Annotated in this window: 207 protein-coding genes, 4 tRNA genes and 1 pseudogene (2 of these 212 only partly in view); 130 read left to right on the forward strand and 82 right to left on the reverse strand. The window is 68.8% G+C overall.

Features of this window, described 5'->3' with window-relative positions:
• Nucleotides 1–88: the 5' portion of an ArsR/SmtB family transcription factor gene (locus BLW83_RS05255; RefSeq protein WP_090846362.1), read on the reverse strand. The gene continues 272 nt to the left of window position 1, outside the view; the window shows 88 of its 360 coding nt (coding positions 1–88); its start codon is at nt 86–88; its stop codon lies off the left edge, out of view.
• A gap of 229 nt (nt 89–317) precedes the next feature.
• Here BLW83_RS05255 and BLW83_RS05260 point away from each other — a divergent pair, with 229 nt between their 5' ends.
• The 5 genes from BLW83_RS05260 to BLW83_RS05280 all read left to right on the forward strand — a co-directional run bounded on the left by BLW83_RS05260 (nt 318) and on the right by BLW83_RS05280 (nt 3010).
• On the forward strand, nt 318–683 hold the full coding sequence (locus BLW83_RS05260; RefSeq protein ID WP_090846364.1) for an AtpZ/AtpI family protein: 366 nt from the start codon (nt 318–320) through the stop codon (nt 681–683).
• Between the two features lie 2 nt (nt 684–685).
• Complete coding sequence (locus tag BLW83_RS05265; RefSeq protein WP_245728643.1) at nt 686–1432, forward strand: F0F1 ATP synthase subunit A; 747 nt, start codon at nt 686–688, stop codon at nt 1430–1432.
• Nucleotides 1433–1482: 50 nt separating this feature from the next.
• The gene (locus BLW83_RS05270) at nt 1483–1725 is read left to right on the forward strand and encodes a F0F1 ATP synthase subunit C (RefSeq protein WP_090846367.1); all 243 of its coding nucleotides are present in this window, start codon (nt 1483–1485) and stop codon (nt 1723–1725) included.
• 77 nt (nt 1726–1802) lie between these two features.
• Nucleotides 1803–2453, forward strand: a complete 651-nt coding sequence (locus BLW83_RS05275) for a F0F1 ATP synthase subunit B' (RefSeq protein ID WP_090846369.1) — start codon at nt 1803–1805, stop codon at nt 2451–2453.
• Entirely contained in the window at nt 2450–3010 is a 561-nt protein-coding gene (locus BLW83_RS05280) for a F0F1 ATP synthase subunit B (protein WP_090846373.1), read from the forward strand. The genes BLW83_RS05275 and BLW83_RS05280 overlap by 4 nt, the downstream gene beginning before the upstream one ends.
• 102 nt (nt 3011–3112) lie before the next feature.
• Here BLW83_RS05280 and BLW83_RS05285 read toward each other — a convergent pair whose 3' ends face one another.
• Nucleotides 3113–3775 (reverse strand): YiaD family glycine zipper/OmpA-like lipoprotein, encoded by a 663-nt coding sequence (locus BLW83_RS05285; protein WP_090846375.1) that lies wholly within the window; start codon nt 3773–3775, stop codon nt 3113–3115.
• A gap of 260 nt (nt 3776–4035) precedes the next feature.
• On the opposite strand from BLW83_RS05285, the gene nth reads away from it, so the two are divergent.
• Together nth and BLW83_RS05295 are read left to right on the forward strand one after the other, a co-directional pair.
• Nucleotides 4036–4689, forward strand: a complete 654-nt coding sequence (gene nth / locus BLW83_RS05290) for an endonuclease III (RefSeq protein WP_425433940.1) — start codon at nt 4036–4038, stop codon at nt 4687–4689.
• A gap of 67 nt (nt 4690–4756) precedes the next feature.
• Nucleotides 4757–5743, forward strand: a complete 987-nt coding sequence (locus BLW83_RS05295; protein ID WP_177172495.1) for an adenosine kinase — start codon at nt 4757–4759, stop codon at nt 5741–5743.
• 284 nt (nt 5744–6027) lie between these two features.
• Here the strand turns inward: BLW83_RS05295 and BLW83_RS05300 are convergent, their stop codons facing one another.
• Nucleotides 6028–8211, reverse strand: coding sequence for a 3-hydroxyacyl-CoA dehydrogenase NAD-binding domain-containing protein (locus BLW83_RS05300; RefSeq protein WP_090846381.1), 2184 nt, complete (start codon nt 8209–8211; stop codon nt 6028–6030).
• A 3-nt stretch (nt 8212–8214) separates the two neighbouring features.
• Nucleotides 8215–9426, reverse strand: coding sequence for an acetyl-CoA C-acetyltransferase (locus BLW83_RS05305; protein WP_090846383.1), 1212 nt, complete (start codon nt 9424–9426; stop codon nt 8215–8217).
• 160 nt (nt 9427–9586) lie between these two features.
• On the opposite strand from BLW83_RS05305, the gene BLW83_RS15680 reads away from it, so the two are divergent.
• Nucleotides 9587–9763 (forward strand): hypothetical protein, encoded by a 177-nt coding sequence (locus tag BLW83_RS15680; protein ID WP_177172496.1) that lies wholly within the window; start codon nt 9587–9589, stop codon nt 9761–9763.
• On the opposite strand, the gene BLW83_RS05310 is transcribed toward BLW83_RS15680, so the two are convergent.
• Complete coding sequence (locus BLW83_RS05310) at nt 9719–11494, reverse strand: acyl-CoA dehydrogenase C-terminal domain-containing protein (RefSeq protein WP_090846385.1); 1776 nt, start codon at nt 11492–11494, stop codon at nt 9719–9721. The genes BLW83_RS15680 and BLW83_RS05310 overlap by 45 nt on opposite strands.
• Before the next feature lie 194 nt (nt 11495–11688).
• Nucleotides 11689–12141, reverse strand: coding sequence for a MerR family transcriptional regulator (locus BLW83_RS05315; RefSeq protein ID WP_090846387.1), 453 nt, complete (start codon nt 12139–12141; stop codon nt 11689–11691).
• A gap of 146 nt (nt 12142–12287) precedes the next feature.
• Here BLW83_RS05315 and BLW83_RS05320 point away from each other — a divergent pair, with 146 nt between their 5' ends.
• The 3 genes from BLW83_RS05320 to BLW83_RS05330 are packed head-to-tail and all read left to right on the forward strand — an operon-like array spanning nt 12288 to nt 14539.
• Complete coding sequence (locus BLW83_RS05320) at nt 12288–12725, forward strand: PaaI family thioesterase (protein WP_090846389.1); 438 nt, start codon at nt 12288–12290, stop codon at nt 12723–12725.
• A gap of 1 nt (nt 12726) precedes the next feature.
• Nucleotides 12727–13194 (forward strand): PaaI family thioesterase, encoded by a 468-nt coding sequence (locus BLW83_RS05325; protein WP_090846391.1) that lies wholly within the window; start codon nt 12727–12729, stop codon nt 13192–13194.
• Nucleotides 13195–13207: 13 nt separating this feature from the next.
• Nucleotides 13208–14539, forward strand: a complete 1332-nt coding sequence (locus tag BLW83_RS05330; RefSeq protein ID WP_090846393.1) for an MATE family efflux transporter — start codon at nt 13208–13210, stop codon at nt 14537–14539.
• A gap of 64 nt (nt 14540–14603) precedes the next feature.
• On the opposite strand, the gene BLW83_RS05335 is transcribed toward BLW83_RS05330, so the two are convergent.
• Nucleotides 14604–14918 (reverse strand): DUF1476 domain-containing protein, encoded by a 315-nt coding sequence (locus BLW83_RS05335; RefSeq protein WP_090846395.1) that lies wholly within the window; start codon nt 14916–14918, stop codon nt 14604–14606.
• Between the two features lie 186 nt (nt 14919–15104).
• On the opposite strand from BLW83_RS05335, the gene purC reads away from it, so the two are divergent.
• The 8 genes from purC to BLW83_RS05375 all read left to right on the forward strand — a co-directional run bounded on the left by purC (nt 15105) and on the right by BLW83_RS05375 (nt 23321).
• Nucleotides 15105–15863 carry a phosphoribosylaminoimidazolesuccinocarboxamide synthase gene (gene purC / locus BLW83_RS05340; RefSeq protein ID WP_090846397.1) on the forward strand — a complete coding sequence of 253 codons (759 nt, stop codon included), beginning with the start codon at nt 15105–15107 and terminating at the stop codon, nt 15861–15863.
• Nucleotides 15864–15885: 22 nt separating this feature from the next.
• Nucleotides 15886–16125 (forward strand): phosphoribosylformylglycinamidine synthase subunit PurS, encoded by a 240-nt coding sequence (purS, locus tag BLW83_RS05345; RefSeq protein WP_090846399.1) that lies wholly within the window; start codon nt 15886–15888, stop codon nt 16123–16125.
• 76 nt (nt 16126–16201) lie between these two features.
• Nucleotides 16202–17068: a LysR family transcriptional regulator gene (locus BLW83_RS05350; RefSeq protein ID WP_090846401.1), complete on the forward strand. Its 867-nt coding sequence runs from the start codon at nt 16202–16204 to the stop codon at nt 17066–17068.
• Between the two features lie 138 nt (nt 17069–17206).
• Nucleotides 17207–17686: a formate dehydrogenase subunit gamma gene (locus BLW83_RS05355; protein WP_090847477.1), complete on the forward strand. Its 480-nt coding sequence runs from the start codon at nt 17207–17209 to the stop codon at nt 17684–17686.
• On the forward strand, nt 17686–19215 hold the full coding sequence (locus BLW83_RS05360) for an NADH-ubiquinone oxidoreductase-F iron-sulfur binding region domain-containing protein (protein WP_090846403.1): 1530 nt from the start codon (nt 17686–17688) through the stop codon (nt 19213–19215). The genes BLW83_RS05355 and BLW83_RS05360 overlap by 1 nt, the downstream gene beginning before the upstream one ends.
• On the forward strand, nt 19212–22091 hold the full coding sequence (gene fdhF, locus BLW83_RS05365; RefSeq protein ID WP_090846405.1) for a formate dehydrogenase subunit alpha: 2880 nt from the start codon (nt 19212–19214) through the stop codon (nt 22089–22091). The genes BLW83_RS05360 and fdhF overlap by 4 nt, the downstream gene beginning before the upstream one ends.
• A gap of 182 nt (nt 22092–22273) precedes the next feature.
• Nucleotides 22274–23101 carry a formate dehydrogenase accessory sulfurtransferase FdhD gene (gene fdhD, locus BLW83_RS05370; protein WP_245728644.1) on the forward strand — a complete coding sequence of 276 codons (828 nt, stop codon included), beginning with the start codon at nt 22274–22276 and terminating at the stop codon, nt 23099–23101.
• A gap of 1 nt (nt 23102) precedes the next feature.
• Nucleotides 23103–23321, forward strand: coding sequence for a formate dehydrogenase subunit delta (locus tag BLW83_RS05375; protein ID WP_090846409.1), 219 nt, complete (start codon nt 23103–23105; stop codon nt 23319–23321).
• 3 nt (nt 23322–23324) lie between these two features.
• Here the strand turns inward: BLW83_RS05375 and BLW83_RS05380 are convergent, their stop codons facing one another.
• Nucleotides 23325–24131 (reverse strand): phosphodiesterase, encoded by an 807-nt coding sequence (locus BLW83_RS05380; protein WP_177172497.1) that lies wholly within the window; start codon nt 24129–24131, stop codon nt 23325–23327.
• Between the two features lie 60 nt (nt 24132–24191).
• Entirely contained in the window at nt 24192–25127 is a 936-nt protein-coding gene (locus BLW83_RS05385; protein ID WP_177172498.1) for a LysR family transcriptional regulator, read from the reverse strand.
• A gap of 127 nt (nt 25128–25254) precedes the next feature.
• On the opposite strand from BLW83_RS05385, the gene BLW83_RS05390 reads away from it, so the two are divergent.
• Nucleotides 25255–26631, forward strand: a complete 1377-nt coding sequence (locus BLW83_RS05390; RefSeq protein WP_090846415.1) for an aspartate aminotransferase family protein — start codon at nt 25255–25257, stop codon at nt 26629–26631.
• Nucleotides 26632–26842: 211 nt separating this feature from the next.
• On the opposite strand, the gene BLW83_RS05395 is transcribed toward BLW83_RS05390, so the two are convergent.
• Nucleotides 26843–26917 (reverse strand) — tRNA-Gly (locus BLW83_RS05395).
• A gap of 212 nt (nt 26918–27129) precedes the next feature.
• Here BLW83_RS05395 and BLW83_RS05400 point away from each other — a divergent pair.
• Together BLW83_RS05400 and BLW83_RS05405 are read left to right on the forward strand one after the other, a co-directional pair.
• A complete protein-coding gene (locus tag BLW83_RS05400; protein WP_090846417.1) occupies nt 27130–27753 on the forward strand; it encodes a DUF5671 domain-containing protein in 624 nt (207 codons plus the stop codon).
• Nucleotides 27746–28210 (forward strand): hypothetical protein, encoded by a 465-nt coding sequence (locus tag BLW83_RS05405; RefSeq protein WP_090846419.1) that lies wholly within the window; start codon nt 27746–27748, stop codon nt 28208–28210. The genes BLW83_RS05400 and BLW83_RS05405 overlap by 8 nt, the downstream gene beginning before the upstream one ends.
• A 97-nt stretch (nt 28211–28307) precedes the next feature.
• On the opposite strand, the gene pyc is transcribed toward BLW83_RS05405, so the two are convergent.
• Both pyc and BLW83_RS05415 read right to left on the reverse strand, forming a co-directional pair.
• Nucleotides 28308–31736, reverse strand: coding sequence for a pyruvate carboxylase (gene pyc, locus BLW83_RS05410; RefSeq protein ID WP_090846421.1), 3429 nt, complete (start codon nt 31734–31736; stop codon nt 28308–28310).
• 65 nt (nt 31737–31801) lie between these two features.
• Nucleotides 31802–32245 (reverse strand): nucleoside deaminase, encoded by a 444-nt coding sequence (locus BLW83_RS05415; RefSeq protein WP_245728645.1) that lies wholly within the window; start codon nt 32243–32245, stop codon nt 31802–31804.
• A gap of 123 nt (nt 32246–32368) precedes the next feature.
• Between BLW83_RS05415 and BLW83_RS05420 the strand changes: the two genes are divergently transcribed.
• The 3 genes from BLW83_RS05420 (at nt 32369) to BLW83_RS05430 (ending at nt 35219) form a co-directional block, all read left to right on the forward strand.
• Nucleotides 32369–34045, forward strand: coding sequence for a pseudouridine synthase (locus tag BLW83_RS05420; RefSeq protein WP_090846423.1), 1677 nt, complete (start codon nt 32369–32371; stop codon nt 34043–34045).
• A 389-nt stretch (nt 34046–34434) separates the two neighbouring features.
• Entirely contained in the window at nt 34435–34626 is a 192-nt protein-coding gene (locus BLW83_RS05425) for a hypothetical protein (protein ID WP_090846425.1), read from the forward strand.
• A 365-nt stretch (nt 34627–34991) separates the two neighbouring features.
• Nucleotides 34992–35219: a hypothetical protein gene (locus BLW83_RS05430; protein WP_245728646.1), complete on the forward strand. Its 228-nt coding sequence runs from the start codon at nt 34992–34994 to the stop codon at nt 35217–35219.
• Nucleotides 35220–35335: 116 nt separating this feature from the next.
• On the opposite strand, the gene BLW83_RS05435 is transcribed toward BLW83_RS05430, so the two are convergent.
• The 4 genes from BLW83_RS05435 to BLW83_RS05450 all read right to left on the reverse strand — a co-directional run bounded on the left by BLW83_RS05435 (nt 35336) and on the right by BLW83_RS05450 (nt 40292).
• Nucleotides 35336–35992: a YjbF family lipoprotein gene (locus BLW83_RS05435; RefSeq protein ID WP_090846428.1), complete on the reverse strand. Its 657-nt coding sequence runs from the start codon at nt 35990–35992 to the stop codon at nt 35336–35338.
• A complete protein-coding gene (locus tag BLW83_RS05440; protein WP_090846430.1) occupies nt 35989–38148 on the reverse strand; it encodes a YjbH domain-containing protein in 2160 nt (719 codons plus the stop codon). Before BLW83_RS05440 ends, BLW83_RS05435 begins: the two co-directional genes overlap by 4 nt.
• Nucleotides 38149–38272: 124 nt before the next feature.
• On the reverse strand, nt 38273–38764 hold the full coding sequence (locus BLW83_RS05445) for a hypothetical protein (protein ID WP_143042750.1): 492 nt from the start codon (nt 38762–38764) through the stop codon (nt 38273–38275).
• Between the two features lie 145 nt (nt 38765–38909).
• Complete coding sequence (locus BLW83_RS05450) at nt 38910–40292, reverse strand: L-serine ammonia-lyase (protein ID WP_090846436.1); 1383 nt, start codon at nt 40290–40292, stop codon at nt 38910–38912.
• 138 nt (nt 40293–40430) lie between these two features.
• Here BLW83_RS05450 and dusB point away from each other — a divergent pair, with 138 nt between their 5' ends.
• The 5 genes from dusB to ntrX all read left to right on the forward strand — a co-directional run bounded on the left by dusB (nt 40431) and on the right by ntrX (nt 47650).
• The gene (dusB, locus tag BLW83_RS05455; protein ID WP_090847481.1) at nt 40431–41450 is read left to right on the forward strand and encodes a tRNA dihydrouridine synthase DusB; all 1020 of its coding nucleotides are present in this window, start codon (nt 40431–40433) and stop codon (nt 41448–41450) included.
• Nucleotides 41447–42538 (forward strand): two-component system sensor histidine kinase NtrB, encoded by a 1092-nt coding sequence (locus BLW83_RS05460; RefSeq protein WP_090846438.1) that lies wholly within the window; start codon nt 41447–41449, stop codon nt 42536–42538. The genes dusB and BLW83_RS05460 overlap by 4 nt, the downstream gene beginning before the upstream one ends.
• Nucleotides 42538–43893: a response regulator gene (locus BLW83_RS05465; protein ID WP_090846440.1), complete on the forward strand. Its 1356-nt coding sequence runs from the start codon at nt 42538–42540 to the stop codon at nt 43891–43893. Before BLW83_RS05460 ends, BLW83_RS05465 begins: the two co-directional genes overlap by 1 nt.
• Before the next feature lie 104 nt (nt 43894–43997).
• A complete protein-coding gene (locus BLW83_RS05470; protein WP_281245524.1) occupies nt 43998–46265 on the forward strand; it encodes a sensor histidine kinase NtrY-like in 2268 nt (755 codons plus the stop codon).
• Nucleotides 46262–47650, forward strand: a complete 1389-nt coding sequence (ntrX, locus tag BLW83_RS05475) for a nitrogen assimilation response regulator NtrX (protein WP_090846442.1) — start codon at nt 46262–46264, stop codon at nt 47648–47650. Before BLW83_RS05470 ends, ntrX begins: the two co-directional genes overlap by 4 nt.
• Nucleotides 47651–47830: 180 nt before the next feature.
• Here the strand turns inward: ntrX and hflX are convergent, their stop codons facing one another.
• The 6 genes from hflX to BLW83_RS05505 form a co-directional block, all read right to left on the reverse strand.
• Complete coding sequence (gene hflX / locus BLW83_RS05480) at nt 47831–49231, reverse strand: GTPase HflX (protein WP_090846444.1); 1401 nt, start codon at nt 49229–49231, stop codon at nt 47831–47833.
• Nucleotides 49232–49233: 2 nt separating this feature from the next.
• Nucleotides 49234–49467 (reverse strand): RNA chaperone Hfq, encoded by a 234-nt coding sequence (hfq, locus tag BLW83_RS05485; RefSeq protein ID WP_020949330.1) that lies wholly within the window; start codon nt 49465–49467, stop codon nt 49234–49236.
• Nucleotides 49468–49624: 157 nt separating this feature from the next.
• Nucleotides 49625–51274 (reverse strand): TrkH family potassium uptake protein, encoded by a 1650-nt coding sequence (locus BLW83_RS05490; protein WP_245728647.1) that lies wholly within the window; start codon nt 51272–51274, stop codon nt 49625–49627.
• A gap of 14 nt (nt 51275–51288) precedes the next feature.
• Entirely contained in the window at nt 51289–52662 is a 1374-nt protein-coding gene (trkA, locus tag BLW83_RS05495) for a Trk system potassium transporter TrkA (protein WP_090846448.1), read from the reverse strand.
• A 228-nt stretch (nt 52663–52890) separates the two neighbouring features.
• A complete protein-coding gene (locus tag BLW83_RS05500; RefSeq protein WP_090846450.1) occupies nt 52891–54291 on the reverse strand; it encodes an HlyD family type I secretion periplasmic adaptor subunit in 1401 nt (466 codons plus the stop codon).
• Nucleotides 54288–56054, reverse strand: coding sequence for a type I secretion system permease/ATPase (locus tag BLW83_RS05505; RefSeq protein ID WP_090846452.1), 1767 nt, complete (start codon nt 56052–56054; stop codon nt 54288–54290). Before BLW83_RS05505 ends, BLW83_RS05500 begins: the two co-directional genes overlap by 4 nt.
• A gap of 81 nt (nt 56055–56135) precedes the next feature.
• On the opposite strand from BLW83_RS05505, the gene BLW83_RS05510 reads away from it, so the two are divergent.
• Together BLW83_RS05510 and BLW83_RS05515 are read left to right on the forward strand one after the other, a co-directional pair.
• Entirely contained in the window at nt 56136–56855 is a 720-nt protein-coding gene (locus BLW83_RS05510; protein ID WP_090846454.1) for an MlaA family lipoprotein, read from the forward strand.
• The gene (locus tag BLW83_RS05515; protein WP_245728648.1) at nt 56836–57444 is read left to right on the forward strand and encodes an MlaC/ttg2D family ABC transporter substrate-binding protein; all 609 of its coding nucleotides are present in this window, start codon (nt 56836–56838) and stop codon (nt 57442–57444) included. The genes BLW83_RS05510 and BLW83_RS05515 overlap by 20 nt, the downstream gene beginning before the upstream one ends.
• A 665-nt stretch (nt 57445–58109) precedes the next feature.
• On the opposite strand, the pseudogene BLW83_RS05520 reads toward BLW83_RS05515, so the two are convergent.
• Nucleotides 58110–60170: pseudogene (locus BLW83_RS05520) on the reverse strand (transglycosylase domain-containing protein); the annotation flags it as partial.
• Nucleotides 60171–60371: 201 nt separating this feature from the next.
• Entirely contained in the window at nt 60372–61373 is a 1002-nt protein-coding gene (locus BLW83_RS05525) for a polyprenyl synthetase family protein (RefSeq protein ID WP_090846456.1), read from the reverse strand.
• A 123-nt stretch (nt 61374–61496) separates the two neighbouring features.
• On the opposite strand from BLW83_RS05525, the gene BLW83_RS05530 reads away from it, so the two are divergent.
• From BLW83_RS05530 to phoU, 8 genes are all read left to right on the forward strand, one after another.
• Nucleotides 61497–61703 carry a putative signal transducing protein gene (locus BLW83_RS05530; RefSeq protein ID WP_090846458.1) on the forward strand — a complete coding sequence of 69 codons (207 nt, stop codon included), beginning with the start codon at nt 61497–61499 and terminating at the stop codon, nt 61701–61703.
• Nucleotides 61700–62521 carry a tRNA1(Val) (adenine(37)-N6)-methyltransferase gene (locus BLW83_RS05535; RefSeq protein WP_090846460.1) on the forward strand — a complete coding sequence of 274 codons (822 nt, stop codon included), beginning with the start codon at nt 61700–61702 and terminating at the stop codon, nt 62519–62521. The genes BLW83_RS05530 and BLW83_RS05535 overlap by 4 nt, the downstream gene beginning before the upstream one ends.
• A gap of 12 nt (nt 62522–62533) precedes the next feature.
• Nucleotides 62534–62698 (forward strand): YdcH family protein, encoded by a 165-nt coding sequence (locus tag BLW83_RS05540; RefSeq protein ID WP_090846462.1) that lies wholly within the window; start codon nt 62534–62536, stop codon nt 62696–62698.
• A 307-nt stretch (nt 62699–63005) separates the two neighbouring features.
• Nucleotides 63006–64037 (forward strand): substrate-binding domain-containing protein, encoded by a 1032-nt coding sequence (locus BLW83_RS05545; RefSeq protein ID WP_090846464.1) that lies wholly within the window; start codon nt 63006–63008, stop codon nt 64035–64037.
• 77 nt (nt 64038–64114) lie between these two features.
• Nucleotides 64115–65311 carry a phosphate ABC transporter permease subunit PstC gene (gene pstC / locus BLW83_RS05550; RefSeq protein ID WP_090846466.1) on the forward strand — a complete coding sequence of 399 codons (1197 nt, stop codon included), beginning with the start codon at nt 64115–64117 and terminating at the stop codon, nt 65309–65311.
• A complete protein-coding gene (gene pstA / locus BLW83_RS05555; protein WP_090846468.1) occupies nt 65308–66651 on the forward strand; it encodes a phosphate ABC transporter permease PstA in 1344 nt (447 codons plus the stop codon). Before pstC ends, pstA begins: the two co-directional genes overlap by 4 nt.
• 23 nt (nt 66652–66674) lie before the next feature.
• Entirely contained in the window at nt 66675–67478 is an 804-nt protein-coding gene (pstB, locus tag BLW83_RS05560; RefSeq protein WP_090846470.1) for a phosphate ABC transporter ATP-binding protein PstB, read from the forward strand.
• 17 nt (nt 67479–67495) lie between these two features.
• On the forward strand, nt 67496–68215 hold the full coding sequence (phoU, locus tag BLW83_RS05565; RefSeq protein WP_090846472.1) for a phosphate signaling complex protein PhoU: 720 nt from the start codon (nt 67496–67498) through the stop codon (nt 68213–68215).
• Nucleotides 68216–68292: 77 nt separating this feature from the next.
• Here the strand turns inward: phoU and lpdA are convergent, their stop codons facing one another.
• The 4 genes from lpdA to queA are packed head-to-tail and all read right to left on the reverse strand — an operon-like array spanning nt 68293 to nt 72653.
• Nucleotides 68293–69684: a dihydrolipoyl dehydrogenase gene (gene lpdA, locus BLW83_RS05570; protein ID WP_090846474.1), complete on the reverse strand. Its 1392-nt coding sequence runs from the start codon at nt 69682–69684 to the stop codon at nt 68293–68295.
• A gap of 49 nt (nt 69685–69733) precedes the next feature.
• Nucleotides 69734–70327, reverse strand: coding sequence for a DUF924 family protein (locus BLW83_RS05575; RefSeq protein ID WP_177172499.1), 594 nt, complete (start codon nt 70325–70327; stop codon nt 69734–69736).
• Entirely contained in the window at nt 70324–71598 is a 1275-nt protein-coding gene (locus BLW83_RS05580) for an MFS transporter (RefSeq protein WP_090846476.1), read from the reverse strand. Before BLW83_RS05580 ends, BLW83_RS05575 begins: the two co-directional genes overlap by 4 nt.
• Nucleotides 71592–72653, reverse strand: a complete 1062-nt coding sequence (gene queA, locus BLW83_RS05585) for a tRNA preQ1(34) S-adenosylmethionine ribosyltransferase-isomerase QueA (RefSeq protein WP_090847489.1) — start codon at nt 72651–72653, stop codon at nt 71592–71594. The genes BLW83_RS05580 and queA overlap by 7 nt, the downstream gene beginning before the upstream one ends.
• Nucleotides 72654–72789: 136 nt before the next feature.
• Here queA and hisC point away from each other — a divergent pair, with 136 nt between their 5' ends.
• Nucleotides 72790–73935: a histidinol-phosphate transaminase gene (gene hisC / locus BLW83_RS05590; RefSeq protein ID WP_090846478.1), complete on the forward strand. Its 1146-nt coding sequence runs from the start codon at nt 72790–72792 to the stop codon at nt 73933–73935.
• Nucleotides 73932–74867, forward strand: coding sequence for a prephenate/arogenate dehydrogenase family protein (locus BLW83_RS05595; RefSeq protein WP_245728649.1), 936 nt, complete (start codon nt 73932–73934; stop codon nt 74865–74867). The genes hisC and BLW83_RS05595 overlap by 4 nt, the downstream gene beginning before the upstream one ends.
• A gap of 56 nt (nt 74868–74923) precedes the next feature.
• On the opposite strand, the gene BLW83_RS05600 is transcribed toward BLW83_RS05595, so the two are convergent.
• A complete protein-coding gene (locus BLW83_RS05600; protein WP_177172500.1) occupies nt 74924–75949 on the reverse strand; it encodes a DUF2125 domain-containing protein in 1026 nt (341 codons plus the stop codon).
• A 36-nt stretch (nt 75950–75985) separates the two neighbouring features.
• Between BLW83_RS05600 and BLW83_RS05605 the strand changes: the two genes are divergently transcribed.
• On the forward strand, nt 75986–76531 hold the full coding sequence (locus BLW83_RS05605; RefSeq protein ID WP_090847493.1) for a gamma-glutamylcyclotransferase: 546 nt from the start codon (nt 75986–75988) through the stop codon (nt 76529–76531).
• Nucleotides 76532–76604: 73 nt separating this feature from the next.
• The gene (gene rnr, locus BLW83_RS05610) at nt 76605–78863 is read left to right on the forward strand and encodes a ribonuclease R (protein WP_090846482.1); all 2259 of its coding nucleotides are present in this window, start codon (nt 76605–76607) and stop codon (nt 78861–78863) included.
• 39 nt (nt 78864–78902) lie between these two features.
• Here the strand turns inward: rnr and BLW83_RS05615 are convergent, their stop codons facing one another.
• Both BLW83_RS05615 and BLW83_RS05620 read right to left on the reverse strand, forming a co-directional pair.
• On the reverse strand, nt 78903–80213 hold the full coding sequence (locus tag BLW83_RS05615; protein WP_090847495.1) for a short-chain fatty acid transporter: 1311 nt from the start codon (nt 80211–80213) through the stop codon (nt 78903–78905).
• Between the two features lie 212 nt (nt 80214–80425).
• On the reverse strand, nt 80426–82021 hold the full coding sequence (locus BLW83_RS05620; RefSeq protein WP_090846484.1) for a phosphoenolpyruvate carboxykinase: 1596 nt from the start codon (nt 82019–82021) through the stop codon (nt 80426–80428).
• A 156-nt stretch (nt 82022–82177) separates the two neighbouring features.
• Between BLW83_RS05620 and BLW83_RS05625 the strand changes: the two genes are divergently transcribed.
• From BLW83_RS05625 to BLW83_RS05650, 6 genes are all read left to right on the forward strand, one after another.
• Nucleotides 82178–82591 (forward strand): HPr kinase/phosphorylase, encoded by a 414-nt coding sequence (locus BLW83_RS05625; protein ID WP_090846486.1) that lies wholly within the window; start codon nt 82178–82180, stop codon nt 82589–82591.
• A gap of 31 nt (nt 82592–82622) precedes the next feature.
• A complete protein-coding gene (gene rapZ, locus BLW83_RS05630; RefSeq protein WP_090846488.1) occupies nt 82623–83612 on the forward strand; it encodes an RNase adapter RapZ in 990 nt (329 codons plus the stop codon).
• Between the two features lie 13 nt (nt 83613–83625).
• Nucleotides 83626–84045 carry a PTS sugar transporter subunit IIA gene (locus BLW83_RS05635; RefSeq protein ID WP_090846490.1) on the forward strand — a complete coding sequence of 140 codons (420 nt, stop codon included), beginning with the start codon at nt 83626–83628 and terminating at the stop codon, nt 84043–84045.
• Nucleotides 84042–84317 (forward strand): HPr family phosphocarrier protein, encoded by a 276-nt coding sequence (locus tag BLW83_RS05640; protein ID WP_090846492.1) that lies wholly within the window; start codon nt 84042–84044, stop codon nt 84315–84317. Before BLW83_RS05635 ends, BLW83_RS05640 begins: the two co-directional genes overlap by 4 nt.
• A 17-nt stretch (nt 84318–84334) precedes the next feature.
• On the forward strand, nt 84335–84946 hold the full coding sequence (locus BLW83_RS05645; RefSeq protein ID WP_090846494.1) for a TetR/AcrR family transcriptional regulator: 612 nt from the start codon (nt 84335–84337) through the stop codon (nt 84944–84946).
• A gap of 98 nt (nt 84947–85044) precedes the next feature.
• The gene (locus BLW83_RS05650) at nt 85045–85461 is read left to right on the forward strand and encodes a DUF2852 domain-containing protein (protein ID WP_090846496.1); all 417 of its coding nucleotides are present in this window, start codon (nt 85045–85047) and stop codon (nt 85459–85461) included.
• Between the two features lie 65 nt (nt 85462–85526).
• Here BLW83_RS05650 and BLW83_RS05655 read toward each other — a convergent pair whose 3' ends face one another.
• Entirely contained in the window at nt 85527–86888 is a 1362-nt protein-coding gene (locus BLW83_RS05655; RefSeq protein ID WP_090846498.1) for a glutamate--cysteine ligase, read from the reverse strand.
• Nucleotides 86889–87059: 171 nt separating this feature from the next.
• On the opposite strand from BLW83_RS05655, the gene BLW83_RS05660 reads away from it, so the two are divergent.
• The 4 genes from BLW83_RS05660 to pgi all read left to right on the forward strand — a co-directional run bounded on the left by BLW83_RS05660 (nt 87060) and on the right by pgi (nt 91549).
• Nucleotides 87060–87608: an RSP_2648 family PIN domain-containing protein gene (locus BLW83_RS05660; protein ID WP_090847497.1), complete on the forward strand. Its 549-nt coding sequence runs from the start codon at nt 87060–87062 to the stop codon at nt 87606–87608.
• A gap of 96 nt (nt 87609–87704) precedes the next feature.
• Nucleotides 87705–89153, forward strand: coding sequence for a glucose-6-phosphate dehydrogenase (gene zwf / locus BLW83_RS05665; RefSeq protein ID WP_090846500.1), 1449 nt, complete (start codon nt 87705–87707; stop codon nt 89151–89153).
• 43 nt (nt 89154–89196) lie between these two features.
• Nucleotides 89197–89865, forward strand: a complete 669-nt coding sequence (pgl, locus tag BLW83_RS05670; RefSeq protein ID WP_090846503.1) for a 6-phosphogluconolactonase — start codon at nt 89197–89199, stop codon at nt 89863–89865.
• 43 nt (nt 89866–89908) lie between these two features.
• Nucleotides 89909–91549, forward strand: coding sequence for a glucose-6-phosphate isomerase (gene pgi / locus BLW83_RS05675; RefSeq protein ID WP_090846505.1), 1641 nt, complete (start codon nt 89909–89911; stop codon nt 91547–91549).
• Nucleotides 91550–91616: 67 nt separating this feature from the next.
• On the opposite strand, the gene BLW83_RS05680 is transcribed toward pgi, so the two are convergent.
• Together BLW83_RS05680 and BLW83_RS05685 are read right to left on the reverse strand one after the other, a co-directional pair.
• Entirely contained in the window at nt 91617–92588 is a 972-nt protein-coding gene (locus BLW83_RS05680; RefSeq protein WP_090846507.1) for an alpha/beta fold hydrolase, read from the reverse strand.
• A 14-nt stretch (nt 92589–92602) separates the two neighbouring features.
• Nucleotides 92603–92887, reverse strand: coding sequence for an SCP2 sterol-binding domain-containing protein (locus BLW83_RS05685; RefSeq protein ID WP_090846509.1), 285 nt, complete (start codon nt 92885–92887; stop codon nt 92603–92605).
• A 150-nt stretch (nt 92888–93037) separates the two neighbouring features.
• Between BLW83_RS05685 and BLW83_RS05690 the strand changes: the two genes are divergently transcribed.
• From BLW83_RS05690 to BLW83_RS05710, 5 genes are all read left to right on the forward strand, one after another.
• Nucleotides 93038–93499 carry a hypothetical protein gene (locus BLW83_RS05690; protein WP_245728650.1) on the forward strand — a complete coding sequence of 154 codons (462 nt, stop codon included), beginning with the start codon at nt 93038–93040 and terminating at the stop codon, nt 93497–93499.
• Between the two features lies 1 nt (nt 93500).
• Nucleotides 93501–96635, forward strand: a complete 3135-nt coding sequence (locus BLW83_RS05695; protein WP_090846513.1) for a helicase-related protein — start codon at nt 93501–93503, stop codon at nt 96633–96635.
• Nucleotides 96636–96660: 25 nt separating this feature from the next.
• Nucleotides 96661–97047 carry an RNA-binding S4 domain-containing protein gene (locus BLW83_RS05700; RefSeq protein ID WP_090846515.1) on the forward strand — a complete coding sequence of 129 codons (387 nt, stop codon included), beginning with the start codon at nt 96661–96663 and terminating at the stop codon, nt 97045–97047.
• 55 nt (nt 97048–97102) lie between these two features.
• Nucleotides 97103–97441 carry a ferredoxin FdxA gene (gene fdxA, locus BLW83_RS05705; protein WP_090846517.1) on the forward strand — a complete coding sequence of 113 codons (339 nt, stop codon included), beginning with the start codon at nt 97103–97105 and terminating at the stop codon, nt 97439–97441.
• Nucleotides 97442–97750: 309 nt separating this feature from the next.
• Nucleotides 97751–98260, forward strand: coding sequence for a CarD family transcriptional regulator (locus tag BLW83_RS05710; protein ID WP_090846520.1), 510 nt, complete (start codon nt 97751–97753; stop codon nt 98258–98260).
• Between the two features lie 155 nt (nt 98261–98415).
• Here the strand turns inward: BLW83_RS05710 and BLW83_RS05715 are convergent, their stop codons facing one another.
• Complete coding sequence (locus BLW83_RS05715; RefSeq protein WP_090846521.1) at nt 98416–99801, reverse strand: M20/M25/M40 family metallo-hydrolase; 1386 nt, start codon at nt 99799–99801, stop codon at nt 98416–98418.
• Between the two features lie 177 nt (nt 99802–99978).
• Between BLW83_RS05715 and hemA the strand changes: the two genes are divergently transcribed.
• The 3 genes from hemA to ispG all read left to right on the forward strand — a co-directional run bounded on the left by hemA (nt 99979) and on the right by ispG (nt 103769).
• A complete protein-coding gene (hemA, locus tag BLW83_RS05720) occupies nt 99979–101208 on the forward strand; it encodes a 5-aminolevulinate synthase (RefSeq protein ID WP_090846523.1) in 1230 nt (409 codons plus the stop codon).
• A 118-nt stretch (nt 101209–101326) separates the two neighbouring features.
• A complete protein-coding gene (locus tag BLW83_RS05725; RefSeq protein ID WP_090846525.1) occupies nt 101327–102580 on the forward strand; it encodes a helix-turn-helix domain-containing protein in 1254 nt (417 codons plus the stop codon).
• A 67-nt stretch (nt 102581–102647) separates the two neighbouring features.
• Nucleotides 102648–103769, forward strand: coding sequence for a flavodoxin-dependent (E)-4-hydroxy-3-methylbut-2-enyl-diphosphate synthase (gene ispG / locus BLW83_RS05730; protein WP_090846526.1), 1122 nt, complete (start codon nt 102648–102650; stop codon nt 103767–103769).
• Between the two features lie 295 nt (nt 103770–104064).
• Here ispG and BLW83_RS05735 read toward each other — a convergent pair whose 3' ends face one another.
• On the reverse strand, nt 104065–104814 hold the full coding sequence (locus tag BLW83_RS05735) for a DsbA family protein (RefSeq protein ID WP_090846528.1): 750 nt from the start codon (nt 104812–104814) through the stop codon (nt 104065–104067).
• Nucleotides 104815–104955: 141 nt separating this feature from the next.
• Between BLW83_RS05735 and BLW83_RS05740 the strand changes: the two genes are divergently transcribed.
• From BLW83_RS05740 to prfB, 4 genes are all read left to right on the forward strand, one after another.
• A complete protein-coding gene (locus BLW83_RS05740; RefSeq protein WP_090846530.1) occupies nt 104956–106098 on the forward strand; it encodes a pyridoxal phosphate-dependent aminotransferase in 1143 nt (380 codons plus the stop codon).
• Nucleotides 106099–106149: 51 nt separating this feature from the next.
• Nucleotides 106150–107343, forward strand: a complete 1194-nt coding sequence (locus BLW83_RS05745; protein ID WP_245728697.1) for an N-acetylmuramoyl-L-alanine amidase family protein — start codon at nt 106150–106152, stop codon at nt 107341–107343.
• A gap of 75 nt (nt 107344–107418) precedes the next feature.
• Nucleotides 107419–109911 (forward strand): penicillin-binding protein 1A, encoded by a 2493-nt coding sequence (locus BLW83_RS05750; protein ID WP_090846532.1) that lies wholly within the window; start codon nt 107419–107421, stop codon nt 109909–109911.
• A gap of 99 nt (nt 109912–110010) precedes the next feature.
• Complete coding sequence (prfB, locus tag BLW83_RS05755) at nt 110011–111138, forward strand: peptide chain release factor 2 (protein WP_090846534.1); 1128 nt, start codon at nt 110011–110013, stop codon at nt 111136–111138.
• 129 nt (nt 111139–111267) lie between these two features.
• Here prfB and BLW83_RS05760 read toward each other — a convergent pair whose 3' ends face one another.
• Nucleotides 111268–112176, reverse strand: coding sequence for a pseudouridine-5'-phosphate glycosidase (locus BLW83_RS05760; protein WP_090846536.1), 909 nt, complete (start codon nt 112174–112176; stop codon nt 111268–111270).
• A 128-nt stretch (nt 112177–112304) separates the two neighbouring features.
• Nucleotides 112305–113552 (reverse strand): tyrosine--tRNA ligase, encoded by a 1248-nt coding sequence (tyrS, locus tag BLW83_RS05765; protein ID WP_090846538.1) that lies wholly within the window; start codon nt 113550–113552, stop codon nt 112305–112307.
• 75 nt (nt 113553–113627) lie between these two features.
• Here tyrS and BLW83_RS05770 point away from each other — a divergent pair, with 75 nt between their 5' ends.
• The 6 genes from BLW83_RS05770 to BLW83_RS05795 all read left to right on the forward strand — a co-directional run bounded on the left by BLW83_RS05770 (nt 113628) and on the right by BLW83_RS05795 (nt 117769).
• Nucleotides 113628–114719 carry an anhydro-N-acetylmuramic acid kinase gene (locus BLW83_RS05770; protein WP_090846540.1) on the forward strand — a complete coding sequence of 364 codons (1092 nt, stop codon included), beginning with the start codon at nt 113628–113630 and terminating at the stop codon, nt 114717–114719.
• Nucleotides 114720–114833: 114 nt separating this feature from the next.
• Entirely contained in the window at nt 114834–115640 is an 807-nt protein-coding gene (locus BLW83_RS05775) for a PRC-barrel domain-containing protein (RefSeq protein WP_090847501.1), read from the forward strand.
• Nucleotides 115641–115769: 129 nt separating this feature from the next.
• Nucleotides 115770–116822 carry a PRC-barrel domain-containing protein gene (locus BLW83_RS05780; protein ID WP_143042752.1) on the forward strand — a complete coding sequence of 351 codons (1053 nt, stop codon included), beginning with the start codon at nt 115770–115772 and terminating at the stop codon, nt 116820–116822.
• A gap of 132 nt (nt 116823–116954) precedes the next feature.
• Nucleotides 116955–117031, forward strand: a tRNA-Asp gene (locus BLW83_RS05785).
• Between the two features lie 30 nt (nt 117032–117061).
• Nucleotides 117062–117138 (forward strand) — tRNA-Asp (locus tag BLW83_RS05790).
• A gap of 139 nt (nt 117139–117277) precedes the next feature.
• Complete coding sequence (locus tag BLW83_RS05795) at nt 117278–117769, forward strand: SspB family protein (RefSeq protein WP_177172501.1); 492 nt, start codon at nt 117278–117280, stop codon at nt 117767–117769.
• A 50-nt stretch (nt 117770–117819) separates the two neighbouring features.
• Here BLW83_RS05795 and betI read toward each other — a convergent pair whose 3' ends face one another.
• Nucleotides 117820–118389, reverse strand: coding sequence for a transcriptional regulator BetI (gene betI / locus BLW83_RS05800; protein ID WP_090846546.1), 570 nt, complete (start codon nt 118387–118389; stop codon nt 117820–117822).
• Between the two features lie 112 nt (nt 118390–118501).
• Here betI and choX point away from each other — a divergent pair, with 112 nt between their 5' ends.
• From choX to BLW83_RS05815, 3 genes are read left to right on the forward strand one after another with little or no spacing between them, the layout of a single operon-like run.
• Nucleotides 118502–119443 carry a choline ABC transporter substrate-binding protein gene (choX, locus tag BLW83_RS05805; RefSeq protein ID WP_090846548.1) on the forward strand — a complete coding sequence of 314 codons (942 nt, stop codon included), beginning with the start codon at nt 118502–118504 and terminating at the stop codon, nt 119441–119443.
• Entirely contained in the window at nt 119443–120294 is an 852-nt protein-coding gene (choW, locus tag BLW83_RS05810) for a choline ABC transporter permease subunit (protein ID WP_090846549.1), read from the forward strand. The genes choX and choW overlap by 1 nt, the downstream gene beginning before the upstream one ends.
• Complete coding sequence (locus BLW83_RS05815; RefSeq protein WP_090846550.1) at nt 120291–121376, forward strand: quaternary amine ABC transporter ATP-binding protein; 1086 nt, start codon at nt 120291–120293, stop codon at nt 121374–121376. The genes choW and BLW83_RS05815 overlap by 4 nt, the downstream gene beginning before the upstream one ends.
• Nucleotides 121377–121548: 172 nt before the next feature.
• Here BLW83_RS05815 and BLW83_RS05820 read toward each other — a convergent pair whose 3' ends face one another.
• The 6 genes from BLW83_RS05820 to fumC all read right to left on the reverse strand — a co-directional run bounded on the left by BLW83_RS05820 (nt 121549) and on the right by fumC (nt 125778).
• A complete protein-coding gene (locus tag BLW83_RS05820) occupies nt 121549–122154 on the reverse strand; it encodes a LysE/ArgO family amino acid transporter (protein ID WP_090846552.1) in 606 nt (201 codons plus the stop codon).
• Nucleotides 122155–122220: 66 nt separating this feature from the next.
• Nucleotides 122221–122967 (reverse strand): YebC/PmpR family DNA-binding transcriptional regulator, encoded by a 747-nt coding sequence (locus tag BLW83_RS05825; protein WP_090846554.1) that lies wholly within the window; start codon nt 122965–122967, stop codon nt 122221–122223.
• A gap of 30 nt (nt 122968–122997) precedes the next feature.
• Nucleotides 122998–123846 carry a methyltransferase gene (locus tag BLW83_RS05830; protein ID WP_218139083.1) on the reverse strand — a complete coding sequence of 283 codons (849 nt, stop codon included), beginning with the start codon at nt 123844–123846 and terminating at the stop codon, nt 122998–123000.
• Between the two features lie 17 nt (nt 123847–123863).
• Nucleotides 123864–124127, reverse strand: coding sequence for a ribbon-helix-helix domain-containing protein (locus BLW83_RS05835; protein WP_090846559.1), 264 nt, complete (start codon nt 124125–124127; stop codon nt 123864–123866).
• Nucleotides 124117–124311 carry a DUF4169 family protein gene (locus BLW83_RS05840; protein ID WP_090846561.1) on the reverse strand — a complete coding sequence of 65 codons (195 nt, stop codon included), beginning with the start codon at nt 124309–124311 and terminating at the stop codon, nt 124117–124119. The genes BLW83_RS05835 and BLW83_RS05840 overlap by 11 nt, the downstream gene beginning before the upstream one ends.
• 72 nt (nt 124312–124383) lie before the next feature.
• Entirely contained in the window at nt 124384–125778 is a 1395-nt protein-coding gene (gene fumC / locus BLW83_RS05845) for a class II fumarate hydratase (protein WP_090846563.1), read from the reverse strand.
• A 323-nt stretch (nt 125779–126101) separates the two neighbouring features.
• Between fumC and polA the strand changes: the two genes are divergently transcribed.
• A complete protein-coding gene (polA, locus tag BLW83_RS05850; RefSeq protein ID WP_090846564.1) occupies nt 126102–128906 on the forward strand; it encodes a DNA polymerase I in 2805 nt (934 codons plus the stop codon).
• A 192-nt stretch (nt 128907–129098) separates the two neighbouring features.
• Here polA and BLW83_RS05855 read toward each other — a convergent pair whose 3' ends face one another.
• Nucleotides 129099–129314 carry a zinc-finger domain-containing protein gene (locus BLW83_RS05855; RefSeq protein ID WP_090847503.1) on the reverse strand — a complete coding sequence of 72 codons (216 nt, stop codon included), beginning with the start codon at nt 129312–129314 and terminating at the stop codon, nt 129099–129101.
• A gap of 198 nt (nt 129315–129512) precedes the next feature.
• On the opposite strand from BLW83_RS05855, the gene BLW83_RS05860 reads away from it, so the two are divergent.
• Nucleotides 129513–130442, forward strand: a complete 930-nt coding sequence (locus BLW83_RS05860) for an ABC transporter ATP-binding protein (RefSeq protein ID WP_425433942.1) — start codon at nt 129513–129515, stop codon at nt 130440–130442.
• Between the two features lie 18 nt (nt 130443–130460).
• Here the strand turns inward: BLW83_RS05860 and BLW83_RS05865 are convergent, their stop codons facing one another.
• Both BLW83_RS05865 and BLW83_RS05870 read right to left on the reverse strand, forming a co-directional pair.
• Entirely contained in the window at nt 130461–130835 is a 375-nt protein-coding gene (locus BLW83_RS05865) for an HIT domain-containing protein (RefSeq protein ID WP_090846568.1), read from the reverse strand.
• Nucleotides 130836–130846: 11 nt separating this feature from the next.
• Nucleotides 130847–132424, reverse strand: a complete 1578-nt coding sequence (locus BLW83_RS05870) for a DUF5928 domain-containing protein (RefSeq protein ID WP_090846570.1) — start codon at nt 132422–132424, stop codon at nt 130847–130849.
• Between the two features lie 148 nt (nt 132425–132572).
• On the opposite strand from BLW83_RS05870, the gene BLW83_RS05875 reads away from it, so the two are divergent.
• A complete protein-coding gene (locus BLW83_RS05875) occupies nt 132573–133391 on the forward strand; it encodes a sulfotransferase family protein (protein ID WP_090846572.1) in 819 nt (272 codons plus the stop codon).
• Nucleotides 133392–133395: 4 nt separating this feature from the next.
• A complete protein-coding gene (locus tag BLW83_RS15995; RefSeq protein WP_281245526.1) occupies nt 133396–133521 on the forward strand; it encodes a hypothetical protein in 126 nt (41 codons plus the stop codon).
• A 74-nt stretch (nt 133522–133595) separates the two neighbouring features.
• Here the strand turns inward: BLW83_RS15995 and hemN are convergent, their stop codons facing one another.
• Complete coding sequence (gene hemN, locus BLW83_RS05880; RefSeq protein ID WP_090846574.1) at nt 133596–134951, reverse strand: oxygen-independent coproporphyrinogen III oxidase; 1356 nt, start codon at nt 134949–134951, stop codon at nt 133596–133598.
• A 78-nt stretch (nt 134952–135029) separates the two neighbouring features.
• Between hemN and fnrL the strand changes: the two genes are divergently transcribed.
• Entirely contained in the window at nt 135030–135764 is a 735-nt protein-coding gene (gene fnrL / locus BLW83_RS05885) for a transcriptional regulator FnrL (RefSeq protein ID WP_090846577.1), read from the forward strand.
• 90 nt (nt 135765–135854) lie between these two features.
• On the opposite strand, the gene BLW83_RS05890 is transcribed toward fnrL, so the two are convergent.
• Nucleotides 135855–136694, reverse strand: coding sequence for a universal stress protein (locus BLW83_RS05890; protein WP_090846579.1), 840 nt, complete (start codon nt 136692–136694; stop codon nt 135855–135857).
• Nucleotides 136695–136884: 190 nt separating this feature from the next.
• Here BLW83_RS05890 and ccoN point away from each other — a divergent pair, with 190 nt between their 5' ends.
• From ccoN to ccoS, 8 genes are all read left to right on the forward strand, one after another.
• Nucleotides 136885–138501, forward strand: coding sequence for a cytochrome-c oxidase, cbb3-type subunit I (gene ccoN, locus BLW83_RS05895; RefSeq protein ID WP_090846581.1), 1617 nt, complete (start codon nt 136885–136887; stop codon nt 138499–138501).
• Nucleotides 138502–138516: 15 nt separating this feature from the next.
• Entirely contained in the window at nt 138517–139242 is a 726-nt protein-coding gene (gene ccoO, locus BLW83_RS05900; protein ID WP_090846583.1) for a cytochrome-c oxidase, cbb3-type subunit II, read from the forward strand.
• A gap of 12 nt (nt 139243–139254) precedes the next feature.
• A complete protein-coding gene (locus tag BLW83_RS05905) occupies nt 139255–139458 on the forward strand; it encodes a cbb3-type cytochrome c oxidase subunit 3 (RefSeq protein ID WP_090846585.1) in 204 nt (67 codons plus the stop codon).
• 254 nt (nt 139459–139712) lie between these two features.
• Nucleotides 139713–140570, forward strand: a complete 858-nt coding sequence (ccoP, locus tag BLW83_RS05910; protein ID WP_245728699.1) for a cytochrome-c oxidase, cbb3-type subunit III — start codon at nt 139713–139715, stop codon at nt 140568–140570.
• A 263-nt stretch (nt 140571–140833) separates the two neighbouring features.
• Nucleotides 140834–142294 carry a cytochrome c oxidase accessory protein CcoG gene (gene ccoG, locus BLW83_RS05915; RefSeq protein WP_090846591.1) on the forward strand — a complete coding sequence of 487 codons (1461 nt, stop codon included), beginning with the start codon at nt 140834–140836 and terminating at the stop codon, nt 142292–142294.
• The gene (locus tag BLW83_RS05920; RefSeq protein ID WP_090847505.1) at nt 142294–142761 is read left to right on the forward strand and encodes a FixH family protein; all 468 of its coding nucleotides are present in this window, start codon (nt 142294–142296) and stop codon (nt 142759–142761) included. The genes ccoG and BLW83_RS05920 overlap by 1 nt, the downstream gene beginning before the upstream one ends.
• Nucleotides 142758–144944 (forward strand): heavy metal translocating P-type ATPase, encoded by a 2187-nt coding sequence (locus BLW83_RS05925; RefSeq protein WP_090846593.1) that lies wholly within the window; start codon nt 142758–142760, stop codon nt 144942–144944. Before BLW83_RS05920 ends, BLW83_RS05925 begins: the two co-directional genes overlap by 4 nt.
• Nucleotides 144944–145102: a cbb3-type cytochrome oxidase assembly protein CcoS gene (gene ccoS, locus BLW83_RS05930; protein ID WP_090846595.1), complete on the forward strand. Its 159-nt coding sequence runs from the start codon at nt 144944–144946 to the stop codon at nt 145100–145102. Before BLW83_RS05925 ends, ccoS begins: the two co-directional genes overlap by 1 nt.
• Before the next feature lie 49 nt (nt 145103–145151).
• Here ccoS and BLW83_RS05935 read toward each other — a convergent pair whose 3' ends face one another.
• On the reverse strand, nt 145152–145565 hold the full coding sequence (locus tag BLW83_RS05935; RefSeq protein ID WP_090846597.1) for a PaaI family thioesterase: 414 nt from the start codon (nt 145563–145565) through the stop codon (nt 145152–145154).
• A 59-nt stretch (nt 145566–145624) separates the two neighbouring features.
• Nucleotides 145625–146710, reverse strand: a complete 1086-nt coding sequence (locus BLW83_RS05940; RefSeq protein WP_090846599.1) for a TRAP transporter substrate-binding protein — start codon at nt 146708–146710, stop codon at nt 145625–145627.
• Nucleotides 146711–146848: 138 nt separating this feature from the next.
• On the opposite strand from BLW83_RS05940, the gene BLW83_RS05945 reads away from it, so the two are divergent.
• A complete protein-coding gene (locus BLW83_RS05945) occupies nt 146849–147109 on the forward strand; it encodes a PepSY domain-containing protein (protein WP_090846601.1) in 261 nt (86 codons plus the stop codon).
• A 150-nt stretch (nt 147110–147259) separates the two neighbouring features.
• Here the strand turns inward: BLW83_RS05945 and BLW83_RS05950 are convergent, their stop codons facing one another.
• Nucleotides 147260–148324, reverse strand: coding sequence for an ABC transporter substrate-binding protein (locus BLW83_RS05950; RefSeq protein ID WP_090846603.1), 1065 nt, complete (start codon nt 148322–148324; stop codon nt 147260–147262).
• A gap of 164 nt (nt 148325–148488) precedes the next feature.
• Between BLW83_RS05950 and BLW83_RS05955 the strand changes: the two genes are divergently transcribed.
• Nucleotides 148489–149181, forward strand: a complete 693-nt coding sequence (locus BLW83_RS05955; protein WP_090847507.1) for a 5'-methylthioadenosine/S-adenosylhomocysteine nucleosidase — start codon at nt 148489–148491, stop codon at nt 149179–149181.
• Here BLW83_RS05955 and BLW83_RS05960 read toward each other — a convergent pair.
• Entirely contained in the window at nt 149178–150122 is a 945-nt protein-coding gene (locus BLW83_RS05960) for an NAD(P)/FAD-dependent oxidoreductase (RefSeq protein ID WP_090846605.1), read from the reverse strand. The two genes, BLW83_RS05955 and BLW83_RS05960, sit on opposite strands and share 4 nt — an antisense overlap.
• 22 nt (nt 150123–150144) lie before the next feature.
• A complete protein-coding gene (locus BLW83_RS05965; RefSeq protein ID WP_090846607.1) occupies nt 150145–150888 on the reverse strand; it encodes an SDR family oxidoreductase in 744 nt (247 codons plus the stop codon).
• Nucleotides 150889–151026: 138 nt separating this feature from the next.
• On the opposite strand from BLW83_RS05965, the gene BLW83_RS05970 reads away from it, so the two are divergent.
• Nucleotides 151027–151662 carry a hypothetical protein gene (locus BLW83_RS05970; protein ID WP_090846609.1) on the forward strand — a complete coding sequence of 212 codons (636 nt, stop codon included), beginning with the start codon at nt 151027–151029 and terminating at the stop codon, nt 151660–151662.
• Between the two features lie 44 nt (nt 151663–151706).
• Here the strand turns inward: BLW83_RS05970 and BLW83_RS05975 are convergent, their stop codons facing one another.
• From BLW83_RS05975 to BLW83_RS05985, 3 genes are all read right to left on the reverse strand, one after another.
• A complete protein-coding gene (locus tag BLW83_RS05975) occupies nt 151707–152633 on the reverse strand; it encodes a homoserine O-succinyltransferase (RefSeq protein WP_090846611.1) in 927 nt (308 codons plus the stop codon).
• Complete coding sequence (locus BLW83_RS05980) at nt 152633–153496, reverse strand: ATPase (protein WP_090846612.1); 864 nt, start codon at nt 153494–153496, stop codon at nt 152633–152635. The genes BLW83_RS05975 and BLW83_RS05980 overlap by 1 nt, the downstream gene beginning before the upstream one ends.
• Nucleotides 153497–153598: 102 nt before the next feature.
• Entirely contained in the window at nt 153599–154762 is a 1164-nt protein-coding gene (locus tag BLW83_RS05985; protein WP_090846614.1) for an OmpP1/FadL family transporter, read from the reverse strand.
• A gap of 245 nt (nt 154763–155007) precedes the next feature.
• Between BLW83_RS05985 and BLW83_RS05990 the strand changes: the two genes are divergently transcribed.
• Together BLW83_RS05990 and guaB are read left to right on the forward strand one after the other, a co-directional pair.
• The gene (locus BLW83_RS05990) at nt 155008–156015 is read left to right on the forward strand and encodes a TDT family transporter (protein ID WP_090847509.1); all 1008 of its coding nucleotides are present in this window, start codon (nt 155008–155010) and stop codon (nt 156013–156015) included.
• A gap of 81 nt (nt 156016–156096) precedes the next feature.
• Nucleotides 156097–157545, forward strand: coding sequence for an IMP dehydrogenase (gene guaB, locus BLW83_RS05995; RefSeq protein WP_090846615.1), 1449 nt, complete (start codon nt 156097–156099; stop codon nt 157543–157545).
• Nucleotides 157546–157581: 36 nt separating this feature from the next.
• Here the strand turns inward: guaB and BLW83_RS06000 are convergent, their stop codons facing one another.
• From BLW83_RS06000 to BLW83_RS06010, 3 genes are read right to left on the reverse strand one after another with little or no spacing between them, the layout of a single operon-like run.
• Nucleotides 157582–158499 carry an AEC family transporter gene (locus tag BLW83_RS06000; protein ID WP_090846617.1) on the reverse strand — a complete coding sequence of 306 codons (918 nt, stop codon included), beginning with the start codon at nt 158497–158499 and terminating at the stop codon, nt 157582–157584.
• 40 nt (nt 158500–158539) lie between these two features.
• Nucleotides 158540–159298, reverse strand: coding sequence for a hydroxypyruvate isomerase family protein (locus BLW83_RS06005; RefSeq protein ID WP_090846619.1), 759 nt, complete (start codon nt 159296–159298; stop codon nt 158540–158542).
• Nucleotides 159299–159868 carry a DUF1285 domain-containing protein gene (locus BLW83_RS06010; protein ID WP_090846621.1) on the reverse strand — a complete coding sequence of 190 codons (570 nt, stop codon included), beginning with the start codon at nt 159866–159868 and terminating at the stop codon, nt 159299–159301.
• Between the two features lie 63 nt (nt 159869–159931).
• On the opposite strand from BLW83_RS06010, the gene BLW83_RS06015 reads away from it, so the two are divergent.
• Genes BLW83_RS06015 through BLW83_RS16000 form a run of 6 tightly spaced genes read left to right on the forward strand, consistent with a single transcriptional unit; the run spans nt 159932 to nt 168203 of the window.
• A complete protein-coding gene (locus BLW83_RS06015) occupies nt 159932–160951 on the forward strand; it encodes an AAA family ATPase (RefSeq protein ID WP_090846623.1) in 1020 nt (339 codons plus the stop codon).
• Between the two features lie 5 nt (nt 160952–160956).
• Nucleotides 160957–161844, forward strand: coding sequence for a DUF58 domain-containing protein (locus tag BLW83_RS06020; RefSeq protein ID WP_090846625.1), 888 nt, complete (start codon nt 160957–160959; stop codon nt 161842–161844).
• A complete protein-coding gene (locus BLW83_RS06025) occupies nt 161841–163790 on the forward strand; it encodes a BatA domain-containing protein (protein ID WP_342707501.1) in 1950 nt (649 codons plus the stop codon). The genes BLW83_RS06020 and BLW83_RS06025 overlap by 4 nt, the downstream gene beginning before the upstream one ends.
• A complete protein-coding gene (locus BLW83_RS16035; protein WP_342707502.1) occupies nt 163787–164653 on the forward strand; it encodes a DUF4159 domain-containing protein in 867 nt (288 codons plus the stop codon). Before BLW83_RS06025 ends, BLW83_RS16035 begins: the two co-directional genes overlap by 4 nt.
• Nucleotides 164650–166785 (forward strand): hypothetical protein, encoded by a 2136-nt coding sequence (locus BLW83_RS06030; RefSeq protein ID WP_090846627.1) that lies wholly within the window; start codon nt 164650–164652, stop codon nt 166783–166785. Before BLW83_RS16035 ends, BLW83_RS06030 begins: the two co-directional genes overlap by 4 nt.
• Nucleotides 166782–168203 carry a D-alanyl-D-alanine carboxypeptidase/D-alanyl-D-alanine-endopeptidase gene (locus BLW83_RS16000; protein WP_090846629.1) on the forward strand — a complete coding sequence of 474 codons (1422 nt, stop codon included), beginning with the start codon at nt 166782–166784 and terminating at the stop codon, nt 168201–168203. The genes BLW83_RS06030 and BLW83_RS16000 overlap by 4 nt, the downstream gene beginning before the upstream one ends.
• Here the strand turns inward: BLW83_RS16000 and BLW83_RS06040 are convergent.
• Nucleotides 168200–168622 carry a tellurite resistance TerB family protein gene (locus BLW83_RS06040; protein ID WP_090846631.1) on the reverse strand — a complete coding sequence of 141 codons (423 nt, stop codon included), beginning with the start codon at nt 168620–168622 and terminating at the stop codon, nt 168200–168202. The genes BLW83_RS16000 and BLW83_RS06040 overlap by 4 nt on opposite strands.
• A gap of 78 nt (nt 168623–168700) precedes the next feature.
• Between BLW83_RS06040 and BLW83_RS06045 the strand changes: the two genes are divergently transcribed.
• Both BLW83_RS06045 and BLW83_RS06050 read left to right on the forward strand, forming a co-directional pair.
• Complete coding sequence (locus BLW83_RS06045) at nt 168701–170284, forward strand: lysine--tRNA ligase (RefSeq protein WP_090846633.1); 1584 nt, start codon at nt 168701–168703, stop codon at nt 170282–170284.
• Between the two features lie 221 nt (nt 170285–170505).
• On the forward strand, nt 170506–172797 hold the full coding sequence (locus tag BLW83_RS06050; protein WP_090846635.1) for a glycosyl hydrolase family 28-related protein: 2292 nt from the start codon (nt 170506–170508) through the stop codon (nt 172795–172797).
• Nucleotides 172798–172858: 61 nt separating this feature from the next.
• Here BLW83_RS06050 and BLW83_RS06055 read toward each other — a convergent pair whose 3' ends face one another.
• Nucleotides 172859–173347, reverse strand: a complete 489-nt coding sequence (locus tag BLW83_RS06055) for a hypothetical protein (protein ID WP_090846637.1) — start codon at nt 173345–173347, stop codon at nt 172859–172861.
• A 218-nt stretch (nt 173348–173565) separates the two neighbouring features.
• Here BLW83_RS06055 and acs point away from each other — a divergent pair, with 218 nt between their 5' ends.
• From acs to BLW83_RS06090, 7 genes are all read left to right on the forward strand, one after another.
• On the forward strand, nt 173566–175521 hold the full coding sequence (acs, locus tag BLW83_RS06060) for an acetate--CoA ligase (RefSeq protein ID WP_090846639.1): 1956 nt from the start codon (nt 173566–173568) through the stop codon (nt 175519–175521).
• Nucleotides 175522–175657: 136 nt separating this feature from the next.
• A complete protein-coding gene (locus BLW83_RS06065; protein ID WP_090846641.1) occupies nt 175658–175966 on the forward strand; it encodes a DUF485 domain-containing protein in 309 nt (102 codons plus the stop codon).
• Nucleotides 175966–177687 (forward strand): cation acetate symporter, encoded by a 1722-nt coding sequence (locus tag BLW83_RS06070; protein WP_090846643.1) that lies wholly within the window; start codon nt 175966–175968, stop codon nt 177685–177687. The genes BLW83_RS06065 and BLW83_RS06070 overlap by 1 nt, the downstream gene beginning before the upstream one ends.
• A gap of 62 nt (nt 177688–177749) precedes the next feature.
• Nucleotides 177750–179186 carry a DUF294 nucleotidyltransferase-like domain-containing protein gene (locus BLW83_RS06075; RefSeq protein ID WP_090847511.1) on the forward strand — a complete coding sequence of 479 codons (1437 nt, stop codon included), beginning with the start codon at nt 177750–177752 and terminating at the stop codon, nt 179184–179186.
• Nucleotides 179183–179920, forward strand: a complete 738-nt coding sequence (locus BLW83_RS06080; RefSeq protein WP_090846645.1) for a sensor histidine kinase — start codon at nt 179183–179185, stop codon at nt 179918–179920. The genes BLW83_RS06075 and BLW83_RS06080 overlap by 4 nt, the downstream gene beginning before the upstream one ends.
• Nucleotides 179917–180282 carry a response regulator transcription factor gene (locus BLW83_RS06085; protein ID WP_090846648.1) on the forward strand — a complete coding sequence of 122 codons (366 nt, stop codon included), beginning with the start codon at nt 179917–179919 and terminating at the stop codon, nt 180280–180282. Before BLW83_RS06080 ends, BLW83_RS06085 begins: the two co-directional genes overlap by 4 nt.
• Complete coding sequence (locus tag BLW83_RS06090) at nt 180279–182498, forward strand: 3'-5' exonuclease (protein WP_090846650.1); 2220 nt, start codon at nt 180279–180281, stop codon at nt 182496–182498. The genes BLW83_RS06085 and BLW83_RS06090 overlap by 4 nt, the downstream gene beginning before the upstream one ends.
• On the opposite strand, the gene BLW83_RS06095 is transcribed toward BLW83_RS06090, so the two are convergent.
• From BLW83_RS06095 to trpA, 3 genes are all read right to left on the reverse strand, one after another.
• Nucleotides 182495–182956 (reverse strand): hypothetical protein, encoded by a 462-nt coding sequence (locus BLW83_RS06095; RefSeq protein WP_090846652.1) that lies wholly within the window; start codon nt 182954–182956, stop codon nt 182495–182497. The two genes, BLW83_RS06090 and BLW83_RS06095, sit on opposite strands and share 4 nt — an antisense overlap.
• Nucleotides 182957–183051: 95 nt before the next feature.
• Nucleotides 183052–183774 carry a molecular chaperone DjiA gene (locus tag BLW83_RS06100; protein WP_090846654.1) on the reverse strand — a complete coding sequence of 241 codons (723 nt, stop codon included), beginning with the start codon at nt 183772–183774 and terminating at the stop codon, nt 183052–183054.
• 274 nt (nt 183775–184048) lie between these two features.
• The gene (gene trpA / locus BLW83_RS06105; protein WP_090846656.1) at nt 184049–184894 is read right to left on the reverse strand and encodes a tryptophan synthase subunit alpha; all 846 of its coding nucleotides are present in this window, start codon (nt 184892–184894) and stop codon (nt 184049–184051) included.
• Between the two features lie 150 nt (nt 184895–185044).
• Between trpA and ychF the strand changes: the two genes are divergently transcribed.
• The 8 genes from ychF (at nt 185045) to BLW83_RS06145 (ending at nt 192277) form a co-directional block, all read left to right on the forward strand.
• The gene (gene ychF, locus BLW83_RS06110) at nt 185045–186142 is read left to right on the forward strand and encodes a redox-regulated ATPase YchF (RefSeq protein ID WP_090846658.1); all 1098 of its coding nucleotides are present in this window, start codon (nt 185045–185047) and stop codon (nt 186140–186142) included.
• A gap of 197 nt (nt 186143–186339) precedes the next feature.
• Entirely contained in the window at nt 186340–186660 is a 321-nt protein-coding gene (locus tag BLW83_RS06115; RefSeq protein WP_090846660.1) for a hexameric tyrosine-coordinated heme protein, read from the forward strand.
• A 10-nt stretch (nt 186661–186670) separates the two neighbouring features.
• Nucleotides 186671–187012 carry a carboxymuconolactone decarboxylase family protein gene (locus BLW83_RS06120; RefSeq protein WP_090846662.1) on the forward strand — a complete coding sequence of 114 codons (342 nt, stop codon included), beginning with the start codon at nt 186671–186673 and terminating at the stop codon, nt 187010–187012.
• Nucleotides 187009–187371, forward strand: a complete 363-nt coding sequence (locus BLW83_RS06125; RefSeq protein WP_090846664.1) for a DUF488 domain-containing protein — start codon at nt 187009–187011, stop codon at nt 187369–187371. The genes BLW83_RS06120 and BLW83_RS06125 overlap by 4 nt, the downstream gene beginning before the upstream one ends.
• A gap of 169 nt (nt 187372–187540) precedes the next feature.
• Nucleotides 187541–188737 (forward strand): polyheme membrane-associated cytochrome C, encoded by a 1197-nt coding sequence (locus tag BLW83_RS06130; RefSeq protein WP_218139084.1) that lies wholly within the window; start codon nt 187541–187543, stop codon nt 188735–188737.
• Nucleotides 188738–188786: 49 nt separating this feature from the next.
• Complete coding sequence (locus tag BLW83_RS06135) at nt 188787–189551, forward strand: RNA methyltransferase (protein ID WP_090846666.1); 765 nt, start codon at nt 188787–188789, stop codon at nt 189549–189551.
• 87 nt (nt 189552–189638) lie between these two features.
• Nucleotides 189639–190784: a heme A synthase gene (gene ctaA, locus BLW83_RS06140; protein WP_090846668.1), complete on the forward strand. Its 1146-nt coding sequence runs from the start codon at nt 189639–189641 to the stop codon at nt 190782–190784.
• Nucleotides 190785–190801: 17 nt separating this feature from the next.
• Nucleotides 190802–192277, forward strand: coding sequence for a carboxypeptidase M32 (locus BLW83_RS06145; RefSeq protein WP_245728651.1), 1476 nt, complete (start codon nt 190802–190804; stop codon nt 192275–192277).
• A 110-nt stretch (nt 192278–192387) separates the two neighbouring features.
• On the opposite strand, the gene BLW83_RS06150 is transcribed toward BLW83_RS06145, so the two are convergent.
• The 3 genes from BLW83_RS06150 to BLW83_RS06160 form a co-directional block, all read right to left on the reverse strand.
• Nucleotides 192388–193083, reverse strand: a complete 696-nt coding sequence (locus BLW83_RS06150; RefSeq protein WP_090846672.1) for an SDR family NAD(P)-dependent oxidoreductase — start codon at nt 193081–193083, stop codon at nt 192388–192390.
• 97 nt (nt 193084–193180) lie between these two features.
• Nucleotides 193181–194533 carry a glutamine synthetase family protein gene (locus BLW83_RS06155; protein ID WP_090846674.1) on the reverse strand — a complete coding sequence of 451 codons (1353 nt, stop codon included), beginning with the start codon at nt 194531–194533 and terminating at the stop codon, nt 193181–193183.
• A gap of 73 nt (nt 194534–194606) precedes the next feature.
• Entirely contained in the window at nt 194607–195287 is a 681-nt protein-coding gene (locus BLW83_RS06160; RefSeq protein WP_090846676.1) for a type 1 glutamine amidotransferase, read from the reverse strand.
• 166 nt (nt 195288–195453) lie between these two features.
• Between BLW83_RS06160 and BLW83_RS06165 the strand changes: the two genes are divergently transcribed.
• Nucleotides 195454–196599: an aminotransferase class V-fold PLP-dependent enzyme gene (locus BLW83_RS06165; protein ID WP_090846678.1), complete on the forward strand. Its 1146-nt coding sequence runs from the start codon at nt 195454–195456 to the stop codon at nt 196597–196599.
• A 231-nt stretch (nt 196600–196830) separates the two neighbouring features.
• Here the strand turns inward: BLW83_RS06165 and BLW83_RS06170 are convergent, their stop codons facing one another.
• Together BLW83_RS06170 and BLW83_RS06175 are read right to left on the reverse strand one after the other, a co-directional pair.
• On the reverse strand, nt 196831–198000 hold the full coding sequence (locus BLW83_RS06170; protein ID WP_090846680.1) for an acetate/propionate family kinase: 1170 nt from the start codon (nt 197998–198000) through the stop codon (nt 196831–196833).
• The gene (locus BLW83_RS06175) at nt 197997–199382 is read right to left on the reverse strand and encodes a bifunctional enoyl-CoA hydratase/phosphate acetyltransferase (protein ID WP_090846682.1); all 1386 of its coding nucleotides are present in this window, start codon (nt 199380–199382) and stop codon (nt 197997–197999) included. The genes BLW83_RS06170 and BLW83_RS06175 overlap by 4 nt, the downstream gene beginning before the upstream one ends.
• Nucleotides 199383–199572: 190 nt before the next feature.
• On the opposite strand from BLW83_RS06175, the gene BLW83_RS06180 reads away from it, so the two are divergent.
• Genes BLW83_RS06180 through BLW83_RS06190 form a run of 3 tightly spaced genes read left to right on the forward strand, consistent with a single transcriptional unit; the run spans nt 199573 to nt 204050 of the window.
• Nucleotides 199573–199812, forward strand: a complete 240-nt coding sequence (locus BLW83_RS06180) for a YgaP family membrane protein (protein WP_342707503.1) — start codon at nt 199573–199575, stop codon at nt 199810–199812.
• Nucleotides 199813–199828: 16 nt separating this feature from the next.
• Nucleotides 199829–200800: an efflux RND transporter periplasmic adaptor subunit gene (locus BLW83_RS06185; RefSeq protein ID WP_090846684.1), complete on the forward strand. Its 972-nt coding sequence runs from the start codon at nt 199829–199831 to the stop codon at nt 200798–200800.
• Nucleotide 200801: 1 nt separating this feature from the next.
• Complete coding sequence (locus BLW83_RS06190; protein WP_090846686.1) at nt 200802–204050, forward strand: efflux RND transporter permease subunit; 3249 nt, start codon at nt 200802–200804, stop codon at nt 204048–204050.
• Nucleotides 204051–204460: 410 nt separating this feature from the next.
• Here BLW83_RS06190 and BLW83_RS06195 read toward each other — a convergent pair.
• The 4 genes from BLW83_RS06195 to BLW83_RS06210 form a co-directional block, all read right to left on the reverse strand.
• Nucleotides 204461–204536: transfer RNA gene (locus BLW83_RS06195), tRNA-Thr, on the reverse strand.
• Between the two features lie 45 nt (nt 204537–204581).
• Nucleotides 204582–206423, reverse strand: a complete 1842-nt coding sequence (locus tag BLW83_RS06200) for a heme biosynthesis protein HemY (protein ID WP_090846688.1) — start codon at nt 206421–206423, stop codon at nt 204582–204584.
• 11 nt (nt 206424–206434) lie between these two features.
• Nucleotides 206435–208213 (reverse strand): COG4223 family protein, encoded by a 1779-nt coding sequence (locus BLW83_RS06205; RefSeq protein ID WP_090846690.1) that lies wholly within the window; start codon nt 208211–208213, stop codon nt 206435–206437.
• Nucleotides 208214–208341: 128 nt separating this feature from the next.
• Nucleotides 208342–209079: a uroporphyrinogen-III synthase gene (locus tag BLW83_RS06210; RefSeq protein WP_090846692.1), complete on the reverse strand. Its 738-nt coding sequence runs from the start codon at nt 209077–209079 to the stop codon at nt 208342–208344.
• 62 nt (nt 209080–209141) lie between these two features.
• Between BLW83_RS06210 and tsaD the strand changes: the two genes are divergently transcribed.
• The 6 genes from tsaD (at nt 209142) to BLW83_RS06240 (ending at nt 214297) form a co-directional block, all read left to right on the forward strand.
• Nucleotides 209142–210206 (forward strand): tRNA (adenosine(37)-N6)-threonylcarbamoyltransferase complex transferase subunit TsaD, encoded by a 1065-nt coding sequence (gene tsaD, locus BLW83_RS06215; protein ID WP_090846694.1) that lies wholly within the window; start codon nt 209142–209144, stop codon nt 210204–210206.
• On the forward strand, nt 210203–211141 hold the full coding sequence (locus BLW83_RS06220) for an NAD(P)H-dependent glycerol-3-phosphate dehydrogenase (protein WP_090846696.1): 939 nt from the start codon (nt 210203–210205) through the stop codon (nt 211139–211141). Before tsaD ends, BLW83_RS06220 begins: the two co-directional genes overlap by 4 nt.
• A complete protein-coding gene (locus BLW83_RS06225) occupies nt 211141–211413 on the forward strand; it encodes a YciI family protein (RefSeq protein WP_090847516.1) in 273 nt (90 codons plus the stop codon). Before BLW83_RS06220 ends, BLW83_RS06225 begins: the two co-directional genes overlap by 1 nt.
• Complete coding sequence (locus BLW83_RS06230) at nt 211410–211826, forward strand: EVE domain-containing protein (RefSeq protein ID WP_090846698.1); 417 nt, start codon at nt 211410–211412, stop codon at nt 211824–211826. Before BLW83_RS06225 ends, BLW83_RS06230 begins: the two co-directional genes overlap by 4 nt.
• A gap of 51 nt (nt 211827–211877) precedes the next feature.
• Nucleotides 211878–212270, forward strand: coding sequence for a DUF1761 domain-containing protein (locus BLW83_RS06235; RefSeq protein WP_090846699.1), 393 nt, complete (start codon nt 211878–211880; stop codon nt 212268–212270).
• A 203-nt stretch (nt 212271–212473) separates the two neighbouring features.
• Nucleotides 212474–214297 carry an ABC transporter transmembrane domain-containing protein gene (locus BLW83_RS06240; RefSeq protein ID WP_245728652.1) on the forward strand — a complete coding sequence of 608 codons (1824 nt, stop codon included), beginning with the start codon at nt 212474–212476 and terminating at the stop codon, nt 214295–214297.
• 168 nt (nt 214298–214465) lie between these two features.
• Here BLW83_RS06240 and map read toward each other — a convergent pair whose 3' ends face one another.
• Nucleotides 214466–215266: a type I methionyl aminopeptidase gene (map, locus tag BLW83_RS06245; protein WP_090846701.1), complete on the reverse strand. Its 801-nt coding sequence runs from the start codon at nt 215264–215266 to the stop codon at nt 214466–214468.
• A 128-nt stretch (nt 215267–215394) separates the two neighbouring features.
• Here map and BLW83_RS06250 point away from each other — a divergent pair, with 128 nt between their 5' ends.
• Together BLW83_RS06250 and BLW83_RS06255 are read left to right on the forward strand one after the other, a co-directional pair.
• Nucleotides 215395–216135 carry a competence/damage-inducible protein A gene (locus tag BLW83_RS06250; RefSeq protein ID WP_090846703.1) on the forward strand — a complete coding sequence of 247 codons (741 nt, stop codon included), beginning with the start codon at nt 215395–215397 and terminating at the stop codon, nt 216133–216135.
• Entirely contained in the window at nt 216132–216866 is a 735-nt protein-coding gene (locus tag BLW83_RS06255) for a GNAT family N-acetyltransferase (protein WP_090846705.1), read from the forward strand. Before BLW83_RS06250 ends, BLW83_RS06255 begins: the two co-directional genes overlap by 4 nt.
• A gap of 186 nt (nt 216867–217052) precedes the next feature.
• Here the strand turns inward: BLW83_RS06255 and BLW83_RS06260 are convergent, their stop codons facing one another.
• The 5 genes from BLW83_RS06260 to BLW83_RS06280 form a co-directional block, all read right to left on the reverse strand.
• A complete protein-coding gene (locus tag BLW83_RS06260) occupies nt 217053–217463 on the reverse strand; it encodes a hypothetical protein (RefSeq protein WP_090846707.1) in 411 nt (136 codons plus the stop codon).
• A gap of 13 nt (nt 217464–217476) precedes the next feature.
• Nucleotides 217477–218262: a DUF6478 family protein gene (locus tag BLW83_RS06265; RefSeq protein WP_090846709.1), complete on the reverse strand. Its 786-nt coding sequence runs from the start codon at nt 218260–218262 to the stop codon at nt 217477–217479.
• Between the two features lie 25 nt (nt 218263–218287).
• Entirely contained in the window at nt 218288–220021 is a 1734-nt protein-coding gene (gene ilvD, locus BLW83_RS06270; protein WP_090846710.1) for a dihydroxy-acid dehydratase, read from the reverse strand.
• Nucleotides 220022–220096: 75 nt separating this feature from the next.
• Complete coding sequence (locus BLW83_RS06275) at nt 220097–220417, reverse strand: AzlD domain-containing protein (protein WP_245728653.1); 321 nt, start codon at nt 220415–220417, stop codon at nt 220097–220099.
• Nucleotides 220405–221094, reverse strand: coding sequence for an AzlC family ABC transporter permease (locus tag BLW83_RS06280; protein ID WP_090846712.1), 690 nt, complete (start codon nt 221092–221094; stop codon nt 220405–220407). Before BLW83_RS06280 ends, BLW83_RS06275 begins: the two co-directional genes overlap by 13 nt.
• Nucleotides 221095–221286: 192 nt before the next feature.
• Between BLW83_RS06280 and accD the strand changes: the two genes are divergently transcribed.
• Together accD and BLW83_RS06290 are read left to right on the forward strand one after the other, a co-directional pair.
• Complete coding sequence (gene accD, locus BLW83_RS06285; RefSeq protein ID WP_245728654.1) at nt 221287–222267, forward strand: acetyl-CoA carboxylase, carboxyltransferase subunit beta; 981 nt, start codon at nt 221287–221289, stop codon at nt 222265–222267.
• Nucleotide 222268: 1 nt separating this feature from the next.
• Nucleotides 222269–223540: a bifunctional folylpolyglutamate synthase/dihydrofolate synthase gene (locus BLW83_RS06290; RefSeq protein ID WP_245728655.1), complete on the forward strand. Its 1272-nt coding sequence runs from the start codon at nt 222269–222271 to the stop codon at nt 223538–223540.
• Here BLW83_RS06290 and zapE read toward each other — a convergent pair.
• A protein-coding gene (zapE, locus tag BLW83_RS06295; protein WP_090846715.1) for a cell division protein ZapE crosses the window boundary here: on the reverse strand, nt 223537–223753 show its 3' portion. 902 nt of this gene lie beyond the right edge of the window; only the last 217 of its 1119 coding nucleotides appear in the window; the start codon falls outside the window, past its right edge; its stop codon occupies nt 223537–223539. The two genes, BLW83_RS06290 and zapE, sit on opposite strands and share 4 nt — an antisense overlap.

Genomic DNA, 223753 nt, shown 5'->3' on the forward strand with positions numbered 1-223753 from the left:
CGTCTTCGAGCAGCATCGACAGGATCGCCCGCCGCGTCGGATCGGCAAGTGCGGCAAAGATCAGGTCGAGATCGCGAGCGGGCGTCATGGGGCCTTGGGGGCTGGGGCAGGGGGCACGGCCCTGAATCGCAGGCATCCGGGCAATGTTCAACCACCCGGTTGAATGACGAACCGATGCCGAAGCGCCGGAAATTCACGGCCTAGTCAAGTGGCGCCGCCGATAAATCAAGCGCAGCCAAAGGGTTGCGCCGGGGGCCGCCGCGGTTGACTCGGGCGCGGGCAGTGCCTATCAGCACCGCAACGCATGAGGGCGGGACATGCAGCAGGACGGCGACGACAGCGGCCAGCAGGCCCGGGACGCCGAAAGGCTGCGGGCATTGGAAGAACGTCTGGCACAGGCCGGGCGTGACGACAGGCTTGCTCCGCCCGGCATGGATAAATTCGCCCACGCCAACCAGGCGTGGAGGATGGTGATCGAGCTTGTGGCCGGATTGGGTGTCGGTTTCGGCATCGGCTATGGGCTGGACCGGGCACTGGGCACCACGCCGGTGCTGATGGTGCTGTTCATCTTCCTCGGCTTTGCGGCCGGCATTAAGACGATGCTGCGGACCGCCGCCGAGATGGGCGGCCCGCCGGTGCAGGCCAAGCCGGGCGACGATCCGGCAAAGGACGAGAGGGACTGATCGTGGCGACAGAAGAAAGCACGGGCCTGGTGTTCCACCCGATGGACCAGTTCATCGTCCGTCCGCTTTTCGGCGACGGTCCGGTGCATTGGTATACCCCCAGCAACGTGACGCTGTGGCTGGCGCTGGCGGTGCTGGCGGTGTGGCTGCTGTTCGTCGTGGGCACCTCGGGGCGGGCGCTGATCCCGTCGCGCATCCAGTCGATGGCGGAACTGACCTACGGCATGGTCCACAAGATGATCGAGGACGTGTCGGGCAAAGAGGGGCTGCGCTATTTCCCCTATGTCTTCACGCTGTTCTGCTTTATCCTGTTCGCCAACATGCTGGGGCTGCTGCCCAAGTCGTTCACCACCACCTCGCATATCGCCGTGACCGGCGTGCTGGCGCTGCTGGTGTTTCTGGGTGTCACCATCCTGGGCTTTGTCCGCAACGGCGCGCATTTCCTGGGGCTGTTCTGGGTGTCCTCGGCGCCCTTGGCGCTGCGCCCGGTGCTGGCGGTGATCGAGGTGATTTCCTACTTTGTCCGCCCGGTCAGCCACTCGATCCGTCTTGCCGGCAACCTGCTGGCCGGCCACGCGGTCATCAAGGTGTTCGCCGCCTTTGCCGCCATCACGGTGATCGCGCCGATCTCGATCCTGGCCATCGTCGGCATGTTCGCGTTCGAGATCATGGTGGCCGTGATCCAGGCCTATGTCTTCACCATCCTGACCTGCGTCTATCTGAAAGACGCGCTGCATCCGGCGCACTGACGCCGGCAGGACCAGAATTTCCACCGTTTCCAAGCCTCAAGGAGCATATCATGGAAAACGTCGCGACCTACGCCGAACTGGGCAAGTATCTGGGTGCCGGTCTGGCCTGCATCGGCATGGCGGGCGCCGCCATCGGTGTGGGCAACGTCGCCGGCAACTACCTGTCGGGCGCGCTGCGTAATCCCTCGGCCGCCGCGTCGCAGACCGCGATGCTGTTCATCGGCATGGCCTTTGCCGAAGCTCTGGGCATCTTCTCGTTCCTCGTCGCGCTGCTGCTGCTGTTCGCGGCCTGATCCCGACGCCACTCCTTGCTTTTGGGTGGGGCCGTTCGCGCCCCGCCCGATTGCCAACCGCAGGCCAGGGATAGGATATGTTCAGCCTTTTGCAGCAGACCGCCCCCGCCGCGGTCGATCAGACCATCATCATGGTGCCCGCCGACCAGACCGCCGAGGTGGTCGTGGCGGAAACCGAAACCATCGTCGTCACCGGCACTGATGCCGCTGCCGACGCCGCCGCATCCGCGGTTGGTATGCCGCAGCTCGACTTTGCGACCTTCGGCAACCAGATTTTCTGGCTGGTGGTGGCGCTGGCCGCCATCTACCTGATCCTGTCGCGCGTCGCACTGCCCCGGATCGGCCGCATTCTGGGCGACCGGCAGGGGCTGATGACCGCCGATCTGGCCGCGGCCGAGGATTTCAAGCGCAAGGCACGCGAGGCCGAGGCCGCCTATGACCGCGCCCTGGCCGAAGCGCGCGCCGAGGCCGGCAAGATCGTCGCCGCCAACAAGGCGGAAATCGACGCCGAGCTGAAAGCCGCCATCGCCCACGCCGACGCCGAGATCGCCGCCCGCACCGCCGAATCCGAACGCCGCATCGGCGAGATCCGCGAATCCGCCGCCACCGACGCCCGCAACGTGGCGCGCGAGGTCGCGGCCGAGCTGGTCTCGACCTTTGGGGGCAAGCCGGATTCCGGGGCCATCGACGCCGCCGTGGACAGCCGCATCAAGGGAGCCGTGCAATGACCGCCCGTTTGATCGCCATTCCGGCCGCGCTGCTTGCCTCGCCCGCGCTGGCCGCCTCGGGGCCGTTCTTTTCGCTGCGCAACACCGATTTCATCGTCACGCTGTCGTTCCTCGCGTTCATCGGGATCCTGCTTTATTTCAAGATCCCGGCCGCGATCGGCAAGCTGCTGGACAAGCGCGCCGACGGCATCAAGGCCGACATCGCCGAGGCCCGCCGCCTGCGCGACGAGGCCCAGGACATCTATGCCAGCTATGAACGCCGGCAGCGCGAGGTCCACACCCAGGCCGATGAAATCGTCGCCAACGCAAGGCGCGAGGCCGTGGCGCAGGCCGAAAAGGCCAAGCTCGACCTGCAAAAATCGATCGAGCGCCGGCTGGCCGCTGCGCAGGACCAGATCGCCGCGGCCGAGGGCGATGCCGTCCGCGCCGTCCGCGATCGCGCCGTGCAGGTTGCCATGTCCGCCGCGACCGAACTGCTGGGCGCGCAGATGGATGCGGGCGCACGCAGCGCCGGCATCGACCGCGCCATCGACGACGTGGGCCGTCACCTGAACTGACCCGCGGCCCGCAAGGCCCTTGGCAAGGCCCCCCGCCGCAAGGCCCAATGAAAAATCCCCGGTGTCGCCACCGGGGATTTCCTGTTTGCGGCGCGCCTTGCCTTAACGGTTCGGGCGGATGATGATTTCCACCCGGCGGTTCTGCGCCCGCCCCGCGGCGGTGTCGTTCGAGGCGATGGGCTGGCTCATCCCCATGCCGGCGATGGCGATGCGGTTGGACGAGACCCCGCCCGCGGTCAGCACATTGGCCACCGAACGGGCACGGCGCTGCGACAGGTCGACGTTATAGGCGGCGGTGCCGGTCGAATCGGTGTGGCCGATCACCTGGATGGTCGAGTTCGGATATTGCTGCAGGTTGCGCGCTACCACATAGAGGTCGTTCTGCGCCGGGCCCGAAATCGCCGCGCTGTCGAAGCCGAACAGCACGCTTTCCGGCAGGGTCACGTTCACCGTCTGCCCGGTGTTGGTCACCCTCACGCCGGGGGTGGTCATCTGGCTTTGCAGCGACCGCGCCTGCGCATCCAGCACTGCGCCCACGCCTGCGCCGGCAAGCCCGCCCAGGATTGCGCCCCGCGCGACGTCGCGGCCGCGGTCGTTGCCGTCCTTGTCGCGCACCGCGCCATAGATCGCACCGGCGGCCGCGCCGGTCAGCGCGCCGGTCTGGGTGCGGCTTGCCGGCTGTCCGTAGCCATAGGGGTCGGTGGCGCAGGCGCTCAGCGCGGTCGCCCCCAGCACGGCGACGATAAGGGAAACTCGGCGGTTCATCTGTTCTGTCCTTTCACAAGCCAACCGGCGGCAGGGTGTCCCATACCTCCTGATCCATCCGGTGCCGAACGGCGCAAGCCTTGCAGAAGTTCCGGGGCATCGCCATGGGAACTCACTGAAACCCTGTCACAAATCCTCGATTGCACCGTGGGCTTGCGCCCCGGCGCCGGCGCGGGCATCACCGGGGCATGGCCACAGAAGCTTCGCCCAAGGCGCCCGCCCGCAAGCCCCGCCCCGCTGCCGCGACGCCGCCGGCGCGGGTGGGGCCGCCGCTCGACTATGGGCAGCAGGTGGCGATCTTCTCGATCCTGGCGGCGGCGAACCCCCGGCCCACGACCGAGCTGCAGTATCGCGACGCCTTCACCCTGCTGGTGGCGGTGGCGCTGTCGGCGCAGGCGACCGACGTGGGCGTGAACAAGGCCACGCCCGCGCTGTTCGACGCCGCCCCCACCCCGCAGGCCATGGTGGAGCTGGGGGTCGAGGGCGTGACCGAGCATATCAAGACCATCGGGCTGTTCCGGCAAAAGGCCCGCAACCTGATCGCGATGTCGCAGCGGCTGGTCGAGGTCTATGACGGCAAGGTGCCTTCGTCCCGCGCGGCGCTGATGACCCTGCCCGGGGTGGGGCGCAAGACCGCCAATGTGGTGCTGAACACGATCTGGCGGGTGCCGGCGCAGGCGGTGGACACGCATATCTTCCGCGTCGGCAACCGCACCCGCATCGCCCCCGGCCGCTCTGAGGCCGAGGTCGAGCGCGCGATCGAGGACAACGTGCCCGCCGAGTTCCAGCAGGACGCGCATCACTGGCTGATCCTGCACGGCCGCTATATCTGTCAGGCCCGACGCCCGCGCTGCCCGATCTGCCCGATCCGCGAGCTGTGCCCGTATGAGCCCAAGACCACCGATCCCGTCTGATTTCCGTGGCTTGCCCTTGGCGGTCGCAGCGGGTTTAAGCGGCCGGATAGTGATTTGAGGGTTGGACATGGCATATCGGGTGATCGGCATCGGCAATGCGGTGATGGACGTGATCGCGCCGGTCACCGACGCGGTGCTGGATGAGCTGGGCATTGCCCGCGGCGTCATGGCGCTGGTCGAGCGCGACCGGTCCGAACAGTTGATGGCAGCCGCCACCGGCGCGCGGCTGGTGCCGGGCGGATCGGTCGCCAACACCATGGCCGGGCTGGGGCGGCTGGGGCTGTCCACCGCCTGTATCGGCCGGGTCGCCGACGACGATCTGGGCCGCGCCTATGTCCGGCAGACCGTGGCCGAAGGCAGCGATTTCGTGAATCCGCCGGTGGCGGGGGCGGGGCTGCCGACCTCGCGCTCGATCATCTTCGTGACGCCGGACGGCGAGCGTTCGATGAACACCTGGCTGGGGATCTCGGCGGAGCTCGACGAAAGCGACGTGGACGAGGCGTTGTTCACCGACGGTTGCTGGCTGTTTCTGGAAGGCTATCTGTTCGACAAGGACAAGGGCAAGGCCGCGTTCCACAAGGCCGCGCAGGCGGCACGGGCGGCGGGCGGGCAGGCCGGCATCGCGCTGAGCGACCCGTTCTGCGTGGACCGCCACCGCGAAGATTTCCGCCGGCTGGTGGCGGGGCCGATGGATTACGTCATCGGCAATGTGCATGAATGGCTGGCGCTGTATCAGGTCGCGGATCTTGACGAGGCGCTGCGGCTGGCCGCCGCCGACTGCGGCACGGTGGTCTGCACCCGCTCGGGCGAGGACGCGATCCTGATCCGCGGGGATGAACGGGCGATGGCGCCGGTCCATGCGGTCACCCCGGTCGATGCCACCGGCGCCGGCGACCAGTTCGCCGCCGGGTTGATCCATGGGCTGGTGACCGGCCGCCCGCTTGCCGTCGCCGGCCGCATGGGCTGCATCGCCGCGGCCGAGGTGATCTCTCACGTTGGGGCCCGGCCTCAGGCGGATGTGCTGGCGCTGTTCCGGGCCGAAGGGCTGGTCTGAGGGGTTTGGGCGGATTTTCTGCGCGCCATAAAGCCCGCCGCCAGGCACTGTGACCACGCCGCTGCGACCCCGCGCCGCTGTGCCTTGTGGCACGGCCGGAGCCTCCGGCGGGGATATTTTCATGATGAAGATGGACGCGGGAGGTATCGAACGGAAGCAACGCCCGCTCGTTCTTCATCATGAAAATATCCCGGGGGTGCGGGGGCTGGCCCCCGCTTCGGCGGTTCTTGATAATACCGGGTTGTAATGACAGGGGCCGGACCGCACCGACCCGGCCCCCGCGTTCACGCCGCCGCGGCCTGCGCCCCGAAGCGGCCGTAGAAGCTGTCACCCTTGGCCGCCATGTCGCGCAGCAGGGCGGGCGGGGCAAAGCGGTCGCCGTGGTCCGCGGCCAGCGCTTCCGCGATCTCGACTGCGCGTTCGGCGCCCAGCATGTCCAGCCAGCCGAACGGCCCGCCCGTCCAGGGCGCGAAGCCCCAGCCGAGGATGGCGCCCACGTCGCCTTCGCGGATATCGGTCAGCACGCCCTGTTCCAGCGCCCGCACGGCCTCGAGCGCCTGAGCGAACATCAGCCGGTGCTGCACTTCGGTCAGTTCCGGCTGGCCCTCGGCGCGCGGATAGTCCGCGGCAAGCCCCTCCCACAGCCCCTGCCGCTTGCCGGCGTCGTCATAGGCATAAAACCCCGCCTTGGCCTTGCGCCCCAGCCGCCCGGCTTTTTCCATCGCAAAGATCACCGCGTCCACTGCCTCGTCGGGATAGGCGTCGCCCATCGCTTTGCGGGTGGCGCGGGCGATGCGGGCGCCCAGCTCGATCGAGGTTTCATCAACCAGTTGCAGCGGCCCCAGCGGCATCCCCATCAGCCGCGCGGCATTCTCGATCAGCACCGGGTTCACCCCTTCGCCGACCATGCGGATGCCTTCGTTGATATAGGGGATGATGCAGCGGTTGGCGTAGAAGAACCGCGCGTCGTTCACCACGATCGGGGTCTTGCGGATCTGGCGCACGAAATCCAGTGCCTTGGCCACCGCACGGTCGCCGGTCTCGCGTCCGCGGATGATTTCCACCAGCGCCATCTTGTCCACCGGGCTGAAGAAATGGATGCCGATGAACTGCTCGGGTCGGCTTGAGGCTTTCGCCAGCTCGCTGATCGGCAGGGTCGAGGTGTTGGTGGCAAAGATCGCATCCGCGGGGATCACGGCTTCGGCTTTCGCGGTGACCTCGGCCTTGACCGATGGATCCTCGAACACCGCCTCGACGATCAGGTCGCAGCCGTTCAGCGCGGCGTAATCGGTGGTGGCGGTGATGTGTGCCAGCACCTCGGCCTTGCGTGCCTCGGTCAGCTTCCTGCGGCTGATGCCCTTGTCGAGGATGCCGGCGGAATGCGCCTTGCCGCGGTCCGCGGCCTCTTGCGTGGAATCGATCAGCACCACCTCGATCCCGGCATTTGCCGCGACATGGGCGATGCCCGCGCCCATCATGCCGGCGCCCAGCACGCCCAGCTTGCGCACCCGCTGGTCGGGGACATCGGGGCGGTTTGCGCCTTTTTCCAGCGCTTCCTTGCTGATGAACAGGCTGCGGATCATGTTCCCGGCCGAGGGGTTCATCAGCACATTGGTGAACCAGCGCGCCTCGATCCGCAGGGCGGTGTCGAAATCGACCTGAGCGCCCTCGTAGACTGCCGACAGCAGCGCGCGGGCGGCGGGATAGACCCCCATGGTCTTGCCCATCACCATGGCATTGGCGCCCAGAAAGGTCATGAAGCCGGCCGGGTGCCACGGATCGCCGCCGGGCATCTTGTAGCCCTTGGCGTCCCACGGCTTGACCAGATCGGCGTCTTGGGCCGACAGCACCCAGTCCCGCGCCGCCGCCACCGGATCGGCCACCACCTCGTCGATGGCGCCCGCGGCCTTGGCCTTGGCCGGGTCGTTCAGCTTGCCCTCCAGCAGCAAGGGCGCCGCCGCCATTGCGCCCAGCTTGCGCGACAGCCGCGTGGTGCCGCCGGCGCCGGGGAAGATGCCGACCATGATTTCCGGCAGGCCGATCCTGGCCTTGGGGTTATCGGCGGCAAAGATGCGGTGGCAGGCCAGCGGCAGCTCCAGCCCGATCCCCAGCGCGGTGCCGGGGAGGGCGGCGGCGATGGGCTTGCCGCCCTTCAGGGTGCGGGCGTCCATGCCCGCGCGCTCGATCTTGCGCAGCAGGTGGTGCAGGCTCATCACCCCGTCGAACACCGCCTGCGGGCCGCCCTGTTTCATGCCGGCCAGCACGTTGAGATCCATCCCGGCGGCGAAATCAGCCTTGCCCGAGGTGATGACGATGCCCTTGACCGCATCATCGGCCAGCGCGTCGTCGATCAGCCGCGACAGTTCCGCGGCGCCGTCCATCGACAGCACGTTCATCGACTTGCCCGGCACGTCCCAGGTGATGGTGGCGACGCCGTCAGCGTCCTTTTCCATGGTGAAGTCGGTCATCTCTTACACCCTTTCGATGATCGTGGCCGCGCCCATGCCCGAGGCGACGCACAGTGTCGCCAGCCCGGTGCTCAGGTCGCGCCGTTCCAGTTCGTCCAGCAGCGTGCCGATGATCATGGCGCCGGTCGCGCCCAGCGGGTGGCCCATGGCGATGGCGCCGCCGTTGACGTTGACGCGCTCGGGCGAGACGTCGAATGCCTGCATGAAGCGCAGCACGACCGAGGCAAAAGCCTCGTTCACCTCGAACAGGTCGATGTCGGAAATCGCCATGCCCGAATCGCGCAGGATCTTTTCGGTCACTGGCACCGGGCCGGTCAGCATGATGGTGGGGTCGGTGCCGATCTTGGCGGTGGCGCGGATGCGGGCGCGGGGGCGCAGCCCCATCGCCTCGCCCCATTCGCGCGAACCCAGCAGCACCGCCGCCGCCCCGTCCACGATCCCGGACGAGTTGCCGGCGTGGTGGATATGCGCGATCCGGTCGAGATGGGGGTATTTCAGCATCGCCACCTTGTCGAAGCCGGGCATCACCTCGCCCATGTCCTTGAAGGCGGGCTTGAGCTTGGCGAGATCCTCCACCGTGGTGCCGGGGCGCATGTGTTCGTCGCGGTCAAGGATCACCAGCCCATTCTGGTCCAGCACCGGGACGATGGATTTGGCGAAACGCCCCTCGTCCCAGGCCTGCGCGGCGCGGCGCTGGGATTCGACGGCCAGCGCATCGGCCTGTTCGCGGGTGAAACCGTATTCGGTGGCGATGATGTCGGCTGAAATTCCCTGCGGGACGAAATAGGTCTTCATCGCCAGCGCCGGGTCGACGGCGATGGCGGCGCCGTCCGAGCCCATGGCGACGCGGCTCATCATCTCGACCCCGCCGGCCAGATAGGCGCCGCCGGCGCCGCCGCGGATCTGGTTGGCGGCCAGATTCACCGCCTCCATCCCGCTGGCGCAGAAGCGGTTGATCGACAGGCCCGGGATGCGCTCGTCAAGGTCCGAGGCGAGGACGGCCGAGCGGGCCAGACAGCCGCCCTGTTCCTTGACCTGGGTGACATTGCCCCAGATCACATCCTCGACCGCGTGGCCGTCCAGCCCGTTGCGCTGCTTCATCGCGTTCAGCAGCCGCGCCGACAGCGCCAGCGAGGTGACTTCGTGCAGGCTGCCGTCGCGGCGGCCGCGGCCGCGCGGGGTGCGGGCGGCATCAAAGATATAGGCGTCGGTCATGGATCCTCCGATGCGATCAAGGTGCAGGCGAACCGGGGGCTTCGCGCCCCCGGACCCCCGCGGGATATTTTCATGATGAAGAAGGGGCGGGTTAACCGGTTTTCAACCATTCTGCGCCACTCTGGCCGGGCGGTACAGGCGGGGACGCCGATGACCGCTGATGGAGAAGGAAGCCCCGGCCCGCGCCATTGATGCCGATGGCCGCGCGCGGGTCGGGGCCGCGTCCATCTTCATCATGAAAATATCCCCGCCGGAGGCCTCGGTGGTGCCACAGGCGGGAATGGTTGCCATTTCAGAACTGCTCGGCCGCAAGCGCCATCACCGGCGCGGCGCCTGAACGGATGCGGGCCAGATGCGTCGCGGTGATCGGCAGTTGCCGCGCCATGTAGTAGCGGCCGGTTGCCAGCTTGGTCTCGTAAAAGCCGGGATCGTCGGTGCCTGCGTCCAGCGCTGCTTGTGCGGCGACCGCCATGCGGCCCCACATCAGCCCCAGCGCCACCTGTCCGAACAGATGCATGAAGTCGTAGGATCCGGCCAGCGCGTCGTTGGGGCTTTTCATCCCCCGTTCCATGAAGAACATCGCTGCCGCCTGCAAATCCTTGGATGCGGCCTTGAGCGGGTCGAGGAAATCGGTCTTGAGCGCCTCGTCAGCGCCGTGTTCGGCGATGAAGCCCTTGACCATCTCGAAAAACGCCATGACATGCTTGCCGCCGTCCTGCGCCAGCTTGCGGCCCACCAGGTCCAGCGCCTGAATGCCGTTCGCGCCCTCGTAGATCATCGGGATGCGGGCGTCGCGGACGAACTGCGACATGCCGGTTTCCTCGATATAGCCGTGGCCGCCGAACACCTGCTGCGCCTGCACGGCGCTGTCGAAGCCCTTGTCGGTCAAAAAGCCCTTGATGACCGGGGTCAGCAGCGACACCAGCCCCTCGGCGTCCGCGTCGCCCTGATGGCCGCGGTCGATCAGGTCGGCGCCCCAGAAGGTCAGCGCCCGCGCGCCTTCCAGAAAGGATTTCTGGTCCATCAGCGCGCGGCGGATGTCGGGGTGGACGATGATCGGATCGGCGGGGCCGGCGGGGTTTTCCGCGCCGGTCACCGCGCGGCCTTGCAGGCGTTCGCGGGCATAGGCGACGGCGTTCTGATAGGCGCCCTCGGCCACGGCATAGCCTTGCAGCCCGACCCCCAGCCGCGCCTCGTTCATCATGGTGAACATGGCGCGCATGCCCTTGTGCAGGTCGCCCAGCAGCCAGCCGCGCGCGCCGTCGTAATCCATCACGCAGGTGGCATTGCCGTGGATGCCCATCTTTTCTTCCAGCTTGCCGACGCTGACCGCGTTGCGCGCGCCAAGGCTGCCGTTCTCGTTCACCAGGAACTTGGGCACGATGAACAGGCTGATGCCTTTGGTCCCTTCGCCGCCGCCGGGGGCCTTGGCCAGCACCAGATGGATCACGTTTTCCGCCAGATCATGGTCGCCGGCCGAGATGAAGATCTTTTGCCCGGTGATCAGGTAGCTGCCGTCGTCCTGCGGTTCCGCCTTGGTGCGCAGCAGGCCCAGATCGGTGCCGCAGTGCGGTTCCGTCAGGTTCATGGTGCCGGTCCATTCGCAGCTGACCATCCGCGGCAGATACATCGCCTTTTGCGCGTCGGTGCCGTGGGCGTGGATCGCCGAATAGGCGCCGTGGGTCAGGCCCTGATACATGTTGAAGGCCATGTTGGCGCTGACGAACATCTCGTTTGCCGCCACGTTCAGCACATAGGGCATCCCTTGGCCGCCGTATTCCGGGTCGCAGTCAAGCCCGGTCCAGCCGCCCTCGCGCATGGCGTCAAAGGCGCGGTCAAAGCCGGCCGGGGTGCGAACGGCGCCGTTTTCCAGCACACAGCCCTGACGGTCGCCGGTGGCGTTCAGGGGTTCCAGCACCTCGGAGGCCAGCTGGCCGGCGGCGTCCAGCACCGCCTGGGTGAAGGATACGTCCAGTTCGTCGCGGCCGGGCAGGTCGGATTCGGAAATCCGCAGCAGCTCGTGCAGCAGGAACTGCATGTCTTTGATCGGGGCGTTGTAGGCGGTCATGGTGCCTCCTCGGCGTTCATCGGTGGGGCTGGCCGGTCGGGCCATGTGGTCGGCGCGCGGGGGCCGCAATTCGCGGCAAGCCCTTGGCCGGCATGGCACAGCCCGTGTGTGCGGCCCGCTGTCCACCAATGGATACAGCCCCGCCGGCGTTCCGCCAGCAGGGACGCTGCGTCATCGCCGCGGGTGCCGCTGGGTCAGTCGCCGCCGCCGCCCGTGTCGTCGCCTGCGCCGTTATCCGCGCCGTTCCCGGCCGGCTCGTCCTCTGCCGCGGGCAGCCTGGCCACCAGCGCCACGGTTTCGTCGCGCAGCTTGCGCAGGTCGGCGATGGCCGCGTCGATTTCGTCGCGCTGCGCGGCCAGCACGTCCAGCTGCCTGGTCGCGAACTCGATCCAGACCTCGTATTGCGCGCGGGTGCCGTCCTGCTGATACATCAGCAGCCACTGGCGGATTTCCTCGAGGCTGAAGCCGAAGCGGCGACCGCGCATGATCAGCTTCATCCGCGCGATCTCGCGCGGGCCATACCAGCGGGCGCGGCCCTCGCGCAGGGGGCTCAACAGCTCGATGTATTCGTAATAGCGCAAGGTCCGGGGGGTGACCCCGAATGTCTCGCACATCTCTTTGAAACTGATATGGCTTTCGTCTCGCATCCTGCCTTTCCCGGCTGCCTGTGAAACCCTAGCGCAGCCCCGGCGCGATCTCAACCGCGGCGCTTGCCGTCGGGGCAGGCTTGCGGTGCCGCGCGGGGCGGGGCAGTGACAGGGGGCAAGGCGCAGGGTGCAAAGGAAGAACGGCGATGGAAAACCAGTCCGGCAACGACGCGCAGGTGGCCGATTCGATCGCCCGCCGCTTCATGGAGGTGGTGCCCCATGCCGACGCCCTGGGGATGGAGATCGTCGCGGCCACCCCCGGCTGCGTCGAGGTGGCGATGCCCTGGGCGCCGGAATTCGTCGGCGATCCGCGCACCGGGGTGCTGCATGGCGGCGTGATCTCGGCGCTGATGGACATGAGCTGCGGGCTGTCGGTGCTGTGCCACCCCTCGCATCCGCCGGTGACGGCGACCATCGACCTGCGGATCGACTATCTGCGCTCGGCCACGCCGGGCCAGAGGGTCAGGGCGCGGGCGGAATGTTTCCACGTCACCCGCTCGGTCGCATTCGTGCGGGCGGTGGCGCGCGACGAAGGCGACACGCCGGTGGCCACGGCGACCGGCACCTTCACGGTGGGGGTGTGACATGGGGCTGACGCGCGAATCGGTGATCGACGGGCTGCTGGCCAAGGTTCCGTATTTCGGCTGGCTGGGGGTGCAGGTGGACCGCCGCGGGGATGAGCTGACCACCGTGCTGCCCTTTGCCGGGCGGCTGATCGGCAACCCCGCGCTGCCCGCGCTGCACGGAGGCGTCACCGCGGCGTTTCTGGAAACCGCGGCGCTTGTGGAACTGGTCTGGACCGCGATGGGCGACGAGCGCGGCGGCTTTCTGCCCATCGAGCAGGACGAATCGATGCCCCGGCTGCCCAAGACCATTGATTTCACCATCGACTATCTGCGTTCAGGGCTGGCGCGGGACGCCTATGCCCGCGGCCGGGTGGTGCGGCTGGGGCGGCGCTATGCCAGCGTGCAGGTCGAGGCGTGGCAGGAAAACCGCTCGCGGCTGTTTGCGCAGGCGACGGGGCATTTCCTGATGCCGCAGCCCCGCGACTAGCCGGGCCGCGCGCGTGACCACGCCCGATGCGCTGACCCATCGCCGGGTGCTGGCGATCGCGCTGCCGATCGTGCTGGCCAATGCCACCGTGCCGATCCTGGGCGCGGTCGATACCGGCGTGGTCGGGCGGCTGGGGCAGGCCGCGCCCATCGGGGCGGTGGGGCTGGGGGCGGTGATTTTGACCTCGGTCTACTGGATCTTCGGGTTCCTGCGCATGGGCACCTCGGGGATGGTGGCGCAAAGCCACGGCGCCGGGGACGGCGCGGAAAGCGGCGCGCATCTGATCCGGGCGCTGGCGGTGGCGGGCGCGGCCGGGGCGGCGCTGATCGTGCTGCAATGGCCGCTGATGGCGCTGGCCTTTCGGCTGGCCCCGGCCTCGGCCGAGGTCGAAACGCTCGCCCGCGCCTATGTCGCGATCCGTATCTGGGGCGCGCCGGCCACCATCGCCATGTATGCGCTGACCGGCTGGATGATCGCCACCGAACGCACCCGCGCGGTGCTGGCGGTGCAGATGCTGGTCAATCTGGTCAATATCGGGCTGGATCTGCTGTTCGTGCTGGGCTTTGGCTGGGGCGTGCGCGGAGTCGCCGCCGCCACGCTGACGGCCGAGCTGTCGGGGCTGGCACTGGCGCTGTATCTGGCGGCCCCGGCGCTGCGAAACGGCGCGCGCGCGGCCGGGATCTGGGCGCGGGCGCGGCTGGGGCGGATGCTGCGGGTCAACAGCGACATCATGCTGCGCTCGGTGCTGTTGCAGGGGGCGATGACCGCGTTCGTGTTCGTCGGCGCGGGCATGGGCGACGTGGCGCTGGCGGCCAATCAGGTGCTGCTGCAATTCCTGGCGATCACCGCATTCGGCCTGGACGGGCTGGCCTTTGCCGCGGAATCGCTGGTCGGGCAGGCGGTGGGTGCGCGCCGCCCCGAACGGGTGCGCCGGGCTGCGGTGCTGACCTCGGGCTGGGGGCTGGCCGGCGCGGTGGCGCTGAGTCTCGTCTTTGCGCTGGGCGGCGGGCAGCTGGTGTCGTGGCTGACCACCTCGGCCGAGGTGCGGGCGGCGGCGGCGGTCTATCTGCCCTGGCTGGTGCTGGCGCCGCTGTTGGGCGTCGCCAGCTGGATGCTGGACGGCATCTTCATCGGGGCCACGCTGACGCGCGAGATGCGCCGCGCCATGCTGCCGGCGGTGGCGGCCTATGCCGTGGCGGTGCTGGTGCTGGTGCCGCCCTTGGGCAACCACGGGCTGTGGGCGGCGCTGATGGTGCTGTATATCGGGCGGGCGCTGGCGATGGGGCGGTATTATCCCCGGGTCGAGCAGGCGGCGGGCACGGGGCCGCTGGCCGCGCAGGGCTGAGGACGCGGCCGACGAAAAAAGCCCCCGCAACGGGGGCTTTCAGCGGGCGCACGCCGGCACGGGATCAGATTTCGTCCAGAACCTGCTGGCGGGCCACGTCGCGCAGCTCGGCCATCCTGGCGCGGATCGTGGCCTCATCGGCCTTGTCGCCCAGATCGGCGGCGACCTTGCGGAACACGTCCTCTTCGCCCGGCTCGTCGAAATCCGAGGACACGATGGTCAGCGCATAGGTCCGCGCCTCGTCGCCGGTCTTGCCCAGCAGCCCGGCCGCCCATTCGCCCAGCAGGCGGTTGCGCCGCGCCTCGGCCTTGAAGCGCAGCTCGGCGTCAAGGGCGAACTTGGATTCCTGGGCGCGCTTGCGGTCGTCGAAAGTGCTCATCAAAGCCTCCGATTGATGTGTTTTCAAATATGACGGCCGGGACCGTTGCCCGCAAGGCGTTTCCCGCGCCCCGGCCTGCGGGGCGCCAAGTTGGGCCCCGATGCCCGGCCCGTATTGCCCCTGTGCCCCGAACGGGGCTATGGGTGCGGGGACAATCCGAACCCGCCCAAGGAAAGGCGCGCGATCATGGCCCCCAGGCGCAAGAAAATCTACGAAGGCAAGGCCAAGATCCTTTACGAAGGCACCGAGCCGGGCACCCTGATCCAGTATTTCAAGGACGACGCCACCGCCTTTAACGCGCAGAAAAAGGCGGTGATCGACGGCAAGGGTGTGCTGAACAACCGCCTGTCGGAATATTTCATGCAGGGCTTGGGCAATATCGGCGTGCCCACCCATTTCATCCGCCGCATCAACATGCGCGAGCAGCTGATCCGCCAGGTCGAGATCATCCCGCTTGAGGTGATCGTGCGCAATTTCGCCGCCGGCAGCATCGCCAAGCGGCTGGGCATGGAAGAGGGCACCCAGCTGCCCCGGCCGATCGTCGAATACAGCTTCAAGAACGACGAGCTGGGCGATCCGATGGTGTCCGAGGAATATGTGATCGCCTTTGGCTGGGCCAGCCAGCAGGATCTGGACGATATCGTCAGCCTAGCGCTGCGGGTGAACGATTTCCTGTCGGGGGTGTTCTACGGCGTCGGCATCAAGCTGATCGACTTCAAGATCGAGATCGGGCGCATCTGGGACGGCGAGTTCATGCGGCTGGTCGTTGCCGATGAAATCAGCCCCGACAGCTGCCGGCTGTGGGACAACAAGACCGGGCAAAAGCTGGACAAGGACGTGTTCCGCCGCGATCTGGGCAGCCTGACCGACGCCTATTCCGAGGTCGCGCGCCGTCTGGGCGTGCTGCCCGCCGCCGTGCCCGTGAAACCCACGCTTATCAACTGAAGCCAGCAGAAGGACGCCCCCGATGAAAGCCCGCGTGACGATCATGCTCAAGAACGGCGTCCTGGACCCGCAGGGCGAGGCGATCCGCCATGCGCTGGGCACGCTGGGGTTTTCCGGCGTCGAGGGCGTGCGCCAAGGCAAGGTGATCGAGCTGGACCTGGCCGCCACCGACGCCGCGGCGGCCGAGGCCGAGGTCGGGCGCATGTGCGAGCAGCTGCTGGCGAACACCGTCATCGAAAGCTGGCGGGTCGAGATTCTCTAGAGTCTCTGTCCGACCGGGGCGCTGCCCCGGACCCCGGGATATTTGAAACCGCCCGAATCTGCGCAGGGTGCGCCCCATGATCGACCGGCTACAGATGTTCATGGTGCTGGCGCGCGAACAGCATTTCGGCCGCGCGGCCGAGGCGCTGGGGATCACCCAGCCTTCGCTGTCGTCGGCGCTGCGCACGCTTGAGGAACATCTGGGCGTGCAGCTGGTGCGGCGCGGCTCGCGGTTCCACGGGCTGACCCCCGAGGGCGAGCGGGTGCTGGAATGGGCGCGGCGCATCGTCGGCGACATGCGCACCATGCAGGCCGAGCTGCGCGCCACCCGCAGCGGCGTGTCGGGCCGGCTGCGGCTAGGGGTGATCCCCACCGCGATGCCGCGAATCGCCGAGCTGACGGCCCCGTTCCTGGCCCGGCATCCCGCTGCCGAGGTCAGCATCCTGTCGCGGTCCTCGGACGAGATCCGCGACCAGATCGCCGCGCTGGAGCTGGACGCCGGCGTCACCTATCTGGACGGCGAATCGCTGGGGCGGCTGCGCACGGTGCCGCTGTTCGTAGAGACCCTGTGCCTGGTCGACCGCAGCTCGCAATCGGGGCCGGTGTCCTGGGCCGAGGCGGCGACGCGGCCCCTGTGCCTGCTGACCCCCGACATGCAGAACCGGCGCATCGTTTCGGCCCGGCTGGCGCAGGCGGATGCGCTGGTCGCGCCCAAGGTGGAATCGAATTCCATGCTGGCGATCCTGTCGCATGTCGCGACCGGCGGCTGGGCCGCGATCCTGCCGCAGGCGCTGGCCGACGGGCTGCCGCTGCCCTCGGGCGTGCGCGCGCGGCCGCTGACGGGGGGCGAGCATATGGTGGGGCTGGCGCTGGCCGGGCGCGAGCCGCTGCCCCCGCTGCTCGAAGCGCTGGTGCAGATCGCCGAGCAGCTGCAACCGCGATAGGCGTTGTCTATCACGGCACGGGTCTTCAGGATTGATCTGCCTATCGCGGCGGGCGTAAGTTCCCGCATGCCCGCGACTGTGCCAGCCTGATTGAGGAGCCTCATGCAGCCGACCTCCAACTTCGACCGCCCGCCGAATATGCCGCCGATTGCCGCGCTTGAGGGCGAGTCACTTGTCAGGTTGCAGGCGATCATCGCCCGTCACCGCGGCGACGAAGGTCCGCTGCTGCCGATCCTGCATGACGTGCAGGCCGAATGGGGGATGATCCCCGAATCCGCGCAGCCGGTGATCGCCCAGGCGCTGGGGATGAGCCGGGCCGAGATCCACGGCGTGGTCAGCTTTTACCATGATTTCCGGCAGGAACCCGCGGGCCGCCATGTGCTGCGGCTGTGCCGGGCCGAGGCCTGCCAGTCGGTCGGTGCCGATGCGCTGGCGCAACAGGTCCGCACCGCGCTGGGGCTGGACTGGCACGAAACCACCCCCGACGGGCGACTGACGCTTGAGCCGGTGTTCTGCCTTGGGTTGTGCGCTTGCGGGCCGTCTGCGCAACTTGACGACCGGCTGGTCGGGCGCGCCACCGCCGACAGGCTGGTGGCGCTGGCCGGGGGGGCGCGCTGATGCGGGTCTGGGTTCCCATTGACGCCGCCGCCCGCGCGCTGGGCGCGGACGAGGTCGCGGCCGCCGTGCGCGCCTGCGGCCAGCAGCCGATCCGCAACGGCTCGCGCGGGATGGTCTGGCTTGAGCCGCTGCTGGAAATCGAGATCGACGGCATCCGCCACGGCTTTGGCCCGGTCGAGCCGGACGAGGTGGCGGCGATCTTGGCCGACCCGCGCGGCCACGCCAAGGCGTTGGGTCCGGTCGAGGAACTGCCCTGGATGCGCGCGCAGACCCGGCTGACATTCGCCCGCGTCGGCATCACCGACCCGCTGTCGCTAGAGGATTACAAGGCCCACGGCGGGCTTTCGGGGCTGAAAGCCGCCATCGCCACCCCCGACCGCATCATCCCCGAGGTCACTGATTCCGGCCTGCGCGGCCGCGGCGGCGCCGGTTTCCCCACCGGCATCAAATGGGCCACCGTCGCCAAGGCCGAAGCTGCGCAGAAATACATCGTCTGCAACGCCGACGAAGGCGACAGCGGCACATTCGCCGACCGGATGCTGATGGAGGGCGACCCCTTTACCCTGATCGAGGGCATGGCGATTTCCGGCATCGCCGTCGGCGCCACCCGCGGCTATGTCTATATCCGCAGCGAATACCCCGACGCGATCCGCGCCATGCGCGCCGCCATCGACATCGCGCGGGTGGCGGGGGTGCTGGGCGCATCCGTGCTGGGGTCCGACCACCGCTTCGACATGGAGGTCCGCGTCGGCGCCGGCGCCTATGTCTGCGGCGAGGAAACCAGCCTGCTCAACAGTCTTGAGGGCAAGCGCGGCGTGGTGCGCGCCAAGCCTCCGATCCCGGCGCTGCAAGGGTTGTTCGGCCAGCCGACCGTGGTGAACAACGTGCTGTCGCTGGCCACGGTGCCGTGGATCATGGCCAACGGGGCCGCTGCCTATGCGGCGTATGGCATCGGGCGCTCGCGCGGGACCATGCCGCTGCAAATCGCGGGCAATGTGAAATACGGGGGTCTGTGCGAAGTCCCGTTCGGCCGCTCGCTGGGCGAGATCGTGGACCAGATCGGCGGCGGCACCGCCAGCGGCCGGCCGGTCAAGGCGGTGCAGGTCGGCGGCCCGCTGGGCGCCTATTTCCCGCGGGCACTGTTCGACACCCCCTTTGGCTACGAGGAATTCGCCGGCAAGGACGGGCTGGTCGGCCATGCCGGCATCGTCATCTTTGACGACAGCGCCGACATGATGGCGCTGGCCCGTTTCGCGATGGAATTCTGCGCCGTCGAATCCTGCGGCAAATGCACGCCCTGCCGCGTGGGTTCGATCCGGGGGGTGGAAACCATCGACCGCATCGCGGCGGGCGACGGGGATGCGATCCCGCTGCTGACCGATCTGTGCAACACCATGAAATGGGGCAGCCTGTGCGCGCTGGGGGGCTTTGCGCCCTATCCGGTGATGTCGGCGCTGACGCATTTCCCTGACGATTTCACCGGCAGCGCGCCTATGGGCCGCGCGCGCCGGGTGGAGGCTGCGGAATGAAGGATTTCATCATCCCCGACCTGCGGGATCTGGGCACCCCTGCGGTGCGTTCGGACGTGACCGTCACGCTCAGCGTGGACGGCATTCCGGTCAGCGTGCCCGCGGGCACCAGCGTGATGCGGGCGGCGGCGCTGGCCGGCGTCACCGTGCCCAAGCTGTGCGCCACCGACAGCCTCGAGGCGTTCGGGTCGTGCCGGCTGTGCGTCGTCGCGATCGAGGGGATGCGCGGCACGCCCGCATCCTGCACCACCCCGGTGGCCGAGGGCATGGTCGTCCACACCCAGACCGACGAGATCGCCCAGATCCGCCGCGGGGTGATGGAGCTTTACCTGAGCGACCACCCGCAGGACCTGCTGGGCAGCCCGATCACCGGCAACTCGGAAATGCAGGACATGATCGGGGCGGTGGGGCTGCGCGAAATGCGCTATGTCCCCGGCAAGAACCACGTCTACCCGCAGAACGGCGGTGCGCCGAACCCGGAATACCGGGCGCCGGACGATTCGAACCCCTATTTCACCTTTGACCCCTCGCTGTGCATCGTCTGTTCGCGCTGCGTGCGCGCCTGCGAAGAGGTGCAGGGCACATTCGCCCTGACCATCGAGGGCCGCGGTTTTGACAGCCGGGTCAGCGCCGGGATGGCGTCGGATGATTTCCTGTCCTCGGATTGCGTCAGCTGCGGCGCCTGCGTGCAGGTCTGCCCGACCGGGTCGCTGGTGGAAAACTCGGTAATCCAGATCGGCACCCCCGACCGTATCGTGAAAACCACCTGCGCCTATTGCGGGGTCGGGTGCAGCTTCGACGCGCATATGCGCGGGGAAACCGTGGTCAAGATGGTGCCCAGCAAGGACGGCAAGGCCAACCACGGCCACAGCTGCGTCAAGGGTCGCTTTGCCTGGGGCTATGCCACCCACGCCGAACGCATCCTGCACCCGATGGTGCGCGAGCACTACACCGACCCGTGGCGCGAAGTGTCCTGGGACGAGGCGCTGGATTTCGCCGCCGAGCGGCTGAGGCGCGCGCAGGCCGAACATGGGCGTGATTCGGTCGGGGTCATCACCTCGTCGCGCTGCACGAACGAGGAAACCTATCTGGTCCAGAAACTGGCCCGCGCGGTGTTTGGCAACAACAACACCGACACCTGCGCGCGGGTCTGCCATTCGCCGACCGGCTACGGGCTGAAAACCACATTCGGCACCTCGGCCGGGACGCATGATTTCGATTCGGTCGAGGATACCGACCTGGCGCTGGTGATCGGGGCGAACCCGACCGACGCGCATCCGGTGTTCGGCTCGCGCCTGCGCAAGCGGTTGCGGCAGGGGGCGGGGCTGATCGTGATCGACCCGCGCCGCATCGACCTGCTGGACACGGTGCATCGCTCGGACGCGCTGCACCTGCCCCTGATGCCCGGCACCAACGTGGCAGTGCTGACCGCGATCGCGCAGGTGATCGTGGCCGAGGGGTTGCAGGACGACGACTTCATCCGCGAACGCTGCGACTGGGACGAGTTCCTCGCCTATCGCGAATTCCTGCTGGACCCCCGCCATTCGCCGGAATCGGTGCAGGCGCAAAGCCGCGTTCCCGCCGATCTGATCCGGCAGGCGGCGCGCGCCTATGCGGCCGCGCCCCGCGCCAGCATCTATTACGGGCTGGGGGTGACGGAACATTCGCAGGGCTCGACCACGGTGATGGCGATTGCCAACCTGGCGATGCTGACCGGCAATATCGGCAAGCCCGGCACCGGGGTGAACCCGCTGCGCGGCCAGAACAACGTGCAGGGTTCGTGCGACATGGGCTCGTTTCCGCATGAATACCCCGGCTATCGCCATGTCTCGGACCCCGAGACAAGGGCGATCTACGAACGCGTCTGGGGGGTGGAGCTGTCCGAGGAACCGGGCCTGCGCATCAACAACATGTTCGACGAGGCCACCGCCGGCCGCTTCAAGGGCCTGTATTGCCAGGGCGAAGATGTGCTGCAATCCGACCCCAACACCAGCCATGTGCAGCAGGCGCTGGCCAGTCTCGACATCCTGATCGTTCACGACATCTTCCTGAACGAGACGGCGAATTATGCGCATGTGTTCCTGCCCGGTTCGACCTTCCTGGAAAAGAACGGCACCTTCACCAATGCCGAACGCCGCATCAACATGGTCCGCCGCGCCATGGCGCCGCGCAACGGCTATGAGGATTGGGAAATCACCCAGATGCTGGCCAACCGGCTGGGCGGCGGCTGGGATTATGCCCACTCCTCGGACATCATGGACGAGATCGCGCTGACCACGCCCAGCTTTGCCGGGGTCAGCTTCGACCTGCTGGACCGCGAGGGCTCGGTGCAGTGGCCCTGCAACGCGGCCGCGCCGCTGGGCACGCCGGTGATGCATATCGACGGCTTCGTGCGCGGCAAGGGCCGGTTCATCAACACCGAATATGTCGCGACCGACGAACGCAGCGGCCCGCGCTTTCCGCTGCTGCTGACCACCGGGCGCACGCTGACGCAGTATAACGTCGGCGCGCAGACGCGGCGGACCGACAACACCGTCTGGCACCCCGAGGATGTGCTGGAGATCCACCCCCACGACGCCGAGAACCGCGGCATCCGCCAGGGCGATCTGGTGCGGCTGGCCAGCCGCGCCGGCGAAACCACCCTGCGCGCCGAGGTGACGGAACGGGTGGCGCCGGGGGTGGTGTTCACCACCTTCCACCACCCCGGCACCCAGGCCAACGTGGTGACCACCGACAGTTCCGACTGGGCCACCAACTGCCCGGAGTTCAAGGTGACGGCGGTGCAGGTCAGCCCCTCGAACGGGCCGAGCGAGTGGCAGGAAAGCTATGCCCGCCACGCCGAGCTGTCGCGGCGCATCCTGCCGGCGGCGGAATGACCGGCGCAGGCGCAACCGCGCGCCGCGACGCCGTGAAAGACAACGATCCGTCCCCTCGCGGGGGCGGCAGGGCTTCGGATGCGTTCCCGCCGGGTGAGGCAACGCCGTCCCCGGACGGCAGGGCGGGTGCAACCGAAGGCGCAGGGCCAGGCGGGGTGGTTTCCCGCGCGGCCGGTCCGGCAGTGCCGGCCGGACCGGCCGCCTCTGCGTCCCCGCTGCGGCGCTGGTCGGGCGCGGGCTGGGACCTCTCCGACGCGCCCGCCCCGCCCGAGGAAGCTGCGGTCGCCATTGTCGTGGACGGCACCAGCCAGGCGGTGCTGATGGCGACGCCGCATGATCTGGATGACCTCGCGCTGGGGTTTGCCCTGACCGAGGGGCTGATTGCGGCGCCGGGCGACGTGACCGATGCGCAGGTGGTGGCGGTGGCCCCGCCCGCGGCGCTGCCGGGGCTGCCGGCGCTGGAAACCCGGCTGTGGCTGCGCCCGGGCCTTGCCGCCGGTCTGGCCGAACGCCGGCGCAGCATGGTCGGCCCGGTCGGCTGCGGGCTTTGCGGCGTCGACAGCATCGCCGCGGCGCTGCCGCCGGTGGTGCCGGTCGCCGCCGGCTACACCGCCGCGCCTGCCGATATCGCGCTGGCCATGCAGGCGCTGGCCGAGGGGCAGCGCCGCTGGCGCGACACCCCCGCGATCCACGCCGCAGGTTTCTGGTCGCCTGATGTGGCGCTGGTGCGCGAGGACGTGGGCCGCCACAATGCGCTGGACAAGCTGGCCGGCGCGCTGGCCGCGCGGGGCATCGACCCCGGCGGCGGGATCATCGCGATGACCTCGCGGCTGTCGGTCGATCTGGTGCAGAAAACCGCGCGCATCGGTGCCGGGCTGCTGGTCGGCGCCAGCACGCCGACGCGGCTGGCCATCGACTGGGCCGAGGCCGCAGGGCTGACCCTGATCGGCCGCGCCCGCGCCGGCAGTTTCGACCTGTATACCCACCCCCAGCGCATCAGGAGCGCGTGACATGCCCGACAAGCTGATCCGCATGGCGAGCCAGATCGCCGATTTCTTTCGCAGCCAGCCCGGCCCGCCCGAACTGGCGGTGGCGGGGCATATCAATGACTTCTGGACCTATCGGATGCGCGCGCAGCTGGTGGGGGCGTTGCAGGCAGGCGCCTCTGCCGACCCCATCGTGCAGGCGGCAGCGCCCCATATCCACATCCCGGCGGGGCAGGGCGGCTAGCGCTCAGGCGCCGGGCTCGATCGGGCCGGGGGCGGGGGCGGTCGGGATCAGATGTGACCGGATCGCGCCATCCTCGGCGCAATGCAGCATGATCGCGCCGGGTTCCAGCATCAGCGCCAGCGGCTGGTCGGGTTGCAGCCGCAGTGCCAGCGCGTGCGAGGGGCTGGGGCAGCTTTGGCACAGAACGCCTGCCGCCACCGTGGTCACCGCGCGGTGCAGATGCCCGCAGACCAGCTGCGCCCCGGCGCGATGCCCGGCCAGCCGCGCCAGCAGGGGTTCCGGCGCGAGCAGCCCCAGCGCATCCATCGCCCTGATCCCGGACCGGAACGGGTGGTGGTGGACCGCGACCAGCACCGGCCGCCGCCCGGCAGTATCCAGCGCCCGGTCCAGAAACCCCAGCGTGCCGTTGCCCAGGATCCCGTGGCCCGCGCCGGGAACATGGCTGTCCAGCGCCACCACATCCAGCCCGTCGAATTGCAGATGCAGGTTGATCGCGCCGTGGTCGGGCATCCAGTGCAGATGGGAAAACGCCTCGCGCATCACCTCGCGGTTGTCGTGGTTGCCGGGGATGGCGAACCACGGCAGCGGCAGGGGCGCGATCAGGCGCAGGAAATGGGCGTATTCCTCGGGGCGGCCGGATTCGACCAGATCGCCGGTGACGATCACCGCATCAATCGGGCCGATGGCGCGCAGGTTGCGGGCGATCCATTCCACCGTGCGGCTTAGCGCGGTGGCGGTGTCGATCATCCCGCCCAGCAGCTGGCCGGCCACGCCGATATGAGGGTCGGAAATTTGCAGGATGCGGGTCATGGGCGGCTCTCGCGGCGGGGTCGGGGGCAGCATACAGGCGCGGTCGCGGGACAGAAGGGGTCAGCCCGCCGCTTCGCGCCCGAATTCGTCCAGGATCAAGCTGCGCAGGATCGAGCCGCCCAGCCCCAGCGGCCGCGCGCGGCGGTGGATCAGATAGCAGGTGTTGGCGCCGCGGCTGCCGGGGGCCGCGATTTCCCGCACCTCGCCGCGTTCCACCCAGGGCGCGGCGAAGGCCAGCGGCAGCGAGCCGAGATAGCGCGAGGACAGCACCAGCACCATCCGCGACAGGATGGTGGGCGCGGTGGCGGCGATGCGGAACCCGCCGAGGAAATCGGAAAACGCCGGCTCTTGCGCGACCTCGGCGGCGACGAAACCGTGGCGGCGCAGCTCGTCCATGGTCAGCGCGGCGTCGTCGCGGGCAAACAGCGGATGTTCGCGGCCGCAGAAAATCCCCATGCGTTCGGTGCAGACCGGCGCGGCGACCAGCGCCCCGTTCGGGGCGCTCAGCGTGGTGAATCCAAGATCGGCCGAGCCTTCCAGCACCGAGGCCAGCACATGCCCCGGAGAGCTCATCCGCAGGGTCAGTTTGAGATTCGGGTAACGATCATTCATATGTGCGATCGCGCGGGCCATCGGCTCGCCGAACTCGAACAGAAAGCTGTCGTCGGCGAACATGGTGATTTCATCCTCGACCCGCGTGGTGGCGGCGCCGATGAAATCGCTGAACCGGGCGATTTCCGCCATCAGCTCGACGGCGGCGGAATGGACCAGCTGCCCCTGTTCGGTCAGGCGGAACCCGGACCGGCCGCGTTCGCATAACCGCATGGAAAGCCGCGATTCCAGCCGTGACAGCGTCAGGCTGATCGCGGATTTCCCCTTGCCCAGCCGGCCCTCGGCGGCGGTGATGCCGCCGGCCTCGACGATCTCGATGAATTCGCGCAGGCTGGCGATGTCGATGTCGGACAGCCGGCCGCGGAACATGCGCTGATGCGACATTCGCCGCCCCCCTGAATTTCGGGAAAGGTTTGCATTGTGCCAAACTCTGGTCAAGCACTCGTGGCTCGACAGCCGGGGCGTCCTTGGCAATCTTTCAAAGCCGCAACCCCGGACAGGAGCGCAGGACATGGACGACCGGACCAATTTCGCCGACACCCCCGAAGCGACGGATATCGCATATCATTTTCACGCCTATACCAATGCCCGCCGCCATGCCGAGGTCGGCCCGATGATCATCGAGGATGGCGACGGCATCCATGTGCGCGACAACAACGGCAACCGCTATATCGAGGGCATGGCCGGGCTGTGGAGCGTGGGCGTCGGCTTCAAGGATCGCCGCCTGATCGAGGCCGCCACCCGCCAGCTGGAAAAACTGCCCTTTTACCATAATTTCGGCCATAAGAGCCACGGCCCCGCCATCGAGCTGGCCGAAAAACTGGTCGAAATCGCGCCCGTCCCGATGAGCAAGGTTTTCTATACCAACTCGGGGTCCGAGGCGAACGACACCGTGCTGAAGATGGTGTGGTATCGCTCGAACGCGCTGGGAAAGCCGGAAAAGAAAAAGGTCATCGCGCGCAATCGTGCCTATCACGGCGTCACCATCGCCTCGGCCAGCCTGACCGGGCTGCCCAACAACCACCGCTCGTTCGACCTGCCGATCGACCGCGTGCTGCACACCATCTGCCCGCATTACTGGAAAGAGGGCCGCGACGGCGAGACCGAGGACCAGTTCGCCACCCGCTGCGCCGACGAGCTTGAGGCGCTGATCCAGCGCGAGGGGCCCGACACCATCGCCGCATTCTGGGCCGAGCCGGTGATGGGCGCGGGGGGCGTGGTGGTGCCTCCGCCGGGGTATTACGAACGGATTCAGGCGGTTCTGGCGAAATACGATATCCTGTTCGTCGCCGACGAGGTGATCTGCGGCTTCGGCCGCACCGGAGAGATGTTCGGGTCCACCACCTGCGGCATCCGCCCCGACGTGATGGTGCTGTCCAAGCAGATCACCTCGAGCTACATCCCGTTTTCCGCCATCGTGATGAACGACCGTTTCTATGACCCGATCGCGGATGAAAGCGACCGGATCAGCACCTTTGGCCACGGATACACCGGCGGGGGCCACCCGCTGGGCGCGGCGGTGGCGCTGGAAAACCTGGCGATCATTCAGGACAACGATCTGGTGACCAACGCGCGCGAGGTCGGCGCCCATTTCCGCGCGCGTCTGGCGACGCTGGCCGACCGCCCGCTGGTGGGCGAGGTGCGCGGCATCGGGCTGATCGCCGCGGTCGAGCTGGTCGAGGACAAGGCGGCGAAATCCGTCTCGACCGTGGGCCGGCTGGGCGCGATGATGAACACGGCCATGCAGCGCAACGGGCTGATTTCGCGCAACATGGGCGACAGCCTGGGCTTTTGCCCGCCGCTGATCATCACCCGCGACCAGGCCGACGAGATGTTCGAGATCGTCGAAAAGTCGATGGGCGAGGTCGAGGCCGAACTGGGGCTGTGACCGCTTGTCACCGGCGTGGGCATGGTCCGCGCCGGTGCCGCAGCGCTGCGCGGTCGCAGCGATACGCGGCCGGCGACGGCTCTTGCAATGGCGTGAAAACAGTGGCGTGAAATCCTGGGGGCCCATGCGCGGCCCTGCGCCCGCCCAAGATTCCGGCAAGCAAAAAGCGCCCCGAGGGCGCTTTTCGGGGACTGGTCCCGCAACGAATTTTTGGAGCGGGCGATGAGATTCGAACTCACGACCCTAACCTTGGCAAGGTTATGCTCTACCCCTGAGCTACGCCCGCGCCCCGTCCCGGTAGCATCCGCTGCCGGTGGAGGGGATTTAGACAAGCTTGCCGGGGGGCGCAAGAGGTAAAATGCAAAGTCGCGCCAGTTCGCGCGGCCGGAGCCTCCGGCGGGGATATTTGGGGACAGAAGATGCTTGCCGCCCGGTGCGGCCCTTGACGCCGGTGGTGGGCTGCGGGCCAATGGCCGCGGATCAAGAGGGCGGCGATACATGGCGCGAAGCGATGAGTTGAACGATTTCGTGCGCTCGGGGCTGGCATCCGGGCGCAGCGGGGATGAGCTGGCCGCGGCGCTGGGGCAGGCGGGGTGGAGCGGGCGCGAGATCGCGGCCGCGCTGGCCGCGTGGCTGCCCGCCGCGCCGGGCCTGCCGCCGGTTCCGCGGCCGCGGGCCTATGTCTCGGCGCGCGAGGCGCTGGTCTATGGGCTGCTGTTCCTGCTGCTGGGCATGATCTGCTGGCATGTGACCATGCTGGGGTTTCGGGTGATCGAGACGCTGCTGCCCGAGCCGGACCAGCGCTATTACTACTCATCCGCCTCGTCCATGCGGTGGAGCATCGCGACGCTGCTTCCGGCCGTGCCGCTGTTCGTCATGCTCAATCGCAAGGTGACGCGGGATACGGCGCAGGACAGCGGGCGCCGGCGCTCGTTGGTGCGTAAATGGTTTGCGGCGGTGACGCTGCTGCTGGCGGCTCTGGCGCTGCTGGGCGATCTGGTGGCGGTGATCTATTCGCTGCTGAACGGCGATCTGACGCTGCGGTTCGCCGCCAAGGCGGGGCTGATCGCCGTCGTCGGGGCGCTGGTCTTTGCCTATTACCGGGATGAGCTTGATGACTGAGGGAAACACCCGGGCGTGGGCGCGGGGGCAGGGCTGGGCCAGCTGGGCGCTGGCCGCGCTGGCGGCCGGTGCGGTGGTCGCGGGGCTGGCCATCGCTGGCGGCCCGTCCCATGCGCGCAAGGAGCGGCGGGATGACACCCGCTCGGCCGAGCTGTCGCAGCTGTCGAGCCATATCTCGTGTCTTGTCGGCGATACCGGCCCGCGCGAGCTGCCCAGCGATTTCGGCCCGACCGAGGGCTGCCCGGGGCCGGTGCCGCTGACCGACCGCCATAGCGGCAAGGACTACCGCATCGAGTGGATCGGGGACGGCAAATACCGGCTCTGCGCCGACTATGAGCTGCCGCCCCGCGACGGGCAGCGCCCTTACTGGGGCAGCGACAGAAGGGACGGGGACTGCCTGATCTATTCACTGCCCGTCCCAAGGAGCCTCCAGCCCGCCCCGCAACCCGGCGACTGAGACACCGCCCGAGGCGCTTCGGGCGGTCGCAAATATCCTCAGGGGGTGAATGTCGCGCGCCTGCGCGCGGCAGAGGGGGCGCGAGCGCCCCCTTTCTTCACTCCACTTCGACCAGCAGGTCTTTTGCGTCGATCTGGGCGCCGGGGGTGACGTGGATCGCCTTGATGGTGCCGGGGCGGTCGGCGTGGATGGCGGTTTCCATCTTCATCGCCTCGATGGTCAGCAGCAGGTCGCCGGGCTGCACGCTGGCGCCTGGCTGGACCACCACGCTGGCCACCACCCCGGGCATCGGCGCGCCGATATGGGCGGGGTTGCCGGATTCGGCACGGGGGCGGGCGGCGGCGGTGGCGGTGGCGCCGCGGTCCGGGACGCGAACGGTGCGCGGCTGCCCGTTCAGTTCAAAGAACACCTTGACGTGGCCGGCGTCGTCGCGGTCGCCCAGCGTCAGCAGCTGGATTTCCAGGGTCTTGCCGGGGTCGATCTCGACGCTGATCTGCTCGCCCGGCTCCATGCCGTAGAAGAACGCCGGGGTGGGCAGGGTGCGGACCGGGCCGTAGATGCGGTGGCGTTCGGCATAATCGGTGAACACCTTGGGATACATCAGCCAGCCGTTCAGGTCTTCGCCATCGACGGGGCGTTCCAGCGTGGTCTCCAGCCCGGCGCGGGCAGCGGTCAGGTCGACCGGGGGCATCGCTGCGCCGGGACGGGTGGTCAGGGGGGGCTCGCCCTTCAGCACCTTGCATTGCAGCGCCTGCGGCCAGCCGCCGGGGGGCTGGCCCAGGTTGCCGCGCAGCATGTCGACGACCGAATCGGGGAACGCCACATCGACCGCGGGATCCTCGACCTGCGCGCGGCTCAGCCCCTGCGCCACCATCATCAGCGCCATGTCGCCCACCACCTTGGAGCTGGGGGTGACCTTGACGATATCGCCGAACATCGCGTTCACCTCGGCATAGGTCTGCGCGACCTCGTGCCAGCGCTCCTCAAGCCCCAGGCTGCGGGCCTGCGCCTTGAGATTGGTGAACTGGCCGCCCGGCATCTCGTGCAGATACACCTCGGAGGCGGGGGCGCGGCTGCCTGCCTCAAACGCGACGTAAAGGTCGCGCACCCGTTCCCAGTAGTTCGAGATCTCGCGGATCGCGGCCAGATCCAGCCCGGTGTCGCGGTCGGTGCCGGACAGCGCCGCCACGATCGAGCCCAGGCAGGGCTGCGAGGTTCCGCCCGAGAACGCGTCCATCGCCGCGTCCACCACCGCCACCCCGGTTTCCGCCGCCGCCAGCACCGTGGCGCTGGCAATGCCGCTGGTGTCGTGGGTGTGGAAATGGATCGGCAGCCCGACCTCGTCGCGCAGGGCGGCGAACAGCACCCGGGCGGCGCCGGGTTTCAGCAGCCCGGCCATGTCCTTGACGCCCAGCACATGGGCGCCGGCGGCGCGCAGCTCGTGGGCCATGGCGACGTAGTATTTCAGGTCGTATTTGGCGCGCGCGGGGTCCAGCAGGTCGCCGGTATAGCAGATCGCCGCCTCGCACAGCTTGCCCGAATCGATCACCGCATCCATGGCGACGCGCATGTTCGGGGTCCAGTTGAGGCTGTCAAAGACCCGGAACACATCCACCCCGGTCTCGGCCGCCTGGCGCACGAATTCCTGCACCACATTGTCGGGATAATTGGTGTAGCCGACCCCGTTCGAGGCCCGCAGCAGCATCTGCGTCATCACGTTGGGCATCGCCGCGCGGATGTCGCGCAGCCGCTGCCACGGGCATTCCTGCAAAAAGCGATAGGCCACGTCAAAGGTCGCCCCGCCCCAGCATTCCACGGAAAACAGCCCCGGCAGGTTGGCCGCGTAAGAGGGCGCGACCCGGATCATGTCGATGGACCGCATCCGCGTGGCCAGCAGGCTCTGGTGCCCGTCGCGCATGGTGGTGTCGGTGATCAGCAGCGGGCGCTGTTGTTCCATCCACGCGACGACCCCCTGCGGCCCCTCGCGGTCGAGGATCTGGCGCGTGCCTTCAGGCGGTGTGCCGCGGGGGGCGGGGGGCACCGGCGCGCGGGCGCGGGCCGGGCGGGGGCGGCCGGCGGTTTCCGGGTGCCCGTTCACGCTGATGTCGGCCAGATAGGTCAGGATGCGGGTGGCGCGGTCCTGGCGGGGCGCGAACTCGAACAGCTCGGGGGTGGTGTCGATGAACTTGGTGGTGGCCTGGTCGGACAGGAACACCGGATGTTTCAGCAGGTTGATGACAAAGTCGATGTTGGTCGACACGCCCCGCACGCGGAATTCGCGCAAGGCCCGGTCCATGCGGCGGATCGCGGCCTCGGGGGTCTGCGCCCAGGCGGTGACCTTGACCAGCAGCGAATCGTAATAGCGGGTGATGACCGCGCCGGCATAGGCGGTGCCGCCGTCCAGACGGATGCCGTTGCCGGTGGCCGTGCGATAGGCGGTGATGCGGCCGTAATCGGGGATGAAGTTGTTTTGCGGATCCTCGGTCGTCACCCGGCACTGGATCGCGTGGCCCGACAGGCGGATGTCGTCCTGCGCGGCCATGCCGGTGGCCTGCGCCAGCGTCGCGCCCTCGGCGATGCGGATCTGGGCCTGCACGATGTCGATACCGGTGACTTCTTCGGTCACGGTATGCTCGACCTGGATGCGGGGGTTCACCTCGATGAAATAAAACGCGCCCGAGTCGATGTCTTGCAGGAACTCGACCGTGCCGGCGTTGCGATAGCCGACGGCCTGCCCGATTTTCAGCGCCAGCCCGCAGACCTCGGCGCGCTGCTCGTCGCTGAGATAGGGGGCGGGGGCGCGCTCGACCACCTTTTGGTTGCGGCGCTGCACGGTGCAGTCGCGTTCATACAGGTGGTAAAGCCCGCCGTGGCCGTCGCCGAGGATCTGCACCTCGACGTGGCGGGCGCGCTGGATCATCTTTTCCAGATAGCCCTCGCCATTGCCGAATGCGGCCTCGGCCTCGCGCCGCCCCTCGCGGATCTTTTCGACCAGCTCGTCGGCCGAGGCGATGGGCCGCATCCCCCGCCCGCCGCCGCCCCAGCTGGCCTTGAGCATCAGCGGATAGCCGACCTGCGCGGCCTCAAGCCTGATTGCATCGAAATCCTCGCCCAGCACCCCGGTTGCGGGGATCACCGGCACGCCGGCCTCGATCGCCACCCGCCGGGCGCTGGCCTTGTCGCCAAGCGCGCGCATGGTGTCGGCTGTCGGCCCGATAAAGGCGATGCCGGCCGCCGTGCAGGCATCGACGAAATCGGGGTTTTCCGACAAAAGCCCATAGCCCGGATGGATCGCATCCGCGCCCGATTCGCGCGCCACGCGGATGATTTCCGGGATCGACAGATAGGCCGCGACCGGCCCCAGCCCCTCGCCGATGCGATACGCCTCATCGGCCTTGAAGCGGTGCAGCGACAGCTTGTCCTCTTCGGCGTAAACCGCGACCGTGCGCTTGCCCAGCTCGTTCGCCGCCCGCAAAACCCGGATCGCAATCTCTCCGCGGTTCGCGACAAGGATTTTCTGGAACATAGACCGTCATCTCCATCAGCCGAATTGCGCGCAACCTTTCAGCCGGGGGGCAGGGCTGCAAGCGGTTATCGCCCGCCCCCGCGCCTTGCGCCGAAGAATGCGCGCAGCAGCGCGGCGGAATCCTCGGCGCGGATGCCGTCGTAGATCTCGGGGCGGTGGTGGCATTGCGGGTGGTCGAACACCCGCGCCCCATGCGCGACGCCGCCCATGCGCGGGTCGGGGGCGCCGTAATACAGCACCGCGATCCGCGCGGCCGAGATCGCGGCGGCGCACATCGGGCAGGGTTCCAGCGTGACCCACAGCCGGTGGCCGGGCAGACGTTCCGAGCCGGCAGCCGCGCAGGCGGCGCGAATCGCCAGGATTTCCGCGTGCGCGGTCGGGTCCGACAATTCCCGTGTGCGGTTGCCGGCGCGGGCGACGACGCGGCCCAAAGGGTCGGTCAGCACCGCGCCCACCGGCACCTCGCCACGGGCGGCGGCGGCGCGGGCCTCGGATAATGCGGCGTCCATCTGGCTGTGAAACATGCCCACCGATGCCCCGGCCGCGGCGTTCTTGCAAGGACGGCTTTTCGCGGCGCGCATCTGCGGATACTCTGGGCCACTTGCCACCGCAGCGATGCGCAGGAGATCGCGATGACCGACCAGACCCCCCCCGAAAACGACGACGATATTCCCCAAACGCCCCCCGCGACGGAGCCGACCGAGCCGACGCCCGAGGTCGAGCCGACCGTCGACAGCGCCCCCCCGCCCAGCCCGCCCCCGGGCGAGCGTATCGCCAAGGTGATGGCCCGCGCCGGCGTCGCCAGCCGCCGCGAGGCCGAGCGCATGATCATCGAGGGCCGCGTTTCCGTGAACGGCCGCAAGATCGCCAGCCCGGCGCTGGACATCCTGCCCACCGACCAGGTGCGCATCGACGGCAAGCCGATGGAGGCACCGCAGGAAACCCGTCTGTGGCTGTATTACAAGCCGGTCGGGCTGGTGACCTCGGAATCCGACGAAAAGGGCCGGCAGACCGTGTTCGACGCCCTGCCGCGCGACCTGCCGCGGGTGATGAGCGTGGGGCGGCTTGACCTCAACTCCGAAGGGCTGCTGCTGCTGACCAACGACGGCGAGCTGAAGCGGCGGCTGGAACTGCCCGCTACCGCCTGGCTGCGCCGCTATCGCGTGCGCGTCAACGGCAACCCGACCGAGCTGACATTCGACCCGCTGCGCCGCGGCGCCACCATCGACCGCGAGGATTTCGCCCCGATGGAGATCAGGCTGGACAGCCAGCAGGGCGCCAACGCCTGGCTGACGGTGGGCATCCGCGAGGGCCGCAACCGCGAAATCCGCCGCGCGATGGCCCATGTCGGCTTGCAGGTGAACCGGCTGATCCGCATCGGCTACGGCCCGTTCAAGCTGGCCGGGCTAGAGGTGAACGAGGTGCGCGAGGTCAAGCGCCGCATCCTGCGCGACCAGCTGGGCGGGTTGTATACCGGCGAGACCGAGGGCGAGGGGGATACCCCGCGCCGGCCCCGCGCCTCGGGCGCCGCGCGCGACATGGGGCTGCGCCCCGACCGTGCGCCGCGCGTTGATGCCGCCGAGGGCGAGCGCCCGGCGCGCAAGCCCCGCCACGCGAAGGACGGCGCCGAACGCGCCTATGCCCGCCGCGACGACGCCCCCCAGGGCGAGCGCCGCCCCGACGCGCGCCCGCCCCGCGAGGCCGAACGCGGCGCCCGCCCGTTTCGCGAACAACGCGAGGGTGGATTTGACCGCAAGCCCCGCCACGCGCGGGACGGCGCCGAACGCGCCTATGCCCGCCGCGACGACGCCCCCCAGGGCGAGCGCCGCCCCGACACGCGCCCGCCCCGCGAGGCCGAACGCGGCGCCCGTCCGTTCCGCGAGCAACGCGAGGGTGGATTTGACCGCAAGCCCCGCCACGCGAAGGACGGCGCCGAACGCCCCTATGCGCCCCGGCGGTCCGACGGCGACCGGCCCGAACGCGGCGCGGGGTTCTCGGGCAGGTCTGCGGGCGCGCCGGGCAAGGGGTTTTCGGCGACTGCGCCACGCGGCGGCCAAAGCCGGCCGGATCGCGGCGATGCCCGGACCGGCGGGCCGAAAGGCTTTGGCGCGCGCGACGGCGGGCCTCGGGGTGATGCAGCGGGGCGCGCCGGGCCAAAGGGGGGTGGGTTCAAACCTAGAGGCGCGGGTCCGAAAACCGACCGGCCCGGGAATGCGGGACCGCAGGGCGGACCTCGGGGCAACGCGCCCGGTGGCGGCCCCAGGGGCGGCGGGCCGAAAGCAAGCGGACCCAAGGGCGGGCGCGGCTGAAGCGGCGACGGAACGGCGCTGCCGCACCGCGCGGGCCGGGGCCGCAGCCATGCAGTGATTCGGGGCGCCGCGGCGCCGCACAGGCGCCCGGGGTCTGGTTGCGGGCGTGCGCCGCGCGAAAATGGCGCCGGCCAACCGCTGCCGCGGGAAAACTGTGATGGATTGCGCCGGATAATTCCCGCGAGCGGTGCAAAATTGCCACTGTCTGCGCGGCTTTCCGCCCTTGCGGAACCGGGTCGCCGCGTCGGTGTTGGCGAATATGCAACAGTGGCTGCGGACCCGCTGTCGCCGCCTGTGGCAGTGCTTTTCTAGGGTCCGGCTTTATGCGACTGTCGCTGCGATGCTGTCGGGCAACCGGCAGACTTCAAAAAGAAATACGGAGCAAGATCATGACCAAACTCTCTGCCGTTGCCGTTGCCCTCGGCCTGTCCGCATCGACCGCCTTTGCCGGCGGCTACGTTGCCCCCGTCGTCGACGTCGAGCCGGTTGTCGTCGACACCCGCCCGGCCTCGACCAACGCCGGTCTCGTCATCCCGGCGCTGCTGCTGCTGGGCGTGATCGCCGCGGTTGCTTCGGACTGATCCGAACGACTGACAGTTCAGCTGAACTTGAAAAGGCCGGTCCTCGCGACCGGCCTTTTTCGTTTGGATTTTCGATATTCCATTGGTGGGAATCTTGCCGTCGCCGCAGCGCTGGCGGGGGCATGGCTGGTCGATCCTAGGGGCTGTCCGGGGTCGCGACAGAATTGATGATCGCGCGGATGGCGGTGTGCAGCCTGAAATCATGACGGCCCCCCTTGCGGCAGTTCCTCGGGGTCGGTCCCTCGACCGGCCAGTTTCATTTGCTGTCAAGTTAATTTACATCTTTTCAACTTATATTACATGTGGAACACTGTCCCGACTGCTGCGTAGACGGCAGCATCTGGAATTCCACGAGGAACGTGAACATGACCAAATTCACCGCTTTTGTCGCTGCCCTCGGGCTGTCGGCGTCCACCGCGCTGGCGGGCGGCTATGTCGCCCCCATCGTCGAAGTCGAACCCGTTGTCGTCGATACCCGCCCGGCCTCGACCAACGCCGGGCTGATCATCCCCGCGCTGCTGCTGCTGGGCGTCATCGCGGTCATCGCGTCGGACAGCAGCAGCAGCAGCAGCAGCGAAGGCGGCGATCCCTAACGATCTCGCGATTTCCTCAGGGCCGGTCCTCGGACTGGCCCTTTCCCGTTCCCCGGCTGCGCCCATGAAAAAACCCGCCTCGACGGCGGGTTTTTCATCTTGCAGCGCGGCGTTACTCAGTTCCGCAGCACCTGGATCGTGGCATAGCCCAGTCCCGGCCCGATCCACTGCCGCGATACCCCGGCCGAGGGCAGGTAGCTGTTCTGAAACCCGATGCCGTGGCCGGTGCAATCCTCGACCATGACGCCGGCATTCGGGCCGGGGCCGATGCGACAGTCGAATTGCAGCGGCCGTTCCAGCCCGTCGCCGGTGTAATAGCGCATCACCCGCCGCGCGGTGCCGGACCGGCCGGCCGCGATCAGCGCGGCGGCCCCGTCAGCCTCGGCCACGGACAGGTCGTGGCCCAGCCCCCGGGTGCCGCTCAGCATGAAGCCGCGCAGGATCAGCGCCTGTTCCGACGGCGTCATATAGGTCCGCATCCCGCCGTTTTCGCCCACCATCGCCAGCACCTGCGTGGTGCCGGCGCTTTCCATCCCGACCAGGATCAGCGGCCCCGGGTTCGCCGCCAGTGCCCGCGCCGCCATGTCCTGCGGATCGGCGGCGGGGGCGGGGGCGGCCTTGCGCCCAGCCAGCCCGTCGCGCAGCACGCTGCTGCCTGCCCGCAGGATCGAGGGGCTGGTGTCGCCGCTGCCCGGCGCGCTCATCCCGCCCGAACAGCCCGCGACTGCCAGCAGCACCAGCGCCGCGGCTGCTTGCCGGATATGTCTGCTCATCGCCAGAACCTCCCCCAGCCGTCATAGATCCGGGTCGAATGGCCATCGCGGACCGTGTGATAAAGCCGTTCGGTCCGCACCCGCTGCCCGCTGTCGCGGGTGGTCGAGCCGATGCTGCCTCCGACCGTCCGTTTCGAGGGCGTGCCAAGTGCCCAGTTCATCGGGATCTGCACCGAGACCCCCTTGTCGAACGACCCTTCGCCGGCATCGTCGTCGCTGAGGTCGGTTTTCGTCACATAGGCGCTGACCGACCAGCCGCTGGCGAATTCACGCGTCAGGCTGAGTGTGGCGCCGGTGTCGCCGGCCAGGTATTTCCCCACGTTGAGTTGCCCCATGAAGCCGTTGCCCAGCTCGTAATAGGCCGAGACATGGGCGGTGGTGGTCTCGTAGTCCAGAAACTCAAAGGCGTCGCGATAGTCGCGCTTGCGGACGTGGTTGACCTCGGCCCCCAGCGCCAGCCGTGAATCCACGGGCTTCCACAGCAATTCGGTGGAAATCCCGCCATACATGGTTTCCAGCAGCCCGACGGTCACGCGGGTGTAGATCGCCGGGGCGGGGTGGGCGTTCCAGTTCAGCACCAGTTCGGGAATGTGCGGGCGGTCGTTGCCGGAATACATGCGGCTGTCCGAGCGCACCCGAGGAACGCCGTTGTTGTCGCCCGTCGGTGCCTGTTGATCGGCGTTGCCGAACAGGCGCTGGCGCAGTGTGCCCCTGAGGGTCAGCCCCGGCGACAGCTCGTAGCTGCCGTTCAGCGCGGCGCCGACCTCGTAGCGGATCGGCTCGTCGGGGTCGAACATGCCGACGGTAAAGGACGGCCCCAGCGACCACTGGAAACGGGGGGCGATACCCGGGCTTTGGACCAGCAGATCGTTGCGTGCCGCCGGGTCGCTCAGCGTGGCGACGGCGGCGATGCGGCCGGCCTCGGTGTTTTCCAGCCGTTCCACGTCCGAGCGGCGGAAGGTCAGGGACGACACCGGCATCCCCCCCTCGACCGAGGTCACCACCAGCGTTTCCACCGATGGCGGCAGTGCGCGGGTCATCAGCCGGACGGTGCGGCCGATGGCCTCGGCCTGCTGGATGTGGCGGTGGTTGCGGATGCGGACCTCGGCCCTTGTCGCGGTCAGCGCCATGGATTCGAGGGTCTGCCCCTCTTTTGCCAGCGCCGTGGCAAGTGCCTTCTGGATGGCGGGTTGCGCGGTGGGGTCGGCGGACCAGCGGCCCGACCAGCCCTCGGGGTCGGCGGCGGGGGCGGCGCGGGGGCGCACCGGCGCGGGGGCGTTTTCCAGCCCCGAAGGATAGGGCGCCTGCCGCGGGTTCAGCGCCATGCTGGCCTGAACGCCGAAATGCCGCCCGCCCAGCACATAGGCGCCGATGTTGTAATGTTGCCCGGCCCGATAGTTCAGCCCGAGGTTGATGTGGTTTTTCAGCGCCTCGTCGTCGCTGCGCCACAGCGGCACCGGGCAGCTGTCATCGCCGGTCTCGCAGGCGTAATCGTCGCCGGAATATTCCGCCAGCAGCGTCAGCTTGTCGGTCGCCTGCCATGCGACGCTGGCAAAGGGCGCCATGTCGCCGCGGAACCACTTGGCATTGTTCAGGCGGCCGCGGTCGCGCGCATCGGGCACCGGCCGGTCGTCGGTGAACGAGCCGATGCCGCCGGAACTGGCCAGCCGCCCCCAGCCCAGCCCCGCCGACAGCTTCAGCCGCGGCGTCAGGTTCCTTGTCGCGACGATATATTCCGAGGAATAATAGCCGGTTCCGATGAAATCTTGCAGTCCCACCGCAACCGAGGGGCGCCAGCCGTCCGGGTCTTCGGTCAGCAGTTGCAGCCGCAGGTCGAACGAGCGGTCGCGGGTATAGCCGCGCGTCATCGCGTTGTTGTCGAACTTGCCATAGCGCAGCACGGCGCTGACCCGGGGCATCACCTGAAAGCTGACGCCCACGCCGTTGCCGCCGATGCCCGAATAGCCCAGCACCGCGCCCAGAGTGCCGTCCGGCATCATCTCGGCCGAGGGGGTGTCGATGGCGCCGGGCAGGGCATAGCGGTTCAGGGCGATGCCGGGATCGGCAAGCCCGGCACCGGCCGGCACCAGCATCGCGGCCACCGGCAGTGCCGAGGCCAGCAGCCTGCGGGTCAGAGGTAGGCGTCGCTGCGTCATGCGGGCTGTCCTTTCGCGGGCGGGCTTGCGGGTTGCGCGCCGGCTCTCGGATCGGGTGTCCGGCAGAGGGGCGCGGTCGGTGTGCGTGAAAGCGGGCGGCAGGGGGGCGCCCGCAAAAACCGTATCAGCTTGCGGCGGGTGCCGCAGCGGGTGCCGCGGGCGAGGCGCAGCCGTCATAGGTCTGCCCGCCGGCGCGGACCATTGCCGTCAGCTTCTGCTTGCCGCAGTCGGCGCCCTTGATGCGCAGGACAAAGGGCTGACCCGACAGCGTGCCGATATATTCGACCCCCCCGGACCAGGGAATGCGGCGCACATCGACCGCGCGAGGGGCGGCGCCCTGGGGCTGGAACCGGGCCGTGCTGCCGCTGACCGAGGCCGCCCAGCCCTCGCCGCCCGCCACCAGGTCGGTGACGGCCAGCGACCGGGCCTCGGCCGTGGCGACCTTGGCCGTGGGGCCGCCGACTTCCAGCGGCTGCCGCGTGGGCGAAGCGCCGGTCGGTTCCGGGATATGGGGCGGCGCCGGTTCTGCCGGGGTCTCGGCCACGGGTTCGGGCTTGTCCCAGGGCATCCGCATGTCGTCGCCGCAGGCGGCCAGCGCCAGGGGCAATGCAAGCACGGCAAGTTGCACCAAGGGGCGCGTGATAGGGCGCAAGGTCATGTGTTACTGTCCCACAGCCGGTTTTCACTCAGCCTTAGCCAGCGCCCCGGCAAGTGACAAGTATCAGTGCAACCCGGCCGGTCGCGAGACGCGGTTTTCAGCCTCAACAATTCGGCACATTGACCGCCAGTCCGCCCAGCGAGGTTTCCTTGTATTTCTCGCTCATGTCGCGGCCGGTCTGGCGCATGGTCTCGATCGCGGCGTCCAGCGGCACGAAATGCGTGCCGTCGCCGCGCAGCGACAGGCTGGCGGCGCTGACCGCCTTGATCGCGCCCAGGCCGTTTCTTTCGATGCAGGGCACCTGCACCAGCCCGGCCACCGGGTCGCAGGTCATGCCAAGGTGGTGTTCCAGCGCGATTTCCGCGGCGTTTTCCACCTGCATGGGCGTGCCGCCCAGCACCGCGGCCAGCCCGGCGGCAGCCATGGCGCTGGCGGAACCCACCTCGGCCTGACAGCCGGCCTCGGCGCCCGAGATGGATGCATTGTGCTTGACCAGCCCGCCCACCGCCGCCGCGGTCAGCAGGAACATGCCCAGATCGCGTTCGGATGCGCCCGGCACATGGTCCAGCCAATAGCGGATCACCGCCGGCATCACGCCCGCGGCGCCGTTGGTGGGGGCGGTCACGACCTGCCCGCCGGCGGCGTTTTCCTCGTTCACGGCCATGGCATAGGTGGACATCCAGTCGTTGATGACATGGGGCGCGGTCAGGTTCTGCCCGCGTTCGGCCAGCAGCGCCTGATGGATTCCGTGGGCGCGGCGGCGGATGTTCAGCCCGCCGGGCAGGGTGCCCTGCACCGCCAGCCCGCGTTCCATGCAGTCGCGCATCACCTGCCAGATCCGCGACAGCCCGGCGTCGATCTGGGCCGTGTTGCGAAACATGCGTTCATTCGCCAGCTTCATATGCGCGATGGACAGGCCCGACTGCGCGGCCATCGCCAGCATTTCGGCGGCGGTGGCAAAGGGATAGGGCACGTTGCTCGACGCGTCGCTGCGCCGCTCGGCCGCAGTCTCGGCCAGCTCAGCCTCGGTCAGGACAAAGCCGCCGCCGATGGAATAATAGGTCTCGCGCCCGATCACGTCGCCCTGCGAATCCGTCGCCATCAGGATCATGCCGTTGGCGTGGCCGGGCAGGGGGCGGTCATAGTCGAAAACCAGATCCGCCGCGGGGTCAAAGCGCAGCGGCCCCAGCCCCTCGGGATGCAGCAGCAGCGTGTCGCGGTTGGCGGCAAGCGCGGCGTCGGCGGCCTCGCGGTCCATGGTTTCGGGGGTAAAGCCGGCCAGTCCAAGGATCGTGGCGCGGTCCGTCGCATGGCCCTTGCCGGTAAAGGCAAGGCTGCCGTGCAGGCTGGCGCGCAGCCCCCGCGCCTGAAACGGCGCCGCCCGCAGCAGCTCCAGAAACCGGGCCCCCGCCACCATCGGCCCCATGGTGTGGGACGAGGACGGGCCCACGCCGACCTTGAACAGATCGAACACCGACAGGAACATACGCGCCTCCGCCGCATGGATCGTCGGTGCAAGGCTAGCGCCGCGCCTGCCGCCGCGCCAGTGTTTGCAGCGATTTGCGGATTGCCCGGAAATCGGGCATTGTGCCGCCGATTCCGGCACAAGACCCTGACCGCACGCATGAACCCTGCTGACCCGATCCGCCTTGGCGAGGTGCTGCTTGGCCCGCCGGTGTTCCTGGCGCCGATGGCCGGGATCACCGACCTGCCGTTCCGCCGCGCCGTCGCCCGCCATGGCGCCGGGCTGGTGGTCAGCGAAATGGTCGCCTCGACCGAGATGGTGACGCCGCGCCCCTCGACCCGCGCCGCGGTGCGGGCGAAAGCGATGATCGAGGAAAACGGCGTGCCGGTCAGCGTCCAGATCGCCGGGCGCGAGCCGGGGCCGATGGCGGAAACCGCGCGGATCGTGGCGGGCATGGGCGCGGGGATCATCGACATCAACATGGGCTGCCCGGCGCGCAAGGTCACCGGCGGGCTGTCGGGTGCGGCCTTGATGCGCGAACCCGACCGGGCGCTGTCGCTGATCGAGGCGGTGGTGGCGGCCGTCGCGCCGCTGCCCGTCACGCTGAAGATGCGGCTGGGCTGGGACGCGGACTGCCTGAACGCGGGTGATCTGGCCCGGCGTGCCCGCGACGCAGGCGTGCGGATGATCGCGGTCCACGGGCGCACGCGGGCGCAGTTCTACACCGGCAGCGCCGATTGGGCGGCGATAAGTGCGGTGCGCGCGGCGGTGCCCGACCTGCCGCTGGTCGCCAATGGCGACGTGGTGGACGCGGCCTCGGCCCGCACTGCCCGGGCGCTGTCGGGGGCCGATGCGGTGATGGTGGGGCGCGGGGCGCAAGGCGCGCCATGGCGGCTGGCCGAGATCGCGGCGGCAAACCACGGCACGCCCGCGCCGGTGATCCCGCGCGGCGCGGCGCTGGCGGATGCGGTTGCCGATCACCACGCCGACATCCTGTCCCATTACGGCCGCGAGCTTGGCCTGCGGGTCGCGCGCAAGCATCTGGGCTGGTATCTGGCCGCCGCTGACCTTGAGGACGCGGCGCAGGCCCGCGCCGCGCTGATGGCGGCGACCTCGGCCGAGGCCGCGCGCGCCGCGATCCGCGCCGTGTTCCGCGGGGCCGAGGCTCGCGCCGCATGAGCGCGGTTTCCCGTGCCGCGCCTGTCCCCGATCCCGCGCAGGCGCTGGAATCGCTGCCGCTGCCCATTGCCTGTTTCGACGCCGCCGGGCGCTGGGCCAGCCTGAATGACGCTGCCGAGCAATGGCTGAACCTGTCCTCGACCGGGGTGCGGGGGCTGGCGCCCGAGGACCGCGCCCTGATCGCGCGGCTGCGCACCGATCCCGGCCTGGGCGCGCTGGTCGCGCAGGCCGCCCTGGCCGACAAGCCAGTGGTCCATACCGCGGTGCAGTTCCAGACCAGCGACCGCGCCGACCGCTGGACCACGCGGCAGGCGGCGCTGCATCTGCGCGCGCTGCCGGGCGGAGGAGTCGTTGCCGCGATCCTGCCCGCGACCGGGGACGATGCCGCCATGCCCCGCCGCGCCGCCCGCAGCGCCATCGGCATGGCCGAGATGCTGGCGCATGAGATCCGCAACCCCCTGGCTGGCATCCGCGGTGCCGCGCAGTTGCTGGCCGGCGACCTGCCCGCCCAAGACCGCGAGCTAGCCGATCTGATCGTCGCCGAAAGCCGCCGCATCGTGGCGCTGCTGGACGAGGTCGAGCGTTTCGGAGACACCTCGGCGCCCCGGTTGCAGGCGGTGAACATCCATGACGTCGTCGAACGCGCCCGGCGCAGCATCCTGCTGGGCGGGGCGAGTGCGCGGATCGTGGCGGACTATGACCCTTCGCTGCCGCCGGCGCTGGCCGATCCCGACCGCATCATGCAGGTGGCGCTGAACCTGTTGCAGAACGCCGTGCAGGCGGTCTCGGGCGCGGCCCCCGGCACGATCTGCCTGCGCACCGGCTGGGACGGCGCGCTGCGCAACGCGGACGGCACCCCCCTGCCGATCCGCATCGAAATCGAGGACGACGGCCCCGGCATCCCCGCCCATATCGCCGACCATGTGTTCGAGCCATTCGTGTCGGGGCGCGAGAACGGCACCGGGCTGGGGTTGGCGCTGGCCGGCAAGATCGTCACCGACCACGGCGGGCTGATCCGCGCCGAAAGCCGCCCGGGGCGAACGGTGCTGCGGGTGTCGCTGCCGCAGGCGGGCAGGGGGGGGCTTTGATGGACGGGACCGTGCTGATCGCCGACGACGACCGCGGCATCCGCACCGTGCTGACGCAGGCGCTGACCCGCGCCGGCTGCCGCGTCCACGCCACCGGCAGCCTGTCGCAGCTGATGCGCTGGGTCGGGGACGGCGCGGGTGATCTGGTCATCACCGATGTGATGATGCCCGACGGCAACGGGCTGGACCTGATCCCCGCCATCACCCGCACCCGCCCCGGCCTGCCGGTGATCGTGATCTCGGCGCAGAACTCGATCGTGACCGCGATCCGCGCGACCGAGGCCGAGGTGTTCGATTACCTGCCCAAGCCCTTTGACCTGCCCGAGCTGATGGCGCGGGTGCGCGCGGGGCTGGAACGCAGGGCGCCGCGCCCGACGCCTGCGCCCGCATCGCCGGAACCCGTGCCCGACACCGCCGCCTTGATCGGCAGCGTCCCGGCCATGCAGGCGCTGTTTCGCGAGGTGGCAAAGGTCGTCGCCACCGACCTGCCCATCGTCATCGCGGCCGAGCCGGGCGCCGGGCGCAGCACTCTGGCCCGCGCCTTGCACCTGCTGGGCGACCGGCGCGGCGGCCCCCTGGTCACGCTGTCCCCCGGCGAGTTGCCCGCGGTGCTGCCCCAACGGCTGGCCGGGGCGCAGGGCGGCACGCTGATCGTCGAGGATCCGGCGGCGCATGATCCGGCCACGCAGCTGCGGCTGGCGGCGCTGCTGGATGCGCCGGACCCCACCGCGCCGGGCGCGCGGCTGGTCGCCACCACCGGCCCCGACCCGCTGGCGGACATCGCCGCAGGGCGGCTGCACCCCCAGCTATACTATCGGCTGGCCGGGGCGGTGCTGGCGCTGCCGCCGCTGCGCGAGCGGCTGGACGACCTGCCGGCGCTTGCCCGGCTGATGCTGGACCGGGCCGGGGGCACGGGGCAAGAGCTTGCCCCCCCGGCGATGGAGCTGCTGCGCGCGCACCGCTTTCCGGGCAACCTGCGCGAGCTGGACAACCTGCTGCGCCGCCTGTCGCTGACCGCCCCGACCCCGGTGATCGAGGCCGCGCAGGTCGCGCTTGCCCTTGCGGCCGGCGGCCCGGCCGCCCCGCCCCGCCCCGACCCCGCGCAGCCCCTGTCCGACACCATCGAGCAGCATCTGCAACGCTATTTCGACCTGCACGGCGATGAGCTGCCTGCGCCGGGGCTTTACGACCGCATCCTGCGCGAATGCGAACGCCCGCTGATCCAGATCGCGCTGGATGCCAGCAACGGCAACCAGCTGCGTTGTGCCGAATTGCTGGGCATGAACCGCAATACCCTGCGCAAGAAGATCGCCGACCTCGATATCCAGGTGACACGGCGCCGTCGTGTGATGTAAAAGCGTCACAGAGGGCGCAGGATTCCGTAACTCCTGCGCAACAGCAACGCCGCGGCAACAGCGGCGGGGACACGAGGCGAGTGATCGAAGCGAGGCGGCAGGTGGTGGCATACGCCCTTGCAGGACGACCATGGGAAAAACTGGCGCGGCTGCGCCGGCAGCGGCGTGTGCAGAATGCGGCGACGCTGTCGCTGGCCGTGCTGGGGCCGGTGCTGGCGGTGGCCACCTATGTGGTGATGGGGCCGCTGTCGGGACAGGCCGACAGCACCGGGCTGCGGCTGATCCTGCTGGCCGATCTGGTCTATATCCTGCTGCTGACCGGGATGGTGGGCTGGCGGATGGCGGCGATCCTGGCCGCGCGCAAGGCAGCGGCGGCGGGATCTCGGCTGCATATGCGGCTGGTCGGCGTCTTCACCGCGCTGGCGCTGGTGCCGACGGTGCTGGTGGCGCTGTTCGCCGGGCTGACCGTCAACATCGGGCTGGAGGGCTGGTTTTCCAGCCGGGTGCAGCAGGTGGTCGCAACCTCGCTGTCGGCGGCCGAGGCCTATCAGGACGAACACCGCCGCGACCTGACCGCCGACGCCAACCTGCTGGCGCGGGTGCTGAACGACGCCGGCCGCGCCGCGCCGTTTCTGGACGACGGCACCCTGCGCAGCCTGCTGACCGAGGCGCAGGGCCTGATCCAGCGCGGCCTGCGCGAGGCCTATGTCATCGACACCACCGGCGGCATCCGCGCCCGCGGCGACCGCAGCTATCGCTTCTGGTACGAACAGCCGACGCAGGAGCAGTTTGGCGTCGTGGACCGCGACGGCATCCTGCTGATCGAGGACTGGCAGAACAACGAGTTCCGGGCGCTGGTGCGGCTGGACCGGCTGGTGAACCGCTATCTTTACGTCACCCGCGACGTGGACGGCAGCCTGCTGGGGCTGCTGGACGACACCCGCGCCACGGTGGGCGAATACCAGCGGCTGGAACAGACCCGCAGCCGGGTGCTGTTCGAGTTCTCGCTGCTGTATCTGGCCTTTGCGCTGCTGCTGGTCGCGGGCGCAATCTGGCTGGGGCTGTGGTTCGCCGAGCGGCTCAGCCGGCCGATCGGGCGGCTGGCCGCAGCATCCGAGCTGGTGGGCGAGGGCGATCTGGACGTGCGCGTCCCCGTGCCCGACACCGGGGATGAAATCCAGACGCTGGGGCAAAGCTTCAACCGCATGACCGAGGCGCTCAAGCAGCAGCGGGTCGAGCTGTTCGAAAGCTACCGGATCACCGACGACCAGCGGCGGCTGTTCGACAGCGTGCTCAGCTCGGTCACGGCCGGGGTGATCGGGCTGGGCGACGACGAGCGCATCGACTTTGTGAACCGCTCGGCGCTGCGGCTGCTGGGGCTGACCTCTGCCGCCGCCGACGACCGCCCGCTGCTCGAGGTGGTGCCCGAGTTCGAGCCGCTGTTCCAGCGCCTGCAAGGCTCTGTCGCCGACAGCGTGCAGGACGAGGTGCGGCTGCACCGCGGCGGCCATATCGAAAGCCTGCTGGTGCGCATGGCGGAACGCCTGGCCGAGGACGGGTCGGTCGTGGGCTATGTGATCGCGTTCGACGACGTGACCGAGCTGGTCACCGCGCAGCGCATGGCCGCCTGGGGCGACGTGGCAAGGCGCGTGGCCCACGAGATCAAGAACCCGCTGACCCCGATCCAGCTGTCGGCCGAACGCATCAGGCGCAAGTTCGGCAAGCTGGCCAGCACCGACGAGGACCGCGAGGCGCTGGCGCAATATACCGACGTCATCATCCGCCAGACCGGCGACCTGCGCCGCATCGTGGACGAATTCAGCCGCTTTGCCCGGATGCCGGAACCCGACCGCCGCGAAACCGACATCGCCGCGCTGCTGCGCGAATCGGTGGTGCTGCAACAGGACGCCATCGCCGGCGGCGTCGCCACAGACATTCCTGCTGACCCGGTGGTCGTCGATTGCGACGCGGGCATGATGGGGCAGGTGTTCACCAACCTGCTGAAAAACGCCGGCGAGGCGCTGGGCGACCGCCCCTCCGGCGAATGGACGCCCGGCGTCCGGGTCGCGATGGAGGCCGGCCCCGATGCCGTCACCATCCGCATCAGCGACAACGGCATCGGCCTGCCCGAGGACCGCGGCCGGCTGTTCGAGCCCTATGTGACGCTGAAACAGGGCGGCACCGGGCTGGGGCTGCCCATCGTCAAGAAGATCGTCGAGGAACACGGCGGCACGCTGATGCTGGCCGACGCGCCCCCCGACCCCACCGGCCACCGCGGCGCGATGGCCGAAATCCGACTGCCCCGCGAACGCCAGCCCGTGCGGCTGACCCCATCGCGCAAACACAAACCAGAAGAGGCGACAGGCACATGAGCGACATTCTGATCGTCGACGACGAACGCGATATCCGCGAACTCATCGCCGATATTCTTGGCGACGAGGGGTTTCCCACCCGCACCGCCGCCAATGCCGACGAGGCGCTGGCCGCGATCAATGCCGAGGAACCGGCGCTGATGATCCTGGACATCTGGCTCAAGGACAGCCGGATGGACGGGATCGACATCCTCAAGCAGGTCAAGCGCAACAACCCTTCGGTGCCGGTGGTCATCATCTCGGGGCACGGCAACATCGAGATCGCGGTCGCGGCGATCAAGCAGGGCGCCTATGATTTCATCGAAAAACCCTTTAACATCGACCAGTTGATGGTTGTGATCACAAGGGCGATGGAGACCTCGCGCCTGCGCCGCGAGAACCGGCAGCTCAAGAAAAAGGAAACCGCCGCGGCCGAGATGCTGGGCCAGTCCGCGCCGTTCCGGCGGCTGCGCGACAATCTGGACAAGGTGGCGCGCTCGAACGGGCGGGTGATGCTGACCGGCGAGCCGGGCACCGGCAAGGAACTGGCGGCGCGCTATGTCCATGCGCAGTCGCCCCGCGCCGACGGCCCCTTTGTCGCGGTCCCCTGCGCCACCATCGAGCCCGAGCGCATGGAAGAGGTGCTGTTTGGCCGCGAGACCTCTGAACGCGGGATCGAGCCGGGGCTGTTGGAGCAGGCCCATGGCGGGGTGATCTATTTCGACGAGGTGGCGGACATGCCGCTGGGCACCCAGCCCAAGATCCTGCGGGTGCTGACCGAACAGCAGTTCCAGCGTGCCGGCGGCACCGACAAGGTGCGGGTGGATTTGCGGGTGATTTCCTCGACCACCCGCGACCTGGGCAGTGAAATCGCCGCCGGCCGCTTTCGGCAAGAACTTTACGACCGGCTGAACGTGGTGCCGGTGGTGGTCCCCAGCCTGGCCGAGCGCCGCGACGACATCACCGCGCTGGCGGTGTATTTCGTCGAGCAGTTCCACGCGGGGCAGGGCCTGCCGCTGCGCGCCATCCCCGAGGAAACCGTGGCCGCGCTACAGGCGATGCGCTGGCCGGGCAACATCCGCCAGCTGCGCAACGTGATCGAGCGGGTGCTGATCCTGGGCGAGGGCAGCGGCCCGATCCAGCCCGCCGAGCTGGAACCGCAGGGCGCTACCCCCGAAAACGGCGAGGCGCTGGCCCTTGGCCCCCAGATCACCGCGCTGGCCCTGCGCGAGGCGCGCGAGCTGTTCGAACGCGAATACCTGCTGGCCCAGATCAACCGTTTCGGCGGCAACATCAGCCGCACCGCGCAATTCGTCGGCATGGAACGCTCGGCGTTGCACCGCAAGCTCAAGTCGCTGGGCGTGGTTGGCGGAATGCGGGTCGAGGAAGAGATGATGGCCAAGTAAGGCGACGGGGCCTTGGCGCCGCGCCCGCGGCAGCGCCGTGATGCCTCCGGCGGGGATATTTGGGGACAGAAGATGGGGCGGCACCCCGGCTGCGAATGCGCCGGCCGCATCAATCGTAGGGTGTGTGCTTTGCACGCACCATCCGGGTGTTGGGCATGGTGAGTGCAGGGCGCCGCGGGGCTATTCGTCCGCCAGGGGATCCCAGCCGCCAATTCGCGGCGGAGGATCATCGTCGTCCTCGGGGTCGGGGTGCGGCTGCTCGCCGTCCAGCGCCTCGAACGCCTGACGCTGGCGGCGGGTCCAGCGGACGGACAGGCTTGTGCCGCTGTCGCCGGGTTCCTCGCGTTCCACCACCCCGGCGGCGTGCAGCCAGGCGCGGCGGCGGCCGTCGGCGTGGTCCAGCGTCACCACCCCGGGTTCGCGGTGCTCATTGAGCACCTCGGCCAGCCGGTGGTCGATGGCGGCGATCAGGTCGGGCAACCCCTCGCCGGTCAGGGCGCTGACCGCCTGCACGTCGGCGCGGCGCGCGTCGGTGCGGCGCAGGGCCGCGCGGGTGTCGGGCGACAGCGCGTCGATCTTGTTCCAGACCTCGATCAGCGCCACGTCCTCGTCCACCCCCAGCCCGTCGAGGATGTCGCCGACATCGGCGGCCTGTTCCTCGGTTTCCGGGTGCGAGATGTCGCGCACATGCAAGATCAGATCGGCCTCGAGCACCTCTTCCAGCGTGGCGCGGAAAGCGGCGACCAGTTCGTGCGGCAGGTCCGAGATGAAGCCCACGGTGTCGGACAGGATGATCCGCCGCCCCCGCGCCTCGCCGTCCGGCGACGGCAGGTGGATCGCCCGCATCGTCGGGTCGAGCGTGGCGAACAGCATGTCCTTGGCCAGCACCTCGGCCCCGGTCAGGCGGTTGAACAGCGTCGATTTTCCCGCGTTGGTATAGCCGACCAGCGCCACGATCGGATAGGGAACCCGGGCGCGGGCGGCGCGGTGCAGGCTGCGGGTGCGCACCACCTTTTCCAGCTGCCGGCGCAGCCGCACCACCTGATCGTCGATGGCGCGGCGGTCGGCCTCGAGCTGCGTTTCGCCCGGGCCACCGACAAAGCCATAGCCGCCGCGCTGGCGTTCAAGATGGGTCCAGGCCCGCACCAGCCGCGTGCGCTGATAGCTGAGCGCGGCAAGTTCCACCTGCAACACGCCCTCGCGGGTGCGGGCGCGGTCGGCAAAGATTTCCAGGATCAGCCCGGTGCGGTCCAGGATCTTGACGTCCCAGTGTTTTTCCAGATTGCGCTGCTGGACCGGGGTCAGCGGCCCGTCGACCAGCACCAGCTCGGCCTCGGCGGCCTCGATTTCGGCCCCCATCTCGTCCAGCTTGCCGGACGAAAACAGCGTTCCCGCCGCCGGTTTGCGCAGCCGGGCGACGGTGGCGCCCACCACCTCGATCGCGGGCAGGGCGCGGGCCAGGGCCACGGCCTCTTGCAGCGCCAGATCGGGCGCGCGGCGCTGGTCGCGGCGGTCGCCCAGGTCGGGGTGGATCACAAAGGCGCGGGTGGGGGCGGCCCCGGTCGCTTGCGCCTCGGGCAAGATCAGTCCTCGCCTTCGTAGAGGCTGATGGGCTGGCCCGGCATGATGGTCGAGATCGCGTGCTTGTAAACCAGCTGCGACTGCCCGTCGCGGCGCAGCAGCACGCAGAAATTGTCGAACCAGGTGATGACGCCCTGCAACTTGACGCCGTTGATCAGAAAGATCGTGACCGGCACCTTGGCCTTGCGGACATGGTTCAGAAACGCATCCTGAAGGTTCTGCTTGTCGCCGGCCATGCGGGACACCCTTTCTTTTTATCGTGCGGTGGGTCAGGCGTTCCCGTTCACGTTTAGGTCAGCGCCGGCGGAGTGACAACCGCTTGTGCCCGGTTGTCACATGGGTGTTTCCCTTTCGCCACGCTGGGGCGCGCCCGAATCGCGCCGGATGCGGGGGTCAGTGCCGCCATGCGCCGGGGGTCAGCAGCGCAAGGATCGCCAGCATTTCCAGCCGCCCCGCCACCATCGCGGCGGCCAGCACCGCCTTGGTCGCGGGGGCAAGCCCCGCCCAGCCCTGCCAGGGCGAGCCGGCGATGCCGACGCTGCCTTCGTAGACCGGGATCAGGGGGATCGCCTCGGCCAGCGGGCCGGTGTTGGTCAGGGCCGCGACGCTGAGGATCGTGGCGGTTTCCAGCGTCACCGCGCGCAGCGACACCAGCGCGATGGTCGCCATGATCGACAGCGCGAAAACCATGAAGAAGATAAAGGCGAGATAGGCGCCCGGGCCGCGCAGCCGCCGGATGGCCGGCCCGCCGCCCGCGACCGAGGCAGGATGCACGATCCTGTCCAGCTCGCGCCTTGCGTGCAGCGCGAGGGCAAAGACGCGCAGCAGCTTGACGCCGCCCGCGGTGGTGGCGACGCCGCCGCCCATGATCGCCAGCCCGGCCAGCATCAGCCCCGGCGCGGTCAGCCCGGCCCATGCGCGCGCGCCCTCCCAGTGGATCGAGGTCCAGCCGGTGGTGGTCAGGAACGACAGCGCCGTGAACAGGCTGCCCCAGGCCGCGGCCGCAGCGCGCGCCAGCCCGCCGCCAAGGTCGGGAGCGGCCGGTTCGGGGGGCAGCACCGGCTGAAGCTCGGCCAGAAAGGCGCCAAGGAACGGCCGCAGCACCAGTGTCAGCGTGACCAGCGCCAGCAGCCCGGCCGCCACCCGCAGTTCGGGGTCGTGGCGCAGGCGGTCGCTGGTGCGCAGCTCGTCCCCCCCGGGCCAGACGCGGCGGCTGAGCGCGGCCAGCAGGAACAGCGCCACCAGCAGCTCGGCCGCGACGCCGCCGGTGCTGCCGATGGGGCGCGCGTTCAGCCCGATGCCGCTGGTCGACAAGGTGCCCATCGCCCGCAGCAGCGCGCCCAGCGCGCCTTGCCCCAGGATCACCAGCCCCGCCCACAGCGCCGCGGTCAGCCCGGCATAGGCGGGCGCGATCGCCAGCCCCCAGCGGATCAGCCGCTGCGCCGGCGCGTCCGGGTGCCCGGCGCGGTCGCGGCTGGCAAGGGGCGCGGCCGCCGGGGCTGCGATACCGTCGACGCGCCGGTCGCTGCCGGTCGAGCGGTCCATGATCTCGAACCCGCCCACCCGCATCGGCGCCATCAGCGCGATCGCGGCGGTCAGGATGAACAGCCCCCCCAGCCAGCCGACGATCCCGCGCCACAGATGTAGCGTCGGCATCACCAGATCCGCCGCATAAAGCGAGGCGCCGGTGGTGGTCATGCACGACAGCATTTCCCACCAGGCGTTGAACAGGCCGGTGTCCGGCAGGGCCGCGGCCAGCGGCACCGCGGCGGCCAGCGGCAACAGCGCATAGACCCCCAGCAGCGTCCCCAGCACCCCGCGCGAGACCGAGGCCGCCGCCCGAGCGCTCGCCGCGGGGCGCGCCGAGGTCGCAAGCCCCAGCATCAGCCACAACACCAGCTGACCCGCCGCCGTCCCGGCAAAAAGCAGCGCCAGCCGACGCTCGCCCACGGCCTCGGCATGGGCGGCGGGGATCAGCATCGCCAGCGCCAGCACCAGCCCGGCGATCACCAGCACCGGCAGGCGCGCAAGCTGCGACGGCACGCCCGGCCCGCCCATCAGAACCAGTCGGCCGAGACCTGCAACAGGCGCTCGACCTCTTCGATGTCGCCCGACAGGGCAAAGATCAGCACCAGGTCGCCCTGCTCGATGCGGGTGTCGGGGCGGGGCTTGAGGATCGCGCCCTGTTTCTCGATGGCGGCGATCAGTGCGCCGCGGGGCAGCTGGATGTCGCGCACCCGCTGGCCCGCCAGCGCCGAGCCGGGCAGCACCTGCGCCTCGATCAGCTCGGCCTCGGAATCGCCCAGGGCGTAGACGTCGCGGACCCGGCCGCGGCGGATGTGGCGCAGGATCGAGGACACCGTGACCGCGCGCGGGCTGATCAGCCCGTCGATCCCAAGGTTCGCAGCCAGCGGCATCAGCGTGGTGTCATTGATCAGCGCATCCACCATCCGCGCGCCCGCCTGTTTCGCGCGCACTGCGGCCAGCAGGTTGGTGCGGTCGTCGGCGGTCAGGGTCAGCACCGCGTCGGCGCGGGGCACGCCGGCCTCGGCCATCAGGTCGGCGGCCATGCCGTCCCCGTGCAGCACGACGGTGCGGCGCAGCTGGCCGGCGGCGGTCTCGGCCCGGTCGCGGTCGCGCTCGATCAGCTTGAGCGAGATGCCCGGCCGCGCATCCAGCGCCCGCGCCACCGCCAGCCCGATATTGCCGCCGCCGATCAGCACCACCCGTTCCACCGGGCGCGAGGGCAGGCCAAAGATGTCCAGCGTCCGGGCCACGTCCTCGGCCGCGGCCACCACATAGGCGTGATCGCCCGCGTGCAGCTGGTCGTTCGGCTCGGGCGCGAAAAAACGTTCGGCCCGGCGCAGCCCCACCACCACGGCGCGCAACCCGAAAAAGGTCTGGTCCAGATGGCGCAGCGGTGTGTTCAGGATCGGGCAGTCCTCGTTCAGCGCCATGGCCAGCAGCCGCACCCGCCCGTCCATGAAGGTTTCGGTGTCCAGCGTAGTCGGCACGTCCAGCCGCGACAGCGCCGCCAGCGCGACCTCTTGTTCGGGGCCGATCACCACGTCGATCGGCAGGTGCTGGGCCTGAAAGAGATCGGCATATTGCGGCAGCAGATAGGCGGTGCCGCGCAGCCGGGCAAAGCGGCGCGGCACCGAAAACAGCGCATGGGCGACCTGACAGGCGACGATGTTGACCTCGTCGCTGGCGGTGGCGGCGATCAGCAGGTCGCAATCCTCGGCCCCGGCGTGTTCCAGCACGTCGGGGTGGCTGGCGTGGCCGGTGATCCCCTGCACGTCCAGCGCGTCGTTGGCCTGCTGGATCAGCCGCTCGTCGCGGTCGATCAGCACGATGTCATGTCGTTCGCGCGAAAGCTGCCGGGCGATCTGCCAGCCGACCTGTCCCGCGCCGCAGATGATGATCCGCATGAACCCGCCCCGAGGTGGCACCAGACATCCAGCCATAGGCCCCCCGGCCCGGCCCGGCAATGGGCGCGATGCCGATGCAAAGCGGACGGCAACGGCGGGCAGGTCCGGCGCGGGCAGGCCGGACGTGTTCGCGACGCTGACGTCAGGCCGGCGCGACACCGGGGCAGCCACGGGCTTTCGCGGCCACCTGCGCGGGGGGCGGGGCGCGCGGATAGGGGCGGGGCCGGCTCATCCTTCGCGGAAGGCCCGGGTGAAATAATCGCTCAGCGGACCCAGCAGATAGGCCAGCGGACTGCGCTCCCCGGTCTGGAAATACAGTTCGACCGGCATGCCGGGTATCAGCGCGGTCTGGTCGGGGCGCGCAGGATCCGGCGACAGGACCGTCACCTCGGCGCGATAGAACTGCTGCCCCGTGACCGGGTCCGTGAGCGTGTCGGCCGAGACGCGTTCCAGCCTGCCCTGGACCCTCTCGGCCGCGCGCCCCGACAGCGCCGCCAGGCGCAGCATCACCGGCTGGCCCACCGAAATCTCGTCGATGTCGCGGGGCGGGATGCGCGCGGTGACCAGCAGCGGCCGGTCGCGCGGGATCAAGGACAGCGCCGGCTCTGCCGCCCGCAGCACGGCGCGGGGCGAAGTGACCTGTAGTTGATGCACGATGCCCGCAACCGGGGCGCGAATGTCCAGCCGGACGATCAGGTCGGCCAGCGCGTGGCGACGCTCGGCCAGCTCCAGCTCGCGGGGGGCGAGGTTGCGCAGCTCGGCCTCGGCGGCCTCGCGGCGCTCGGCGGCGGTTTTCAGCCGGGCGATGCCGATCTCGGCCAGCCGCGTTTCGCCCTGGGCGCGCCGGGATTGCATCTCTCCGATCAGGCCGGCAAGCCGCGCGTCCTCGCGTTCCAGCGCCATCACGCGCGCCGCCTGGGTCAGCCCCCGGTCCAGCAGGCTGCGCTGGTCGGCCAGTTCCCGCCCCACCAGCGCCCGCTGGCTGTGCAGGGCGGTCGCCTGCGCGTCGATGCCGTCGATCTGGCTGCGCACTTGCAGCGCCTGCTGGTCCCATTGGTGGCCGGCCTGTTCCAGCGTATCCAGCCTTGAGGAAAACAGCCGCTCCTGCCCCTGCATCAGCGCCGCGATGTCGGGGTGCAGGCGGGCCATGCGGGTCAGTTCGGCCGGAAACTCGGGAAAGGGCCGGTCGGCACGCTCGGCCTCCAGCCGGCCGCGGCGGGCGAGAACTTCGAAATACTGGCTTTCGACGATGGCGAGCTCGCTGCGCAGCGTGGTGCCGTCCAGACGGATCAGCAGCTCTCCGGCCTCGACCTGCTGGCCGTCACGGATCGGGACCGATTCGACGACCCCGCCGGCGGGATGCTGGATGATCTGGTGGTGGCGCTCGACCTCGACCTGGCCGTGAGCGATGACGGCGCCATTGATGCGGGCGGCGACCGACCACAGCCCGAAGCCTCCGACAAGCAGGACCACGCCGAGCAGCCCCAGCAAGACCGCGCCGCGCGCGGAATACAGCTTGGCCGGGGGCCGGGACGGCGCGGGCAAGCCCGGGTCCGCACATGCCGAGCCGATGACCGCCACCGGGGCGCGGCCCGGCGCGGGGCTGTGGACGCGCTGCGACGCAATCATGCCGCGCCCCTTCCGGTTTCAGCGGCCGCGTGTCGCGGCGGGCCGGGGTTGCAGACGGTTTCGCGCAGCACCTCGTCGCGCGGACCCAAAGCGACCGGCTGCCCGCGGTCCATTCGCAGCAGCAGGTCGCATTCGACAATCGCCGCCGGGCGGTGGGCGGTGATCACCACCGCGCCCGCCCGCGCCTTGACCCCGCGGATTGCAAGATTCAGCGCCGCGCTGCCTTCGTGGTCGAGATTCGAGTCAGGTTCATCCAGCACCAGCAGCACCGGGTCGCCGTAAAGCGCGCGGGCAAGGCCGATCCGCTGCACCTGTCCGCCAGACAGCCGGGCGCCGGCCTGCGATACCGGCGTGTCATAACCCTGTGGCAGCGCAAGGATCATCCGATGCGCCGCCGCCGCGATTGCCGCACGCACCACCGCCGCGGGGTCGGGCTGGGACAGGCGCGCGATATTTTCGGCAACGGTGCCGTCGAACAGCGTCACCTGCTGGGGCAGATAGCCGATCAGCCGACCCAGCTGATCGGGGTCGTATTGGTCCAGCGTCGCCCCATCCAGCCGAATCGTCCCGCCGGCGGCCGGCCAGCCGCCCGTCAGCGCGCGTGCAAGCGTGGATTTGCCGGCGCCCGACGGGCCGATCACCCCCAGCGCCTGCCCCGGCGCCAGGGAAAAGCCGACGCAGCGCAGGACCGGCACGGCCCCTTGCGGCGGGATGATCGACAGATTCGCCACATCAACCCGTGCGGCAGGGCGGGGCAGAGGGGTCCGTGGCCGCTGTGGCGGGTGCCGGGTCAGCAGATGCCCCAGCCGGTCCCAGCCGTCCAGCGCACGCTGCATCGCCGACCAGCCGGCGACCAGCTGGTCGATGGGGGCAAGCGCCCGGCCCATCAGCACCGAGCTGGCGATCATCGCGCCCGGCGTCAGTTCCTGCCGCAGCACCAGCCAGGCACCCGCCGCCAGCAGCGCCGATTGCAGGAACAGCCGAAAGCTTTTGGAAAACACGGAAAAAAAGGCGCCGCGGTCCAGCGCGGATAGCAGGGATTGCGCCATCCGGTGGCGGGACTGGCGCCAGCGCGCCAGTGTCGCACCCCGCATTCCCAGCGCGGTGATCAGCTCGCCCTCGTTTCGGTAAAGCGCGGCGGTGCGGTCGGCCAGATGCTCGGCCGCGGCGGCGTCACGCAGCGGCGGGCGGGTCAGCCGCTGGTTGAGCCATGTCGCCAGCACCAGCACCAGCAGCCCCAGCGTCGCAACCGCCCCCAGAGTCGGGTGAAACAGGTAAAGCGCCGCCAGAAACAGGGGCGCCCAAGGCAGATCGAACAGTGCCGTCGCCAGCGGCGAGGCGACCAGCTGGCGCAGGGAATCGAGATCGCGCAGGCCGGTCTGCCTGTGATCATCCGCGCCGACCGCCGCGCTGTCGGCCAGGGTTGCCTGAAACACCCTTGGCTCCAGCCGTTCCTGCAACCTTAGCGCGACCCGCGCCATCACCCGGCTGCGCGCGAGGTCGATCACCCCCATCATCAGGAACAGAAAGGTCACCAGCAGAAACAACGCCGTCAGCGTCGGCACCGAGCCGCTGGTCAGCACCCTGTCGTAGATTTGCAGCATGAACAGCGGGCCGGTCAGCGCCAGCAGGTTGACCGCCACCGAAAATGCCGCGACACCCGCCAGCAGCCCCGCGCTGCCGCCACGCGCGGCGCGCAATTCGGCAAAGCCGTCCGGCCATCCCGCCCCCGCGCGTCCTTTGCCCCCCTGTCCATCCCGCATGAAGCCGCCCAGACTGTTTAGCAGACGGGACCCGGCGCCCGTTGATTCGTGTTCTCGCACGAAAAGATTTAGGAGAGGTTGATGCGTGCTTTTCCGATCGTGCTGTTTCTGGGGCTTGCCGGCTGCGCCTCGGCGCCTCCGGGCGAGATCGCGGACCCGTTCGAGCCGATGAACCGGCAGGTCCACGGTTTCAACAAATCGCTGGATGCGGCGGTGCTGCGACCGGTATCGCAGGCGCTGGCCGGCGTCGGGCAACCCGCCGAGGGGCCGGGCGCGATGGAAATGGTGGGGAATTTCGGCTCGAACCTGGCGCTGCCCGGCAAGGTGGTGAACAGCCTGCTGCAAGGCCGCCCCGAGCCGGCTTCCCACAATATGTTCCGCTTTTTAGTCAATTCGACGCTGGGAATCGGCGGGTTGTTCGATCTGGCGACCGAGGATTTCAACCTGCCCGAGGTCGATACCGGCTTTGCGGAAACCCTGCATGTCTGGGGGTTTCCGGCCGGTGCCTATCTTGAACTGCCGGTGCTGGGGCCGTCGACGCAGCGCGATCTGGTCGGCACGGTCGTGGATGTGCTGCTGCTCGATTCGATGGGGAATGTGGTCCACAGGGATGTCGCGCGCGCGGGGCTGGCGGCAAGGCTGCTGTCAAAAGCGGGTGATCGCGGGCAATTCGGCTCGACCGTGGACTCGGTTCTGCATGAAAGTGCGGACAGCTATGCGCAGATGCGGCTGCTGTATATACAGCGCCGCCAATATGAGATGAAAGAGCAAGGAGAGGTCATTGACCCGTATTCCGAATAGCACCCGGCGCGATTTCCTGGGCCGCGGCGTTCTGGCGGTGGCCGTGCTGGCCGCGCTGCCGGCCGGGGCGCAGACGGGCAACCAGGCGGTCGCGCTGGTCCGCGCCACGGTCGACGAGGTGCTGGCGACGGTGAATTCGGGCCGGCCTCCGGCGCAGATGTATCCGGCGTTCCAGTCGATCTTCAACCGCCGTGCCGATATCGACGCGATGGCGCGCGCTGCGCTGGGGCCGACGGCACGCCAGCTGGGCGCGCAGGATTTCGCGGCCTTTCGGCAGGCGATGAGCGGCTATGTTGCGCGCAAATATGGAAAGCGTTTCCAGGAATTTCTGGGCGGGAGGATCGAGGTCGGCGCGGCCCGGCAGCTCAAATCCTTCTGGAGCGTCGATTCGACCGCCTATCTGCGCGGGCAGACGCCCACGCGGGTCGAGTGGCATGTCTCTGATCGCAGCGGACAGGTGCGGTTTTTCAACCTCATCATCGAGGGGGTGAGCATGCTTGCCTCGGAACGCGAGGAAATCGCCGCGATGCTGGCCCGCCGCCGCGGCGATGTGCGGGCGCTGATCGCGGACCTGCAACGCGCAGGCTGAGCCTGGCGCGGAAAAGCCCCGCTGCGGCGGGGCTTTTTCGTGGCCGGCGGTCAGTTGCTGCCGACAAGACCCAGCAGCGCCTCGGTCAGGGCGTCGTTCACGGCGCGCTCGGACGTCAGGTTGGCCGGCGCGCCCCCCGCCAGCGCCTCGGCAAGGGCCGCGCCGACGGCGGCGGCGTCCGATGCGCCGCGGGCGTCGGGGCCGCCGGCCAGCGCCTGCGCCACAGCTGCGCCCACGGCGGCAGCGTCCGGGCGCGGCTGGGCCGGCGCCGGGGCGGCGCTGACGGTCGAGCCGGGGCTGCGCGGCGCCCGCGCGGGGGGCGGGGCCGACGACGGGGTCAGCGGGGTGGCCTGAACCGGCACCGGCGCGGGGACCGGGGTTGCGGGCGCAGGTGCGGCGGCCTGCGGATCAAGCAGCTGCATCTGGTCCGGGGGCGGGGCTGCGCCCTGGCCCATCGCCTCGGCCAGCGCGGCCGACAGCGGATCGGCAGAGCCGTCCGGCATCGTGGCCGAAACCGGCGGGGCGGTCATCCCGCCCATCCCGCCCGTGTCGTATTCGCCGCCGACCGGCTGCGCCACCGCCACGGCCGCGGCCAGCGCCGCCGCCAGGGGATCATCCGAATCGGCCGACACGATGTCGCTGGCCACGATCATGCTGCCGCCGCCGTCGGGCGCCATCACCCCCAGCGGATTTGCCGGCAGGCCCTCGTGGATTTCCTCCATCACGGCGTGCCAGATCTCGGCCGGCAGCCCGCCGCCGGTGACGCCGGAAAGCGGCTTGTTGTCGTCGTAGCCCATCCAGACGCCGGTCACATATTGCTCGGTAAAGCCGATGAACCACGCGTCGCGATAGGACGAGGTGGTGCCGGTCTTGCCCGCCACCTCGCGCCCCGGCAGCCGGGCGCGGGTGCCGGTGCCGCTGTCCACCACCTGCCGCATCATCCAGATCAGTTCGGACGCGGCCTTGGTCGAAATCACCCGCTGCCCCATGCCGCCGGCCTGCCCGATCAGGGGCTTGTCGTCGCCCTTGATGCGCAGCTCGACCAGCCCATAGGGGCGCACGGCGGTGCCGCCGTTGCGGATGCCGGCATAGGCGCCGGTCATTTCCAGCAGCGTGGTTTCCGATACCCCCAGCCCCATCGAGGGCCCCGCGGTCAGGTCATGGGCAAAGCCGAAATCGCGCGCCACGCGGCGGACGTTTTCGCGGCCCACGGCCTCTTGCAGGCGGATGGTCGAGGTGTTGATCGACTTGGCCAGCGCCGTGGTCAGGGTGATCTGGCCCAGGTGGTTGCGGGTATAGTTCTTGGGCGTCCAGGGTTTGGAGCCCTTGATATGGATGGTGATCGGCGCGTCCTGGATCATGTCGTTGGGCGAAAACCCCTGATCCAGCGCCGCCGCATAGACAAACGGCTTGAAGGCCGAGCCGGTCTGGCGCTTGGCCTGCGTCGCGCGGTTGAAGGTGCCGGCGGCGGTGGTGTCGCGCCCGCCGATCATCGCGCGCACCGCCCCGTCGGCCGACATCACCACCACCGCCGCCTGCGCCTGCGAGCCGTCCTTGACCTTTTCGTCGAACACCCGTTTCAGCGCGCGTTCGGCCTGCCGCTGGATGGTCTGGTCAAAGGTGGTGGTGATGGTCACGTCCTCGGTGGTTTCCGAAGTCAGAAAGCCCGGCCCCGAATCCATCACCCAATCGGCGAAATACCCGCCGGCGCGGGCGGCGGCGGCCTTGGACAGCACCGCGGGATTGGCCTTGGCCGTCGCGAAATCCGCGTCGGTCAGGTAGCCTTGGTCGTGCATCAGCCCCAGGATCACGCCCGCCCGGTCCTGCGAGCGTTGCAGGTTCGAGGTGGGCGAGAAATAGCTGGGCGCCTTGAGCAGCCCGGCCAGCATCGCGGCCTCGGGCGGGGTGACCTCGGCCGCGGATTTGCCGAAATAACGCTGGGCCGCAGCCTCGAACCCGCGGGCGCCGGCGCCCAGATAGCTGCGGTTCATGTAGATGTTGAGGATGTCGGACTTGGAATATTTCGCTTCCAGGGCAAGGCTATAGGGGATTTCCTTGACCTTGCGCCACAGCGAGCTGACCCGACAGGCGGCCTCGTGCGCGGCCTCGTCCTTCCATTTGGTGGGATCAAACCCCTCGCCCAGGCACAGCAGTTTTGAGACCTGCTGGGTGATGGTCGAGCCGCCATGCCCCGAAAGCGCGCTGCGCCCCTGCGACATGTTGATGCGGATGGCGCCGGCGATGCCGCGCGGGTCGATGCCGAGATGGTTGTAGAAACGCTTGTCCTCGGTCGCGACCACGGCGTTGCGCAGATGCGGCGAGATCTGGTCGGCGCTGACGGTGTTGTAGGTCTCGCCCCGCCAGGCGAACACCCGCCCCTCGCGGTCGAGCATGGTGACCGAGCCTCGGGCGCGGCCGTCAAACAGCGCCTGCGGGTCGGGCAGGGTCGAGTAGTAATAGGCAACCGTGAGGCCCAGGATCAGCGCCAGCGCCAGCCCGGTGCGCCAGAACGCGCCCCAGACCACCCGCCAGACCAGCGACACCGCCCCCGCCACCCCGCGGGTCACGAAATTCCCGCGCCGCGGTTTTTTCGGCGCCGGTTTGGCGCGGCGTGCCGCCTGTTGCGGCGGCAGCCCGCCGCCGCCCGCAGCGGGGCCCTGCGGGGACGAGGGGGCGGCATAGCGCTTGTCGGCGGCGATGCGCCGGGGCCGTTCGGGTGTCTTCATGCCTGCATCCTGGGACCGTTTCTCGGCCTTTTTCCGGGAACCACATATAACACGACAAGTGATTTAGAAATGATTACCGCACGAAGGTGACCGAGACGTGACCCGGCGGGCGGCGCCCTGCCTGCGGATGCGCGGCGCTGGTGGCGCGGTCGCATGGGTATTTGGACCAGAAAGAAGCCCCCGCGGCGGTCTGCGGCGGGTTCAGGCCACGCGGGCGACGACGAAATCGGCCAGTTCGGCCAGCAGCTGGCGGATCCGGTTTTCCGGCAGTTCGTCCAGCGCCTGCCGGGCGCGGGTGGCCCAGGACAGCGCATCGGCGCGCGCGGCCTCGATCGCGCCGTGGCGGGAAAGGATCGCCAGCGCCCGGTCCAGGTCGCCGTCCCGCTGGTCGCCCTTTTCGATGGTGCGCTGCCAGAAGCCGCGTTCGGCGGCGTCGGCCTGCGCCACCGCCTTGATCACCGGCAGGGTCAGCTTGCGTTCGCGGAAATCGTCGCCGGTGTTCTTGCCGATGGTCTCGGCCGCGCCGCTGTAGTCGAGGATGTCGTCGACGATCTGAAAGGCGATTCCCAGCGCGTCGCCATAGTCGTAAAGCGCGCGCACCTGGGCGGGCGTGGCGCCGGCGATCACCGCGCCGACCTCGGTTGCGGCGGAAAACAGCGCTGCGGTCTTGCCGCGGACCACCTGAAGATAGACCGATTCGTCGGTCGCCAGATCCTGCGCGGCGGTCAGTTGCAGCACCTCGCCCTCGGCGATGACGGCCGAGGCGTTGGACAGGATCTCCATCACCCGCAGGTTGCCGGTTTCTGTCATCAGCTGGAAACTGCGGGCGAACAGATAGTCGCCGACCAGCACGCTGGACTTGTTGTCCCACAGCAGGTTGGCGGTGGGGCGGCCGCGGCGTTGGCGGCTTTCGTCCACCACGTCGTCGTGCAGCAGCGTGGCGGTGTGGATGAATTCGACCGTGGCTGCCAGCAGGTGGTGATGGGTGCCGCCGTAACCCAGCAGCTTTGCCGCGGCCAGCGTCAGCATCGGGCGCAGGCGCTTGCCGCCGGCCTCGACCAGATGGGCGGTCACCTCGGGGATGCGGGGGGCGTGGCGGCTTTCCATCCTTGTGCGGATCAGGGTGTTCACGGCCTCCATCTCGGGGGCGAGCATATCCGACAGGCGGTCCAGCGGTTTGGCCACGGTTTCGTTCACACCCATGAAAACACCCTTTCGCACCCGGTTTGCGTCCGGCCTGTCTTGCGCCGCTGTCGCGCCCCGCCGTTGCGTTTTGCCATTGCCACGGCGTGGACAGTTGCGCAACCGCGCCCTAGCTTGCGCGGGATGAAGGAAGTGCTGCGCACCACCGATCCGCTGACCATCACCCGCGCCTGCGACCTGTTGCAGGCCGAGGGAATCCCCGCGTTCCAGTTCGACCAGCACATGAGCGTGCTTGAAGGCTCCATCGGGGTGCTGCCCCGGCGGCTGATGGTGGTGGACCGCGATCATTTCATGGCGGCGGCGATCCTGCGCGACCACGGGCTTGGATGACGCAGGGCGACGGGTTGCGGGACGACAGGTTCCTGGGCGGGCGGTTGTTGCTGCGCCAGCCCGCGCGCGGCTATCGCGCCGGCACCGATGCGGTGATGCTGGCCGCCGCCTGTCCTGCGCGCGGGGGCGAGCGGGTGCTGGAACTGGGCTGCGGTGCGGGTGTCGCGCTGTTTTGCCTGGGCGCGCGGATCCCCGGCGTGGCGCTGAGCGGGCTTGAGCGGCAGGAAGAGCTGGCGGCGCTGGCACGGCATAACGCCGCAGCAACGGGGATCGCGGCGCGGATCCTGTCGGGCGATCTGGCCCGGATGCCCTCTGAGCTGCGCGCCGAAAGCTTTGACCATGTGATCGCCAACCCGCCGTTCTTTCTGGCCGGCACCCGCGCGCCCGACGCCCTGCGCGCCGCTGCCCGGCATGAAGATACCACCTTGGAGGCCTGGGTCGATGCCGGCCTGCGGCGGCTGCGGCCGGGCGGTGCGCTGACGCTGATCCACCGGGCCGAGGCGCTGGACCGCATTCTTGTGGCGCTGGCGGGGCGGGCAGGGGCGGTGTCGGTGCTGCCGCTTGCCGCGCGGCAGGGGCATGACGCGGGCCGCGTCATCGTCGTTTCACGCAAGGGTGCGCGGGGCGGGCTGCGGCTGCACGCGCCCTTTGTCCTGCACGGGCGCCCCGCACATGAACGTGATTGCGAGGATCTGAGCCTGCCCGCCCGGGCCGTGCTGCGCGACGGCGCCGCCATCGTCCGGGGTCCGGCGGATGGACGCGAGGTTTCGGGTGACAGCGGCGCGGAAACATGCTGCACTGATTCCATCGACCCATAGCAGGAGGATCGAATGTCGGTTCAGTCGCATGTCGCGGAACTGCGCAGAAAACACCAGAATCTGTCGGAAGAAGTCGAGCGTGCGCAGCGCGCGCCGGGTTCGGACAACCTGTCGATCGCAGCGATGAAAAAGGAAAAGCTGCGGCTCAAGGAAGAGATCGAGCGGCTGTCGAACTGACCGCCGCAGCCGCCCCGGCGCGCGCTTTGGGCGAAAGCCTTGGCCAGCAGGATGGGGCGGGACGGCCCGAGCCGGAAGAATGTGCCGGAAGAATCCGGCAAGAACGCAGACAGGGGATCGGCCGCGCGCCGGTCCCTTTCCTGTTTCATGGGCAGGGCCGCGCGCCGTGACCTGCGGCGGCCCGGCCTGTGGACAGTTTCGCGCAGGTTTTCCCGGATTCCACCGAAATCTTTCCTTGCCGTTCACGGGGCGCTATGAGACGCAACGGCCCGGATGCCGGACTCAAGGCAAAACGCAGGAGCTGCCGATGAGCTTGATGAAAATCCTTGCCTCGGGTCTTGCGCTGCTGGCCGTCTCGGCCACGGGGGCCGCAGCCCGCGCGCAGATCCAGCTGGCGGGATCATCCACCGTGCTGCCATATGCGACCATCGCCGCCGAAGCCTTTGCCGACAATACGGATTTTCCCGCCCCCGTGGTCGAGGGCGGCGGCAGCGGCGCCGGCATCAAGCAGTTCTGCGCCGGCACCGGCCCCCGGACCATCGACATCGCCAGCTCGTCGCGCCCGATCACCCGGGCGGAACTGGCGAGCTGTCACGCCAACGGGGTGGCGCGGGTGATCGAGCTGCGCATCGGCTATGACGGCATCGTCTTTGCCTCGGGGATGGGCGGCCCCGATTTCGCGCTGACCCCGCAGGACATCCACCGGGCGCTGGCCGCGCAGGTGATCGTGGACGGCCAACTGGTCGCGAACCCCGCCGTCAGCTGGGCCGAGGTGAACCCGGCACTGCCCGCCCGGCAGATCGCGGTGTTCGTCCCCGGCACCAAGCACGGCACCCGCGAGGTGTTCGAGGAAAAGGTGATGGCGGCCGGCTGCGAGATCTCGGGCACACGGGCGGCGCTGGCCGCGGCCGAGGGTCAGGATGCCGCCCGCGCCGCCTGCGTGGCGCTGCGTACCGACGGCCGGGCGGTCGACATCGACGGCGACTATACCGAGACGCTGGCCCGCGTGGACAGCAACCCCGACGGCATCGGCGTCTTTGGGCTGTCGTTTTACGAAAACAACACCAGCCGGCTCAGGGTGGCGCCGATCGACGGGGTGGTGCCCACGGTTGCCAGCGTTGCCTCGGGCGAATATCCGGTGTCGCGGCCGCTGTTTCTTTACGTCAAGGCGGATCACTTTGAGACCATCCCGGGGCTAAGGGAATTCGCCGGGTTCTTCGCCCTCGACGCCATTGCCGGACCCGGCGGGCCGCTGGCGGATTACGGGCTGGTGCCCGACCCGCAGCTGGCCGAAGCGCAGGCGGCGGTGGCCGCGGAAAAGATCATGGGCGGGAACTGACCGCGTAACCGCCCGCAGCCGCGGCCGCGCCCGTTGCCGGGCAGGGCCGCGCTGCCCGGAGCTGCTTTCGAGGATCCATGTCACCTCTTGCGACAATCATCACCATCCTTGGGCTTGCGGGGCTTGGCTATCTGCTGGGCCACCGCCGCGCCGTGGCGCTGGTCGCGGGCGATACGCGCCGGCTGCATTCGCGCCCGGCCTATCACGGCTGGCAGGTGGCGCTGCTTGCCGCGCTGCCGGCGCTGGGGCTGCTGGTGCTGGGCGGGCTGGCGCGGCCGCTGATCCCCGGCGCGGGGGCGCTGGCGTCCCCGGCCGCGATGCTGCTGGGGCTGGCGGGGCTGGGGGCGGGACTGGTGCGCGTTTCGGCCGATTTCCGCGCCCGCAACGCGGTCGAGCGGATGATCGGGCTGCTGCTGATCCTGTGTTCGCTGATCGCCATCGCCACCACGCTGGGCATCGTGCTGTCGCTGGTCTTTGAATCGGCCAGCTTCTTTCGCCTCTACCCGTGGCAGGATTTCCTGTTCGGCACCGAGTGGTCGCCGCGTTTCGGCGGCGGCTCGAAACTGGGGATGCTGCCGCTGCTGTGGGGGACGCTGTATATCAGCCTGATCGCGCTGCTGGTGGCGGTGCCCGTCGGGTTGTTCGCGGCGATCTACATGTCCGAATACGCGACGCGGCGGGTGCGTTCCGTGGTCAAGCCGGCGATCGAGGTGCTGGCCGGCATCCCCACCATCGTTTACGGGCTGTTCGCGCTGGCAACCGTCGGCCCGCTGATCCGCGACTGGCTGGCCCAGCCGCTGGGCTTTGGCAACAGCAGTGCCTCGGTCGCGACCGCTGGGCTGGTGATGGGGATCATGCTGATCCCCTTCGTCAGCTCGCTGTCCGACGACATCATCAACGCGGTGCCGCAGTCGCTGCGCGACGGGGCGCTGGGGCTTGGCTCGACCCCTTCGGAAACCATCCGCCATGTGGTGATCCCGGCAGCGCTGCCCGGCATCGTCGGCGCGGTGCTGCTGGCCGCATCCCGCGCCATCGGCGAAACCATGATCGTGGTGCTGGGCGCCGGCGCCATGGCAAAGATCAGCGGCAACCCGTTCGAGGCGATGACCACCATCACCGTCAAGATCGTGGGCCAGCTGACCGGCGACAATGATTTCAATTCACCCGAGACGCTGGTCGCATTCGCGCTGGGGCTGACGCTGTTCGTGATGACGCTGGGGCTGAACGTGTTCGCGCTATACATCGTGCGCAAATACCGGGAGCAATACGAATGAGCGATCCCGCCATGCCCGCCGCGCGCGCCCGCCGGTCGCTGCTGAAAACCGACCCCGGCACCAGCCGCCGCAATGCGGCCGAGCGGCGTTTCCGCGCCTATGGCGCCGCGGCGGTGGTGGTTGCCATGGCGGCGCTGGCGGCGCTGATGTTCACGGTGTTCCGCGACGGCGCCTCGGCCTTTGTGCAGGCCCGCGCGACGATCCCGGTGGTGATCGCGGCCGATGTCGTCGACCCCGACGGCAACCGCGACCCGGCCGAGATGGCCGGCGTCCTGACCATGAGCTACGGCCGGCTGCTGGATCAGGCCCTGACCCGGGAAATCGAGCGCCGCAATATTCAGGTCGAGGGCCTGACCCAGCGCGACATTACCGGTTTCCTGTCGGCGCAGGCCCGCGCCGATCTGCGCCGGGCGGTGCTGGCCGACCCCGCGCTGGTCGGGCAGGAAATCGAGTGGCGGATGATGACCTCGTCGCGGGTGGACGGGATGCTCAAGGGCCGCGTGACCCGCGACACGGCGGCGCGGGACGCGAAAACCTCGGTCGCGCAATATGATCTGGCGATGGCGCTGCGCGATCAGGGCGTGGTGCGCGCGGGCTTCAACTGGCGTTTCATCACCGCGCCCGACGGGTCCGACAGCCGCCCGGAATCGGCGGGTCTGGGCGTCGCGATCCTCGGCTCGCTTTACATGATGCTGATCGTGCTGGTGCTGGCGCTGCCCATCGGGGTCGCCGCCTCGATCTGGCTTGAGGAATTCGCACCGAAAAACCGGCTGACCGACGTGATCGAGGTGAATATCTCGAACCTCGCCGCCGTGCCCTCGATCGTGTTCGGGATTCTGGGGCTGGCGGCTTTCATCAATTTCGTCGGGCTGCCGCGTTCGGCCCCCATCGTCGGCGGGCTGGTGCTGACGCTGATGACGCTGCCGACCATCATCATCGCCACCCGTGCGGCGCTGAAAGCCGTGCCGCCGTCGATCCGCGATGCGGCGCTGGGGGTGGGGGCGTCGCGGATGCAGACGGTGTTCCACCATGTCCTGCCGCTGGCGATGCCGGGGATCCTGACCGGCACCATCCTGGGGCTGGCGCAGGCGCTGGGCGAAACCGCGCCGCTGATGCTGATCGGAATGGTGGCGTTCGTCAGCACCTATCCCTCGGCCCCGCCGCAGGGGCTGCTTGACCCGGCCTCGGCGCTGCCGGTGCAGATCTACAACTGGACCCAGCGCGCCGACCCGGCGTTCTTTGAACGCGCCTCGGGGGCGATCATCGTGCTGCTGGCGTTCCTGCTGGCGATGAACCTGATCGCCATCTGGCTGCGCCGCAAGTTCGAGCGCCGCTGGTAACCGCGGCCGGAAAGACCATATCCATGAACCAGATGACACAGGCGGAGCGCAGCGTGCAGACCGGAACCGGGGACGTCAAATTCGAATGCCGCGACGTGCAGGTGTGGTATGGGGAAAAACACGCGCTCAAGGACGTGGGCGTCGATATCCTCGACAAGACGGTGACGGCGTTCATCGGCCCCTCGGGCTGTGGGAAATCGACGTTCCTGCGCTGCCTGAACCGGATGAACGACACCATCCCGGCGGCGCGGGTCGGCGGGCAGATGCTGCTGGACGGCGAGGATATCTATGACCCCCGCGTCGATCCGGTGCAGCTGCGGGCGCGGGTGGGAATGGTGTTCCAGAAACCGAACCCGTTCCCCAAGTCGATCTACGACAACGTGGCCTACGGGCCGCGTATCCACGGGCTGGCCCCGACCCGCGCCGATCTGGATGCGGTGGTGGAAAAATCCCTGCGCCGGGCGGCGCTGTGGGATGACGTCAAGGACCGGCTGGACGATACCGGCACCGGCCTGTCGGGGGGCCAGCAGCAGCGGCTGTGTATCGCGCGCGCCATCGCCACCTCGCCCGAGGTCTTGCTGATGGACGAACCCTGTTCCGCGCTGGACCCCATCGCCACCGCCCAGATCGAGGAACTGATCGACGAGCTGCGCGACCGCTATTCGGTGGTCATCGTCACCCACTCGATGCAGCAGGCGGCGCGGGTCAGCCAGAAAACCGCGTTCTTTCACCTCGGGCATCTGGTCGAATACGCCAGCACCGACGACATCTTCACCAGTCCGAAAGACCCGCGGACGGAAAGCTACATCACCGGCCGGATCGGCTGACGGAAAGGACGTTTGCCATGCAACGCGACAAGCACATCATGTCCGCTTTCGACCGCGACCTTGAAAGCATCCAGGCCGAGGTCGTGCGCATGGGCAGGCTGGTCGAGACCGCGATCACCGATGCCACCCGCGCGCTGGAAACCAGCGACGAGCCCCTGGCCGAAGAGGTCCGCCGCCGCGACCGCGAGATCGACCAGCTCGAGGTGCAGATCAACGAATCTGCCGCAAGGCTGATCGCCCTGCGCGCGCCGCGGGCCACCGACCTGCGGCTGGTGCTGACGGTGATCAAGGTCGCCTCGGCGCTGGAACGGGTGGGGGATTACGCCAAGAACATGGCCAAGCGCACCCATCTGCTGGCGCAGATGCCGACGATTCCCGGCGCCGGCCTGGCACTGCGGCGCATGACCGAGGCCGTCAGCGCCCTGCTGCGCGACGCGCTGGACAGCTATGTGCGCCGCGACGCGACGCTGGCTGCCGAGGTCCGCGCTCGCGATATCGAGGTCGATCAGATGTATAACGCGCTGTTTCGAGAATTTCTGACCCACATGATGGAGGATCCGCGCAACATCACCGCCTGCATGCACCTGCATTTCATCGCCAAGAACGTCGAGCGCATGGGCGACCACGCGACCTCCATCGCCGAACAGGTGCTGTATCTGGTCCACGGCACCCTGCCCGAAGACCCGCGCCCGAAAAGCGACAGCGTGGCCGCGGTCAACCTTGGCGGGGCGGATTAGGCGAAACCGGCGCGCAGCCTGTCTTTGGTGTTCAAATATCCCGGGGGTCCGAGGGCAAGGCCCCCGGCTGCCGCAATTCAGAAATGGATCGCCTTTCCGTAGGCGTCCAGCACCGATTCATGCATCATCTCGGACAGGGTCGGGTGGGCAAAGACCGTGTGCATGAAATCTTCCTCGGTCAGCTCGGCGGTCTTGCCGATCACATAGCCCTGGATCAGCTCGGTCACCTCGGCGCCGACCATATGCGCGCCCAGAAGCTCGCCGGTTTTCGCGTCGAACACGGTTTTCACCATGCCTTCGGGTTCCCCCAGCGCGATGGCCTTGCCATTGCCGACAAAGGGGAAGCGGCCGACCTTGACCTCATGGCCGGCCTCTTTCGCCTTGGCCTCGGTCAGCCCGACGGATGCGACCTGCGGCTGGCAATAGGTGCAGCCGGGGATGTTCGCGGCCTTGATCGGGTGCACCTTTTTCCCGGCGATCAGCTCGGCCACCATCACCCCTTCGTGGCTGGCCTTGTGGGCAAGCCAGGGGGCGCCGGCCAGGTCGCCGATGGCGTAAAGCCCGTCGATGCCGGTGCGGCAGTATTCGTCGGTCACCACATGGCTGCGGTCCAGCTTGACCCCCAGCGCCTCAAGCCCCAGCCCCTCGACATTGCCGACGATGCCCACGGCGGAAATCACTGTGTCAAAGTCATGGGTGACGGTCTTGCCGCCGGTCTCGATATGGGCGGTCACGGTCTTGCCCTTGCGGTCCAGCTGCTTGACCGTAGAATTTTCCATGATCGTCATGCCCTGCTTGACGAACTGCTTTTTCGCAAAGGCGGAAATCTCGGCGTCCTCGACCGGCAGCACGCGGTCCATGACCTCGACCACCGTGGTATCGGCACCCAGAGTATTGAAGAAGCTGGCGAATTCGATCCCGATCGCGCCCGAGCCGATGACCAGCAGCTTTTTCGGCATCCGCTTGGGCACCAGCGCGTGGCGATAGGTCCAGACCAGATCGCCGTCGGCCTCGAACCCCGGCAGCTCGCGGGCGCGGGCGCCGGTGGCCAGCACGATGTGCCTGGCCGTGATCTCGTCAACCCCCTTGTCGGTCGTGACCGAAAGCTTGCCGGGGGCGGTCAGGCTGGCCTTGCCCATCACCACCGTGACCTTGTTCTTTTTCAGCAGGTGCCCCACGCCGCCCGACAGCTGTTTCGCCACGCCCCGCGACCGCTGCACCACCGCGTCCAGATCAAAGCCCAGATCGCCGGCCTTCAGCCCGTAGTCCTTGGCCCGCCCCATCAGGTGGAACACCTCGGCTGAACGCAGCAGCGCCTTGGTCGGGATGCAGCCCCAGTTGAGGCAGATGCCGCCCAGGTTCTCGCGCTCGATCACGGCGGCTTTCAGCCCCAGCTGCGCGGCGCGGATCGCGCAGACATAGCCGCCGGGACCGGCCCCGATCACCACCACGTCGAATTGCTGTGCCATCGGTGTCCCCTTCGTCCGTCCGCGTCTGATAGCGTTCACATTTGCAGGCTCAGGCCAGATCGGCAAGCGACAGTCTGCCGGAAACCAGCGCCCCGTAGCCGCCCGCGTCCATCACCGCGCGCTCGGCATCGGTCGGGGTGCGCCCCAGCGCGGCATTGCGCCACGGAAAGCGGCCGAAACGGGCGATGGTGTCGCGATGCAGCTGCGCATGCAGCAGGTTTTCGCCCGGCATCCGCTGGGCGAACAACTCGACTGCCAGATCCTGGTCGGCCAGCTCTTCGCTGTGCTCGAAGGGCAGGTAAAAGAACTGCCGCGCCGGTTCGGGGGTGGCCAGGTCGTGGCCGGCCTCCAGCGCGGCGCGGGCGATGCGCAGCGCCAGCGGGTCGGTGGCAAAGGCGCGCGCGTCGTCCCGGAACATGTTGCGCGGGAACTGGTCGGTCAGGATCAGCGCGGCCAGCGCGCCGTCGGCGGTGCCGGCCCATTGCACGGCCAGCCGCGGCGCGTCGATCCACGCCGCCATGAAGCGGTCGCGAATCTGCCGGTCCAGCGCGTCGCTTTGCACATACCAGCCCTTGGGGCCGGTCTCGTCGATCCAGAAGCGGTTGATTTCCTGTGGCGTCGGGTCGGTCGTGATCGTGGTCATGGCTGGTCCTGCATATCGGTTGGCCCGTCCTGAGGGGGGTGAGAATGGCTGTCGCCAGCCTCGGTCAGCGCGGCCTCGACCGCAACCGGGGTCGCGGCGGGCATCAGCAGGGCGAAATTCTGGTCGAGGCTGGGCGAGGCGCGCTGCGTCATCCGCCAGGCGCCATAGGCGGCCAGCCCCGTCAGCAGCACGCCCATATAGACCCAGAACCCCTGCGGCCCGATCAGCGTCATCAGCCAGCCGGTCAGGATCGGCCCGAACACCGAGCCCGCGCCATTGACCAGCAGCAGCCCGGCCGAGGCCGCCGCCATGTCCGAGGCGTCCAGAAAATCGTTGGTATAGGCGATCAGCAGCGCATAGGCCGGGTTCGCGACGCCGCCCACCAGCGCCGCGGCCAGCAGATACCCCCAGATCCCCATGTCGCTGGCCGCAACGACCGCCGTGACCACGGCGCCGAATGCCGCCAGCACGGTGATGATCTTGCGCCGGTCCAGCCGGTCCGACAGCCAGCCGATGGGATATTGCGCCAGCAACCCCCCGATCGAGATCGCCGCGATAAAAGCCGAGATCTGGCCCACATCCAGCCCGATCACCGCGCCCCAGACCGAACCCATGCCCAGCAGCGCGGAAAACACGCCGCCGATCAGGAAAATGCCGATGCAGCCTAGCGGCGAGGTGCGATAGAGCCGCGGCAGGCTCATCGGCTTGATCTGCTCGAACCGCGGCGCCTGCACCTGCGCCAGCAGGATCGGGGTAAAGGCCAGCGACACCAGCACCGAGGGGATGACGAACAGCATCCATCCCGCCGGGTCGCTGACGTTCAGCAGCACCTGTCCGATGACCAGCCCCAGCATCTGCATGATGAAATAGGCCGACATGGCCTGGCCGCGGGTTTCGTTCGAGGCGCTGGCGTTCACCCAGCTTTCGGCGGTGATATAGACGCCGCAGAAACAGAACCCGATCACCATCCGCAGGGCCGCCCAGGCCAGCCAGTGCGGCGCGGCCGCGTAAAGGATCAGCACCGCCGAGATCAACGACCCCAGCGCCGCAAACACCCTGACGTGGCCGACGCGCTGGATCATCGGCGGCACCGCCACGCTGCCCAGCACGAAGCCGCCGAAATATCCCGCCATGACCACCGACATCAGCGAGGTCGGGATTTCCTCGATCCCGCCGCGCACGCCCAGCAGCGTGCCCTGCATCCCGTTGCCGATCATCAGCAGCAGGATGCCCAGCAGCAGCGGCCAGGTGGTGCGCAGGACGGTCAGCATGTTTCCTCGGGCAGCAGCAGGGATGCGTCTCCGTAGCTGAAGAACCTGTAGTTTTCGTTAACGGCGTGCGAATAGATCGCGCGGACAGGGTCCACCCCCATCAGCGCGGATACCAGCATCATCAGTGTCGATTTCGGCAGGTGGAAATTGGTCATCAGCCCGTCGGTCACGCGAAAGCGATGGCCGGGGCGGATGAAGATATCGGTCATCCCGTCATAGGCCGCCACCCGCCCGTCCGGCGCGGCCGCCGATTCGATCAGCCGCAGCGCGGTGGTGCCGACGGGGATCACGCGGCGCCCCTCGGCCCGGGCGGCGTTGATCGCGGCGGCGGCCTCGGCCGACACGATGCCGCGTTCGGCGTGCATCCGGTGCTGGCTGATGTCGTCGGTCTTGACCGGCAGGAACGTCCCCGCCCCCACATGCAGGGTGACGCGGGTGGTCTGCACCCCCATCGCCGCCAGCGCCCCCAGCAGCGCATCGTCGAAATGCAGGCTTGCGGTGGGGGCGGCAACGGCGCCGGGGCGTTCCGCCCAGACGGTCTGATAATCGGTGCGGTCCTGTTCGTCCGGCGGGCGCAGCGCGGCGATATAGGGGGGCAGGGGCATTGCGCCGACCTGCGCCAGCGCCGCGTCGAATGCCTCGCCCGCCGCGTCGAAATCGAGCAGCAGCGCGGCGTCCTCGATGCGGTCCACCCGTGCGGACAGGGTGTCGCCGAAACGGATCACCTCGGCCTCGCGCAGTTTGCGCAGCGGCTTGGCCAGCGCCCGCCATAGGCCGCCGGGGGCGGGTTCCAGCAGCGTGACCTCGATGCGGGCGGTGGCGGGGCCTGCGTCTGAATCGCGGGTGCGGGTGCCGGTCAGCCGGGCGGGAATCACGCGGGTGTCGTTCAGGACCAGCAGATCGCCCGGGCGCAGGAACGCGGGCAGGTCGCGGACATGGGCATCGGTGATCGCATCGCCCCGCGCCACCAGCAGCCGCGCGGCGCTGCGCGGGCGGGCGGGGCGGGTGGCGATCAACCGCTCGGGCAGGTCGAAATCGAAATCGGACAGGCGCATGACGGCGTTGTCGGCCCGGCGCGGCGCGGGGTCAACTGCCTGCCTGCGCAATCCGGCGCGAACGGGGGGCGGCGCCTGCCCCTTTCCATCGCCCGGCCGCTTGCCTAAGACGACCTGACCCATTCGAGAGCACGACATGAGCCAGCAGCCGCCCCGTTCCAGCCAGCCCGGTTCCGACCAGCCCCGCCCCGTGATCCAGCCCCAGCCCGGCATCATGGAGATCGCGCTTTACCAGGCCGGGGCCGCCACGCTGTCGGGGCGCAGCGACGTGCTGAAGCTCAGCTCGAACGAAAACCCCTTTGGCGCCAGCGACAAGACGCGCGAGGCAGTGGCGCGGGCGGCGCATTCGATGCACCGCTATCCGCCGACCGACCACCTGCGGCTGCGCACCGCCATCGCCGAGGCGCACGGGCTGGACCCCGACCGGATCATCTGCGGCGTGGGTTCGGACGAGATCATCCATTTCCTGTGCCAGGCTTATGCCGGTCCCGGAACCGAGGTGCTGTTCACCGAACACGGGTTCCTGATGTATCGCATCAGCGCGCTGGCGGCAGGCGCGACCCCGATCGCCGCGCCCGAGCGCGAGCGCACCACCGACATCGATGCGCTGATCGCGGCGGCGACGGACAAAACGCGGCTGATCTTTGTCGCCAACCCCAACAACCCCACCGGCACCATGGTGACCGAGGACGAGCTTGCGCGGCTGGCCCATGCGGTGCCGCAGGCGCTGCTGGTGATCGACGGGGCTTACGCCGAATATGTCAGCCCCGATTTCGACGGCGGCGCAGGGCTGGTCGAGCGGCTGCCCAATGTGGTGATGACCCGGACATTTTCCAAGATCTACGGGCTGGGCGGGCTGCGGGTCGGCTGGGCCTATGCCGCGCGCGAAATCATCGACGTGCTGAACCGGATCCGCGGCCCGTTCAACCTGTCCAGCCTTGCGCTGGAAGGGGCCGAGGCCGCGGTGCGCGATCACGCGCATCTGGACCATTCCCGCAGCGAAAACGCGCGGCTGCGTGACTGGCTGGCGGCGGCGCTGGCAGAACGCGGCGTGCCCTCGGACCCGTCGTTTGCCAATTTCATCCTCGCCCGGTTCGAGGATGCGGCGACGGCCGCGGCCTGCGACGCCATGCTGCGGGGCGAGGGCATCATCGTGCGCCTTGTCGGCGGCTACGGCCTGCCCGACTGCCTGCGCATCACCATCGGGGACGAGGCATCCTGCCGCCGCGTGGCCCATGTCATCGGCCAGTTCATGGCCGGCCGCGCCGCGGTGGCGACATGACCGCGCCGGCAGCCGCGCCGATGTTCCGGCGCGTGGCGCTGATCGGGCTGGGGCTGATCGCCGGCTCGATGTCGCTGGCGATGCGCGAATCGGGGCTGGCGGGGCGTGTGGTGGGCTATGCCCGCTCGGACGAGACCCGCGATGTCGCGCGCGAAATCGGGCTGGTGGACGAGGTGACCGACAGCGCGGCCGAGGCCGTCGCCGGCGCCGATCTGGTGGTGCTGGCGGTGCCGGTGGGCGCCATGGGCGCGGTCGCGGCCGAGATCGCCCCGCATCTGGCGCCGGGCGCGATCCTGACCGACGTGGGTTCGGTCAAGCAATCGGTGATCGAGGCGGTGGCGCCCCATATCCCCGCAGGCGTGCATTTCATCCCCGGCCACCCGCTGGCGGGGACCGAACATTCCGGCCCGCGTTCGGGCTTTGCGGGACTGTTTCGCAACCGCTGGTGGCTGCTGACGCCCTTGCCCGACAGCGACCCGGCGGCGGTCGCGCGCCTGTCCGATCTGGTCCGCGCGCTGGGCGCCAATGTCGAAACGATGGAGCCCGCGCATCACGACCTGGTGCTGGCGGTGACCAGCCACGCGCCGCATCTGATCGCCTATACGATGGTCGGCGTCGCCGACCACCTGCGCCGCGTCACCGACGACGAGGTGATCAAGTATTCCGCCGCCGGTTTTCGCGATTTCACCCGCATCGCGGCCTCGGACCCGACGATGTGGCGCGACGTGTTCCTGCACAACCGCGAGGCGACGCTGGATATCCTCGGCCGCTTTGCCGAAGAGCTGTTCGTGCTGCAACGCGCCATCCGCATGGGCGACGGCCAGCATCTGCACGACTATTTCACCCGCACCCGCGCCATCCGCCGCGGCATCATCGAGGCCGGTCAGGACACCGCCGCCCCCGACTTCGGCCGCGGGGTGGAGAAAGAGTAAAGCCCCGGGATATTTGAGCAAGGAAGAAGCAGCTACGCCGAGGCGCGGCGGTCCACTCAACGGCCGAGGCGCGGCGCCTCGCCCAGTGGCAGCGGGCCGAGGAACATGCGGCCATCGCGGAAGGTCAGCGGGATGCGCAGCTCGCCCGGGGCGGAATCGGGCGGGGCCGGGGTGGTGGCGGGCGGTTCGGTCCCGGCCGCCTGTTCCAGCGCGCTGCCGGCCAGCATGACCAGCCGGGGCGGAATCAGCCCCAGATCCCCCGTCAGCTGCATCCAGGCGCGGGCGTCGGTGGTGTAAAGAAACAGCGCGCCCTCGGCCCGGTTGTCCGCGTCCGCCGTCAGCTGCCCGGCGACGCGCAGCGACTGCGGCCCCAGCGTCAGGGTGAAGCCGGGCGAGGCGATGCCGGCCAGCCGCGGCTTTGGTTCGCCGGGGCGCAGCGGGCCGGTCAGAAACACCTGCGCGGTCCCCTGACCCGACAGCGCCTGCGCGGCCAACGCCGCGGGCAGGTCCAAAGCCGCGCCCGGGGTCAGCGCAGACCACTCGGCCTCGACCGCATAGGCGGCGCGGGCGGCTTGCGGGGCCTGCGCCCCCATCGGCACCAGAAGTGCGCGGGCGTCCAGCCGCGCAAGCAGCGGCGCGCCCTCGACCGAGACCTTGCCGCTGCGTGCCGCCATCAGCGCCACCGCCATGCCGCTGCCCGGGGAAAGCTGCAATGTCAGTTCCGCGTCCTGCGCCGCGACCTGTCGCGCATCCCCCTGGATCGGCAGCAGCATCTGCGGCGGCAGTTCGGCGTGGAAGCGATGGGGCGAGCTTGGCGCCGCCCACAGGTCGAGCGTGGGCAGAGCGGCCGCCCCTTGCGGCGTCGCGACGGCGACATTGTCCAGATGCAGCCCGATCCGGTCCAGCCGCCGCAGCGGCGCGACCGAGGCGGCGCTGATCCGGGGATCCTGCGCGATGATCCCGCGCGCCTTGCCGGCCAGCCAGCTTTCCCCACCCAGCCATGCAAAGCCCAGCGCCACCCCCAGCGCCAGCAGCAGGATCGACAGGAACCGCATCGGCGCCTCACTTGCAAAATCGCGCATCCGCCCTAACCTTTGCCCGGTGGAAAGGGCAAGCCGATGGATAAAGGTTTCTGGGTTTTCGGCTATGGCTCGCTGATGTGGGCGCCGGGTTTCCCGGTGGCCGAGCGGGTGATCGCGCATACCGAGGGCTGGCGGCGCAGTTTCTGCCTGCGTTCGGTCTGCCATCGCGGGACGCTGGCGCAGCCGGGGCTGGTGCTGGGGCTGGAGCCCTGCGAACAGGCGTCCTGCACCGGGCTGGCGCTGCGAATCGACGATGCGCTGTGGCCCGAGGTCATCGCCGCCATCCGCACCCGCGAGCTGGTGACCCAAGCCTATCGTGAGGCCAGCATCGACCTGGCGCTGGCCGACGGGCGCCGCGTCGCCGCGGTGACCTATGTGATGCGCCCCGAGCATCGGCAATACGCGGCCGGCCTGTCGCCCGACGAACAGGCCGCGATCATTGCCGCCGCCCATGGCGGGCGCGGGCCGAATGCCGATTACCTGTTCAACACCGTCGCCCATCTGGCCGAGCTGGGCATCCCCGACGACGACATGGCCGGGCTGGCCGCGCGGGTGCGGGCGCTCAAGACCTCGGCCGCCTGAGCCGGGAACTTGTGGTGCGGGGGTGTGCTTTCCCCTCTGCCGCCGGTCGGGGCGGCGTGATAAGCGTGCAGCCATGGTCCAGATGCTTCCCTCCCGCCAGCAGATCCTCGACTGGATCGCAGACAACCCCGACGCGACCGCCAAGCGCGACATCGCCAAGGCCTTCAACATCAAGGGCAGCGCCCGGATCGAGCTGAAGCGCCTGCTGCGCGAGCTTGAGGCCGAGGGGCTGCTGGAACGCCGCCGTCGCAGCTATCGCGATCACGAACGGCTGCCCCCGGTCAGCGTGGTCGAGATCCTGCCCCCCGACGCAAACGGCGACCTGTTCGCGCGGCCGCTGGAATGGCAGGGCACCGCGCCCGCGCCGCGTATCCTGTTCCTGCCGGGCAGCACCGAGCCTGCCGTGGGCGCGGGCGAGCGGGTGCTGGTCCGGCTGGCGGATGTCACGGCCGAGGACCACCAGTATGAAGCACGGCTGATGCGCCGCATCGGCACCGCCCCGCATCGCATCGTCGGCATCTTCCGCAAGGAAACCGAGGGTGGGCGCATCCTGCCCATCGACAAGGGCGCCGACAAGACCTGGCGGGTGCGCGGCGACGCCACGCAGGACGCGCAGGACGGCGAGCTGGTCGAGGCCGAGCAGATCGGCTCGCGCAACCGTCTGGGCCTGCCGCAGGCCCGCATCACCCAGCGGCTGGGCGATCCCTCGGCCCCTCGGGCGGTCAGCCTGATCGCCATCCACCAGCACGGCATCCCCGACGATTTCCCCGACGCGGTGATGGCCGAGGCCGACGCCCAGAAACCCGCCCCCATGGACGATCACGAGGATCTGCGCGACCTGCCCCTGGTCACCATCGACCCCGAGGATGCGCGCGACCACGACGACGCGGTGGCGGCGATGTTCGACGACGACCCGGCCAACCCCGGGGGCGTCGTGGTCTGGGTGGCCATCGCCGATGTGGCGCATTACGTCCGCCCGCAATCGGCCCTGGACCGCGAGGCGCGGCTGCGCGGCAACTCGACCTATTTCCCCGACCGGGTGGTGCCGATGCTGCCCGATATCCTGTCGGGCGATTTGTGTTCGCTGCATCAGGGCGTGGACCGGCCGGTGATCGCGGTCCGGATGCGGCTGGACGCGCAGGGCAACAAGATCGGGCATCGCTTCTGCCGGGGGATGATGCGCAGCCACGCCTCGCTGTCCTACGAACAGGCGCAGGCCGCCGCCGACGAGCAACCCGACGACCAGACAGAAGCCCTGCTGGACAACGTGATCCGGCCGCTGTTTGCGGGCTACGGTCTGCTCAAGGCCGCGCGGGCGCGGCGTCAGCCGCTGGACCTTGACCTGCCCGAACGCAGGATCGAGCTGACCCCCGAGGGCAAGGTCAAATCCGTGGCCTTTCGCGAACGCTACGACGCGCACCGGCTGATCGAGGAATTCATGGTGCTGGCCAATGTCGCCGCCGCCGAGGAGCTGTCGCGGCGCCAGCGCCCGCTGCTGTTTCGCGTCCACGAAGAACCCAGCCCCGAAAAGCTGGATGCCCTGCGCGAGGTGGCGCAGGCGTCGGGTTTCAGTCTCGCCAAGGGGCAGGTGCTGCAAACCAGCCAACTCAACCGGCTGCTGGCGCAGGCGCAGGGCACCGATTTCGACGAGCTGATCAACATCAGCACCCTGCGATCCATGACGCAGGCGTATTACAATGCGGAAAACCTTGGGCATTTCGGGCTGGCGCTGAAAAACTATGCGCATTTCACCTCGCCGATCCGGCGCTATTCGGACCTGATCGTGCATCGGGCGCTGATCTCGGCGCATGGCTGGGGACAGGACGGGCTGTCGGCGCAGGACATCGAGACGCTGTCCGACACCGCCCAGCAGATCAGCGACACCGAACGCCGCAGCATGGCGGCCGAGCGTGATACCAACGACCGCTACCTTGCCGCCTATCTGTCCGAGCGGGTGGGGACCGAATTCCCCGGCCGCATCAACGGGGTGCAGCGTTTCGGTGCCTTTGTGCGGCTGGACGAGACCGGCGCCGACGGGCTGTTGCCGATCCGCGAGATCGGGCGCGAATATTTCCACTACGACCCATACAATCAGACGCTGATCGGCGCCGACAGCGGGCTGCGCATCGGCATCGGCCAGCGCGTCACCGTGCGGCTGGCCGAGGCGGTGCCCACCACCGGCGGGCTGACGCTGGAACTGGTCGAGGTCGAGGGCGCCCCGCTGCCCGCCCCCCGCGGCCCCGGCGGCAAGGCCGCCCGCCGCGGCTTTATCCGGGGCAAGCTGCGCTCGGACGCGGCGGAACGCAAACGCTCGCGCCTGCGCCGCAAATAGGGGCAGCGCCGCCGCGGCGGACGGCGCTGCCGGTGCGTGTCAAAGGAAATACAGCACGCCGCCGATGATGATGCCGGTCGCGACCAGCTGGATCATGCAGAACCCCATGATGTCGCGCGGCTTCAGCCCCGCGATGCCCAGCATCGGCAGCGCCCAGAACGGTTGCAGCAGATTGGTCCAGGCATCGCCCCAGGCCACGGCCATCACCGTGCGGGTCATGTCGGCCCCCAAAGCCTGCGCCGCGGGTATCACCACCGGAGCCTGCACCGCCCATTGCCCGCCCCCCGAGGGGACAAAGATATTGACGATGCCGGCGCTGATCAGCGTCCAGAAGGGCAGCGTCTCGGCGGTCGAGATCGCCACGAACCACTCGGACAGCGTGACCGCCAGCCCGCTTTGCGTCATGATCGCCATGATCCCGGCATAGAACGGGAACTGGATCACGATGCCCGCGCCGCCGCGCACACCCTCGTCCAGCGAATCCAGCAGGTCGCGCGGACTGCGGTGCAGGGCGATGCCGATGAACAGAAACACGAAATTCACCACGTTGAGGTTCAGCACCGGCCCCTTGGTGATGAAATGCTGCACGATCCAGACCAGCCCCGGCACCGCGATCGCCCACAGCAGGATGGGTGAACGCTCCAGCCACTCGGCGGGGGTGCGCGGCGGCGCAAGCACCGGGCGGCGGTCTTCGAGCATCGCGGGATCGACCAGCACGGTCTCATCCGGTGCCGGCATCATCAGCCGGTTGATCAGCGGCACAAAGATGAACAGCAGCGCGCAGATCAGCAGGTTGAACCCGGCGAATGTGGTGGCGCTGGTGGGAATCAGCCCGATCTGGTCCTCGGCGAAATGCCCGGGCGTCGAGATGGTCAGCGGCACGGACCCCGAAATCCCGCCGTGCCAGATGACAAAGCCGCTATAGGCCGAGGCGATCAGCAGCCGGTAATCCACCTGCACCCGCCGCGCCAGCGCCTTGGCAAACAGCGCGCCCACCACTAGCCCGAATCCCCAGTTCAGCCATGCGGCCGCCAGCGACACCAGGCTGACGATGACCACGGCCGAACCCGGCCCCCGCGCAATGCCCGCCAGCCGCTCCAGCAGCCGGCTGACCAGGGGCGTGGTCGCCATGATATAGCCGGTGACCAGCACCAGCAGCATCTGCATGGCGAATTCCAGCAGTTTCCAGAACCCGTCGCCCCATTGCTGGACCAGTTGCAGCGGCGTGACCGGCTGCGTCAGCAGCGCCGCCGCCATTGCCACCAGCGTCAGGATCAGCACGAAAATGAATGCATCCGGCAGGTAACGCTCCATCAGGCGCGTGGCCGGCCGGGCCAGAAATCTCAGCATGATGTCCCCCATGGTTTCGCCATGGTTGCAGTGTTGGCCGCAGCGGCGGGCAGGGCAATCGTTCTTTTCCCGCAGGGCTTCATGTCCGCTGCCGGAAAGCCCGCTTCTTTCTGGGTCAAATACCCCGGGGTCCGGGGCGGCGCCCCGGTGCGGCGGCAAAGAAAAAGCCGCCCCCGCAGGGACGGCTCGTTCCTTCGCAGCCAAGGGACCGATCAGATCGCCGCGTCGCGCACGTCCTGATCCACCTTGTCTTCGTATTTGGTAAAGTTGTCGCGGAACATCCCCTTCAGCTTTTCGGCCTGTGCGTCATAGGCGGCACCGTCCGCCCAGGTCGCGCGCGGGTCCAGCAGCTTGCTGTCCACGCCCGGCAGCGAAACCGGCACTTCAAAGCCGAAATTCGGATCGCGGCGGAACTCGACGCCGTTCAGCGAGCCGTCCAGCGCTGCGGCCAGCAGGGCGCGGGTGGCCTTGATCGGCATCCGGCTTCCGGTGCCGAACGGGCCGCCGGTCCAGCCTGTGTTGACCAGCCAGCAGGTGGCGCCGGACTTGCGGATCCGCTCGGCCAGCAGCTTTCCGTATTCCTCGGGGCGGCGCGGCATGAAGGGCGCGCCGAAACAGGTCGAAAAGGTCGGCACCGGCTCGACGATGCCGTCCTCGGTCCCCGGGGTCTTCGAGGTGAAGCCGGACAGGAAATGATACATCGCCTGCGCGTCGGTCAGCCGCGCGATCGGCGGCATCACCCCATAGGCGTCCGAGGTCAGCATGATCACGTTTTTCGGCTGCCCGGCCATGCCGGTGTCCGAGGCGTTTGAAATCGCCTCCAGCGGATAGGCGCAGCGCATGTTCTCGGTGATCGAGCTGTCGGCGAAATCCAGTTCCAGCGTGTCGGGGTCGAACACCATGTTTTCCACCACGGTCCCGAATCGCGAGGTGGTGGCGTAGATTTCCGGTTCCGCCACGGGCGACAGGTTGATGGTCTTGGCGTAGCAGCCGCCCTCGAAGTTGAAGACGCCCTTGTCCGACCAGCCGTGTTCATCGTCGCCGATCAGCGTGCGCGAGGGCTCGGCCGACAGCGTGGTCTTGCCGGTGCCAGACAGGCCGAAAAAGATCGCCACGTCGCTTTCGTCACCCGGCGCATGGTTGGCCGAGCAGTGCATCGGCATCACCCCGCGCCCCGGCAGGATGTAGTTCAGCAGGGTGAACACGCCCTTTTTGTTTTCGCCCGCGTATTCGGTGTTGGCGATCAGGATCAGCTTGCGGTCGAAGTTCAGCGCGATCACCGTATCCGTGCGGCAGCCGTGGCGCGCCGGATCGGCCTTGAACCCGGGGCAGTTGATGATGGTCCAGTCGGGGGTAAACCCGGCCAATTCCGCGGCCTCGGGGCGGCGCAGCAGATGGCGGATGAACAGGCTGTGCCAGGCCATTTCGCTGACCACCCGCACGTCCAGCCGCTGTTCGGGGTCGGCGCCGCCGAACAGATCCTGCACGAAATATTCGCGGCCCTTCATGTGGTCCAGCATGTCGGCGTGCAGCCGCTCGAACGCTTCGGGGTCCATGGGCGGGTTGTTGTCCCACCAGATCGAATCCTCGACCGAAGCGGTGCGGACGACGAATTTGTCCTTGGGCGAACGGCCGGTCTTGGCGCCGGTCGACACCAGGAACGCACCGCCCAGACCCAGCCTGCCTTCCTCGCGCCGGATCGCGGCCTCGACCAGTGCGGGTTCGAGCAGGTTATAGTGAACCTGGCCCAGCCCGACGATTCCCTGGTCTTCGAGTTTGCAGTTCGGGTTGACGCGGGTCTGTGCCATGCCGGTACTCCATAAGGGCGCTGTCGCTGGGCGCATCTAATAACATGGGGATTTGACGATGATAGACCGGCAAAGGCCACAGTTAGCGCAACCATCGAAAGTTAGCGATACCATCTTTGCAGATGTTGCAGTCGGCACCCGGAACGGGCCGGCGGGATGACCACGATTCACGCCAGCGCGGTGGCGGTCGAGGGGCGGGGGCTGCTGATCCTGGGGCCGTCGGGGGCGGGAAAATCATCGCTGGCGCTGGCGCTGATGGCGCAGGGCGCGCAGCTGGTCGCTGACGACCGGGTGCTGCTGGACGCCCGCGCGGGCCGGCTGATCGCCGCCTGCCCGCCGCCGCTTGCGGGCCGGATCGAGGCGCGGGGGGTGGGCATCCTTGCCGCCGCGCCGGCCGGGCCGACCCCGCTGGCGCTGGTGGTGGACCTTGGCCGGGCCGAGACCATGCGCCTGCCGCCCCGGCGCAGCATCACCCTGCTGGGGATCGCGCTGCCCCTTGTGCTGGGACCGATGGGGCCGCATCTTGCCCCGGCGCTGCGCCAGCTGCTGGCGGGCGGGCGCAGCGACTGACGGGGCGCGAAGAGGGGGGCAGAGCGGGGCAATGGCGGGCGAAGGGCAGGGCACGGGCGCGGCGGCGGGCGGCATCGTCGATGCCCAGCGGCTGGTGCTGGTCACCGGCCCCTCGGGTGCCGGGCGCTCGACCGCGATCCACGCGCTTGAGGACATGGGGTTCGAGGCGATCGACAACCTGCCCCTGTCGCTGGTGCCGCGGCTGCTGGACGGGGCGGCGCGCCCGGTGCCGCTGGCGCTGGGGCTGGACGTGCGCAACCGCGACTTTTCCGCCGCCAATCTGGTCGAGTTGATCGATTCGCTGACCCGCAACCCGGCATTCCTGCCCAAGGTGCTGTATCTCGACTGTGCCACCGACGTGCTGGTGCGGCGCTATTCCGAAACCCGCCGCCGCCACCCGCTGGCCGGCGACATCCCCCCGGCCGAGGCGATCACCGCCGAACGCGACCTGCTGGCCCCGGTGCGCGACCGCGCCGACGTGCTGATCGACACGACCGAGCTGTCCCCCCACGACCTGCGGGCCGAGCTGGCGCAGGCGTTCGATGCGCGGGGCGGGGACCGGCTTGCGGTGTCGCTGCAATCCTTCAGCTACAAGCGCGGGGTGCCGCAGGGGCTGGATTTCATGTTCGACTGCCGCTTTCTGGCCAACCCCCATTGGGAACCCGCCCTGCGCCCGCTGGACGGCCGCGACCCTCTGGTTCAGCATTACGTGACGGCAGACCCGCGGTTCCAGCCCTTTTTCGACAGGCTCAGAGACCTTATCCTTTATGTGCTCCCGGCGCAGGTGGACGAGGGCAGGGCCCATGTGACCATCGGCTTTGGCTGCACGGGCGGGCAACACCGCTCGGTCACTTTGGTCGAGTTGATGGCTGATGATCTTGCCAAAAAATCCTGGCAGGTGTCTAAAAGACATCGAGAGATAGAGCGACGTTCACAGGCGCCCGGACCGGCAGCCCGTGCCGACGCGGCAGGACTGTCTGGGGCGTATCTGGGGGGATCGGGATGCACCGATCCGTCGTGATGGTGGAACACAGTTGATCGGAATTGTCATTGTTGCCCATGGCGGGCTGGCCCGGGAATACCTTGCAGCGGTGGAACACGTCGTGGGTCCGCAAGCCGGCATCCGCGCCGTCACCATCGAAGAGGACCATGACCGCGCCCTGAAACAGGCCGAGATCTGCACCGCCGCGAACGAGGTGGACACCGGCGCCGGGGTGGTGATCGTGACCGACCTGTTCGGCGGCTCGCCCTCGAATCTGTCGATGCCGGCCTGCCTGCCGGAACAGCGCCGCATCCTTTACGGGGCCAATCTGCCGCTGCTGGTCAAGCTGGCCAAGTCGCGGCATCTGGACGTGGGGCAGGCAGCGATGCTGGCCTGCGAGGCGGGGCGCAAGTACATCGACTGCTACGCGCCCGGCCCGGCGGCTCCGCAGGCGCGAAGGGCGGTGTTGTGACGGAATTCAGCCGCGAGCTGCGGATCATCAACGAAAAGGGCCTGCACGCCCGCGCCTCGGCCCGGTTTGTCGAAACCGTCGAACAGTTCGACGCCCGCGCCACCGTCGAAAAGGACGGCGAGCGCGTGTCGGGCGATTCGATCATGGGGCTGCTGATGCTGGTCGCCCCCCGCGGCAGCGCGATTCAGGTCACCACCTCGGGGCCGGACGCCGAGGCGCTGCTGAGGGCGCTGACCGAACTGGTCGACGGCTATTTCGGCGAAGGCCGCTAGCGCGGCGCGCCCCGCCCATGGCCCGCGTCAGCTATCACCACGGCAATCTGCGGCAGGCGCTGGTCGATGCGACCGCGGCGCTGATCCAGCACAAGGGGCCGATGGCCTTTACCCTGGCCGAGGCTGCGCGTCAGGCCGGCGTCAGCGCCGCGGCGCCCTATCGCCATTTCGCCGGCCGCGACCAGCTGCTGGAGGAAGTGGCGCGGCAGGGGTTTCTTGAATTCGCGGCGCTGCTCGAATCGGCGTTCGACGGGGGCCGGCCCTCGGCGCTGTCGGCGTTCCTGCGCATGGGCGAGGCGTATCTGGGCTTTGCCGCCGCAAGGCCCGGGTTCTACATGGCGATGTTCGAATCGGGGCTGTCGATTGCCGGCAACGCCGATCTGGCCGCCGCCGCCGAGCGCGCCGAGCAGGCGCTGGTCCGCGCCGCCGAGGCGCTGTTCGCGCGCCTGCCCCCCGGCCGCCGCCCGCCCGCGACGATGGTTGCCAACCATGTCTGGGCGCTGTCGCACGGCGTGGTCGAGCTGTTTGGCCGTGGCCGCCCCGGCGCCCGCAGCCCCATCAGCGCGGCCGACATGCTGGAAAGCGGGGTGCTGATCTATCTGCGCGGGCTGGGCGTGATTCCTGAATAACCCTTGCGCGCAAAAAAAACGGGGCCGGGGATTGACGTCGAGGCGTCGCGCGCCACATTGTTAATGTGATTAACATTAACATGCCACGGAGCGCCCCGATGCCCCTTGCCTATAACCCCACCGCAACCCCGGTCGCGCCCGCCGACGGCTTTGTGCAGTCGGTCAAGCGGGTGCTGATGCAGGCCCGCGACTGGCTTGACGCCCGCGGCAAGCCCGCGTGGATCATCGCCATGATCCTGGGCTTTGTCGCCGCCTGGCCGGTCGGCCTTGCCATCCTGGGCTACATGATCTGGAGCAAACGCATGTTCGGAAACTGCACCCGCCGCCACGCCGGAACCGGCCGCGCCCATCGCGTCGAAAGCACCGGCAATGCCGCCTTTGACGCCTATCGCGACGAGACACTGAAGCGGCTCGAGGACGAACACGGCGCCTTTGTCGACTTTCTGCAGAAGCTGCGCGAGGCCCGCGACAAGGCCGAATTCGACCAGTTCATGGAAGAACGCCGCCAAGGCTGAGGGTCAGCCCCAGCCTGATCTTTGCGGGGTCCGTTCGATGCGGACCCCGTTTCAGTAAGCCCGTTTCAGTAAGCAGTATCGGCGTAGATGCGCGACAGCTCACCCTGCCATTCGCCGTGGTATTTCGCCAGCAGGTCGTCGGCCAGCGTCGCGCCGCGTTCCACCCGCTCGCGCAGCACGGTCAGAAAGCCGGTCTCGTCCGCGCCCCCCGCCAGCTGCCCGCGCGCCGCCAGCCCGGCTTCGGCCAAGCCCAGCACCTCGGCCGCCAGGTCGCGCAGTCGCAGCCCGTCATGTTCGCCGGCCAGCCCGTCGCGGGCGGCGGCGCGGCGCAGCCCCTCGCGCTGCTCGGCGGTCCAGCCGCGGATCAGGTCGCTGGCGGCGTCCAGCGCGCCCTGATCATAGGTCAGCCCCACCCACAGCGCCGGCAGCGCGTTCAGGTGGCTTAGCGGGCCGGCGTCGGCGCCGCGCATCTCGATGTATTTCTTGACCCGCGCCTCGGGGAACACGGTGGTCATGTGGTCGGCCCAGTCCGACAGCGTGGGGATTTCCCCCGGCAGCGCCGGCAGCCGCCCGTTCAGGAAATCGCGGAAGCTCTGCCCCAGCGCGTCGATGTATTTCCCGTCACGGAAAACGAAATACATCGGCACATCAAGCACATAATCTACCCAGCGCTCATACCCGAACCCGTCCTCGAACACAAAGGGCAACAGCCCCGTGCGCGCCTCGTCAAGGTTCTGCCAGATATGCGCGCGCCAGGATTTCATCCCGTTCATCTGCCCGTCCAGGAACGGAGAGCTGGCGAACAGCGCCGTCGCCACCGGCTGCAATGCCAGCGCCACCCGCAGCTTCTGCACCATGTCGGATTCGGACGCGAAATCCAGGTTCACCTGCACCGTGCAGGTCCGATACATCATCTGGGTGCCCAGCGTGCCGACCCGCTGCATATAGGGGGTCATCAGCGCATAGCGGCCCTTGGGCATCATCGGCATCTGGTCCTGCCGCCAGACCGGCGCCGCCCCCAGCCCCATGAAGCCGATGCCCAGCGGCTCGGCCACCGCCCTGACCTCGGCCAGATGCTGGCGGGTCTCGGCGTCGGTCTGGTGGATGTCGGACAGCGGCGCGCCCGACAGTTCCAGCTGCCCGCCGGGTTCCAGGCTGACATTGGCGCCGTCGCGTGACAGGCCGATCAGATGCCCGCTTTCGCGCAGCTCGGACCAGCCGAAGCGGTCGCGCAGCCCGTTGAGCATCGCCAGCACCGAGCGCTTGCCCTCATAGGGCAGCGGTTCCAGCGTATCGGTCAGAAAGCCGAATTTTTCGTGCTCGGTGCCGATGCGCCACGCATCGCGCGGTTTCTCGCCCGAGGCGATATAGTCGGCCAGCTCTTCGCGCCGTTCGATCGGGCCGCCGCCCTGCTGGGGAATGGACATGAAGGCCCTCACGAGGTCGTAATCCGGGGACAGGTGGCGCGGGGGTCCCGGATAGTCAAGCCGGCGCTTGGGTGTAAACCGGCGCGGAACGCCGGATTCGGGCGGGACGGGGGGCTTGCGGCGGGGCGGTGACGCGACGACATAGGCCGTGAAAGGCGGAATGAGGCGATGATCAGGGCGGTTCTGGATGCTTGTGTTCTTTATCCGACGGTGCTGCGGGAAATCCTGATTGGCACGGCGGATGCGGGGCTTTTTGCGCCGCGGTGGTCGGGGCGCATCCTTGCCGAATGGCGCCACGCCGCCGCGCGGCTGGGCGGTCAGCAGGCCGCCGTGGCCGGGGCCGAGATCGCGCTGCTGCGCCTTGCCCACCCCGAGGCGGAAATACCCGAACACCCCGGCCGCACCGCCGGCTATGACTGGCCCGACCCCGCCGACCGGCATGTCGTCGAAACCGCGCTGGCCGCGGGGGCAGGCGTGATCGTCACCGCCAATCTGCGCGATTTCCCGTCGCGCACGCTGTCGGCGCTGGGGCTGCGGGCGATCCATCCCGACCCGTTCCTGCTTGAGCTGTGGCGCGCTGACCCGGCCCCGGTCGCAGCCAGCGTCCGCGCCGCCCATGACCGCGCGCAGGCGCTGGGCGGGCCGGTGGCCTTGCGCGCGCTGATGGGCCGGGCGCGGCTGCCCCGGCTGGCCAAAGCGCTTGAGCGGGCGGCATCCTAGCCCCTGACAGGCAAGGCTTTGCCGCGCATCGGCAGGACGCTTGCCGCGTCGGCCCGCAGCCTCTACCACCTTATGACCAGTGCGAAAGGTTCCGCGATGGCATCGCGTCTGATCCAGGTCGATGATTTCGATCTCGTCATCTTCGGGGCGACCGGGGATCTTGCCCGTCGCAAGATCCTGCCCGCGCTGTTTCGCCGCCATGCCGCGGGGCAGTTTCCGCCCGATGCGCGCATCATCGGCGCTGCCCGCAGCCCGCTGGATGACGCGGCCTTTCGCAAGGACGTGGCCGCGGCGATCGCCGAATTCGACCCGCCCCGCGCGCAGTCGCCCGAACTGCCGGGGTTTCTTGAGCGGCTGTCCTATATCGCCATCGACGCCGGCGGGGATGCGGGCTGGCCCGATCTGGCCGCGCGGATGCGCAAGGGGGTGGTGCAGGCGTTCTACCTGTCGGTGGCGCCTTCGCTGTTTGGGGATATCGCGCGGCGGCTGGCGGACCACTCTGTCGCGGGGGCGGATGCGCGGATCGTCGCCGAAAAGCCGTTCGGCCGCGATCTCGACACCGCGCGGGCGCTGAACCGCACGCTGGTGCGGCATTTCGCGGAAGCGCAGATCTACCGGATCGACCATTACCTGGGCAAGGAAACCGTCCAGAACCTGATGGCGGTGCGTTTCGCCAACATGTTGTTCGAGCCGCTGTGGAACGCGCTTTACATCGACCATGTGCAGATCACCGTCGCGGAAACCGTGGGCGTGGCCGGGCGCGGCGCCTATTACGACCACGCCGGCGCCATGCGCGACATGGTGCAGAACCACCTGATGCAACTGGTCTGCCTGATCGCGATGGAGCCGCCCTGGCACTTTGACCCCGACGCGGTGCGCGACGAAAAGCTCAAGGTGATCCGGGCGCTGGAACCCGTGGCGCCCGCCGATGTGGTGCGCGGGCAATATGCGGCCGGGGCGGCGCCTTCCTATGCGCAGGACGTGGACAATCCGCACAGCCGCACCGAAAGCTTTGTCGCGCTGAAGCTGCGCATCGCCAACTGGCGCTGGCAGGGGGTGCCCTTTTACCTGCGCACCGGCAAGCGCCTGCTTGAGCGCAGCAGCGAAATCGCCGTGGTGTTCCGCGAGCCGCCGCATTCGATTTTCGACGATTCGGCCGGGCACAAGGCCAACCAGCTGGTGATCCGCCTGCAACCGAACGAAGGCATCAACCTCAAGGTGATGATCAAGGAACCCGGCCCCGGCGGCATGCGCCTGGTCGAGGTGCCGCTGGACATGAGCTTTGCCGAGGCGCTCGGCCCCGAGGGCGCCGACATGCCCGACGCCTATGAGCGGCTGATCACCGACGTGATCCGCGGCAACCAGACCCTGTTCATGCGCGGGGACGAGGTCGAGGCCGCCTGGGCCTGGATCGACCCGATCATCGCCTCCTGGGAAAACGGCTCGGCCCGCCCGGAACCCTATCAGCCCGGCAGCAGCGGCCCGGACGAGGCGCTGGCGCTGATGCACCGCGACGGCCGGCGCTGGCGCGAGATCCGCGCATGAGACACCAAGACAGGACCAAGACGCAGACTGGGGGCATGAGACCATGAAACTGATCGAGCATCCCGACCGCGAGGCGCTGACGCTGGCCGTGGCGCAGGACATCGCCGAATCGCTGGGCATGGCGCTGAAGACGCGCGAACGGGCGGTGCTGTGCCTGCCCGGCGGCTCGACCCCGGTGCCGGTTTACAAAGCGCTGGCGCCGGCACCGCTGGACTGGGGGCGGGTGGTGGTGGTGCCCGGCGACGAACGCTGGGTGGCGCCCGACCACAACCGCTCGAACGCGCGGCTGATCCGGCGCAACCTGATCGACGAGGGCGCGGCCGCGGAACTGGTGCCACTGTATACCGAGGGGCTGGGCCCCGACGCCGGCGCTGCCGCGGCGTCGGAACGGGTGGCGCCGCTGCTGCCGCTGTCGGTGCTGCTGCTGGGCATGGGCGAGGACATGCACACCGCCAGCCTGTTTCCGGGCGCCGCGGGGCTTGCCGCGGCGCTGGACCCCTCGGCGCCGCCGGTGCTGGCGATCACCGCCCCTGCCGTGCCCGAGCCGCGGGTGACGCTGACCCTGCCGGCGCTGATTTCAGCCACCGATGCGCTGCTGATGATCACCGGCCCGGAAAAGCGCGCGGCGCTGGAACGGGCCGCCTCGCTGCCGGTTGAGGATGCGCCGATAAGGGCCTTTCTCAAGGGGCTGCGGGTGCATTACGCGAAATAGGCCGCGGCCGCATTGGCCGGGCGACAGGTAACGAGTAGTAAGCATGACAGAGCTCTGGCAGCGGCTTGCCGCGCATCGGGCCGCGACCGAGGCCCGCCCGATCACCGCGCTGTTCGACGCGGACCCGCAGCGGGGGCGGCGCTGTGCGGTGGCGGCGGACGGGCTGTGGTTTGACTGGTCCAAGACCGCCATCGACGCGCCGGCGCTCGGGCTGCTGCTGGCGCTGGCCTCGGGCGTGGCTGCCCGGCGCGAGGCGATGTTTTCCGGCGCGCAGATCAACGAGACCGAGGGCCGCGCCGCGCTGCATGTGGCCCTGCGCGCGCTGGACGGGCCGATCATGGTTGACGGGCGCGACGTGCTGGCGGGTGTCCATGCCGCGCTGGAACGGATGCGGGGTTTTGCCCGCGCGGTGCGCGCGGGCCGGATCGCGGGGCAGGGCGGGCGCTATACCGATGTCGTCAACATCGGCATCGGGGGGTCCGATCTTGGGCCGGCGATGGCCGCGCTGGCGCTGGCGCCCTGGGCGGACGGGCCGCGGCTGCATTTCCTGTCGAATGTCGACGGCGCCGATGCCACCGACACGCTGCGCGGGCTGGACCCGAAAACCACGCTGGTGATCGTGGCCTCAAAGACCTTTACCACCGTCGAGACCATGACCAACGCCGACACCGTGCGGCGCTGGATGGCGGCCAGCGTTGCCCGCCCCGAGCGGCAGTTTGCCGCCGTGTCGACCGCGCCGGCGCGGACGGCGGATTTCGGCATCGACCCGCAGGCGGTGTTTGGTTTCGAGGACTGGGTGGGGGGTCGGTTTTCCGTCTGGGGTCCGGTCGGGCTGTCGCTGATGCTGGGGATCGGGCCCGAGCGTTTCGACGAGTTTCTGGCCGGCGGCCGCGCCATGGACGCGCATTTCCGCGCCGCGCCGCTGGCGGAAAACCTGGCCGTGATGCTGGCGCTGGTCGGGATCTGGCACCACCAGATCTGCGGTTACCCCACCCGCGCCGTGCTGCCCTATGCGCAGCGCCTGCGCCGCCTGCCGGCCTATCTGCAACAGCTGGAAATGGAATCGAACGGCAAGGGCGTCACCATGGACGGGCAGGCGCTGGCCCGGCCCTCGGGGCCGATCGTGTGGGGCGAGCCGGGGACCAACGGCCAGCACGCCTTTTTCCAGCTGCTGCATCAGGGCAGCGCGGTGGTGCCCTGCGAATTCATCGTGGCCGCGCGGGGCGAGGAGCCCGCGCTGGACCACCACCAGCGGCTGCTGATCGCCAATTGCCTGGCGCAATCGGGGGCGCTGCTGCGCGGCCGCGATCTGCCCGAGGCGCGCGCCATCGTCGCCGCCATGGGGCTGAGCGGCCCTGAGGCCGAACGTCAGGCCGCGCATCGGGTGTTTCCCGGCAACCGCCCCTCGACCACGCTGCTGATCCCGGCGCTGACCCCGTTCACGCTGGGGCAGTTGATTGCGCTGTATGAACACCGCGTATTTGTCGAGGGCGCGATCCTGGGGATCAACAGCTTTGACCAATGGGGGGTCGAGCTGGGCAAGGAACTGGCGGGCGAGGTGTTGCCCCTGCTTGAGGGCGAGGGCGGGGGCGGGGGCGAGGGCCAGGGCCAGGGCGGCGGGGGGGATCCCTCGACCCGCGCGCTGGTCGCGGAATTGCGGCGGATGCGGGGCGAGGGGGCGTAGCAGGGGGCTTTGCCCCCACCGGCCTATGGCCGGCCCCCCAGGATATTTGGATGATGAAGAAGCAGCCTCAGGCGGCGAACAGCTGTTCCACGGCGGCGAGGAATTGCGGGGCGGAGAGGTCGAACATCAGCTCGTGCCTTGCGCCGGGCAGTTCAAGCAGTTGCGCCTGCGGCCAGCTGGCGGCGCGGCGGCGGATTGCGGCTTGCGAGACCACGGCCTCGGCGCCGCCTACCCCGATCAGCGCCGGGATTTCGGGCGAGTTCATTGCGGCGAGCCGGGCCATTTCCGCCCGCGCGGCGGCGACCCAGCCATAGGTGGCGCCGCCCAGCGTCAGTTCCGGCCAGCTGCCGGCCTGCGCCAGCAGCCGCGCCCATTGCCGCGCGTCCGAAGTCAGCGCGTTGCCCCGGAACCTCGTGTCCAGCAGATAGTTGCCGCCGCCGCCCGTGCCCACCGCGGCGCGGCCGCTGTGGCCCAGCCGCCGCGCGGTTGCGGTCAGCGTGCTGATCACGCCCCCCGGCACCAGCGGGTGATGCAGCCCCCACATCGGGGCCGAGAACGCCGCCCGCGCCACCGGCAGCCCGTCCAGCAGCGCCGCCAGCCCGATGCAGCCGCCCATGGAATGCGCCAGCAGGTGCCACGGCCGCGCCAGTTCCAGCGATTCGGCGGTGCTGACCACGGCGGCGACATCGGCGCTGTAATCGGCGAAATCGCCGATATGTCCGGGGCGCCGGTCGGCGAGCAGCCGGTCGGACAGCCCCTGTCCACGCCAGTCGGGCGCGATCACCGCCAGCCCCTGCGCCGTCAGCCATGCGGCAATGGCGCCGTATTTTTCCAGATATTCGGTGCGGCCCTGAAACAGCAGCACCGTGCCGCGCGCCCTGCCCAATGCCGCGCCCTTGGGTAGCCACAGCCCCAGCCGCAGCCGCAGACCGTCGCTGGTGGAGGTCCAGAACGCCCGCCCGCCGCTGTCGGGTTCATCCGGCAGGCGGTGCAGGGGCGCGGCCGGGAACGGCAGCGGGGATGCGTCGGTTCCCGGCATGGTCGGCGTCCCGCTCAGGATAGCGCCGTGCCCAGCTTCATCGCCGTCGGCAGCGAGCCGTCGATTTTCAGCTTGCCGGTCATATAGGCCATGGTCGGGTTGGTCTCGCCGTTGAACAGCCCCTCGAAGGTGTCGCGGCTGGCGGTCAGCGTGACCTCGGCCTCACCATCGCCGGCGCGCACGCCCGATTCGTCGATCATGATCGTGCCGACATCCTCGATCACGAATTTCGCGGTGCCGTCGAACGAGGAAAGCCGCTCGGCCAGAACCTTGATGGCGCCTTCGATCACTGAACTCATCTGTCGCTGTCTCCTGTGCTGGCGCCGCGGCGCCCGAGTGTCTACATCGACCTTATGCGCGTGCCCAAGCCCCAGTTCCACCCTGTCGCCACGGCATTGATCGCGGCAATGTTGTCGGCAACGCCGCTGGCGGCTGAAAACCCGAAAGAAATGGATTCACTTTTCAACGAATTATCTGCGGCGGGTGACGGCTGGATGCGGGCGCAATCGGATATCGAGCGGATCTGGTCGCGGTCCGGATCAGCCGCGCTGGACCTGCTGCTGATGCGCGGCGAATCGGCGCTGGACGCGGGGGAGACGGCGGCGGCCATCGGGCATCTGACCGCGCTGACCGACCACGCGCCGGATTTCGCCGCCGGCTGGGCGGCACGGGCGGCGGCGTTCCAGATGGCGGGGCAGACCGGCCCGGCCATGGCGGACCTTGCCCGCGCGCTGCAACTGGAACCGCGGCACTGGCCCTCGATCACGCTGCTGGCGGCGATCCTTGAGGACAGCGGCGACAGCGCCCGGGCGCTGGCGGCCTATCGCGAAAGCCTGGGCGTCAACCCGCATCAGCCCGACGCGGCCGACGGCGCCGCGCGGCTGTCGGTGCCGCCGGGGCAGGGCGTCTGACATGGCGGGGCGCGTCACGGCCGTGCTGGGGCCGACCAACACCGGCAAGACCCATTACGCGATCGAGCGGATGCTTGCGCATCGCACCGGCGTTATCGGCCTGCCGCTGCGGCTGCTGGCGCGCGAGGTCTATGACCGCATCGTCAAGGCGCGCGGCCCCTCGGTCGTGGCGCTGATCACCGGCGAGGAACGCATCGTCCCCGAGCGTGCCGCCTATTGGGTCGCCACCACCGAGGCCATGCCCGAGGTGCTGGCCGATTTCGTCGCCATCGACGAGATCCAGCTATGCGCCGACCCGGAACGCGGCCATGTGTTCACCGACCGGCTGCTGCACATGCGCGGGCTGCATGAAACCCTGTTCCTTGGGTCCGACACCATGCGCCCCGCCATCGCCGCGCTGGTCCCCGAGGCGCATTTCATCCGGCGCGAGCGGTTTTCCACGCTCAGCTGGGCGGGGTCCAGGAAACTGTCGCGGATGCCCGCACGCTCGGCCATCGTGGGCTTTTCGGTCGATGATGTCTATGCGACGGCGGAACTGCTGCGCCGGCTCAAGGGTGGCTGTGCGGTGGTGATGGGGGCACTGTCGCCGCGCACCCGCAACGCGCAGGTGGCGATGTATCAGGCGGGCGAGGTCGATTATCTTGTCGCCACCGACGCCATCGGCATGGGGCTGAACCTTGACATCAGCCACGTCGCCTTTGAATCCACGCATAAATTCGACGGGCGCCGGATGCGGCCGCTGTTCCCGCACGAGCTGGGCCAGATCGCCGGCCGCGCCGGGCGGCACACCGAACCCGGCACTTTCGGCGTCACCGGCGAGGCGCGCGAACTGGACGAGGGGCTGATCGCCGCCATCGAGAACCACCGTTTCCAGCCGATCTCGCGGCTTGTCTGGCGCAACCCCGCGCTGGAATTCGGCACCCTCGACCGGCTGATCCAATCGCTGGAACGCCCCTCGGGCAGCGAATGGCTGGGCCGGGGGCGCGAGGCCGACGATCTCGCCGCGCTCAAGGTGTTGGCGGCGCAGCCGGAAATCCGCGACCGGGTGACGCATCCGCGCGATGTGCGGCTGCTGTGGGATGTCTGCCGGATCCCGGATTTCCGCGGCATTTCGCCCGCCGAACACACCACGCTGCTGACCCGGATCTATGGTTTCCTTCAGCAAGGCGGCATCCCCGGCGACTGGCTGGCCCGCGCCGTCGCCCGCATCGACCGCACCGGCGGCGACATCGACGCGATCAGCAAGCGGTTGGCGTATATCCGCACATGGACCTATGTGGCGCAGCGCAGCGGCTGGGTGCGCGACGAAGCCCATTGGCGCGGCGAGACGCGGGCTGTAGAAGACCGCCTGTCTGATGCGCTGCACGCGGCGCTGACGCAGCGATTCGTGGACCGGCGCACATCCGTGCTGCTGCGCCGGCTCAAGCAAAAGGAGAGCCTTGTGGCCGAGGTGAACGACAAGGGCGAAGTGACGGTCGAGGGCGAATTCGCCGGCCGTCTGGACGGGTTCCGCTTTCGGGCCGATCCCGCGGCCCAGGGCGACGAGGCAAGGATGCTGACCCGCGCCGCCTATGAGGCGCTGCGCCCCGAGTTCCATCTGCGCGCCGACCGCTTTTACAACGCGCCCGATACCGAGCTGGATTTTACCGAGCAGGGCGGGCTGATGTGGGGCGATTCGGCCGTCGGCAAGCTGGTCAAGGGCGCAGAGCCGCTGAAACCCTCGATCGAGGCGTTCGTGGACGAAGATGCGGGCGAGGATGTGGCCGAAAAGGTCCGCCGCCGCTTGCAGCATTTCATCGACCGCAAGATCGCCGCCGGGTTCGAACCGCTGCTGGCGATGCAGGCGGATGAAACGCTGGCCGGGCTGGCGCGCGGCGTGGCCTTTCGTCTGGTCGAGGCGCTGGGGGTCCAGCCGCGCGAAGCGGTGGCCGCCGACATCAAGGCGCTGGATCAGGACGCGCGCGGCAGCCTGCGCAAGCACGGGGTGCGTTTCGGCCAGTATACCATCTTTCAGCCGGCGCTGTTGAAGCCGGCGCCGACAAGGCTGCGGCTGTTGCTGTCGGCGCTGTGGGCGGGCGCGGATGAATTTCCCGAATCGCCGCCTCCGGGGTTGGTGACCATTCCGAACCTGCCCGATGTGCCGCGCGATTATTACACGCTGTCGGGCTATCACCCGGCCGGCGAGCGCGCGATCCGCATCGACATGCTGGAACGGCTGGCCGACATGCTGCGCGGTCAGGACAGCCGCGGCGGGTTCGAGGCCACGGCCGACATGCTGTCGATCACCGGCATGACGCTGGAACAATTCGCCGATCTGATGGGCGGGCTGGGCTATCGCGCCGACCGCGGCGAACGGGTCAAGGCCCGCGCCACCGCTGCGCCCGAGCCTGCCTCCGCGCCGGAAACGGCTGACGAGGGTGGCGATGCGCCGGTGACGGACGCGCCGCTGACCGAAGAGGAAAGCGTGCTGGCTGCCGAAACCCGTGCCCGCTGGGAAGCCGAGCAGGCCGAGAAACGCGCGGCCGAGGCCGAAGCCGAGGCGGCTGCCGCAGCCGAAGCCGAAGCGGCTGCCGAGGCCCAAGCGGCTACCGCAGCCGAAGCCGCGCCCGACGCTGCTGCCGAACCGGGGCAGGCGGCGCAGGACGAACAAGCCGACCTTGCCTCTGCGCCCGAGGCCGCGCGGGAACCGGGCGCCGCCGCCCAACCCTCCGACGCCGACCCCGCCGAAGCAACCACGCCGGACGCCGCCCCGGAAATGGAAGTGTTCTACAGCTTCACCTGGGCGCCGCGGCCTCGTGGCCCGCGCCGCGGGGCCGAGGGCGAGGGGCGCTTTCAGCGCCGGCCGCGCCGTGACGGTGCCGCCCCCGCCGCAGGCCAGCCCGACGGCGCGCGCGCCGACCGGTCGGACCGCCCGCGCGGCGGCCGCCGCCACGAAGGCGAGGACGGCCAGCCCCGCCCGCCGCGGCAGGGTAAACCCGGCGGCAAGCCGGGCGGCAAACCGAGGGGCGAGCGTCACGAGCACCGCGGCAAGGGCGGCAAGCCCGAACGCAGCTTCGAGGCCCGTCCCCCGCGCGACAAGCCGATGGACCCCGACAGCCCCTTTGCCATCCTTGCCGCGTTGAAGAACAAGACATGAGCTGCGGCCTGACGCAGGTGGGCTGATGGCGCGCAGGGGCGGTCGTCCGGGCAAGGGCGAGCCGCCGGAACCCTCGGACGCCATCCGGCTGGACCGCTGGCTTTTCCATGTGCGGGCCTTCAAGTCGCGCACCCTTGCGGCCGAACGCATCGCTGCGGGGGGCGTGCGGCTGAACGGCGCCCCCTGCCGCAAGCCCGGGCACGAGGTCAGGCCGGGCGATGTGGTGACCGTGGCCGCGCCCTCGGGGGTGCGCAGCCTGCTTGTGCTGGCCCCGGGCCTGCGCCGCGGCCCCGCCGCCGAGGCGCAGACCCTGTTCAAGGATCTGGACCGCGACGATCCGGCCCGCGACGATCTGGACCGCGACGACGGGGCGCATGACTCCCATGCGCCGGAAACCGGCGGGCCGGCTTGAACCCCTCGCGCGAAAGGCATAGTTGAGCCTCGCGAGTTCCCCCAAGAGGCTGACCATGACCTATGTCGTGACCGACAACTGCATCATGTGCAAATACACGGATTGCGTCGAGGTCTGTCCGGTTGACTGCTTCTACGAGGGTGAAAACACGCTGGTGATCCACCCGGACGAATGCATCGACTGCGGCGTCTGCGAACCCGAATGCCCCGCCGACGCCATACGCCCCGATACCGAGCCGGACATGGAACCCTGGGTCGAATTCAACCGGACCTATTCCGAGCAATGGCCGGTGATCACCCGCAAGAAAGACCCGCTGCCCACCGCCGAGGAAATGGACGGCGTGACCGGCAAGCTGGACAAATATTTCTCGCCCAATCCCGGCGAAGGGGACTGATCCCTGCCCGCATGGGCGCGCGCGGCTTTCCGGACCGCGCGCCCATGCGGCCATGGCGGCGGACAGCGGAACGTCGCGGGGCCGCCACGGGACGGCCGCGAATCGGCGCGGGAAAAAACCCTTCTAAAATGGGGTGATTCGTGATATGGGGTTGTCACATTGGCCGCGTCCATGACGCCGGCCAGCTGTTCTGCGCCCGGACCTCTGCCCCGTCCGGATGACCGATAACAATCATAGGGACCTCGGGAGGGCAATACCCTCCAGGGGTCTTTTTGCGCCGATCCGCGGCGTGATCTGGAAGGAAGCAAGATGTCGAAGTCCAAGAAGAACGAGTTCCGCCCCGACGATTTCGTGGTCTATCCCGCCCATGGCGTCGGCCGCATCGTGTCCATCGAAGAGCAAGAGGTCGCCGGCCTCAAGCTCGAGATGTTCGTGATCTCGTTCGAAAAGGACAAGATGACCCTGCGCGTCCCGACCGCCCGCGCGACCGAGATCGGGATGCGCGGCCTTGCCTCGCCCGATCTGGTGGACCGGGCGCTGGAAACGCTCAAGGGCAAGGCCCGCGTCAAGCGCGCGATGTGGTCGCGCCGCGCGCAGGAATATGAACAAAAAATCAACTCGGGCGACCTGCTGTCCATCGCCGAGGTGGTGCGCGACCTGCACCGCAGCGACGACCAGCGCGAACAATCCTATTCCGAGCGCCAGCTGTATGAGGCCGCGCTGGACCGCCTGACCCGCGAGGTCGCCGTCGTCAGCGGCATCGACGAGGGCGGCGCCCAGAAAAAGGTCGAATCGGTGCTGATGTCGCGCGCGGCGTGACAGCAGCCGGGGGGCGGCGGATGTTGCCCCTTTCATCTTGCTGAAAATATCCTTGGGGCTTCCGAGCGCCCGGAAAACAGTCCAATGGACTGTTTTCAGCGAGAAAGACCACGGCAGTGGTCGGGGGCGAAAAACCCCCGCCGCGGCCGCGCCGCCTATTCCAGCGCCGCCAGAATCCGCGCCCAGCTGCGCGCGCCTTTGGCAAAGCTTTCCACGTCGTATTTCTCGTTGGGCGAATGGATGCGGTCGTCGTCGCGGCCAAAGCCGATCAGCATCGAATCCATTCCCAGCAGCCGTTTGAAATCCCCCGCCACCGGGATCGAGCCGCCCGCGCCGATAAAGGCCGCCTCGCGCCCCCATTCCTCGGTCAGCGCCTGTCGCGCCGTGGCGAATGCGGGGTCCGAGATGTCCATGACGCTGGCCATCGAGCTGCCGTGGGGGTGGAACTCGACGGTGCAGTCATCGGGCAGGAAGCTGCGGATATGGGCGTGCAGCGCGGCGCGAATCGCGGCCGGATCCTGAGTGCCGACCAGCCGGCAGGACAGCTTGGCCCGCGCCTCGGCCGGCAGCACGGTCTTGAACCCGTCGCCGGCATAGCCCCCCGCGATTCCGTTGATTTCAAGGGTGGGGCGGTTCCAGACCATTTCCAGCCCGCTGCGCCCCGGCTCGCCGATGGGATGGCGCAGCCCGACCTGCGACAAAAAGTCGCCGGCATCGAACCCCAGCACGTCCCAATCCGCGCGCAGCGCGTCGGACAGCTCGGGCGCGCCGTCATAGAACCCGGGCAGCGTCACCCGCCCTTGCGTGTCCTTCAGCGCCGCCAGCGCGGTCACCAACACCTGCAACGGGTTCGCCGCCAGCCCGCCGAAACTGCCCGAATGCAGGTCGCGATCGGCGCCGCGGATCACGATTTCCTCGCCCAGCAGGCCGCGCAGCTGGGTGGTGATCGCGGGGCGGCCGTCGGCATACATGCCGGTGTCGCAGATCAGCGCAAGGCTCGCGCGCAGCCGCTCGGCGTTGTCGCGCAGGAACCCCGCAAGGCTGGGCGAGCCCGATTCCTCTTCGCCCTCGAACAGCAGGATCAGCCCGTCGGGCAGGGCGCCATGCACGGATTTCCATGCGCGGCACGCCTCGACAAAGGTCATCAGCTGGCCCTTGTCGTCCGCGGCGCCGCGGCCGCGGATCACCTTGCCGGACGATGTTTCCTCGACCGCGGGGTCAAAGGGGTCGCGGTCCCACAGCTCCAGCGGATCGACGGGCTGCACGTCGTAATGGCCATAAAACAGCAGACTGCGGCGCGTGCCCGCAGGGGTGCGGGCGACGACCATCGGATGGCCCGGCGTGGCTTCGACGGTGGCGGCAAATCCCAGTTCCGCCAGCTCGTCGCGCAGCCATTCGGCCGCCTCGCGCACCTGTCCCGCAAAGGCTGGGTCGGTGGAAATCGAGGGGATGCGCAGGAACCGCTTGAGCCGCTCGATGGCGGCGGGAAGCCCCCGGTCGAGGCTGTCCAGAACCTTGTCGAGCCGCGCGCTGCTTGCCATTTTCAGTCCTTTCCCGCAGATAGCTGTCCCGTCCGGGGCGATCTTTCGTCTCACCCGGGAATAAAGGGTGTATTTTCCTGCCATTGACCCTTATCAAAGACAGGCGACCCGCCGGCGACCATGATTGCCGCAGGCCCGTGACGCAAGCCCGCCGAATGGCAAGCAAGGAGCAAGCTGATGAACTACGATGCCGCACTCGATATGGCGCTGCAACGCCTGCATGACGAAGGTCGCTATCGCGTGTTCATCGATGTCGAGCGTCGCAAGGGGCAATATCCGCAGGCGGTGTGGACCCGTCCCGACGGCACGGAACAGGAAATCACCATCTGGTGCGGCAACGACTATCTGGGCATGGGCCAGCACCCGGCGGTCCTGGCCGCCATGCACGAGGCGCTGGACGCGACCGGCGCCGGCTCGGGCGGGACGCGCAATATTTCGGGCACCACGGTCTATCACAACCAGCTGGAGGCCGAGCTTGCCGATCTGCACGGCCAGGACGCCGCGCTGGTCTTTTCCAGCGCCTATATCGCCAACGACGCGACGCTTTCGACGCTGCGCAAGCTGTTTCCGGGCCTGATCATCTATTCGGACGAACTCAACCACGCCTCGATGATCGAGGGGATCAAGCGTTTCGACGGCGCCAAGCGCATTTTCCGCCACAACGACGTCGCCCATCTGCGCGAGCTGCTGGCCGCCGACGATCCCGCCGCGCCCAAGCTGATCGCCTTTGAATCGATCTATTCGATGGACGGTGATTTCGCCCCCATCGCGGAAATCTGCGATCTTGCCCGTGAATTCAACGCGCTGACCTATCTGGACGAGGTTCACGCGGTGGGGATGTATGGCCCCCGCGGCGGCGGCGTGGCCGAGCGCGAAGGGCTGGTCGATCGCATCGACATCTTCAACGGCACGCTGGGCAAGGCGTTCGGCGTGTTCGGCGGCTATATCGCGGCCTCGGCCAAGATGTGCGACGCCATCCGCTCCTATGCGCCGGGGTTCATCTTTACCACCTCGCTTCCGCCGGCCGTGGCAGCGGGCGCCGCGACCGCCATCGCGCTGCTCAAGACCGACGAGGGGCAGAAGCTGCGCGACACCCAGCAGCTTTATGCACGGATCCTCAAGATGCGCCTGCGCGGGCTGGGCCTGCCCATCGACGACCGCGGCAGCCACATCGTCCCGGTCCATGTCGGCAACCCGGTCCACTGCAAGATGCTGTCGGACATGCTGCTGGAAGAATTCGGCATCTATGTGCAGCCGATCAACTTTCCCACGGTTCCGCGCGGGACCGAGCGGCTGCGCTTTACCCCCTCGCCGGTGCATGACCCCAAGCAGATCGAGCGGCTGGTCCAGGCGATGGATGCGCTGTGGTCACGCTGTGCGCTGAATCGTGCGCATGCGGTAGCCTGACCCCCAAGAAGTGGTGTCGCCCCTCTCGTCAGCGTGATAACCTTGTTTTAAGAAAATCGCGCCAGATTCGCATGGCACAGGCAGCGAATCAGTGACGTCTAGAATGGGGCAGGCAGCAATGATCGGGACGAGGACGCCCGGAACGCCGGACGATTCCGTCAACGGGCGGAATCCGGCTCCGGGTTTCGATGATTTCGAAATGCGTCTTGGCGACGTCATGCGTGGCGAACGCGCCACCATGGGCAAATCGCTGCTGGACGTGCAGCGCGAGTTGCGCATCCGCGCCTCATATGTCGCGGCGATCGAAAACAGCGACCTGTCGGCCTTTGACGCGCCCAGCTTCGTGTCGGGCTATGTGCGGTCCTATGCGCGCTATCTGGGCATGGATCAGGACTGGGTGTTCCGCCGTTTCTGCGAGGAATCGGGGTTCCAGCCGGTTCACGGGATGGCCCCTGCCGCCGCCGGTCCCAAGCCGACCCGCCGTCCCTCGGACCCGGCCGAGGCGCTGGCCAACCCGCGCGCCCTGTTCATCCCGCAGCCGGAAAGCTTCTGGTCCTCGATCGAGCCGCGGGCCATCGGCTCGGTGCTGGTCATGGGGGCGCTGGCGTTGGGGCTGGGATATGGCGGCTGGGCGGTGCTGCAAGAGGTGCAGAAGGTCAACCTGACCCCCTCGGACCAGGCGCCGGCGGTGATCGCGGCGCTGGACCCGGTGCAAGAGGCCGCGCCCGCGGGCGTGGCGGATGCGGGCGCGGTCGATCTGCCGCAGCCCGAATCGATGGATCGCATCTATCGCCCCCGCGCGCTTGAGGTGCCGGTGCTGACCCCGCGCGACACCCCCATCGCCGCGATCGACCCGGGCTTGCCCGACCCCGCCGATGCGACGCCGCAGGCGCAGCCGGGGACGACCGATCTCGTGCTGGCGCCCACGCTGCCGTTGACCCTGCCCGCCGCGCAGGTGCCGGGCGCGCAGACCGTGGCCGAGGCGCCTTTGGTGCGCACCCTCGGCCCCGAGGCCCCGCAGGTGGAAATCCTCGCCACGCGCCCGGCATGGGTGCGGGTCAGCGCCGCCGATGGTTCGGTGCTGCTGGAAAAGACGCTGGACGCGGGCGAACGCTTCGTGCTGCCGGCCAGCGAACAGCCGCCGCTGCTGCGGACCGGCAACTCGGGGGCGGTGTATTTCGCGGTGAACGGGCAGACCTATGGCCCGGCCGCGCCCGGTCCGCAGGTGGTGCGCAACATCGAGCTGTCGCCCGACGCGCTGACCGACAAGTTCGCGCTGGCCGATCCGGCCGCCGACCCGGCGCTGGAAACGATGTTCGCGGTGGCATCGGTCGCCCCTCTGGGCGGGGACGAATCGCCGGCCGACGAATAGCGGGCTGCCGGTTGCTCTGACCGGGCCAAGCGCCTATCTGTGGCGGCGACAGCCGAAAGGTCCAGCGATGACGCATAACCCGATCCGCCCCTGGCGCAATATCCAGCGCCGCCGGTCACGGCAGATCATGGTCGGCGCGGTCCCGGTCGGGGGCGATGCTCCGATCAGCGTGCAGACCATGACCAACACCGATTCCTCGGACGTGCGCGCCACGCTGGCGCAGGTGATCGCCGCCGCGGATGCGGGCGCCGACATCGTGCGCATCTCGACCCCAGACGAGGATTCGACCCGCGCGCTGCGCGAGATCACCCGCGAAAGCCCGGTGCCGATCGTGGCCGACATCCATTTCCACTATCGCCGCGCCATCGAGGCCGCCCAGGCCGGCGCTGCCTGCCTGCGCATCAACCCCGGCAATATCGGCGAGCCGGCGCGGGTGCGCGAGGTGGTGCAGGCCGCCCGCGACCACGGCTGCTCGATCCGCATCGGGGTGAACGCGGGCAGCCTCGAACGGCACCTGCTGGAAAAATACGGCGAGCCTTGCCCCGATGCGATGGTGGAAAGCGGGCTCGACCACATCAAGCTGCTGCAAGACAACGACTTCCACGAATTCAAGATCAGCGTGAAAGCCTCGGACGTGTTCCTGGCCGCCGCAGCCTATCAGGCGCTGGCCGAGGCCACCGACGCGCCCATCCATCTGGGCATCACCGAGGCCGGCAGCCTGCGGGGCGGCACGGTGAAATCGGCGGTTGGCATGGGCAACCTGCTCTGGGCCGGGATCGGCGACACCATCCGCGTGTCGCTGTCCGCCGACCCGGTGGAAGAGGTGCGCGTCGGCTACGAGATCCTGAAATCTCTGGGGCTGCGCACCCGCGGTGTGCAGATCATTTCCTGCCCCAGCTGCGCGCGGCAGGGGTTCGACGTGATCAAGACCGTGGAAATCCTTGAACAGCGGCTGGAACACATCAAGACCCCGATGAGCCTGTCGATCATCGGTTGCGTGGTGAACGGGCCGGGCGAGGCGCTGATGACCGACATCGGCTTTACCGGCGGCGGCGCCGGCAGCGGCATGGTCTATCTGGCCGGCAAGCAGGACCACAAGATGACCAACGACCGGATGATCGACCATATCGTCGAACTGGTCGAACGCCGCGCCGAACAGCTGTCCCGCGCCGCTGAAGCAGCCGAGTAACCCCGGGCGGCGCTGTGTCCTCAGGGGGGCTGTGTCCTCAGGGGGCTTTCCGCCCCCTCTGGCGCCCCGTTCCGGGTCGCCATTCACCCCCGAGGATATTTGCCAACCGCCCGAAAGGGCACACCCCCGCCACAGGGACGGGGGCGGCTTTCGGTCGGTGCGGTCATCGGCGTCCCCGCCTGTACCGCAATACCGACATTGCACCTAAAAGCTGAAGATTCGGTTAACGGGCTTCGGGCGGTCACAAATATCCCGCGGGGGTCCGGGGGCGCGAAGCCCCCGGTGCGGCGGCGCCTCAGCCTGCCTCGGCCCGGATGGTCTCGATCACTGCCGCCAGCCCGGCCGTCGGAACCCCGCGCAGCAGTTCCGGGCCGATCACAAAGGTCGGCGTGCCCATGATCTGCATCCGCTCGGCCAGCTGGCGGTTCTGGCGGATTTCCGAGGACACCTCCTCGGTGTTCATTCGCTGCACGATCGCCTGCGCATCCAGCCCCAGATCCGCAGACAGCGCGCCCAGAGTCTCGATCGTCACGCCCCCGCGCAATTCGTAAAGCCGGTCATGCGCCGCTTTATAGGCGTCGCCGCCCGCGATCTGGCGCACCGCGATGGCATAGCGCGAGGCCAGGTCGCTTTCCTGCCCGAGGATCGGAAACTCCTTGAGAATCAGTCGGATATCCCCGTCCTCGGCCACCACCTTGTCCAGCTCCGGCGCGCTGCGGCGGCAATAGCCGCAGCGATAGTCGATGAATTCGACGATGGTCAGCGCGCCCTCGGGGTTGCCGCCGATCCAGGAATACCCGTCCTCGAACAGCGCGGCGCTGTTGGCCTCGACCAGCAGCTTGTCGTTTTCGGCCTCGGCCTCGATGCGGCGCGATTCCATCGCGTTGATCGCCTCGACCAGCACCTGCGGGTTGTCCATGATATAGCCGCGCACCGCCTCGCCAAAGGCCTCGCGCTCGGTCTCGGTCATGTTCGCGGGGTCAAAGGCGGCTGCGGGCGAGGCCAGCAGCATCGCCAGCGCGGCAGCGGTCATCAGCGGTTTCATCGTCGATCCTTTCGGCTGTCGCGGGCATTTGCCCCGCCGGGGCGCGATCTGTCCACCCCTTGCGGGCGGACTCGCCGTCTCTTGACCGGGGTCGGGGGCGGGGCCAAAAGGGCGCCAAGCAAAAACAGGGGGCGCAGTCGGATGCGGCAATCGCAGCGGGGTCAGGTCGACCCCTTCATCGTCATGGACGTGATGGAGGCCGCCGCCCGTGCCGAGGCGCAAGGCCGCCGCATCGTGCATATGGAGGTCGGCCAGCCCTCGACCCCCGCCCCCCGCGCGGCGCTGGATGCGCTGGGGCAGGCGCTGTCGCAGCCCTTGGGCTATACGATTCCGCTGGGTATGCCGGAGTTGCGCGCCGCCATCGCCGGGCTTTACCGGCGCTGGTATGGGATCGACCTGGACCCCGCGCGGGTGGTGGTGACGCCGGGGTCGTCGGGGGCCTTCGTGCTGGCGTTTTCGGCGCTGTTCGATGCCGGCGACCGGGTGGCGGTGGGCGAGCCGGGCTATCCCAGCTATCGCCAGATCCTGCGCGCCATGTCGGTGCAGCCGGTGGGGATGCAGACCCGCGCCGAAAACCGCTATCAGCCGGTGCCGGGGGATATTCCCGATGATGTGCAGGGGGTGATGATCGCCTCGCCCGGGAACCCCTCGGGGACGATGCTGGACCGCGACGCGCTGGCGGCGCTGGTCGCGCGCACGCAGGATATCGGCGCGGCGCTGATCTCGGACGAGATCTATCACGGGCTGGATTACGGCGCCCGCCCGGTCAGCGCGCTTGAGCTGACCGACGATGTGGTGGTAATCAACAGCTTTTCCAAATATTTCAGCATGACCGGCTGGCGGGTCGGCTGGATGGTGGTCCCGCCCGATATGGTGCGCACCATCGGCCGGCTGGTTGCGAATATGTTCATCTGCGCCCCCCACGCCAGCCAGGTGGCGGCACTGGCCGCGCTGTCGCCTGAGGCCGATGCCGAGGCGCAGGAAAATCTGGCCGTTTATGCGCATAACCGACAGCTGATGCTGGACCGTCTGCCGGCGATGGGGTTCGACCGCATCGCGCCTCCGGACGGGGCGTTTTATATCTATGCCGATGTGTCGGCGCTGACCGATGACAGCCGGGCGCTGGCGGCAGAAATACTTGACCGCGCGGGCGTTGCGGTCACGCCGGGGCTGGATTTCGACCCGATCCGCGGGGCAGGGACGCTGCGGCTGTCCTATGCGCAATCCACCGCCGAGATCACCGAGGGGCTGGACCGGCTGGCGGATTTCATGGCCCGGCGCTGAGCCATGCGGGCCTTGCGCCTTGTGGCGGTTTTGCTGACGGGATTGCTAGCGGTGGCTGTGCCGGCGCTGGCGGATATGGCGCAGGTCGATCCGGGCCGCGTCATGCTGGGGTTCGAGGGCAGGGACCGCGGGCGGCCGCGCCCGATTGCGCTGGCCATCGGGCTGTCGCAGGCCGTTCCCTATGCGGTCGCGGTGATCGACGCGCCGCCCCGGCTGGTGGTCGACCTGCGCGACACCGGGATTCCGTCGGCCCGGCCGCCGGGGGCCGAGCCGCTGGCGCTGCGCTGGGGGCCGGGGCCGCAAGGGGGGGCGCGGGCGGTGCTGACCCTGCCGGGGCCGATGAATCTGGAAACAGCGCAGATGACCGCCGGCGCGTCGCCCGCGCTGTCGTTGCGGCTGGTGCCGGTCAAGCCCGCCGATTTCCGCCCTCGCCGCGACAGCCTGACCGTGCTGCGCGGCCTGCCCGAGCCGTCTGCGACCGCGCCTGCGGTGGTCGCGGGCAAGCGGCTGCTTGTGGTGCTGGACCCCGGCCATGGCGGCATCGACCCCGGCGCGCAGGTCGGCGAGCTGTCCGAGGCCAGGCTGATGCTGGATTTCGCCCGCGAACTTGCCGCCGTGCTGCGCGAGCGCGGCATCGAGGTGGTGCTGACGCGCGAGGATGACAGCTTTGTCCCGCTTGAGGCGCGGACCTCGGTTGCGCGGGCCAGGGGGGCGGATCTGTTCATCTCGCTGCATGCCGATGCGCTGCCGGCGGGGCAGGCGGCGGGGGCGGCGATCTATACCTGGGACGCACGCTCGAACGACCGGGCGGCGCGGCAGCTGGTGCTGCTGCACGACCGCAGCGACATGCTGGCCGGGCTGGACCTGTCGGGCACCGACGAGGATGTCAGCCGGGCGCTGTTCGATCTTGCCCGGCTGGACACCCAGCCCCGCAGCGCCGATGCGGCGCGACAACTGGTCGCGCGGCTGGATGCGGCGGGCGTGGACATGCACCGGGTGCCGATCCGCGGCGCGGCATTTTCGGTGCTGAAATCGCCCGACATCCCGTCGGTGCTGATCGAGCTGGGGTTCCTGACCGACCCCGACGACCGGGCCAATCTGCTGGACCCCGGCTGGCGCAGCCGGGTGGCCGGGGCGCTGGCGGATGGCGTCGTGGACTGGACGCCCAAGGGGATGGCGCCGAAAGCCTCCGATGATGCGCCCGACAATACGCCCGACAGCGACGCGCGGTTCTTGCCGCAATGACGCAACCGCGCTTTGATCCGGGCGCGACAGGCGGTATAGGAAACCCTCTGCTTGGGTAGATGGTGGGCCTGTCGTTTGATCCGTTTCGTCCTGAATTTCGTCGGTGCGATCTTTTCGTGGTTCGTCACGGCGGCGCTGTTCGTCGCGCTGGGGATCGGCGGGATCTTCTGGATCTATGCCCGCGATCTGCCCAGCCACGAGGCGCTGGCCAGCTACGCCCCCAAGACCATCAGCCGCATCTATTCCGGCGAGGGCCGGCTGATCGACGAATTCGCCGAGGAACGGCGCATCTTTGTCCCCATCGACGACATTCCCGATCTGGTGAAACAGGCGTTCATCTCGGCCGAGGACAAGAATTTCTATACCCACCACGGCTATGATCCGCGCAGCATGGTCAGCGCGGCGGTGCAGGCGGTGCAGACCCGGGGCGCCAGCGTGCGCGGGGCCTCGACCATCACCCAGCAGGTGATGAAGAATTTCCTGCTTGATTCGTCGCGCAGCGTGGAACGCAAGGTGCGCGAGCTGATCCTGGCCACGCGGATCGAGAACACGCTGAGCAAGGACCAGATCCTTGAACTTTACCTAAATGAAATCTTCCTGGGGCAGAACAGCTCGGGCGTGGCGGCAGCGGCGCAAAGCTATTTCAACAAGCCCCTGACCGAGCTTGCCCCGCACGAGGCCGCGATGCTGGCGGCGATGCCGCAGGCGCCCTCGCGGTCGGTGGTGCGCGACAAGGACCGCATCACCGAACGGCGCAACTATGTGCTGCGCGAGATGTGGCAAAACGGCTATCTGACCGAGGAACAGCAGCGCGCCGAATCGGCGCAGCCGCTGCGGACCGTGCAGAACGGCGATTTCCCCGCATTCCGCAACAGCCTGCCTCCGCGCGGCTATTTCACCGACGAAATCCGCCGCCAGCTGTCGGTGCAGTTCGGCGAGGATGAATTCTTTGGCGGCGGGTTGCAGATCCGCGCCACCGTCGATCCGCAGATGCAGGACATCGCGGCGCGTTCGTTGCAGGATGCGCTGGAACGCTATGACCGCGGGCTTGGCCTGTGGCGCGGCACCGGCCTGACCATCCCGCCCGAGGAATTGGAATCCGAGGATCTGTGGCGCTCGGCCCTGTCGCGCGCCCGCGTGCCCCGCGACATCGAGGGCTGGCACCCCGCGGTGGTGCTGGATCTGACCGCGACCGACGCCGTGATCGGGATCGAGGGTGTCCCGCAGGGCGACGAGCCGCATCTGATCCCCGCGCGTGACGTGCAATGGGCGCGCAAGATGCTGCCCGGCACGCAGCGGGCGCCGCAGGCCAAGGTGGCCTCGGACCTGCTGGCGGTGGGCGAGGTGGTGCTGGTCCGGCAGATGACCGACGACAACACCGGCGCCTTTATCCGCTGGACGCTGCGGCAGGTGCCGCGGGTGCAGGGCGGGTTCATGGCGATGGACGTGAACACCGGCCGCGTGGTCGCGATGCAGGGGGGCTTCAGCTATCAAAGCTCGGTCTTCAACCGCGCGACGCAGGCGATGCGGCAGCCGGGGTCGTCCTTCAAGCCGTTCGTCTATGCGGCGGCGCTGGACAAGGGCTATACCCCCGCCACCATCGTGGCCGATGAACCGATCACCCTGAACACGCCGCAGGGGATGTGGACCCCCAAGAACGCCGGCGGCGGGTTTTACGGCCCCACGCCGCTGCGCACCGGGATCGAGCAGTCGCGCAACCTGATGACCATCCGCATCGCGCAGGACATCGGCATGGAAACCGTCGCCGCCTATGCGGAACGGTTCGGCGTCTACAACCGGCTGTCGCCATTCCTGGCCAACAGCCTTGGCGCGCAGGAAACCACCCTGTTCAAGATGGTCGCGGCCTATGCCATGTTCGCCAACGGCGGCGAGCGGGTGGAGCCCACGCTGGTCGACCGCGTGCAGGACCGCCGCGGCCGCACCGTCTATCGCCACGACCGCCGCGTCTGCACCACCTGCGACATGGGCAGCCTGCCGGCCGGGCAGGCGCCGGTGATCGCGTCGGACCGAGAACGGGTGATGGACGCGGTGACCGCCTATCAGCTGACCTCGATGCTGCAAGGCGCGGTGCAGCGCGGCTCGGGCAAGGGGGTCAGCATCCCGGTGCCGGTGGCGGGCAAGACCGGGACCACCAACGACGCCAAGGACGTGTGGTTCGTCGGCTTTACCTCGAACCTGGTGGCGGGCTGCTATATCGGCTTTGACGAGCCGCGCAGCCTAGGGGCGAACGCCTATGGCGGCACCATGTGCGTGCCGGTGTTCAACGCCTTCATGCGGCAGGCGGTCAAGCAATACGGCGGCACGGCGTTCAAGGTGCCGCCGGGCGGGTATTTCGCCGATGTGTCCTATGGAAAATACACCATCGCCGAATATTTCCGCAACGGCACCACCGCCAGCGATTATGTGATCGACGGCGGTTTCGGCCGCAAGCAAAGCACGGATGTGACCGAGACCTCGGACAAGGCGGTGACCACCTCGACCGGCCAGCGCAAGGTGATCCCGAAAAAGGCCGATTACGGCAGCATGAGCTCGGGCGGGCTATATTAGGGCGGCGGCAGCGGCGTGGTCGTTGCGCTTGTGCCGGCGGCGCGGTCGCGGTATCAGCCGCTTTCATCTGAATTGCCGTTCGCCTGTCAGGGACCGCCCATGCGTGCCGAAACCCAAGCCACCGTCGAGTCCATCCGCAAGTCGCTGGGCCTGCTTGCGCAGCGCATGGACTGGACCACCGCGCCGCATCGGCTGGAAGAAATGAACGCGATGATCGAGGACGGCGACCTGTGGTCCGATCCGGCCCGCGCGCAAAAGCTGATGCGCGACCGCCAGATCCTGTCGGACAAGGTGGAAACCTATCGCCGTCTGGACCAGGATCTGCGCGACAGCGTCGAGCTGATCGAACTGGGCGAGGCCGAGGACGACGCCGAGATCGTCGCCGACGCCGAGGCCACGCTGAAATCCCTGGCCGAGACCGCCGCGCAAAAGGAACTTGAGGCCCTGCTGGACGGCGAGGCCGACAGCAACGACAGCTTCATCGAAATCCACGCCGGCGCCGGCGGCACCGAAAGCTGCGACTGGGCCGCGATCCTTGCGCGCATGTATACCCGCTGGGCCGAGAAAAAGGGCTATAAGGTCGAGCTGCAATCCGAGACCGCGGGCGACGAGGCCGGCATCCGCTCGGTCACCTACAAGATTTCGGGGCCGAACGCCTATGGCTGGCTGAAATCAGAATCGGGCGTGCACCGGCTGGTGCGGATCAGCCCCTTTGACAGCTCGGCGCGGCGGCATACCTCGTTCTGCTCGGTCTGGGTCTATCCGGTGGTCGACGACAATATCGAGATCATCATCCCCGACAACGAGATCAGGATCGACACCTATCGGTCCTCGGGCGCGGGCGGACAGCACGTCAACACCACCGATTCGGCGGTGCGCATCACCCACCTGCCGACGAATATCGTCGTCACCAGCAGCATGAAATCGCAGCACCAGAACCGCGAGATCGCGATGAACGCGCTGCGCTCGCGGCTGTATCAGCTGGAACTGGACCGCCGCAACGCCGCGATCAACGCCGCCCATGATTCCAAGGGCGATGCCGGCTGGGGCAACCAGATCCGGTCTTACGTCCTGCAACCCTATCAGATGGTGAAAGACCTGCGCACCGGGTTCGAGACCTCGGACACGCAAGGGGTGCTGGACGGCGATCTTGACGGGCTGATGGCCGCGACGCTGGCGATGGATGTGTCGGGCAAGACCCGGTCCGAGGCGAACTCGGACGACTGATCGCCGGCGCCTGCGGGGTTTTCCACCCCCGGCCACTGTGCCGTGGCCTGTTTCGGTGAAAACGGCCCACCGGACCGTTTTCCGGGCGCTTGGAAGCCCCGGGGATATTTTTAGCAAGATGAAAGCGGCTCAGGCGTCCTGCGCGGCGATTTCAGCGGCCAGCCGGGCGTTGGCCAGCACCAGCGCGATATTCGCCTCGACCGAGCGGCCCTGCGTCAGGTCGTAGACGCGATCCAGCAGAAAGGGCGTGACCGCCTTGGCGGCGATGCGCTTGCGGGCTGCCTCGTCCAGGGCGCGCTCGACGGCGGGAAAGATCTCGGCGCGGGGGATTTCGGCCTCGGCCGGGATCGGGTTCACCACCAGCTGCCCGCCGGGCAGGCCCAGGGTGCGGCGCATTCTTGCAGCGGCGGCGATCTGGGCGGGGTCGTCCAGCCGCAGGGGTGCGGGCAGGCCGGAATCGCGCGACCAATAGGCGGGGATCGCATCCTGCCCGACCGCGATCACCGGCACGCCGAGGGTTTCCAGAAACTCGAAGGTCCGCGGCAGGTCGAGGATCGCCTTGGCCCCCGAGGACACCACCGTCACCGGCGTCGCCGCCAGTTCGTAAAGATCGGCCGAGATGTCCATGGTTTCCCCGACATTGCGGTGGACGCCGCCGATGCCGCCGGTCGCAAACACCCTGATGCCGGCCAGCGCCGCGCAGATCATCGTCGCGGCGACGGTGGTGGCGCCGGTGCGGCCGCTGGTCAGGCAGACGGCCAGATCGGCGCGGCTGATCTTCATCACGTCTTCGGCCCCGGCGAGATGTTCCAGCGTCGCATCGTCCAGCCCGATGCGGATCTGCCCGCCGATCACCGCGATGGTGGCGGGGGTGGCGCCGGCGTCGCGCACCGTGCGTTCGACCTCGCGCGCCATTTCCAGATTGCGGGGGTGGGGCATCCCGTGAGTGATGATCGTCGATTCCAGCGCGACGACGGGGCGGCCCGCGTCCAGCGCCTCGCGGACCTCGGGGGTGAAGCTCAGCGGCAGGTCGGTCATCGGAGGCTCCTCGGCTGTGGTCCCGAGGATCAAGCGCCAAGGCGAGCGGGCGCGTCAAGAGCCGCCGTGCGGGACGGGCATGGCCCGGTTGCCGCAGGCGCCGGACAAGGGCGCCTGCGGCCGGCGGTCTAGCCGGCGATGCGCAGCATCCGGTGCTTTTTCTTGCCCAGGCTGATCTTCATGCCGTCGCCCACCTCGGCCGCGGTCAGCAGCCGCTGCGGGTCGGTCACGGGGTCGTTGTTCAGCCGCAGCCCGCCCTCGGCGATCAGGCGCTTGGCCTCTTTCCCGCTGGCGGTCAGGCCGGTCTGCGCCAGCATCTGCACCACCGACAGCCCGCCGTCAAAGGCCGCGGCGGGCATGGCGACCAGCTCCAGATCGCCGCCGGCGCCGCCCTGTTCGAACACCTCGCGGGCGGTTGCCTCGGCGCTGGCGGCGGCGTCGGCGCCGTGCAGCAGGGTGGTCACCTCGTTCGCCAGCACGATCTTGCCGTCGTTGATCGCCGCGCCCTGCAACGCGCCCAGCCGATCGCATTCCGCCACCGGCAGCTCGGTATAAAGCTTGAGGAACCGGCCCACATCGGCGTCGGTGGTGTTGCGCCAGAACTGCCAGAATTCATAAGGCGACAGCATCGCCCCGTTCAGCCACACCGCGCCGCCCGCCGACTTGCCCATCTTGCGCCCGTCCGAGGTGGTCAGCAGCGGCGAGGTCAGCCCCCAGATTTCGCGGTCCAGCACCCGGCGTGTCAGGTCGATCCCATTGACGATATTGCCCCACTGGTCGCTGCCGCCCATCTGCAACCGGCAGTCGTAACGCCGATATAGTTCCAGAAAATCATAGGCTTGCAGGATCATGTAGTTGAATTCGAGGAACGACAGGCTTTGTTCCCGGTCCAGCCGCGATCTCACCGATTCAAACGACAGCATCCGGTTGACCGAGAAATGCCGCCCGATGTCGCGCAGGAAATCGAGGTAGTTGAGGCTATCCAGCCACTCGGCGTTGTTCAGCATCATCGCGCCGCTGTCGCCGTATTGCAGGTAGCGGGCAAAGACCTGCTGCATCCCGTCGATATTCGACTGGATCGCATCGGGGGTCAGCAGCGGCCGTTCCTCGCTGCGGAAAGACGGGTCTCCGACCTTGGTGGTGCCGCCGCCCATCAGGGTGATCGGGCGGTTGCCGGTTTTCTGGAACCAGCGCAGCATCATGATGTTCAGCAGGTGGCCGACATGCAGGCTGGCCGCGGTCGCGTCATAGCCGATATAGGCCGTCACCGGCCCCTGGGTCAGGGCATCATCCAGCGCCTGCATGTCGGTGCAGTCGGCCAGATAGCCGCGTTCGACCATGACGGTCAGGAACTCGGATTTCGGGCGGTAGGTCATCGGCTTTTTCCTTTCACTGCGCCCGCCTATACAGCCAGCGCCGGGCAAGGAAAAGCGAACTGGCGGGGGGTGCGGATGCTGGTGCTGGGGATGATGTCGGGAACCTCGCTTGACGGGGTGGATGCGGCGGTGATCGAGACGGACGGCGAGGCGATCCACGGTTTCGGTCGCAGCGGCTATCGCCCGTATTCGGCTGCGGAATCTGCGGTGCTGCACGGGGCGCTTGGCCGCTGGCCGGGCGAGGGGGGCGTCTCTGAGGCCGCGGCGCTGTCGGTGGCAGCCCATGCCGCACTGGCCGGCGATTTCCCCGAGGCCGCGCTGATCGGCTATCACGGCCAGACGCTGGCCCATGACCCCGCGCACGGCCGCACCCATCAGGCCGGGCAGGGCTGGCGGTTGGCGCGGGCGACCGGCCGCCGCGTGGTCTGGGATTTCCGGCACGAGGATGTGCGTCAGGGGGGCGAGGGCGCGCCCTTGGTGCCGTTCTTTCACCACGCGCTGGCCTGCTGGGCGGTGGGGCAGGGGCGGCTTGAACCCGCGCCGGTGGTGTTTCTGAACCTCGGCGGGGTGGGCAACCTGAGCTGGTGCGACCCGCGCGAACCCGATCCGCTGCGCGCCTGCATCGCCTTTGACACCGGCCCGGCCAATGCGCCGCTGAACGACCTGATGCGGGCGCGGCGAGGCGTGGCGCGGGACGAAGGGGGCGGGCTGGCAGCCTTGGGCGCGCCGGATGAAACCGTGGTCGGGGATTTCCTGCGGCATGAGTATTTCACCCGCCCCGCCCCGAAATCGCTGGACCGCGATGCATTCGCCGGGCTGGCGGCGGCCGTTGCGCGGCTGGGCGACGCCGATGCGGCCGCGACGCTGGCCCATGTCGCGGCGGCTGCGGTGGCCAGCGGGCTGGGGCTGCTGCCCTCGCGCCCGGAAATGCTGCTGGTCTGCGGCGGTGGCCGTCACAATGGCGCGATCATGGCGGCGCTGGCGTCGCGCTGCAACCTGCCCGTGCTTCCGGTCGAGACCGCCGGGCTGGACGGCGACATGATCGAGGCGCAGGGCTTTGCATGGCTGGCCGCGCGGGTGCTGCGCGGGCTGCCGACCTCGGGGCCGGGCACCACGGGCGCGCCCCGCGCCGTCTGCGGCGGCAGGATCAGCGCACCGGCGGGATGACGCCGGGGCGGGGCCGAAAGCGGGCGTCGGGCGGAACAGTTGCGGCGGGCCGGCGTTGGGGCGCCATGATCGGGGAACCGCGTTCCCCTAACGCCACGAACAAGGAGGCTCATGATGAAAGCCCTGCTTCTTGCTGCGACGTCCTCGCTGGCCCTGACCGGATTCGCGATGGCGCAGACCGACGCCACGGACGGCACTGCGACCACCACCGACACCACCACGACCACGATTATCCAGGATGCCGCCACGGATGTGGGCGACGCCGCCGCCGCGGCCGGCGACCGGATCGAGGATGCCGCTGACCGCGCCGAAAGCGCGCTGGACGAAGCGGTGACCACCGACGCGGCCGATGTGGCCGAGGACGCCGCCGACCGCGCCGAAAGCGTCACCGACGAGGCCGTGACCGAGGGCGCGGACGGCACGGTGGTCGACACTACCACCACAACGACCACCATGCCCGACGCAACCACGCCGGTCGTTCCCGCCCCGATGGGCGCGCCGGCCGATCCCGCCGTCCAGCCGACGCCCGATACAGCCCCTGTCGTCGCCCCCGATGTCAGCGCCCCGGCCCTGACCGCGGATAATCCGGGGATGCTGGGGTCGTGGCTGCTCGATCGCCGGATCTGGACCACCAACCAGCCCTCGTCCAGCGCATGGAGCGACCCGATGCTGACCGAGCGTCCGGCCGAATGGACCGACATTGCCAAGGTCGGCGACATTGTGGTCGATACCGACGGCAACGTGCTGGGCTATGTCGCGGATATCGGCGGCTTCCTTGGCATCGGCGCCAAGCAGGTGCTGCTGGGCAAGGATGCGCTGCATTTCGTGCGGATCGGGGACGATGCCTTCTTTGCGACCAATTTTACCCGCGAGGAACTGGAAGCGCTGCCCGACTTTGACAAGACCACCGTCATGCAGTGATGCAAGCCGGCTGACTGCGGCATGGGGCGCCCCTTGGGGCGCCCTTTTGCCTGCGCGCCGGAACCCTTGTCTGCCGGTCGGGTTGATCCGGCGATGTCCAAGCCACTTCACGGAACAAGGATTTCCCTCATGCTGAACAAGCAACTTCTGGGGACAGCCGCGGTGCTGTCGTTGATTGCCGCTGGCGCCATGGCCCAGACCGAGGCCCCCGATGCCGCCGCCGACCAGCCCGCCGCGGCGGACACTGCGCAGCCCGAAGCCCAGGTCGTCGTCGAACAGGCCGAGCCGACCGTGACCGTGGACGCGCCCACCCCCACCGTCCACGTGAACCAGCCCGCGCCGCAGGTGACCGTCGAACAGCCCGAGCCGACCGTGACCGTCACCCAGGCCCCGCCCGAAGTCACCGTCGAGCAATGCGCCCCCACCATCACCGTGACGCAGGCCGAGCCGACGGTGACCGTGAACATCCCCCAGCCCATCGTGACCGTGGCGCTGCCCGACCCCGAGGTGACCGTGGACGAGGCGCGCCCGACCGTGACCGTCGACATGCCCGAGCCGGTCGTTTCATTCGTCCAGCCCCAGCCGAAAATCACCGTCGAGGACGCCGAGCCGCGCGTTCAGGTGACTGACGCCGAACCGCAGGTCGATGTCACCCGCGCCACCGAGGCACAGGTTGAGATTCGCCAGAATGATCCGGTGATCGACGTCGAGCAGGCCGATCAGGCGCAGGTGAACCTGCAAGACGCCCCCGCGGCCGAGGTCGAGGTGGAACAGGCCGATCAGGCGCAGGTCGAGGTCCGGCAGGACGAGGCCGCGGTGAATGTGGCGCAGGATCCGCCGGCGCTGGCTCCCGTCTCGGCCCCCGACATCGCCACGCGCGAGGGTTATGCCGCCGTTCCGGTCGACGAGCTGTCGGCCGATGAGCTAACCGGCATCCCGGTCTATGCGGCGGCCGACGAACATATCGGCGACGTGAACGCGGTGGTGACCGACGAATCCGGCCGGGTCCGGCAGATCATCATCGGGGTCGGCGGGTTTCTGGGCATCGGCGAACGCGACCTCGCCTATCCGCTGGACCAGGTGTCCATCCAGCGCCAGCCCGACGGCAGCGATCTGCGCGCCTATGTGGGCACCCCGGCCGCCGAGGTGCAGAACCTGCCGGAATATCAGCCGGCCGACTGATCGGGGCGCTCTTTTACCCTCGCGGTGCAGGGATTTTCGCCATTCCGGCGCGGTCGGGCGCTTTGCCGCTTGACCTCCTGCGCCGCGATGCGTAAATCCCCGTCACCCAGAGGCGATCTGGGTGTGGTGTGGGCGGTTGTAGCTCAGTTGGTTAGAGTACCGGCCTGTCACGCCGGGGGTCGCGGGTTCGAGCCCCGTCAACCGCGCCATCCACCACCACAGGATCGCCCCGGAAATGCGCGGTTGTAGCTCAGTTGGTTAGAGTACCGGCCTGTCACGCCGGGGGTCGCGGGTTCGAGCCCCGTCAACCGCGCCATTTTCCCCCCTTTCACCACATGTGCCGGATGCCTCGGCCCGCCGCCCCTGTGCGCACAGCATTTGTCTCGGGGGATGCCGCGCGCCCTTTTCATCCGGCGTCACATCCCTATGCTGACCCCGTTGCGAAGGAGAGGCTGATGGCGGGCGGAATCGATTATGGCGGGATGATGCACCGTGCCATGCAGGGGCTGATCGCCGACGTGTTGCAGGTGGTGGCCGAACAGGGGCTGCCGGGCGAGCATCATTTCTTCATCACCTTCGACACCCGCGACGAGGGGGTCGAGATGGCCGACTGGCTGCGCGAGCGCTACCCCGAGGAAATGACCATCGTCATCCAGCACTGGTTCGACAATCTCAAGGTCACGCATGAGGGCTTCACCATCACGCTGAACTTCGGCAACTCGCCCGAGCCGCTGTATGTGCCCTTTGATTCGCTGCGCACCTTTGTGGACCCTTCGGTCGAGTTCGGGCTGCGGTTTGAAACCCAGGACAGCGACGAGGATGCCGAGGACGCCGAGTCCGAGGGCGGCGCCGCCCCGAGCCACGGCCCCGAGGGTCCGGGCGAGGCAGCCGAACCCCCCGCGGGCGGCGGCGCCGAGGTCGTCAGTCTGGACAAGTGGCGCAAGTGACCGCCGGCTGACCGCGCGGCGCGCGCGGATCCCCCGTCAGCGCAGGGCCGTCAGCGCAGGGCGTCGGCCAGCCATTGCTGCACCATCGCGTGCGCCTGTTGCGGCGCAGGGCCGCGGGCGTCGATCACCGCGCGCAGATATACCCCGTCGATCAGCGCGCCCAGCGTCTCGGCCAGCCGCGCGGCCTGCGCGCCGGCCCGCGGGCGCAGCGCATCCAGCAGGTTGCTGCGCAGCCGGCGGTGATAGATCGCCAGCAGCCGCGCCGCATCCGGCTCGGTCAGGGTCAGCGGATAGAAATTCAGCCAGGCTGCGGTGGTGTCGCGGTCGAAATGCGCGCTGTCGAGACTGGCGGCGATGATCGCCTCGGCCCGGCGGTCGGGCGGGGCATCGGCCAGTGCGCGACGGACGCTTTCACCATAAAGCGCCAGAATATGTCGCATCGCCGCGACCAGCATCTGCGACTTGGACCCGAAATAATGATGGGCCAGCGCCGGCGACATCCCCGCATCGCGGGCGATACGGGCCACGGTGACCTCTTGCGTGCCGGTCCGCCCGACGGCGGCGATTGCGGCATCGACCAAAGCCGCCTTTCGGCTGGCCTCGGCGCGGTTTTTAGGCATAAGGGAACCCTCGGCAGAATCACCAAGTGTCGAAGATATAGCGCGGATTGATTGACCCGTCAATCAACGATCGCCCCGGCGCTGACACAGAACGACGAAGAAGGAGACTGAGATGACCTTCCGCACCAGCCTGCTGGCATTTGCCGCCGCGACGCTGCCCCTGACCGCCGCCGTTGCGGCCGAGCCCGACAGCTGTCGCAGCGTCCGCATTTCCGAACCCGGCTGGACCGACATCTCGGCCACCACCGGCCTGACCACCACGGTGCTCAAGGCGCTGGGCTATGAAACCGATGTCGCGCTGCTGTCGCTGCCCTTTACCTTTGCGGCGCTGTCGACCGACGATCTGGACGTGTTTCTGGGCTACTGGCACCCCTCGATGCTGGCCGACCTGCAACCCTATACCCAGGCGGGGACCATCGACACCGTGCGCACCAACCTGACCGGCGCCAAATACACGCTGGCCACCAACCGCGCCGGGACCGAGGCCGGGATCACCGATTTCGCGTCCATCGCCGCGCAGCGCGACGCGCTGGAGGGCCGCATCTACGGGATCGAGCCGGGCAATGACGGCAACCGGCTGCTGCTGGACATGATCGGCGACGACCGTTTCGGGCTGGGCACCTTTGAACTGGTCGAATCCAGCGAACAGGGGATGCTGGCGCAGGTCGCCCGCGCCGATGCCGCCGGCAAGCCGGTGGTGTTTCTGGGGTGGGAACCCCACCCGATGAACAGCCAGTTCGAGATGACCTATCTGCCCGGCGGCGATGACATCTTCGGCCCCGATCTGGGCGGCGCCGAGGTGCGCACCACCACCCGCGCCGGCTATGTCGCGGAATGTCCCAATGTCGGGCGTTTTCTGCAAAATCTCGAATTCACCCTGGCGATGGAAAACGAGATCATGGGCGCGATCCTCGACGATGGCCGCGACGCTTCGGATGCGGCGCGCGACTGGCTCAGGGCAAATCCCGAGGTGGCTGGGCCGTGGCTTGACGGCGTCACCACCTTTGACGGCGGCGATGCGCAGGCGGCGCTGGGCGCGGCGCTGGACGGGTGATGGAACGGCTGACCGCGATCCTGACCGAAAGCAAGCTGCCGGTCGGCAGGACCGCGCGGCAGATCTTCGACTGGCTCAAGCTGCACGCCGAGCCGGTGTTCGCCGCGATTGCCGGCGGGCTTGGGGTGCTGGTGGATGCGATCCACGCAATGCTGGTGTTCCCGCATCCGCTGCTGTTCACCGCGGCGGCGGCGGCGCTGGCGCTGGCGATGCGCCGCGGGGCGGTGGTCGCCGGCGGGGTGGCGGCGGGGTTCCTGTTCATCCTCAACCAGGGCTACTGGAAGCCGACGATGGAATCGCTGTCGCTGGTGCTGGCGGCGGGGATCGTCTGCATGGCGCTGGGGGTGCCCACGGGTATCGCGCTGGCGCATCGCCCGCGGCTTTACCGGCTGGTGCGCCCGCTGCTGGACCTGATGCAGACGCTGCCCAGCTTTGTCTATCTGATCCCGGCCATCGTGTTTTTCGGCATCGGCACGGTGCCGGGGCTGATCGCCACGGTGATCTTTGTGCTGCCGGCGCCGGTGCGGCTGACGCGGCTGGGCATCGCCTCGACGCCGCTGCCGCTGGTCGAGGCCGCGCGCGCCTTTGGCGCCACGCCCCGGCAACTGCTGTGGAAGGTCGAGCTGCCAAGCGCCTGGCCGCAGATCATGGCCGGGCTGAACCAGACGATCATGCTGTCGCTGTCGATGGTGGTGATCGCGGCGCTGGTCGGCGCGGCGGGGCTGGGGGTGCCGGTGGTGCGCGCGCTCAACAGCGTGAATACGGCGCTGGGGTTCGAATCGGGCATCGTGATCGTGGTGGTGGCGATCATCCTCGACCGGCTGCTGGCCGCCCCGAGGAAAGAGAAATGACCGCCTCGTCCCCCTTTGCCCGGACCACCCCCGCGCCCTCGCCGCCGCCGCTGTCGCCGCCGCCGCGCCCGCAGGCCGTGGTCTTCGACCGCGTGTCCATCGTCTTTGGCGACCGCCCGGAACGCGCGCTGCCGCTGGCGGACGAGGGGTTGCAGCGCAGCGCCATCCGCGAGGCGACGGGGCAGGTGCTGGGGGTGCATGACTGCTCGCTCAGCGTCGGGGTGGGCGAAATCGTGGTGCTGATGGGCCTGTCGGGGTCGGGGAAATCGACGCTGCTGCGGGCGGTGAATGCGCTGAGCCCGGCGGTGCGCGGCGATGTCCGCATCCGCATGGACGAGACGATGACCAGCGTCACCAGCGCCGACGCCCAGACGCTGCGCCGGATCCGGCTCAGCCATGTGTCGATGGTGTTTCAGCAATTCGGCCTGCTGCCGTGGCGCACGGTGCGCGAGAATGTCGGGCTGGGGCTGGAGCTCGCCGGGCAGTCGCGCAAGCAGCGCCGCGCCCGCGTCGACGAGGAACTGGAAACCGTCGGGCTGTCGGACTGGGCCGAGCGGCGGGTCGGCGACCTGTCGGGCGGGATGCAGCAGCGCGTGGGGCTGGCCCGCGCCTTTGCCACCCGCGCCCCGATCCTCTTGATGGACGAGCCGTTCTCGGCCCTCGACCCGCTGATCCGCACAAGGCTGCAGGACGACCTGCTGGCGATGCAGGCCCGCCGCCCGCGCACCATCATCTTTGTCAGCCACGACCTGGACGAGGCGTTCAAGCTGGGCGACCGCATCGCCCTGATGGATGAGGGGCGGATCGTCCAGACCGGCACCGCGCTGGAGATCCTGCGCAACCCGGCCAATGCCTATGTGGCCGAGTTCGTGGCCCACATGAACCCGATGGCGGTGCTGACCGCCGCCGACCTGGCCGAGCCGGGCGAGGCCCCCGGTGCGCCCTTGGCCGCAACACTGCCCGCGCGCGAGGTGATGGCGGCACTGACCGCAGCCGAAGCGCTGCCCGTCGAGGGTGGCGGGCGGGTGACGCGGGCGGGGGTGCTCAAGCGGCTGGCGCATCCCGGAAACGGCCGCGCGTAAGCTGCGCCTGCCGCGCCGGCGTCGGCGTTGCCTGGGTATTTGAGCCAGAAAGAAGCAGGCTGCCGCAGTTGCCCCGACGGGGGCATCTCTGTGCGAGGGGCTTCTTTCTGGCTCAAATACCCATTGCTCCCGTGCCGCCGGCGCATCATTTGCCGGTCTGCGCGCGGCGCGATCAGCCCCGGATCAGGGACAACGCGATGGTCCACATCACCAGCGCCACGCCGGCATCGAGCAGCCGCCACGCCACCGGACGTGCAAACAGCGGCGCCAGCAGCCGCGCACCAAAGCCCAGCGAAAAGAAGAACAGGAACGATCCGCTCATCGCGCCCAGGGCAAAGCCCAGCCGGTCGGATTGCGCCGAGGAAATCGAGCCGATCAGCACCACCGTATCCAGCCAGACATGCGGGTTGAGCCAGGTCAGCGCCGCCAGCGCCGCCAGCGTCGGGCCCAGCGCGGGCGCCTTGCCGCCGCTGGCCTGCAACGTCTCGCCCCCGCGCCATGCCGCGCGGGCCGAGCGCAGCCCGTACCACAGCAGGAACGCCGCGCCGCCCCAGCGCATCGCCTGCAGAAACCACGGCGCGTGGCTGGCGATGGCGCCGGCGCCCGCCACCCCCGCCGCGATCAGCGCCGCGTCCGAGGCGGCACAGAACAGGCAGACCGCAAAGACGTGACTGCGCAGCAGCCCCTGTTTCAGGACAAAGGCGTTCTGCGCCCCGATCGCCATGATCAGCGACAGCCCGATCCCCAGCCCCGCCAGATAGCTGCCTGCCTGAATCATCCTTGCCGTCCCCGCATGAAAAAGCGGCGCCCCCGCGGGCGCCGCCGGAATCCTGTCCGCGCCCTGTCAGCCCAGCTGCGCCGCGACGTCCTCGGTCAGGTCGAAATTGGCGGTGACGTTCTGCACGTCGTCGTCCTCTTCCAGCGTGTCGATCAGCTTCATCAGCTTTTGCGCGTGGTCGAGATCGGCGACCTCGGCCGGGGCCTGCGGTTTCCAGATCAGCTTGGCGGTTTCCGATTCGCCCAGGGATGCCTCAAGCGCCGCCGAGACCTCGGCCAGATCGCTGTCGCCGGTATAGATCCAGTGGCCCTCGTCGTCGCTTTCCACGTCCGCCGCGCCCGCTTCCAGCGCGGCCATCATCACCGTGTCCGCATCGCCCGCGCTGGCCGGATACATGATCTCTCCCACCCGGTCGAACATGAAGCTGACCGAGCCGGTCTGCCCCAGATCGCCGCCGTGCTTGGTGAAATAGCTGCGCACGTTGGACGCCGTGCGGTTGCGGTTGTCGGTCATCGCCTCGACGATGATGGCGATGCCGCCGGGGCCGTAGCCCTCATAGCGGATTTCCTCGTAGTTCTCGGCGTCGCCGCCCAGCGATTTCTTGATCGCGCGGTCGATCACGTCCTTGGGGACCGAACTCGAACGCGCCTCTTTCACCGCCATCCGCAGCCGCGGGTTCTTTTCCGGGTCGGGGTCGCCCATCTTGGCGGCGACGGTGATTTCCTTGGCCAGCTTTGAAAACAGCTTGGACCGCAGCTTGTCCTGCTTGCCCTTGCGATGCTGGATGTTGGCCCATTTGGAATGGCCTGCCATGAGATCCTCTCATTTCGCTATGGCGTGGTTCTAGTCAGCGCGGGGGGCGGGTGCAAGCTTGGCCGGTTCGCGCAGCCCGTGGCGCAGCGGCTTGTGGCGTTGCCCCTCGGGCCGGCAGTCGATCACCACGAGGATGCAAGAGGTCTCGGGCTTTGCCGGCTGCCAGCCCATGCTGCGGAACACATGGGTCTGCACCCGGTCGCCGAACGGCGCAAAGAGATCGCGGGTGATGGTATTGACATGGCCGTCGATGCGGTCGCGTTCCTCGAACGGCGCGTAGATGAAACAAAAGCCGCGGCAGACCTCGGCCAGCAGGCCGACGAACCGTTCGACCTGCGGCACATGCTCGATGACATGCGAACAGAACACGATGTCGTAACGGTCCTCGATTTCGTAAAGATCGCGGCAGGCGAAATTGACGCGGGGATAATTCAACCGGATCCAGGGCTCTCGCATCGCCACATGGTCGATGGCGTGGATGTTCATGCGCGAGAACACGACATCCGAAGAATGCAGCTGCGCCATCAGATGCGCCGCCGCCCCGCCGCCACAACCGACATCCAGAAACTCCAACTGGTCCTGCCGGCGGTAATGTTTCAGCAGCACGTCGTGGATATGGGGCAGCACGTCGGCGGCGAACACGATGGTCTGGGCACCCCAGCCGAATTCGAACCGTTCGGCCGAGCCGAACTTGCCGCGGTCGCCATAGGACAGATCCTTGAGCGCCGCGTGCAAGCGGTGAAAGGCGGCAAGCTCGTCGTCATCAAGCTGCCGGGCGGGATCACGGGTATCCAACGCAGCCGCCGCCGCGGTCAGGCTGCGACGCAGCGCGCCACTGTCATCGGCGGCATCGGCGCAGGAGGAAAGAGCGCCGGGCAAGTTCGCATAAGAGTGGGTCACGGATCGTCTCCGACAGGGGTGATTGATGATGAATCCGTTTGGGCAAACAGGAACAGCCGCAGGGCGGTGGCCAGCCCGACCTCGGGGGGGCGGGCGTGGTCGATGGCGGCGATCAACTGCGCGCGGGTCATGCCGCGGGCGGCGGCGGCATCGGCGGCGGCGCGCCAGAACGCATCTTCCAGGCTGACGCTGGTCGCGTGCCCGTCGATGGTGACCGAGCGCTTGCGCGGCGGCGACAGCGGCGGCAGGTCAAGCGTCATCCCCGCCCCCGCTTTCACGCCGGTGCTGGTCGAGGGCACGGGCCGCCCGCGCGGCCTCGGATTCGGCCTGTGCGCGCTCGGCCTTGCTGCGGCCGAATTTCGCGGCGTTCTCGTCGCCCTGCCGGCGCTTGTCGGCGCGGGCGCGGTCTTTGCGGAAACGATTGAGGTTGGTGATCTGCGCCATGGCGGCAGGATAGCGCGCCTGCGGGCGCCAGGAAAGCCGCGCGGCACCGGCAAGGCCCCGCGCGGGATGCGATCAGTCCTCGGGGCCGACCATCTGTTCGGGGCGCACGATGCGGTCGAATTCGTCCTCGGTGACGAGGCCGAGGCCCACGGCCTCTTGCCGCAGGGTGGTGCCGTTCTTGTGGGCGGTCTTGGCCACCAGCGTGGCGTTGTCATAGCCGATGGTAGGGGCCAGCGCCGTGACCAGCATCAGGCTTTCCTTCATCAGCTTTTCGATGCGCGCGGTGTTGGCCTGCGTGCCGACCACCATGTTGTCGGTAAAGCTGACCGCCGCATCGCCCAGCAGCTGCATGGATTGCAGGACGTTATAGGACATCATCGGGTTGAACACGTTCAGCTCGAAATGCCCCTGGCTGCCGGCAAAGCCGACCGCCGCGTCGTTGCCCATGACATGGGCGCAGACCATGGTCAGCGCCTCGGCCTGGGTCGGGTTCACCTTGCCCGGCATGATCGAGCTGCCGGGTTCGTTTTCCGGCAGGATCAGCTCGCCCAGACCCGAGCGCGGCCCCGAACCCAGAAAGCGCAGGTCGTTGGCGATCTTGAACAGCGAACCGGCGACGGTCTTCAGCGCGCCGTGGAAAAACACCATCGCGTCATGTGCGGCCAGCGCCTCGAACTTGTTGGGGGCGGTGACAAAGGGCAGGTCGGTGATCCTGGCGATCTCGGCCGCGATGGCGGTGTCCCAGCCCTTTTTCGTGTTCAGCCCGGTGCCGACGGCGGTGCCGCCCTGCGCGAGTTCATAGATCTGCGGCAGGCACAGCTTGACCCGCTCGATTCCCATGCGGACCTGATGGGCGTAGCCGGAAAACTCCTGCCCCAGGGTCAGGGGCGTGGCGTCCTGGGTGTGGGTGCGGCCGATCTTGATGATGTCCTTGAACTCGGCCTGCTTGGCCTCGAGCGCCGCGGCCAGATGTTCCAGCCCCGGCAGCAGCACGTCGCGCGCGACCATGCCGATGGCGACATGCATCGCGGTCGGGAAAGTGTCGTTGGATGACTGCCCCATGTTGACGTGATCGTTCGGATGGACCGGCTTTTTCGAGCCCATCTCGCCGCCCATGATCTGGATGGCGCGGTTACTGATCACCTCGTTCGCGTTCATGTTCGACTGGGTGCCGGAACCGGTCTGCCAGACCACCAGCGGGAAATGATCGTCGAGCTTGCCCGCGATCACCTCGGCCGCGGCCTGCACCATGGCGCCCCCGACGGCGGGGTCCAGCTTGCCGGTCGCCATGTTCACCTGCGCCGCCGCCTGCTTGACCACGCCCAGGGCGCGGACGATGGCGGTGGGCTGCTTTTCCCAGCCGATCCTGAAATTGCCCAGGGACCGCTGCGTCTGCGCGCCCCAATAGCGGTCGGACGGAACTTCCAGCGGGCCGAAGCTGTCGGTTTCGGTGCGGGTGTCGGTCATGGGCTGATCCTCTGGCAGCGATGGGCTGATAACGCGGGCCTCATAGGCCGAAAACTCTGCGGGATCAATCGGTATGCGGTGGCATACCGCTGCTAGCCGAAAGCGTGAGGTTCCCGGCAGCGCGGCGGTTTCCTTGCGGTTGCATGGGTATTTGGACCAGAAAGAAGTCTATGGTGCTGCGGTTAAGGGCTTCTTTCTGGCTCAAATACCCATGCGGCGGGGCAGCGGGTGCGGCGTTGGCAGATGGGGCGCGGCGGGGCCGTTTGCGCCGCTGTGCGCGGCGTGGCAGAAGATGGCTCAACGGCGAACAGGGGGAATGGGCGATGAACGACGAAGGCTTTGGCAAGGGCAGCCACCTGCATCTGATCGACGGCTCGGCCTTCATCTTTCGCGCGTTTCACGCGCTGCCGCCGCTGACGCGGAAATCCGACGGGCTGCCCATCGGGGCGGTGGCCGGTTTCTGCAACATGATCTGGAAATACATCAACGACGCGCGGGGCTCTGACGCGCCGACACATGTAGCGGTGATCTTTGACCATTCCTCGAAAACCTTCCGCAACGACATCTTCCCCGACTACAAGGCCAACCGCCCCGAACCGCCCGAGGAACTGCGCCCGCAATTTCCGCTGACGCGCGAGGCGACCGTTGCCTTCAACCTGCCCTCGATCGAGATCCGCGATTTCGAGGCCGACGACATCATCGCCACCCTGGCCTGTCAGGCGCGCGAGCTGGGCGGGCGCGTCACCATCATCAGTTCCGACAAGGATCTGATGCAGCTGGTGGGCGACGGGGTCGAGATGCTGGACCCGATCAAGGGCAAGCCCATCGGCCGCGACGAGGTGTTCGAGAAATTCGGCGTCTACCCTGAGCTTGTGGCCGATGTGCAGGCGCTGGCCGGCGATCCCACCGACAACGTGCCGGGTGCGCCGGGCATCGGCGTCAAGACCGCCGCCCTGCTGATCAACGAATACGGTGATCTCGAATCGCTGCTCGCCCGCGCGGACGAAATCAAGCAGCCCAAGCGGCGCCAGACCTTGATCGACAATGCCGAACAGATCCGTATCTCGAAACGGCTGGTGCAGCTGGATCGCGAGACGCCGATCGACTTTGCCATGGCCACGCTTGAGGTCAAGGATCCGGACCCCGAGGTGCTGATGGAGTTCCTCAACCGCATGGAGTTCCGCACCCTGACCAAGCGCGTGGCCGAGCGTTCCGGGACCACTGCGCCCGAGCCGCTCGCCCCCCCACCCGAGGCCGCGGCCCCCGCCGCCCCGCAGTTCGCGCCGGTCGATTGCGACGCCTATGAAACGATCCGCGACACCGCCGCGCTGCAACGCTGGCTGGATGCGATCCGCGAACGCGGCATGGTCGCCGTCGATACTGAAACCACCGGGCTGGACGAGATGCAGGCCGATCTGGTCGGAATTTCCTTTTGCACCGAGGTGGGCAACGCCGCCTATCTGCCGCTGGGCCATGTCGAGGGCACCGCCGATCTGTTTGGCGGCGGCGCGCAGGCGGCGGGGCAGATTCCGATGGATCAGGCGCTGGCGATGCTCAAGCCGGTGCTTGAGGATCCGGCGGTGCTCAAGATCCTGCACAATGCCAAGTATGACTGGAAGATCCTTGCCCGGCTGGGCATCCGCATGGCGCCGGTCGATGACACCATGCTGATGAGCTACGTCCTGAACGCGGGCCTGCACAACCACGGGCTGGACGAGCTGGCGGAAACCTATGTCGGGCACCGTTGTCAGCCGATCAAGGCGCTGCTGGGGTCGGGCAAGAACCAGATCACCTTTGCGCAGGTGCCCATCGACGCCGCCACCCGCTACGGCGGCGAGGATGCCGAGATCACCTGGCGGCTGTGGCAGCATTTCCGCCCGCAGCTGCCCGCGGCGCAGGTCACCACCGTCTATGAAACGCTGGAGCGCCCGATGATCGAGGTGCTGGCCGGGATGGAAATGGCCGGCGTCCAGATCGACAGCCAGCACCTGTCGCGGATGTCCGGTGCCTTTGCCCAGAAAATGGCCGCGCTGGAGGAAGAGGCGCATGGGCTTGCGGGGGGTAAATTCAACCTCGGCTCGCCCAAGCAGCTTGGAGAAATCCTGTTCGGCCAGATGGGGTTGCCCGGCACCAAGGCCGGCAAGTCGGGGGCGCTGTCCACCAGCGCCGACGTGCTTGAGGATCTGGCGGCCGAGGGGCACGAGCTGCCTGCTCGCATCCTCGACTGGCGGGCGCTCGCCAAGCTGAAATCGACCTATACCGACGCGCTGCCGACCTTCGTGAACCCGGACACCGGGCGGGTGCATACCTGCTATTCGATTGCGGGCGCCGCGACCGGGCGGCTGGCCTCGACCGACCCGAATCTGCAAAACATCCCCGTGCGCACCGACGAGGGCCGCCGCATCCGCGAGGCGTTCCTGGCCCCCGAAGGCAGGCTGCTGGTCAGCCTCGACTACAGCCAGATCGAACTGCGCATCCTTGCCCATATCGCCGACATACCGGCGCTGAAACAGGCATTCGCCGACGGCATCGACATCCATGCGATGACCGCCAGCGAGATGTTTGGGGTGCCGGTCGAGGGCATGGACCCGATGATCCGCCGGCAGGCCAAGGCGATCAATTTCGGCGTGATCTACGGGATCTCGGCCTTTGGCCTCGCGCGAAACCTGCGCATCCCGCGGGCCGAGGCGCAGGCCTTCATCGACACCTATTTCCAGCGCTTCCCGGAAATCCGCGCCTATATGGACCGGACCACCACTGAAGCCAAGGCGCAGGGCTTCGTGCGCACGCTGTTCGGGCGGCGCATCCACACGCCGGGGATTTCATCCTCCGGCCCGGCAGCGGCGGGTGCGCGCCGCGCGGCGATCAACGCGCCGATCCAGGGCACCGCCGCCGATATCATCCGCCGCGCCATGATCCGCATGCCCGAAGCGATCGAGGGGATTCCCGCGCGGATGTTGTTGCAGGTCCACGACGAGCTGGTGTTCGAGGCGGACGAGGCTGCGGTCGAGCCGCTGATCGCCGCCGCGCGCGAGGTGATGGCCGGCGCCGCCGACCCGGTGGTCCATCTCAGCGTGCCGCTGGTCGTCGATGCGGGTTCGGGCCGCAACTGGGCCGAGGCGCATTGACCGGGCACCGCCACTCGGCCCGGCAGCCTGTCTTTGGTGCCTAAATATCCCGGGGTCCGGGGCAGCGCCCCGGTTGCAACCGCGCCGCGGGAAAACAGTGCGATCCGCTGGTGCTGCCCTGCCGGGCCGGGGCGCTGCCCCGGACCCCGGGATATTTGAACAAGAAAGAAGCGGCCGCCACTCGATGGTGGATCAGTGATCCTCGTGCGCCTGTTCGGCGTCGATCACGAAGCGCTTGTCGCAATAGCCGCAATCGACAAACCCGGTTTCCGGGGCGATGCGCAGCCAGACGCGGGGATGGCCCAGCCCCAGCGCCTCGTTGCCGGAACAGGCGACTTTCCAGCTGGTCACGATCTCGGTCTCGGGGGCGGGCAAAAGCGTCGCCTCGGGGTCCTGATTGGTGGACATCGGGGTTTCAGAGATCGCGTGCTGCATCTTGGCTCTCTTGTAATGGCGGGGCGGGACCGGTTTAACAGGGGCATTCTATCCAGCCCCGGCCCACTGCCGCAAGATGCGCCGCAGTCGCGGCTTTGGGCCGCGAAAGGTCGTCCGATGTCCGCAAGCCTGCAACCGCCCCCCGCAAGGGTTCACCCGCCACGCCCCGGCCTGCCCGAAGCGGCGATCCGCCTGACCGGGCTGCGCAAGGTCTATGCCGCCGACGGCGCCAGCCCGCCGAAAGAGGCGCTGAAGGGCGTCGATCTGGTGATCCCCCGCGGCTCGGTCTTTGGCTTGCTGGGGCCAAACGGGGCGGGGAAATCGACGCTGATCAACATTCTGGCCGGGCTGGTCAACAAGACCGCCGGCAAGGTCGAGATCTGGGGCTTCGATCAGGACGTGAACCCGCGCCAATCCCGCGCCGCCATCGGGGTGATGCCGCAGGAACTGAACATCGACCCTTTTCTGACCCCGCGCGCCAGTCTCGAGGTGCAGGCCGGGCTTTATGCGGTGCCCAAGGCCGATCGCTGGACGGACGAGATCCTTGAACTCGTCGGGCTGACCGCGCAGGCCGAAAGCTATACCCGCCAGCTGTCGGGCGGGATGAAGCGGCGGCTGCTGCTGGCCAAGGCGCTGGTCCACCGTCCCCCCATCCTGGTGCTGGACGAACCCACTGCCGGCGTCGACATCGGCCTGCGCGAGATGCTGTGGACCAATGTGCGCCGCCTGAACGCGCAGGGGATGACGGTGATCCTGACCACACATTACCTGGAAGAGGCCGAAGAGATGTGCGACGAGATCGCCATCATCAACCACGGCGCCAGGATCGTGCAGGAACCCACGGGCCAGCTGCTGGCGCGGATGGGGTCCAAGACGCTGCTGGTCGATCCCGGCGACTGGCAGGGTGAACTGCCGCCGCTGCCCGAGGGCGTCACCGCCGAGCGTCGCCCCGACGGGCAGCTGGCGCTGAGCTGGAACACCGGCCGCACCGAGGCCGCGCAGATCGTCGATGCGCTGCGCGGGGCCGGGGTGCCGATGGTCGATGTCTCGACCGAGCAGCCCGACTTGCAGGATGTGTTTCTTGAACTGACCCGCGGCTGACCGCCCGGCCGGGCCGGGTCAGGCTTGCGCCAGCATCCGGCCCAGCGGGCGGCCGCCCAGCAGGTGCAGGTGGAAATGCGGCACCTCTTGCACGCCGTGTTCGCCGGCGTTGGTGATGGCGCGAAAACCCGCGCTGCCCTCGGCCAGCATCAGCCCCTCGGACCGCGCGACCTGTGCCACCAGCCGGTGAAACCCGGCGATTTCCGCGTCCGAGGCATTGGCGGCGAAATCGTCGTAGCTGACATAGGCACCGCGCGGGATCACCAGCACATGCACCGGCGCCTGCGGGCGGATGTCGCGAAATGCCAGCGCGTGTTCGTTTTCGGCAACCGTGTCGTTGGGGATCTCGCCCCGCAGGATACGGGCAAAGATGTTGTCGGGATCATAGGCCATGGGCGGGCTCCTTAGTCGTCGAACAGATGATCGGTCCCCGCAAGGGCTAGCGCCGTATCGGGGTCGAGGTCCAGCAGCCTTGCCAGCGCCGCCGCGTTGGCATTGGTTCCACGCGCGGGTGAAATCACCTGAAACCCCTCGATTTCCAGATCGCGGATGCGTTCGCCTTCGTGTTCCAGATCGGCGCGGACCGCGGGGATCAGCCGGTTGACCTGCTCGGGGGCGCTGTGCTGACCGGCCAGACCGACCCGCCCGATATGGCCGCGCACATAATCGTCGTCGAAATCCGAATCGATCAGCAGCACCCGGGTTTCGGCCTTGTCGTCCAGAAAATCCTGGATCAGCCCCAGCGCCGAGGGGTCCAGGCACAGCGCCACGCAGGGGCTTTCGAACTGGACGAACAGCATCTTGACCAGCGCGCGGCGGTGGCGTTCGCGCTTGGCCAGCGTCGTTTCGATCCCGCCCATGTCGGGCAGATGCGCGTCCAGTTCGTTGAACAGATAATCCACCACCGGAATGTCGGTGTGGCGGCGGATCGCCGCGGTCAGCCGCTTGGCGACATGCCATTTCTTGGCCACGATCAGGATCAGCCGCCGCCCGCGGCCCAGCGACCCGTCCGCCTCCCAGAAACGCTGGCCGAAGCGGCGGCCGATGCGGCCGCGGCCGGACAGGAAACGGTAAAGCCCCGCGGCTTCGTTGGTGATGGGAAACTGCGCGCCGCTGTCCCGCCACAGCGCCCCCAGCCGCTTGCGCAGGGTGATCGCCTCGGGGCTGATCTTGCGGGCGAACAGATAATCCTGTCCCAGCAGCAGGTCGTAGTGGTCGTTGTAGAAGGTGACCGGCATCCCGTAGTCGGTGAACATCAGAAAGGTCAGCGTGCGCGAACGGATTTCGCGGCGCGGCACCACATGCGCGACGATGGTCTGGAAAAACGTCTCGTCCGGGATCCAGGTGGTGGCAAAGAACCGCATCACGTCACGGCGCGCGTCGCAGAACGCCAGCAGCCTTTCCACAGTCTGCCGGCGCAGGCACCACCATTGCGAACCGATCATCACCTGGATGTCGGCGGGCAGCGGCCGCGCCAGCCCCAGCCGCTTTTGCAGGTCGAGGCTGGCATAGAACAGCCGCTTGCTGGTGCGTTCGTTGAACCAGTGGCGATAGATCAGCCGCTCTTCCTTGATGCCGGTCTTGATCCAGTCGCTGTCGAAGAAGTCGAAATTCTCGATGAAATCGAGGTCGTTGGCGTCAAGAAATTCCTGCGCATAGGCGGCGGACTTGATCGGCATGCAGTCGCCCGACAGCATGTAGAAATGCGACGCCTGCGGAAAGGCCGCGACGGCGGTGCGCACGGCCTCGAGCGTGGCGGCGACCAGCGACCATTCGCCCCAGCCGCATTTGACCCGCCGCGGGGTAAAGGCGACGGCGGGGTTGCCGGCCAGCGCCGCCCGGATCCGCGCGTAATCGCCGGCATCGGCGCGGCCGTCGAAATGGATCGAGACGAAATCCCCCGATTCGGTCAGCCGCTGCGCCTGTGCGACGATCCCCACCGGGTCCTTGTGGCATAAAAGGATGAATGCGATGCGGGCCATGCGCAGCTACCTGTCCGGTGGTCGAGCGCGCGGAATCCGGTCCCGGGCGCGGCAATCCGCCGGTGGCGAGTTGCCTTGCGTGCATAACGATTTTATGGGCACGAGCAAGACGTGCCAATGATTTACACGAATTGCGAGGACGCGCGACATGGGGTTTCCCGGCACCTGGATGACCGAAAGCGAAAGCATGGCCTATCGGGTCGTGCCCAAATGCGCCTGCTCGACCATCGGGCAGATCATGTTCCATTCCGACCATGGCCGCTATTACGACGGCGACATCCACGATGCGACCGAAGGGCTGCACAAATGGAACCTCGACCACAGCCAGCCGCAGATCGAGGCTGCGGTGCTGGCGCGCCGGCCGCTTGCCTTTACCTGCGTGCGCAACCCCTATGCGCGGATCCTGTCGTCGTTCTTCGACAAGATCGCCGGCATCCAGCGCAACGGCAAACGCTATCGCGGCAACCTGATCCCGCAGATCATGCAGCGCTACGGGGTCGAGGTCGGCAGCCCCGAGGACAATTTCGACTTTGACCAGATCCGCAGCTTTCGCCGGTTCCTGCTGTTTGCCCGCGACACCATCCGCTGGCGCCGCCCGATGGAGCCGGACATCCACTGGTCGGCGATGTCGGGCCATATCTCGACCTTCATCGCGAACGGCGGCCGCTATGACCGGATCTTTTTTACCGAGAAATTCAACGAGGGGATGCAGGCGGTGCTGGATGCCGCCGAAACCCCGGTGCGCATGGACGTGAACGCGGTGCCCCGGTTCAACGAATCCGAAGGCCACGGCCCCAAGCGTGCCCATAAGGTCAGCGAATATTTCGACGATCTGTCACGGCACCTGATCTGGGAAATCTATCGCAAGGATTTCCAGCTGTTCCGCTATGACTTCGACGACCCCGACAACAAGTTCCCAAAGGGCGAGGTCGATCTGGACGAGGTCCACGTCAAGCTGGGCCGCTAGGACCATGCGCGACACCGGCGGCGGCGCGGCAAAAGGGGGGCTGTCTGCCCCCCATCGCCTGACGGCGATTCCCCCCGAGGATATTTTCGGACAGAAGAAGCCGCTCCGGCGAAAACATCTTCTGTCCTGAAATATCCCGGGGGCGCGGGGGCTGGCCCCCGCTCGGGCCAAGGCAGGTGGGGGCAGGAGCAGACGGGGCAGGGGTCAGATGGCGGGGCTGTGGCCCTTGGCCTCCATCTCGTAGCCGTCGAACATGCGGGCGATCATCCGTGTCAGCGGGCGGCCGGATTCGGGGATCGACAGGCCGCTGTCGTCCAGTTCCACCATGTCGCCGAACTCGGCCTTGACCGGGGCGAACAGCGCGGCGAGCGTGGCTTGGGTAAAGCCGTGGTCGCGGATGAATTCATCGGCCGAGATGCGGAAATCGCACATCAGCGCCTCGATCATGCGGGCGCGCCAGTTGTCCTCGGGGGTGAACACATGGCCGCGAGTGGTCGAGAATCGGCCCTCGCGGATCGCCTTGGTATAGGCGCCGGTGGCGGGGGCGTTCTGCGCATAGCCCTGCGGGAACCGCGAGATCGACGAGGCGCCCATGCCCACCAGCGCCTGCGCCAGATCGTCGGTGTAGCCTTGGAAGTTGCGGCGCAGCAGCCCGGCGCGTTGCGCCACCGCCAGCCCGTCGCCGGGGCGGGCAAAGTGGTCGATGCCGATTTCATCATAGCCGTCGGCGACCAGCAGGTCGCGGGCGACCTCGAACAGCCGCAGCCGCGCCTGCGCGTCGGGCAGGGTGTCGTCGGGGATCATCACCTGCCGCTTGGCCATCCACGGCACATGCGCATAGCCGTAAAGCGCGATGCGGTCGGGCGACAGCGCCATCAGTTTCTGGATGGAATCGGCGATCTTCTGCGGGGTCTGGTGGGGCAGCCCGTAAAGGATGTCGGCGTTCAGGCTGGCGATGCCGCGGTCGCGGATCATCCGCACCGCCTGCGCGGTGATTTCAAAGCTCTGTTCGCGGCCGATGGTTTTCTGGATCTCGGGGTCGAAGTCCTGCACCCCGATCGAGGCGCGGGTCAGCCCGGCCTCGGCCAGCGCGTCCATGCGCGGCTCGTCGATCTCGTTGGGGTCGATCTCGACCGAGAACTCGGCCCCCTCGGCCAGCGGGAAGGCGTCGAACACCGCGCCCGCCACGCGGCGCATCATGTCGGGCGGCATCAGCGTCGGCGTGCCGCCGCCCCAGTGCAGCCGCGACAGCCTGACCCCCGGCGCCAGGCTGGCCTTGAGCAGTTCGAGTTCTTGCAGCAGCACGTCGGCATAGGCGCGCACCGGCGCGTCGGATTGCGTGCCCTGCGTGCGGCAGGCGCAGAACCAGCACAGCCTGCGGCAGAACGGCACATGCATGTAAAGCGAGATCGCGCCCCCGGCAGGAATTTCCTGCACCCAGCGGGTGAAATCCCCCGCGCCCACGGTCGGCTTGAAATGCGGCGCCGTCGGATAAGACGTGTAGCGCGGCACCCGCGCGTCGAACAACCCGAGTCGGGTCAGTTGCGATTTCTGTTCCATGGGACTATCCATTGCCTGCGTTAACTGGACACGGCATTGACACAGGTCAAGACCATCTCACTGGACAGCTGCCACCCCATGCAGGTTCCCTGTGCGGATTGCCCGATCCGTTATCGCGCGGTCTGTGCCAGCTGCGAGGCGGGGGATCTGGACCGTCTGGACGCCAGCAAATATTACCGCCGCTATCAGGCCGGCCAGACCGTCGCGCTGGCGGGCGAGCGGATGGAGTTCGTGGCCTCGGTCGTCTCGGGCGTGGCGGGGCTGTCCCAGACGATGGAGGACGGGCGCACCCAGATGGTCGGGCTGCTGCTGCCGTCGGATTTCCTGGGCCGGCCGGGGCGGGCGGTGGCGGCCTATGACGTGACCGCGCTGTCGGACCTGCTGCTGTGCTGTTTCCGCCGCAAGCCGTTCGAGGATCTGCTGCGTTCGAACCCGCGGATCTCGGGGCGACTGCTGGACATGACGCTGGACGACCTGGATGCGGCGCGCGAATGGCTGCTGCTGCTGGGGCGCAAATCGGCGCGCGAAAAGATCGCCTCGTTTCTGGTGATCCTGGCCCGGCGCACTGCGGCGCTGCGGCAGGCGGATCCGGCCGAGGTGCCCATGGACGGAATCGACATCGAGCTGCCGCTGACGCGCGAGGCGATGGCCGATTACCTTGGGTTGACGCTGGAAACCGTCAGTCGCCAGATCTCGGCGCTCAGGCGCGACGAGGTGATCCGGCTGTCTGGCAAGCGGCAGGTGATCGTGCCCGACTTTGCCCGGCTGGTCGCCGAAAGCGGCGATGATGCCGACGGCGGCCTGCCGATCTGACCACGCCCGCCGCCGGACGCGCCCGCCGTTTGCCCCCGCCCCAGAACGGCCGGCAGCGCCGGCCATCCTTTCGCGCCGATCAGCACGCCATCAGCGCGCCATCAACACCGGCAGCGTGGCATGTTCCAGCATCCGGCGGGTCACGCCGCCCAGAATCGCCTCGCGCAGGCGCGACTTGCTGTAGGCGCCGATCACCATCAGGTCGGCGCCGGTTTCGGTCGCGCGGCGGTTCAGCACCTCGGTCACGGTGGGCAGGGTCTTGGCCAGCACCGCGATATTGGCGTTGACCCCGTGGCGGGTCAGCATCTGGCACAGCCGCCCGCCCGGGTCCGAGCCCTCGGGCGAATGGGGCGAGGGGTCCACAACCGCGATTTCCACCGTTTCGGCCATCTTGAGCAGCGGCATCGCGCGGCGGATGGCGTGCAGCGCCTCGTCGGACTGGTTCCAGCCGATCAGCACCCGCTTGCCGACCGAATCGCCAAGCTCGGCCCCGCGCGGCAGCACCAGCGCGGGGGTGCCGCCCTCGAACAGTGCGGCTTCGACCACCGCTTCGGCGTCGGCGGGGGCGTCGGGGCCGTAGGGTTGGGCCTGCACCACCAGATCGACATAGCGCGCGCGCATCGCCACCAGCGACGACAACCCGCCGATCTGCGCCACCGCGCTGTCCAGCGACCAGCGAATGTCCTCGTGCGAGAGCTGCTCGCGCATTTCGGCCTCGATGGCCTCGGCGGTGGCCATGGCGCGGTCGACGGCCTCTTGAAACACATAGGCCGAGGCGCCGGCGTAGTAGTAGCCGGTCTGGGTGCGGTCGACGCCCAGGGCGAACACTTCGAGATGCGCATCCTCGCGCCGGGCCAGCGCCATGGCGGATTCGAGCTGCGCGATCTGGCCGGTCTGGGTGATGACGGTAAGGATGGTCTTGTAGCCCATTGCGCTGCTCCATTCTGGTCGGGCTGCCTGCCCGCGGGGGCGACCTTACGCCGCAGTTTGCCCCCCTTTGATTGACCTAGATCAAGGATTGGTCAAGTTTCGGTCCATAGAGCACACGGGCACGACGGTTTGCCGGGTCGCCACCTTGGCGATTCGGCAATGCCGTTTCGACACGAAGGATACCGACACGATGTGGGATAGCTTGAAGCTGATCGTGCTGGGCGCGATTGCGGTGTTCGCCGCGATCGCCGCCAACTACGCGCGCGATCTGGCATTTATGGTGGCAGCGCTGATTGTGATGCTGGCCGCGGGCGCTGCGTTCCTGTGGACCATGCGGACCATGGACGATCCGAACCGCCGGCTTGCGCTGGCCAACGCGGAATCCGAATACATGGACGGCGTGATTCGTGCCGGCGTGATCGCCACCGCGGGCTGGGCCGTCGTGGGGTTCCTGGTGGGCGTCATCATCGCCGCCCAGCAGGCGTGGCCGGTGCTGAACCTGTCCGAGTGGACCGCCGGCTATACCAACTTTGGCCGGCTGCGTCCGCTGCACACCTCGGCGGTGATCTTTGCCTTTGGCGGCAACGCGCTGATCGCGACCTCGTTCTATGTGGTGCAGCGGACCTCGGCCACGCGGCTGTGGGGCGGCAATGCGGCCTGGTTCGTGTTCTGGGGCTATAACCTGTTCATCGTGCTGGCCGCGTCGGGCTATGTGCTGGGTGCCACCCATTCCAAGGAATACGCCGAACCCGAATGGTATGCCGACTGGCTGCTGACCGTGGTGTGGGTGACCTATCTGGCGGTGTTCCTGGGCACGATCATGAAGCGGCGCGAACCCCACATCTACGTCGCCAACTGGTTCTACCTGTCCTTCATCGTGACCATTGCGATGCTGCATGTGGTCAACAACCTTGCGATTCCGGTGTCGGTGTTCGGGTCCAAGTCCGTGCAGCTGTTCTCGGGCGTGCAGGACGCCATGACGCAGTGGTGGTATGGCCACAACGCCGTGGGCTTTTTCCTGACCGCGGGTTTCCTGGGGATGATGTATTATTTCATCCCCAAGCAGGCCGAGCGCCCGGTCTACAGCTACAAGCTGTCGATCATCCACTTCTGGGCGCTGATCTTCATGTATATCTGGGCGGGCCCGCACCACCTGCATTATACCGCGCTGCCGCAATGGGCCGCGACGCTGGGGATGGTGTTCTCGATCATGCTGTGGATGCCCAGCTGGGGCGGCATGATCAACGGGCTGATGACGCTGTCGGGCGCCTGGGACAAGCTGCGCACCGACCCGATCATCCGCATGATGGTCGTCGCGGTGGGCTTTTACGGCATGGCGACCTTTGAAGGGCCGATGATGTCGATCAAGGCCGTGAACTCGCTGTCGCACTATACCGACTGGACCATCGGCCATGTCCATTCCGGGGCGCTGGGCTGGAACGGCATGATCACCTTTGGCGCGCTTTACTATCTGGTGCCGCGGCTGTGGGGGCGCGAGCGGCTGTATTCGCTGTCGCTGGTCAGCTGGCACTTCTGGCTCGCCACCATCGGGCTGGTGCTTTACGCCTCGTCCATGTGGGTGTCGGGCATCATGGAGGGGCTGATGTGGCGCGAGGTCGACACCCAGGGCTTCCTGGTCAACGCCTTTGCCGACACGGTGGTCGCCAAATATCCGATGCTGGTGGTGCGGACGCTGGGCGGGGTGTTCTATCTGACCGGCGGGATCATCATGTGCTGGAATCTCTGGGCCACGGTTGCCCGCCAGCCGCGCGTCGCGTTGAACCGCGTCGCCGTGCCGGCAGAATAAGGAAAGACGGGAATCATGGCCCTTCTCGACCATCACAAGATCATCGAAAAGAACGCGACGCTGCTGCTGGTGTTTTCGTTCCTCGTCGTCGCCATCGGCGGCATCGTGCAGATCGCCCCGTTGTTCTATCTGGAAAACACCATCGAAAAGGTCGAGGGAATGCGTCCCTATACGCCCCTCGAACTGACCGGCCGCGACATCTATGTCCGCGAGGGCTGTTATACCTGCCACAGCCAGATGATCCGCCCCATGCGCGACGAGGTCGAACGCTACGGGCATTACAGCCTTGCCGCGGAATCGATGTATGACCACCCGTTCCAGTGGGGCTCCAAGCGCACCGGGCCGGACCTGGCCCGGGTGGGCGGGCGCTATTCGGACGAATGGCACGTCGACCATCTGGTCAACCCGCAGTCGGTGGTGCCGGAATCGATCATGCCCGGCTACGGGTTTTTGCTGAACCGCCCGCTCGACGCGAAATACATCGGGGACCGGCTGGTCGCCGACCGCCGCGTCGGCGTGCCCTATACCGACGACATGATCGCCGAGGCGCGGGCCGATTTCCTGGCGCAGGCGGACCCGGATGCGGACAGCTCGGGGCTGGAAGAGCGGTATCCCGACGTGCAGCAGCGCAATTTCGACCGCCAGCCCGGCGTCAGCGAAATGGACGCGCTGGTCGCCTATCTACAGGTTCTGGGCACGATGGTCGATTTCACGACCTTCCAGCCCGACCAGCATCGCTGACGGGCAGGGGGCATGGAGCGTTATACCTTCCTGCGCCAGCTTGCCGACAGCTGGGTGCTGCTGGCGCTGACACTGGTGTTCATCGGGGTGATCCTGTTCGTGTGGCGCCCCGGCGCGCGCCGGCAGCAACGGGACGCCGCCGAGAGCATCTTCCGCAACGAGACGAAACCCGCCCCTGAGGACAGGGACGCGAAGGACCGCAAGGAGGTCGACTGATGGCCGATCCGAAAGACGAAACCCCAGGGCCGACCCCGCATGACCGCCAGGTCGCCGAAAACCTGGGTGTCAGCGCCGACGATCCGCACACCAGCCCCGCGAACCCGGAAAACCGGATCTCGCTGGAACGGCAGGCCGCCGACGCGGAAAACGCCGAACAGATCCTGCGCAACGTCCCCGACCATATCGTGGGCGTGAAGCCGCGGTCCGAGCGTGAGCCGCGCCGCAAGGTCACCCGCCGGGTCGGCAAGAAAATCGTCGAGGTCCAGTCCACCGGCCACAGCTGGGACGGGATCGAGGAATACGACAACCCGCTGCCGCGCTGGTGGCTGTGGACGTTTTACGTCACCATCGTCTGGGCGCTGGTCTATGCGCTGGCGTTCCCGGCCGTGCCGCTGCTCAAGGGCACCACGCAGGGGTTCCTTGGCTACACGCCCCGCGATCAGGTCGAGGCCGAGATCCGCCGCTTCGACGAGGCGAATGCCCCGGTCGAGACCCGTCTGGCCTCGGTCGAGCTGACCGATATCCAGGGCGACCCGGAACTGCTGAACTATGCCAACAACGCCGGCGCCGCGGTGTTTCGCACCTATTGCGCGCAGTGCCACGGCTCGGGCGCGGGCGGCAATCCGGGCTATCCGAACCTGCTGGACAACGATTGGCTGTGGGGCGGCTCGATCGAGGACATCCACCTGACGGTGATGCACGGTATCCGCAGCCCGGACGACGACGACACCCGCTATTCGGAAATGCCGCGTTTCGGCATCGACGGGTTGCTGGACGACCGCGAAATCGACCAGGTGACGCAATATGTGCTGTCGCTGGCGGGGTTGCCGCACAAACAGTCCCTGGCCAGGGACGGCGCCGAGGTGTTCGAGGACCAATGCGTCGCCTGCCACGCCGAGGACGGCACCGGCGACCGGATGCAGGGCGCGCCCGACCTGACCGATGCGGTCTGGCTGTATAACGTCGATGGTCAGGCCGACGAGGCCACGATCCGCCGGATCATCCACGACGGCCCCTTTGGCGTGATGCCGGCATGGTCGGGCCGCCTGTCCGAAAGCCATATCCGCGCGGTCTCGGCCTATGTGCACGGGCTTGGCGGGGGCGAGTGATCGCGCGCAGCCGCTGACGGCATCGACCACTCCGCCGCCATGGCGGTTGCGCTGAACCAGCAGCGGGTGTGCCCTCGGGCGCGCCCGTTCGATGGCTTTCGCCATCCGGCAGGCGTCCGGCACGGGTCCGGCATGGCGTGCTGCGACAAAACGCCCCTCAAATCGCCGGGGGTTGTTTCGTATATGACAGCCGGCGGCCCTTGACCAAAGTCAACGCCGTCCCGGCAGGGCGCGTATGATACCCTGCCCAACAGGAGCGACGGATGTCCACGACCGAGCAGGAACCCCCACGCCTCTATGCGGCGCGCGAACCCATCTTTCCGCGCCGGGTGAAGGGAAAGTTCCGAAGCCTCAAATGGGTGCTGATGGCGGTGACGCTGGGCATCTACTACATCACCCCATGGATCCGCTGGGACCGGGGGCCGGGCCTGCCCGATCAGGCGGTGCTGGTGGATCTGGCCAACCGCCGCTTTTTCTTTTTCTGGATCGAGATCTGGCCGCACGAGTTCTATTTCGTCGCGGGCCTGCTGATCATGGCCGGGCTGGGGCTGTTTCTGTTCACCTCGGCGCTGGGGCGGGTGTGGTGCGGCTATGCCTGTCCGCAGACGGTCTGGACCGACCTGTTCCTGATGGTCGAGCGCTGGGTCGAGGGCGACCGCAACGCCCAGATCCGGCTGTATGAACAGGGTTGGGACGCCCGAAAGGCGCGGCTGCGGGCGGTGAAATGGGCCGCGTGGCTGCTGATCGGGCTGCTGACCGGCGGCGCCTGGGTGTTCTATTTCGCCGATGCGCCGACGCTGCTGCGCGACCTGGTCACCGGCCACGGCCACCCCATCGCCTATTCCACCATCGCGATCATGACCGGGACCACCTTTTTCTTTGGCGGTTTCGCGCGCGAGCAGATCTGCATCTACGCCTGTCCCTGGCCGCGGATTCAGGGCGCCATGATGGACGAGGACACGCTGACCGTCGCCTATCGCGAATGGCGGGGCGAGCCGCGCGGCAAGATCGCCAAGGGCGAGGCCACGAAATCCGACAGCCCCGCCGGGCTCAAGGGCGACTGCATCGACTGCCTTGCCTGCGTCCACGTCTGCCCGATGGGCATCGACATCCGCGACGGCCAGCAGCTGGAATGCATCACCTGCGCGTTGTGCATCGACGCCTGCGACGATGTGATGGCCCGGATCGGCAAGCCGCGCGGGCTGATCGACTATATGGCGCTCAAGGACGAACACGCCGAAAAGACCGGGCAAGAGGGCGATTCGCTGTGGCGCCATGTGCTGCGCCCGCGCACTTTGCTGTATTTCACCCTGTGGTCGGCGATCGGCGTGGGGTTGATCGTGGCGCTTTTCCTGCGCTCGCCCTATGATCTGAACGTGTCCCCGATCCGCAACCCGCTGTATGTCACCATGTCCGACGGCTCGATCCGCAACACCTATGAACTGCGGCTGCGCAACAAGCAGGGCGAGGAAAAGACCTTTGCCGTCGGCGTCAGCGATGCCAGGGGCGCGCCGCTGACCGGGCTTGAGCTGGCGCTTGAGGGCAGCGAGGGCACCGTGACCGTCGCGCAGGACGCCACCTATGAACAGCGCGTCTATCTGACCGCGCCGGCCGGATCGGTGCTGGCCGACGGGGCGCAGACCGGGCTGGTGCTGTGGATCGAGGATGTCGAGTCCGGCCGCCGCGCCGCGGTGGATACCGTGTTCCAGGGAAGGGGGCGATGATGACACGCGAATTGACGGGCCGGCACGTGCTGGCAATTGTCCTGTGCGCATTCGGCGTGATCGTGGGGGTGAACCTGCTGATGGCCTTCAAGGCGGTCAGCACCTTTCCGGGGCTGGAAACCGCGAACAGCTATGTCGCCTCGCAAAAATTCGACGTCGAGCGGGCGGCGCAGCAGGCACTGGGCTGGACCGTCACCCCGCAATACGACGGGGCCGAGCTGACGCTGATGATCCGCGACCAGCACGGCAACCCGGCGCGGGTGCGTTCGCTTGACGCCAGCATCGGGCGGCCCACCCATGTGCGCGACGACCAGACGCCGCAGTTCAGCTACGAGAACGGGATGTTCCGGGCACCCGTGGCGCTTGCCCCCGGAAACTGGATCATCCACGTCACCGCCGAGGCGTGGGACGGCACGCAGTTCCGCCAGCGCATCGACCATTTCTCGGGCAGCCGGGTAAAGGGATGACCGACGCGAGCGCCCAGTTCGAAAGCCGCCTCAGCGCCTGCCCGGCCTGCGATGCAGCGCCTCTGGCGGGGCGGCTGGCGCAGGCGGGTCCGGCAGCGCGCGGCGACATCGTGCTGTCGCTGCCCACCGCCCATTGCGCGGTCTGCATCTCGGATGTCGAACGCGCGCTGACCGCGGTGCCCGGCGTGCGCGACGCGCGGGTGAACCTGACCCTGCGCCGCGTCACCATCGACGCCGAGGGGCTGACCGCGCCCGACCTGATCCCGGTGCTGGACCGCATCGGCTACGAGGCGCATGAGCTGGACCCCGGCGCGCTGTCGGCCACCGCCGCCGACCGCCACGGCCGCGACCTGCTGATGCGGATCGGGGTGTCCGGCTTTGCCATGATGAACATCATGATCCTGTCGGTGGCGGTATGGTCGGGGGCCGACGACAGCACCCGCGACCTGTTCCACTGGATTTCCGGCGCCATCGCGCTGCCGACCGTGGCCTTTGCCGGACAGCCGTTCTTTTCCAGCGCCTTGCGGGCGCTGCGGGCGGGGCGGCTGGGAATGGATGTGCCGATTTCGCTGGCGTTGATCCTGGCCAGCGCGATTTCCGTCTATGAAACCTTTCACGGCGGGCGCCACGCCTATTTCGACGCCGCCGCGATGCTGTGCTTTTTCCTGCTGATCGGGCGCTATCTGGACTATCGCACCCGCGCGGTGGCGCGCTCGGCCGCCGAGGAACTGACCGCGCTTGAGGTGCCGCGCGCCATCCGCCTGACCGACGGGGCCGAGCAAACCGTGCCGGTGGCCGAGCTGCGTCCGGACGACCTGATCCTGGTGCGACCCGGCGGGCGTATCCCTGCGGACGGGGTGGTGACGGCGGGGGCCTCGGAAATCGACCGCTCGCTGCTGACCGGGGAATCGGTGCCGGTGGCGGCGCATCCGGGGCAGCCTCTGTCGGCGGGCGAGGTGAACCTGACCGGACCGCTGACCCTGCGGGTGACGGCGGCGGGGCAGGACAGCTCGCTTGCGCGGCTGACCGCGCTGGTCGCGGCGGCGGAAACGGCGCGGGGGCATTACACCTCGCTGGCCGACCGCGCCAGCCGGTTCTATGCGCCGGTGGTGCATACGGTGGCGCTGCTCAGCTTTCTGGGCTGGCTGTGGGCCACGCGCGATGTGCGGGTGTCGCTGAACGTCGCCGCGGCGGTGCTGATCATCACCTGCCCCTGCGCGCTGGGGCTGGCGGTGCCGGCGGTGATCACCGCGGCCTCGGGGCGGCTGTTCCGCGCCGGGCTGCTGATCAAGGACGGCACCGCGCTGGAGCGTCTGGCCGAGGTCGATACCGTGGTCTTTGACAAGACCGGCACGCTGACCATGGGCACCCCGCGCGTGGACAACCCCGACGCACTGGACGGTGACGCGCGCGCGGTGGCGCTGGCGCTGGCCGCGGGATCAAGCCATCCGCTGTCGCGCGCGTTGGCCGGGACGCTGGCGGACACCGCCCCCGCCGCGCTGGACGATCTGCGCGAGGTGCCGGGCTACGGGATCGAGGGGCGCTGGCAAGGGCAACTGGTCCGGCTGGGCCGCGCCGACTGGATCGGGGCCGAGGGCGACGCGCCCGGCGCGGCCAGTTGGCTGCGCATCGGCGAGCGGGTGCAGCGCATCGACTTTACTGACAGCCTGCGCCCGGGGGCCGAGGAATGCGCGGCGCAGATGCAGGCGATGGGGCTGCGGGTGATGATCCTGTCGGGCGACGGTGCCGGCGCGGTTGCCGACATCGCCGCGCGGCTGGGCATCGTCGAGTGGCGCGCCGGCGTCACGCCGCAGGACAAGGCCGCGGTGATCGCCGAGCTTGCGGCCGAGGGGCGGCGGGTGCTGATGGTCGGCGACGGGCTGAACGATACCGCGGCGCTCAGCGCGGCCCATGCCTCGATTTCCCCGGCCAGCGCGTTGGATGCGGCGCGGGTGGCCTCGGACATGGTGCTGATGGGGGCGGGTCTGGCGCCGGTGGCCGATGCGGTCGGCGTCGCGCGCGCCTCGGTCCGCCGGATCCGGGAAAACTTCGGCGTCTCGGTCAGCTACAACATTCTGGCGGTGCCCATCGCCATCGCCGGTTTTGCCACGCCGCTGATCGCGGCGCTGGCCATGTCGGCCAGTTCCATCTGCGTGACGCTGAACGCGCTGAGGCTGCGCTGATGGAGGTGCTGGCCTTTCTGATCCCGGTCTCGCTGCTGCTGGGGGCGCTGGGGCTGGTGGCGTTCCTCTGGGCGCTGCGCAACCGCCAATACGACGACCCCAAGGGCGACGCCGAGCGGATCCTCAGCGACGAATGGGACGATCAGCCCAAGCCATAGGGCAGCCCAGGCCATAGGGGCCTGCGCTGCGGCCGATGGCGGCGGGGGCTTACTCTTTCCAGTCGATGGTCAGCTGGCTCTGGATGACGATCGCGGCAACCTTGCCGTCGCCGCGGCTGATGGTGGTCTGCCACACCATGGTGGTGCGCCCCCGGTGCAGCGGCACGCTGCGCGCAGTGGCGACGTCGCCGACGCGGATCGGGCGCAGGAAATTCGTCTTGCTTTCCAGGGTGGTGGTGGTCTTGCCGGGGGGCAGGTTGATCATGGTCGCCGTGCCGCCCAGATTGTCGGCCATGGCCATGATCGCGCCGCCATGCATCACGCCGTTGCGGTTGGCCAGATCGCGGGTCACCGGGACTTCGGCGATCAGCTCATCCTGGGCTACGCTCAGCAGCCTGAATCCCAGCAGCCGCGCAAAGGCGGGCTGGTCAAAGGCGATGCGTTCCTGTTCGCTGCGGTCCATGCGGTGCTTTTTCCGTTCGTGAATAAAGGGGGCGGCCGGGCCGCCGCGCCCCGTGATGCTCAGCGCCCGATCTGCGCCGAGGTGAAGTAGTCATAGGGCAGTTCCGCGACCCGCAGCCACTGCTGCTGCCTGGTCCAGTAGACCGACCAATGCTCGTAAATCTTGCGGAAATTCTCGTTCGCCTCGGCGTATTCCGCATAGAGCTTGCGCGATTCGGCGAATGCCGCGGTCAGCACGTCGTCGGGAAACGCCTGTAGCTGCGCGCCGCTGGACACCAGCCGCATCAGCGCATCCGGGTTGCCGTTGTCGTATTTGGCGACGCAGTGGGTCATCGCCTCGGTGCAGGCGGCCTCAAGCGCGGCCTGATAGGGCGCGGGCAGGGCGCCCCAGGCGTCGAGGTTGATGTAAAGCCCGACATTGGCCGTGCCCTCCCACCAGCCGGGGTAATAGTAATAGGGGGCGACGCGCTGGAACCCCAGCTTTTCGTCGTCGTAGGGCCCCGAGAATTCGGCCGCGTCGATGGTCCCGCGTTCCAGTGCCGCATAGATATCGCCGCCGCCGATCTGCTGGGGCACCACCCCCAGCCGCGACAGGATTTCCCCACCAAGCCCGGCGATGCGCAGCTTCAACCCGTTCAGGTCGGCGACCGAGTTGATCTGCTTGCGATACCAGCCGCCCATCTGCGCCCCGGTGTTGCCCGAGGGGATCGAGCGGACATTGGCGCGCGCGATGAATTCGTTCACCAGCTCAAGCCCGCCGCCGTAAAGCAGCCAGGCGGTGTTCTGGCGGGTGTTCATCCCAAAGGGCAGCGAGGTGTCGAATGCCCAGGTCGGATCCTTGCCGATATTGTAGGAACCCAGCGTATGGGCGCATTCCACAGTGCCCTCGGATACCGCGTCCAGCGCTTGCAGGGGCGGAACCAGCTCGCCTGCCGCAAAGGGCTGGATCTGAAAGCCGCCGTCGGTGATCTCGGCCACGCGGCGTGCCACATGATCGGAAATGCCATACAGGGTCTCAAGGCTCTTGGGATAGCTCGACGTCAGGCGCCAGCTGACATTCGGCCGCGCCTGCGCCAGTGCCGGGGTGGCCAGCACACCGGCGGCAGAGCCCAGCGCGGCGGTGGACAGGAAATCGCGACGTTTCATGGGGGTGTCCTTCACAAACTCATGGCGCAAGGCTACACAAACCCGCCGCGACCGCAAACGGGATCGTCATCGCGCAGCGGGGAACCCGCGGCAGCCGGCAGCGTTGCCGGTCTGTCCAGTCAGACAGGAGAATTGCCCATGCGTTTGTTTCATGCCGCCGCGCTCGTGTTTTTCATAGCGCCCGCCGTCGCGATCGCCGCCCCGCCGCCCGCCGGCGCGCTGAAACTGTCCCAGATCGTGGCAAAGCTGGAAAGCGATGCCGGCGCGAACCTGGCCTATATCGACGAAGTCGAGTGGGACGACGACGGCTATTGGGAGGCCGAATACTACACGACCGCCGGCGCCAAGGTAAAAGTCAGGCTGGACCCGGCCACCGGCGCGCAACGTCGCCGCAACTGAGCGACGCCGCGGCAAAAAAAGGGGGGCTGTCTGCCCCCCATCGCCTGACGGCGATTCCCCCCGAGGATATTTCGGGCAAGATGAAAGCGCGTGGACCTCTTTCATCTTGCTGTAAATATCCCGGGGGTGCGGGGGCAGAGCCCCCGCTGTTCAGTAGCCCGCCTTGATCTTTTCAAATTCGATCAGCTGGCGCTCGCGCTGTTCGGGGTCGTTGGGCACCTGGGCCAGCACCGGGGCGTCGATCTCGGCCAGCCCGTGGATCACGCGGGGATCCTCGGCGACCAGTTCCAGCCCGCGGTTGTTGGTCAGCCCATAGCCGATGGTGTCCAGCAGCCCGATGGCCGCGCCGGGGTCCAGCCACGCGTTGATGAAGTCATAGGCCTTGTCTTCGCTGCCCGGTCCGTTCTTGAGGTTCACGAACCCGCAGAAGAAGGTCGAGGATCCTTCGGTGGCGCTGCGCTGGAACCCGATCGGGTAGCCCTCGGCTTCGAGCAGCGGCAGCACGTCGTTCCACGACCACGCCACATCCACCGCCCCCGAGGCCATCAGCTGCGCCTGTTCGGCCGGGTCGGCCCAATAGGCGGCGACGTTCTGGTTGGCCTTGCGCAGCCAGTCGGCGGCGGCCTGGAACTGTTCTTCGCTGACGTCGGTCCAGTCGGTCACGCCGGTGGCCAGATAGGCCAGCGCCCAGACGTCATCGGCCGAATCGGGCAGCGAGGTGCGGCCCTGGTATGCCGGGTTCACGAAGATCTGGAGGGTCGAGATGTCCTCGGCCGGCACGGTATCGGTGTTATAGGCCACTGCGGTCGAGCCGAAGTCCGCCGGCACATACCACAGCCCCTGATCGTCGCGGAACACCTCGGAATCGAGGAAACGGGGGTCGATGTCGGCCACCGCCGGGATGCGGCTTTCGTCCCACGGTTCGATCAGCGCGGCGTCGCGGTATTTGGACACCATCTGGCTGCACGGATGCGCCACATCGGCCCGGAACCCCGAGGCGATTTTCTGAAACGCCTCGTCGTCGTCGCCGTAAAAGGAAAAGCTGGGGCCCTGGCCGTGCTGGTCGATGTATTTCTGATAGATCGCCGGTTCTTCAAATCCGGCCCAGTCAAAGACCATCAGCTCGGGGTCGGCGGCGAAGGCGGGGGAAAGGGCGGGGGCGATGCCGGGCGCGGCAAGGACAAGCGCCAGGGCGGTGGTGCGCAGGATGGACACGGGCTGGACTCCGGGTTGGACATTTGGTCATGGACGCTAGCGGCGCCCAGGCTGCGGGGCAAGTGTGAAGGCCGCGGGTGCGGCCTGCCTCCGGCGGGGATATTTCGGGACAGAAGATGTCGCTGCCGCGGCTGGACGGGAACGGACCGCAGGGAGAGAGCGTGATGAGCAATGATGCAGGCGAGGCATTCGGCGGGCTGCGTTCGCCCCGGATCGGGGCAGGGCTGCCCGTGGTCGACCGGATCGCGGGGCGGCGGCTGCTGTTCACCATGGCCGCGCCCGAGGAATACGGCCCGGCCCTGCGGGCGCTGATCTCGCCGGTGATGACCGGCATCGGGCCGGTCGAGGCCGCGATTTCGGTCACCGCCGCGCTGACCCGGCTTGAGGCCGCGCGGGCCTTGCCCGAGGCGGTGGTCTGTCTGGGCAGCGCCGGGTCGCGGCATCTGGAACAGGGCGGGGTCTATCAGGCGCGCTCGGTCGGGTGGCGGGACATGGATGTCTCGGCGCTGGGGTTTGCGCGCGGGCTGACGCCGGGGCTGGACCTGCCGGCCGAGCTGGCGCTGGGATTGCAGATTCCCGGCATCCCCTCGGCGTCGCTGTCCTCGGGGGCGGCGATCGTTTCGGGCGCGGATTACGACACGATCGACGCCGACATGGTGGATATGGAAACCCACGCCGTCTGTCGCGCCTGTCTTGGGTTCGCAGTGCCGATGATCGGGCTGCGGGGGATTTCGGACGGGGCCGAGCCGCTGACGGGCTTCATGGACTGGACGCGCTATCTGGCCGAGATCGACCGGCGGCTGGCCGCGGCGCTGGAGCTGCTGGCCGTCGCGGTCGGCGAGGGGCTGCTGGACTAAGGGGCAAGCAGCTCGCCGTCGCGGGCGCGCAGGTCGTTGTGGATGGCGACCGCCGCGCGCGCGCCGGTGCCGATGGCGACCCCGATCTGGTCCAGCGCGTCCACCGCATCGCCGGCCGCATAGACCCCCTTGGCCGTGGTGCGCTGATGCGCGTCGGTGACGAAACACTGTCCGTCCACCAGCCGCGTGCCCAGCATCCGGCCCAGGCGGTTGCGGGTATGGGTGCCGAGCGCGGCATAAAGCGTGTCGACTGTCAGTATTGTGCCGTCGGCCAGCGTCAGCCGCACCTCGGCATCGCCCTCGTCGAACGCAAAGCCCGATACCGGCGCCGGGGCCAGCGCCACGCCCGCGCGTTCCGCCTGGGCCTGTTCGGTGGGGTCCAGCGCCAGCTCGATCAGCGAAACGAGGGTGACGTCGCGGCTGTAGCTGCGCAGGAACACCGCCTCGGCCAGCCCGTGACGGTCGCCGCCCAGCACCGCGATGCGCTTGCCGCTTTGTTCATAGCCGTCGCAGATCGGGCAATAGCGCAGCAGCCCGGCGGCCACGGCGCGGTCGTGGGTCGCCGCGTCCAGCGGCGGGCGGTGGTTCACCACCCCGGTCGCCAGCAGCACGGTCCGGGCGCGGATCGGGGCGGCCGCGCCCGCGACATCCGCCTTGATCAGCCCGTCCGCGTAGCGCAGGGCGGTGACCTTGCCGTCCAGCAGCGTGGCGCCGTAGCGGGCGGCCTGATCGCGCATGTCGTCCAGCAGGTCGCCCCCGCGGATCCCCTGCGGATAGCCCGCAAGATTATGCGACCGCGGGATCATCCGCAGCCGCCCCTCGCCCTTGTCCACCACCACCGCGCGGCGGTGAAACCGCGCCAGATACAGTGCCGCCGTCAGCCCGGCCGGACCGCCGCCCACGATCAGGCAGTCAAAGGGGTCTGCGGCGTGGTCGGTCATCCGGCGGCACCTTTCAGCATGGTCAGCGCATCCGCAACGCACCGTCGATGCGGATCGTTTCACCGTTCATATACGCGTTTTCGACGATAAAGGCCGCCAGCCGCGCATATTCCTGCGGATCGCCCAGCCGCTTGGGGTTGGTGACCTCGGCCGCAAGGCTGTCCTGCACCTCTTGCGGCAGGCCGCGCAGCATGGGCGTGCCGAAGATGCCCGGCGCGATGGCGCAGATGCGGATGTTGTTGCGGGCAAGGTCGCGGGCGATGGGCAGGCTCATGCCCGCAATGGCGGCTTTCGAGGCCGCATAGGCCGCCTGTCCCGCCTGCCCGTCAAAGGCCGCGATCGAGGCGGTGTTGACGATCACCCCGTTTTCCTCGCGTCCGTTGCGGGCCATTTCGGCGGCGGCCAGCCGCAGCACGTTGAAGCTGCCGATCAGGTTGATCTCGATCACGCGGCGGAAACTGTCCAGCGCCAGCGGCCCTTCGCGGCCAAGCGTCTTGCCGGCGGTGGCCACGCCCGCGCAGTTCACGCAGATGTCGATGCCGCCCATGCGTTCCACCGCCAGCGCGATGGCGGCGGCGACCGAAGCCTCGTCGGTCACGTCGGTGCGGGCGAAATGGGCGCCGATGGCGTCGGCCGCGGCCTGGCCGGCATCGTCGCGGTCCAGCACCGTGACCTGGGCGCCGCGCTGGCGGAAATGTTCGGCGGTCGCGGCGCCCAGCCCCGAGGCGCCGCCGGTGATGACGGCGCGGGCATTCGACAGATCCATGGTGTGCTCCTGTGAACTGGTGTGCGTGCCGGTGCTAGGGCGCGGGGGCGGCGCTGGCAAGCGCCAGCGGGCCGGAGCCGTGCCGGTTAACACTCTGTCAACCATCCTGCGCTAGGTGAGGGGCAAGAGGATTCGCCCATGCACCTGTTTCGCCTGCTGTGCCTGCTGACCGCGCTGCATTTTGCCGCAGGGCCGGGTCATGCCGCGGACGGGACATGGGTGCAGCTGGACCTGCACCGCGACGGCGGGCAGCTGGTGGTGAACGTAGAAAAGGGCCGCGTGGTCTGGGGAATGACGCTGGGCGAGGATGCCGACGACAGCTGGGCGCGGGCCTCGGCGCTGTATACATGGCAGGTCGGCCCCGAACACGCGCCATGGAAATTGCGCGCCGGTCCCGCGCTCAAGGCGGAAAGGATCGACTGGTGGCGGCTTGACGATTATCGCTGGTCCATCTGCCTTGAGGACCGCGCCCGCTGCGGCGCGCTGCGCGCCGGCTGGCGGCTGTCGGCGGATCGCTGGGCGGAATACGGTGACTGGGGGGTGTTCCTGATGGCCGATTTCACCAGCATCGACCGCGCCAGGCTGGCGGTGGCGGGGGCCACGCATCAACCCTCGGGGTGGGGCGGGCAGCTGTCGCTGTGGCACGAAAGCGGTGGAAAGCTGACCCCCGCCGTCATGCTGACCCGCCGCCTGTCGCGCCGGCTGACCCTGCGGCTGGGCCACAAGTTCACCGAGGACGAGACGTTTCTGGGGCTGAGTTTCTCGACCTATTGACAGGCGCGGGTGCAAGGGGGCGGGGGACTTGCCCCCGCCGGCCGTCAAGCGCGCCCGATATCGGCCAGGTCAAAGGGCGTGGTCTGGTAGATCTCGTTGATCCAGTTGCCGTAAAGCAGATGCGCGTGGCTGCGCCAGCGGTTCGTCGGCGTGCGCGACGGGTCGTCGTCGGGATAGTAGTTCGCCGGCACCTCGATCGGCGTTCCGGCGGCCACGTCGCGGTCGTATTCGTCCTTGAGCGTGGTTGAATCATATTCCAGGTGGTTGAAGATATACAGCCGCCGCCCCAAAGCATCCTCGACCAGGCAGGGGCCGACCTGTTCCGATGCCAGCAGCGTGTGCAATTCGCCGCGCGCGTCGATGTCGGGCTGGCGCACCTCGGTCCAGCGGCTGACCGGGATCAGCACGTCGTCGGAAAACCCGCGCAGGTAAGGCGACGAGGGCGCAAGATTGCGGTGTCGGAAACAGCCAAAGGCCTTGTCGTCCAGCATGTGCTTGGGCAGGCCGTGGAAATGCCACGCCATCGCCATGCCGCCCCAGCAGACGCCAAAGGTCGAATGCACATGGGTGCGGGTCCAGTCGAACACCCGGCGCAATTCGTCCCAATAGGTCACCTGCTCATAGGGCAGATGCTCGATCGGGGCGCCGGTGACGATCAGCCCGTCGAAACGCTCGCCCGAGGCCGCGACCTCGTTGAAGGGCCGGTAAAAGGATTCCAGATGGTCGGCGGCGGTATGGCGCGATTCGTGGTCCGACATGCGAATCAGCGACAGGTCGATCTGCAACGGCGTCGCCCCGATCAGCCGGGCGAACTGGTTTTCCGTCTGGATCTTTTTCGGCATCAGGTTCAGCAGCGCGATCCGCAGCGGGCGGATGTCCTGACGCGCGGCGCGGTCGGGGGCCATCACCATCACCCCCTCGCGCTTGAGGATTTCAAACGCCGGCAGGTTCGAGGGCAGCGTAATCGGCATCAGGCGTCCTTTCGGTGTTTGCGGGTGATCGCGCGGGCGATCAGCGCGGCGAAATCCGCGGGCGAGGCGACGCGGGTGATCTCGTCTGCCTCGACGGTGACGCCGCGCCGGGCCATGGCCTCGTATCGGGGCTGCCTGTGGGCCAGCGCGCGGGCATAGGTCCAGCGGATGAAGGCGTCGGGGCAGACCGGGCCGGGGTGGGTATCGGCGTAATCGCTCCACGCGCGGGACAGGAAATCCGGCTGATAATACATCGGCTTGGGCGCGCGGTCAAAGCGGCGCACCAGTTCCGCCGTATGCGCCTCGGTCCCGCGGATCCAGACCGGCAGCATCAGCGCGGCGGTCGCCGCCAGCACCGGATCGTCGGGATCGTCGGGGTCCACCACCTCGCACACCGATCCCGAGGTGTCGCAGACGAAATCGCGATAGCCGTAGATCGCGCGGGCGCGGTCGATGAAATGCCCGCAATCCAGCATCGCCGCGATTTCCGCGGCGCGGTGCTGGTTCTGCCGGGTCATGTAGTCGGGAAACGCCAGCCCGCCCCGCGCCGGATCGCCGGGCTTGCCCAGATACATCGACAGCGGCGCCAGGTTGTCGAAGGTGATGTTCGAGCGGATGCGCACGGAATCGGTCAGCAGCAGCTCGCGCAGCAGCGGCACCCGCATGGCGTGCAGCTTGAACTCATCGGCGATCAGCTCGCCCATGTAGCGGGTGCCGATGCGGTAATCGACGCTGTAGTGGAACCAGCCGCCGGCGCGGCGCAGCATCGAGGCGACATGGGTTTTCCCCAGCCCGGACATGCCGAACAGCATCACCCGCTTTTCGGGCGCCTCCAGCCACGATTCTGCGCTGTCGTAGATCATCGGTCCCGCCTGCTTGCCTGTCGCCGCGATAGGTAGGCCGCGAGGCGCAAAAGGAAAAGGGGCGGCTGGCGGGCCGCCCCCGTGCCCCAAGGTGAGAAGGGGTCAGAAGCTGTAGCCGACCTTGACGCCGACGCCCCATGCGTCGTTGTCGCGGAACTCGGCGCGGGCGGTATCGGCGGTTTCGGCATCGGCATCGCCGAGCTTGATATAGGTGATCCCGGTCGTGACCTTCCAGTTGTCCTGGGTGTAGATCGCGGCCAGACCGACGCTCTTGCGGCCGGTGGTCGGGGACAGCGGTGAAACCAGCCGACGGCCCGATTTCTCATAGCCGAAAGACAGCGCCCCCGACCAGTTCTCGGTGAACTTGCGGCCGACGCCCAGCGTGTAGGTGGTGGTATCTTCCAGGGTGACAAGACCCTCATCCGCGCCTGGCAGTCCGTAGTCGCCCATGCCTACGAAACCTTCTGGGCTGACCTTGAACTCGGACCAATTAACCCAGCGGATCGATCCGAAAACAAGCGTGTCCGCGGCAACGCCCGTCTGGCCTTCAAGTGTCCAAGACCTCGGTGTCTTTACCGTGGTTTCAGAAGATCCATTTAATGTGGGCACAGGCAAGCCGGTTTCTTCAGTGTCGAAGTCGTGTTCCACCGGTGAATTGTAAGTTAAGGACACCCTCGCCGCGATTTCGGGTTTTTCCCAACTGGCGCCAAGAACGTAGCCCCAGCCCCAAACACCATCTAATTTTGCATTGTAGCCGTTGACGGCGCCGTAAGCGACGCCCTGTAGAGTGACGTCTCCGCTAGCGTGAGAGCCACGCAGGCCGCCGTGGACTGCAAAATTGTTGTCAAATTTATACCTCAGCAGCGCTGTGTAGGTGGTCGAATCTACATCAACAGCGGTTCCACCAAGTGCCGTCGTCGCGGGATCACCAGGATAATACATGTCCGCCCCGAACGGCTGCTCAATAATGATGGCGCCCGAGAGGTTTTCATTGAACTGATGTTTGTAACCCAAGCCGAAAAAATTATAGTTTTTGGCGATGTCTCCGGTCGAGTTGCCGCCGGGAAGCGGTCCCAAGGGCAATTCGGTTCCCGAAAGCTTCGGGCTGACCCGCCCTGCGCCGAACTCCACATAATTGCCCTGCTCGAACAGGATGCCCAGCGATTGCGGAGCGCGCTCGATGGCGCCGGCGAACACCGGCGCTGCCGTCAGCAGCAGCGCCGCGGTGCCCGTCAGCAGGCGTTTTCCCGTGAACGGATATGTCATCGAAGTTCCTCCCTGGCTCATGGACCGACTCGTCGCTTGTGACGAGTGGTTTTCTTGTCATCTTCGGCCTGAGCGGGCGCCGGTCAATCCATTCCATGCGTGACGCGGCGTTCCGGCGCCCGGGCGTGCCCGTTCGTGGCGGCGATGCAACGTTTCGCGGCCGAATCGGGCGGGCAGGGGTGCGGCCCCGGCCAAAGGGGTGGCGCGATTTGCCGCGCTTGGCATCGGCGCGCGGGGCTGCGATCATGCGGGTCATGAACAAGGACCGCCTGCATTTCGCGATGCCCCGCCCCGTCCCGCCCGGCCTTTGGCGCAGGGTGCCTCCGGCCGTGTTTCCGCCGGTTCTGGGCGCGCTGGCGCTGGTGCTGGCGTGGCTGGGGGGCGTGTCGGCCTTTGCCCTGCCGCGCGCGCTGGCCGAGCTGCTGGCCGGGATGATGCTGGCGATCGCCGGGTTTGCGATGCTGGCCTACGGGGTCAAGCTGGCCCGCCGCCCCGGCGTGCTGGCCGAGGATCTGGCGATCCTGCCCGGCCGTGCCGGCGTCGCGGCGGGGGTGCTGGCGGTCTATCTGGTCGCGGCGCTGCTGGCGGCGCTGGGGATGGGGGGCGCGGCCAAGGCGGTGCTGGGCGCGGGGCTGATCCTGCACGCGGTGCTGCTGGTGGTGCTGGTCGCGGTGCTGCGCAGCCTGCCCCCCGAACAGCGCCGAGTCGCGCCGGCGTGGCATCTCAGCTTTACCGGCCCCATCGTCGCCGCCCGCGCCGCGCTGCTGCTGGGCTGGCCCGGGCTGGCGTGGTGGCTGTTCTGGCCGACGCTGCTGGTGGCACTGGCGATCTATGTGGTCAGCGCCCGGCAGGCGATGACGGCGCGGGTGCCGCCGCCGCTGCGGCCGCTGCTGGCGATCCATCTGGCGCCGATCGCGCTGTTCGGGACGGTGGCGCTGGGGCTGGGCTGGACCGGCGCGGGGACGGCGATTGCGTGGCTGGCGCTGGCGCTGCTGGCCCTGGGGCTGGTCTCGGCGCGCTGGCTGCTGGCGGACGGGTTTTCCGCGCTGTGGGGGGCGCTGACCTTTCCGGTGGCGGCGACCGCGGGGCTGTGGGTGACGCTGTGGCAGCTGCACCCGTCCGAAGCGCACCGGCTGATCGCCGGGATCACGCTGGTCGCGGCCACGCTGGTGGTGGTCCCGATCCTTGCGCTGGTGCTGCGGGCATGGGCGCAGGGCCGCCTGCCGGTGAAAACCAACGCCGCCATCGCCTGAACCTGCGCGGGGTGGCTGGACTTTCCGGCCCGGCCATGAAATGGGGAACCGCCAAACGAACCCCTGACAGGATTGCATCCCATGCAGATTCGCGAGGCGCTGACCTTCGACGACGTTCTTCTGGTTCCCGCCGCATCCAGCGTGATGCCATCGACGGCGGATGTGACCACGCGGGTCTCTCGCAACATCCGCATGAACATCCCTCTGGTCAGCTCGGCCATGGATACGGTCACCGAAAGCCGCATGGCCATCGCGATGGCGCAGGCGGGCGGCATCGGGGTGATCCACCGCAACCTTTCGGCCGAGCGTCAGGCCGCCGAGGTCCGCCGCGTCAAGCGTTTCGAATCCGGCATCGTGTACGAACCGATCACCCTGCGCCCCGACCAGACGCTGGCCGATGCCAAGGCGTTGCAGGACCAATACCACGTCACCGGGTTCCCGGTGGTAGATGACAGCGGCCGCGTCGTCGGCATCGTCACCAACCGCGACATGCGTTTCGCCAGCGACGACCGCACGCCGGTGCGGGTGATGATGACCTCGGACGATCTGGCGATCCTGCACGAGCCCGCCGACCGGGACGAGGCGATCAGCCTGATGAAGGCGCGGCGCATCGAAAAGCTGCTGGTGACCGACGGGCAGGGGCGGCTGACCGGGCTGCTGACGCTCAAGGACACCGAAAAAGCCGTGCTGAACCCGCTGGCCTGCAAGGACGACCAGGGGCGGCTGCGGGTGGCTGCGGCGTCCTCGGTCGGCGACGAGGGGTTTGAACGCAGCGCGGCCCTGATCGAGGCCGGCGTCGACATGGTCATCATCGACACCGCCCACGGCCATTCCGAGGGCGTGGGCGAGGCCGTCCGCCGCCTGAAAGCGGCCTTTCCGCAGGCCGAGATCTGCGCGGGCAACGTCGCCACCGCCGGCGCCGCGCGCGCGCTGGTCGATGCGGGGGTGGATGCGGTCAAGGTGGGCATCGGCCCCGGCTCGATCTGCACCACCCGCATCGTGGCGGGCGTGGGCGTGCCGCAGCTGACCGCGATTCTGGATGCGGTGGCGGGTGCGGGCGACGTGCCGGTGATCGCCGACGGCGGCATCAAGTATTCGGGCGATTTCGCCAAGGCCATCGCGGCGGGCGCCACCTGCGCCATGGTCGGCAGCGCCATTGCCGGCACCGACGAAAGCCCGGGCGAGGTGATCCTGTATCAGGGCCGCAGCTTCAAATCCTATCGCGGCATGGGCAGCCTTGGCGCCATGGCGCGCGGCTCGGCCGACCGCTATTTCCAGAAAGACGCGGCCTCGGACAAGCTGGTCCCCGAGGGGATCGAGGGGCAGGTGCCCTACAAGGGCTCGGTCACCGCGGTGCTGCACCAGATGGTCGGCGGCCTGCGCGCCGCCATGGGCTATACCGGCTGCGCCACCATCGAGCAGATGCGCGGCGGCTGCGAATTCGTGCGCATCACCGGGGCGGGGCTGCGCGAAAGCCACGTGCATGACGTGCAGATCACGCGGGAATCGCCCAACTACCGGCTGGGGTGATCCGCGCGGCGCGGGCCACTTGGCAGGGTGGGCGCATCAGCCGAGCAGCGCGATCAGCATCACCGGGACCGCCACGGTGGCGATCAGCGTCTGGGCGGCGGTGATGCCGGCCATCAGCGCGTGGTCTCCGCCCAGCTGACGGGCGAGGATATAGGACGACGAGGCCGTGGGCATCACCTGAAACACCAGCGCGGCGACCAGCGCCTCGCCCGTCAGACCCACGGCTTGGGCCAGCGCCAGCGTCACCAGCGGCATCGCCCCGAACTTCAGCGCCGAGGACGCCGCGACCGGCACAAGCCAGCGCCGGGCGCCTGAGAATTGCAGCGCCGCGCCCACGCAAAGCAGCCCCATCGGCAGCGCCGCCGCCCCCAGCGACCGCAGCGCCGGCGCCACGCCCGGCGGCAGCCCCAGCCCCGCCGCCTGAAACCCAAGCCCCGCTGCCGAGGCCAGCAGCAGCGGGTTTGTCGCCAGCTGCCGCAGGATCGCGCCGGGACCGGGCCGGTGCCGCCCATGCCGGGCAAGGACCAGGATCGACAGGATATTGACCGTCGGCACGATAATCGCATTGCAGACCGCGGCCAGCGCCACGCCGCTGCTGCCGACCAGCCCCACACTCAGCGTCACCGCGACGTAGTTGTTGAACCGGATGCTGCCCTGAAAGACCGAGGTGAAGCCGGGGCCGTCGATCCCCATCGGGCGGCGCACCAGCAGGGTCAGCCCCGCCACGACAAGGATCGCCGCGACCAGCACCGCCGCCAGCCGCAGGAACGGCAGCGCCCCGATGTCGGCCGTCGCCAGCCCGTGAAAGAACAGGCTGGGCAGCAGGATGAAATAGCTCAGCCTTTCGGCCTGCGCCCAGAAACCGGCATCCCGAAACCCGCGCCGGCTCAGGCCCGCCCCCAGCGCGATCAGCAGGATGATCGGCGCCAGCGCCAGCAAGATGGCCATGGTCATGGGGAACCGCCCTCGTGCCGCGGGTGGGCTGCGGGCGGGGTCACGCCGGGGTGTTGAGCCATTCCAGTCCGGTTTCGGTGGTGGTGGCGGGGTTGTATTCGGCCGAGACCCAGCCGTCATAGCCCGATGCCTTCAGCCGGCGGAAGAACGCGGGATAGTCGATATCGCCGCCCTGAGGCTCGTTTCGCCCGGGAAACCCCGCGATCTGGATGTGGCGGGCGCGGGCGCCGTGCCGGTCCCAGCAGGCCAGCGCGTCGCCGGTGATGTGCTGTGCGTGATAGGCGTCGAATTGCAGGCCGAGGTTCGGCGCGCCCACCTCGTCCAGAATCCCGGCCGCAAGCTCGAAATCGTTCAGGAAATAGCCCGGCATGTCCACCGGGTTCAGCGGCTCGATCAGCAGGCTGAGCTGCGGGGCCTGCGCCGCTGCCCATGACAGGTTGTCGACGAATATGCGGCGCGCCGCGTCCCCTTCGGCGCGGCCGGCCATGATGTGCAGATGCATCGCCCCCAGTTCCTGCGCGAAACGCAGCGCGCGGGTAAAATCGCGGCGGAAACGGTCCTCTCCGCCGGGGATGGCGGCGAAACCGCGCGGCCCGCCGGCCCAGTTCGGGGGCGGGGTGTTCAGCAGCACGAACGCCAGCCCCTCGGCGCGGGCGGCGCGGGAAAGTTCACGCGTGGCCAGATCATAGGGAAACAGCACCTCGACCCCGGTAAACCCCGCCCGCCGCGCCGCGGCAAAGCGTTCGAGCATCGGCAGTTCCGTGAACAGCATCGTCAGATTCGCCGCAAAGCGCGTCATTCAGCCCTCCAGCGCGAAACTGGCCCCGTGCGAGCGCAGCACCAGCCGGCCCGCGCCGTCCTGGGTCGCGGCCTCGACCAGCCGGTAAAAGGTCTTGCGGTCGATCAGCGCATCCAGCCCGCCCCGCACATGCACATAGGGGCGCGGCGCGCCGTCGCGGTCCTCGACCCGGATCGCGTTTTCGGGGCCGGCCACCACCGTATCGCCGACATTGGTGACAAAGCGGATCTCGTCCGCGCCGATGTCGGCATCCACGGCCAGAAACGGCGCGTCCTGCACCCTGATACCCAGCTTTTCCACCGGAGTGACCAGAAAGAACCGGTCCCCCTCGCGTTTCAGGACCGAGGCGAACAGCCGCACCATCTCGGGGCGGCCGATGGGGCTGCCTTCGTGGATCCAGCGCCCGTCGGCGCGGATTTCCAGGTCCATCTCGCCGCAATAGGGCGGGTTCCACAGATGCACCGGCGCCGGGCCGCGACCCTTGGCCTGCCGCGCCGCGGCGATGATGCCGTCGCCCCTGGCCGCGCCCGTCGCGCGATCGTGCGGCGAATCTGCCCGTCTGTCCGTCATTGCTGGTGGAGCCTCGCTGTTTCTCCTCATATGCTCGGGATAACGCAGAGCAGGGGCAAAGTCATGGCCGCACACGCCGATATCACCGCAGGGCAGGATCTTGTCGCCGAGGCCGGGCAGCTGGCCGCGCGCCTGACCGAGGCCCGCGCCAGCATCGAGCGCCGTTTCGTCGGCCAGCACGAGGTGGTCGAACAGGTGCTGGCCGCGATCCTGTCGGGGGGCCACGCGCTGCTGGTCGGGCAGCCGGGACTGGGCAAGACCATGCTGGTCGATACGCTGTCCACGGTGCTGGGGCTGGACAGCGCCCGCATCCAGTTCACCCCGGACCTGATGCCGGCCGATATCCTCGGGTCCGAAGTGCTGGACATGAACGCCGACGGCAGCCGCAGCTTCCGCTTTGTCCAGGGGCCGGTGTTCACCCAGCTGCTGATGGCGGACGAGATCAACCGCGCCAGCCCCCGCACCCAATCCGCGCTGTTGCAGGCCATGCAAGAGGGCGAGGTCACCATCGGCGGCGCCCATCGCCCGCTGGGCCGGCCCTTTCACGTTCTGGCGACGCAGAACCCCATCGAGCAAGAGGGCACCTATCCGCTGCCCGAGGCGCAGCTGGACCGTTTCCTGCTGCAAGTGGACATCGACTATCCCGACCGCGACACCGAACGCGCGATCCTGCTGGCCACCACCGGGGTGGAACAGGACCGCCCCCATGCGGTGCTGGACGCGCCCGCGCTGATCGCGGCGCAGCGGCTGGTGCGGGCGATGCCGGTGGGCGACAGCGTCGCCTCGGCCATCCTCGACCTGGTGCGGGGGGCGCGGCCGGGCGGACCCGAGGCCGCGCCGTGGCTGTCGGATACGCTGATCTGGGGACCGGGGCCGCGCGCCGCGCAGGCGCTGATGCTGCTGGTGCGGGCGCGGGCGGTGTTGCAGGGGCGGCTGGCGCCGACGCTGGACGACGTGGCCGCGATGGCTGCGCCGGTGCTGCGCCACCGCATGGCGCTGTCCTTTGCGGCGCGGGCGCGGGGCGATTCGGCCGATGCGGTGATCGCGCGGCTGATGGGCGACAGCCTGCTGGCGGCCGCCTGAGCGCGATGCGGGTTGCGGGATCCAGCCGCGGGCCAGCGGCGTCGGGGGATGGCTCTGCCGCGCTGCGGCTGGGGGCGGAATCCGCGGCGCTGGGCCTGCCCGCGCTGATGCTCGCGGCCGAGCGGCTGGCCGCCAGCGTCGATCCCGGCGCGCATGGGCTGCGCCGCGCCGGCGCGGGCGAGGATTTCTGGCAATACCGCCCCGCCGCGCCGGGCGATCCGGCCGGGCTGATCGACTGGCGCCGCTCGGCCCGCTCTGACGCGGCCTTTGTGCGCGAACGCGAATTGCAGGCGCCGCAGGCGGCGGTGCTGTGGGTGTCGGGCACGCAAGGCATGGGGTGGAGCGGCGATCCCGCCCGCCCGCCCAAGCGCGACAGGGGCCGGGTGCTGGCCTTGGCGCTGGGGCTTTTGATGCTGCGCGGGGGTGAACGCGTGGGCATCGGCGCCGCGCCCGCGCGGCCGGGGCGTGTGCAGGCCGAGGCGCTGGCCCGCGACCTGCTGGCCGCCTCGGATGAGCTGCCGGGTCAGGATGCGCTGCGCCCGCATCGCCGCGTGGTGCTGGTCGGGGATTTTCTGGGCGATCTGACGGGCCTGTGCGGGCTGCTGGGGCAGGCGGCGGCGCTGGGCTGTCGCGGCGCGCTGCTGCAACTGCTCGATCCGGTCGAAGAGAGCTTTCCCTTTGCCGGCGCAGTGCGGTTCCGCGCGCCCTCGGGGGAACGCCACGCCACCGGCAACGCCGCCGCCCTGCGCGAGGCATATCTGGCCCGGCTTGCCGCCCGCCGAGCCGAGCTGGCGCAGCTGGCCGCGGCAGCGGGCTGGCAGTTCGGCACCCATGACACCGGTGCTGCGCCCGCGGCCGCGCTGCTGTGGCTGCATGGGGCGCTGTCGCCATGATGGCGCTGGGCCCCCTTGGCTTTGCGGCGCCGTGGCTGCTGGCCGCAGGGCTGGCGCTGCCGCTGCTGTGGCTGCTGCTGCGTGCCGTGCCGCCCGCCCCGCGCGAGGTCGAATTTCCCGGCACCGCGCTGCTGCTGGGGCTGGCTGACCCGGCGCCCGTCACCCGCCACACGCCGTGGTGGCTGCTGGCGTTGCGGCTGCTGGCGGTGGCGGCGGCGATCATCGCCTTTGCCGGGCCGGTCTGGCGCCCGCAGCCGCAGGCGGCCGGTGATGACGATGGCCCGCTGCTGATCGTGATGGACACCGGCTGGGCCGCTGCCCCCGGCTGGGCCGAGGCGCAGGCCCGCGCCCGCGCCGCGCTGGATCGCGCGCAGGCTCAGGGTCGCCCGGTGGCGCTGTTTCTGGCTGACGGGCAGGGCGGGCGGGGGCAGGGTCTTGTGTTCGGCACCGCTGCCGACGCCGCCGCGACCCTGCGCGCGGCCAGCCCGCAGCCGTGGGAAACCCGCTATCCCGCCGACCCCGCCGCGATGCTGGCCGATGCGCCCGCGCGGTTCAGCACGCTGTGGATCGCAGACGGGCTGGACCATCCGGGACGCGCGCCGCTGCTGGCGTCGCTGGCCGCGCGTGGGGCGGTAACGGTGGCGCTGCCCTCAGCCCCGCTGCATTCGCTGTCGGTGCAGGATGGCGCGCGGCCCTCGCTGATCCTGCGCACGACCGCGCCCGGCGCGCTGCCCCCCGGTGCGCTGCCCGATGTGCTGGCGATGGGGCCGGACCCGCAGGGCATCCCGCGCCAGCTGGCGCGGCTGCGCGCGGCCCCGGACAGCGACCCCGCGACCGCCACCATCTCCATCGACCTGCCGCCCGAATTGCGCAACCGCATCACCAGTTTCGCGGTCGAGGGCGTGGCCTCGGCCGGGGCGGTGGTGCTGGCCGACGACCGGATGCGGCGGCGCAAGCTGGCGCTGGTCGGCGACGCCCGCGCGACCGAAGGCCAGCACCTGCTGTCGCCGCTGCATTACCTGCGTCAGGCGCTGGCCCCCTCGACCGACCTGATCGAGGGCACGCTGGCCGATGTGTTGCAGGCAAGCCCCGATGTGGTGGTGCTGGCCGATGCCGCCCCCGGCGCGCAGGCGCATGAACTGGCCGAATGGGTCGCGCAGGGCGGGTTGCTGCTGCGTTTCGCCGGGCCGCGGATGGCGGCGCAGCCTGATCTGTCGCAGGACGGGCTGCTGCCGGTGCGCTTACGCCCGGGCGGTCGCGATGCCGGCGGCGCGCTCAGCTGGGGCGCGCCGCGGGCGCTGGCGCCATTCGCGGCGGACGGGATCTTTGCCGGGCTGGCGATCCCCGCCGATGTGCTGGTGCGCGCGCAGCTGCTGCCCGAGCCGGACCCCGATCTTGCCGCCCGCACCATTGCGCAGCTTGAGGACGGCACCCCTCTGGTCACCCGCGACAGTGTGGGCGCGGGCCGCATCCTGCTGGTCCACACCACCGCCAACGCGGAATGGGGCAATCTGGCGCTGTCGGGGCTGTTCGTGGCGATGCTCGAGCGGATCGTGCAAAGCGCCTCGGGGGTGGAGGGGGCTGAACGGGCCGAGACTGCGCCCGCGGACACCGGCCACTGGGCGGCCGAACTGGTGCTGGACGGGTTTGGCCGCCCCCGCGCGCCCGAGGGGCTGGCCCCGGTCGCGGCCGAGGATTTCGCGCAGGGCCCCGGGCCGCTGGCTCCGGCCGGAATCTACGCCTCGGGCGAGCGTCGGGCGGCGTTGAACGCAGGCGGGGCGATGGTCAGGGCCGACTGGCAAGGCGCCACCGTCGAGGCTGCTGACGCCGCGCCCGGCACGCAGCTGGGCGGCTGGCTGCTGGCGCTGGCCGGGCTGGCGCTGGCGGTGGACGCCTTGGGCAGCGCGCTGGTTGCGGGCGGGCGGCGGGCGAGGGCGGCGGCATGAGCCAGCGCATCCTGCCCCTGACGCTGGCGCTGCTGCTGGCCGCGCTGCCGCTGACGGCGCAAGAGCCGCCCGCCCCCGATCCGCGGTTGGCGGCGGCCGCGGCGGATGGGGCGCTGGCCTATGTGATCACAGGCGATCCGCAGACCGACGAGACCTCGGAACAGGGGCTTTCCGGGCTGACCGCCGCCCTGCGCGCCCGCACCACGGTCGAGCCGGGCACCCCGGTGGGCGTCGATCTGGATCAGGACGAGCTGTCGCTGCTGACCTTTCTTTACTGGCCGGTGACGGCGGATCAGCCGCCGCCCTCGCCCTTGGCCTATGCGCGGCTGAACCGCTTTCTGCGCAGCGGCGGCATGATCCTGTTCGACACCGGCGACGGCGATCTGGCGGGAATCGATGGCCCCGAAGGCGCGGCGCTTCGGCATCTGGCCGCGCCGCTGGACATCCCGCCGCTGGCGCCGGTGCCGCGCGACCATGTGCTGACCCGCGCCTATTACCTGCTGAGCGCGTTTCCCGGCCGCCACCGCGACGGGCAGGTCTGGGTCGAGGCGCCCTCGGCCAGCGCCGAACAGGGGGCGCTGGGGGTGACCAACGACGGGGTGTCGCCGGTGGTGATCGGCGGCAATTCATGGGCGGAAGCCTGGGCCGAGGATGAATTCGGCCGTCCCCTTCATGCTATCGGGCGCGGCTATGACAGCGGCCGCCAGCGCGAGATGGCGCTGAGATTCGGCATCAACATCGTGATGTATGCGCTTGGCGGTAATTATAAATCTGATCAGGTGCATGTGCCGGAACTGCTGGAGCGGCTGGGCCGCGAACAGGGCGGGGACGGCTTTGCCCCCTCGCAAAGGCTGCTGCCATGAGCGTGGCGGGCTGGACGCTGGATTTCGCGCCGCTGCTGGGCTGGGGGCTTGTCGTCGGCCTGCTGGTGCTGGCGCTGCTGGCAGCGGCTTTCGCGTGGTGGCGGGGGCTGCGCGGCTGGGGGTGGCGGCTGGCAGCCGGACTGGCGGCGGCGGCGGCCATGGCGGGGCCGATGCTGGAAACCGGGGTGCGGCGGGGGCTGTCCGACATCGTGCTGCTGGTCGAGGATCACAGCGCCAGCCAGTCCCTGCCGGGGCGGGCCGCGCAGCTGGCCGCGGCGTCCGAGGCGATGGCCGCGCAGATCGCCGCCCGCCCGGATACGGAACTGCGCCGCGTGACGCTGGGCGACGACCCGGACGGCACGCTGCTGGGCGATGCCATCACCCGCGCACTGGCGGCGGAACCCGAGTCGCGTCTTGCCGGGGTAATTGTGATCACAGACGGGCAGGTCCACGACCCCGCCGCATTGCCCGCCAAGGCGCCGGCGCCGGTGCATGTGCTGCTGACCGGGCAGGAGGGCGACTGGGACCGCCGGCTGGTGATCGAGGAATCCCCCGGTTTCGGGCTGATCGGCCAGCCGGTGACGCTGCGGCTGCGTGTCGAGGATCAGGGCGCCGTCCCCGACGCGGTGGCCGGCCGCGCCGCCACTTTGCGGCTGTCGCTGGACGGGGGGGATGAACAGACCGTCGCGATCCCGCCGGGGATGCCGCTGGATATTCAGGTGACGCCCGAACACCCCGGGCAGAACGTGGTCGCGCTGGCGCTGGACCCGCCGGACGCCGGTCCGCCGCAGCTGACCGAGCTGAACGACCGCGCCGTGGTCCGCATCGAGGGCGTGCGCGACCGGCTGCGGGTGCTGCTGGTGTCCGGCGAGCCGCATCCGGGCGGAAGAGTCTGGCGCAACATCCTGAAATCCGACACGAATGTCGATCTGGTCCATTTCACCATCCTGCGCCCGCCCGACAAGATGGACGGGGTGCCGGTGGATGAACTCGCGCTGATCGCCTTTCCGACCGAGGCGCTGTTTCACGACCGGATCGGTGATTTCGACCTGATCATCTTTGACCGCTACCGGGTGCGGGGCATCCTGCCGCCGCAGTATTTCGACAATATCCGCCGCTATGTGCAAGGCGGGGGGGCGCTGCTGGTGGCCTCGGGGCCGGAAATGGCGGGGGTGGAAAGCCTGCATCTGTCGCCCCTGGGCGCGATCCTGCCGGCGCGGCCGACGGGGCGGTTTCTGGACGCGCCGTTCCGGCCGCAGCTGACCGATGCCGGGCGCCGCCACCCGGTCACCGCCGCGCTGCCGGGCGCGCCGGGCGGCGGGGGCGCGCCCTGGGGCCGCTGGCTGCGCATGGGCGAGGTGGTGGCCGACCCCGGCGCCGAGGTGCTGATGACCGGCGAGGGCGACCATCCGCTGCTGATCGCCGGCCGCGCGGGCGCGGGGCGGGTGGCGCTGCTGACCTCGGACCAGGTGTGGCTGTGGGGGCGCGGCTTCGAGGGCGGCGGCCCGCAGGCCGAGCTTTTGCGCCGCGTCGCGCATTGGTCGATGAAAGAGCCGGATCTTGAGGAGGAGACGCTGTCCGTCTCGGTCACTGACGGGGCCACGCTGGCGATCACCCGGCACACCATGGACGACGCCATCGGGCCGGTTCGGATCACCCGGCCCGATGGCTCGACCGCGACGCTGGTGCTGGAACCCGAGGGCGCGGGGCGGTTCTCGGGGCGGTTTCCGGCGCCAGCGCCGGGGCTGTATCGGCTGGCCGAGGGCGGTCTGACGCGGGTGGTGGCTGTTGGTCCCGCCGCCCCGCGCGAGTTCGAGCAGACGGTGGCCGATTCCACGGCGCTGGAACCGCTGGTGGCCGCGACCCAGGGCGCGGTGCTGCCGCTGTCCGAGGGCGTGCCGGATCTGCGCACGGTCGCGGTCGGGCGGCAGGCGCATGGGCAGGGCATCGCGCGGCCGTGGATCGCGATCACCCCGCGCGGCGCCGAGGCGGTCGAGGGGCTGGCGGTGCGCCCGCTGCTGCCCGCGTGGGCGTGGCTGGTGCTGATCGCGGGGCTGGCGCTGGCCGCGTGGTTGGCCGAGGGCGGGCGGCTGGGGTCGAGGCGATCTGAGGTTTCCGGGGTTCAGCGATGAAAAGACGTGATTTTCTGCTGGCGGCTTCGGCTGCGGTCCTTGCCGGGCCGGCATGGGCCGGGCGGCCGCGCCGCAAGCCGGCGCCCTCGGTCGCGCAGCTGTTTTCGGGGGCGGGGCTGGGCCGCGCCTCGCTGGGGTTTGCGGCGATCGAGCTGGGATCGGGCGCGGTTTTGCAGGACGTGGGCGCGGGGCTGGCGCTGCCTCCGGCCAGCACGCTCAAGACCGTGACCGCGCTGTATGCGCTGGAGCGGCTGGGGCCGCAGCATCGGTTCACCACGCGGGTTTTGCGCGATGGCGATACGCTGGTGCTGGCGGGCGGCGGCGACCCGGCGCTGGACACCGATGCGCTGGCGGGGCTGGCGGCCGAGACGGCGCGGGCGGTGGGCGACTGGCGGCCCGAACGCTTTGCAGTCTGGGGCGGGGCGCTGCCGCAGGTGGACCAGATCGCGCCGGGGCAGGCGGTGCATCTGGCATATAATCCAACTGTTTCCGGGATGATCCTCAACTATAATCGCGTCTATCTGGGCTGGCGCTGCGAGGCCGACTGCACGCTGAACCTACAGGCACGGGGGGTGGCGCAGTCGCCGCGGGCCTGGACGATCAGCGCCGGCACCACGCCCGGCGGCGGCTTTGGCCACAGCATCGCCGAGGGGCGCGAGCATTGGCAGGTGCCGCGCGCCGGGCTGGGCCGCAGCGGCTCGCGCTGGCTGCCGGTGCGCCGCCCCGAGGCCTATGCCGGCGACGTGTTCCAGACCCTCGCGCGTGCGCAAGGGCTGGCGCTGCCCACGCCCGAGGTGGCGCATGTGCCGCCCGCGGGCACCGAGATCGCGCGGCTGGACAGCGCCCCGTTGACCGTTTTGCTGCGCGGGATGCTGGAACATTCCACCAACCTGACCGCCGAGGTCGTGGGGCTGGCTGCCAGCGGCGCCACGACGCAGGCGGATTCGGCACGCGCGATGGGCGAATGGCTGGAGGATCAGGGGATTACCGGCGCGGTGCTGGCGGATCATTCGGGGATGAGCGCGCAGAACCGTATCACCGCGCAGTCGCTGGCGCGGCTGCTGGCGCGGCCGCCGGCCCGCGCGGCGCTGCGGCCGCTGCTGAACACCGACCCGCTGCGCGAGGTGCTGGGCGAGGCCGCGCAAGGCCACGGGCGCGACGGCGCGGCGCTGGTGCAGGCCAAGACCGGGACGCTGAATTTCGTGTCCTGCCTGGCCGGCTATGCGGCGGCGGACGGGCGCGAGATCGCCTTTGCCGCGCTGATGGCGGATGAGCCGCGGCTGGCGGCGACCTCGGGGCGGGAATGGCCCGAGGGCTCGCTGGCGTGGGTCAAGCGCGCCAAGCTGTTGCAGCGCGATCTGGTGGCGGCGAGCCTGCGGGATGAGCCCCCTCCCGCCATGCTGCCGCCGGAAATCTAAAGCTGGCGGTTTCTTGCGCGGGCGGCCAGCTCGATCGCGGCGGCGTGCAGGCGGTCAATCTGCAATTCCTCGCGCAGCTCGACCAGCAGCCGCAGCTCGATCTGGTCGGCGCGGCCATCGGCGGCGGCCACGTCGCAGGCCAGCACATAGGCGGTCTCATACAGCGATTCGGGCAGCGCGTCGCGGATCAGCCCGAACAGCGCGTCCAGCCCGTCCTCTTCCTCGAAGATCGACAGCACGGTCTGCGACACCGCCCTCACCCGGTCGATGTCATAGGCGGCAAAGACGGGCGTGTGGTTCACCAGCCGCTCGATCGCCACCATCTCGGCCGTGCCCAGCCCCTGTCCGGCGGCCGAAACCGCCACCATCACGGCGACAAGCGCGTCGCAGGGCGACATTGCGGGCAGGTTCAGGGTCATGGGGGCCTCGGGCGGGTGCGGATGTTGACGATAGGGGGCCTGCCCGCTACGGCAAGGCCGAACGGACGGAGAGCACCAATGACTACCCTGCGCGATGCCGCGATGAATTCCAAGGCCTGGCCTTTCGAGGAAGCGCGCCGGGTGCTGAAACGCTACGCCAAGAAAGACCCCGAAAAGGGCTATGTGCTGTTCCAGACCGGCTATGGGCCGTCCGGCCTGCCGCATATCGGCACCTTCGGCGAGGTGGCGCGCACCACCATGGTTCGCCGCGCGTTCGAGATCATCAGCGACATCCCCACGCGGCTGTTCTGTTTTTCCGACGATCTGGACGGGATGCGCAAGGTTCCCGACAACGTGCCGCAGCAGGACATGCTGCGCGAGCATCTGCAAATGCCGCTGACCAGCGTGCCGGACCCGTTCGGCGAATACCCCAGTTTCGGCGACCACAACAACGCCATGCTGCGCCGGTTCCTGGACACGTTCGGGTTCGAGTATGAATTCATCAGCGCGACCGAGTTCTATCGCTCGGGGCAGTTCGACGCCACGCTGCGATTGGCGGCGGAGCGCTATGACGCGATCATGGAAATCATGCTGGCCAGTCTGCGCGAGGAACGCCAGCAGACCTATAGCTGCTTTCTGCCGATCCACCCGGAAACCGGGCGGGTGCTGTATGTGCCGATCAAGCATGTGGATGCGGCGCGGGGCGAGATCACCTTTGACGACGAGACGGGGCTTGAATGGACGCTGCCGGTCACCGGCGGCCATGTGAAATTGCAGTGGAAGCCCGATTTCGGCGCCCGCTGGGCCGCGCTGGACGTCGATTTTGAGATGTATGGCAAGGACCATTCCACCAACACGCCCATCTATGACGGCATCTGCGAGATTCTGGGCGGCCGCGCCCCCGAGCATTTCACCTATGAGCTGTTTCTGGACCAGCACGGGCAAAAGATCAGCAAATCCAAGGGCAACGGGCTGTCGATCGACGAATGGCTGACCTATGCGGCCAGCGAAAGCCTGTCCTATTTCATGTATCAGAAGCCCAAGACCGCCAAGCGGATGCATTTCGACGTGATCCCAAAGGCGGTGGACGAATACCACCAGCAGCTGCGCGCCTATCCGGGGCAGACGGTGGATCAGCAACTGGCGAACCCGGTCTGGCATATCCATGGCGGCAATGTGCCCGAATCGAACCTCGTGGTGCCGTTCCAGATGCTGCTGAACCTCGCGTCGGTGTCCGCCGCGCAGGACAAGGAGACGCTGTGGGGCTTCATCCGCCGCTATGCGCCCGAGGCGACGCCGCAAACCCACCCCGACCTTGATGCGGCGGCGGGGTTCGCGGTGCGGTATTTCAACGACTTCGTGGCGCCGACGCGGGCCTTCCGTGCGCCCAACGACACCGAACGCGCGGCGCTTGTCGATCTGGCGGCGCGGCTGGCCGGTTGGGATGCGCCGGCCGACCCCGAAACCCTGCAAAGCATGGTGTTTGCGGTGGGCAAGGACCACGGGTTCGAGCCGCTGCGCGACTGGTTCCAGGCGCTGTATCAGGTGCTGCTGGGCGCCGATCAGGGGCCGCGTTTCGGCGGTTTCATCGCGCTTTACGGGGTGGCCGAGACCCGTGCGCTGATCGAGCGGGCCTTGGCCGGAGAGCTTGAGGCGGTCTGAGGGTGGATGGTGCGTGCAAAGCACGCACCCTACGGCCGGGGATGCGTGGTGGCTGCGTAGGGTGCGTGCTTTGCACGCACCACCCCCCGCCTCTTGGCCCGTTGCCACCCCCTTGTTGCACCGCGCGGTTGGTTAACCGCGCGTCAACCCTTGCGCGGCAGGTTTGCGGGCTGCTGCGGGGCGTGTCGTGACCTCGCATCCTCAGGGGGAAGGACGAGCGCATGAACATCGCCATCACATCGGGCTTGCAGCTGATGCCGCCGGGGTTCGCCGCCGGGTTGGCGGCGTGGTCGCAAGAGGACGGGCGCTCGGGCCAGACCACCTGGGCCAGCGCCACCAATGCGGCCATCGTGCCGGCCGATCAGGATTTCGGCGCCTGCCTTGAAATCGTCAAACAGGCGACCGAAACCCGCATCCGCTTTACCGGGGAAACACCGATCCTGCCGGGAACCTATCTGCGGGTCTCGGCGCGGGTCAAGGCGGTGGCGGGGAACCTGGCCTCGGTCCGCATCGCGGGCTGGCCGGGGAATGCGCAGCGCCAGCGGGTGAACGGGGTCACCGTCACCGGGCCGGTGGTTGCGCTGCCCGGGCACGGGCAGGTGGTCGAGGTCTCGGCCATCGTCGGCACCTCGGCCCGGCCGGGGGTGCATCTGGGCTGGGGGCCGACGGCGGTATTCGGCCATCTGGGGCTGGACATCACCGGCCCGAACGGCGGCGCCGTCCGTATCGAGAGCATCCGCATCGAGGACATCACCGCCGCCTTTGTTCCCGCGATGATCGACTGGGTGGATGTGCGCGACTATGGCGCCAGGGGCGACGGGGTGACCGACGACCGCGCGGCGTTCCAGCTGGCCGATGCGGCGGCGGCGGGCGGGCAGGTGCTGGTCCCCGAGGGCACCTATTTCATCAACGGCAACCTGACCATGAACGAGCCGGTGCGCTTTGTCGGCACGCTGGTGATGCCGCGCACCGCCCGGCTGGGGCTGCGGCGCAATTTCGAGCTGCCCTCATACGCCGACGCCTTCGGCGACGAGACCGAGGGGATGAAGCGCGGGTTGCAGGCGCTGCTGGACTATACCGACCACAACATCTTTGACCTGTGCGGCCGCAAGGTGGACCTGACCGAGCCGCTGGTGATCGGCGACATCATCCCCGGGCTGACGCAGTTTTCCGCCCGCCGGGTCGTCGCCAACGGCCAGATCGCCATCGTGGACGGGCCGGCGTGGGAAACCGCGACCGTCACCGCCAGCGCCACCTATGACCCCGAATACCCGCGAGAGCTGCGCGCCGTGGGCCAGATCGCCGCGATCGAGGTCGGCTCGCGCATCTCGGGCCCCGGCGTGGGGCGCGAGATCTATGTGCGCGCCAAGAACGTCGCCACCGGCACGCTGACCCTGTCGCAGGCGCTTTACGGCGGCGCCGGCACCCGCAGCTATACGTTCCAGCGCTATCGCTACGCCTTTGATTTCTCGACCGTGCCGCAGGTGGACCGGTTCTATTTCATGAACGTGGATTTCGGGCTGGACGGGCGGGCCAGCGGGGTGATGCTGCCGCCGCAGGGCGAGCTGTGGTCGTTTCGCGACTGTTTCATGACACGGCCCCGGGACCGCGGCATCACCTCGATCGGCGAGGCGTGCCAGGGGATGCTGGTCGACCGCTGCGAATTCATGTCCCACGACATGGGCCAGCCGGTGCAAAGCCGCACCAGCGTCTGCCTGAACGTGAACGGCAACGACGCAAAGATCCGCGACAACCGCTTTGTCCGCTTTGGGCATTTCTGCGTGGCGGCGGGGACGGGGCACCTGATTTCCGGCAACCACTGGTTCCAGGGCGACAGCCAGAACACCGGGCTGCGCAGCGCCGGGCTGGTGCTGACCGGGCGCAATGCGCAGGTCACCATCACCGGCAACTATGTGGACAACGCCAGTATCGAGTGGACCAATGAACACCACCCGGTGCCGAATTCCTCGGGCCAGCCGCCGTTCGGGGGTGTGACGATGACCGGCAACACGTTTTTATGCTCGCATACGGTCGCCAGCTTTTCGTGGATCGTCGTCAAGCCGTTCGGGACCAACCACTGGCTGCACGGGCTGACGGTGATGGGCAACGTGTTCAAGTCGCTATATGCGCAGATCGACCGGGTCGAGCGGGTGGACACCAGTTTCGCCAATCTGGACGTGGCCAAAATGCGCAACGTCCGGTTCGAGGGCAACACCTTCAGCGGGGTGCGCACCCCCACCGCCAACCCGCTGACCGTCAGCCACCGCCAGAACACCGCCGCCGCGCGCTGGGTGGTGGCGACGGGCGGCGCGCTGCCCTTCAACGCGCAGGCGCTGCGGGTGGAATCGGTGGTGGCCGAGGGCGCGGTGACCACCGCCAGCGGCGCGCGCAACACCGACCTGCCCTCGATCACCGGGGCGCAGGGGACGGGCAAGGACCAGCTTTACCTGGATTTCTCGCAGGCGGTGCGCGGCGCGATGGCGTTGAAGATCCGCATGGATCAGGCGGAATAACCGACCCGCGCAAGCTGTGATCACAACGCCCGGCAGCCCTGCGCTGCCGGGTTTTCTCGCGTCAGGACAGGTCGCCCGGCCGCAGCAGGCTGGCGCGGCCGAAACCCGCGTTCAGCATCCCGCCCTTGACCTGCATCCTCCACAGCCGGAAATCTTGCAGCCGCGCATAGACCGCCGCCCTGGGATCGCGGGCAAGCCAGCCGGCACGCAGCGCGCCGTCCTCGTCATGGTCGGTGATCTCGACCGCCTCGACCTGCAACGACAGCCGCGCCCGCGCCAGCGCGATGGCGCGCGCATCGGGTGCGGCGGCGGCGTCGATCAGCAGCGCCGCCCGCGGATCGCGGCGCAGCGCCGCCGTATGCAGCGCCAGCCCCGACAGCATCGCCAGCACCGCGCCGCCGCCGTCCCGTTGCAGCGCGATCCTCGATGTCATCGGCCAGCCCTGCACATCCAGAACCGCCAGCACGGCGCTGGCGGCGTCGCGCAGGATGTCCGCGGCCTGGGTGCGCGCGGCCTCGTCTGCGGCTTGATGAGGGGCAATCGGCGTCATTTTGCTGATCCTTCACGCGGAAACCTGCCCGGCCGGCCAGTTTATGTCCCGGAAACCGCTTATTTTTTACAATCTACACAAGAATCACGCATTGTTTTGCAATTTTTGCATATGACATCCGCGTTAACGGCTTCTAGGGTCGAGCCATGGCCGGCGTCAGCGCCGGCGGCTCGCAGCGCCGAGGATCGCTGCGATTTCTGGACGGCTAGGGAGGTTATATGTCTGTCGCACCAGTGGCCAAGCACCCGGTTCCCCAGGGCTATGACAAGGCGCATGTGACGCCCGAATCCTATCACGCGCTTTATCAGGAATCCCTGTCCGACCCCGAGGGGTTCTGGGATCGCGAGGGCCGGCGGCTGGACTGGATCAAGCCCTATACCCGCGTCAAGAACACCGATTTCATGATGGGGCAGGTCTCGATCAAATGGTTCGAGGACGGGATCCTGAACGTCTGCGTGAACTGCGTGGACCGGCATCTGCCCAAGCGCGCCAACCAGACCGCGATCATCTGGGAACCCGACGATCCCGCCACGCCCACCCGCCACATCACCTATGCCGAGCTGTCGGAAAAGGTGAACCGGATGGCGAACGTGCTGCTGAGCCAGGGGGTGATGCGCGGCGACCGGGTGGTGATCTATCTGCCGATGATCCCCGAGGCCGCCTATGCGATGCTGGCCTGCGCGCGGATCGGCGCGATCCATTCCATCGTGTTTGCCGGGTTCTCGCCCGATGCGCTGGCCAACCGCATCAACGACTGTGGCGCCAAGCTGGTCATCACCTCGGACACTGCGCCGCGCGGCGGTCGCAAGACCGCGTTGAAATCGAACACCGACGCGGCGCTGCTGCATTGCTCGGACAAGGTGCGCTGCCTGGTGGTCAAGCACACCGGCGACCAGACCACCTGGGTGCAGGGCCGCGACGTGGACGTGCTGGCGCTGATGGAACACGCGAGCCCCGACTGCCCGCCGCGCCCGATGGGGGCCGAGGATCCGCTGTTCATCCTGTATACCTCGGGCTCGACCGGCAAGCCCAAGGGGGTGGTCCACAGCTCGGGCGGCTATCTGGTCTATGCGTCGCTGACCCATCAGAACACCTTCGACTATCAGGAAGGCGACGTGTTCTGGTGCACTGCCGACGTGGGCTGGGTGACCGGCCACAGCTATATCGTCTATGGGCCGCTGTCGAACGGCGCCACCACCATCATGTTCGAGGGCGTCCCGACCTTTCCCGACCCCGGCCGCTTCTGGGAGGTGTGCGACAAGCACAAGGTGACGCAGTTCTACACCGCGCCCACCGCCATCCGCAGCCTGATCAGCCAGGGCACCGAATGGGTCGAGAAACACGACCTGTCCAGCCTGCGGGTGCTGGGCACCGTGGGCGAGCCGATCAACCCCGAGGCGTGGAACTGGTATGACAAGCATATCGGCAAGGGGAAATGCCCGATCGTGGACACGTTCTGGCAGACCGAGAACGGCGGCCACATGATCACCTCGCTGCCCTATGCGATCGAGACCAAGCCCGGCTCGGCGACGCTGCCCTGCTTTGGCGTGCGCCCCGAGGTGCTGGACCCCACCAGCGGCGCCGTGATCGAGGGCAACGGGGTCGAGGGGGTGCTGTGTTTTGCCGACAGCTGGCCCGGGCAGATGCGCACCCTGTGGGGCGACCACCAGCGCTTTGAAGAGGCGTATTTCCAGCAATACCCGGGCTATTATTTCACCGGCGACGGCTGCCGCCGCGACGAGGACGGGTATTACTGGATCACCGGCCGCGTCGATGACGTGATCAACGTGTCGGGCCACCGCATGGGCACGGCCGAGGTCGAATCGGCGCTGGTCGCCCATCCCAAGGTCGCCGAGGCCGCGGTGGTCGGCTATCCGCACGACCTCAAGGGGCAGGGCATCTATGCCTATGTCACGCTGATGAACGGCATCGCCCCCTCGGACGAGCTGCGCAAGGAACTGGAAAGCTGGGTGCGCACGGAAATCGGCCCCATCGCCCGGCCGGATCTGATCCAGTGGGCGCCGGGAATGCCCAAGACCCGCTCGGGCAAGATCATGCGCCGCATCCTGCGCAAGATCGCGGAAAACGACTATGGCAGCCTGGGCGACATCTCGACGCTGGCCGATCCGGGCGTGGTCGACGAGCTGATCGAGAACCGCATGAACCGCGGATAAACCCCCTCAGGGGCGCTGGTCGGCCGGAGATCCGGCCGGCCACCGGCAAGCTGGCCGGTGATCGTGGCGGGCCCCTGCGGCCGCGCCGCCCGGATAGTTTGTCAAAGAATCTTTTTACTCGTGCGAGGATTTCTCCATGCAGGACAAGATGCTTGAGCGTATAGCTTCGGACCCCAACTATCAGGAATTACGACAAAAACGATTGCGCTTCGGGTGGCGGCTGACCATCGCGATGCTGGTGGTCTATTACGGATTTATCATGCTGATCGCGTTCAGCAAGGAAACGCTGGCCGCCCGCATCGGCGACGGCGTGATGACCTGGGGGATCCCCATCGGCTTTGGGGTGATCCTGTTCACCATCATCATCACCGCGGTCTATGTGTTCCGCGCCAACAGCGAATATGACGAGTTAACCGACCGTATCCGGCAGGAGGCGCTGAAATGATGCCCGGACTTTCCATGCGCCGCTTTCTCGGCCTGTCGATGCTGCTGCTGGTGCCCTCGCTGGTCGTCGCCGCCCCCGCGCTTGAGGGCGAGATCCAGAAACAGGCGACCAACTGGACCGCGATCGGGATGTTCGCGATCTTTGTCGCGGGAACCCTGTTCATCACCAAATGGGCCGCCTCGCGCACCAAGTCGGCGTCGGATTTCTATACCGCCGGCGGCGGGATCACCGGGTTCCAGAACGGGCTGGCGATTGCCGGCGACTACATGTCTGCGGCCTCGTTTCTGGGGATCTCGGCGGCGGTGATGTCGAACGGCTATGACGGGCTGATCTATTCCATCGGCTTTCTGGTCGGCTGGCCGATCCTGACCTTTCTGATGGCCGAACGGCTGCGCAACCTGGGCAAGTTCACCTTTGCCGACGTGGCCTCGTTCAGGTTCGCGCAGACCCCGGTGCGGGTGTTCGCGGCCAGTTCCACGCTGGTGGTGGTGGCGTTTTACCTGATCGCGCAGATGGTCGGCGCCGGGCAGTTGATCAAGCTGCTGTTCGGGCTGGAATACTGGATGGCGGTGGTCATCGTCGGCGCGCTGATGATGGTGTATGTGCTGTTCGGCGGCATGACCGCCACCACCTGGGTGCAGATCATCAAGGCCTGCCTGCTGCTGGGCGGCGCGTCCTTCATGGCGTTCATGGTGATGATGTCGGTGGGCTTCAGCCCGGAACGGCTGTTCGCGGGTGCCGTGCAGATCAAGACCGACATCGCGCTGGGCGCGGGGCAAGCCCCTGACGAGGCCGCGGCCGCCGGCCAGTCGATCATGGGGCCGGGCAATTTCATCAAGGATCCGATTTCCGCCATCAGCTTCGGCATGGCGTTGATGTTCGGGACCGCCGGGCTGCCGCATATCCTGATGCGCTTTTTCACCGTTCCCAGCGCGAAAGAGGCGCGCAAGTCGGTGATGTGGGCCACCGTCTGGATCGGCTATTTCTACCTGCTGACCTTTATCATCGGCTTTGGCGCCATCCTGTTCGTGCTGACCAACCCCGAGTTTCTTGAGGCGGACGGCGGGCTGATCGGCGGCGTCAACATGGCGGCGGTGCATCTGGCCGACGCCGTGGGCGGCAACATCTTTCTGGGCTTCATGTCGGCGGTGGCGTTTGCGACCATCCTTGCGGTGGTGGCGGGGTTGACGCTGTCGGGGGCCTCGGCGGTGTCGCACGACATCTATTCCAGCGTCCTGCGGCAGGGCCGCGCCGACAGCGCCACCGAGCTGAGGGTGTCGCGGATCACCACGCTGGCGCTGGGGGTGATCGCCGTCATCCTGGGGATCGCGTTTGAAAAGCAGAACATCGCCTTTATGGTGTCGATGGCCTTTGCGGTTGCCGCCTCGGCGAATTTTCCGGTGCTGTTCCTGTCGATCCTGTGGAAGGACATGACCACCCGCGGCGCCGTGGTCGGGGGCTTTCTGGGGCTGATCTCGTCGGTGGTGCTGACCGTGCTGTCGCCTTCGGTGTGGGAGGCCACGCTGGGCAACCCGGCCGGGTCCGCGCCCTTCCCCTATACCTCGCCCGCGCTGTTTTCGATGACGCTGGCGTTCCTGGGGATCTGGCTGTTCTCGATCACCGACAAGAGCGGGCGCGCCGCGGTCGACCGCGCGGGCTTCCTTGCGCAGCAGGTGCGGTCGGAAACCGGGATCGGCGCCTCGGCGGCCTCGGCGCATTGACGCCAAGGGGGTTCAGGAAAAACGAGGATGCGGCCGGGCCTTTGGGTCCGGCCGTGCCGCTGATGTCCGGCGACGATGCGCGGCGCGAGACGCTGACGCTGATCACCTCGCGCGTGGGGGATGCGCCGGTGCGCAAGCCGTTCTTTCTGGACGGGGGGACCGACATCGTCAGCGCCTGCCGGCAGATGGCGGCGGCCGGGGTCACCGATGTGCTGGTGCGGGGCGGCGGTGGCGACGCGGACCGGCTGGGCATCTTTACCACCACCAACCTGCGCGACGTGCTGCTGATGGACCGCCCGCCGGCCTCTGTCACCCTGGCCGAGGTCGCCGCATTCCCCGCCGTCACCATCGAGCGCGGCGCCGAGTTGTTCGAGGCGATGATCCTGATGCTGCGCCACGGCGTCCACCGGTTGGTGGTCTGCGAGCGCGGGCAGGTGGCCGGGGTGCTGCGCCAGCTGGACCTGATGGGGTTTCTGGCCAACCGCTCGCATCTGATTGCGCTTGAGGCGGCCGAGGCCGGCAGCGTCGCGGCGCTGAAACGCGCCGCCGACCAGATCGCGCCGCTGATCGCCGCGCTGCATCGGGACGGGGTGCGGGTCGAGGTCATTGCAAGGCTGGTGGGCGAACTGAACCGCACCGTGTTCCGCCGGTTGTGGGAACTGGTGGCACCCGAGGGGTTGCGCGAAAATTCCTGCCTGATCGTGATGGGCAGCGAGGGGCGCGGCGAACAGATCATGCGCACCGATCAGGACAACGGCCTGATCCTGCGCGACGGCGTGGCGGCTGACACCGCGGCCAAGGCCACCGCCGCATTCACCGCCGCGCTGGTCGATTTCGGCTATCCTCCGTGCCCCGGCGGCATCATGGCCAGCCGCCCCGACTGGTGCCGCGACGTGGCGGGCTATCGCCGCGCCATCGGGCAATGGGTGCATGGCGACGACCCCGAGGGGCCGATGAAGCTGGCCATCTTCATGGATGCGCTGGCGGTGTCGGGCGACGCGGAACTGCTGGCCGGCCTGCGCGCGCATCTGGCGCGGCTGATGTCGGACAGCGACGCCTATCTGGCGCGGTTCGCGGCCTCGGTGAACAGTTTTTCGCAGGATCGCAGCTGGTGGTCGCGGCTGCCGGGGATGACCGGGCGCGGCTCGGCCGAGGTGGACATCAAGAAGCTGGGGATATTTCCCATCGTGCAGGGCGCGCGGGCGCTGGCGCTGAAATACCGCGTCCCCGACCTGCCCACCGCCGCGCGGCTGGCGGCGCTGGCGCAAATGGGGCGGATCACGCCTGCGCAGGCCCGCGACCTGTCCGATGCGCTGCATTTCCTGATGGGGGTCAAGCTCGACAGCAACCTGCGCCAGATCGAGGACGGCCGCGCCCCCGACAACCTGATCCGGCTGGATGCGCTGGGCGCCCTGGACCGCGAGGGGCTGAAAGAGGCGCTGGCCATCGTGCGCGGTTTCCGCGACTGGATTACCCAAGCCTTCCGGTTGCAGACATGAGCGGGCGCGGCGGTCACTCGGCCCCCGGCGCGGCTGCGCAGGACGAGGCTCTGGCCGCTGCCGTCCACGAACTGCGCACACCGCTGACCGCCATTCGGGCGCTGGCCGAGCTGATGCAGGACAGCCCCGACATGGACCCCGCCCAGCGCGACGGCTTTCTGTCGATCATCGTCGATGAGTCCGCGCGGCTGGGGCGGCTGGTGGACGGCATCCTTGATGCCGCAAGGCTGGGCAGCGCATTTGCCGACGGGAAGATGGCGGCGCTGGACCCGGCCGCGCTGCTGCGCGATGCGGCGGCGGTGGTGCGGCCTTGGCTGGCGGGGCGGGGCGTGGCGCTGGGGCTTGACCTTGCGCCGGCGCCGGCGATCTGCGGCGACCGCGACCGGCTGTTGCAGGTGGTTCTGAACCTGCTGTCGAACGCCGGTAAATTCGCCCCCGAGGGCCGCGGCCGCGTCGCCGCCGCGCTGCGTCCCGCGCCCGGAGGGGTGGAAATTTCCGTCACCGACAACGGCCCCGGCATCCCCCCGGCGGAATACGAGGCCATCTTTCTGCCCTGGCACCAGTCGGGCGCGCGCGCCGACCGGCCCAAGGGCACCGGCCTTGGCCTGCCGCTATCCCGCGCGATTGCCCGCTGCCACGGCGGTGACATCACCGCAGAACCGGCGCCGCAAAGGGGCGCGCGCCTTGTCCTGACCCTGCCGCTCGACCCGGCCGAACGAGAGGGAAACCCATGACCCGCACCGTGCTGATCGCCGATGACGAACCCAATATCGTCGTCTCGCTGGAGTTCCTGCTGAAACGCGAGGGCCACCGCGTGCTTGTCGCCCGCGACGGGGCCGAGGCGCTGGCGATGATCCGGGCCGAGCGCCCCTCGCTGGTGCTGCTGGATGCGATGATGCCCGGCCTGTCGGGGTTCGACCTGTGTGAAACCATCCGCAGCGACCCCGACCTGTCCGGCATCCGCATCGTCATGCTGACCGCGCGTTCGCGCGAGGCCGATCAGGCGCGCGCCATGGGGGCGGGGGCGGATGCGTTCGTGGCCAAGCCGTTTTCGACGCGCGATCTGGCCGGGCGCATCCGGGAACTGCTGGCATGAGGTCGCGGGGGCTGGCGCCGCTGATCGCGCCGGGGGTGGCGCTGGGGCTGTGGTCGCTGGGGGGCGCGGTGGTGTTCCTGTCGGTGCTGGGCCCGCAGGGCGCGGCGCTGCGGCAGGCGGTATTCGACGCGCTTGAGGCCACATGGATGGTGATGTTCCTGTGGTGGCTGGGGGCGGCGGTGCTGCTGGGGTGGCTCGCGCAGCGCGCCCGCCGCCGGCTGATCCTTGCCCCGCAGCGCCTGCTGGGCGCCATGCGCATCGCCGCCGCGGACGAGACGATGGATGCCGTCCCCGAGATCGCCCACACCCCGGAAACCCAGGCGCTGGCGCAGGAAATCGACCGGCTGCTGGGGCAGCGGCGGGAACTCGCGTCCTATATGGCGCGGCTGGTGGCCGACGCCAGCCGCAGCGTCGCCGAACAGCGCGACCAGCTGGCGGCGCTGATGACCGAACTTGACCACGCGGTGGTGGTCTGCAACCGCGAGGGGCGGATCCTGCTGTATAACGGCCGGATGCGGACGCTGGCGCGGCGGATTTCCGGGCGCGGCGGCGGCGACAGCGCGGGGGCCGAGCTGATCGGGCTGGGGCGGTCGATCCATGCGCTGATCGACAAGGCGGCGCTGGATCACGCGCTGGACCGGGTCGAGGCGCGGATCGCGCGGGGTGCCGACAGCAGCGCCTCGGCCGCGCAGTTCGTCACGGCCTCGGATGCGGGGCATCTGCTGCGCGCCAGCGTGGCCCCGGTGCGGCGGACCGATCTGGCGGGGCTTGGGGGGGACGAGGCCGGGGGCGACGCCGCCGACCCCGCGGCGCTGACCGGGTTTCTCTTGATGCTTGACGACATCACCGAGGATCACGACCGCCAGACCCGCCGCGACCGCGCGTTGCAGGACATGTATGAACGCAGCCGCGCCGCGGTCGCCAACATGCAGGCGGCGCTTGAGATGCTGGAATTCCCCGACCTTGGCGCCGCCGACCACGACCGCTTTCTGGCCGTGATCCGCGACGAGACCGCCGCCATGCACCAGCGCCTGCTGGCCGACGAAGAGGCCGCGGCGCAGGACATCGGCCTGCGCTGGCCGCTGCACGACATGCAGGGCGCCGACCTGATGGCGGCGGCGGTGCGCCGGCTGGCCGCGACCGCGGGCGCGCCGATCACCACCCAGCCGATGGCGCAGGATCTGTGGCTGCGCATCGACAGCTTCGGGCTGATCGGGGCGCTGGACCAGCTGGCGCGCCGCATCCTTGCGCTGCATGACGACCCGGTGCTGTGGCTGCGGCTGACCCCGGCGGGGACGCGGGCGCATCTGGACCTTGGCTGGGTCGCGGACGGCCCGGCGCTGGACCCGCGCGTCTATTCCGCCCTGCCGGACGAGCCGATGGCGCAGCCCGTCGCCGGCGCGTCAACCGTGCGCGAGGTGGTGGACCGCCACGGCGGCGAGATCTGGCTGGAACGCGCGCGCGGCGGCATCGGTGACGGCGTGGGCGGGCGGTTTTTCCGGCTGCTGCTGCCCCGCGCCACCGCCGACATCGCGCCCCCGGAATCTGCCATCGGCAGCCGCCCCGAGTTCTATGATTTCGGCCTGTTCGCCGCCGGCCACGCCAGCGCCGACGACGACCGCAAGCTGTCGGAACTGGCCTTTACCGTGTTCGACTGCGAGATGACCGGGCTGGACCCCGCGGGCGGCGACGAGATCATCCAGATCGGGGCGCTGCGCATCGTCAACACCCGCATCCTGCGCGGCGAGACCATCGACCAGCTTGTGGACCCGCAGCGCTCGATCCCCGAGGCGGGCATTGCCATCCACCACATCACCCCGCAGATGGTGCGCGGCCAGCCCCTCATCGCCGAGGTGCTGCCGGTGTTTCACCGCTTTGCCGCCGACAGCGTGCTGGTCGGCCACAACATCGCATTCGACATGCGGTTCCTCAAGCTCAAGGAGGCCGCGACCGGGCTGCGCTTTGACCACCCGCTGCTGGACACGCTGCTGCTGTCGAGCGTGCTGCACCCGGCCGAGGACAGCCACGCGCTAGAGGCCGTGGCCGCGCGGCTGGGGGTCGAGATCGGCGCCCGCCACACTGCGCTGGGCGACGCCGTCGCCACCGCCGAGGTGTTCGCGCGGATGATCCCGCTGCTGGCCCGGCAGGGGATCGAGACGCTGGGGCAGGCGCGGGCGGCCTCGGACCGCTCGCAATTCGCGCGGCTGCGCTATTAAAGCTCGATCTGCGGCAGCAGCGGCGGCAGCTCCAGCGGCCTTTCGGCGGGGGGCAGGTGGTCGCGGCTGCGCGGCATCAGGTTTTCCACCGGCGGCGGCGGCGGCGCGCCCGGCTTGCGGCGGATGATGATGTCGCCGTTCGCCAGCCGCTCGGGCGGCAGTTCGTAATTGCCAATGTCGTCCATCAGCCGGCCGATGTCCTGCAACGCGGGGCGGTATTCGTCGACAAGCCCGCCCATGTCCTCGGCCAGCTCTTGCAGATGCGGCTGCGCGCGGTCGAGAAAATCCATGAGGAAACCTTCGAGAAAGCTCGGGGCGTCCGGGGCCTGCGGCGCGCTGTCGGGCGCAGGCTCGTCGGCGCGGGGCATCTGGAAAGGTGCGCTGTCGGGGGCGACCTGCGCTGCGGCGGGCAGGGAAAGCGCCAGCGCGATCGCCGTAAGGGGAAGAATGCGGGTCATCGGGACTCCTGACCGGGAAACGGCCTGAACCGGGAAAAAAGGGGCCTGGCCCCTTGTGAAACACCCCGATCAGATGGGGGTTCCCTGCGCGCCGGTCAACCGAACTGCGCGCGATAGGCCGCCCAGGCGCCGTTGATCGCACGGGTGCGCGATTCGGCCAGCCGCACCGCCTCGGGGGGCAGGCCGCGGGAATGTGCGCGGTCGGGGTGGTTTTCCAGGATCAGCCGGCGATAGCGTTCGCGGGCCTGCGGCAGGGGCGTGCCGGGGGCCAGCCCCAGCACTTCGCACGGCAGGCAGCGGTGGTCGGGCACCCGGCGGGCCCGGATCAGCGCGTGGTCGCGGGCGGTGACGCCGAAGATGCGGGCGACCTCGTCTAGGAAATCGCGGGCGGCGTGGTGTAGGCGCGGGGCGTCGCCGGCCGTGGCGATCACATAAAGCCCGTCCAGCACATCGACCAGCACCGGGTCGCCGGGGGGCAAAAGCCGCGCCAGCCGTTCGGCCCACAGCTCGAACCCGGCCACGTCCTGGCGGGCAAGGTCAAAGACCCGCGCGGCGTGGCGTTCCTCGGCGCGGGGGATCTTGAAGATACGGCGAAAGGCGGCGACCTCGTCGCGGGTGACGCGGCCGTCGGCCTTGGCCATCTTGGCCCCCAGCGCGATCACCCCGATGGTGAAGGCGACCGAGCGTTCCGGCGGCACGACCGCCCGCCGCGCCCCGATCAGCGCCGCCAGCCGATCGCCGATTCGCTGCCAGAACCCGCGGGGCGGGGGCAGTTGCGGTGCCGGGGTGCCGATATGGGCGTGGGTCGGATCGTCCATGTGCGCCAACCTATCGGACCGGGGCGGCGCGCGAAAGAAGAACCCTCGGGTTTGGCGGGGCGAAGCGCGCGGTTCGCGATCACAAGACGGACAGGTGGTGGCCATATGGCAAAGGCATCGGGGCTCTGCCCCGAACCCCGGGATATTTATAACCGCCCGAACCGCCGCCGCCCCGCGTGGCGAGGTGCTTCTTCATCATCCAAATATCCCGGGGGAGCGCGAAGCGCGGGGGCAGCGCCCCTGTCCTGCCTTTCCACCGGCGCGCGCGCGGCGCTCAGGCCCGGCGCACGCCCTCGGCCAGGCTGCGCACGAAGCCCAGCACCTGATCCACCGGCTTGCCCTCGGCGATGTGGCGCACGATGGCAGAGCCCACCACGCAGCCGTCGGCCACCCCGGCCACCGCCTGCGCTGCATCGGGGGTCGAGATGCCGAAGCCCACCACCACCGGCAGTCCCGAGGCGTCGCGGATGCGTGCGACCTCGGGGGCGACCTCGGCCGCATCGGCGGCGGGGCCGCCGGTGATCCCGGTCACGCTGACGTAATAGACGAACCCGCTGGTGTTCTGCACCACCGCCGGCAGGCGCCGGTCGTCGGTGGTGGGCGTCGCCAGCCGGATGAAGCTGATCCCGGCCTCGGCGGCAGGGATGCAGAGCTCGGCGTCTTCCTCGGGGGGCAGGTCCACGACGATCAGCCCGTCCACCCCGGCTGCGGCCGCGTCTGTCAGGAACTGCTCGACGCCGCCCGCGCGCGCATAGATCGGGTTGTAATACCCCATCAGCACGATGGGGGTGTCGTCGTCCTCCTGCCGGAACTCGCGCACCATTTCCAGCACTCCGGTCGCCGAGCCGCCCGCGGCCAGCGCCCGCTGCCCCGCCGCCTGGATCGTCGGCCCGTCGGCCATCGGGTCGGTAAAGGGCATCCCCAGCTCGATGATGTCCACGCCCGCGCCCGGCAGCCCGCGCAGCACCTGCATCGAGGTTTCCCGGTCGGGGTCGTAGCCCATGGTATAGGTGGCGAACGCCTTGCGGTTTTCGCGGCCCAGCCGCTGGAACAGCCGGTCGATGCGGGTGCCGGGGCGGGTGGTGGGGCGGGTGATGGTGCGCGCGGTCGCGTCGGTCATGGGCGGGGCCTTTCCTGGATGGGGAATCCTTAGCCGGGCCACGGCGAAAGGGAAAGATGCGCGCGGCCCCGCCCCCGCTTTACCCGGCCCCCGCTTTACCCGGCCCCGCCCGTGACCTAGAACCCCGGCGAAACCGGGAAAGGATGCAGAATGGGCTTTCGCATGGGGATCGTCGGGCTGCCGAATGTCGGCAAGTCCACGCTGTTCAACGCGCTGACGCGCACCGCCGCCGCGCAGGCCGCGAACTTTCCCTTTTGCACGATCGAGCCGAACGTGGGCGAGGTCGCGGTGCCGGACCCGCGGCTGGACCTGCTGGCCGGGATCGCCGGCTCGAAACAGACCATCCCCACCCGGATCACCTTCGTGGACATCGCCGGGCTGGTAAAGGGTGCCAGCCGGGGCGAGGGGCTGGGCAACCAGTTCCTGGCCAATATCCGCGAGGTCGACGCCATCGCCCATGTGCTGCGCTGTTTCGAGGACGGCGACATCACCCATGTCGAGGGCCGCGTGGACCCGGTGGCCGATGCCGAGACCATCGAGACCGAGCTGATGATCGCCGATCTCGAATCCATCGAGCGGCGGCGGGCGAATCTGGTGCGCAAGCTCAAGGGCGGCGACAAGGAGGCCGCCGATCAGGAACGGCTGCTGAAGCTGGCGCAAGAGGCGCTTGAGGCCGGGCGCCCCGCCCGCAGCGTCACCGTGCCCGAGGACGACCGCCGCGCCTGGGGGATGTTGCAGCTACTGACCGCCAAGCCCGTGCTTTACGTCTGCAACGTGGCCGAGGCCGAGGCCGCGACCGGCAACGCCCAGACCAGCGCCGTGGCGGAAATGGCGCGCGCGCAGGGGGCGGGGCATGTGGTGATCTCGGCCCGGATCGAGGAAGAAATCAGCCAGCTGCCCGAGGACGAGGCGCAGCTGTTCCTGTCGGAAATGGGGCTGGACGAGGCCGGGCTGGATCGGCTGATCCGCGCTGGCTACGAATTGCTGGGGTTGCAGACCTATTTCACCGTCGGCCCGAAAGAGGCCCGCGCCTGGACCATCACCCGCGGCACCTTGGCCCCGCAGGCGGCGGGCGTGATCCACGGCGATTTCGAAAAGGGCTTCATCCGCGCGGAAACCATTGCCTTTGACGATTACGTTGCCGGCAATGGCGAGGCCGGCGCCCGCGAGGCCGGCAAGTTCCGCGTCGAGGGCAAGACCTATGAGGTCAAGGACGGCGACGTTCTGCATTTCCTGTTCAACGCCTGAGCCGCGGCGTCTGCGGCCCGGGCGCAGCGGGGGTTTCACACCCCCGCACCCCCGTGGGATATTTCCGGCAAGATGAAGATATGGAAGGACGGGCCGTGCAAGCGGCTGTTTCGGCGGGAAGGGAACGAAAGCGCGGCTCTGACGTTTCCGTGAACAGGGTGATCCCCTGTTTTTCCCGGAAAAAAGGAGTCCTTTCCATGCGCAAGTTCCTGACGATGCTTGCGGTGTCCCTGGCGCTGGCGCTGCCGGCGGTTGCGCAGGATACCGCCCAGCCCGCACCTGATGCCGCGGCCGAACCGTGGCTGGCCAGCCTGATCACCGACAGCCCGCAGGCGGGGTTCGACCTGGCGATCACCATGGCGCGCAAGGCCGTCACCACCACCCAGACCGACAAGGACACGCTGCACAAGCTGCGCCCCAATTATGCGCATGACCCGCAAAGCCTGATCGGCGTGTCGGGCGTGGCCGCGACCTGGTTTGCGACCATTGCCGCCGCCAACGGCTATTGGCGCGAATAGGGGGTGTGTCATGTCAGAGATTCACTTTCCCAAATCGACCCCTGAAATCGCCCGCCGCCGCCATGAGCTGGCCCCGGCTATGGACGATGCCTTCAAGGCGTTTTCGCAGGCCGTATTCGCGGATGGGGCGCTGGACAAGCGCACCAAGCAGCTGATCGCGGTGGCGGTGGCGCATGTCACTCAATGCCCCTGGTGCATCGAGGGTCACGTCAAGGGCGCCCGCCATTCCGGCGCCAGCGACGCCCAGATCATGGAGGCGATCTGGGTCGCGGCCGAGATGCGCGCCGGTGCGGCGTTCGCACATTCCATCAAGTCGCTGGACCTGCTGGGGCAGGGGCCGGAGGGCGCTTGACCAGGGGCGCCGAAATCCATCTGGCGCGAGTGTCGGACGGGGCCGAGGCGATGGTCGGTGCGCGGCTGCTGGTGGACCGGATCTGGCCAAGGGGGATCCCCAAGGCCGAGCTGCAACCGGACGACTGGCTGCGCGACATCGCCCCCAGCACCGGGCTGCGCAAGTGGTTCGGCCACGACCCCGCGCGCTGGCCCGAGTTCCGCCGCCGCTACCGCGCCGAGCTGGACGCCAACCCCGATGCCGTCGCGCGCGCGCTGGAGTGGTGTCGCAAGGGTCCGGTGACGCTGCTGTTCTGGGCAAAGGACCGCGAGCATAATCAGGCCGTGGTCCTGCGCGACTATCTGGCCGGCCGGCTTTAGCCGCTGCGGGCGGGGCGCCTGCGGCAACATGTCCGGGTGCGCGGCGCGGCTGCACGGACCTAGGCTGGGTGGCAGGAAGCCACGTCCACGATCCGCGTCAACGATCTTTGACATTCACGTCCAGCCAGTGTCGCCGCATCCCGGCGTCCCGCCAAGGTGGAGAAGGAAGATGACCAAGCCAGACCTCACGCCCCGCCCGGGCGTGCTGTTGCGCCTGTGCGCCTTGCCGCTGCGGGTGCTGCCGTTGCTGGTGCTGGCGTTGCTGGTGCTGGCGCTGTTGGCCCAGCCCATGCCCGCCGCCGCGCAGCAGCAGCAACAACCCGCCGCGCAGCAGCCCGGGGGCGAGCCGCAGATGATGCCGGTCGCGCGGGTTCCGTTCTATCACGACTGGGCGCAGTCGCCCCATGCCAAGGCCGATGCGCCGGCCTTCAACAACTGGAACGAGCAGGGCGAGATCCCCGAGGCCTGCGCGCGCTGCCATTCGACGCCCGGGTTTCTCGACTATATCGGCGCCGATGGCAGCACGCCCTGGGTGGTCGACAAAAAGGCCCCGACAGGTTCGGTGATCGGCTGTTCGGCCTGTCACAACGAGACCGCGCGGATGATGACCTCGGTCACCTTTCCCTCGACCCTGCGGGTGGAAAACCTTGGCTCGGACGCGCGCTGCATGACCTGCCACCAGGGGCGGAGCTCGGGCAGCATGGTCGATGCCGCGGTGGCCGGGCAGGACGAAGATGCGGTGGTGCCGGAACTGGAATTCATCAACATCCACTATCGCGCCGCGGGGGCCACGCTGATGGGCACGCTGGCGCGCGGCGGCTATGAATATCCGGGCCGCGCCTATGCCTCGGCCCGCAACCACCCGGCGCCGTTCAACAGCTGCATCACCTGCCACGAACTGCACACGGTGGCGCCAAAGACCGAACCCTGCGCCGCCTGCCACGAAGGCGTGACGGGGCGCGAATCGCTGGCCTCGATCCGCAAGGGCAAGGTCGATTACGACGGCAACGGCGACGTGACCGAGGGCATCGCGGCCGAGATCGCGGCCCTGCACGACCGCCTGCTGGCCGCGATCCGCGCCTATGCAGCCGAGGTGGCGGGCGCCCCGATCGGCTATCACGCCCATGCGCATCCGTATTTCTTCAACGACGGCGACGGGGACGGCGCGATCAGCGACACCGAGGCGCAGGGGCCGAACAAATATGCCTCGTGGACGCCGCGGCTGCTCAAGGCGGCCTATAACTATCAGTTCGTCGCCAAGGATCCCGGCGCCTATGCCCATAACGCGCCCTATGTCATCCAGCTGATGCACGATTCGCTGGCCGATCTGTCCGAGGGGAATGTCGCGGGGCTGCCCCGGCCCTGACGCAATCCACCGCTTGCCTGCGCCCCGCGCGCGCGCTAGGGCGCAGCTCATGTCGCAAAGCGCCCAACCCGCGCCCTTGCAGCCGGTCGTGATCCTCGTGCGGCCGCAGATGGGGGAAAACATCGGCGCCGCCGCCCGCGCCATGCTGAATTTCGGCCTGACCGAGATGCGGCTGGTGGCGCCGCGCGACGGCTGGCCGAACCCGCGCGCGGTGGCCATGGCCTCGGGGGCGGCGGGGCAGGTGCTGGACCGGGCGCGCGTGTTTCCCACGCTGGCCGAGGCGATGGAGGAGATCCACCACGCCTATGCCACCACCGCCCGCGGCCGCGAGCTGACCAAGACCGTCCACACCCCCGCCAGCGCCATGGCCGAGGCGCGACAGATCGCCGCCGGGGGCCGCCGTGTGGCGCTGATTTTTGGCCCCGAACGCGCCGGGCTGGAAAACGACGACGTGGCGCGGGCCAGTGCGGTGGTGACCGTGCCGGTGAACCCGGATTTCCCCTCGCTCAACCTTGCGCAGGCGGTGCTGCTGCTGGGTTACGAATGGGCGCGCGAGGCGCTGCCCTCGCAGCCCGCCCCGCCCGGCCGGCGCCCGCCCGGCGAGGTGCCGGCGACGCGGCTGGAAATCGACCGACTGGCCGACCACTGGGAAGAACGGCTGGATCACGCGCGGTTCTTTTTCCCGCCCGACAAGGGGGCCTCGATGCGGCTGGCGTTGCGCAACCTGTGGTCGCGGATGCCGCTGATGCGGGCGGATGTGCAGATCCTGCACGGGGTGGTGCGGCAACTGACGTGGAAGCCGCGCGACGATTGACCTTTTGCGCTGTCGCCGCCAATGTCCGGCCGCGTTCCGCGCCCCGGTTCCTGCATCCCGTCGTATAAACCACCGAAAGGCCCCGCCATGGCCAAGCGCCCGATCTTTCAGGAAATGTCAGGCGAAACCGCGCCCTCGCCGCAGCAGGCGGGCGGCATGATCGACGCCCGCCCCAAGGGCGCGCGCGGCGCGATCCGCATCTGGCTGGTGGCGCTGTTCGTGCTGGTCGCGGCAATGATCGCGCTGGGGGGCGCCACGCGGCTGACCGGATCGGGGCTGTCGATCACCGAATGGAAACCCGTCACCGGCGCGCTGCCCCCCAGTGGCCAGGCCGCGTGGGAGGCCGAGTTCGCCAAGTATCAGGCGATCCCGCAGTTCCAGGCGGACAACCCCACGATGGAGCTTGCCGGGTTCAAGCGCATCTACTGGTGGGAATGGGCGCACAGGCAGCTGGGCCGTGCGGTCGGGCTGGTCTGGGGGCTGGGGTTTCTGTTTTTCTGGGTCTCGGGGCGGATGCCGGCGGGCTGGGCGCCGCGGCTGCTGGTGCTGGGCGGGCTTGGCGGGTTGCAGGGCGCGGTTGGCTGGTGGATGGTCAGCTCCGGGCTGGTCGAGGGGATGACCGCGGTCGCCTCTTACCGGCTGGCGGTGCATCTGGGGCTGGCCTTTGCCATTCTTGGCCTGATCGCGTGGCAGGTGCTGCAACTGTCGCGGCCGGAAGCGCAGCTTTTGCGCGCCCGCCGGGCAGGTGAGCCCAAGCTGTTTTCCATGGCCACCGGGCTGATGCATCTGGCCTTTGTCCAGATCCTGCTGGGGGCGCTGGTCGCCGGAATCGACGCCGGGCGGCAGTATACCGGCTGGCCGAAAATGGGCGGCGAATGGATCCCCGCCGCGATCTGGGACGCGGGGCTGGGCTGGCGCAATTTCTTTGAAAACGCCGCCACCGTGCAGTTCACTCATCGCATGGTCGGCTATCTGCTGGCGGTGTTCGCGGTGGTGGTGTGGCTGCGCGCCCGCCGCTCGCCCCACCCGGTGACAAAGGGCGCCTTTACCGCGATGATCGCGGCGGTGGGCTTGCAGATCGCGTTGGGGATTGTCACCGTGATCCACGGCGCGCCTTTGGGCGAGGCGCTGGCCCATCAGGTCGGCGCGGTGGCCCTGTTCGTCCTGATCATCCGCGCCCGTCATCACGCGCGCTATCCTTTTGAAACCAGCGTCCGGGGGACGATCCGATGATTTCCGAAAACGCCGCGATGAACGAGTTGCTGGAATACCAGCGCCAGACCGAGGCGCTGTCGTCGGTGGCCGAGCGGCTGGTCTGGGACCAGGAAACCGTGATGCCCCGCGGCGCCACCGAGCAGCGCGCCGAGGAAACCGCCGCGATGGAGGCGATGCTGCACGCACGCCGCACCGATCCGCGCATCGGCGAATGGCTGGAAACCGCGGTGCCGCAATCGCCGTCCGAGGAACGCATTCTTGCGCTGGTCGCCCGCGACTTTGCCCGCGCCGGCGCGGTGCCGGCCGAGCTGGCGACCGAGATCGCCCGCCAGACCAGCCTGGGGCAGGGGGTGTGGGCCGCCGCCCGCGCCAGCGAGGCGCCCGAGGATTTCATGCCGCTGCTGGACCAGATCCTGAGCCTGAAACAGGACGAGGCCCATGCGCTGGTCGCCGCCGGTTTCGGCAACGGCGATCCCTATGACGCTCTGCTGGACGATTACGAACCCGGCGCCACCCAGTCCCAGATCGCCGGGCTGTTCGAGACCATGCGCCCCCGGCTGGTCGCCCTGCGCGAGGCGGTGCTGGACGCCGACGGCCAGCCCGAGCCGCTGCGCGGCCGTTTCGCGCAGGAAACCCAGCTGCGGCTGGCACGCGCCTGCGCCACCGGTTTCGGCTATGACTGGACGCGCGGGCGGATGGATATCGCCGTGCATCCGTTTTCCAGCGGGCGCTGGCAGGACAGCCGCATCACCACCCGCATCGTCGAGACCGACCCCTTCAACTGCATCTATTCCACGATCCACGAGGTCGGGCATTCCAGCTATGAACAGGGGATCGACCAGGACCACGCCTTTACGCCGCTGGGCCGCGGTGTCTCGATGGGGGTTCACGAAAGCCAGAGCCGCATCTTTGAAAACCAGCTGGGGCGCAGTCGCGCCTTTACCGGCTGGCTGCATGCGCGCATGGGCGACATGGTGGGCGGGCTGTCGATCACCGATGCGGATGAATTCTACCGCACCGTGAACCGGGTCACCCCCGGCTATATCCGCACCGAGGCCGACGAGGTGCAGTATAACCTGCATATTCTGATGCGTTTCGACCTTGAGCGCGAGCTGATCGCCGGCCGCCTGTCCGCCGACGACCTGGAAGAGGCGTGGAACGCCCGCTTCCTGCGCGATTTCGGGGTAGCGGTGGACAAGCCCTCGAACGGGGTGTTGCAGGATGTGCATTGGTCGGTGGGGCTGTTCGGCTATTTCCCCACCTATGCCTTGGGCAACGTCTATGCCGGTGCCCTGCATCAGGCGCTGCGCGCGGCGGTCCCCGATCTGGACGACAGCCTTGAGGACGGCGACGCCACCCCCGCCGCCGAGTGGCTGCGCGAGAACGTCCACCGCCACGGCGCGCTGTTCGAGCCGGGCGAGCTGGTCGAGGGCGCCGTCGGCGGGCCGGTCACGCCCGAGCCGCTGTTGGCCTATCTGGAAGAGAAGTTCGGCGCGATCTACGATCTGTGATCGGCGTGGCGGGGCAGTGGGGGCGCTGCCCCCGTCGCGCGTTGCGCGACTCCCCCGGGATATTTTCGTGATGAAGAAAAAGCCGCGGCCTTTGGGGCTGCGGCGCCGGTTTATCGGGAAAGTTCCGCCAGGATCCGTTCCGCCTCGGTCATGCAGGGGATGAGGGGGGCGCGGTCCTCGCCGGGGTAAAAGCGCGAGCGCAGCGCGGTCGGCATCGGCCGTGGCTCGGCGATCACCACCTTGGGGCCGAGCCTGCGGTTTTCGGCCTGCCAGCTGCGGGCGAATGCGATCTGCGCGGCCTTGGTGGTGCCGTAGGCGCCGAAGAACGGCTGGCCTCCGCGCGGGTCGTCAAAGAACAGCGCCGTGCCCGCGCGCGCGCGCAGCAGCGGCTCGAACAGCACCGCAAGCCCGTGGGTGGCCAGCAGGTTGACCGCGACCGAGCGATCCATGTCCTTGGGGTCGACATGGGGCGCGGGCGACAGCGGCGTGGCGTGGATCGCGGCGTGGACCCACAGGTCGCAGCCGCCCCAGCGGTCCAGCACCGCCTGCGCCAGCTGGATCATCGCCGCGGGCTGGGTGATGTCCATCGGCGCCAGCGTCGCCGCGCCGCCCGCAGCGCGGATGCGGTCATCGAGTTCCTCAAGCGCGCCGACGGTGCGGGCTACGGCCACGACGTGATGGCCGCGCGCCGCCAGCAGCTGCGCCAGCGCCGCGCCAAGCCCGCGCGAGGCGCCGGTGACGATGGCGACCTTGCCGTTCCGGGCGGGCGCGGTTTGCGGGGCGGGGTCTTGATCGGTCTGGGTCATGCCCGCCCCTTGCCACCCCGCGCCCGGTATCGCAAGCGGTGAATGGACGCAGGGGCGGGGCCGGGCACGGGGCCGGGCGGGGGGGCGGTGCGGCTGCCTAGACGTTCAGCAGCAGATGTTCGCGTTCCCAGGGCGAGATGACCTGAAGGAATTCCTTGTATTCGTTGCGCTTGACCGATTCGTAGACATCGACGAATTCGGACCCCAGCACCTCGCGCATGGGGTCGGATTCGACCATCAGGTCCAGTGCGTCGCCAAGGTTTGTGGGCAGCTCGTCCTGCGACATATAGGCGTCGCCCAGACATTCCGCGCGGGGGTTTTCCTGCTGGATCAGCCCCAGATAACCCGTGGCCAGCGAGGCCGCGAGCCCCAGATAGGGGTTGCAGTCCATCCCCGCCAGCCGGTTTTCCACCCGCCGCGCCACCGGCCCCGAAATCGGCACCCGGATCCCGGTTGTGCGGTTGTCGCGCCCCCATTCCAGGTTGATCGGGGCGGCAAAGTCCGGGACATAGCGGCGATAGCTGTTCACATAAGGCGCCAGCAGCGCGATGGCCGCGGGCAGATGCGCCTGCATCCCGGCGATGAAATGCATGAAGGCCGGGGTCTCGCGCCCCTGCTCGTCGGAAAAGATGTTGCGCCCCGCAGCGTCCAGCACCGAGTGGTGGATGTGCATGGCCGACCCCGGCTCGCCCTCGATCGGCTTGGCCATGAAGGTGGCGAAACAGTCGTGGCGCAGCGCCGCCTCGCGGATGAGGCGCTTGAAATAAAAGATCTCGTCGGCCAGCGCGACCGGATCGCCGTGGGCGAGGTTGATTTCCACCTGGCCGGCGCCGCCCTCTTGCAGGATGCCGTCGATCTCGAATCCCTGCGCCTCGGCGAAATCATAGATGTCGTCGATCACCTTGCCGTATTCGTCCACCGCCGACAGCGAATACGCCTGTTTCGCCGCCGCCCGCCGCCCCGACCGCCCCATCGGCGGCTGGATCGGCTGGTTGGGGTCGATGTTGCGGGCGACCAGAAAGAACTCCATCTCTGGCGCCACGATCGGCCGCCAGCCGCGTTCGGCATATAGCGACACGATGCGTTTCAGAACGTTGCGCGGCGCCACCGGCACCGGGTTGCCCTGCTGGTCCAGCACGTCGTGGATGACCTGCAACGTCACATCCGCCGTCCATGGCGCGGCGGACACCGTGTCGAAATCCGGCACCAGCACCATGTCGGGTTCGGTGAACGCGCCCGAGGGGTTGTCGGCCCATTCCCCGGTGATCGTTTGCAGAAAGATCGAGTTGGGCAGGAAAAAGCTTTCCTGCCGGGCGAATTTCGACGCCGGCATGGCCTTGCCGCGGGCGACGCCGGCGATGTCGGGGACGATGCACTCGACCTCGTCAAGCCTGCGGCCGGCGATGTAGTCGCGCGCCGCTTCGGGGATTTTCGTCAGCCAGTCTGACATGGGAACTTTCCGCCGGGCTGGCCGGCTTTCGCTGTTGGGCGCCCTAGGGGGCGCGGGGGTCACGGGGCCAGTTTCATGGCGCAGGGCGGCTGTGGCGAAAGAACGCCTCGATCCGGTCGGTGATGGGCGAGGGGTCGGCGCGGCCGCGCCGCTCGCGCGCGGCATCCAGCAGCGCCGGCGGGATCGCGGCGCCGCGATGCGCCATCAGCCCTTCGATGAAGTCGTCGCGGAATTCGGGATGGGCCTGCACGGTAAAGGCGCGGTCGCCGTAGATCAGCGCGGCATTGGCGCAAAAGGCGTTGTGGGCGGCGACCTCGGCCCCCTCGGGCGGGGTCACCACCTGATCCTGATGCCAGGCGTTCAGGGAAATGGTCTCGTCCCCGAAATCATAATCCTGCGCGCCCACTGCCCAGCCGGCCGGGTGCTTGCCGACCTGCCCGCCAAGCGCCTGCGCGATGATCTGGTGGCCGAAACAGATGCCGACCAGCGGCACCCGGGCCGCCACCGCGCGGCGGATGAAATCCTCAAGCGGGGGGATAAAGGGGTGATCTTCATACACGCCATGGCGCGAGCCGGTGATCAGCCAGCCGTCAGCGTCGTGGACAGAGGCGGGGAACTGCATCGCCTCGACGTGGTAGCTGGTGAAATCGAAGCCGCGCCCGGCCAGCAGCCGTTCGAACATGTCGTCGTAATCGCCGTGTTCGGCGCGGATTTCGCCGGGCGGCTGCCCGGTCTTGAGGATGCCGATGCGCATCGCGGTCTTTCCTGGTGCTGTCGCACCCAAGTTAGGCGCGCGGGCAGGGTTGCCGCAAGGGGGGCCGGGGAAAGCGGCCCGCCCAAGGTCGCAGGGGCCGTGGGGGTGCTGGCACAGCCCCGCATCCGCGGCTAGGATTGCCCGGTCACATGCAAGGGGAACGCAGATGTCGGGATTGCGCGCGGATGGTCACAGCAAGGTCGACCCCGAGGGGCTGGCCGAATTCTCGGTGGTGTTCACCGACCGCAGCCTCAACCACATGTCGCAGAAATTCCAGCAGGTGATGCGCGATATTTCTGCCATCGCGCGCGAGGTCTATAACGCGCAAGGCGTGGCGCTGGTCCCCGGGGGCGGCACCTATGCGATGGAAGCGGTGGCCCGCCAGTTCGCCCGCGAATCGGATGCGCTGATCGTGCGCAACGGCCTGTTCAGCTTTCGCTGGAGCCAGATCATCGAGACCGCGGGTTTCGACGGCACCGCCATCGTGCAGCCCGCCCGGCCCGAAGGGAACGCCCCCCGTCCCGCCTATGCGCCGCCCCCGATCGAGGATGTGGTGGCCGAGATCCGCAGCAGCCGCCCCTCGGTGGTGTTCGCGCCGCATGTGGAGACCGCGGCCGGGCTGATCCTGCCCGACGACTATATCGCGGCGCTGGCGGCGGCGGTGCATGAACACGACGGGCTGATGGTGCTGGACTGCATCGCCTCGGGGACGATCTGGGTCGACATGCAGGCGCTGGGGGTCGACGTGCTGATCTCGGCCCCGCAAAAAGGCTGGAGCGCGCCGCCCTCGGCCGGGATGGTGATGTTTTCGGCCCGCGGGGCGGAACGGCTTGCGGCCACCAATTCCGACAGCTTCGCGCTGGACCTGAAGAAATGGCGCGCGATCATGCAGGCCTATGAGGACGGCGGCCACGCCTATCACGCCACCATGCCGACCGACGCGCTGCTGAACCTGCGCGACGCGATGGTGGAAACCCGTGAAATGGGGTTCGAGGCCGCGCGCGAAGCGCAGTGGGAACTGGGCCGCAAGGTGCGGGCGCTGCTGGCCGAACGCGGCTTTGCCTCGGTCGCGGCCGAGGGGTTCGGGGCGCCGGGGGTGGTGGTCAGCTACACCGACGACCCCGATATCCGTTCGGGGCGCAAGTTCGTGGAACAAGGCGTGCAGATCGCCGCCGGCGTGCCGTTGCAGGTGGGTGAGGGGCAGGATTTCTCGACCTTTCGGCTGGGGTTGTTCGGGCTGGACAAGCTCAAGGACGTGGACGGGACGGTGGCACGGCTGACCCGCGCGCTGGACGCGGTGGCGGCGGGCTGAGGTTCCCGACAGGCGGCGCGGGGTTTCCGGCGCCGTCGCAATGGGTATTTGGGCCAGAAAGAAGCCTGCACATGGCTCCCCCGGCGTGCCGAGGGCTACCGCGTGCGGCGGATATTTGGGCAGAGTGACGCCTCTGTCGGGTCAGGGCCCGAAGCGCGCTCGCAGCTCTGTCTTTGGTGTGGAAATATCCCGGGGGTGCGGGGGCTGGCCCCCGCTCCGGCGGCGCCGTTCTCAGGCGCCGATCATTTTTCGCGCGGCGCGGGCGATCACCAGTTCCTCGTCGGTCGGGATCACCATGATGGTGGTGCGTGAAAACGCGGTCGAGATCACCGGGGCGTTGTCTTGGTTGCGGCTGTGGTCCAACTCGATCCCCATCCACTCGGTCCGCTCGCAGACCCGCGCGCGGATCAGGCGCGAGTTTTCCCCGATGCCGCCGCAGAACACCAGCGCATCGACCCCGCCCATGGCGGCCGCCATCCCGCCCAGTTCCCGTTGCAGGCGGAACACGTAATAGTCGATCGCCTCGCGCGCGTGGGGATGGTCCGACGCCTCAAGCTCGCGCATGTCGTTGGAAATTCCCGACAGCCCCAGCAGCCCCGATTGCGTGTAAAGCAGATCGGCGATCTCGTCGGGGGGCAGGCCCTCTTGCTGCATCAGATACAGCACCGCGCCGGGGTCCAGCTGCCCGCAGCGGGTGCCCATCGGCAGCCCGTCCAGTGCCGAAAACCCCATGGTCGAGGCGACCGAGCGTCCGTGCTGCACCGCGCACATCGAGGCGCCGTTACCCAGATGCGCGATCACCACCCGCCCCGCCGCCAGCGTCGGCGCGATGCGCGCCAACTCGCCCGAGACATATTCATAGCTCAGCCCGTGAAAGCCAAAGCGCCGCACCCCCCGGTCGTAGAAGCGCCGGGGCAGGGCGAAAGTGTCGTTCACAAAGGGCTGGTTGCGGTGGAATGCGGTGTCGAAACAGGCAATCTGCGGCACGCCCGGATAAGCCTCCATCGCGGCGCGCACCCCGTCGAGGTTGTGGGGCTGGTGCAGCGGCGCGAATGGCGACAGCGCGCGCAGCTCGTCAAGCATCGCCGCGTCCAGCATCACGGGGCGGTCGTGAAAGATGCCGCCATGCACGATCCGGTGCCCGATGGCGATGGCGCGGGCATCGGGGAACGCGCCGCGCAGGCTGGCCAGCACCTGCGCCACCGCGTCGTCGTGGTTGCACAGCGGCCCGGGCGCCACCGGCAGCGCCGCGCCGTCCGCGTCCTTCATGCTCAGCGTTGCATCGGGGCCGATCCGGTCCACCTGCCCGCGGGCCAGCAGCGCCTCGGTCTGCGCGTGATACATTGCGAATTTCAGCGAGGACGACCCCGCGTTCAGGGTCAGGATCGCCGGCGTGGTCATGGCCGCCCCCCGCTCAGCCGCGCGTGATGCAGCGCCGCCACCGCGCAAGAGGCCAGCCGCGACATAGCGCTGTCCGAACGCGAGTTCAGGATCACCGGCACCCGCGCGCCCAGCACCAGCCCGGCGCTTTCGGCGTGGCTGATATAGGACAGCTGTTTGGCCAGCATGTTGCCCGCGTCGATCCCCGGCGCGACCAGGATATTGGCGCGGCCCGCCACCTCGCAGCGCAGCCCCTTGGTGCGGGCGGCGGCGAGGTCGACGGCGTTGTCCATCGCCAGCGGCCCCTCGACCAGCCCGCCGGTGATCTGGCCGCGATCCGCCATCTTGGACAGCAGCGCCGCATCGACCGAGGACTGGATGTCGGGATTGACCGTCTCGACCGCCGACAGCACGCCGACCAGCGGCTGCTGCGACCCCAGCGAGATCGCCAGGTCGATGGCGTTCTGCACGATATCGACCTTGGTGCGCAGGTCGGGGGCGATGTTGATCGCGGCATCGGTGACCATGATCGGATGCGCCATCCCCGGCACGTCCATCACGAAGACATGGGTCAGCCGGCGCTTGCCGACCCGCAGCCCCGTCTGCCGGTCCACCATCGGGCGCAGCAGCTGGTCGGTGTGCAGATGCCCTTTCATGATCGCGGCGGCGCGGCTTTCGTGGACCAGCGCGCAGGCGCGGGCGGCGGCTTTTTCGTGGTCGGGCTCGTCGATGATCTCGACACCCGCCAGCGATTCGTCGCCCGCAGCCGTAGCGATCAGCGCCTTGTCCCCGATCAGGATCGGGGTGATCAGCCCCTCGCGCCACGCGAGCAGCGCGCCCGACAGCGAGCGCTCGTCCTCGGGGGCGACCACGGCGGTGCGCAGGGGGGGCAGGGCGCGGGCGCGTTCCAGCAGCGCCTCGAAATGCCGGTGGCGCTGGACGATCAGCCCCGGGATCTCGATGTCGTCGCGGTCAAAGCGCAGGCGCGGCGCCATCACCAGCGCCTCGCCCGTCAGGATCAGCGCGCCGTCGGCCGGGCGCGTCACCTCGGTGCGCATGGTCACCGTGCCGTCGTCGTGTTTTTCGACCACGGTCAGGCGGCTTTCCACCTCGTCCCCGGCGCGGGCGTGGCCGTGGAATTGCAGTGATTGCGAACGATACAGCGTCCCCGGCCCCGGCAGCAGCGTGCCCAGCACCGCCGACAGCAGCGAGGCGATGAACATCCCCGGCGCGAATTCGTCGGGGATCCCGTCGCCGTCGCCATCCTCGCCCGGCAGGTGCATCGGGTTGTAGTTCCCCGAGGCCGCCGCGAACACGTAAAGATCGTCGGCGGTGATCAGCCGGCGCAGACAGGCGGTGTCGCCCGGTTGCAGCTCGTCGAAGATGCGGTTCGTCAGATGCATGGCGGTTCCCGTCGCATGGTCGGCCCGAGTTATGGGCCTCGCGGGGGGCGGGGGGCAAGGGTTCGCGCTGCAACCGGCCCCGCGACGGTGTGCGAATAGAACTTTGCCCGGGCCGCGCTGCCTGTGCCCGCCGACGGACGCACCCAAGACATCGCGGGCGGATGACTGTTCCTTGTTTATATCTTCAAACATGCGCACATTGACAACTGCACTCGATCAGGAGGAATCGCACATGACACTTGAAAACGCTGTCCGCGCCTTTGCCGGCATCATGGTCCTCGTTTCGGTCGCGCTGACCGCGTGGGTTTCGCCGCATTTCGTCTGGCTGACGCTGTTTATCGGCGCCAATCTTTTGCAATCGGCCTTTACGGGCATCTGCCCAGCGGTCAAGATACTGCAAAAGCTGGGATTTCAATCGCGAAACGCCTGAACAGGAGACCCGCCCCATGCGCCCGCTGCTGATCGCCGCCCTTCTTGCCACCGCGGCCCCGATCGCGACCGGCGCCGCCGAACCGCTGGCGATGACCCCGCACAAGATCGCGCAGTGGAAGCCGGTCTATGGCCGGGTCGAGGCGCGCGATCTTGTCCCGGCGCGGGCGCGAATCGGCGGCACCGTGGTCGAACTGTCGGTGACCGAGGGCGATACCGTCGCGGCGGGCCAGCGCATCGCGCTGGTGCGCGACGACAAGATCAGCTTTCAGATCGACGCGATCGACGCGCAGCTGCGCGCGCTTGAGGCGCAGCTTGAACGGGCCGAGGCGGAACTGACGCGCGGCCGTTCGCTGGTCGAACGTGGCGTGTCCACCGCGCAGCGGCTGGAGCAGCTGGAAACCGACGTCAGCGTGACCCGGAACCAGATCGCCGCGGCGCAGGCGCAGCGCGCCGTCGCCCTACAGCAATCCGACGAGGGCGAGGTTCTGGCCCCCGTCGCCGGCCGCGTGCTGACCGTGCCGGTGACCCGCGATGCCGTCATCATGGGCGGCGAGCCGGTGGCCACCATCGCCGGCGGCGGCTTTTTCCTGCGACTTGCCATCCCCGAACGCCACGCCGCCGATCTGCACGAGGGCGCAGAGCTGCAAACCACCTCGAACGGGTCGGTGATCCCGGGGCGGCTGGTCAAGCTTTACCCGCAGATCGAACAGGGGCGCGTCATCGCCGATGTCGAGGTCGAGGGGCTGGACGCGACATTCGTCGATGCCCGCGTGCTGGTGCAGGTGCCGGTGGGCAGCCGGCAGGCGCTGCTGGTGCCGCAATCGGCGCTGATCCGGCGCGCCGGGCTGGATTTCCTGCGCATCCGCAAGGGCGAGGTTGAGGTCGACCGCAGCGTGGTTCCCGGCGCCACGGTCACGCTGGACGGCGCCGCCATGGTCGAGATCCTGACCGGCCTGCACGAAGGCGACATGGTTCTGGTGCCCTGACATGACACTCAAACCCTCTCGGAACGGCAACCACCACGACGATTCCACCCCGGGCGACAGCGCGCCACGGCTGGGCATGGCGGGCTGGCTGACCCGGGGCTTCATCGCCTCGCCGCTGACGCCGCTGCTGCTGATCGCCTCGCTCGCCTTTGGGCTGATCGCGCTGATGGCGCTGCCGCGCGAGGAAGAGCCGCAGATTTCCGTGCCGATGATCGACATCCAGGTGATGGCGCCGGGGCTGAAGGCGCCCGATGCCGTCAAGCTGATCACCGAGCCGCTGGAGCAGATCGTCAAGGGCATCGACGAGGTCGAACACGTCTATTCCCAGACCCAGGACGACGGCGTGCTGGTCACCGCGCGCTTTCTGACCGGCACCTCGGCCGATACGGCGGTGCTGCGGGTCCATGACAAGCTGCGTGCCAACATGGACCGCATCCCCGCCGGCATCCCGGAACCCTTGATCGTCGGGCGCGGCATCGACGATGTGGCGATCGTGTCGCTGACCCTTGCCCCTGCGGCGGGCGACAGCATCGCCGCCAGCGACCTGACCCGCATCGCCCGGCAATTGCAGACCGAGATCACCAAGATCCAGGATGTCGGCCTGACCTATCTGGTCGGCGCCACTGACGAGATCATCCGCATCGACCCCGACCCGGCGCGGCTGGCGCTTTACGGCGTCACGTTGCAGCAGCTGTCCGGCAAGGTGCAGGGCGCCAACCGCGCCTTTCCCACCGGGCTTGTGCGCGATCAGGGCCAGCAGATCATGCTGGTTGCAGGTGAAACACTCGCCACGCCCGAGGCTATCGGCAACCTGCTGCTGACCACCCGCGACGGCCGCCCGGTTTACTTGCGCGACGTGGCCGATGTGACGCTGGCGACCGATACCGCGGATGCGATGGTCACCACCGTCACCCGCGCTGCTGACGGCAGCCCGCAGCGCGTGCCCTCGGTCACGCTGGCCGTGGCCAAGCGCGCCGGCTCGAACGCGGTGACCGTGGCCGAGACCATCCTTGACCGCGTTGCCGAATTGCAGGGCAGCCTGATCCCCGCCGACATCGGTATCGAGATCACCCGCGACTATGGCGAGACCGCCAACGAAAAGGCCAATGAGCTGCTGTTCCACCTTGGCCTTGCCACCATCTCGATCATCGCGCTGGTGTGGCTGGCAATCGGCTGGCACGAGGCGCTGGTTGTCGCCGTCGTCATTCCAGTCACCATCCTGCTGACGCTGTTTGCGTCCTGGATCATGGGCTATACGCTGAACCGGGTCAGCCTGTTCGCGCTGATCTTTTCCATCGGCATCCTCGTCGACGACGCTATCGTGGTGATCGAAAACATCGCCCGCCACTGGGCGATGAATGACGGTCGCCCGCGTGCGAAAGCCGCCATCGACGCCGTGGCCGAGGTCGGCAACCCCACCATCGTCGCCACCCTGACCGTGGTCGCGGCCCTGCTGCCGATGCTGTTCGTATCCGGCATGATGGGCCCCTATATGAGCCCGATTCCGGCCAATGCCTCGGCCGCGATGATCTTTTCGTTCTTCGTCGCAGTCATGGTCACGCCCTGGCTGATGATGAAGATCGCCGGCCGCGCGCCGATGACTGCCCACGCCGAGGCCGCGCATGGCGGCGGGCGGCTGGGGCGTGCCTATGCCCGTGTCGCGCGGCCGCTTCTGGCCAGCAAGGCGCGGGGCTGGCTGTTTCTGGCCTTTGTTCTGGCGCTGACCGGGGCTTCGCTGTCGCTGTTTTATACGAAACACGTCACGGTCAAGCTGCTGCCCTTTGACAACAAGTCCGAGCTGGCGGTGATGATCGACCTGCCCGAGGGTGCCTCGGTCGAGGATACCGATGCCGTCGCGCAAGAGGTCGCGCGCATTCTGCTGGGCATGGACGAGGTGCGCTCGGTCCAGACCCATGCCGGCAGTGCCGCGCCCTTTGATTTCAATGGCTTGGTGCGCCACAGCTTCCACCGCAACCAGCCGCAGCTGGGCGATGTGGCGGTGAACCTTGCGCCCAAGGCGGATCGTGACCGCGCCAGCCATGCCATTGCGCTGGACATGCGCGAACGCCTGCGCACGGCCGCCATGCCCGATGGCACAGTGCTAAAGGTGGTCGAGCCGCCGCCCGGTCCCCCGGTGATGGCGACCCTGCTGGCCGAGATCTACGGCCCCGACGCCGCCACGCGGCGCGAGGTCGCGGCAAGGGTCGAGGAGGCTTTCCGATCCGTCCCCTTCATCGTCGATATCGACAATTCCTGGGGCACCGCGCCGCGCAAGCTGCGCGCCACCATCTCGACCGATGATCTGGAATTCTTTCATGTCGAGGAAAGCGACGTTCTGGACACCATCGGGCTGCTGAACGCGGGCGCGCTGGTCGGCTATTCGCATCGTGGCGAGGGCCGCCCCCCGATCCCGATCCGCATCGAGCGCCCGAAATCGGCCCGTGTCATGGACGAGGCGTTCCTGACCACGCCGATTCCGGCCAATGTCCTGCCCGGCGACCGCGGCGTGGTGGAACTGGGCGACGTCGTGCAGGTGGTCGAGGAACGCGCCTCGCTGCCGATCTTTCGCCGCAACGGCCGCGCGGCCGAGATGGTGACCGCCGAACTCGCCGGTGATTTCGAGGCGCCGCTTTACGGTATGCTTGCCGTTCATGACGCGCTTGATGCGCAGGACTGGACCGACCTGCCGCGCCCGGAAATCAGCCTGCATGGCCAGCCGGGCGACGAATCCACGCCCACGCTGCTTTGGGACGGCGAATGGGAGGTCACCTGGGTCACCTTTCGCGACATGGGCGCGGCCTTTATGGTGGCGCTGCTGGGCATCTACATCCTGGTGGTGGCGCAGTTCCATTCGTTCAAGCTGCCGCTGGTGGTGCTGACGCCGGTGCCCCTGACCTTCATCGGCATCATGATCGGGCACTGGCTGTTCGGGGCGCCGTTTTCGGCGACATCCATGATCGGCTTCATCGCGTTGGCGGGGATCATCGTGCGAAATTCGATCCTGCTGGTCGATTTCATCCGCCACACCCCGCGCGAGGACCGTCCGCTGACCGAGGTGCTGATCGAGGCCGGGGCCATCCGCTTCAAGCCGATCCTGCTGACCGGGATCGCGGCGATGATCGGGGCGGCGGTGATCCTGGCCGACCCGATCTTTCAGGGGCTGGCGATCTCGTTGCTGTTCGGGGTGGCCTCGTCAACGCTGCTGACGGTGCTGGTGATCCCGGTCATCTACCGCGTGCTGCGGGGATAGCCGAGGGGCGCCGCCGCGTCTTGCATTGGGGCCGGGACGAAGTCTGCCGGACGAGCCGCAGCCCGAGCGAGGCGTCCCGTGGCGCGAAACGGTTGCCGCCACGCTGCTGGGCCACTGGGCCGTCGGCGTCTGGCAGCAGGGGCCGTGGCAGCCGTGGTCGTGATCCTCACGGCAAGGGTCGGCAAGAGGCGGCCCTGGCTGTCAGGTTTGCCGAAGCGGGGCCGGAGCCTGACAGCGAGTGCGAAAAACTCTTTGGACAAAGCTGGTGCGATTTTTGGCCAAAGCTGGTGCCGCGCAACACCAGCACGTTCAGCGCCGCGAAACAAACCCCGAGAGGTGGGCTGAAGGGTGGGCCAGAATGAACACTGTCCACCCAAGAGGCTGACATTGTCCAGTAAAATCAAGAGAATTGGTGCCGCAGAAGGGACTCGAACCCCCGACCCCATCATTACGAATGATGTGCTCTACCAGCTGAGCTACTGCGGCCTGACCCGCGCGAGTTAGCACCTTCGCGCGGGCAGGGAAAGGGGGTCAGCGTGATTCCGTGGCCGTTGCGGCCTCGGGTGGCTCGACATCCGGGCGGACGGGTGGGTTGCCGGGTGCCGGAGGCGTGGTCGGGGCGGTGGCCTGCTGTTCCACAGGCGGTGCGAAGGTGGTCGCGCCGGTCTTGGTGACCGGCGGCGGCATGGGGATTGCGTCGATGCCGTCGCCGGGTGGGGTGATCGGCGACGCTGCCTGCGGTGTGGGTGCGGGCGGCGGGGCGGGGACAAGGGGCGGTGCCTCGCGGTGGGTCAGGGTGACCGAGGGCGCATAGTCCGATTCGCGCGGGATATAGCCGGGGCGGGTCGCGGCGGCCCTTGCTTTCGGCGGCTCGGGCGGGGTCGGTGCGGCAGGGGGCGGTGCGGCAGGGGGTTCGGGCGCGCTGCCTGCGTCCGCCACCACTGCGGGGGCGAGGACGGCCGGTGCAGCGGCGGGCTGATCTGCGGCCCCGGCGCGGCCGATGATCAGGGGCAGCATCTCGACGCCGTTGCCGGCGGTGGCCATGCGCGCGGCGACCGGCGGCTCGCGCCAGCTCAGCGTGTCGAAGCCGTGGCAGCTGTCGCAGACCGGCGACCATTCCGACATGATGTTGTGGCAGTTCTCGCAGACCCATTGCGGGCCGCGGCTGGCGTTCATCGCGCGCGCGAGCCACGCCCGCACCACGCTGTCGTCGGCGCCCGAGCCGCGTTCCACCGCCGCCATGATCGCGATCGAGCGCACCGTGGGCTGCGTCTCGGCCAGGTCGCCAAGCGCGCGGCGGGCGGCGGGGAAATCCTCGGCCGCCAGCGCCAGTTCCGCTTGCAGCAGCCGCGATTCCTGATGGTCGGGGTTCTGGCGGATCAGCTCGCCGAAACGGCGCAGCCGCTGGGCCGGGGTCTCGTCCGGCTCGATCTCGGCATAGGCGGCGGCAAGCGAGGGGTGGGGCTGCGCGGCCCAGGTCTTTTGCAGCAGCCGCGCGGCGTTGCGCGGATCCTTTTGCGCCAGATAGCTGCGCGCGGCCAGCACCGCCGCCGGCACCAGATCGGGCGAGGCGCGGTTGGCGCTGATCGCGGCCTCGCGCGCGCTGATGGAATTGCCCTGCGCCAGCACCTCGGACGCCTCTTGCAGCGCCAGCACCGCATCGCGGCGAATCGCCACGTCCTTGGGCAACAGCCCGTGGCGGCGCTTGTCCTTGATGGTGCCGCGCGCGCCCTTCCAGTCATGGGCGCGGGTTTGCAGCTCAAGCAGCGCGTCCTGCATCCCGGTATGGGCGGGCTTCAGGGCATAGGCTTTTTCGGCCAGCCGCAGCGCGGTGGCGGTGTCGCCCATGGCCAGCCGCTGCTGCATCAGCCCGCGGATCCCGACGAAACGGGTGCGCTGGTCGGCCAGCATGGTGCGATAGACCTGTTCGGCGTGTTTGGCGTCGCCCGCGGTCTCGGCGGCCTGCGCGGCCAGCAGGTTGGTCAGATGCGGCTGGTCCAGGTATTTCGCGGCCTTTTGCGCCTGAGCCTGCGCGGCGCGCCCCTCGCCCGAGGCGACGGCCAGCATCCCCTCGGCCAGCGCCTTGTAGCCCTTGCGCTCGCGCGAGCGGTCGAAATAGCGGTCGATGGCGGTGCGGTCGCCGGCCAGAAAGCGCAGAAAGGCCCACAGGATGCGCAGCACCTGCACCGCCAGCCACGCCAGAAACAGCGCGACGATGGCGGCGACGGCGGCCTGCACCGGCCCCAGCGTGTATTCCACGCCGTTGAACTGGACGATCAGCGGTGCGCCGTGTTCGGCTAGATACACGGCCCCCAGCGCCGCCGCCAGAACGACGCCAAAGAAAAACGTGACCTTGAGAAGCGTGAACAGCATCTTCGGTGACCTCAGTTTGATGGGGCGGCAGCGGCGGGCGCGGGCATGTCAGAAGGGGGCGCTGGGGGCAGGGCGGTCCCCGGGGCATCTGGCGCGGAGTCGTCCGGGGCGGGGTCGTGCGCCGGGGCGGCGTCGGGCGCGATCATCGCCCCAAGCGCCTGCTGGGCTGCGACGAAACGCTGCGCCTGCGCGGTCCATTCCGCCATGGCGGGGCGTGCGGGTTCGGGCAGGGTGGCCAGCTCGTCCAGCGCCTGCGCAAAGGCGCCGCGCTGCACGGCGTCGCCCGCGCGCGACAGCACCGCATCCGCGTCCGTGCCCTCGCGCGGGGCGACCGAGCGGGCGCCGGTCTGGGCGCGCAGGAAATTGCCGATGGCGCGGCCGGCGCCCTGCGCGGGTTCGGCTGCCCGCGCGTCGCGCAGAGCGGCGCGGGCGGCGGGGGCAAATCCTGTGGCCAGCCCGTCTGGGCTGGGCAGATCTCCGGTCAGGGCGGGCGATGGCTCGACCCCGGCCTCGGCCAGTGCGCCCAGCGCCTGCTGGCGGGGGGCGCCGGTCTGCAACGCCTCGGCCAGCGCCACCGCGGCAGACGAGGCGCGGGCGCGGCGGGCGGCCTGTTCGGCGGCGGCCGCAAGTTCGTCCGCGCGCGATTCGGCCTGCGCCAGCCGCGCCTCGGCCTGTTCGGCGGCCGCGGTAATGCGGGCGGTCGCGGCCTCGGCGTCGGCGGCCAGCCGCTCAAGCGCGGCCGGATCGACCGAGGCGCGTCCGGCCAGCGATTCCAGCGTCGCGGCCTGTTCTTCAAGCCGCTGTTCTAGCGCGGAAACCTGCGTTTCGATCCCCGTCGGGGCGGCGGTTTCGGCCGGGTCGCGGGGTTGGGCGCGCAGTTCCTCGACCGCCTGATCCAGCGCGGCCAGACGTTGTGCCTGCGCGGCCAGCGCGGTCTGGACCGATGGGTCGGCGCCCGTATCCGCGGGGGCTTGGGCCAGCAGCTGGGTCGCGGCCTCGGCCCCGGCCTGCCGGGCCTGTTCCAGCAGCGCGTCGCCGTCCACCGCCTGCGCAAGCCCCGCGTCGGCGGCGGTGGCCGCGGCCTCGGCTGCGGCCTGGCGCGCGGCGGCGATGGCGCGCGATTCGATTTCGGCGCCACTGCGGGCAAATTCGTCCTGCACCGCGGCCGAAACCGCGTCAGATGCGGCGGCCCGCGCGGCCTCGGTCACGGCCGCAGGGTCCGCTGCGGGGGCCGAGGCCGCGGGCTGAAGCTGCGCCGGCAGCCGGGGGATGACGAACCACGCGGCCCCGGCCCCCAGCCCCGCGGCAATGATGCCGCCCAGAACCATGGGCGCAAAACCGCCGCGCCCCGGGGCGGGTGCCGGGGGCGGTGCGGGCACGACAGGCGGGACCGGCGGCGCGGTCGGGGATGCCGGCTGCGGCTGGAACGGCGGTTCCGGGTCGTGGCTCGGGGGCGTGTCGCCGTCTTTCCCGTCGCTGTCTTTCTCGTCGCCGTCTGACACGCCGCTGGCTTCGCTGCCGTTTTTCCTCTGCGCGACCGGCGGGACGCTGCTGCCCATCGCAGGCTCCAGCCGCAGCGGCGCGTCCTTTGCGGCGCTCGGGCGCGGGGCCATTGCGTCCAGCGTGCCGCCATCGCCGACCAGCGTCGATTCGATGGGGGGCGAGGGCTCGCGCGGTGCGGCGGCGGCATTGCGCCCGTCGCCTGTCGGGTGCGAGGGGACCAGCGTGCCCCGCGCGGCCGCAGTCGCCGGAGTTTCCGAAGTGGGGGCGGCGTCGGGGCGTTTGGTCATGGCGCGGCGAATCCTTGCAGTCCTTGGGGCTCAATCCGGGGGCGGGCCCGCGGCACGGTCTAAATCCTTGGCGAGTGGCGCCGCTTGCGGCGCGTTCGCGCCAAACCTAGACGGGCCGGTGGAACTGCTCAACCCGCCGCGATGTCGCTGCGTTCCACCGACGGCGGGGCCAGCGCGCGCAGCACGCCCTCGGCATCGGGGGTATCGGTCACGACGGCAGGCAGGGTGGGGCCGGGCCAGTGTGCGTCCCACGCGATGCGCGCGGCCTCGCTGATGGCGATCAGCCGCAGGGGCGGCAGCGGTCCCTTGGCGGAAATCGGCGCCACCGCCTGTGCCGCCAGCCGCGCCGAGCGGGGCGAGAACAGCGGCAGGATCACCGGCCCGTCCCCCGCCAGCAGCGCGCGGGCCTGCGCGGACAGCGGCAGCGCCTGCTGGTCATAGACCACCACCCCCGGCACCGGCAGCCTTGCCGCCAGATGCCTGCCATGCGCATGCAGCCAGCCTGGGCCAAGGTCGGAAATCAGCGGGATCAGCCGCGCCGCATCCCCCGGGCCGGTGATGGCGTCATAACCGGCGGCGGCGGCGGCCTTGGCCGTCCTTGGCCCCACGCACCACGCCGGCCGCCCCCGCCCCGGCCCGGCAAACCGCACCCCGTTTTCCGAGGTGAACACCAGCCCCCGCGCCGCCTGCAACGCCGCCGCGTCATGGGGAACCGGCACGATGCGCAGCATCGGCGAGATCAGCGCGCGCAGTCCCATGGGCGCGATCTGGGCGGCAAAGCGCTCGGCCGCCTCTTGCGGGCGGATCAACAGCACCACCGGGGCGGAATGGGGGGGCGCAGAATCGGGGGGCGCTGGCTCTTGCATGGCGTTTCCTTGCAACCGGTGTTACCCCCCCGATAAGCCGCAGCAGACCCGTGAATACAACCATGACCCTGACCGTGCTTGGGATCGAAAGCAGTTGCGACGATACCGCCGCCGCTGTCGTGACCTCGGATCGGCGGGTGCTGTCGTCGGTCGTGGCGGGGCAGGCGGCGCTGCATGCGGATTTCGGGGGCGTGGTGCCGGAAATCGCCGCCCGTGCCCATGCCGAGCGGCTGGACCACTGTGTCGAGGCCGCGCTGGCGCAGGCCGGTGTCACCCTGCGCGATCTGGATGCGATTGCGGTGACGGCCGGGCCGGGGCTGATCGGGGGGGTCATGGCCGGGGTGATGCTGGCCAAGGGGCTGGCGGCCGGGACCGGGCTGCCGCTGGTCGGCGTGAACCATCTGGCCGGGCACGCGCTGACCCCGCGGCTGACCGAGGGCATCGGCTTTCCATATCTGATGCTGCTGGTTTCGGGCGGGCATTGCCAGTTCCTGCTGGTCCGCGGGCCTGAGGATTTCACCCGACTGGGCGGCACCATCGACGACGCCCCGGGCGAGGCCTTCGACAAGGTGGCCAAGCTGCTGGGCCTGCCCCAGCCCGGCGGCCCGGCGGTGGAAACCGAGGCCGCGCGCGGCAATGCGGCGGCGGTGGCGCTGCCTCGGCCGCTGCTGGACCGCCCGGGCTGCGATCTCAGCTTTTCGGGGCTGAAAACCGCGGTGCTGCGGTTGCGCGATCAAGCGGTGGCGGCGGATGGCGGGCTGCGGATGGGTCTGCGCGCCGATATCTGCGCCGGGTTCCAGCAGGCAGTGGCCGAGGTGCTGGCCGAAAAGACTCGCCGCGCGCTGGCGCTGGCCGGGGTGCCGGTGCTGGCCGTCGCCGGCGGCGTCGCCGCGAATCGCGCTATCCGCGCCGCGCTGGAACAGGTGGCCGGGGCAGTGGGCGTGCGCTTTGTCGCGCCGCCGCTGGCGCTGTGCACCGACAACGCCGCGATGATCGCCTGGGCGGGGATCGAGCGCTTTCGCCTTGGCCATCGCGACGGCATGGATCTGGCCGCGCGGCCGCGCTGGCCGCTGGACGAACGCGCCGCGCCGATGCTGGGCGCCGGCAAGCGGGGGGCAAAAGCATGAGCGGGAATATCGCGATCCTGGGCGCGGGGGCATTCGGCACGGCGCTTGCGGTGGCGCTGTCGGCAAACGGGCCGGTGACGCTGTGGGGCCGGCGCATCGGCTGGAGCGGCGAAAACCCGGCTTTGCCCGGGGTGGCGCTGCCCGATGCGGTGACGGTGACCGAGACGTTGCCCGCGGCGGACATGATGCTGCTGGCGGTGCCGGCGCAGGCGCTGTCGGGGTTTCTGGCCGCCCATGCCGCGCAGCTGGACGGGCGTGCGCTGGTCAGCTGCGCCAAGGGCATCGACCTTGCCAGCGGGCAGTCGCCGGCGCGGATGATCGCCTCGGGCTGCCCGGGCGCGACGGTGGCGGTGCTGACCGGACCCAGCTTTGCCGCCGACATCGCCCGCGGCCTGCCCACGGCGCTGACGCTGGCCTGCGCGGATGCGGCGGCCGGGCACCGGCTGCAACATGCGCTGTCGACCGCGGTGCTGCGGCTTTACCGCACCACCGACGTGACCGGCGCCGAACTGGGCGGCGCGCTGAAGAACGTGATCGCCATCGCCGCGGGCGTCGCCATTGGCGCTGGCTTGGGCGATTCCGCCCGCGCCGCGATCATCAGCCGCGGGTTTGCCGAAATGACGCGCTTTGCTGTCCATCGCGGGGCCGAGGCCGAAACCCTGACCGGCCTGTCGGGCCTGGGCGATCTGGTGCTGACCGCGACATCCGAGGGATCGCGCAATTTCCGCTATGGGCTGGCGCTGGGGCGGGGCAAGGGTTTCGACCCCGCAATCACGGTCGAGGGCGCCGCCACCGCCCGCGCCGTCGCCGCCATCGCCACGGCCGAATCGGTCGAGATGCCGATCTCGGCCCTGATCGCCGGGCTTGCCGAAGGACATATTGACGTTAAACAGGCAATGCGACTTTTGCTCGCACGTCCGCTCAAGGAGGAATGATGCCGCTTTACGCCGTGATCTGCCGGGACAAGCCCGGTCGTGTCGATACCCGCGCCGCCACCCGCCCCGCGCATCTGGACTGGCTGGCCGCCCATGGCGGCGTGCAATTCGCCGGGCCGCTGATCGAAGAGGGCGCGCCCGCAGGCTCGCTGCTGGTGATCGAGGCCGGGGATCTGGCGGCGGCAAAAGCCTGGGTCGCGACCGACCCCTATGCGGCGGTGGATGTGTTCGCCTCGGTCGAGGTGATCGAGTGGAAAAAGGCCATCGGATGAGGCTGTGGCTGTTCAAATCCGAACCGGACGTGTTTTCCTGGGATGATCTGGTCGCCAAGGGTGCCGCCGGCGAGGAATGGGACGGGGTGCGCAGCTATCAGGCCCGCAACTTCATGCGCGAGATGCGGCTGGGCGACCGGGGTTTTTTCTATCATTCCAACATCGGCAAGGAAATCGTCGGCATCGTCGAGGTGATCGCCGAGGCGCACCCGGATTCGACCGCCGCCGACCCGAAATGGGAATGCGTGGACGTGCGCGCAGTGGAAAAACTGCCGCAGGGGGTGTCGCTGGCCACCATCAAGGCGGATCCGCAATTCGCCGCGATGATGCTGGTGACGCATTCGCGGCTGTCGGTGCAGCCGGTGACGCAGGACGAATGGGACGCGGTGCTGGCGCTGTCGCGCGCTGCCTGAGGAAACCTCGGGAGGTAGGGAAACACATGCGCGAATGGGAGGACTGACCGCATGGAAATGATGATCGTGATCGCCGCCGCGATCCTTGCCTGGGTGATCGGCGCCATCATCTATCGGCTGGCGGACGGGGTCTATGCCAGCGCCTCGGCGTTGCAGGTGCGCAATATCGGCGATCCGCGCGGGCGTCCGGTTGCGCCCTATCTGCTGGCCGGGGTCGGGCTGGTGGCGGTGTCGGCGATGATCCGGGTGCTGTTCCTGCGCGCCGGCATCGACGGGATGATCTCTGGCGCCGGCTGGGGGGCGCTGATCGGCGCGGCGCTGGTCTCGCCCTGGCTGGTGATCGAGAACACCCACACCCCGCGACCGATGGTCACGACGCTGATCGACGCGGGCTTTGCGGTTGCCGCCTGCGCGGCGATCGGCGCGGTGATGGGGGCGGTCTGAGCCGCCGGGATTGCGTCGCCGCCGGGGCGGGGGCCAGCCCCCGCACCCCCGGGATATTTGGATGATGAAGAAACCCCGCGCTTTCGGCAGCGGGGCGGTGTTGAGCTTGTCTTAAGGGGCCGCCGGCGCGGGTGGGGCGGGCATGGGTCGCAGGGGCAGCGGGTTGCCCTGCGGTCCCCCGGCGCCTAAACGGGGCCAGTCCCATGAGCCGGGAGGCAGGTTTGGCCCGTTCACCCTCGATTCTTGTCGATCGTCCCACCACGCGGCGGATCGGCGCGCTGAAGGCGTTGTGGCCTTTCATGCGGCCCTATCGGCTGCTGTTGCTGGCGGCGATGGCGGCGTTGCTGCTGACCGCGGGGGTCAGCCTGGTGCTGCCGGTCGCCGTGCGCCGGATCGTCGACGGCTTTGACGAGGGCGCGGGGCTGCTGGACCAGTATTTCCTGGCGGCGCTGGCGATTGCCGCGCTGCTGGCGGTGGGGACGGCGCTGCGCTATGCGCTGGTCACCCTGCTGGGCGAACGCGTGGTGGCCGACATCCGCCGCGCTGTTTTTGACCGGGTGATCGGCCTGTCGCCGGCGTTCTACGAGCGGGTGATGACCGGAGAGATCATCAGCCGCATCACCACCGACACCACGCTGATCCTGTCGGTGATCGGCAGTTCCGTATCGCTGGCGCTGCGCCAGACCGTGGTGGTGATCGGCGGCATGGTGATGCTGCTGTTCACCTCGGTCAAGCTGACCGGGCTGCTGTTGCTGCTGGTGCCGCTGGTGCTGGTGCCGATCATCGTGCTGGGCCGGCGGCTGCGGGTGCTGTCGCGTGAAAACCAGGACTGGATCGCCAATTCCTCGGGGGCGGCGTCCGAGCATCTGCTGGCGGCGCAGACCGTGCAGGCCTTTACCGCCGAGGAACCGGCGCGCCAAGGGTTCGGTCGGGTGACCGAGGCCGCCTATGTCTCGGCCCGGCGGCGTATCCGCATCCGGGCGCTGATGACCGCGGCGGTGATCTTTCTGATCTTTGCCGGGGTGGTGGGGGTGCTGTGGATCGGCGCCCGCGACGTGCGCGCCGGCACGATGACCGTGGGCGAGCTGGTGCAGTTCGTGATCTACGCGGTGCTGGTCGCCGGTTCCGCCGGGGCGCTGTCCGAGATCTGGGGCGAGCTGCAACGCGCCGCCGGCGCCACCGAGCGTCTGGGCGAGCTGCTGGCGACCGAGGATACGCTGCGCGACCCCGCCCGGCCGGTGGCGCTGCCGCGCCCGGCCCGCGGCGGGATCGAATTCGCCGGCGTCAGCTTTCATTACCCCACGCGGCCCGATGTGTCCGCCCTGCGCGACGTGACGCTGGACATCCGCCCCGGCGAGACCGTGGCGCTGGTCGGGCCGTCAGGGTCGGGCAAGACCACGGTGGTGCAGCTGATCCAGCGGTTCTGGGATCCGGCCGAGGGGCATGTGGCCATCGACGGCATCGACCTGCGCGCCATGGCACGGGGTGATTTCCGCCGGGCCATCGCGCTGGTGCCGCAGGATCCGGTGATTTTCGCCACCACCGCGCGCGAGAACATCCGCTTTGGCCGCCCCGAGGCGAGCGATGCCGAGATCGAGGCCGCCGCCCGCGCCGCCAACGCGCATGAGTTCCTGATGTCGCTGCCGCAGGGCTATGATTCCCAGGTGGGCGAGCGCGGGGTGATGCTGTCGGGCGGTCAGAAACAGCGTATCGCCATTGCCCGCGCCATCCTGCGCGACGCGCCCATCCTGCTGCTGGACGAGGCCACCAGCGCGCTGGATGCGCAGTCTGAACGTCTGGTGCAGGACGCCATCGACGCGGTGGCCCAGGGGCGCACCACCATCATCGTGGCGCACCGGCTGGCGACGGTGAAAAAGGCCGACCGCATCGTGGTGCTGGACGAAGGCCGCGTCGTGCAGCAGGGCACCCATGACCAGCTGGTGGCGCAGGGCGGGCTATACGCGCGGCTGGCGCGGTTGCAGTTCACCGATGGCGCCGAGGTCGAGGCGGTGGCGGTCGACGCCTGAGGCGGTCGTGCCGGGGTTGGCGCGGCTGCGTGGGTTGCACCGTCGGACGGGGGCTGTCTGCCCCCGCGCGGCCTGCGGCCGCTTCCCCCGAGGATATTTTTGACCGCCCGAAGCCTGGAGGCCGGGCAGGGGAAAGCGGCGGCTTTTCCAGGGATGGTGCCGCGTCGTTCAGAAGCTGGGAAAGAAACTGCCGGCGGGCGAGAGGGTGAAGATCTCGCAGCCGTCGGCGGTGACGCCGATTGCGTGTTCGAATTGCGCCGACAGCGACTTGTCGCGGGTCACGGCGGTCCAGTCGTCGGCCAGCACCTTGGTTTCCGGGCGGCCGAGGTTGATCATCGGCTCGATGGTGAAGAACATGCCTTCCTCCAGCAGCGGGCCTTTGCCGGGGCGGCCGAAATGCAGCACGTTCGGAGGCGCGTGGAACACCCGCCCGATGCCGTGGCCGCAGAAATCGCGCACCACGGACATGCGGTGGCCCTCGGCGTAGGTCTGGATGGCGTGGCCGATGTCGCCGAAAGTATGGCCGGGGCGCACGGCCTCGATCCCTTTCATCAGCGCGTCGTGGGTGACCTGCATCAGCCGTCGGGCTTTGACCGAAGGGCTGCCCGCCACATACATCCGGCTGGAATCGCCGAACCAGCCGTCAAGGATCACCGTGACGTCGATGTTCAGGATGTCGCCGTCGGCCAGCCGCTTTTCGCCCGGAATCCCGTGGCAGACCACGTGGTTCACGCTGATGCAGCTGGCGTGCTGATAGCCGCGATAGCCGATGGTGGCGCTGGTCACGCCCAGCTCTTCGACCCGGCGACGGATGAAATCGTCGATCTCGGCGGTGGTGGCGCCGGGGTGGACGTGTTCGCCCACCTCGTCGAGGATGCGCGCCGTCAACTGCCCGGCCGCGTGCATCCCGGCGAAATCCTCGGGGGCGTGAATGCGGATCCCCTCGCGGGTGACGCGGGCTTCGTTCATCGGGCGGTCCTTTCCTTTGCCGTCCCAGATAGACCCGGCGGCGCGGTTCTTCCAGCCCCCGACGCCGCGCGCGCCCTTGTCCCGGCCCGGCAGCCTGTCATTATGGCGCCGAAGCGAAGGGAACCCCGATGCAGTCCGACAATCCGACCGCCGCAATCCTGCTGATCGGCGACGAATTCCTGTCCGGTCGCACCCGCGACCTGAATGCCCATCATCTGGCCGGCGTGCTGAACGCGATCGGCATCGACCTGCGCGAGATCCGCGTGGTGGCCGACGATCACCGCGCCATCGTGGACGCGCTGCGGGCGCTGGACCGGCATCTGGGCGGCGCTTGGGACATGGTGTTCAGCTCGGGCGGGATCGGGCCGACCCATGACGACATCACCGCCGATGCGGTGGCCGATGCCTATGGCGCCCCGCTTGAGCTGAACCCCGAGGCCCGCCGCGTGATGGAGGAACACTGGGGCGCGCGCGGGGTCGAGATCACCGCAAGCCGCCTGCGCATGGCCCGCATCCCCCGCGGTGCCACGCTGATCCGTAATGCGGTGTCGGCGGCGCCGGGGTTTTCCATCGGCGGGCTGCATGTGATGGCGGGGGTGCCTTCGGTGTTTCGCAGCATGGTGGAAACCATCGTGCCGCAGCTGGCCACCGGCCGCCCGGTGCAATCCGTCAGCATCGAGGTGCTGCGCCCGGAATCCGAGGTGGCCGACGATCTGCGCGCCGTGGCCGAGGCGCATCCGGCGCTGTCTCTGGGCAGCTATCCGTTCCGGGACGAACGCGGCTATGGCACCAATGTCGTGGTGCGGGGGCTGGACGCGGCCGAGGTCGGGCGCGCCCGGGCGGCCCTGATGGAAAGGTTCGGCGCATGATTTCCCCCGGATTCGATGCGGCATGGGCCGCGACATGGCCGGCGGCGGAATATGTGCTGGCCGGCGGGCTGGTGGTCGGGCGCGGCGGCGGCGGCGGCGGCCGCGTCAGCTGCGCGCGCCGGCTTGAAGCCGACGGGTTGCAGCCGGGCGGCGACATCGGCGCCGATGTCGATGCCGCCGAGGCTCGCCACCGCGCCTGGGGCCAGCCGGCGCTGTTCGCGGTCGAACGCGAGGACGCGGCGCTGGCCCATGCGCTGCGCCGGCGCGGCTATACCGAGACCGAGCCGACGCTGATCCTGTCCAGCCCGGTGGCCCCGCTGTGCGAACCCGAGATCCCTCGGGTCACCGCCATGGAGCTGTGGCCGCCGCTGGCGATCCAGCGCGAGCTGTGGATGGCCTGCGATGTCGGGCCGGAACGGCAGGGGGTGATGGAACGCGTGCAGACCCCCAAGGCCGCGATCATCGGCCGGATGGACGACCGCGCCGCCGGGGCCTGTTTCGTCGCCGCGCAGGGCGAGGTCGCGATGATGCACGCGCTGGCGGTGCTGCCGCAATGGCGCGGCCGGGGCCTGGGCGCATGGATGGTCCGCCGTGCGGCGCAATTCGCCCGCGCGCAAGGGGCGGTGCAGCTGGGCCTGTCCGTGACCGAGGACAACGCCGTCGCGCGGGCGTTCTATGCGCGGCTGGGGTTTTCCGAGATCGGCGGGTATTCCTATTGGCGGCGAGAGTGATTTCCTCTCTGCCGGAGCGGGGGCCAGCCCCCGGGATATTTGCAGCAAGATGAAAGAAGCGGCGAGGGAGGCGGCGTTGCCGGGAAAATGGCATCGCGAGCGGTTTTCTGCGCGGCCTCTTGCAGGGGTTCGGGAACGCAGAATCTTAGATCGGGACAGCCAGAGCCATGCCCGAGCCGCTGACGGCTAGCCGGTGGCGAGGCGGCGCAACTCGCGCTTGAGCAGGTCCATCTCGGCCCGCAGCAGGTCGATTTCGGCGCGCAGGTCGTGGTCCAGCGCCTCGCCGGCCAGCAGGGGCAGGTGGGCCAGGCGGGTGGCGCCGGGGCGGGGGCCCTCGGTGCCTTCGCCGTCGTCGGCGATCAGCACATAGGTCTGCACGCCCTCGGCCAGGGTCTCGGCGGGGATGGCGGCGCGGGCGCGCCAGATGTGCATGTCGTCCGGGGTGGGTTCGGGGGTCAGCTCGGCCAGCGCCACGGTGCGGCCATCCAGCGTCAGCGCCACGCGGCCGGGCGGCGTTGCGAAACGCAGCGCGCATTCCCACACGCCCGCCCTGAGCCCCAGCGAAGAGATTTGTCCAGGTGCGATCCGGGCTGACATGGCGTTTCCTTATTCAGACTTCGGCGCGTTTGTGGCGCGACAGGAACAGGTCGCGGACCCGGATCGAATTCATCTGCGGCGCCTCGAAGATCAGGTCGAGCCAGATCCGTTCCAGCCGCCGCTCGTTGATCTCCAGATAATGCAGGTCGAATTCGATGACCCGGGCCGAGATCTCCTCGGGGTGGAAATCGCCCAGATGGCGCAGCGCGTTGTCGATGTTCGGCCCGTGGCCGATGTTCAGCCGCGCAAAGATGCTGACCGGGCGTTCCACGCTGAGCACGCTGTCCAGCCGCAGGATATGGCTGCGCGTCAGCCCGTCCAGGCTTTCCGGCGGCAGGTCGACCGCGACGGAAAGATAGCTGCCGCAAAACCCCATGGTTTCCAGCCGCAGCCCATAGGGCGCCAGATCCTCGGCGCGGCGGTTGGGAACCTGGCGCAGGATCAGCGCGCGCGAATCGCAGTCGTGCCAGATGCCGGTTTCCTCGCCCAGCCTGGTGCCGCTGTCGGGGGCGGCGATGCCGGGGCGTTCCAGCCGCGACGACAGCACCGCAGGGCGCCAGCGCCAGTCGGTTCCGGGCGGCAGATGCAGCACATCCGCCGCGCGGGCAATTCCGTCCAGCCGGGTCTGCGCGCGCGAGACGAAGCGGTCCAGATCGCGACGCAGCCCCTGCGCCTCGGTGCGCAGCAGCCGCAGCCGCCCCGGCGGCAGTGCCGGGGCGCGATCCGCCAGCGCCGCCCAATGGCCGCCGCAGTGCTGGCGCAGCCGTGTGGCCAGCCAGCGGCGCGGGCGCGGCGTCATCGCCCCGAACCCATCACTGGTCCCATCACTGGTCCATGTAGATGTGGGTTTCCTTTGCTGCCCCCGGGTGGGTGACGGCGCCGTAGCGGGCCGAGCCGACCAGCTGCGCGTATTTCCACAGCGCCCCCGAGGCATAGTCGGTCTTGCGCGGGCCGGCCCATGCATCCTTGCGGCGGGCAAGTTCCTCGTCCGACAGGTCGACCGAGATTTCGCCCTTGATCGCGTCGATGGTGATCATGTCGCCGTTCCGGATCAGCGCGATGGGGCCGCCATGCGCGGCCTCGGGGCCGACATGGCCCACGCAGAAGCCGCGCGTCGCGCCGGAAAACCGGCCGTCGGTGATCAGCGCGACCTTTTTGCCCATGCCCTGGCCCGACAGCGCCGCGGTGGTGGCCAGCATCTCGCGCATGCCGGGGCCGCCCGCAGGGCCTTCGTTGCGGATGACAAAGACGCAGCCTTCGGCGTAGGTGCGGTTCTGCACTGCCTCAAAGGCGTCTTCTTCGCACTCGAACACCAGCGCCGGGCCGGTAAAGACCTGGTCTTCGTCGCTCATCCCCGCGACCTTGACGATGGCCCCGTCGGGCGCAAGATTGCCCCTCAGCCCGACGACACCGCCGGTCTTGGTGATCGGGGTGGCGACGGGGTGGATGACGCGGCCGTCGGGTTCGCCCCGGATGTCGTCCAGTTCTTCGCCCAATGAGCGGCCCGAGGCGGTGATGCAGTCCAGATGCAGCAGCCCGGCCTTGGCCAGTTCCTTCATCACCACCGGGATGCCGCCGACCTCGTAAAGATCCTTGGCGATATATTCGCCGCCCGGGCGCAGGTTCACGAAATAGGGGGTGTCGTGGAAGATGTCGCAGACGTCGAACAGGTCAAAGTCGATCCCCGCCTCATGCGCGATGGCCGGCAGGTGCAGCCCGCCGTTGGTCGAGCCGCCGGTGCAGGCGACCACGCGCGCGGCGTTTTCCAGCGACTTGCGGGTCACGATGTCGCGGGGGCGGATGTTCCGTTCCAGCAGGTTCATCACCGCCACGCCCGAGGCATCGCCGAACGCATCGCGCGATTCGTAAGGCGCCGGTGCCCCCGAGGAATTGATCAGCGCCAGCCCGATCGCCTCGGACACGCAGGCCATGGTGTTGGCGGTATACTGGCCGCCGCAGGCCCCGGCCGAGGGGCAGGCCAGTTTTTCCATGATCGCCAGTTCCGCGTCCGACAGCAGCCCGGCGGCGTGCTGGCCCGCGGCCTCGAACATGTCCTGGACCACGATGTCGCGGCCCTTGTATTTGCCCGGCAGGATCGAGCCGCCGTAGATGAACACCGACGGCACGTTCAGCCGCACCATCGCCATCATCATCCCCGGCAGCGACTTGTCGCAGCCCGCCAGCCCGACCAGCGCGTCGTAGCAATGGCCGCGCATGGTCAGCTCGACCGTGTCGGCGATGGCATCGCGCGACGCGAGGCTGGATCGCATCCCCTCATGCCCCATGGCGATGCCGTCGGTCACGGTGATGGTGGTGAATTCGCGCGGCGTGCCGCCGCCCTTCTTGACGCCCATCTTCACCGATTGCGCCTGCCTGTTCAGGGCGATGTTGCAGGGCGCGGCCTCGTTCCAGCAGGTGGCGACGCCGACGAAGGGCTGGTGGATTTCCTCTTCGGTGATGCCCATCGCGTAAAGATAGCTGCGATGCGCGGCACGCGACGGCCCCTCGGTGACGTGACGGCTGGGCAGTTTCGACTTGTCGAAGCGCGTGTTCTTCATGGCAATCCCCCTTGGCTGAGGCTGGAATAGTCCCGCCGGGCGCGGCGGGCAAGGGTCCGAGGCGCGGTCAGGCGGTCAGATCGCCAGCCAATAGGCCGCAACCCCGGCCAATGTCGCCAGCCCGGCGTCGCGGCGCCACAGCATGACCCCGGCGGCGGCGACTGACCCCAGCGCAAAGGGGCGCCACGCATCGGCGGCCAGCGCGGCGCTTGCCTCGGGCAGCAGCACGGCGACGGCGATGGCGGCAAGGATGCAGGGGCCAAGCGCGTCCAGCCACGCAGGCGGAGGCGCGCCGCTGCTGCGGCGGCGCGACAGCAGCGGCAGGGCGCGGGTCAGATAGGTCAGCGCCCCGATCACGGCAAAGGCGACCCACAGCGCCGCGCTCAACGGAACCACCGCGCGGTCAGGCAGGCCAGCGCGCCGCCGGGGATGGCCAGCTGCGCATGGCCCGACAGCACCGCCAGCGCGGCAATGGCGGCGGCAAGCGCCACCGGCACCGCGACCTCGCGCCGGATCGCGCCCAGCATCAGCCCGATGAACAGGGCGGGCAGGGCAAAGCCCATGGCGGCGGCGGCCGATTCGCTTAAGCGCCGCAGCGCGTCGCCCGCGGCGGCGCCGGCGATGCTGCCCAGGCTCCACGCGGCCCAGGCGGTCAGGGCCAGCCCGATCAGCCAGCGGCCGCCCGGACGGCTGCGCCCATGGTCGCGGGTGCTGGCGGCAAGGGCGGTGGCGAACACCTCATCCGTCAGCCCATAGGCAAAGGCGGCGCGCTGGGGGCGGCTGCCGCCGATGCGGTCGCGCAGCACCAGCCCGTAAAGCAGGTGGCGCAGGCTGGCGGCCGCGGTCAGCGCCACCATCAGCACCACCGGCATTCCGGCGGGTATTGCGGCCAGCAGGAACGCCTGGTTGGCGCCGGAAAACACGATGGCCGACATGGCGCCGACCTCGGGCGCGCTCAGCCCGATGGCGCTGGCGGCGGCGCCAAAGGCAAAGGCCGCCGGCAGATACCCCAGCGCCACCGGCAACCCGGCCCGCATCCCCGCGGCGATCCTGTCCCTGTGCGTCCCGTCCATGCGGCGGTGATTGCCGCGCGGCGCGCGGGATGGCAAGCGGCGCGCGCCTTCGGGCGGTCCCAAATATCCCGGGGTCCGGGGCAGAGCCCCGGTCCGATGCTCGCCCGGTTGCACCCCGGTTTCCGGCTTTGCGTTGCATCATCCGCCCCGTCGGCCTATTTCACGCCCGAACTGTCAGGCAGGGGCAACAGGATGAACTGGATCACCAACTACGTCCGGCCGCGCATCAACTCGTTGTTCTCGCGGCGCGAAGTGCCCGAGAACCTGTGGACCAAATGCCCCGAATGCGGGACGATGCTGTTTCACCGGGAACTGGCCGACAATCTCAACGTCTGCTCGAACTGCGATCACCATCTGGCGATCTCGCCCCGCGCGCGCTTTACCGCGCTGTTCGACGGCGGCGTATTCGTCGAGGTCAAGGTGCCCGAGCCTCTGGCCGACCCGCTGGGGTTCCGCGACCAGAAGAAATACCCCGAGCGGATGAAGGCCGCGCAGAAATCCACCGGCGAAAAAGAGGCGATGCTGGTCGCCGAGGGCGAGATGGGGCGCACCCCCATTGTCGCCGCCGCGCAGGATTTCAACTTCATGGGCGGCTCGATGGGGATGTATGTCGGCAACGCCATCGTCGCCGCGGCCGAGCGTGCGGTGCAGCTCAAGCGCCCGCTGGTGCTGTTTTCCGCCGCCGGCGGCGCGCGGATGCAGGAAGGCATCCTGTCGCTGATGCAGATGCCGCGTTCCACCGTCGCGGTGCAGATGCTGAAAGAGGCCGGGCTGCCCTATATCGTGGTGCTGACCCATCCCACGACCGGCGGCGTCACCGCCAGCTACGCCATGCTGGGCGATGTCCAGATCGCCGAACCCAACGCGCTGATCTGTTTCGCCGGCCCCCGCGTGATCGAGCAGACCATCCGCGAGAAACTGCCCGAGGGGTTCCAGCGCGCCGAATATCTGCTGGAACACGGGATGCTGGACCGGGTGACCCACCGCAAGAAGCTGCGCGAAGAGCTGGTCTCGATCCTGCGGATGCTGGGCGGGCTGTCGGCCCCGGTCGTGGCCGACCTGCCGGCGCCCGGCGTGCTGCCCTCGGCCCTGCCCGATGCGGGGGGCGATCCGCAGCCGGACAAGGCCGCCGCGGATGTCACCCCGCCGCCGCCGACCGCCGGGCGCGACTGAGTTGACCGCCGCTGTCGATGCGATCTTGCAGCGCCTGACCGCGTTGCATCCCAAGGTGATCGACCTGTCGCTGGACCGGATGCAGCGGCTGCTGGGTGATCTGGGCGACCCGCAGGACCGCCTGCCGCCGGTGATCCATGTGGCGGGGACGAACGGCAAGGGCTCGACCCAGGCTTTCATCCGGGCGGGGCTGGAATCGGCGGGGCTGCGGGTCCACGCCTATACCTCGCCGCATCTGGCGTGGTTCAACGAACGCATCCGGCTGGCTGGCTCGCTGATTGCCGACGACCTGCTGGCCGCAACGCTGGCCGAGGTCGAATCAGTCAACGCCGGCCGCCCGATCACGTTTTTCGAGGTGACCACCGCCGCCGCGTTCCTCGCGTTTTCGCGGGTGCCTGCGGATTTCACCCTGCTTGAGGTCGGGCTTGGCGGGCGGCTGGATGCAACCAACGTGGTGGCGCAGCCGCGGCTGACGGTGATTACCCCGATCAGCATCGACCACACCCAATATCTGGGCGAGACGCTGCCCGAGATCGCCGCCGAGAAAGCCGGCATCCTCAAGCGCGGCGCCCCTTGCGTGGTGGCCCGGCAGGACGACGCGGCGCTGGCGGTGATCGAATCGCGCGCGGCCCGGCTGGGCTGCCCGCTGTCGGTCGCGGGCCAGCACTGGACCGTCGCGCGCGAGGGCGGGGCGCTGGTGTTTCAGGACGAACGCGGGCTGCTGGACCTGCCGTTGCCGGCGCTGCCGGGGCCGTTCCAGACCGGCAACGCCGGCACCGCGGTGGCGGCTCTGCGCGAGTTGGGCTTTGGCCAGCCCGAGGCTGCGGCGGCGATGACCGGGGTCGAATGGCCCGCGCGGATGCAGCGGCTGCGCGGCGGCCCGCTGGTCGAGGCGGCGGCGGGCTGCGAAATCTGGCTGGACGGTGGCCACAACCCGGCGGGGGGGCAGGCGGTGGCCTCAACCCTGATCGAACTGCCCAGGCGGCCCACGCATCTGGTCTGCGGGATGCTGAACACCAAGGACGTGGGCGGCTATCTGCGGGCGCTGGCGCCGCAGGTGGAAACCCTGACCGCGGTCAGCATCGAGGGCGAGGCCGCGACGCTTTCCGCCGAGGATACCGCCGCTTTCGCCCGCGCGGCCGGGATCAAGGCGGGCACCGCGCCCGATGTCACCCAAGCGGTCGCGGCGCTGGCCGCGGCGCACCCGGGGGCGCGGCTGCTGATCTGCGGCTCGCTGTATCTGGCCGGGCGGGTGCTGCGCGAGAATTTCTAGGGGGCGGCCCAGTCGGCGGCCTGCATCTCGTTCAGGCGGCTGGCGGTGCGCTCGAATTCAAACGCGCCGCGGCCCTCGGGGTAAAGCCGGTCGGGTTCGGCGGCGGCCGAGGCATAAAGCCTGACCTTGGCCTCATACAGCGCATCGACCAGCGTGACAAAGCGTTTCGCCATGTCGTAATTGGCTGGACCCAGCCAGGGGATGTCGTCGATG

Source organism: Paracoccus alkenifer (assembly GCF_900108405.1).
GTDB lineage: Bacteria > Pseudomonadota > Alphaproteobacteria > Rhodobacterales > Rhodobacteraceae > Paracoccus > Paracoccus alkenifer.

Excerpts from the sequence above, each read along its gene's own strand:
- BLW83_RS05260 (WP_090846364.1), top strand. The coding sequence starts at position 318 with ATGCAGCAGGACGGCGACGACAGCGGCCAGCAGGCCCGGGACGCCGAA.
- BLW83_RS05270 (WP_090846367.1), top strand. The coding sequence starts at position 1,483 with ATGGAAAACGTCGCGACCTACGCCGAACTGGGCAAGTATCTGGGTGCC.
- BLW83_RS05275 (WP_090846369.1), top strand. The coding sequence starts at position 1,803 with ATGTTCAGCCTTTTGCAGCAGACCGCCCCCGCCGCGGTCGATCAGACC.
- BLW83_RS05280 (WP_090846373.1), top strand. The coding sequence starts at position 2,450 with ATGACCGCCCGTTTGATCGCCATTCCGGCCGCGCTGCTTGCCTCGCCC.
- BLW83_RS05285 (WP_090846375.1), bottom strand. The coding sequence starts at position 3,775 with ATGAACCGCCGAGTTTCCCTTATCGTCGCCGTGCTGGGGGCGACCGCG.
- BLW83_RS05295 (WP_177172495.1), top strand. The coding sequence starts at position 4,757 with ATGGCATATCGGGTGATCGGCATCGGCAATGCGGTGATGGACGTGATC.
- BLW83_RS05300 (WP_090846381.1), bottom strand. The coding sequence starts at position 8,211 with ATGACCGACTTCACCATGGAAAAGGACGCTGACGGCGTCGCCACCATC.
- BLW83_RS05305 (WP_090846383.1), bottom strand. The coding sequence starts at position 9,426 with ATGACCGACGCCTATATCTTTGATGCCGCCCGCACCCCGCGCGGCCGC.
- BLW83_RS15680 (WP_177172496.1), top strand. The coding sequence starts at position 9,587 with ATGGAGAAGGAAGCCCCGGCCCGCGCCATTGATGCCGATGGCCGCGCG.
- BLW83_RS05310 (WP_090846385.1), bottom strand. The coding sequence starts at position 11,494 with ATGACCGCCTACAACGCCCCGATCAAAGACATGCAGTTCCTGCTGCAC.
- BLW83_RS05315 (WP_090846387.1), bottom strand. The coding sequence starts at position 12,141 with ATGCGAGACGAAAGCCATATCAGTTTCAAAGAGATGTGCGAGACATTC.
- BLW83_RS05320 (WP_090846389.1), top strand. The coding sequence starts at position 12,288 with ATGGAAAACCAGTCCGGCAACGACGCGCAGGTGGCCGATTCGATCGCC.
- BLW83_RS05325 (WP_090846391.1), top strand. The coding sequence starts at position 12,727 with ATGGGGCTGACGCGCGAATCGGTGATCGACGGGCTGCTGGCCAAGGTT.
- BLW83_RS05335 (WP_090846395.1), bottom strand. The coding sequence starts at position 14,918 with ATGAGCACTTTCGACGACCGCAAGCGCGCCCAGGAATCCAAGTTCGCC.
- purC (WP_090846397.1), top strand. The coding sequence starts at position 15,105 with ATGGCCCCCAGGCGCAAGAAAATCTACGAAGGCAAGGCCAAGATCCTT.
- purS (WP_090846399.1), top strand. The coding sequence starts at position 15,886 with ATGAAAGCCCGCGTGACGATCATGCTCAAGAACGGCGTCCTGGACCCG.
- BLW83_RS05350 (WP_090846401.1), top strand. The coding sequence starts at position 16,202 with ATGATCGACCGGCTACAGATGTTCATGGTGCTGGCGCGCGAACAGCAT.
- BLW83_RS05355 (WP_090847477.1), top strand. The coding sequence starts at position 17,207 with ATGCCGCCGATTGCCGCGCTTGAGGGCGAGTCACTTGTCAGGTTGCAG.
- BLW83_RS05360 (WP_090846403.1), top strand. The coding sequence starts at position 17,686 with ATGCGGGTCTGGGTTCCCATTGACGCCGCCGCCCGCGCGCTGGGCGCG.
- fdhF (WP_090846405.1), top strand. The coding sequence starts at position 19,212 with ATGAAGGATTTCATCATCCCCGACCTGCGGGATCTGGGCACCCCTGCG.
- BLW83_RS05375 (WP_090846409.1), top strand. The coding sequence starts at position 23,103 with ATGCCCGACAAGCTGATCCGCATGGCGAGCCAGATCGCCGATTTCTTT.
- BLW83_RS05380 (WP_177172497.1), bottom strand. The coding sequence starts at position 24,131 with ATGACCCGCATCCTGCAAATTTCCGACCCTCATATCGGCGTGGCCGGC.
- BLW83_RS05385 (WP_177172498.1), bottom strand. The coding sequence starts at position 25,127 with ATGTCGCATCAGCGCATGTTCCGCGGCCGGCTGTCCGACATCGACATC.
- BLW83_RS05390 (WP_090846415.1), top strand. The coding sequence starts at position 25,255 with ATGGACGACCGGACCAATTTCGCCGACACCCCCGAAGCGACGGATATC.
- BLW83_RS05400 (WP_090846417.1), top strand. The coding sequence starts at position 27,130 with ATGGCGCGAAGCGATGAGTTGAACGATTTCGTGCGCTCGGGGCTGGCA.
- BLW83_RS05405 (WP_090846419.1), top strand. The coding sequence starts at position 27,746 with ATGACTGAGGGAAACACCCGGGCGTGGGCGCGGGGGCAGGGCTGGGCC.
- pyc (WP_090846421.1), bottom strand. The coding sequence starts at position 31,736 with ATGTTCCAGAAAATCCTTGTCGCGAACCGCGGAGAGATTGCGATCCGG.
- BLW83_RS05415 (WP_245728645.1), bottom strand. The coding sequence starts at position 32,245 with ATGGACGCCGCATTATCCGAGGCCCGCGCCGCCGCCGCCCGTGGCGAG.
- BLW83_RS05420 (WP_090846423.1), top strand. The coding sequence starts at position 32,369 with ATGACCGACCAGACCCCCCCCGAAAACGACGACGATATTCCCCAAACG.
- BLW83_RS05425 (WP_090846425.1), top strand. The coding sequence starts at position 34,435 with ATGACCAAACTCTCTGCCGTTGCCGTTGCCCTCGGCCTGTCCGCATCG.
- BLW83_RS05430 (WP_245728646.1), top strand. The coding sequence starts at position 34,992 with ATGACCAAATTCACCGCTTTTGTCGCTGCCCTCGGGCTGTCGGCGTCC.
- BLW83_RS05435 (WP_090846428.1), bottom strand. The coding sequence starts at position 35,992 with ATGAGCAGACATATCCGGCAAGCAGCCGCGGCGCTGGTGCTGCTGGCA.
- BLW83_RS05440 (WP_090846430.1), bottom strand. The coding sequence starts at position 38,148 with ATGACGCAGCGACGCCTACCTCTGACCCGCAGGCTGCTGGCCTCGGCA.
- BLW83_RS05450 (WP_090846436.1), bottom strand. The coding sequence starts at position 40,292 with ATGTTCCTGTCGGTGTTCGATCTGTTCAAGGTCGGCGTGGGCCCGTCC.
- dusB (WP_090847481.1), top strand. The coding sequence starts at position 40,431 with ATGAACCCTGCTGACCCGATCCGCCTTGGCGAGGTGCTGCTTGGCCCG.
- BLW83_RS05460 (WP_090846438.1), top strand. The coding sequence starts at position 41,447 with ATGAGCGCGGTTTCCCGTGCCGCGCCTGTCCCCGATCCCGCGCAGGCG.
- BLW83_RS05465 (WP_090846440.1), top strand. The coding sequence starts at position 42,538 with ATGGACGGGACCGTGCTGATCGCCGACGACGACCGCGGCATCCGCACC.
- ntrX (WP_090846442.1), top strand. The coding sequence starts at position 46,262 with ATGAGCGACATTCTGATCGTCGACGACGAACGCGATATCCGCGAACTC.
- hfq (WP_020949330.1), bottom strand. The coding sequence starts at position 49,467 with ATGGCCGGCGACAAGCAGAACCTTCAGGATGCGTTTCTGAACCATGTC.
- trkA (WP_090846448.1), bottom strand. The coding sequence starts at position 52,662 with ATGCGGATCATCATCTGCGGCGCGGGACAGGTCGGCTGGCAGATCGCC.
- BLW83_RS05500 (WP_090846450.1), bottom strand. The coding sequence starts at position 54,291 with ATGATTGCGTCGCAGCGCGTCCACAGCCCCGCGCCGGGCCGCGCCCCG.
- BLW83_RS05505 (WP_090846452.1), bottom strand. The coding sequence starts at position 56,054 with ATGCGGGATGGACAGGGGGGCAAAGGACGCGCGGGGGCGGGATGGCCG.
- BLW83_RS05510 (WP_090846454.1), top strand. The coding sequence starts at position 56,136 with ATGCGTGCTTTTCCGATCGTGCTGTTTCTGGGGCTTGCCGGCTGCGCC.
- BLW83_RS05525 (WP_090846456.1), bottom strand. The coding sequence starts at position 61,373 with ATGGGTGTGAACGAAACCGTGGCCAAACCGCTGGACCGCCTGTCGGAT.
- BLW83_RS05530 (WP_090846458.1), top strand. The coding sequence starts at position 61,497 with ATGAAGGAAGTGCTGCGCACCACCGATCCGCTGACCATCACCCGCGCC.
- BLW83_RS05535 (WP_090846460.1), top strand. The coding sequence starts at position 61,700 with ATGACGCAGGGCGACGGGTTGCGGGACGACAGGTTCCTGGGCGGGCGG.
- BLW83_RS05540 (WP_090846462.1), top strand. The coding sequence starts at position 62,534 with ATGTCGGTTCAGTCGCATGTCGCGGAACTGCGCAGAAAACACCAGAAT.
- BLW83_RS05545 (WP_090846464.1), top strand. The coding sequence starts at position 63,006 with ATGAGCTTGATGAAAATCCTTGCCTCGGGTCTTGCGCTGCTGGCCGTC.
- pstC (WP_090846466.1), top strand. The coding sequence starts at position 64,115 with ATGTCACCTCTTGCGACAATCATCACCATCCTTGGGCTTGCGGGGCTT.
- pstA (WP_090846468.1), top strand. The coding sequence starts at position 65,308 with ATGAGCGATCCCGCCATGCCCGCCGCGCGCGCCCGCCGGTCGCTGCTG.
- pstB (WP_090846470.1), top strand. The coding sequence starts at position 66,675 with ATGAACCAGATGACACAGGCGGAGCGCAGCGTGCAGACCGGAACCGGG.
- phoU (WP_090846472.1), top strand. The coding sequence starts at position 67,496 with ATGCAACGCGACAAGCACATCATGTCCGCTTTCGACCGCGACCTTGAA.
- lpdA (WP_090846474.1), bottom strand. The coding sequence starts at position 69,684 with ATGGCACAGCAATTCGACGTGGTGGTGATCGGGGCCGGTCCCGGCGGC.
- BLW83_RS05575 (WP_177172499.1), bottom strand. The coding sequence starts at position 70,327 with ATGACCACGATCACGACCGACCCGACGCCACAGGAAATCAACCGCTTC.
- BLW83_RS05580 (WP_090846476.1), bottom strand. The coding sequence starts at position 71,598 with ATGCTGACCGTCCTGCGCACCACCTGGCCGCTGCTGCTGGGCATCCTG.
- queA (WP_090847489.1), bottom strand. The coding sequence starts at position 72,653 with ATGCGCCTGTCCGATTTCGATTTCGACCTGCCCGAGCGGTTGATCGCC.
- hisC (WP_090846478.1), top strand. The coding sequence starts at position 72,790 with ATGAGCCAGCAGCCGCCCCGTTCCAGCCAGCCCGGTTCCGACCAGCCC.
- BLW83_RS05595 (WP_245728649.1), top strand. The coding sequence starts at position 73,932 with ATGACCGCGCCGGCAGCCGCGCCGATGTTCCGGCGCGTGGCGCTGATC.
- BLW83_RS05600 (WP_177172500.1), bottom strand. The coding sequence starts at position 75,949 with ATGCGCGATTTTGCAAGTGAGGCGCCGATGCGGTTCCTGTCGATCCTG.
- BLW83_RS05605 (WP_090847493.1), top strand. The coding sequence starts at position 75,986 with ATGGATAAAGGTTTCTGGGTTTTCGGCTATGGCTCGCTGATGTGGGCG.
- rnr (WP_090846482.1), top strand. The coding sequence starts at position 76,605 with ATGGTCCAGATGCTTCCCTCCCGCCAGCAGATCCTCGACTGGATCGCA.
- BLW83_RS05615 (WP_090847495.1), bottom strand. The coding sequence starts at position 80,213 with ATGCTGAGATTTCTGGCCCGGCCGGCCACGCGCCTGATGGAGCGTTAC.
- BLW83_RS05620 (WP_090846484.1), bottom strand. The coding sequence starts at position 82,021 with ATGGCACAGACCCGCGTCAACCCGAACTGCAAACTCGAAGACCAGGGA.
- BLW83_RS05625 (WP_090846486.1), top strand. The coding sequence starts at position 82,178 with ATGACCACGATTCACGCCAGCGCGGTGGCGGTCGAGGGGCGGGGGCTG.
- rapZ (WP_090846488.1), top strand. The coding sequence starts at position 82,623 with ATGGCGGGCGAAGGGCAGGGCACGGGCGCGGCGGCGGGCGGCATCGTC.
- BLW83_RS05645 (WP_090846494.1), top strand. The coding sequence starts at position 84,335 with ATGGCCCGCGTCAGCTATCACCACGGCAATCTGCGGCAGGCGCTGGTC.
- BLW83_RS05650 (WP_090846496.1), top strand. The coding sequence starts at position 85,045 with ATGCCCCTTGCCTATAACCCCACCGCAACCCCGGTCGCGCCCGCCGAC.
- BLW83_RS05655 (WP_090846498.1), bottom strand. The coding sequence starts at position 86,888 with ATGTCCATTCCCCAGCAGGGCGGCGGCCCGATCGAACGGCGCGAAGAG.
- zwf (WP_090846500.1), top strand. The coding sequence starts at position 87,705 with ATGGCATCGCGTCTGATCCAGGTCGATGATTTCGATCTCGTCATCTTC.
- pgl (WP_090846503.1), top strand. The coding sequence starts at position 89,197 with ATGAAACTGATCGAGCATCCCGACCGCGAGGCGCTGACGCTGGCCGTG.
- pgi (WP_090846505.1), top strand. The coding sequence starts at position 89,909 with ATGACAGAGCTCTGGCAGCGGCTTGCCGCGCATCGGGCCGCGACCGAG.
- BLW83_RS05680 (WP_090846507.1), bottom strand. The coding sequence starts at position 92,588 with ATGCCGGGAACCGACGCATCCCCGCTGCCGTTCCCGGCCGCGCCCCTG.
- BLW83_RS05685 (WP_090846509.1), bottom strand. The coding sequence starts at position 92,887 with ATGAGTTCAGTGATCGAAGGCGCCATCAAGGTTCTGGCCGAGCGGCTT.
- BLW83_RS05690 (WP_245728650.1), top strand. The coding sequence starts at position 93,038 with ATGGATTCACTTTTCAACGAATTATCTGCGGCGGGTGACGGCTGGATG.
- BLW83_RS05695 (WP_090846513.1), top strand. The coding sequence starts at position 93,501 with ATGGCGGGGCGCGTCACGGCCGTGCTGGGGCCGACCAACACCGGCAAG.
- BLW83_RS05700 (WP_090846515.1), top strand. The coding sequence starts at position 96,661 with ATGGCGCGCAGGGGCGGTCGTCCGGGCAAGGGCGAGCCGCCGGAACCC.
- fdxA (WP_090846517.1), top strand. The coding sequence starts at position 97,103 with ATGACCTATGTCGTGACCGACAACTGCATCATGTGCAAATACACGGAT.
- BLW83_RS05710 (WP_090846520.1), top strand. The coding sequence starts at position 97,751 with ATGTCGAAGTCCAAGAAGAACGAGTTCCGCCCCGACGATTTCGTGGTC.
- BLW83_RS05715 (WP_090846521.1), bottom strand. The coding sequence starts at position 99,801 with ATGGCAAGCAGCGCGCGGCTCGACAAGGTTCTGGACAGCCTCGACCGG.
- hemA (WP_090846523.1), top strand. The coding sequence starts at position 99,979 with ATGAACTACGATGCCGCACTCGATATGGCGCTGCAACGCCTGCATGAC.
- BLW83_RS05725 (WP_090846525.1), top strand. The coding sequence starts at position 101,327 with ATGATCGGGACGAGGACGCCCGGAACGCCGGACGATTCCGTCAACGGG.
- ispG (WP_090846526.1), top strand. The coding sequence starts at position 102,648 with ATGACGCATAACCCGATCCGCCCCTGGCGCAATATCCAGCGCCGCCGG.
- BLW83_RS05735 (WP_090846528.1), bottom strand. The coding sequence starts at position 104,814 with ATGAAACCGCTGATGACCGCTGCCGCGCTGGCGATGCTGCTGGCCTCG.
- BLW83_RS05740 (WP_090846530.1), top strand. The coding sequence starts at position 104,956 with ATGCGGCAATCGCAGCGGGGTCAGGTCGACCCCTTCATCGTCATGGAC.
- prfB (WP_090846534.1), top strand. The coding sequence starts at position 110,011 with ATGCGTGCCGAAACCCAAGCCACCGTCGAGTCCATCCGCAAGTCGCTG.
- BLW83_RS05760 (WP_090846536.1), bottom strand. The coding sequence starts at position 112,176 with ATGACCGACCTGCCGCTGAGCTTCACCCCCGAGGTCCGCGAGGCGCTG.
- tyrS (WP_090846538.1), bottom strand. The coding sequence starts at position 113,552 with ATGACCTACCGCCCGAAATCCGAGTTCCTGACCGTCATGGTCGAACGC.
- BLW83_RS05770 (WP_090846540.1), top strand. The coding sequence starts at position 113,628 with ATGCTGGTGCTGGGGATGATGTCGGGAACCTCGCTTGACGGGGTGGAT.
- BLW83_RS05775 (WP_090847501.1), top strand. The coding sequence starts at position 114,834 with ATGAAAGCCCTGCTTCTTGCTGCGACGTCCTCGCTGGCCCTGACCGGA.
- BLW83_RS05780 (WP_143042752.1), top strand. The coding sequence starts at position 115,770 with ATGCTGAACAAGCAACTTCTGGGGACAGCCGCGGTGCTGTCGTTGATT.
- BLW83_RS05795 (WP_177172501.1), top strand. The coding sequence starts at position 117,278 with ATGGCGGGCGGAATCGATTATGGCGGGATGATGCACCGTGCCATGCAG.
- betI (WP_090846546.1), bottom strand. The coding sequence starts at position 118,389 with ATGCCTAAAAACCGCGCCGAGGCCAGCCGAAAGGCGGCTTTGGTCGAT.
- choX (WP_090846548.1), top strand. The coding sequence starts at position 118,502 with ATGACCTTCCGCACCAGCCTGCTGGCATTTGCCGCCGCGACGCTGCCC.
- choW (WP_090846549.1), top strand. The coding sequence starts at position 119,443 with ATGGAACGGCTGACCGCGATCCTGACCGAAAGCAAGCTGCCGGTCGGC.
- BLW83_RS05815 (WP_090846550.1), top strand. The coding sequence starts at position 120,291 with ATGACCGCCTCGTCCCCCTTTGCCCGGACCACCCCCGCGCCCTCGCCG.
- BLW83_RS05820 (WP_090846552.1), bottom strand. The coding sequence starts at position 122,154 with ATGATTCAGGCAGGCAGCTATCTGGCGGGGCTGGGGATCGGGCTGTCG.
- BLW83_RS05825 (WP_090846554.1), bottom strand. The coding sequence starts at position 122,967 with ATGGCAGGCCATTCCAAATGGGCCAACATCCAGCATCGCAAGGGCAAG.
- BLW83_RS05835 (WP_090846559.1), bottom strand. The coding sequence starts at position 124,127 with ATGACGCTTGACCTGCCGCCGCTGTCGCCGCCGCGCAAGCGCTCGGTC.
- BLW83_RS05840 (WP_090846561.1), bottom strand. The coding sequence starts at position 124,311 with ATGGCGCAGATCACCAACCTCAATCGTTTCCGCAAAGACCGCGCCCGC.
- fumC (WP_090846563.1), bottom strand. The coding sequence starts at position 125,778 with ATGACCGACACCCGCACCGAAACCGACAGCTTCGGCCCGCTGGAAGTT.
- polA (WP_090846564.1), top strand. The coding sequence starts at position 126,102 with ATGAACGACGAAGGCTTTGGCAAGGGCAGCCACCTGCATCTGATCGAC.
- BLW83_RS05855 (WP_090847503.1), bottom strand. The coding sequence starts at position 129,314 with ATGTCCACCAATCAGGACCCCGAGGCGACGCTTTTGCCCGCCCCCGAG.
- BLW83_RS05865 (WP_090846568.1), bottom strand. The coding sequence starts at position 130,835 with ATGGCCTATGATCCCGACAACATCTTTGCCCGTATCCTGCGGGGCGAG.
- BLW83_RS05870 (WP_090846570.1), bottom strand. The coding sequence starts at position 132,424 with ATGGCCCGCATCGCATTCATCCTTTTATGCCACAAGGACCCGGTGGGG.
- BLW83_RS05875 (WP_090846572.1), top strand. The coding sequence starts at position 132,573 with ATGGGGTTTCCCGGCACCTGGATGACCGAAAGCGAAAGCATGGCCTAT.
- BLW83_RS15995 (WP_281245526.1), top strand. The coding sequence starts at position 133,396 with ATGCGCGACACCGGCGGCGGCGCGGCAAAAGGGGGGCTGTCTGCCCCC.
- hemN (WP_090846574.1), bottom strand. The coding sequence starts at position 134,951 with ATGGAACAGAAATCGCAACTGACCCGACTCGGGTTGTTCGACGCGCGG.
- fnrL (WP_090846577.1), top strand. The coding sequence starts at position 135,030 with ATGCAGGTTCCCTGTGCGGATTGCCCGATCCGTTATCGCGCGGTCTGT.
- BLW83_RS05890 (WP_090846579.1), bottom strand. The coding sequence starts at position 136,694 with ATGGGCTACAAGACCATCCTTACCGTCATCACCCAGACCGGCCAGATC.
- ccoN (WP_090846581.1), top strand. The coding sequence starts at position 136,885 with ATGTGGGATAGCTTGAAGCTGATCGTGCTGGGCGCGATTGCGGTGTTC.
- ccoO (WP_090846583.1), top strand. The coding sequence starts at position 138,517 with ATGGCCCTTCTCGACCATCACAAGATCATCGAAAAGAACGCGACGCTG.
- BLW83_RS05905 (WP_090846585.1), top strand. The coding sequence starts at position 139,255 with ATGGAGCGTTATACCTTCCTGCGCCAGCTTGCCGACAGCTGGGTGCTG.
- ccoG (WP_090846591.1), top strand. The coding sequence starts at position 140,834 with ATGTCCACGACCGAGCAGGAACCCCCACGCCTCTATGCGGCGCGCGAA.
- BLW83_RS05920 (WP_090847505.1), top strand. The coding sequence starts at position 142,294 with ATGACACGCGAATTGACGGGCCGGCACGTGCTGGCAATTGTCCTGTGC.
- BLW83_RS05925 (WP_090846593.1), top strand. The coding sequence starts at position 142,758 with ATGACCGACGCGAGCGCCCAGTTCGAAAGCCGCCTCAGCGCCTGCCCG.
- ccoS (WP_090846595.1), top strand. The coding sequence starts at position 144,944 with ATGGAGGTGCTGGCCTTTCTGATCCCGGTCTCGCTGCTGCTGGGGGCG.
- BLW83_RS05935 (WP_090846597.1), bottom strand. The coding sequence starts at position 145,565 with ATGGACCGCAGCGAACAGGAACGCATCGCCTTTGACCAGCCCGCCTTT.
- BLW83_RS05940 (WP_090846599.1), bottom strand. The coding sequence starts at position 146,710 with ATGAAACGTCGCGATTTCCTGTCCACCGCCGCGCTGGGCTCTGCCGCC.
- BLW83_RS05945 (WP_090846601.1), top strand. The coding sequence starts at position 146,849 with ATGCGTTTGTTTCATGCCGCCGCGCTCGTGTTTTTCATAGCGCCCGCC.
- BLW83_RS05955 (WP_090847507.1), top strand. The coding sequence starts at position 148,489 with ATGAGCAATGATGCAGGCGAGGCATTCGGCGGGCTGCGTTCGCCCCGG.
- BLW83_RS05960 (WP_090846605.1), bottom strand. The coding sequence starts at position 150,122 with ATGACCGACCACGCCGCAGACCCCTTTGACTGCCTGATCGTGGGCGGC.
- BLW83_RS05965 (WP_090846607.1), bottom strand. The coding sequence starts at position 150,888 with ATGGATCTGTCGAATGCCCGCGCCGTCATCACCGGCGGCGCCTCGGGG.
- BLW83_RS05970 (WP_090846609.1), top strand. The coding sequence starts at position 151,027 with ATGCACCTGTTTCGCCTGCTGTGCCTGCTGACCGCGCTGCATTTTGCC.
- BLW83_RS05975 (WP_090846611.1), bottom strand. The coding sequence starts at position 152,633 with ATGCCGATTACGCTGCCCTCGAACCTGCCGGCGTTTGAAATCCTCAAG.
- BLW83_RS05980 (WP_090846612.1), bottom strand. The coding sequence starts at position 153,496 with ATGATCTACGACAGCGCAGAATCGTGGCTGGAGGCGCCCGAAAAGCGG.
- BLW83_RS05985 (WP_090846614.1), bottom strand. The coding sequence starts at position 154,762 with ATGACATATCCGTTCACGGGAAAACGCCTGCTGACGGGCACCGCGGCG.
- BLW83_RS05990 (WP_090847509.1), top strand. The coding sequence starts at position 155,008 with ATGCGGGTCATGAACAAGGACCGCCTGCATTTCGCGATGCCCCGCCCC.
- guaB (WP_090846615.1), top strand. The coding sequence starts at position 156,097 with ATGCAGATTCGCGAGGCGCTGACCTTCGACGACGTTCTTCTGGTTCCC.
- BLW83_RS06000 (WP_090846617.1), bottom strand. The coding sequence starts at position 158,499 with ATGACCATGGCCATCTTGCTGGCGCTGGCGCCGATCATCCTGCTGATC.
- BLW83_RS06005 (WP_090846619.1), bottom strand. The coding sequence starts at position 159,298 with ATGACGCGCTTTGCGGCGAATCTGACGATGCTGTTCACGGAACTGCCG.
- BLW83_RS06010 (WP_090846621.1), bottom strand. The coding sequence starts at position 159,868 with ATGACGGACAGACGGGCAGATTCGCCGCACGATCGCGCGACGGGCGCG.
- BLW83_RS06015 (WP_090846623.1), top strand. The coding sequence starts at position 159,932 with ATGGCCGCACACGCCGATATCACCGCAGGGCAGGATCTTGTCGCCGAG.
- BLW83_RS06020 (WP_090846625.1), top strand. The coding sequence starts at position 160,957 with ATGCGGGTTGCGGGATCCAGCCGCGGGCCAGCGGCGTCGGGGGATGGC.
- BLW83_RS06025 (WP_342707501.1), top strand. The coding sequence starts at position 161,841 with ATGATGGCGCTGGGCCCCCTTGGCTTTGCGGCGCCGTGGCTGCTGGCC.
- BLW83_RS16035 (WP_342707502.1), top strand. The coding sequence starts at position 163,787 with ATGAGCCAGCGCATCCTGCCCCTGACGCTGGCGCTGCTGCTGGCCGCG.
- BLW83_RS06030 (WP_090846627.1), top strand. The coding sequence starts at position 164,650 with ATGAGCGTGGCGGGCTGGACGCTGGATTTCGCGCCGCTGCTGGGCTGG.
- BLW83_RS16000 (WP_090846629.1), top strand. The coding sequence starts at position 166,782 with ATGAAAAGACGTGATTTTCTGCTGGCGGCTTCGGCTGCGGTCCTTGCC.
- BLW83_RS06040 (WP_090846631.1), bottom strand. The coding sequence starts at position 168,622 with ATGACCCTGAACCTGCCCGCAATGTCGCCCTGCGACGCGCTTGTCGCC.
- BLW83_RS06045 (WP_090846633.1), top strand. The coding sequence starts at position 168,701 with ATGACTACCCTGCGCGATGCCGCGATGAATTCCAAGGCCTGGCCTTTC.
- BLW83_RS06050 (WP_090846635.1), top strand. The coding sequence starts at position 170,506 with ATGAACATCGCCATCACATCGGGCTTGCAGCTGATGCCGCCGGGGTTC.
- BLW83_RS06055 (WP_090846637.1), bottom strand. The coding sequence starts at position 173,347 with ATGACGCCGATTGCCCCTCATCAAGCCGCAGACGAGGCCGCGCGCACC.
- acs (WP_090846639.1), top strand. The coding sequence starts at position 173,566 with ATGTCTGTCGCACCAGTGGCCAAGCACCCGGTTCCCCAGGGCTATGAC.
- BLW83_RS06065 (WP_090846641.1), top strand. The coding sequence starts at position 175,658 with ATGCAGGACAAGATGCTTGAGCGTATAGCTTCGGACCCCAACTATCAG.
- BLW83_RS06070 (WP_090846643.1), top strand. The coding sequence starts at position 175,966 with ATGCCCGGACTTTCCATGCGCCGCTTTCTCGGCCTGTCGATGCTGCTG.
- BLW83_RS06075 (WP_090847511.1), top strand. The coding sequence starts at position 177,750 with ATGTCCGGCGACGATGCGCGGCGCGAGACGCTGACGCTGATCACCTCG.
- BLW83_RS06080 (WP_090846645.1), top strand. The coding sequence starts at position 179,183 with ATGAGCGGGCGCGGCGGTCACTCGGCCCCCGGCGCGGCTGCGCAGGAC.
- BLW83_RS06085 (WP_090846648.1), top strand. The coding sequence starts at position 179,917 with ATGACCCGCACCGTGCTGATCGCCGATGACGAACCCAATATCGTCGTC.
- BLW83_RS06090 (WP_090846650.1), top strand. The coding sequence starts at position 180,279 with ATGAGGTCGCGGGGGCTGGCGCCGCTGATCGCGCCGGGGGTGGCGCTG.
- BLW83_RS06095 (WP_090846652.1), bottom strand. The coding sequence starts at position 182,956 with ATGACCCGCATTCTTCCCCTTACGGCGATCGCGCTGGCGCTTTCCCTG.
- BLW83_RS06100 (WP_090846654.1), bottom strand. The coding sequence starts at position 183,774 with ATGGACGATCCGACCCACGCCCATATCGGCACCCCGGCACCGCAACTG.
- trpA (WP_090846656.1), bottom strand. The coding sequence starts at position 184,894 with ATGACCGACGCGACCGCGCGCACCATCACCCGCCCCACCACCCGCCCC.
- ychF (WP_090846658.1), top strand. The coding sequence starts at position 185,045 with ATGGGCTTTCGCATGGGGATCGTCGGGCTGCCGAATGTCGGCAAGTCC.
- BLW83_RS06115 (WP_090846660.1), top strand. The coding sequence starts at position 186,340 with ATGCGCAAGTTCCTGACGATGCTTGCGGTGTCCCTGGCGCTGGCGCTG.
- BLW83_RS06120 (WP_090846662.1), top strand. The coding sequence starts at position 186,671 with ATGTCAGAGATTCACTTTCCCAAATCGACCCCTGAAATCGCCCGCCGC.
- BLW83_RS06130 (WP_218139084.1), top strand. The coding sequence starts at position 187,541 with ATGACCAAGCCAGACCTCACGCCCCGCCCGGGCGTGCTGTTGCGCCTG.
- BLW83_RS06135 (WP_090846666.1), top strand. The coding sequence starts at position 188,787 with ATGTCGCAAAGCGCCCAACCCGCGCCCTTGCAGCCGGTCGTGATCCTC.
- ctaA (WP_090846668.1), top strand. The coding sequence starts at position 189,639 with ATGGCCAAGCGCCCGATCTTTCAGGAAATGTCAGGCGAAACCGCGCCC.
- BLW83_RS06145 (WP_245728651.1), top strand. The coding sequence starts at position 190,802 with ATGAACGAGTTGCTGGAATACCAGCGCCAGACCGAGGCGCTGTCGTCG.
- BLW83_RS06150 (WP_090846672.1), bottom strand. The coding sequence starts at position 193,083 with ATGACCCAGACCGATCAAGACCCCGCCCCGCAAACCGCGCCCGCCCGG.
- BLW83_RS06155 (WP_090846674.1), bottom strand. The coding sequence starts at position 194,533 with ATGTCAGACTGGCTGACGAAAATCCCCGAAGCGGCGCGCGACTACATC.
- BLW83_RS06160 (WP_090846676.1), bottom strand. The coding sequence starts at position 195,287 with ATGCGCATCGGCATCCTCAAGACCGGGCAGCCGCCCGGCGAAATCCGC.
- BLW83_RS06165 (WP_090846678.1), top strand. The coding sequence starts at position 195,454 with ATGTCGGGATTGCGCGCGGATGGTCACAGCAAGGTCGACCCCGAGGGG.
- BLW83_RS06170 (WP_090846680.1), bottom strand. The coding sequence starts at position 198,000 with ATGACCACGCCGGCGATCCTGACCCTGAACGCGGGGTCGTCCTCGCTG.
- BLW83_RS06175 (WP_090846682.1), bottom strand. The coding sequence starts at position 199,382 with ATGCATCTGACGAACCGCATCTTCGACGAGCTGCAACCGGGCGACACC.
- BLW83_RS06180 (WP_342707503.1), top strand. The coding sequence starts at position 199,573 with ATGCGCACATTGACAACTGCACTCGATCAGGAGGAATCGCACATGACA.
- BLW83_RS06185 (WP_090846684.1), top strand. The coding sequence starts at position 199,829 with ATGCGCCCGCTGCTGATCGCCGCCCTTCTTGCCACCGCGGCCCCGATC.
- BLW83_RS06190 (WP_090846686.1), top strand. The coding sequence starts at position 200,802 with ATGACACTCAAACCCTCTCGGAACGGCAACCACCACGACGATTCCACC.
- BLW83_RS06200 (WP_090846688.1), bottom strand. The coding sequence starts at position 206,423 with ATGCTGTTCACGCTTCTCAAGGTCACGTTTTTCTTTGGCGTCGTTCTG.
- BLW83_RS06205 (WP_090846690.1), bottom strand. The coding sequence starts at position 208,213 with ATGACCAAACGCCCCGACGCCGCCCCCACTTCGGAAACTCCGGCGACT.
- BLW83_RS06210 (WP_090846692.1), bottom strand. The coding sequence starts at position 209,079 with ATGCAAGAGCCAGCGCCCCCCGATTCTGCGCCCCCCCATTCCGCCCCG.
- tsaD (WP_090846694.1), top strand. The coding sequence starts at position 209,142 with ATGACCCTGACCGTGCTTGGGATCGAAAGCAGTTGCGACGATACCGCC.
- BLW83_RS06220 (WP_090846696.1), top strand. The coding sequence starts at position 210,203 with ATGAGCGGGAATATCGCGATCCTGGGCGCGGGGGCATTCGGCACGGCG.
- BLW83_RS06225 (WP_090847516.1), top strand. The coding sequence starts at position 211,141 with ATGCCGCTTTACGCCGTGATCTGCCGGGACAAGCCCGGTCGTGTCGAT.
- BLW83_RS06230 (WP_090846698.1), top strand. The coding sequence starts at position 211,410 with ATGAGGCTGTGGCTGTTCAAATCCGAACCGGACGTGTTTTCCTGGGAT.
- BLW83_RS06235 (WP_090846699.1), top strand. The coding sequence starts at position 211,878 with ATGGAAATGATGATCGTGATCGCCGCCGCGATCCTTGCCTGGGTGATC.
- BLW83_RS06240 (WP_245728652.1), top strand. The coding sequence starts at position 212,474 with ATGAGCCGGGAGGCAGGTTTGGCCCGTTCACCCTCGATTCTTGTCGAT.
- map (WP_090846701.1), bottom strand. The coding sequence starts at position 215,266 with ATGAACGAAGCCCGCGTCACCCGCGAGGGGATCCGCATTCACGCCCCC.
- BLW83_RS06250 (WP_090846703.1), top strand. The coding sequence starts at position 215,395 with ATGCAGTCCGACAATCCGACCGCCGCAATCCTGCTGATCGGCGACGAA.
- BLW83_RS06255 (WP_090846705.1), top strand. The coding sequence starts at position 216,132 with ATGATTTCCCCCGGATTCGATGCGGCATGGGCCGCGACATGGCCGGCG.
- BLW83_RS06260 (WP_090846707.1), bottom strand. The coding sequence starts at position 217,463 with ATGTCAGCCCGGATCGCACCTGGACAAATCTCTTCGCTGGGGCTCAGG.
- BLW83_RS06265 (WP_090846709.1), bottom strand. The coding sequence starts at position 218,262 with ATGACGCCGCGCCCGCGCCGCTGGCTGGCCACACGGCTGCGCCAGCAC.
- ilvD (WP_090846710.1), bottom strand. The coding sequence starts at position 220,021 with ATGAAGAACACGCGCTTCGACAAGTCGAAACTGCCCAGCCGTCACGTC.
- BLW83_RS06280 (WP_090846712.1), bottom strand. The coding sequence starts at position 221,094 with ATGGACGGGACGCACAGGGACAGGATCGCCGCGGGGATGCGGGCCGGG.
- accD (WP_245728654.1), top strand. The coding sequence starts at position 221,287 with ATGAACTGGATCACCAACTACGTCCGGCCGCGCATCAACTCGTTGTTC.